Origin of the sequence: Helicobacter rodentium ATCC 700285 (assembly GCF_000687535.1) — a bacterium.
Taxonomy (GTDB): domain Bacteria; phylum Campylobacterota; class Campylobacteria; order Campylobacterales; family Helicobacteraceae; genus Helicobacter_D; species Helicobacter_D rodentium.
Genome location: NZ_JHWC01000001.1, coordinates 57,672 through 288,357, shown reverse-complemented (window position 1 = coordinate 288,357; position 230,686 = coordinate 57,672). Strand labels below are relative to the sequence as shown.

At 37.0% G+C, this 230,686-nt stretch carries 224 protein-coding genes, 3 tRNA genes, 1 other RNA gene and 2 pseudogenes (2 of these 230 only partly in view); 130 read left to right on the top strand and 100 right to left on the bottom strand.

Annotated features, from left to right (window positions below):
* From BS85_RS0101450 to BS85_RS11880, 16 genes are all read left to right on the top strand, one after another.
* Nucleotides 1-1,402, top strand: the 3' portion of a protein-coding gene (locus BS85_RS0101450; protein ID WP_026943233.1) for an NADH-quinone oxidoreductase subunit G. It extends 1,076 nt beyond the left edge of the window; the window shows 1,402 of its 2,478 coding nt (coding positions 1,077-2,478); its start codon lies beyond the left edge, outside the window; its stop codon occupies nt 1,400-1,402.
* Nucleotides 1,399-2,394 (top strand): NADH-quinone oxidoreductase subunit NuoH, encoded by a 996-nt coding sequence (gene nuoH / locus BS85_RS0101445; protein WP_026943232.1) that lies wholly within the window; start codon nt 1,399-1,401, stop codon nt 2,392-2,394. Before BS85_RS0101450 ends, nuoH begins: the two co-directional genes overlap by 4 nt.
* On the top strand, nt 2,391-3,038 hold the full coding sequence (nuoI, locus tag BS85_RS0101440) for an NADH-quinone oxidoreductase subunit NuoI (RefSeq protein WP_026943231.1): 648 nt from the start codon (nt 2,391-2,393) through the stop codon (nt 3,036-3,038). Before nuoH ends, nuoI begins: the two co-directional genes overlap by 4 nt.
* Nucleotides 3,031-3,597, top strand: a complete 567-nt coding sequence (locus BS85_RS0101435) for an NADH-quinone oxidoreductase subunit J (protein WP_026943230.1) — start codon at nt 3,031-3,033, stop codon at nt 3,595-3,597. The genes nuoI and BS85_RS0101435 overlap by 8 nt, the downstream gene beginning before the upstream one ends.
* Entirely contained in the window at nt 3,584-3,886 is a 303-nt protein-coding gene (nuoK, locus tag BS85_RS0101430) for an NADH-quinone oxidoreductase subunit NuoK (RefSeq protein WP_026943229.1), read from the top strand. The genes BS85_RS0101435 and nuoK overlap by 14 nt, the downstream gene beginning before the upstream one ends.
* Before the next feature lie 2 nt (nt 3,887-3,888).
* Nucleotides 3,889-5,748, top strand: coding sequence for an NADH-quinone oxidoreductase subunit L (gene nuoL / locus BS85_RS0101425; RefSeq protein ID WP_026943228.1), 1,860 nt, complete (start codon nt 3,889-3,891; stop codon nt 5,746-5,748).
* Complete coding sequence (locus tag BS85_RS0101420; RefSeq protein WP_026943227.1) at nt 5,733-7,358, top strand: NADH-quinone oxidoreductase subunit M; 1,626 nt, start codon at nt 5,733-5,735, stop codon at nt 7,356-7,358. The genes nuoL and BS85_RS0101420 overlap by 16 nt, the downstream gene beginning before the upstream one ends.
* On the top strand, nt 7,359-8,849 hold the full coding sequence (gene nuoN / locus BS85_RS0101415; protein WP_026943226.1) for an NADH-quinone oxidoreductase subunit NuoN: 1,491 nt from the start codon (nt 7,359-7,361) through the stop codon (nt 8,847-8,849). It abuts the gene before it with no gap.
* Between the two features lie 187 nt (nt 8,850-9,036).
* Nucleotides 9,037-10,608 carry a 4Fe-4S binding protein gene (locus BS85_RS0101410; RefSeq protein WP_211246888.1) on the top strand — a complete coding sequence of 524 codons (1,572 nt, stop codon included), beginning with the start codon at nt 9,037-9,039 and terminating at the stop codon, nt 10,606-10,608.
* Nucleotides 10,601-11,203 (top strand): molecular chaperone TorD family protein, encoded by a 603-nt coding sequence (locus BS85_RS0101405; RefSeq protein ID WP_026943224.1) that lies wholly within the window; start codon nt 10,601-10,603, stop codon nt 11,201-11,203. The genes BS85_RS0101410 and BS85_RS0101405 overlap by 8 nt, the downstream gene beginning before the upstream one ends.
* A gap of 89 nt (nt 11,204-11,292) precedes the next feature.
* Nucleotides 11,293-11,487: a twin-arginine translocation signal domain-containing protein gene (locus tag BS85_RS0101400; RefSeq protein ID WP_026943223.1), complete on the top strand. Its 195-nt coding sequence runs from the start codon at nt 11,293-11,295 to the stop codon at nt 11,485-11,487.
* A 15-nt stretch (nt 11,488-11,502) separates the two neighbouring features.
* Nucleotides 11,503-14,337, top strand: a complete 2,835-nt coding sequence (locus tag BS85_RS0101390) for a molybdopterin-dependent oxidoreductase (protein WP_084310114.1) — start codon at nt 11,503-11,505, stop codon at nt 14,335-14,337.
* 10 nt (nt 14,338-14,347) lie between these two features.
* A complete protein-coding gene (fdh3B, locus tag BS85_RS0101385; RefSeq protein WP_026943220.1) occupies nt 14,348-14,977 on the top strand; it encodes a formate dehydrogenase FDH3 subunit beta in 630 nt (209 codons plus the stop codon).
* 10 nt (nt 14,978-14,987) lie between these two features.
* The gene (locus BS85_RS0101380) at nt 14,988-15,947 is read left to right on the top strand and encodes a formate dehydrogenase subunit gamma (RefSeq protein WP_026943219.1); all 960 of its coding nucleotides are present in this window, start codon (nt 14,988-14,990) and stop codon (nt 15,945-15,947) included.
* Nucleotides 15,947-16,750 carry a formate dehydrogenase accessory sulfurtransferase FdhD gene (gene fdhD, locus BS85_RS0101375; RefSeq protein ID WP_026943218.1) on the top strand — a complete coding sequence of 268 codons (804 nt, stop codon included), beginning with the start codon at nt 15,947-15,949 and terminating at the stop codon, nt 16,748-16,750. The genes BS85_RS0101380 and fdhD overlap by 1 nt, the downstream gene beginning before the upstream one ends.
* A 23-nt stretch (nt 16,751-16,773) precedes the next feature.
* Entirely contained in the window at nt 16,774-17,304 is a 531-nt protein-coding gene (locus BS85_RS11880; RefSeq protein WP_026943217.1) for a hypothetical protein, read from the top strand.
* A 426-nt stretch (nt 17,305-17,730) separates the two neighbouring features.
* Here the strand turns inward: BS85_RS11880 and BS85_RS11205 are convergent, their stop codons facing one another.
* The 4 genes from BS85_RS11205 to BS85_RS0101355 form a co-directional block, all read right to left on the bottom strand.
* Nucleotides 17,731-18,282 (bottom strand): FkbM family methyltransferase, encoded by a 552-nt coding sequence (locus tag BS85_RS11205; protein WP_156938003.1) that lies wholly within the window; start codon nt 18,280-18,282, stop codon nt 17,731-17,733.
* 67 nt (nt 18,283-18,349) lie between these two features.
* A complete protein-coding gene (locus BS85_RS11200; protein ID WP_156938002.1) occupies nt 18,350-18,694 on the bottom strand; it encodes a hypothetical protein in 345 nt (114 codons plus the stop codon).
* Between the two features lie 23 nt (nt 18,695-18,717).
* Nucleotides 18,718-18,802 (bottom strand) — tRNA-Leu (locus BS85_RS0101360).
* Between the two features lie 38 nt (nt 18,803-18,840).
* Complete coding sequence (locus BS85_RS0101355; protein ID WP_026943216.1) at nt 18,841-19,899, bottom strand: agmatine deiminase family protein; 1,059 nt, start codon at nt 19,897-19,899, stop codon at nt 18,841-18,843.
* A 64-nt stretch (nt 19,900-19,963) separates the two neighbouring features.
* Between BS85_RS0101355 and BS85_RS0101350 the strand changes: the two genes are divergently transcribed.
* The 6 genes from BS85_RS0101350 to feoB all read left to right on the top strand — a co-directional run bounded on the left by BS85_RS0101350 (nt 19,964) and on the right by feoB (nt 25,283).
* Complete coding sequence (locus tag BS85_RS0101350; RefSeq protein WP_034550889.1) at nt 19,964-20,593, top strand: hypothetical protein; 630 nt, start codon at nt 19,964-19,966, stop codon at nt 20,591-20,593.
* Nucleotides 20,594-20,618: 25 nt separating this feature from the next.
* On the top strand, nt 20,619-21,635 hold the full coding sequence (gene tsaD, locus BS85_RS0101345; protein WP_026943214.1) for a tRNA (adenosine(37)-N6)-threonylcarbamoyltransferase complex transferase subunit TsaD: 1,017 nt from the start codon (nt 20,619-20,621) through the stop codon (nt 21,633-21,635).
* A 63-nt stretch (nt 21,636-21,698) separates the two neighbouring features.
* Nucleotides 21,699-22,193, top strand: coding sequence for a thiol peroxidase (gene tpx / locus BS85_RS0101340; RefSeq protein ID WP_026943213.1), 495 nt, complete (start codon nt 21,699-21,701; stop codon nt 22,191-22,193).
* Complete coding sequence (locus BS85_RS0101335) at nt 22,193-22,747, top strand: YqiA/YcfP family alpha/beta fold hydrolase (protein WP_245596253.1); 555 nt, start codon at nt 22,193-22,195, stop codon at nt 22,745-22,747. Before tpx ends, BS85_RS0101335 begins: the two co-directional genes overlap by 1 nt.
* Before the next feature lie 175 nt (nt 22,748-22,922).
* A complete protein-coding gene (locus BS85_RS0101330; RefSeq protein WP_026943211.1) occupies nt 22,923-23,153 on the top strand; it encodes a FeoA family protein in 231 nt (76 codons plus the stop codon).
* Complete coding sequence (gene feoB / locus BS85_RS0101325; protein ID WP_026943210.1) at nt 23,154-25,283, top strand: ferrous iron transport protein B; 2,130 nt, start codon at nt 23,154-23,156, stop codon at nt 25,281-25,283.
* A 68-nt stretch (nt 25,284-25,351) separates the two neighbouring features.
* Here feoB and BS85_RS0101320 read toward each other — a convergent pair whose 3' ends face one another.
* Nucleotides 25,352-25,648: a hypothetical protein gene (locus tag BS85_RS0101320; protein ID WP_156938001.1), complete on the bottom strand. Its 297-nt coding sequence runs from the start codon at nt 25,646-25,648 to the stop codon at nt 25,352-25,354.
* Between BS85_RS0101320 and BS85_RS12000 the strand changes: the two genes are divergently transcribed.
* Nucleotides 25,642-25,770 carry a hypothetical protein gene (locus BS85_RS12000; protein WP_273211915.1) on the top strand — a complete coding sequence of 43 codons (129 nt, stop codon included), beginning with the start codon at nt 25,642-25,644 and terminating at the stop codon, nt 25,768-25,770. The two genes, BS85_RS0101320 and BS85_RS12000, sit on opposite strands and share 7 nt — an antisense overlap.
* A gap of 18 nt (nt 25,771-25,788) precedes the next feature.
* On the opposite strand, the gene BS85_RS0101310 is transcribed toward BS85_RS12000, so the two are convergent.
* The 4 genes from BS85_RS0101310 to BS85_RS0101295 form a co-directional block, all read right to left on the bottom strand.
* Nucleotides 25,789-27,357 carry a dipeptide ABC transporter ATP-binding protein gene (locus BS85_RS0101310; RefSeq protein ID WP_026943208.1) on the bottom strand — a complete coding sequence of 523 codons (1,569 nt, stop codon included), beginning with the start codon at nt 27,355-27,357 and terminating at the stop codon, nt 25,789-25,791.
* A complete protein-coding gene (locus tag BS85_RS10010; protein WP_034550887.1) occupies nt 27,357-28,400 on the bottom strand; it encodes an ABC transporter permease in 1,044 nt (347 codons plus the stop codon). The genes BS85_RS0101310 and BS85_RS10010 overlap by 1 nt, the downstream gene beginning before the upstream one ends.
* Before the next feature lies 1 nt (nt 28,401).
* Nucleotides 28,402-29,382, bottom strand: coding sequence for an ABC transporter permease subunit (locus BS85_RS0101300; RefSeq protein ID WP_051604629.1), 981 nt, complete (start codon nt 29,380-29,382; stop codon nt 28,402-28,404).
* Nucleotides 29,383-29,448: 66 nt separating this feature from the next.
* A complete protein-coding gene (locus BS85_RS0101295) occupies nt 29,449-31,296 on the bottom strand; it encodes an extracellular solute-binding protein (RefSeq protein WP_026943206.1) in 1,848 nt (615 codons plus the stop codon).
* A 124-nt stretch (nt 31,297-31,420) separates the two neighbouring features.
* Between BS85_RS0101295 and BS85_RS0101290 the strand changes: the two genes are divergently transcribed.
* The 3 genes from BS85_RS0101290 to BS85_RS0101280 all read left to right on the top strand — a co-directional run bounded on the left by BS85_RS0101290 (nt 31,421) and on the right by BS85_RS0101280 (nt 32,774).
* Nucleotides 31,421-31,972, top strand: a complete 552-nt coding sequence (locus BS85_RS0101290) for a membrane protein (RefSeq protein ID WP_026943205.1) — start codon at nt 31,421-31,423, stop codon at nt 31,970-31,972.
* A gap of 124 nt (nt 31,973-32,096) precedes the next feature.
* Nucleotides 32,097-32,477, top strand: a complete 381-nt coding sequence (locus BS85_RS0101285) for a hypothetical protein (RefSeq protein ID WP_026943204.1) — start codon at nt 32,097-32,099, stop codon at nt 32,475-32,477.
* A gap of 9 nt (nt 32,478-32,486) precedes the next feature.
* A complete protein-coding gene (locus tag BS85_RS0101280) occupies nt 32,487-32,774 on the top strand; it encodes a hypothetical protein (RefSeq protein ID WP_026943203.1) in 288 nt (95 codons plus the stop codon).
* Nucleotides 32,775-32,804: 30 nt separating this feature from the next.
* On the opposite strand, the gene nspC is transcribed toward BS85_RS0101280, so the two are convergent.
* The 12 genes from nspC to flgH form a co-directional block, all read right to left on the bottom strand.
* Nucleotides 32,805-34,049, bottom strand: coding sequence for a carboxynorspermidine decarboxylase (gene nspC, locus BS85_RS0101275; protein WP_051604623.1), 1,245 nt, complete (start codon nt 34,047-34,049; stop codon nt 32,805-32,807).
* Nucleotides 34,042-34,809, bottom strand: a complete 768-nt coding sequence (locus BS85_RS0101270) for a 3'-5' exonuclease (protein WP_026943201.1) — start codon at nt 34,807-34,809, stop codon at nt 34,042-34,044. The genes nspC and BS85_RS0101270 overlap by 8 nt, the downstream gene beginning before the upstream one ends.
* Before the next feature lie 26 nt (nt 34,810-34,835).
* Nucleotides 34,836-36,002 (bottom strand): FtsW/RodA/SpoVE family cell cycle protein, encoded by a 1,167-nt coding sequence (locus tag BS85_RS0101265; protein WP_026943200.1) that lies wholly within the window; start codon nt 36,000-36,002, stop codon nt 34,836-34,838.
* A 36-nt stretch (nt 36,003-36,038) separates the two neighbouring features.
* A complete protein-coding gene (locus tag BS85_RS0101260; protein ID WP_026943199.1) occupies nt 36,039-37,067 on the bottom strand; it encodes a YeiH family protein in 1,029 nt (342 codons plus the stop codon).
* Nucleotides 37,068-37,363: 296 nt separating this feature from the next.
* Nucleotides 37,364-38,110 (bottom strand): methylenetetrahydrofolate reductase, encoded by a 747-nt coding sequence (locus BS85_RS10005; protein WP_245596252.1) that lies wholly within the window; start codon nt 38,108-38,110, stop codon nt 37,364-37,366.
* A gap of 83 nt (nt 38,111-38,193) precedes the next feature.
* On the bottom strand, nt 38,194-39,042 hold the full coding sequence (locus BS85_RS0101250) for a pseudouridine synthase family protein (protein WP_084310112.1): 849 nt from the start codon (nt 39,040-39,042) through the stop codon (nt 38,194-38,196).
* Between the two features lie 8 nt (nt 39,043-39,050).
* A complete protein-coding gene (waaA, locus tag BS85_RS0101245) occupies nt 39,051-40,292 on the bottom strand; it encodes a lipid IV(A) 3-deoxy-D-manno-octulosonic acid transferase (protein WP_026943197.1) in 1,242 nt (413 codons plus the stop codon).
* 6 nt (nt 40,293-40,298) lie between these two features.
* A complete protein-coding gene (locus tag BS85_RS0101240; protein WP_026943196.1) occupies nt 40,299-41,012 on the bottom strand; it encodes a zinc ribbon domain-containing protein in 714 nt (237 codons plus the stop codon).
* A 25-nt stretch (nt 41,013-41,037) separates the two neighbouring features.
* Entirely contained in the window at nt 41,038-41,766 is a 729-nt protein-coding gene (locus BS85_RS0101235; protein WP_026943195.1) for a Nif3-like dinuclear metal center hexameric protein, read from the bottom strand.
* Nucleotides 41,766-42,662, bottom strand: a complete 897-nt coding sequence (glyQ, locus tag BS85_RS0101230) for a glycine--tRNA ligase subunit alpha (RefSeq protein ID WP_026943194.1) — start codon at nt 42,660-42,662, stop codon at nt 41,766-41,768. The genes BS85_RS0101235 and glyQ overlap by 1 nt, the downstream gene beginning before the upstream one ends.
* Before the next feature lie 10 nt (nt 42,663-42,672).
* The gene (thrC, locus tag BS85_RS0101225; RefSeq protein WP_026943193.1) at nt 42,673-44,139 is read right to left on the bottom strand and encodes a threonine synthase; all 1,467 of its coding nucleotides are present in this window, start codon (nt 44,137-44,139) and stop codon (nt 42,673-42,675) included.
* Nucleotides 44,140-44,184: 45 nt separating this feature from the next.
* Entirely contained in the window at nt 44,185-44,925 is a 741-nt protein-coding gene (flgH, locus tag BS85_RS0101220; protein ID WP_026943192.1) for a flagellar basal body L-ring protein FlgH, read from the bottom strand.
* 89 nt (nt 44,926-45,014) lie between these two features.
* On the opposite strand from flgH, the gene BS85_RS0101215 reads away from it, so the two are divergent.
* The 3 genes from BS85_RS0101215 (at nt 45,015) to BS85_RS0101205 (ending at nt 47,983) form a co-directional block, all read left to right on the top strand.
* Complete coding sequence (locus tag BS85_RS0101215; protein WP_034550884.1) at nt 45,015-45,464, top strand: GatB/YqeY domain-containing protein; 450 nt, start codon at nt 45,015-45,017, stop codon at nt 45,462-45,464.
* Between the two features lie 195 nt (nt 45,465-45,659).
* Nucleotides 45,660-47,249 carry an inorganic phosphate transporter gene (locus tag BS85_RS0101210; RefSeq protein WP_026943190.1) on the top strand — a complete coding sequence of 530 codons (1,590 nt, stop codon included), beginning with the start codon at nt 45,660-45,662 and terminating at the stop codon, nt 47,247-47,249.
* A 20-nt stretch (nt 47,250-47,269) separates the two neighbouring features.
* Entirely contained in the window at nt 47,270-47,983 is a 714-nt protein-coding gene (locus tag BS85_RS0101205; protein ID WP_245596251.1) for a metallophosphoesterase family protein, read from the top strand.
* 3 nt (nt 47,984-47,986) lie between these two features.
* On the opposite strand, the gene BS85_RS0101200 is transcribed toward BS85_RS0101205, so the two are convergent.
* Together BS85_RS0101200 and BS85_RS0101195 are read right to left on the bottom strand one after the other, a co-directional pair.
* Nucleotides 47,987-48,457, bottom strand: a complete 471-nt coding sequence (locus BS85_RS0101200; protein ID WP_026943188.1) for an ankyrin repeat domain-containing protein — start codon at nt 48,455-48,457, stop codon at nt 47,987-47,989.
* Nucleotides 48,451-49,890: a catalase gene (locus BS85_RS0101195; protein WP_026943187.1), complete on the bottom strand. Its 1,440-nt coding sequence runs from the start codon at nt 49,888-49,890 to the stop codon at nt 48,451-48,453. The genes BS85_RS0101200 and BS85_RS0101195 overlap by 7 nt, the downstream gene beginning before the upstream one ends.
* A 322-nt stretch (nt 49,891-50,212) precedes the next feature.
* On the opposite strand from BS85_RS0101195, the gene napA reads away from it, so the two are divergent.
* The 14 genes from napA (at nt 50,213) to BS85_RS0101130 (ending at nt 60,459) form a co-directional block, all read left to right on the top strand.
* Nucleotides 50,213-52,999: a nitrate reductase catalytic subunit NapA gene (napA, locus tag BS85_RS0101190; protein WP_026943186.1), complete on the top strand. Its 2,787-nt coding sequence runs from the start codon at nt 50,213-50,215 to the stop codon at nt 52,997-52,999.
* 1 nt (nt 53,000) lies between these two features.
* A complete protein-coding gene (gene napG / locus BS85_RS0101185) occupies nt 53,001-53,771 on the top strand; it encodes a ferredoxin-type protein NapG (protein WP_026943185.1) in 771 nt (256 codons plus the stop codon).
* Nucleotides 53,771-54,577: a quinol dehydrogenase ferredoxin subunit NapH gene (gene napH / locus BS85_RS0101180; protein ID WP_026943184.1), complete on the top strand. Its 807-nt coding sequence runs from the start codon at nt 53,771-53,773 to the stop codon at nt 54,575-54,577. The genes napG and napH overlap by 1 nt, the downstream gene beginning before the upstream one ends.
* A complete protein-coding gene (locus BS85_RS0101175) occupies nt 54,574-55,095 on the top strand; it encodes a nitrate reductase cytochrome c-type subunit (protein ID WP_026943183.1) in 522 nt (173 codons plus the stop codon). The genes napH and BS85_RS0101175 overlap by 4 nt, the downstream gene beginning before the upstream one ends.
* On the top strand, nt 55,095-55,637 hold the full coding sequence (locus tag BS85_RS0101170; RefSeq protein WP_026943182.1) for a 4Fe-4S binding protein: 543 nt from the start codon (nt 55,095-55,097) through the stop codon (nt 55,635-55,637). The genes BS85_RS0101175 and BS85_RS0101170 overlap by 1 nt, the downstream gene beginning before the upstream one ends.
* A 21-nt stretch (nt 55,638-55,658) precedes the next feature.
* Complete coding sequence (locus BS85_RS10000; RefSeq protein ID WP_051604622.1) at nt 55,659-56,687, top strand: WD40 repeat domain-containing protein; 1,029 nt, start codon at nt 55,659-55,661, stop codon at nt 56,685-56,687.
* 9 nt (nt 56,688-56,696) lie between these two features.
* Nucleotides 56,697-57,080 (top strand): chaperone NapD, encoded by a 384-nt coding sequence (locus BS85_RS0101160; RefSeq protein ID WP_026943181.1) that lies wholly within the window; start codon nt 56,697-56,699, stop codon nt 57,078-57,080.
* Nucleotides 57,081-57,104: 24 nt separating this feature from the next.
* Entirely contained in the window at nt 57,105-57,362 is a 258-nt protein-coding gene (locus BS85_RS0101155; RefSeq protein WP_026943180.1) for a hypothetical protein, read from the top strand.
* Nucleotides 57,363-57,430: 68 nt separating this feature from the next.
* Complete coding sequence (locus BS85_RS11990) at nt 57,431-57,559, top strand: hypothetical protein (protein ID WP_281173554.1); 129 nt, start codon at nt 57,431-57,433, stop codon at nt 57,557-57,559.
* A 346-nt stretch (nt 57,560-57,905) separates the two neighbouring features.
* On the top strand, nt 57,906-58,871 hold the full coding sequence (locus BS85_RS0101150; protein ID WP_026943179.1) for a DUF3944 domain-containing protein: 966 nt from the start codon (nt 57,906-57,908) through the stop codon (nt 58,869-58,871).
* A gap of 118 nt (nt 58,872-58,989) precedes the next feature.
* Nucleotides 58,990-59,136, top strand: coding sequence for a hypothetical protein (locus BS85_RS11195; RefSeq protein ID WP_156938000.1), 147 nt, complete (start codon nt 58,990-58,992; stop codon nt 59,134-59,136).
* Between the two features lie 45 nt (nt 59,137-59,181).
* A complete protein-coding gene (locus BS85_RS0101140) occupies nt 59,182-59,436 on the top strand; it encodes a hypothetical protein (protein ID WP_026943178.1) in 255 nt (84 codons plus the stop codon).
* Nucleotides 59,437-59,894: 458 nt separating this feature from the next.
* Nucleotides 59,895-59,981 (top strand) — tRNA-Leu (locus tag BS85_RS0101135).
* A gap of 43 nt (nt 59,982-60,024) precedes the next feature.
* The gene (locus BS85_RS0101130) at nt 60,025-60,459 is read left to right on the top strand and encodes a GNAT family N-acetyltransferase (protein ID WP_026943177.1); all 435 of its coding nucleotides are present in this window, start codon (nt 60,025-60,027) and stop codon (nt 60,457-60,459) included.
* A 9-nt stretch (nt 60,460-60,468) separates the two neighbouring features.
* Here the strand turns inward: BS85_RS0101130 and lnt are convergent, their stop codons facing one another.
* A complete protein-coding gene (gene lnt, locus BS85_RS0101125; protein WP_026943176.1) occupies nt 60,469-61,731 on the bottom strand; it encodes an apolipoprotein N-acyltransferase in 1,263 nt (420 codons plus the stop codon).
* On the bottom strand, nt 61,728-62,231 hold the full coding sequence (locus BS85_RS0101120) for a YajQ family cyclic di-GMP-binding protein (protein ID WP_026943175.1): 504 nt from the start codon (nt 62,229-62,231) through the stop codon (nt 61,728-61,730). The genes lnt and BS85_RS0101120 overlap by 4 nt, the downstream gene beginning before the upstream one ends.
* A 118-nt stretch (nt 62,232-62,349) precedes the next feature.
* Between BS85_RS0101120 and BS85_RS0101115 the strand changes: the two genes are divergently transcribed.
* From BS85_RS0101115 to BS85_RS0101095, 5 genes are read left to right on the top strand one after another with little or no spacing between them, the layout of a single operon-like run.
* Nucleotides 62,350-62,886, top strand: coding sequence for a CvpA family protein (locus BS85_RS0101115; RefSeq protein WP_026943174.1), 537 nt, complete (start codon nt 62,350-62,352; stop codon nt 62,884-62,886).
* A gap of 11 nt (nt 62,887-62,897) precedes the next feature.
* On the top strand, nt 62,898-64,406 hold the full coding sequence (lysS, locus tag BS85_RS0101110; RefSeq protein WP_026943173.1) for a lysine--tRNA ligase: 1,509 nt from the start codon (nt 62,898-62,900) through the stop codon (nt 64,404-64,406).
* A complete protein-coding gene (locus BS85_RS0101105; protein WP_026943172.1) occupies nt 64,403-65,653 on the top strand; it encodes a serine hydroxymethyltransferase in 1,251 nt (416 codons plus the stop codon). Before lysS ends, BS85_RS0101105 begins: the two co-directional genes overlap by 4 nt.
* Nucleotides 65,654-65,675: 22 nt before the next feature.
* The gene (locus BS85_RS0101100) at nt 65,676-66,221 is read left to right on the top strand and encodes a DUF1882 domain-containing protein (protein ID WP_026943171.1); all 546 of its coding nucleotides are present in this window, start codon (nt 65,676-65,678) and stop codon (nt 66,219-66,221) included.
* 10 nt (nt 66,222-66,231) lie between these two features.
* Entirely contained in the window at nt 66,232-67,017 is a 786-nt protein-coding gene (locus tag BS85_RS0101095) for an SPOR domain-containing protein (RefSeq protein WP_051604621.1), read from the top strand.
* Nucleotides 67,018-67,145: 128 nt separating this feature from the next.
* On the opposite strand, the gene BS85_RS0101090 is transcribed toward BS85_RS0101095, so the two are convergent.
* A complete protein-coding gene (locus tag BS85_RS0101090) occupies nt 67,146-67,430 on the bottom strand; it encodes a 4Fe-4S binding protein (RefSeq protein WP_026943169.1) in 285 nt (94 codons plus the stop codon).
* Nucleotides 67,431-67,593: 163 nt separating this feature from the next.
* On the opposite strand from BS85_RS0101090, the gene BS85_RS0101085 reads away from it, so the two are divergent.
* The 4 genes from BS85_RS0101085 to BS85_RS0101070 are packed head-to-tail and all read left to right on the top strand — an operon-like array spanning nt 67,594 to nt 70,874.
* A complete protein-coding gene (locus BS85_RS0101085; protein WP_026943168.1) occupies nt 67,594-68,520 on the top strand; it encodes a radical SAM protein in 927 nt (308 codons plus the stop codon).
* Nucleotides 68,521-68,578: 58 nt separating this feature from the next.
* Nucleotides 68,579-69,358 carry a transporter substrate-binding domain-containing protein gene (locus tag BS85_RS0101080; protein WP_026943167.1) on the top strand — a complete coding sequence of 260 codons (780 nt, stop codon included), beginning with the start codon at nt 68,579-68,581 and terminating at the stop codon, nt 69,356-69,358.
* A 9-nt stretch (nt 69,359-69,367) separates the two neighbouring features.
* On the top strand, nt 69,368-70,066 hold the full coding sequence (locus tag BS85_RS0101075; protein WP_026943166.1) for an amino acid ABC transporter permease: 699 nt from the start codon (nt 69,368-69,370) through the stop codon (nt 70,064-70,066).
* Nucleotides 70,053-70,874, top strand: a complete 822-nt coding sequence (locus BS85_RS0101070) for an amino acid ABC transporter ATP-binding protein (RefSeq protein WP_026943165.1) — start codon at nt 70,053-70,055, stop codon at nt 70,872-70,874. Before BS85_RS0101075 ends, BS85_RS0101070 begins: the two co-directional genes overlap by 14 nt.
* 4 nt (nt 70,875-70,878) lie before the next feature.
* Here BS85_RS0101070 and BS85_RS0101065 read toward each other — a convergent pair whose 3' ends face one another.
* Together BS85_RS0101065 and dnaJ are read right to left on the bottom strand one after the other, a co-directional pair.
* The gene (locus BS85_RS0101065) at nt 70,879-72,228 is read right to left on the bottom strand and encodes an SLC13 family permease (protein ID WP_051604620.1); all 1,350 of its coding nucleotides are present in this window, start codon (nt 72,226-72,228) and stop codon (nt 70,879-70,881) included.
* 5 nt (nt 72,229-72,233) lie between these two features.
* A complete protein-coding gene (gene dnaJ / locus BS85_RS0101060) occupies nt 72,234-73,355 on the bottom strand; it encodes a molecular chaperone DnaJ (protein ID WP_026943163.1) in 1,122 nt (373 codons plus the stop codon).
* Between the two features lie 133 nt (nt 73,356-73,488).
* Between dnaJ and BS85_RS0101055 the strand changes: the two genes are divergently transcribed.
* Entirely contained in the window at nt 73,489-74,277 is a 789-nt protein-coding gene (locus tag BS85_RS0101055; RefSeq protein ID WP_051604619.1) for a TIGR02757 family protein, read from the top strand.
* 19 nt (nt 74,278-74,296) lie between these two features.
* Here BS85_RS0101055 and BS85_RS0101050 read toward each other — a convergent pair whose 3' ends face one another.
* A complete protein-coding gene (locus BS85_RS0101050; protein WP_026943161.1) occupies nt 74,297-74,797 on the bottom strand; it encodes a hypothetical protein in 501 nt (166 codons plus the stop codon).
* Between the two features lie 162 nt (nt 74,798-74,959).
* On the opposite strand from BS85_RS0101050, the gene BS85_RS0101045 reads away from it, so the two are divergent.
* From BS85_RS0101045 to BS85_RS11190, 4 genes and pseudogenes are all read left to right on the top strand, one after another.
* A complete protein-coding gene (locus tag BS85_RS0101045) occupies nt 74,960-76,471 on the top strand; it encodes a Na+/H+ antiporter NhaC family protein (RefSeq protein WP_026943160.1) in 1,512 nt (503 codons plus the stop codon).
* A 678-nt stretch (nt 76,472-77,149) separates the two neighbouring features.
* Nucleotides 77,150-77,482 (top strand): annotated as a pseudogene (locus tag BS85_RS12160) (methyl-accepting chemotaxis protein); the annotation flags it as partial.
* Nucleotides 77,465-77,923, top strand: a complete 459-nt coding sequence (locus BS85_RS11870) for a CZB domain-containing protein (protein ID WP_425402383.1) — start codon at nt 77,465-77,467, stop codon at nt 77,921-77,923. The pseudogene BS85_RS12160 and the gene BS85_RS11870, both read left to right, overlap by 18 nt.
* 49 nt (nt 77,924-77,972) lie before the next feature.
* Nucleotides 77,973-78,131, top strand: coding sequence for a hypothetical protein (locus BS85_RS11190; protein WP_156937999.1), 159 nt, complete (start codon nt 77,973-77,975; stop codon nt 78,129-78,131).
* Nucleotides 78,132-78,307: 176 nt separating this feature from the next.
* On the opposite strand, the gene BS85_RS0101035 is transcribed toward BS85_RS11190, so the two are convergent.
* Together BS85_RS0101035 and hypB are read right to left on the bottom strand one after the other, a co-directional pair.
* Nucleotides 78,308-78,568 carry a HypC/HybG/HupF family hydrogenase formation chaperone gene (locus tag BS85_RS0101035; RefSeq protein ID WP_026943158.1) on the bottom strand — a complete coding sequence of 87 codons (261 nt, stop codon included), beginning with the start codon at nt 78,566-78,568 and terminating at the stop codon, nt 78,308-78,310.
* The gene (gene hypB / locus BS85_RS0101030; RefSeq protein WP_026943157.1) at nt 78,546-79,238 is read right to left on the bottom strand and encodes a hydrogenase nickel incorporation protein HypB; all 693 of its coding nucleotides are present in this window, start codon (nt 79,236-79,238) and stop codon (nt 78,546-78,548) included. Before hypB ends, BS85_RS0101035 begins: the two co-directional genes overlap by 23 nt.
* Before the next feature lie 140 nt (nt 79,239-79,378).
* Between hypB and ribA the strand changes: the two genes are divergently transcribed.
* Both ribA and BS85_RS0101015 read left to right on the top strand, forming a co-directional pair.
* Entirely contained in the window at nt 79,379-79,963 is a 585-nt protein-coding gene (gene ribA, locus BS85_RS0101020) for a GTP cyclohydrolase II (RefSeq protein ID WP_034550879.1), read from the top strand.
* Nucleotides 79,964-79,976: 13 nt separating this feature from the next.
* Entirely contained in the window at nt 79,977-81,206 is a 1,230-nt protein-coding gene (locus BS85_RS0101015; protein ID WP_026943155.1) for a molybdopterin molybdotransferase MoeA, read from the top strand.
* Here BS85_RS0101015 and BS85_RS0101010 read toward each other — a convergent pair.
* The 5 genes from BS85_RS0101010 to BS85_RS0100990 form a co-directional block, all read right to left on the bottom strand.
* Nucleotides 81,199-81,399: a hypothetical protein gene (locus tag BS85_RS0101010; protein WP_156937998.1), complete on the bottom strand. Its 201-nt coding sequence runs from the start codon at nt 81,397-81,399 to the stop codon at nt 81,199-81,201. The genes BS85_RS0101015 and BS85_RS0101010 overlap by 8 nt on opposite strands.
* Before the next feature lie 16 nt (nt 81,400-81,415).
* Entirely contained in the window at nt 81,416-82,432 is a 1,017-nt protein-coding gene (gene hypE / locus BS85_RS0101005) for a hydrogenase expression/formation protein HypE (protein ID WP_026943153.1), read from the bottom strand.
* 10 nt (nt 82,433-82,442) lie between these two features.
* Nucleotides 82,443-82,760: RNase P RNA component class A (gene rnpB / locus BS85_RS10785), an RNA gene on the bottom strand.
* 596 nt (nt 82,761-83,356) lie between these two features.
* Nucleotides 83,357-83,560 carry a hypothetical protein gene (locus BS85_RS0100995; protein WP_026943152.1) on the bottom strand — a complete coding sequence of 68 codons (204 nt, stop codon included), beginning with the start codon at nt 83,558-83,560 and terminating at the stop codon, nt 83,357-83,359.
* Nucleotides 83,561-83,628: 68 nt separating this feature from the next.
* Nucleotides 83,629-84,042 carry a helix-turn-helix domain-containing protein gene (locus BS85_RS0100990; protein WP_026943151.1) on the bottom strand — a complete coding sequence of 138 codons (414 nt, stop codon included), beginning with the start codon at nt 84,040-84,042 and terminating at the stop codon, nt 83,629-83,631.
* Nucleotides 84,043-84,157: 115 nt separating this feature from the next.
* Here BS85_RS0100990 and BS85_RS10780 point away from each other — a divergent pair, with 115 nt between their 5' ends.
* The 5 genes from BS85_RS10780 to BS85_RS0100960 all read left to right on the top strand — a co-directional run bounded on the left by BS85_RS10780 (nt 84,158) and on the right by BS85_RS0100960 (nt 91,243).
* Nucleotides 84,158-86,371, top strand: a complete 2,214-nt coding sequence (locus BS85_RS10780; RefSeq protein WP_051604618.1) for a capsular polysaccharide export protein, LipB/KpsS family — start codon at nt 84,158-84,160, stop codon at nt 86,369-86,371.
* 15 nt (nt 86,372-86,386) lie between these two features.
* The gene (locus BS85_RS09990) at nt 86,387-87,667 is read left to right on the top strand and encodes a glycosyltransferase family protein (RefSeq protein WP_026943150.1); all 1,281 of its coding nucleotides are present in this window, start codon (nt 86,387-86,389) and stop codon (nt 87,665-87,667) included.
* A complete protein-coding gene (locus BS85_RS0100975) occupies nt 87,589-88,773 on the top strand; it encodes a hypothetical protein (RefSeq protein WP_026943149.1) in 1,185 nt (394 codons plus the stop codon). The genes BS85_RS09990 and BS85_RS0100975 overlap by 79 nt, the downstream gene beginning before the upstream one ends.
* 71 nt (nt 88,774-88,844) lie before the next feature.
* Nucleotides 88,845-90,884, top strand: coding sequence for a P-loop NTPase fold protein (locus BS85_RS0100970; protein WP_026943148.1), 2,040 nt, complete (start codon nt 88,845-88,847; stop codon nt 90,882-90,884).
* Between the two features lie 128 nt (nt 90,885-91,012).
* Nucleotides 91,013-91,243 (top strand): hypothetical protein, encoded by a 231-nt coding sequence (locus BS85_RS0100960; RefSeq protein WP_026943147.1) that lies wholly within the window; start codon nt 91,013-91,015, stop codon nt 91,241-91,243.
* A gap of 136 nt (nt 91,244-91,379) precedes the next feature.
* On the opposite strand, the gene BS85_RS0100950 is transcribed toward BS85_RS0100960, so the two are convergent.
* The gene (locus BS85_RS0100950; protein ID WP_026943146.1) at nt 91,380-91,679 is read right to left on the bottom strand and encodes a YciI family protein; all 300 of its coding nucleotides are present in this window, start codon (nt 91,677-91,679) and stop codon (nt 91,380-91,382) included.
* A gap of 166 nt (nt 91,680-91,845) precedes the next feature.
* Here BS85_RS0100950 and BS85_RS11185 point away from each other — a divergent pair, with 166 nt between their 5' ends.
* Nucleotides 91,846-92,076 carry a hypothetical protein gene (locus tag BS85_RS11185; RefSeq protein ID WP_156937997.1) on the top strand — a complete coding sequence of 77 codons (231 nt, stop codon included), beginning with the start codon at nt 91,846-91,848 and terminating at the stop codon, nt 92,074-92,076.
* A gap of 104 nt (nt 92,077-92,180) precedes the next feature.
* On the opposite strand, the gene BS85_RS0100945 is transcribed toward BS85_RS11185, so the two are convergent.
* Nucleotides 92,181-92,561 (bottom strand): histidine triad nucleotide-binding protein, encoded by a 381-nt coding sequence (locus tag BS85_RS0100945; protein WP_026943145.1) that lies wholly within the window; start codon nt 92,559-92,561, stop codon nt 92,181-92,183.
* Nucleotides 92,562-92,693: 132 nt separating this feature from the next.
* On the opposite strand from BS85_RS0100945, the gene pheS reads away from it, so the two are divergent.
* From pheS to BS85_RS0100890, 11 genes are all read left to right on the top strand, one after another.
* The gene (gene pheS / locus BS85_RS0100940; protein WP_026943144.1) at nt 92,694-93,689 is read left to right on the top strand and encodes a phenylalanine--tRNA ligase subunit alpha; all 996 of its coding nucleotides are present in this window, start codon (nt 92,694-92,696) and stop codon (nt 93,687-93,689) included.
* Nucleotides 93,686-96,058: a phenylalanine--tRNA ligase subunit beta gene (gene pheT / locus BS85_RS0100935; RefSeq protein ID WP_026943143.1), complete on the top strand. Its 2,373-nt coding sequence runs from the start codon at nt 93,686-93,688 to the stop codon at nt 96,056-96,058. The genes pheS and pheT overlap by 4 nt, the downstream gene beginning before the upstream one ends.
* Nucleotides 96,055-97,359 carry a 3-phosphoshikimate 1-carboxyvinyltransferase gene (gene aroA / locus BS85_RS0100930; protein WP_026943142.1) on the top strand — a complete coding sequence of 435 codons (1,305 nt, stop codon included), beginning with the start codon at nt 96,055-96,057 and terminating at the stop codon, nt 97,357-97,359. Before pheT ends, aroA begins: the two co-directional genes overlap by 4 nt.
* Complete coding sequence (locus BS85_RS0100925) at nt 97,360-98,184, top strand: 4-hydroxy-3-methylbut-2-enyl diphosphate reductase (RefSeq protein ID WP_026943141.1); 825 nt, start codon at nt 97,360-97,362, stop codon at nt 98,182-98,184.
* Between the two features lie 65 nt (nt 98,185-98,249).
* Nucleotides 98,250-99,929, top strand: coding sequence for a 30S ribosomal protein S1 (locus tag BS85_RS0100920; RefSeq protein ID WP_051604617.1), 1,680 nt, complete (start codon nt 98,250-98,252; stop codon nt 99,927-99,929).
* 17 nt (nt 99,930-99,946) lie between these two features.
* Nucleotides 99,947-100,432 (top strand): hypothetical protein, encoded by a 486-nt coding sequence (locus BS85_RS0100915; RefSeq protein WP_026943139.1) that lies wholly within the window; start codon nt 99,947-99,949, stop codon nt 100,430-100,432.
* A gap of 16 nt (nt 100,433-100,448) precedes the next feature.
* Nucleotides 100,449-102,032: a phosphoglycerate dehydrogenase gene (gene serA / locus BS85_RS0100910; protein WP_026943138.1), complete on the top strand. Its 1,584-nt coding sequence runs from the start codon at nt 100,449-100,451 to the stop codon at nt 102,030-102,032.
* 206 nt (nt 102,033-102,238) lie between these two features.
* Complete coding sequence (locus tag BS85_RS0100905) at nt 102,239-103,882, top strand: L-lactate permease (RefSeq protein WP_026943137.1); 1,644 nt, start codon at nt 102,239-102,241, stop codon at nt 103,880-103,882.
* A gap of 9 nt (nt 103,883-103,891) precedes the next feature.
* Nucleotides 103,892-104,629 carry a (Fe-S)-binding protein gene (locus BS85_RS0100900; RefSeq protein ID WP_026943136.1) on the top strand — a complete coding sequence of 246 codons (738 nt, stop codon included), beginning with the start codon at nt 103,892-103,894 and terminating at the stop codon, nt 104,627-104,629.
* 2 nt (nt 104,630-104,631) lie between these two features.
* The gene (locus BS85_RS0100895) at nt 104,632-106,068 is read left to right on the top strand and encodes a LutB/LldF family L-lactate oxidation iron-sulfur protein (RefSeq protein ID WP_156938007.1); all 1,437 of its coding nucleotides are present in this window, start codon (nt 104,632-104,634) and stop codon (nt 106,066-106,068) included.
* The gene (locus BS85_RS0100890) at nt 106,061-106,720 is read left to right on the top strand and encodes a LutC/YkgG family protein (protein WP_026943134.1); all 660 of its coding nucleotides are present in this window, start codon (nt 106,061-106,063) and stop codon (nt 106,718-106,720) included. Before BS85_RS0100895 ends, BS85_RS0100890 begins: the two co-directional genes overlap by 8 nt.
* A gap of 366 nt (nt 106,721-107,086) precedes the next feature.
* On the opposite strand, the gene BS85_RS0100885 is transcribed toward BS85_RS0100890, so the two are convergent.
* The 4 genes from BS85_RS0100885 to BS85_RS0100870 form a co-directional block, all read right to left on the bottom strand.
* Nucleotides 107,087-107,632, bottom strand: coding sequence for a gamma carbonic anhydrase family protein (locus BS85_RS0100885; RefSeq protein WP_026943133.1), 546 nt, complete (start codon nt 107,630-107,632; stop codon nt 107,087-107,089).
* A gap of 30 nt (nt 107,633-107,662) precedes the next feature.
* Nucleotides 107,663-110,524 (bottom strand): FAD-binding and (Fe-S)-binding domain-containing protein, encoded by a 2,862-nt coding sequence (locus BS85_RS0100880; protein ID WP_026943132.1) that lies wholly within the window; start codon nt 110,522-110,524, stop codon nt 107,663-107,665.
* Between the two features lie 154 nt (nt 110,525-110,678).
* Nucleotides 110,679-111,041 (bottom strand): diacylglycerol kinase, encoded by a 363-nt coding sequence (locus BS85_RS0100875; RefSeq protein ID WP_026943131.1) that lies wholly within the window; start codon nt 111,039-111,041, stop codon nt 110,679-110,681.
* Complete coding sequence (locus tag BS85_RS0100870) at nt 111,041-112,615, bottom strand: phosphoethanolamine transferase (RefSeq protein WP_034550876.1); 1,575 nt, start codon at nt 112,613-112,615, stop codon at nt 111,041-111,043. The genes BS85_RS0100875 and BS85_RS0100870 overlap by 1 nt, the downstream gene beginning before the upstream one ends.
* 71 nt (nt 112,616-112,686) lie before the next feature.
* Here BS85_RS0100870 and BS85_RS0100865 point away from each other — a divergent pair, with 71 nt between their 5' ends.
* Nucleotides 112,687-112,869, top strand: coding sequence for a hypothetical protein (locus BS85_RS0100865; protein ID WP_026943129.1), 183 nt, complete (start codon nt 112,687-112,689; stop codon nt 112,867-112,869).
* A 72-nt stretch (nt 112,870-112,941) separates the two neighbouring features.
* Here BS85_RS0100865 and BS85_RS0100860 read toward each other — a convergent pair whose 3' ends face one another.
* Genes BS85_RS0100860 through secA form a run of 3 tightly spaced genes read right to left on the bottom strand, consistent with a single transcriptional unit; the run spans nt 112,942 to nt 117,640 of the window.
* Nucleotides 112,942-113,793, bottom strand: coding sequence for a radical SAM/SPASM domain-containing protein (locus BS85_RS0100860; protein ID WP_026943128.1), 852 nt, complete (start codon nt 113,791-113,793; stop codon nt 112,942-112,944).
* A gap of 14 nt (nt 113,794-113,807) precedes the next feature.
* Complete coding sequence (locus tag BS85_RS0100855; protein WP_051604616.1) at nt 113,808-115,082, bottom strand: ABC transporter permease; 1,275 nt, start codon at nt 115,080-115,082, stop codon at nt 113,808-113,810.
* Between the two features lie 2 nt (nt 115,083-115,084).
* Nucleotides 115,085-117,640, bottom strand: a complete 2,556-nt coding sequence (secA, locus tag BS85_RS0100850) for a preprotein translocase subunit SecA (RefSeq protein WP_026943126.1) — start codon at nt 117,638-117,640, stop codon at nt 115,085-115,087.
* Nucleotides 117,641-117,773: 133 nt separating this feature from the next.
* On the opposite strand from secA, the gene hemE reads away from it, so the two are divergent.
* The gene (gene hemE / locus BS85_RS0100845; RefSeq protein WP_026943125.1) at nt 117,774-118,787 is read left to right on the top strand and encodes a uroporphyrinogen decarboxylase; all 1,014 of its coding nucleotides are present in this window, start codon (nt 117,774-117,776) and stop codon (nt 118,785-118,787) included.
* 32 nt (nt 118,788-118,819) lie between these two features.
* On the opposite strand, the gene BS85_RS0100840 is transcribed toward hemE, so the two are convergent.
* Nucleotides 118,820-119,113, bottom strand: a complete 294-nt coding sequence (locus BS85_RS0100840) for a hypothetical protein (protein ID WP_156937996.1) — start codon at nt 119,111-119,113, stop codon at nt 118,820-118,822.
* Nucleotides 119,114-119,208: 95 nt separating this feature from the next.
* Complete coding sequence (locus BS85_RS0100835) at nt 119,209-119,424, bottom strand: hypothetical protein (protein ID WP_034550873.1); 216 nt, start codon at nt 119,422-119,424, stop codon at nt 119,209-119,211.
* Between the two features lie 446 nt (nt 119,425-119,870).
* Between BS85_RS0100835 and BS85_RS0100825 the strand changes: the two genes are divergently transcribed.
* The 4 genes from BS85_RS0100825 to BS85_RS0100810 all read left to right on the top strand — a co-directional run bounded on the left by BS85_RS0100825 (nt 119,871) and on the right by BS85_RS0100810 (nt 123,810).
* Nucleotides 119,871-121,988, top strand: coding sequence for a carbon starvation CstA family protein (locus BS85_RS0100825; RefSeq protein ID WP_026943122.1), 2,118 nt, complete (start codon nt 119,871-119,873; stop codon nt 121,986-121,988).
* 461 nt (nt 121,989-122,449) lie between these two features.
* Nucleotides 122,450-122,650: a KCU-star family selenoprotein gene (gene kcuS / locus BS85_RS0100820; RefSeq protein ID WP_026943121.1), complete on the top strand. Its 201-nt coding sequence runs from the start codon at nt 122,450-122,452 to the stop codon at nt 122,648-122,650.
* Nucleotides 122,651-122,801: 151 nt separating this feature from the next.
* Nucleotides 122,802-122,978 (top strand): hypothetical protein, encoded by a 177-nt coding sequence (locus BS85_RS11180; RefSeq protein WP_156937995.1) that lies wholly within the window; start codon nt 122,802-122,804, stop codon nt 122,976-122,978.
* Between the two features lie 250 nt (nt 122,979-123,228).
* Entirely contained in the window at nt 123,229-123,810 is a 582-nt protein-coding gene (locus tag BS85_RS0100810; protein ID WP_026943120.1) for a flagellar FLiS export co-chaperone, read from the top strand.
* Nucleotides 123,811-123,859: 49 nt separating this feature from the next.
* On the opposite strand, the gene BS85_RS12155 is transcribed toward BS85_RS0100810, so the two are convergent.
* The 5 genes and pseudogenes from BS85_RS12155 to dnaG all read right to left on the bottom strand — a co-directional run bounded on the left by BS85_RS12155 (nt 123,860) and on the right by dnaG (nt 128,297).
* On the bottom strand, nt 123,860-124,267 hold the full coding sequence (locus BS85_RS12155) for a CZB domain-containing protein (RefSeq protein WP_245596256.1): 408 nt from the start codon (nt 124,265-124,267) through the stop codon (nt 123,860-123,862).
* Between the two features lie 84 nt (nt 124,268-124,351).
* A pseudogene (locus tag BS85_RS12150) lies at nt 124,352-124,714 on the bottom strand (methyl-accepting chemotaxis protein); the annotation flags it as partial.
* Nucleotides 124,715-125,051: 337 nt separating this feature from the next.
* Nucleotides 125,052-125,660 (bottom strand): nitroreductase family protein, encoded by a 609-nt coding sequence (locus tag BS85_RS0100800; protein ID WP_026943118.1) that lies wholly within the window; start codon nt 125,658-125,660, stop codon nt 125,052-125,054.
* A gap of 2 nt (nt 125,661-125,662) precedes the next feature.
* Entirely contained in the window at nt 125,663-126,640 is a 978-nt protein-coding gene (locus BS85_RS0100795; RefSeq protein WP_026943117.1) for an argininosuccinate synthase domain-containing protein, read from the bottom strand.
* The gene (gene dnaG / locus BS85_RS0100790) at nt 126,618-128,297 is read right to left on the bottom strand and encodes a DNA primase (protein ID WP_026943116.1); all 1,680 of its coding nucleotides are present in this window, start codon (nt 128,295-128,297) and stop codon (nt 126,618-126,620) included. The genes BS85_RS0100795 and dnaG overlap by 23 nt, the downstream gene beginning before the upstream one ends.
* A 102-nt stretch (nt 128,298-128,399) precedes the next feature.
* On the opposite strand from dnaG, the gene BS85_RS0100785 reads away from it, so the two are divergent.
* Genes BS85_RS0100785 through aroC form a run of 4 tightly spaced genes read left to right on the top strand, consistent with a single transcriptional unit; the run spans nt 128,400 to nt 131,638 of the window.
* Nucleotides 128,400-129,482 carry a hypothetical protein gene (locus tag BS85_RS0100785; RefSeq protein ID WP_026943115.1) on the top strand — a complete coding sequence of 361 codons (1,083 nt, stop codon included), beginning with the start codon at nt 128,400-128,402 and terminating at the stop codon, nt 129,480-129,482.
* Complete coding sequence (gene rnhA, locus BS85_RS0100780) at nt 129,457-129,882, top strand: ribonuclease HI (protein ID WP_026943114.1); 426 nt, start codon at nt 129,457-129,459, stop codon at nt 129,880-129,882. The genes BS85_RS0100785 and rnhA overlap by 26 nt, the downstream gene beginning before the upstream one ends.
* An 8-nt stretch (nt 129,883-129,890) precedes the next feature.
* Complete coding sequence (gene rnc / locus BS85_RS0100775) at nt 129,891-130,565, top strand: ribonuclease III (RefSeq protein WP_026943113.1); 675 nt, start codon at nt 129,891-129,893, stop codon at nt 130,563-130,565.
* Nucleotides 130,562-131,638 carry a chorismate synthase gene (gene aroC, locus BS85_RS0100770; protein WP_026943112.1) on the top strand — a complete coding sequence of 359 codons (1,077 nt, stop codon included), beginning with the start codon at nt 130,562-130,564 and terminating at the stop codon, nt 131,636-131,638. The genes rnc and aroC overlap by 4 nt, the downstream gene beginning before the upstream one ends.
* Nucleotides 131,639-131,728: 90 nt before the next feature.
* Here aroC and BS85_RS11175 read toward each other — a convergent pair whose 3' ends face one another.
* The gene (locus BS85_RS11175) at nt 131,729-131,920 is read right to left on the bottom strand and encodes a hypothetical protein (protein WP_156937994.1); all 192 of its coding nucleotides are present in this window, start codon (nt 131,918-131,920) and stop codon (nt 131,729-131,731) included.
* 299 nt (nt 131,921-132,219) lie between these two features.
* Here BS85_RS11175 and BS85_RS0100760 point away from each other — a divergent pair, with 299 nt between their 5' ends.
* Complete coding sequence (locus BS85_RS0100760; protein WP_026943111.1) at nt 132,220-133,203, top strand: hypothetical protein; 984 nt, start codon at nt 132,220-132,222, stop codon at nt 133,201-133,203.
* A gap of 33 nt (nt 133,204-133,236) precedes the next feature.
* The gene (locus BS85_RS0100755; RefSeq protein WP_026943110.1) at nt 133,237-133,716 is read left to right on the top strand and encodes a DUF411 domain-containing protein; all 480 of its coding nucleotides are present in this window, start codon (nt 133,237-133,239) and stop codon (nt 133,714-133,716) included.
* A gap of 28 nt (nt 133,717-133,744) precedes the next feature.
* Here BS85_RS0100755 and rrpB read toward each other — a convergent pair whose 3' ends face one another.
* Nucleotides 133,745-134,083 (bottom strand): MarR family transcription factor RrpB, encoded by a 339-nt coding sequence (rrpB, locus tag BS85_RS0100750; RefSeq protein WP_026943109.1) that lies wholly within the window; start codon nt 134,081-134,083, stop codon nt 133,745-133,747.
* Nucleotides 134,084-134,520: 437 nt separating this feature from the next.
* On the opposite strand from rrpB, the gene BS85_RS0100740 reads away from it, so the two are divergent.
* Entirely contained in the window at nt 134,521-135,153 is a 633-nt protein-coding gene (locus tag BS85_RS0100740; protein ID WP_211246887.1) for a CatA-like O-acetyltransferase, read from the top strand.
* 146 nt (nt 135,154-135,299) lie between these two features.
* Here the strand turns inward: BS85_RS0100740 and BS85_RS09985 are convergent, their stop codons facing one another.
* The 4 genes from BS85_RS09985 to BS85_RS0100720 all read right to left on the bottom strand — a co-directional run bounded on the left by BS85_RS09985 (nt 135,300) and on the right by BS85_RS0100720 (nt 137,992).
* Nucleotides 135,300-135,479, bottom strand: coding sequence for a zinc ribbon domain-containing protein (locus BS85_RS09985; protein WP_084310107.1), 180 nt, complete (start codon nt 135,477-135,479; stop codon nt 135,300-135,302).
* On the bottom strand, nt 135,479-135,742 hold the full coding sequence (locus BS85_RS11850) for an EVE domain-containing protein (protein WP_245596250.1): 264 nt from the start codon (nt 135,740-135,742) through the stop codon (nt 135,479-135,481). Before BS85_RS11850 ends, BS85_RS09985 begins: the two co-directional genes overlap by 1 nt.
* A 154-nt stretch (nt 135,743-135,896) precedes the next feature.
* Nucleotides 135,897-137,042, bottom strand: coding sequence for a phospholipase D-like domain-containing protein (locus BS85_RS0100725; RefSeq protein WP_026943107.1), 1,146 nt, complete (start codon nt 137,040-137,042; stop codon nt 135,897-135,899).
* On the bottom strand, nt 137,039-137,992 hold the full coding sequence (locus BS85_RS0100720) for a DNA cytosine methyltransferase (RefSeq protein ID WP_051604615.1): 954 nt from the start codon (nt 137,990-137,992) through the stop codon (nt 137,039-137,041). The genes BS85_RS0100725 and BS85_RS0100720 overlap by 4 nt, the downstream gene beginning before the upstream one ends.
* Nucleotides 137,993-138,166: 174 nt before the next feature.
* Between BS85_RS0100720 and BS85_RS0100715 the strand changes: the two genes are divergently transcribed.
* From BS85_RS0100715 to recJ, 4 genes are all read left to right on the top strand, one after another.
* Nucleotides 138,167-139,222, top strand: a complete 1,056-nt coding sequence (locus tag BS85_RS0100715) for a 4Fe-4S dicluster domain-containing protein (RefSeq protein ID WP_026943105.1) — start codon at nt 138,167-138,169, stop codon at nt 139,220-139,222.
* Complete coding sequence (locus BS85_RS0100710) at nt 139,219-139,896, top strand: formate dehydrogenase subunit gamma (RefSeq protein ID WP_026943104.1); 678 nt, start codon at nt 139,219-139,221, stop codon at nt 139,894-139,896. The genes BS85_RS0100715 and BS85_RS0100710 overlap by 4 nt, the downstream gene beginning before the upstream one ends.
* 83 nt (nt 139,897-139,979) lie before the next feature.
* Nucleotides 139,980-141,617, top strand: coding sequence for a CTP synthase (locus BS85_RS0100705; RefSeq protein WP_026943103.1), 1,638 nt, complete (start codon nt 139,980-139,982; stop codon nt 141,615-141,617).
* Between the two features lie 9 nt (nt 141,618-141,626).
* On the top strand, nt 141,627-143,198 hold the full coding sequence (recJ, locus tag BS85_RS0100700) for a single-stranded-DNA-specific exonuclease RecJ (RefSeq protein WP_034550870.1): 1,572 nt from the start codon (nt 141,627-141,629) through the stop codon (nt 143,196-143,198).
* A 43-nt stretch (nt 143,199-143,241) separates the two neighbouring features.
* On the opposite strand, the gene BS85_RS0100695 is transcribed toward recJ, so the two are convergent.
* The 12 genes from BS85_RS0100695 to BS85_RS0100640 all read right to left on the bottom strand — a co-directional run bounded on the left by BS85_RS0100695 (nt 143,242) and on the right by BS85_RS0100640 (nt 158,410).
* Nucleotides 143,242-145,680, bottom strand: coding sequence for an efflux RND transporter permease subunit (locus BS85_RS0100695; protein ID WP_051604614.1), 2,439 nt, complete (start codon nt 145,678-145,680; stop codon nt 143,242-143,244).
* Nucleotides 145,661-146,311 (bottom strand): Tgt2/MlaC family protein, encoded by a 651-nt coding sequence (locus BS85_RS0100690; RefSeq protein WP_026943100.1) that lies wholly within the window; start codon nt 146,309-146,311, stop codon nt 145,661-145,663. The genes BS85_RS0100695 and BS85_RS0100690 overlap by 20 nt, the downstream gene beginning before the upstream one ends.
* Nucleotides 146,308-147,036, bottom strand: coding sequence for an MlaA family lipoprotein (locus BS85_RS0100685; RefSeq protein ID WP_026943099.1), 729 nt, complete (start codon nt 147,034-147,036; stop codon nt 146,308-146,310). The genes BS85_RS0100690 and BS85_RS0100685 overlap by 4 nt, the downstream gene beginning before the upstream one ends.
* Before the next feature lie 8 nt (nt 147,037-147,044).
* Nucleotides 147,045-148,907, bottom strand: a complete 1,863-nt coding sequence (dxs, locus tag BS85_RS0100680; protein ID WP_026943098.1) for a 1-deoxy-D-xylulose-5-phosphate synthase — start codon at nt 148,905-148,907, stop codon at nt 147,045-147,047.
* Entirely contained in the window at nt 148,907-149,749 is an 843-nt protein-coding gene (gene fliH, locus BS85_RS0100675; RefSeq protein ID WP_026943097.1) for a flagellar assembly protein FliH, read from the bottom strand. Before fliH ends, dxs begins: the two co-directional genes overlap by 1 nt.
* The gene (fliG, locus tag BS85_RS0100670; RefSeq protein ID WP_026943096.1) at nt 149,742-150,776 is read right to left on the bottom strand and encodes a flagellar motor switch protein FliG; all 1,035 of its coding nucleotides are present in this window, start codon (nt 150,774-150,776) and stop codon (nt 149,742-149,744) included. Before fliG ends, fliH begins: the two co-directional genes overlap by 8 nt.
* Nucleotides 150,776-152,494, bottom strand: coding sequence for a flagellar basal-body MS-ring/collar protein FliF (fliF, locus tag BS85_RS0100665; RefSeq protein WP_026943095.1), 1,719 nt, complete (start codon nt 152,492-152,494; stop codon nt 150,776-150,778). The genes fliG and fliF overlap by 1 nt, the downstream gene beginning before the upstream one ends.
* 2 nt (nt 152,495-152,496) lie before the next feature.
* Nucleotides 152,497-153,603: a histidinol-phosphate transaminase gene (hisC, locus tag BS85_RS0100660; protein ID WP_026943094.1), complete on the bottom strand. Its 1,107-nt coding sequence runs from the start codon at nt 153,601-153,603 to the stop codon at nt 152,497-152,499.
* A 70-nt stretch (nt 153,604-153,673) separates the two neighbouring features.
* Nucleotides 153,674-155,110, bottom strand: a complete 1,437-nt coding sequence (locus BS85_RS0100655; protein ID WP_026943093.1) for a hypothetical protein — start codon at nt 155,108-155,110, stop codon at nt 153,674-153,676.
* A gap of 41 nt (nt 155,111-155,151) precedes the next feature.
* Nucleotides 155,152-156,879 carry an AAA domain-containing protein gene (locus tag BS85_RS0100650; protein ID WP_245596249.1) on the bottom strand — a complete coding sequence of 576 codons (1,728 nt, stop codon included), beginning with the start codon at nt 156,877-156,879 and terminating at the stop codon, nt 155,152-155,154.
* Entirely contained in the window at nt 156,839-157,963 is a 1,125-nt protein-coding gene (hypD, locus tag BS85_RS0100645) for a hydrogenase formation protein HypD (protein WP_026943091.1), read from the bottom strand. Before hypD ends, BS85_RS0100650 begins: the two co-directional genes overlap by 41 nt.
* A gap of 3 nt (nt 157,964-157,966) precedes the next feature.
* Entirely contained in the window at nt 157,967-158,410 is a 444-nt protein-coding gene (locus BS85_RS0100640) for a hypothetical protein (protein WP_026943090.1), read from the bottom strand.
* Nucleotides 158,411-158,484: 74 nt separating this feature from the next.
* On the opposite strand from BS85_RS0100640, the gene BS85_RS0100635 reads away from it, so the two are divergent.
* Genes BS85_RS0100635 through BS85_RS0100595 form a run of 9 tightly spaced genes read left to right on the top strand, consistent with a single transcriptional unit; the run spans nt 158,485 to nt 165,357 of the window.
* Nucleotides 158,485-159,327 carry a pseudouridine synthase family protein gene (locus BS85_RS0100635; protein WP_026943089.1) on the top strand — a complete coding sequence of 281 codons (843 nt, stop codon included), beginning with the start codon at nt 158,485-158,487 and terminating at the stop codon, nt 159,325-159,327.
* Nucleotides 159,321-159,557, top strand: a complete 237-nt coding sequence (gene csrA / locus BS85_RS0100630) for a carbon storage regulator CsrA (RefSeq protein ID WP_026943088.1) — start codon at nt 159,321-159,323, stop codon at nt 159,555-159,557. The genes BS85_RS0100635 and csrA overlap by 7 nt, the downstream gene beginning before the upstream one ends.
* A gap of 5 nt (nt 159,558-159,562) precedes the next feature.
* Nucleotides 159,563-160,411: a 4-(cytidine 5'-diphospho)-2-C-methyl-D-erythritol kinase gene (locus tag BS85_RS0100625; protein WP_051604613.1), complete on the top strand. Its 849-nt coding sequence runs from the start codon at nt 159,563-159,565 to the stop codon at nt 160,409-160,411.
* Nucleotides 160,411-160,869: an SsrA-binding protein SmpB gene (gene smpB / locus BS85_RS0100620; RefSeq protein WP_026943086.1), complete on the top strand. Its 459-nt coding sequence runs from the start codon at nt 160,411-160,413 to the stop codon at nt 160,867-160,869. The genes BS85_RS0100625 and smpB overlap by 1 nt, the downstream gene beginning before the upstream one ends.
* A gap of 9 nt (nt 160,870-160,878) precedes the next feature.
* Nucleotides 160,879-161,328 (top strand): TonB-system energizer ExbB, encoded by a 450-nt coding sequence (exbB, locus tag BS85_RS0100615; protein ID WP_026943085.1) that lies wholly within the window; start codon nt 160,879-160,881, stop codon nt 161,326-161,328.
* A complete protein-coding gene (gene exbD, locus BS85_RS0100610; RefSeq protein WP_026943084.1) occupies nt 161,328-161,717 on the top strand; it encodes a TonB system transport protein ExbD in 390 nt (129 codons plus the stop codon). The genes exbB and exbD overlap by 1 nt, the downstream gene beginning before the upstream one ends.
* Before the next feature lie 11 nt (nt 161,718-161,728).
* The gene (locus BS85_RS0100605; protein ID WP_026943083.1) at nt 161,729-161,911 is read left to right on the top strand and encodes a hypothetical protein; all 183 of its coding nucleotides are present in this window, start codon (nt 161,729-161,731) and stop codon (nt 161,909-161,911) included.
* 33 nt (nt 161,912-161,944) lie between these two features.
* On the top strand, nt 161,945-164,599 hold the full coding sequence (locus BS85_RS0100600) for a synaptonemal complex protein 1 (protein WP_245596248.1): 2,655 nt from the start codon (nt 161,945-161,947) through the stop codon (nt 164,597-164,599).
* A complete protein-coding gene (locus BS85_RS0100595) occupies nt 164,599-165,357 on the top strand; it encodes an OmpA family protein (protein ID WP_026943081.1) in 759 nt (252 codons plus the stop codon). Before BS85_RS0100600 ends, BS85_RS0100595 begins: the two co-directional genes overlap by 1 nt.
* 116 nt (nt 165,358-165,473) lie before the next feature.
* On the opposite strand, the gene BS85_RS0100590 is transcribed toward BS85_RS0100595, so the two are convergent.
* The 8 genes from BS85_RS0100590 to BS85_RS0100555 form a co-directional block, all read right to left on the bottom strand.
* Nucleotides 165,474-166,373, bottom strand: a complete 900-nt coding sequence (locus BS85_RS0100590) for a DUF2156 domain-containing protein (RefSeq protein ID WP_026943080.1) — start codon at nt 166,371-166,373, stop codon at nt 165,474-165,476.
* Between the two features lie 36 nt (nt 166,374-166,409).
* On the bottom strand, nt 166,410-166,664 hold the full coding sequence (locus BS85_RS0100585; RefSeq protein WP_026943079.1) for a hypothetical protein: 255 nt from the start codon (nt 166,662-166,664) through the stop codon (nt 166,410-166,412).
* Nucleotides 166,651-167,028: a flagellar export chaperone FliS gene (gene fliS, locus BS85_RS0100580; RefSeq protein ID WP_026943078.1), complete on the bottom strand. Its 378-nt coding sequence runs from the start codon at nt 167,026-167,028 to the stop codon at nt 166,651-166,653. Before fliS ends, BS85_RS0100585 begins: the two co-directional genes overlap by 14 nt.
* Nucleotides 167,029-167,043: 15 nt before the next feature.
* The gene (fliD, locus tag BS85_RS0100575) at nt 167,044-169,107 is read right to left on the bottom strand and encodes a flagellar filament capping protein FliD (RefSeq protein WP_026943077.1); all 2,064 of its coding nucleotides are present in this window, start codon (nt 169,105-169,107) and stop codon (nt 167,044-167,046) included.
* A 19-nt stretch (nt 169,108-169,126) separates the two neighbouring features.
* The gene (locus BS85_RS0100570) at nt 169,127-169,516 is read right to left on the bottom strand and encodes a FlaG family protein (RefSeq protein ID WP_026943076.1); all 390 of its coding nucleotides are present in this window, start codon (nt 169,514-169,516) and stop codon (nt 169,127-169,129) included.
* Nucleotides 169,517-169,723: 207 nt separating this feature from the next.
* Nucleotides 169,724-170,197: a cyclic pyranopterin monophosphate synthase MoaC gene (moaC, locus tag BS85_RS0100565; RefSeq protein WP_026943075.1), complete on the bottom strand. Its 474-nt coding sequence runs from the start codon at nt 170,195-170,197 to the stop codon at nt 169,724-169,726.
* Between the two features lie 9 nt (nt 170,198-170,206).
* The gene (locus BS85_RS09975; RefSeq protein WP_051604612.1) at nt 170,207-172,300 is read right to left on the bottom strand and encodes an STT3 domain-containing protein; all 2,094 of its coding nucleotides are present in this window, start codon (nt 172,298-172,300) and stop codon (nt 170,207-170,209) included.
* Between the two features lie 54 nt (nt 172,301-172,354).
* Nucleotides 172,355-173,557 carry a glycosyltransferase gene (locus BS85_RS0100555; RefSeq protein WP_026943074.1) on the bottom strand — a complete coding sequence of 401 codons (1,203 nt, stop codon included), beginning with the start codon at nt 173,555-173,557 and terminating at the stop codon, nt 172,355-172,357.
* Nucleotides 173,558-173,635: 78 nt separating this feature from the next.
* Between BS85_RS0100555 and BS85_RS11170 the strand changes: the two genes are divergently transcribed.
* Nucleotides 173,636-173,863 (top strand): hypothetical protein, encoded by a 228-nt coding sequence (locus tag BS85_RS11170; RefSeq protein ID WP_156937993.1) that lies wholly within the window; start codon nt 173,636-173,638, stop codon nt 173,861-173,863.
* Between the two features lie 32 nt (nt 173,864-173,895).
* Here BS85_RS11170 and BS85_RS11165 read toward each other — a convergent pair whose 3' ends face one another.
* The 6 genes from BS85_RS11165 to hemL all read right to left on the bottom strand — a co-directional run bounded on the left by BS85_RS11165 (nt 173,896) and on the right by hemL (nt 178,277).
* A complete protein-coding gene (locus BS85_RS11165) occupies nt 173,896-174,084 on the bottom strand; it encodes a hypothetical protein (RefSeq protein WP_156937992.1) in 189 nt (62 codons plus the stop codon).
* 13 nt (nt 174,085-174,097) lie between these two features.
* A complete protein-coding gene (locus BS85_RS11160; protein WP_156937991.1) occupies nt 174,098-174,244 on the bottom strand; it encodes a FeoB-associated Cys-rich membrane protein in 147 nt (48 codons plus the stop codon).
* Nucleotides 174,245-174,303: 59 nt separating this feature from the next.
* Entirely contained in the window at nt 174,304-175,674 is a 1,371-nt protein-coding gene (locus BS85_RS0100545) for a major outer membrane protein (protein ID WP_026943073.1), read from the bottom strand.
* A gap of 259 nt (nt 175,675-175,933) precedes the next feature.
* Complete coding sequence (locus BS85_RS0100540; RefSeq protein WP_026943072.1) at nt 175,934-176,479, bottom strand: hypothetical protein; 546 nt, start codon at nt 176,477-176,479, stop codon at nt 175,934-175,936.
* A gap of 6 nt (nt 176,480-176,485) precedes the next feature.
* Entirely contained in the window at nt 176,486-176,749 is a 264-nt protein-coding gene (locus BS85_RS09970) for an AtpZ/AtpI family protein (protein ID WP_034550911.1), read from the bottom strand.
* 208 nt (nt 176,750-176,957) lie between these two features.
* Nucleotides 176,958-178,277, bottom strand: a complete 1,320-nt coding sequence (gene hemL, locus BS85_RS0100530; RefSeq protein ID WP_026943071.1) for a glutamate-1-semialdehyde 2,1-aminomutase — start codon at nt 178,275-178,277, stop codon at nt 176,958-176,960.
* Nucleotides 178,278-178,766: 489 nt separating this feature from the next.
* Here hemL and BS85_RS0100520 point away from each other — a divergent pair, with 489 nt between their 5' ends.
* A complete protein-coding gene (locus tag BS85_RS0100520) occupies nt 178,767-179,405 on the top strand; it encodes a UPF0323 family lipoprotein (protein WP_026943069.1) in 639 nt (212 codons plus the stop codon).
* A gap of 2 nt (nt 179,406-179,407) precedes the next feature.
* Complete coding sequence (locus tag BS85_RS0100515) at nt 179,408-180,577, top strand: glutathionylspermidine synthase family protein (RefSeq protein ID WP_026943068.1); 1,170 nt, start codon at nt 179,408-179,410, stop codon at nt 180,575-180,577.
* A 433-nt stretch (nt 180,578-181,010) separates the two neighbouring features.
* Here BS85_RS0100515 and uvrC read toward each other — a convergent pair whose 3' ends face one another.
* Complete coding sequence (gene uvrC, locus BS85_RS0100510; protein ID WP_034550867.1) at nt 181,011-182,864, bottom strand: excinuclease ABC subunit UvrC; 1,854 nt, start codon at nt 182,862-182,864, stop codon at nt 181,011-181,013.
* A 12-nt stretch (nt 182,865-182,876) separates the two neighbouring features.
* Nucleotides 182,877-183,305 carry a hypothetical protein gene (locus tag BS85_RS0100505; protein ID WP_084310103.1) on the bottom strand — a complete coding sequence of 143 codons (429 nt, stop codon included), beginning with the start codon at nt 183,303-183,305 and terminating at the stop codon, nt 182,877-182,879.
* Between BS85_RS0100505 and BS85_RS11695 the strand changes: the two genes are divergently transcribed.
* Nucleotides 183,297-183,461, top strand: coding sequence for a hypothetical protein (locus tag BS85_RS11695; protein ID WP_169734688.1), 165 nt, complete (start codon nt 183,297-183,299; stop codon nt 183,459-183,461). The two genes, BS85_RS0100505 and BS85_RS11695, sit on opposite strands and share 9 nt — an antisense overlap.
* A 13-nt stretch (nt 183,462-183,474) precedes the next feature.
* Nucleotides 183,475-184,956 carry an L-aspartate oxidase gene (locus BS85_RS0100495; protein ID WP_026943065.1) on the top strand — a complete coding sequence of 494 codons (1,482 nt, stop codon included), beginning with the start codon at nt 183,475-183,477 and terminating at the stop codon, nt 184,954-184,956.
* A gap of 104 nt (nt 184,957-185,060) precedes the next feature.
* Here the strand turns inward: BS85_RS0100495 and BS85_RS09965 are convergent, their stop codons facing one another.
* The 9 genes from BS85_RS09965 to BS85_RS0100445 form a co-directional block, all read right to left on the bottom strand.
* On the bottom strand, nt 185,061-185,903 hold the full coding sequence (locus BS85_RS09965; protein WP_026943064.1) for a ferritin-like domain-containing protein: 843 nt from the start codon (nt 185,901-185,903) through the stop codon (nt 185,061-185,063).
* Between the two features lie 8 nt (nt 185,904-185,911).
* Nucleotides 185,912-186,535: a MarC family protein gene (locus BS85_RS0100485; RefSeq protein ID WP_026943063.1), complete on the bottom strand. Its 624-nt coding sequence runs from the start codon at nt 186,533-186,535 to the stop codon at nt 185,912-185,914.
* A gap of 163 nt (nt 186,536-186,698) precedes the next feature.
* Complete coding sequence (locus tag BS85_RS0100475; RefSeq protein ID WP_026943062.1) at nt 186,699-187,808, bottom strand: Cj0069 family protein; 1,110 nt, start codon at nt 187,806-187,808, stop codon at nt 186,699-186,701.
* A 164-nt stretch (nt 187,809-187,972) separates the two neighbouring features.
* The gene (locus BS85_RS0100470; protein WP_051604610.1) at nt 187,973-189,295 is read right to left on the bottom strand and encodes a murein hydrolase activator EnvC family protein; all 1,323 of its coding nucleotides are present in this window, start codon (nt 189,293-189,295) and stop codon (nt 187,973-187,975) included.
* 8 nt (nt 189,296-189,303) lie between these two features.
* Complete coding sequence (locus tag BS85_RS0100465) at nt 189,304-190,110, bottom strand: FtsX-like permease family protein (protein WP_026943060.1); 807 nt, start codon at nt 190,108-190,110, stop codon at nt 189,304-189,306.
* Complete coding sequence (locus tag BS85_RS0100460) at nt 190,097-190,765, bottom strand: cell division ATP-binding protein FtsE (RefSeq protein ID WP_026943059.1); 669 nt, start codon at nt 190,763-190,765, stop codon at nt 190,097-190,099. Before BS85_RS0100460 ends, BS85_RS0100465 begins: the two co-directional genes overlap by 14 nt.
* Nucleotides 190,765-192,039: a tRNA (guanosine(46)-N7)-methyltransferase TrmB gene (gene trmB / locus BS85_RS0100455; protein WP_245596247.1), complete on the bottom strand. Its 1,275-nt coding sequence runs from the start codon at nt 192,037-192,039 to the stop codon at nt 190,765-190,767. The genes BS85_RS0100460 and trmB overlap by 1 nt, the downstream gene beginning before the upstream one ends.
* Nucleotides 192,040-192,124: 85 nt before the next feature.
* Entirely contained in the window at nt 192,125-193,366 is a 1,242-nt protein-coding gene (locus BS85_RS0100450) for a fibronectin type III domain-containing protein (protein WP_034550864.1), read from the bottom strand.
* A gap of 102 nt (nt 193,367-193,468) precedes the next feature.
* Entirely contained in the window at nt 193,469-194,566 is a 1,098-nt protein-coding gene (locus BS85_RS0100445; RefSeq protein WP_084310101.1) for an RluA family pseudouridine synthase, read from the bottom strand.
* Nucleotides 194,567-194,634: 68 nt separating this feature from the next.
* Between BS85_RS0100445 and BS85_RS10775 the strand changes: the two genes are divergently transcribed.
* The 8 genes from BS85_RS10775 (at nt 194,635) to BS85_RS0100405 (ending at nt 201,054) form a co-directional block, all read left to right on the top strand.
* Complete coding sequence (locus tag BS85_RS10775; protein WP_026943055.1) at nt 194,635-195,762, top strand: FtsW/RodA/SpoVE family cell cycle protein; 1,128 nt, start codon at nt 194,635-194,637, stop codon at nt 195,760-195,762.
* A tRNA-Ile gene (locus BS85_RS0100435) sits at nt 195,740-195,816 on the top strand. The genes BS85_RS10775 and BS85_RS0100435 overlap by 23 nt, the downstream gene beginning before the upstream one ends.
* Before the next feature lie 34 nt (nt 195,817-195,850).
* The gene (locus BS85_RS0100430; RefSeq protein WP_026943054.1) at nt 195,851-196,078 is read left to right on the top strand and encodes a heavy-metal-associated domain-containing protein; all 228 of its coding nucleotides are present in this window, start codon (nt 195,851-195,853) and stop codon (nt 196,076-196,078) included.
* 9 nt (nt 196,079-196,087) lie between these two features.
* Complete coding sequence (locus BS85_RS0100425; RefSeq protein WP_026943053.1) at nt 196,088-196,921, top strand: TerB family tellurite resistance protein; 834 nt, start codon at nt 196,088-196,090, stop codon at nt 196,919-196,921.
* Between the two features lie 44 nt (nt 196,922-196,965).
* Nucleotides 196,966-198,972: an invasion protein CiaB gene (gene ciaB / locus BS85_RS0100420; RefSeq protein WP_026943052.1), complete on the top strand. Its 2,007-nt coding sequence runs from the start codon at nt 196,966-196,968 to the stop codon at nt 198,970-198,972.
* 9 nt (nt 198,973-198,981) lie between these two features.
* On the top strand, nt 198,982-199,809 hold the full coding sequence (locus tag BS85_RS0100415) for a CheR family methyltransferase (RefSeq protein ID WP_026943051.1): 828 nt from the start codon (nt 198,982-198,984) through the stop codon (nt 199,807-199,809).
* Nucleotide 199,810: 1 nt separating this feature from the next.
* A complete protein-coding gene (locus tag BS85_RS0100410; RefSeq protein ID WP_034550862.1) occupies nt 199,811-200,476 on the top strand; it encodes a CheB methylesterase domain-containing protein in 666 nt (221 codons plus the stop codon).
* The gene (locus tag BS85_RS0100405) at nt 200,473-201,054 is read left to right on the top strand and encodes a YigZ family protein (RefSeq protein WP_026943049.1); all 582 of its coding nucleotides are present in this window, start codon (nt 200,473-200,475) and stop codon (nt 201,052-201,054) included. Before BS85_RS0100410 ends, BS85_RS0100405 begins: the two co-directional genes overlap by 4 nt.
* Nucleotides 201,055-201,368: 314 nt before the next feature.
* Here BS85_RS0100405 and BS85_RS0100400 read toward each other — a convergent pair whose 3' ends face one another.
* The 4 genes from BS85_RS0100400 to typA are packed head-to-tail and all read right to left on the bottom strand — an operon-like array spanning nt 201,369 to nt 207,586.
* A complete protein-coding gene (locus BS85_RS0100400) occupies nt 201,369-202,760 on the bottom strand; it encodes a PhoH family protein (protein WP_026943048.1) in 1,392 nt (463 codons plus the stop codon).
* Nucleotides 202,761-205,133: a ribonucleoside-diphosphate reductase subunit alpha gene (locus BS85_RS0100395; protein ID WP_026943047.1), complete on the bottom strand. Its 2,373-nt coding sequence runs from the start codon at nt 205,131-205,133 to the stop codon at nt 202,761-202,763.
* Nucleotides 205,134-205,142: 9 nt separating this feature from the next.
* Nucleotides 205,143-205,766, bottom strand: coding sequence for an NAD(P)H-dependent oxidoreductase (locus BS85_RS0100390; RefSeq protein WP_026943046.1), 624 nt, complete (start codon nt 205,764-205,766; stop codon nt 205,143-205,145).
* Nucleotides 205,767-205,786: 20 nt separating this feature from the next.
* Nucleotides 205,787-207,586 (bottom strand): translational GTPase TypA, encoded by a 1,800-nt coding sequence (gene typA, locus BS85_RS0100385; RefSeq protein ID WP_026943045.1) that lies wholly within the window; start codon nt 207,584-207,586, stop codon nt 205,787-205,789.
* Nucleotides 207,587-207,721: 135 nt separating this feature from the next.
* Here typA and fliK point away from each other — a divergent pair, with 135 nt between their 5' ends.
* The 4 genes from fliK (at nt 207,722) to alaS (ending at nt 215,933) form a co-directional block, all read left to right on the top strand.
* A complete protein-coding gene (gene fliK, locus BS85_RS0100380; protein ID WP_026943044.1) occupies nt 207,722-209,887 on the top strand; it encodes a flagellar hook-length control protein FliK in 2,166 nt (721 codons plus the stop codon).
* A 10-nt stretch (nt 209,888-209,897) separates the two neighbouring features.
* On the top strand, nt 209,898-210,851 hold the full coding sequence (gene flgD, locus BS85_RS09960; RefSeq protein ID WP_051604609.1) for a flagellar hook assembly protein FlgD: 954 nt from the start codon (nt 209,898-209,900) through the stop codon (nt 210,849-210,851).
* Between the two features lie 28 nt (nt 210,852-210,879).
* On the top strand, nt 210,880-213,192 hold the full coding sequence (locus BS85_RS0100370; RefSeq protein WP_026943043.1) for a flagellar hook-basal body complex protein: 2,313 nt from the start codon (nt 210,880-210,882) through the stop codon (nt 213,190-213,192).
* A 146-nt stretch (nt 213,193-213,338) separates the two neighbouring features.
* Nucleotides 213,339-215,933: an alanine--tRNA ligase gene (alaS, locus tag BS85_RS0100365; protein WP_026943042.1), complete on the top strand. Its 2,595-nt coding sequence runs from the start codon at nt 213,339-213,341 to the stop codon at nt 215,931-215,933.
* Nucleotides 215,934-215,960: 27 nt separating this feature from the next.
* Here the strand turns inward: alaS and BS85_RS0100360 are convergent, their stop codons facing one another.
* Nucleotides 215,961-216,572 (bottom strand): hypothetical protein, encoded by a 612-nt coding sequence (locus BS85_RS0100360; RefSeq protein WP_026943041.1) that lies wholly within the window; start codon nt 216,570-216,572, stop codon nt 215,961-215,963.
* A gap of 111 nt (nt 216,573-216,683) precedes the next feature.
* On the opposite strand from BS85_RS0100360, the gene BS85_RS0100355 reads away from it, so the two are divergent.
* From BS85_RS0100355 to groL, 11 genes are all read left to right on the top strand, one after another.
* Nucleotides 216,684-217,337, top strand: coding sequence for a hypothetical protein (locus tag BS85_RS0100355; protein WP_026943040.1), 654 nt, complete (start codon nt 216,684-216,686; stop codon nt 217,335-217,337).
* Between the two features lie 26 nt (nt 217,338-217,363).
* Nucleotides 217,364-218,524, top strand: coding sequence for a metallophosphoesterase (locus BS85_RS0100350; protein ID WP_026943039.1), 1,161 nt, complete (start codon nt 217,364-217,366; stop codon nt 218,522-218,524).
* Between the two features lie 63 nt (nt 218,525-218,587).
* Complete coding sequence (locus BS85_RS0100345; RefSeq protein WP_245596246.1) at nt 218,588-221,002, top strand: tetratricopeptide repeat protein; 2,415 nt, start codon at nt 218,588-218,590, stop codon at nt 221,000-221,002.
* Nucleotides 220,999-221,229, top strand: coding sequence for an exodeoxyribonuclease VII small subunit (gene xseB / locus BS85_RS0100340; protein WP_026943037.1), 231 nt, complete (start codon nt 220,999-221,001; stop codon nt 221,227-221,229). The genes BS85_RS0100345 and xseB overlap by 4 nt, the downstream gene beginning before the upstream one ends.
* Nucleotides 221,226-222,011 (top strand): carbon-nitrogen hydrolase family protein, encoded by a 786-nt coding sequence (locus BS85_RS0100335; RefSeq protein ID WP_026943036.1) that lies wholly within the window; start codon nt 221,226-221,228, stop codon nt 222,009-222,011. Before xseB ends, BS85_RS0100335 begins: the two co-directional genes overlap by 4 nt.
* A 103-nt stretch (nt 222,012-222,114) precedes the next feature.
* Nucleotides 222,115-223,971 (top strand): RNA polymerase sigma factor RpoD, encoded by a 1,857-nt coding sequence (gene rpoD / locus BS85_RS0100330; RefSeq protein WP_026943035.1) that lies wholly within the window; start codon nt 222,115-222,117, stop codon nt 223,969-223,971.
* Nucleotides 223,972-223,997: 26 nt separating this feature from the next.
* On the top strand, nt 223,998-227,072 hold the full coding sequence (cas9, locus tag BS85_RS0100325) for a type II CRISPR RNA-guided endonuclease Cas9 (RefSeq protein WP_026943034.1): 3,075 nt from the start codon (nt 223,998-224,000) through the stop codon (nt 227,070-227,072).
* A 21-nt stretch (nt 227,073-227,093) separates the two neighbouring features.
* Entirely contained in the window at nt 227,094-227,984 is an 891-nt protein-coding gene (gene cas1 / locus BS85_RS09955) for a type II CRISPR-associated endonuclease Cas1 (protein WP_051604608.1), read from the top strand.
* 35 nt (nt 227,985-228,019) lie between these two features.
* Nucleotides 228,020-228,412, top strand: coding sequence for a CRISPR-associated endonuclease Cas2 (gene cas2 / locus BS85_RS0100315; protein ID WP_034550857.1), 393 nt, complete (start codon nt 228,020-228,022; stop codon nt 228,410-228,412).
* A 640-nt stretch (nt 228,413-229,052) separates the two neighbouring features.
* Nucleotides 229,053-229,313, top strand: a complete 261-nt coding sequence (gene groES, locus BS85_RS0100310) for a co-chaperone GroES (protein WP_026943032.1) — start codon at nt 229,053-229,055, stop codon at nt 229,311-229,313.
* A gap of 37 nt (nt 229,314-229,350) precedes the next feature.
* On the top strand, nt 229,351-230,686 hold the 5' portion of the coding sequence (gene groL / locus BS85_RS0100305) for a chaperonin GroEL (RefSeq protein ID WP_026943031.1). It continues 305 nt past the right edge of the window; 1,336 of the gene's 1,641 nt are visible here — the first part of the coding sequence; the start codon lies at nt 229,351-229,353; its stop codon lies off the right edge, out of view.

Sequence of the window (230,686 nt, the reverse complement as noted above, 5' to 3'; positions counted from 1 at the left end):
AAGCGGAACTTTAGGAAATGCAAACCAAAAAGATATTACGCAAAGCACTTTTGTAATATGCTTTGGTGGGGCTTTAAGCTATGATATGCCGGTGGTTACGCACAGCATTAATAATGCGATGAAGCAAAATAAGGGCGCGAATTTAGCTTATTTTCACACAATGCAAGATAGTGTGGTGAATCGTTTTGTGAAATCCCCAATTTGTGGAATCTATAAACCAGATAGCGAGGAGGCTTTGGCTTTATTGTTAGCGAGTGTGTGCATAAGAAAAGAGCAAATGCCCGATTCTTTAAAGGCGCAAGTGGAGCGGTATGAGCGCAAAGAAATGCAGACAATCACAAAGGAAGTCAAGAAAAAGGTTAAGGTAAAAGAGCTAGACGCAGAGGGCAATGCGGTGCTAGATGAAACGGGTAATGAGAAGTTTAAAGAAGTAGAGGAAGTAGAAAAAATCCATCAAGAAATAGAGGTGGTTACAAGCGCATTGTATGATTATTGTGGGAGTTCTGTAAGGGATTCCATTGAGGAGGTAAAAAAGGCAATAGAGAGTGCGAAGAATCCGATTTTGATTGTTGGTTTTGATATATATCGCGCAAGGAATGCCGATAACATTGCTAGGATTCTAGGCTATATTGAGAGCTTAAGTTCTCTTAAGGTTTTATTGCTTCCGCCTAGCACCAATGCGCTTGGAATCTCGTTGATTTGTGATTTGGATAAAGAGGGTGTGGGATATAGCATTGGCTATAATGCGGCAGGAAATTATAGAATCGGCACAGGTGCGGAAAATGCCTTGCAAATGCCTTACTTAAACGAGCAGGAAGGCACATTGGTTAATGTGGATAAGCGAGTTGTGCCACTTGCACCAGCAACACCCTACAATGGCTATGAATTAAATGATATTGCTTTGGCGTTGGGCTTGGAGTATGAAAATACGATAGATTATACACAGGATTTGCCATTAGAAAATGGCTTTAAAAGCATAGAATATGATGCTTTACAATTTGGATTCTTAAACGATGGTTCAGAGATTCGTGGGTATTTGCTAGGGGCGCATTTCTCTAAAGAGTTTTTGGAAGTTTTACCCATAGAATTGAAAGAATTGGAATCCTACAATCTCTATGCGCGTAATCCTGTGGCACATTTTTCTAAAAACACTTTACAATCCTCTTATATAGATTCTAAAAATGGTTTGCAATTAAGCGAGAAATATGCGCAAACACTTGGAATCTCTGATGGAGACAAGGTGGAAGTGCGCTTTGCAAATGGCGAGATTGTGCAGGTTTTAGCCATTATAGACAAAGGAATGGAGGGTGAATTTGGTGCTTTGGGTGTGTGCGGGTTTGAGGAGTTGGCATTATTCCCAACAACGCGTTATGCAAATGTTTCTTTAAAGGTTTTAGTATGAGTTATATTATTGAAACGCTCATTAAGATTTTACTTGTAGTGCTAATTTTTTCTGCATTAGCGGGATTTACAACCTATGTGGAGCGCAAAATCTTAGCATTTTTTCAACGCCGTTTAGGTCCTACAATGGTAGGTCCTTGGGGTGTTTTGCAGATTTTAGCCGATGGGATTAAGCTTTTTACAAAAGAGGACATTGTGCCTAGCGGGGCGAATCGGTTGATTTTTAGGATTGCTCCTACGATTACAGCCGCAACTGCTTTTATCGCAATGGCTCCGATTCCATTTTTTCCGGAGTTTGAGCTTTTTGGACGCACGATTGCTCCGATTATTTCAGATATTAATGTTGGAATCTTATTTGTGCTTGGTGTCGGAGCGGCTGGGTTATATGGTCCTTTGCTTGGAGGAATCAGTGCAAATAGCAAATGGTCTATTTTAGGAGCAGCTAGGACAACGGTGCAGTTATTAAGCTTTGAAGTGATTTCTGGATTGTCGCTTTTAGCACCTTTAATGTTGGTGGGTTCTTTATCCTTGATTGATATTAACAATTATCAAAGCGGTGGGATTGCGGATTGGTTAGTCTTTTCCCAACCTTTGGCTTTCATCTTGTTTTTGTTTGCGGGATATGCGGAGTTAAATAGAACGCCTTTTGACTTGCTAGAGCACGAAGCAGAGATTGTTTCAGGATATGCAACAGAATATGCGGGAATGCGTTGGGGAATGTTCTTTATCGGGGAATATGCAAGTATGATTTCCCTTTCTTTTGTTGTGTCTTTGATTTTTTTGGGTGGTTTCAATCCGCTTTGGTTTATCCCCGGTGGAATCGCAATTATTCTAAAGGTAATGTTTTTTATTTTCTTGTTTATGTGGGTAAGGGCGGCTTATCCACACATTCGTCCCGATCAGTTAATGGGATTATGCTGGAGAGTCTTATTCCCTCTTGCGCTTTTGAATGTCTTTATTACAGGTATCGTATGTCTTGGAGGTGTTAATTGAGTAAATATATAAAAATCGTTGAGCAAACACCTCCATTGAGTAATGCGCAAAAGTTTGTAAGATTTTGGAATCGTGCATTAAAGGGTGAGTTGTTCGTAGGCTTATGGCTCGTGTTTAAAGAGTTTTATAAAGCGCAAATCCATACCGTGCAGTATCCCTTAGAGAAGTTGCCGCTAAGTCCGCGCTACCGCGCAGTGCATGAGTTGAAGCGATTGCTTGAGAGCGGAAATGAGAGATGTATTGGTTGTGGATTGTGCGAAAAGATTTGTGTGGCAAATTGTATTCGTATGGAGACAGGCTATGGAGAGGATAAGCGCAAAAAAGTCTTTGAGTATAGCATTAATTTTGGGCGGTGCATTTATTGTGGATTGTGTGCAGAAGTGTGTCCGGAGCTTGCGATTGTGCATAGTAAAAGATATGAAAATGCAAGTGAGCAAAGAGCGTCTTTTGCGCTTAAAGAGGATATGCTAACTCCGATAGATAAGGTATTAAGTGGCAATGACTGCGAATTTGATGGTGTAGGCAGTGTGAGTATAGATGCAGATGAACGCATTAAAGCGACACCGCTAAAATATTTAGAAAGCAGTAATGCGGAATCCACAGAATCTCAAGAGATTACACAAAAAGGGGAAGTCAATGCTTGAAGCGATTGCATTTTATACATTTTCTGCCTTGACATTGGCAATGTTTTTGGTTGTTGTAACAACGCGCAATATTCTTTATGCACTTAGTGCGTTGGCGGCTGGAATGATTTTTGTCTCCGCTTTTTTCTTTTTGCTTGAGGCGGAATTTTTAGGGGTTGTGCAAATTGTTGTTTATACAGGGGCGGTGATTGCGTTGTATGCTTTTGCAATGATGTTTTTTGATAGTCAAAAGTTGGAAAATGAAAAGATTGAGAATCCTAGGATTCTCTTTGTGCTAACGGGCATAGGCGCGTTGTTGCTTGTCTTTATCGTAGTTGCACCACTGATTGCGCAAAATCTCACAAATATAGAAGCCACGATTCCTTTAAAAGAGGGCGTTGGCAATGTGCAAATGATAGGATATGTGCTATTTACGAAGTTTTTGATTCCTTTTGAGATTGCTGCGATAATGTTGCTTGTAGCAATGATTGCGGGGATTGTCTTAGCGGGCAAGGGAATGCGCTATTCTCTCACACTCAATGAACAAGCACCCAAAGGAGAGCAAGATGATAACGCTTAATCATTATTTGATTGTATCTAGTTTGATGTTTATGATTGGAGTCTTTGGTATGCTTAGACGCAAAAATCTGCTGATGTTGTTTTTTTCCACAGAGATTCTATTAAGTGCGGTTAATATTGGATTTGTCGCGGTTGGAAAATATCTTGGGGATTTAAATGGGCAAATGTTTGCGTTTTTTATCCTTGCGGTTGCGGCAAGTGAAGTTGCTGTTGGCGTTGGGTTGCTGATTGCTTGGTATAAAAAATACCATACGCTAGATTTAGATAACTTAAAAATTATGGAAGGCTAGGTATGGAGACGATTTTATATGTTGCGTTGTTTGCGCCATTAGTGGGTTCTTTGTTTGGGATTCCCTTTGCTTCAAAACAGAAATTTGTAGGTGTTGGAGTTTTTGCTTCTTTAATGCTTGGAGTTTCTTTTCTTGCTTCAGCATTATTGTTTGTGCATACTCTGCAAGGCGGTATTGTCAAGGTTGTGTTAATGGATTGGATTGGAGCAGGGGGGCTTTACATTCCTTTTGGATTCTTGATTGATAGTGTGAGTGCTACAATGATTTTTGTCGTAACGCTTGTATCGTTGTGTGTGCATATTTATTCTATTGGTTATATGAGCCACGATAAAAGCTTCAACAGATTCTTTGTTTATTTGAGTGCTTTCGTCTTTTCTATGCTGATTTTGGTAATGAGTGATAACTTTGCTGGATTGTTTATCGGCTGGGAAGGTGTGGGGCTTTGTTCTTGGATGTTGATTGGGTTTTGGTATGAGCGTGATTCTGCTTCCTTTGCAGCAAATGAGGCGTTTATTATGAATCGCATTGCGGATTTGGGAATGTTGCTTGGAATCTTTTTAATCTATTGGACTTTTGGCACATTGAGCTATGAAGAAGTTTTAAGCAGTATCTATGAAGCACCCAAAGGGATTTTAGTGGCAATTGGGATTCTGCTTTTTGTGGGTGCTATGGGCAAGAGTGCGCAATTCCCTTTGCATACTTGGTTGGCAGATGCGATGGAGGGTCCTACACCTGTTTCGGCATTAATCCACGCCGCGACAATGGTAACCGCTGGGGTTTATTTAGTGATTCGTGCAAATCCACTTTATACAATGATTCCAGAAATTGGCTTTGCGATTGCGTCTTTAGGAGCTTTTGTAGCGGTTTTTGCGGCGACAATGGCACTTGTTAATAAAGACTTGAAGCGCATTATCGCCTACTCTACGCTTTCGCAATTAGGCTATATGTTTGTTGCAGCAGGATTAGAAGCGTATTGGATTGCGTTGTTTCATCTTGCAACCCACGCATTTTTCAAGTCTTTACTCTTCTTGGGCGCGGGGAATGTTATGCACGCAATGCACGATAAATTGGATATTTCTAAAATGGGAGCATTGTATCAACCCCTTAAATACACGGCAATTTTGATGATTTTGGCTTCCATTGCATTAGCGGGAATTTATCCATTCTCTGGATTCTTTTCTAAGGATAAAATCTTAGAAGCAGCCTTTGGAAGCGGCGCGTATGTGTTATGGGGTGCGTTGTTGTTAGGAGCGTTTTTAACAGCATTTTATAGCTTTAGATTGATTATGCTTGTGTTTTTTGGTGAGAAAAAACACGCAGAATCCCACCCGCACGAGGCTTATCCTTATATGCTCTATGCGATGTTGCCTTTAGGAATCTTGGCGGTATTTGCCGGATTTTTTGAGGGGACATTCCATCATTTTGTAACACAGACACTCCCTGATTTTAGTGCAAACTTGGATTCCAAAACTATTTGGAGTTTGATTGCAGTAACTTCTGTTGTGGCATTAAGCGGAATTGCATTTGCTATCTTAAAATACAAGGCGGGTGGATTTTCTCCTAAATGGCAGGAAACTTTTATTTATAAACTCTTAAGCCATCAATATTATATCCCCGCTTTGTATGATAAGCTGTTTATTCAAAACTACTTTAGAATCGCAAAGCTTTCTTGGTTGGCAGATAAGAGAGTGATTGATTTTGTTGTAGATGCGATTGCGCGATTTCTTGGTAGAGGTGGAGAAAGTATGCAATGGATTCAAGGCGGAAATCTGTCTAAAATGTTAAAGATTATGTTTTTTGGTGTAGTAGTCTTATTACTACTCGTATTTATTTATAGGGGGGGAGTATGGACTACCTTTTAACTTTACTCATCTTTTTTCCTTTAGTTGGAGCAATTTTAGCTACTGGCATTAAAGAGAATCTGAAAACCTATGCGGTAGTGATTAGCTTGATTGAGCTGGGATTGGCGTTGCTTTTGTGGTATAGTTTTGATAAAAGTGCAGACGGATTTCAATTTGTAACCTCATTTCCTTTAATAGTAAATTTTGGTGTGAGCTATCTTGTGGGAGTAGATGGAGTTTCATTATTTTTGATTCTATTAAGTGCGTTTATTAGTCTCATTGGTTTTATCTACTTAGATGAGAAACACGAGACAAAAAAACTTGTTGTGTCGCTTTTGTGCCTTGAAAGCATTATGATTGGTGTTTTTTGTGCGCTAGATATGATTTTGTTTTATGTCTTTTGGGAGCTCTCTTTAGTGCCTATGCTTTATATCATTGGTGCTTGGGGAAGTGGAAGTAGAATCTATGCGGCTGTGAAGTTCTTCTTATATACTTTTTTGGGTTCTATTATTATGCTAGTTGGAATCCTATTCTTAGCGTATTATTACTTCAATGTCAGCGGTGTTTGGACATTCTCTCTCTTAGAATGGTATAGCTTAAGCGCGATTCCACAAAATTTGCAATTATGGTTGTTTATGGCATTTTTCTGTGGTTTGGCTGTGAAAGTGCCGATGTTTCCTTTTCATACTTGGTTGCCTTATGCGCACGGACAGGCTCCAACTATTGGTTCTATTATCCTAGCGGCGGTGCTTTTGAAAATGGGAACTTATGGTTTTGTTAGATTCTCTTTGCCTCTTTTTCCCGATGCAAGTGTTGCGCTTTTGATGCCGATTGCTATTTTGTCTTTAATTATGATTATTTATGGTGCATTGGTAGCATTTGCACAAGAGGATATGAAGCAAGTGGTTGCTTATAGCTCTATCTCGCATATGGGTGTGATTATGATTGGAATCTTTGCCTTGAATATTGAGGGAATTTCCGGTTCTGTCTTTTTTATGCTAAGCCATGGAGTTATTAGTGGTGCGCTTTTTATGCTTGTGGGAATGATTTATGAGAGGCGGCATACAAAAGTGATTGCAGAGTTTGGCGGAATCGCAAAGGTTATGCCTAATTATGCGGCGATTTTTGGGATTATGATGATGGCTTCTGCGGGATTACCTCTTACAATGGGGTTTGTGGGAGAGTTTTTATCCTTGCTTGGATTCTTTCAAGTTTCTCCAATAATGGCTGGGATTGCGGGAATTAGCATTATTGTGGGTGCGGTTTATATGTTAAATTTATATCGCAAGACATTCTATGGACAATTAGTCAAGGAAGAAAATTTAAAGTTGCAGGATTTAAATGCGCGTGAATGGACTGCATTATTGCCATTAGTAGCCATTGTGATTTGGCTTGGTGTGTATCCTAAGCCTATTTTAGAGCCTATCAATAGAGGCGTAGAAAATATGCTTGCAGTAATGTATTCCCGTGCAGTTACTCCAGAGGTTCAAAGTTTTTTTGGTATGGATTTATTACAATTAATGGAATCTCCACAAGGAGAAAGCGAATCAACCACTAAAGAACTTGAGAGTTTGGACAATAATCAAACATTAGAAAACACTCAAGAGACTTTGCAAGAGGAGGGAAGATAGATGTTAGAGACTTTTAGTGTTCCGTTGGATAGTTTAAATATTTTCAGTATCTTTCCTATGTTAATTGCTATCGTAGGCGGACTTTTAATTTTAGTTGTGGATATGTGCTTAAAAAGTGCCAATAAACGACTTTACACTATGCTTTCAATCCTGTTTTTGGGTTTGGATTTAGGGTATATTATGTTTTTTGGTATCAGCGGTGAGACAAGGGCGTTTTTTGATTTGATTTTAATTGACGGGATTGCGCTTTTAGGGCAGGTTATTATTCTTGTTGCTGCAATTTTATTTGTGCCTTTGACGCTAAGCTATAACCGATTCCACGATTTTTCTTATGCAGAATACTACGCACTCTTTTTGTTGATGTGTGCAGGATTCCAATTTATGGTTAGTAGCGATCATTTGATTGTCATTTTCTTGGGGCTTGAAACAGCTTCTCTCGCGCTTTATACACTTATTGCAATGCATAATCGTGCAACTGCTTTTGAAGCAGCCATTAAATATTTTACAATGGGGGCATTATCGGCGGGTTGTTTTGCGTTTGCTTCAATGTTGCTTTATGCTGCAAGTGGGCATTTGGATTTAGTGGGTATAAAAGCCGTATTGGAGGTTAATAATTATCAGCCGTCTTATTTGGTGCTTGGTGGGGTGGTATTTTTCATCGCTTCCATTGGTTTTAAAGCTTCTTTGGTGCCATTCCATACTTGGACGCCTGATGTGTATGAAGGGTCTAATTCTTTTTTGGCTGGTTTTATGTCTATTGTGCCAAAGATTGCCGCATTGGTAGTTGCGATTAGAATTTTTAGCTTTTTTATGGAGCTTGTTTGGGTGCATAATATTTTTTATTTGTTGATTGTTGTTACAATGACTTTGCCAAATCTTGTTGCGCTTGTGCAAAAAGATGTAAAGCGAATGTTAGCTTATAGCTCAATTTCTCACGCTGGTTTTGCATTTAGTGCAATATTGATTGGTGGAATGCAAGCGTATAGCGCGTTGTTTTTATATTGGATTTTATTCCTTTTTACCAATCTTGGAATCTTTGCAATGTTATGGATTACTCGCACAAAAGAGCAAATGTGGGACAAACGTTATGATCATTCATATGAAAAATTCTCTGGTTTAATTAGGCTTTGCCCATTAGCGGCTGTGATTATGGGATTGTTTATGCTATCTTTAGCTGGGATTCCACCTTTTTCTGTATTTTGGGGTAAAGTATATTTGATGAGTGCGGCTATTAATAACGAATACTTGTTTTTGGCATTCGTAATGGCTATAAATAGCGCAATTGCGGCGTATTATTATTTAAAACTCATTGTTTATATGTTTTTAAAAGAGCCTTTAATGGCAGATGGCAGTGTTTATCTGCAAAATGCAACTCTCCCACTCAAGATTGTTGCAGGAATCGCAACACTTTATGTTTGCTTATCTGTGTTCTTTGTAGATGGCTTGTTGCTTGGAATTTATGGATTGGTTGGTAGCAACTTTGTGCAATAGCCTGTAATGGAGGAGGGAGGCTAAACTATAAAAAGTCTTTACCCCCTCTAAGTGTTATATATTAATTTGTATATTGTGAATGTTAAAAAAAACTTGACTTTTTCAGCAGGAAGGGGGTAAAATGCCAATTTAAAGTGAATAGGGTCATTCAATACATTCTTAAAATATATGATTAATGAGAGAAATAATGCAACCATTAAAAGATCCTATCAAGATTGACCAAACTTTACCGCTTGGTAGTTTATTGTTGAACAAAATAGATAAAAATTATTCCGAAAAACTAGCAAAACTCAATCAAATCCAAGAAATTATAGATGATTTCACACTTGAATCCAAAAAACAAGTAACCATTAGCTCCAAACTCGCAATGATTTATATCAAAGAGGCGCAAGATACGATTCCGCAAATTGTGCAAGATTTCGCAGAGATGGCACAGGATTTCTTTGAAGTTTCTTTGTTGGATTTAAATGTATTGGAAAATTTTAGTGGGCAGTTTGGAAGCTTCTATGCACACTTAAATAATGGGAATGTGGTGGAGTTTTCTCAAGCGGTATTGTTTGTAGATGAGGCAGAATTAGCGCGGTTTCGTGGCGTGTATAATGTTGCAGATTTTGCAAATGCACAAATTTTGTTAGAAGTTTTGCGTCAAAATATCGGGGAATACGGCTACAAGGAAATCATTAGCTACAAAGAGGAATCTTGCCAATACCACCATAGACGCGAAAAATATTGCGCAAAATGCGTGGAGGTTTGCCCAACCTTTGGTGTGGGTGGCAACGATAGCTTGATGGAACTTGTGTTTTCGCCCATTGATTGCATTGCTTGCGGTGCTTGCGTGGGAGTGTGTCCGACAAATTGCTTAGAATATGAGGAGTTGCCCAAAGAGGGTTTGGAAGAAATTTTGGAGCTTTACAAGGGAGAAAAAATCTTTTTATGCTCCCTGCGGGATTATCACAAGCTTTGTGCGCAAAATGCCATCTTGCCTGATTCCATTCTTCCTTTGGTTTTGCCCAATTTAGCAATGCTGAATGAGAATGATTTATTAACAATGGTTCAGTTAAGCGGTTATGCGGTATTTGTGTTTGGAGAGACTTTAAGCGCACCAATGCAGTTTTTAAACAATATCACACAGCAAATTTACAAAAAAGACTCTATGTTTTTAGTGCAAAATATGGAATCCTTGAAGCAAAATGCGGATTCCTTACCGCAAATAGAATCGTATTTGTATAAGAATCGCCACAACAAGCCCTTTAGAGAATCCTTTGCGCAGAGATTGCAATATATGGTAAAAGAGGGGGATTATGGCGTTGCTAAAAGCATTTTAGAGGGTGAAGCTCCTGTTTTGTATGGGGATTTGAAAGTGGATTCTGCAAAATGCACACTTTGCCTCTCCTGTGTGGGGGCTTGTAATGTAAATGCGCTTTTTGCGAGGGAAGAGGATTTTTCCTTGCGTTTGAATGCTTCGCTTTGCACGACTTGCGGGTATTGTATCACTTCTTGTCCAGAAAATGTGATGGAGTTAAGCAGAGAAGGAATCGCGCTGAATGCGGGATATTTTAAGAGCAGAGAAATCGCAAAAGATGAGCCATTTTTATGTGTGGAGTGCGGAAAGCCCTTTTCTGCAAAAAAATCTATTGATAAAGTGGTGGGAATGTTGGGAGTTGCTTTTGCAAACGACCCTAAGAAGCTTAAAACTTTGCAATGTTGTCCAGATTGTAAGGTTAGGGTGATGTTTGGACAAGGAGAGGCAAATGTTTGATAATCTAAGCGCACAAGAAGCGCAAGAACTTAAAAACGCGCGTATTTTGTATTATGATTTTTTTAATGGAATGCTTGTGTTTGAAATGCTAGACGAACGTGCAGAACTTGCTAAAGAGCAGTTAGGGATTCTGCTCAATGCCCCTTTAAATGAAGAAGCAGAAGGCAGTATGGCACTGCTTAAGCAAGAATTGCAAACCAATGGAATCCAAAATATCAAAGAGGAATTTTCGCGTCTTTTTGCCTTGCCTTTTGGGGAGAAACAAGTCGGAATGCATCTCTCGCATTATTATGAAAACTGCATTGGCGCAGAATCCCTCCTTAAAATTCGCGCATTAGTCAAACAAAGTGATGTGCGCATAGATACAAAGAGTTTTAGAGAAACAGAGGAGCATTTGGGATTCCTTTGTGGATTTATGCGCCATTTGCTAGAAGTGGAGAATGTGGCATTAGCAAAAGAGGTTTTTGCTTTTTGTAAGGACGCTTTTTTGGGCTTGGTGCAAGAGATTAAAGAACGCAAGGACGCAAAATATTATCTAGCCGTTGCTTTGATTTTGGAATCTTTTATTAAGTTTGAGGAGGAGTTTTATGCTTAAAAGCTAAAGAGTTGAGCGTGATTCCACGAAGATTCTTTGTCTAAGAGATTCTTCGTGGGGTTATCCCAAATTTCAAACAAGGAGCCAAAATGGAAAAAAGTAGGCGTGAGTTTTTAAAAACTACCGCAAAAACTTCCGTAGCAGTCGCGGGTGCTGGTGTGGTATTAGCAGGCTGTGGTAAAAAAGGCACGAGTGAGAATCTTGTTCGTGGAAAATCTCCAAAGCAAGAAATTCTCTACCAAAAAACACAGCAATGGGATTTGTATTATTCTGTTGCAAAATAAAAAGTGAGGTGAAAAATGAGCGAAGCAATTAAAAGACGCCAAACTAGACGTGCGTTTTTGAAAATGACCGCTCTTGGAAGTTTAGCAGGCGCAAGTGTTGCACTAGGAGCTGATAGCCAAAAAACAATGCGCCCAGCAACTGCTCAAGAGCTAAAAGAGAGATACCCACAATCTAAAAAGATTAAAACAATTTGTACGCATTGTTCTGTGGGTTGTGGAATCGTGGCAGAAGTTGTTGATGGTGTATGGGTGCGCCAAGAAGTTGCACAAGACCACCCTATTTCTCAAGGTGGGCATTGCTGCAAGGGTGCAGACTTGATTGATAGAGCAAGAAGCGAAACAAGATTGCGCTATCCATTGGAGAAAAAAGATGGCAAATGGGCGCGTTTAAAGTATGATGAGGCAATGGATAAGATTGCAGCACAACTTAAGCAAATCCGAGAGGAAAGCGGACCTGATGCCGTAATGTTTTTAGGAAGTGCAAAATGCTCCAACGAGCAAAGCTATTACATTAGAAAGTTTGCAGCATTCTTTGGAACCAACAACATAGATCACTGCGCTAGAGTTTGACACAGCCCAACAGTTGCCGGTGTGGCAAATACATTTGGGTATGGTGGTATGACAAATCACCTTGGCGATATGCAATTTTCTAAATATATTTTAGTGATTGGTGCAAACCCAGCCGTGAATCACCCTGTCTCTATGGTGCATATTTTGCGCGCAAAAGAAAAGGGAGCAAAACTTGTTTGTATTGACCCGCGATTTACAAAAACAGCGGCAAAATGCGATGAATTTCATAGAATCCGAAGCGGGACAGATATTGCCTTTGCGTATGGATTGCTCAACCATATCATTGCAAAAAAGCTTTACGATGAGCAATATCTAAAAGATAGAGTAGATGGCTATGAAATGATTATGGAGGAAGCTAAGAAATTTACTCCTGAAGTGGCAGCCGATGTATGTGGAATCCCAGCAGATGCAATCCGCCATATTGCAGAAGAAATGGCAGCAGCAAAACCTGCAAGCTTGATTTGGAATCAAGGGCTTACACAGCACACAGTGGGGACAAGCAACACAAGAATGATGCCTATTTTGCAAATGTTCTTAGGAAACATTGGTAAAAATGGTGGAGGTGTAAATATCTTACGCGGACACGATAATGTGCAAGGTGCGTCTGATATGAATAACCTAGCGGATTCTTTACCGGGATATTATGGATTGGGCGATCCTGCGTGGAAACATTTCTGCCGACATTGGAATGTGGATTATGATTGGATGGTGTCTCGCTTCAAAAATAAAGAAATGATGGGCAAAACAGGCTTTGCGCATTCTACTTGGAAATTTGGTGTTTTAGATGAGGAAAATGCGGCAAACAATGCGGGGACTAAATTACGCGCCTTAGTTGTAATTGGTTCAGGTATGACAACGGTCTCTTTGCTTGATTTACAAAAACAAGCAATGGATAAGCTAGATTTAGTTGTGTTTGTAGATCCTTATGTGAATGATTTGGCGATTTATAGTGATAGAAAAGAGAATCTCTTTATGCTTCCAGCGGCTTCACAAATGGAAACAAGCGGTTCAGTTGCTGCAACCAATCGTAGTTATCAATGGCGTTCTAAAGTTATGGAACCACTCTTTGAATGTCGTCCAGATGAGGAGTTTTTGTTTGGTTTAGCGGAAAGATTAGGATTCTTAGAGGAATACCAAAGAAGACTTTATGATATTGCAAAAAGCAAAGGTAGAGAGAAATTTATTTGGCCAGAGGACGCGACAACAGAGCTTACACAAAGTATCCGAAGCATTGGTTTGCAAGGTATGAGTCCAGAGCGATTAAAAGCACACCAAGAAAATTGGCATAAGTTTGATAAGGTTACTTTAAGAGGAACAGGCGAGTTTAAAAACGATTATTATGGATTGCCTTGGCCTTGTTGGAGTGATAAGCACCCCGGAACTCCTGTAATGTATAATGATAGCATTCCTGTAATGGAAGGTGGAATGGGATTCCGTGTTAATTGGGGTGTTACAAATCCTAGCGGACAAAGTATGCTAACTCCACGCACATTGCCAAATGCAAAATATACCGGCGGACACGCACCTGTAACTGCTGCAAATGCGGAATCTTTAGGTATTAAACTCACTGAAGAGGAAAAGAAAGCGGTGGAGGGTAGCACTTTTGCGCTTGGAATCGGCAATAATATCTTGGTTGAAAAAGCCTTAGAGCAAGGAATTTGCCCTTATGGTAATGGAAAAGCAAGAGCAAATGTTTGGAATTGGTATGACAAGATTCCATTGCATCGTGAGCCTTTACACTCTGTGAGAGGAGATTTGGTGGATAAATATCCAAACTTCCCAGATAAGCCAAACCATTTCCGCGCGAATATCAAATATCGCAGCCGACAAAAAGAGTTGGGTGAAAATAAAAATTGGGTTGATGAGTTTCCTGTCAATATGTTAAGTGGAAGACTTGTTGCGCATATGGGAACAGGTGCGGAGACAAGAAGTGCAAAATACTTAGCAGAAGTTGAGGGAGAAATGTTTGTAGAGATTCACCCAGATAAAGCTGCGGAGATGAATATTAAAAATGGTGATATGCTTTGGATTTATGGAACAATGGATACTAGAATCTTAGTTCCAGCAAAACTTTCTACAAGAGTGGATTATAATAGTATTTGGTTGCCGCAAAACTTCTCGGGAATGGATCAAGGCGTTTCGAGGCTTGATAAATATCCAGAAGGTACAAAACCTTATGCGATTGGCGAATCTGCTTGTATGATTGCAAGTTATGGGTTTGATTATAACTCTGCTTGTCCAGAAACCAAATGTGGTCTATGCCGCATTGAGAAAGCATAAGGAGTGAAAGATGAGTAACACAATTCCTACAAATCTTGAAAATTTTTCAAGAATTAAGTTTTATTGCGATACAAATCGTTGTATTGAATGCCACGGCTGCGATGTTGCTTGTAAAGAAGCGCATCACTTGCCCGTTGGCGTGAATCGCAGACGCGTTGTCATCTTAAACGAGGGACAAGTCGGCAAAGAAAGTGCAGTTTCTGTGGCTTGTATGCATTGTGCGGACGCTCCTTGTGCGCAAGTATGTCCTGTGGATTGCTTTTATATCCGTGCTGATGGAATCGTTTTGCACGATAAGAAAACTTGTATAGGTTGTGGTTATTGCCTCTATGCTTGTCCTTTTGGTGCGCCACAATTCCCTAAAAATGGAGTTTTTGGCTCTCGTGGTGCAATGGATAAATGCACATTCTGTGCAGGTGGTCCTGAAGAGACAAATAGCAAGGAAGAGTATCAACTCTATGGACAAAACAGAATCGCAGAGGGTAAAGTGCCAATGTGTGCAAGTATGTGTTCTACAAAAGCTTTGCTTGCAGGAAGTAGCGAAGAGGTTTCTAATATCATTACACATCGTGCAACTATGCGCGGAGAGAATATTCCTAATGCTGTGCCTAATGTGTGGAAAACCGCATACAATGATTAAGGAGGATTCTATGAGAAATTTATTGAAATTCTTTAGAATCTTAATGTTAGCTATTTTTGTGGCGGGGACAAGTTTTGCTTTTGCTGCAAATCCTAGCGTTCCACAAGAGGGCGGGAAGCAATATGCAGAAGTCATAAGTGGCAATAATGCACTAATTGCGCCCGAGCAGAGAGCAAATCCGAATCTTTATGGTGGTCCTGAAGTAGAGGCGATTAAAGGTTGGGGGCTTGGGTCTCCCAATGCAAAGGGCTATGGTGAGCTATTTACGCTCTTGCAAGGGCATTATTTCTCCACAATTTTTGGAGTTTTGATTGTTCTTGTGGTTTTAGCGTTTTTAGGGCATTTTATGATTGTAGGGCAAAAGAAATTCAATCACGGCAAAAAGATTCGTGTGTTTTCTAGCTACAATATTTTTGTGCATTGGTGCGCTGCGATTCCTTTTGTGATGATTTGCCTCACAGGCTTAATTATGGTCTTTGGTGATAAATTAGGTGGGGGCGGTTTTGTGCGCTTTGCAAGAGATATTCACGGAATCGCAACGATTGCATTTGCGATTTTTGGCACTTTAATGTTCTTGATGTGGTTTAAAAATGCCTTGCCTAAAGCCTATGATATTCAATGGCTAATGATAATGGGCGGGTATTTAAGCAAAGAGAAAAAGCCAATCCCTGCTGGAAAATTTAATGCAGGACAAAAAATGTGGTTTTGGGTTTGCACAGTGGGTGGCTTTGTGATGGTAATTTCTGGTGCGTATATGTTCTTCCAATTTGCCGATATTGACACTTTGCGTTTAATGGCAATGGTGCATAATTTTGTAGGATTCTTGATTATTGCACTTCTTATTACGCATATTTATATGGCTGTCTTTGCGATAGAGGGGGCTTTGCACTCTATTATTGATGGACATATGGGTGAAGAGGAAATTGCAATTTTGCATAGTTATTACTACAAAGAATTAAATGCTGCATAATGGAATCCTATTATAAAGCATTAAAAATTGAGAAAATCTCTCCTAACGGGTTTAGGGGGGATTCTCTTGCAGGTTGCATTGAGGATAATGTAGTATCAGAGGAGCGCATTGCGTTTTATCTCAATGGCAAAAAACTACTTTCAGTTATGAGTATCCCAAAGGAGCAGGATTGCCATATTGTTGGGTTTTTGATAAGTGAAGGTGTGATGAGTAATGTCTCGCAGATTCGGCATTTAGAGATTGCTAAAGACGGAAAATCTGTTGCAATAGAAGCGGAGATTGTAGAGGAAAATCTTAAGAATCTTTTTCGTGAAAAAACGCTCACTTCTGGTTGCTGTGTAGGGGTTGCGGGAAATTTAGAGGGGCATATTGTAGAGCGGTTTGTGGAATCTAGCAGGAAAGTTTTATGTAGTGAGATTTTTACGCATTTAAGATTCTTTGAAAAGCCAAGCGAATTGTTTGACAAAACGGGTTGTGTGCATAAAGCAATGTTAGTTTTAGAGGATTCACAACTTATTTGCGAGGATATTGGGCGACACAATGCAATTGATAAAGTAATGGGAAAGGCGCATTTGCAAGGGCTGGATACCAAGAATGCGCTATTGTATGTGAGCGGACGCTTATCGCTTGAAATGGTGATTAAAGCAGTAATGCACAATATCCCCATTGTGGTTTCTAAAGCCGCTGCAACTTTTATGGGTGTGAGAGCTGCGCAAGAAACAGGTGTAACACTGATAGGTTTTGCGCGAGGGGAGAGGGCAAATGTCTATACGCATAGCGGTAGAATTTGTGCGGATTCTTAAGTTTTTTAGATTGCTACTAGGCTATGGTTTTTCTTATTGGGGGTGAAACGCACACAGGAAAGACATTTTTAGCGCAAAAACTACTAGAAATGCACCATTTTCCTTATATGAGTCTAGACCATCTGAAAATGGGGTTTATACGCGGTATGAATCCTCCACCTTTTGATGTTACAGAGGATACAAAAATTGCAGAGTTTTTGTTTGGGATTGTTGCTGGAATCGTAAATGTTTGTTTGGAAAACAATCAAAACCTTATGATAGAGGGTGTTTATTTGCCACCCTCTAAAACGCAAGTTTTTCTTGATAATCCTCATATTAAGATTCTTTATTTGTTGTTTAGCAAGGAATATATTTTACAAAATTACACACTTATTTTTGAAAAAGAAAATGCAATAGAAAAACGACAAATTGCAGAGAGAGATTCTAAGGAAGTATTGATAAGAGAGCATACAAGACTCAAGAAAGAATGTTTGCGTTTCTCTCTACCCTTTTTGGAGATTCAAGAAAATTATGAAAAAGAAATTACAAAAGCCTATGAGTTTTTTGCAATTTGATTTTACGCGCTTAATAATTGATAAGATTTTATTGTTGAATTTGCTTTGATTATGGGTTTGCAAGTGTAGATGAATTATTAATGTGATGTATGGCGAAAAGCTAAGCGATTTTTGCAATGATATATTGCTACCTTGTTATTGTGTCTCCACTTTGTCATTGTAAGGGATTTGCCCGAAGTAATCTATAATTTAGCGCACCAACGATTCCTCCACCTCGTCATTGCAAAACTTCGCAAGAAGTCGTGGTAATCTATAATCTTGCATACATTAAACTTTACAATTCCAAACAAAGATTCCATTGCAATATTTTTCTTTATTTAATATTATAGATTGCTTCGTCATTTACTTTGCTCACTTCTTGCAATGATGAATCCCACGCAGTCATTCAATCTATAATATAGAATCTTGCCCTTAAAGATTCCAAGTTTATTTTTTGAAACGAATTGGAATCTCTGGATTGCTTATCCAAGTGGGGGTGTCTAAATTTTCTAAAACTCCTTCACTAATCCTTTTGGTTTTATCGGCAATGAATTTTTGGTTTAAGTAGCTTACTTCAATAGAAGTGCTAAAGAATAAGCCTTGCGAATAAAAGATTTTTCCGTGATTGTTAAAGTGTAGGTGAATAGGGCAGAAAAATTCATTTAAACGTTTAAGTTGTGTGATTCTTTGATGAAAGCCTTGTTCCTCTTCGGGATTGCAGCCGTGAAATTCAAAAATCACTTGTGTGAAAAACTCCGCAAGGATTCCAATTTCTATTCCCTCTAGCATTTCCCATTCGGCATTTTCAATATCAATTTGTAAAATATTTGCTTGGGTTTTGTCTAGCTTATTGTCTTGAAGAAGGGATTTTAAAGTAATGGTGGAATCCTCATCGTGCAATCCGACAAATTTTTTATGGAATGTAATGTTTGGGTGAGTGTAGGGGGATTTCTCAATGCTTCCGTCATATTCAATCACTTGGTAACCAAGCTCCGCCATTTCCCAATCCCAAGGGGAATAATCAGAAACCCCTAGAGAAATTGCTTTTGGATTCTTTAAATATGGGCTATTTGCCCCCCCCCCCCATTTTTAAATGTATTTTGCTCATTACATAGCCACCATCATTTTTGCCACCGATTCTCACTAAGGAATCCCGCGCAACTTTCACGGGGCGGAGCAATTCCAAATATTGTGTAATTCTTTCAAAAACTTGTGGGTTGTGATTGATTCTTAGATAATTTCTATCTCTATCTTGAAGCAAGAGTAGGAGAAGTTGCTTGTCTTTTTTGGGGATTTTAGCATTTGCGATGCAATTAGACATTAGGATTTGATTTTGTAGTTGATGTGTTGTTTTGGTTTGATTGATTAAAGTTTGTAGTAATTCTTGTAAAGTGGATTCTTGATGTTGCATTTTGAATTCTTTGTATGATGAAATGGTGCGGAAAAGAGGACTTGAACCTCCACGCCTTGCGGCGCCAGATCCTAAGTCTGGTGCGTCTGCCAATTTCGCCATTTCCGCTAAAGCTAGGGCGAAATTATACTTTAAGAAGCTTAAAGTTACTTGAGAGTTTGTAGTGCTTTGAAATTTAATGTATTTTTAGGGAATTGCATACTAATGCAGTGCAAACTCCCGTGTTGCCTTATTAAAATAGAACAATCTATGGGGATAATTTTGTGTTTTGGACAAGCCTTTTGTAGAATCTCTAGGGCAAGTGTGTCGTTAGAATCGTTGTAAATGGGTAGCAAAATCACCCCGTTTAAAAACAAGAAATTCGCATAAGTTGCAGGAAGCCGCTCACTATCATAGTATTTTGGGCTAACAAAGGGCAATTCCACAAGATTAAAAGGCTTACCCTTAAGATTCCGCAATGCTTGTAATTCTTGCTTCATTTTCAAAAGTGCAGGGTAATGCTCGTCCTCTTGGTTTGCACAGCCCACATAAACAATTGTATCTTTATCCACAAAACGCGCCAAAGTATCAATATGGCTATCCGTGTCATCGCCGCTTAAATAGCCTGAATTTAGCCATAGAACCTTTTGAATCCCCAAATCTTTTTTTAAGATTTTTTCTAGCTGTTTTTGTGTGTAAAAGGGATTCCGATTCGCTTCCATTAGGCATTGTGTGTTGGTTAGCATTAGCCCCTCGCCATTGCTCTCTATGCTACCGCCCTCCAAAATTAACTTTTTGGTTTGGACGCGCTTTAGGATTCCTAATTTGTGCAATTTTTGTGTGATTTGATTATCAAAGTTGGAAGCAAATTTTAATCCCCAACCATTAAATCCATAATCCAACACGCAATTTTTGCCTTTTTTAGCGATTGTGATTCCACCAAAATCCCGCGCCCAAGTATCGTTGCTTGGAATCTCTATGCAATACAAATGCTCTAAAATCCCAAAATCCACATTATGCGCCACGCAATAAGATTCAAGAATCTCTAATGTTTCTTTTTTGTCTTTGCAAACTAAAAGGCAAGATTCTACTTTTAAAATCTCTACAATAACCGCGCAATAAACTTGCCTTACTTCCTTTAAATACGGATTCCAATCGGAATTTTCGTGCGGAAAAGAAAGTAGGATTCCATCTTGTTTTTCCCATTCTGCGTAAAATTTTTTCATTCTCTATACTCTTTTTAAAAAAATTGACGATATTATTACATAAATTTTTGTCAAGGAGGGCAATATGGCAATAAATGTTTCTGTTAGTTCTACAAAAAGTAGTTTTGAGTATGCAAATGATTTGCAAAGCGCAATGAGTTCTAATCCACTTAAAAAAAGCGAAACTTCCGCAGAGGATAGAAATAAAAATATCCAAGAAGCTGCGTCCAAGGTTGATGCAAAATCCCTAATGACAGGTTATGTTGTGCAATTCCAAATGAATATCACGATTTCAAGTGAGACGAATTTTTCTTCACAAAATGGGCTTTTTGGGCTTAATACAAGCGCGATGGATAACCCTTTCAAATTGAATGACATTTTAAATGGCTTGGATTTAAAATCTATTGGCTATGAGGGCAAACCCATTCAAGAATTATCACAAGATGAAGCAAAGGCTTTGATTGCAGAGGACGGATTCTTTGGGGTTGCAAAAACTTCAGATAGAATCGCAGATTTCGTCCTAGCAGGAGCGGGCGATGATGTAGAGAAGCTAAAAGCAGGACGAGAGGGAATCCTAAGAGGTTACAATCAAGCAGAAAAGGCTTGGGGTGGTAATTTGCCGGATATTAGTAAAGAAACATTGGAAAAAGCATTGGAAAAAGTAGATAAAAAATTAGCGAGTTTAGGCGTGAATGTTTTAGAACAAAACGCTTAAATTAAAAGGGATTCTATTGGGTGGGTTGATTTTAAGCATTGAGAGTAGTTGCGATGATAGCTCCATTGCGCTCACTCAAATAGATTCTAAACAATTAATCTTTCATCAAAAAGTCTCACAGGAAAAAAATCATAGCTGTTTTGGCGGTGTTGTGCCAGAACTTGCAAGTCGTCTGCACGCAGAAACTCTGCCTTTAATCCTAGAAAAAACTAAAACTTATTTAAAAGATGTTCAAGCAATTGCGGTAACCACCGAGCCGGGATTGAATGTAACATTGTTAGAGGGCGTGATGATGGCAAAAACCCTTGCATACGCGCTTAATGTGCCTTTGATTGGTGTGAATCATTTAAAGGGGCATTTGTATTCTTTGTTTTTGGAATCCGCTGCGATTTTTCCTCTAGGGGTTTTGCTAGTCTCTGGCGGACACACAATGTTGCTTGAGGCAAAGGGATTCCACGATATTCGCATTTGCGCACAAAGCCTAGATGATAGCTTTGGAGAGAGTTTTGATAAGGTAGCAAAAATGCTGAATCTTGGTTATCCGGGAGGTCCGATTGTGGAATCGTATGCAAAAAAGGGTTTGAGGGATTTTTTCACACTTCCGATTCCATTGAAAAACAAAAAACAATTTGCCTTTAGCTTTTCAGGGCTTAAAAATGCGGTGAGGCTACAAATTGAGAGCGAAAAGGCAGAGAATGGAATCTTAAGCGAGTCTTTTAAGGAAAATTTATGCGCCTCTTTTCAAGAAAGTGCCATTACACACATTATGCAAAAATGTAAAATCTTTTTTGAAAAGAATGCAACAAGTGTTACGCAATGGAAGTATTTTGGAATCGTGGGCGGAGCGAGTGCAAATCTAGCCTTGCGGAATCGTATTTTAGAAATGTGTAACTTTTATGGAGTGCAACTTCTTTTAGCTCCTTTGGAGTTTTGCTCGGATAATGCGGCGATGATTGGACGCGTAGCGGTGGAGTCTTACCATAACAAAGAATTTAGTTCGTTGGATACTCTGCAAACAAAACCTAGAATGACAACATTTTAAGTATAATTTAAGTTTTTATGCTTAAAATTCATTGTTTTATATTTAAATGATAAAGGAAATAATATGGCAACTTTTAAAGGAAATGCAGTAACTCTTGCAGGAAAAGAAGTTAAAGTCGGAGATAAAGCTCCTAAAGTGGATTTAGTCGCAGGTGATTTAAGCTTAAAAAGTGTCGGTGGAGCAAGTGGCAAATATCAAGTGATTAATGTTGTGCCTTCATTGGATACAGGTGTTTGCGCAACACAAACACGCAAATTTAACGAAAAAGCGGCTTCATTGCCAAACACAGAAGTGTTTGTGGTCTCTTTGGATTTACCTTTCGCACAAGGTAGATTCTGCTCCACAGAGGGAATTAAAAATGTTGTGGCATTGAGCGATTTTAGAAACAAAGAATTTGGAAATGCCTATGGTGTTATCTTGGCAGATTCTCCATTGCAAGGACTATTAACACGCGCTGTGTTTGTTGTGAATCCTAATGGTGAAGTTGTGCATAAAGAAATCGTGAGTGAAATCACAACAGAACCCAACTATGATGCTGCATTAAACGCAGTAAAATAATGCAAAAGGTGTTGTTGTATCTACACGGATTCCGCAGTGTTGGGCTGTGTTACAAGGGGAAGCAGATTGCTTCCTTTGCACCCGACTCTCTTACTCCAAGCCTCTCTTATGTTCCAGATTTAGCGATTGCGTGTGCAGAAGGATTAATAAAAAAGTATGGCGCACAGAATCTTTGCCTTATTGGTAGTTCGCTTGGTGGTTATTATGCGACTTATTTAGCAGAAAAGTATGCGATTAAAGCTGTTTTGGTTAATCCTGTGATAAATGCCTATAAAACACTATTACCCGCGATTGGACAAGTGAATGTTTCTTACAATAACACTTCATTTTTTTGGAGTTTGAATTTGGTAGAAAGTTTGAAAAAATATTTTGTGGATTCTATCACTCCAGAGCTTTATTGTGTGCTTTTGCAAAGTGGAGACCAAGTGTTAGATTATAGAATCGCCGCACAAAAATTTAAAGATTCTAAACTTATCATTGAAGAGGGCGGCTCGCATCATTTTGATAATTTTATCTCTCAAAAAAATACCATTTTAGAATGGGCGGAAAACTAAAAGCAATCCATATAAATATTTCATAAAAATCCAAGTGAGATGACAGCTAGTTTTGCTAAAAAATATTTATTGTGTGCCTCACCAAAGCTATCATATAAAATGATAATCAATTTTAATATTATTTTAAATTTCTAAAAGCTAAAATTCTAAAACTTAAATAATTGAGGAGTCAGAAATGACCATTAATGCTTTAAAAGATGGAGAATGTGGCGTAATTACACATTTGAAAGTAGATGAGCAGTTGCGTGATAGATTTTTTAGCTTTGGAATCTCTAAAGCAAAGCAAATTAAAAAAATTGAAACTTCTCTTGGCGGTTCTACAATTTTGGTTGAGCTTGATAGAAATTGTATTGTTTTGAGGGCAGACGAGGCAAATGCGATTGAAGTAGAAAGGTTAGAAAGATAAATGGAAAAACAGACAAAAATAATTAAAATTGCCCTTGTGGGTCAGCCTAATGTTGGCAAGAGTCTTTTGATTAATACGCTTTGCAATTCTACTATGAAAGTAGGGAATTTTCCGGGTGTAACGGTGGAGAAAGCTCAAGCAAACACTACTTATAAAGATTACTTATTGCAAATTATAGATTTACCCGGAACTTACTCGCTTTATGGTTATTCAGAGGAAGAAAAAATTACGAAGCATTTTGTGGAATCCGATGATTATGATTTGATTGTCAATGTTGCAGATTCTACAAATTTGGAGCGTAATTTGCTTTTGAGTGCTCAATTGCTTGAAATGCAAAAAAAGATGATTTTAGTTCTTAATATGAGTGATGAAGCACGAAAAGAGGGTGTTAAAATTAATGTAAAGGCTTTGAGCGAGTTGTTAGGGATTCCAAGTGTGCAAGTTTCTGCTCATACAAAGGAAAATTTAGAAGCTCTATTAGACACTATTGTTCAGACTTATGAAAGGGGACAAAGTACCAATAAACGCATTTATAGCAATGCGATTGAGGCAGAAATTCTACATTTAGAGGAGTTTATAAAAAGCAAAAAAGATGCGAGTTTGGAATTGCTCCACTTAAATGCGCGTCAAATTGCTATTTTGCTACTTAAGCAAGATGAAAAAACTTTTCAGATTCTACACAAAAAACCCATTTGGATGGAGTTATCTCAAAAGCTGCAAGACTCTTTAAATACTCTTTATACAATTTATGATACCCCTTCAAATAAAGAGATTTTTTTGGAAGATTTAAATGCGTTTGTGCAAGGTTTGATAACTGAAACTGTGCGCTATGAGGGAAAAGAGAAGCAAGGCTATACGCATAGTATTGATAAGATTCTTATCAACAAATATGCAGGGATTCCCATTTTTTTATTTTTTATGTGGGCATTATTCCAGCTTACCTTTACGCTTGGTGCATTGCCTATGGATATGATTGAGGATTTTTTTAATTGGTTTGGAGGTTTAATTAAAGACAATGTCAGCAGTGAAGCTCTCGCTTCTTTGTTAGCTGATGGGATTGTGGGTGGTGTAGGGGCAGTTGTTTTGTTTTTGCCAAATATCGTAATTTTGTTTTTTGGAATCGCATTGTTGGAGACAACAGGTTATATGTCTCGCGTTGCTTTTTTGCTAGATGGGTTCTTTCATAAGTTTGGTTTGCACGGAAAAAGCTTTATTCCGCTTGTTACAGGTTTTGGTTGTTCTGTTCCGGCTTTTATGGCAACAAGAACTTTGAAAAGTCGCAAAGATAGATTATTGACGCTTTTTATTATTAATTTTATGAGTTGTGGTGCAAGACTCCCTGTGTATGTGCTGTTTGTTGGTGCATTTTTTCCAGCGCAACAAGCAGGAAATTGGCTTTTTGGAATCTATATTTTAGGGGCAATGCTTGGGCTTGTAATGGCAAAAATTTTGCGCCTAACTGCTTTTAAGGGTCCAGATGAACCATTTGTTATGGAAATGCCAAAATATCGTATGCCAAATTGGAGGTTAGTATGGTTTGCGATTTATACTAAAGCAAAAATGTATCTGAAAAAAGCAGGAACCTTTATCTTAGCAGCTTCTATTTTGGTATGGTTTGCAAGTTCTTATCCCGCACAAGAGGATACAAAGGAATCCTATGAGACAAAAATAGAGCAAGCTCTCAATGAGAAGCAAAAAGAGAATCTCGCCTTTGCGTTGGAGGAATCTTTGATTGAAAATAGCTATTTAGGACAAACAGGCAAACTTATTGAGCCAATTTTTGCTCCATTGGGCTTTGATTGGAAAATGAGCGTTTCACTTCTTAGTGGATTGGCAGCTAAAGAGGTTGTGATTTCTACTATGGGTGTGCTTTATTCGCTTGGTAGTGAAGTGGATGAAGGGAGCGAAAACTTAATGCAAGTGATTAAAAGCGTTATTCCGTTACAGACAGCCATTGCTTTTATTCTTTTTATAATGATTTATAATCCTTGCTTGGCTGCAACAATGGTATTTGGCAAAGAGGCAGGAGGATTAAAATATATTGTTTTTTTGTTTCTCTTAACAAGCGTGAGTGCTTATATTGTTGCTTTGTTTGGTTCTATGATTGCAGGTGTGATTCTGCATTCATAGAATCGTAAGTAGTCTAAGTTTTGCATTCTAAAACACCACCGCGTCCTTGCAAATTCTAGTGAAGCAATCTATAATCTTGCAAACCAAGATGCTATCACTGCGTCATTGCGAGGAATGAAATGACGAAGCAATCCATAATCAAGCAAAAAATTAGATTCAACAATGGAATCCTTACAAATAGATTCTACATTATAGATTGTCCCGAATGCTACGCATTCTTGCAATGACAGAAAGTCAGCCACCTCGTCATTGCGAACGCAGTGAAGCAATCCATAATACAGAACTGCTTTAGGGATTCCATTGTAAAATCTTGGATACGCACGATTATAGATTGCCACGAATGCTACGCATTCTCGCAATGACAAAACAAAAACCTAAAGCAATGCAAGATTATAGATTTGCAAGTATGGGTAAAATCCTTGTGGATTGTGCGCTATGGGATTTTAAAGAATCTCTAGCGATGATGATAAGATTCAATGAAAGTTAGAGTGGATTGTTATGTGAATTACAGCTCACTTGCTTCAAGCAAAGTCTTTACATAAGGGTGTTTAGGGGATTTGAAAACCTCTTTTGTTTCGCCATATTCAAGCATTTTTCCTTCTTTTAGAACTAATACATTTTGGCATAAACTTGCAATTACACTCAAATCGTGGCTAATGCAGAGATAGCTTAAGTGATATTGTCGGCTAAGGTTTAGCAGTAAAGTTAGAATTTGATTTTGTGTTGCGCGGTCTAATGCACTAGTTGGTTCATCTAAAATTAATATTTTTGGACGCAGAATCAAACTCCTAGCGATGCTGATTCTCTGTCTTTGCCCTCCGCTAAGCTCATTAGGATAGCGTTCTAAATAGCTTTCATCTAAGCCTACATCTATAAGACTTTGGACAATTTTTTCTCTAATGATTGTAGGTTTGAAATGAAAATGGGCTTTGATTCCCTCTTGTAGGATTTGAAAAATATTCATTTTGGGGTTTAATGAACTAAAAGGGTCTTGGAATATGATTTGAATCTCTCTTCTAAATTGACGCAATTCATTGCCTTTTAGAGCAAAGAAATCTCTTCCTAAAAGTTGCATTTCCCCTTGTATCACATTAGGTTCAAGTAGGCGACAAAGTGCATTGGCAAGGCTAGTTTTGCCACTTCCAGATTCTCCAATGATTCCTAAGCTCTCACCCTCTCTTAAAATAAAATCAAGAGGATACAGAGCCGTAAAATATTCTAAGGTTTTACCAAAAAAACTCTTTCTTATTGGATATTGGACGCCTAGATTTTTGGCTCTTAAAAGGATATTTTGCGTATAGGATTCTTGATTGTATTGGAATCCTAGTGACTGAATGAGCATTTGTGTGTAGGGGTTTTGGGGATTGTGGAATATTTCCTTTGTTGTGCCTTTTTCTACAATCTTTCCGTTTTGTAACACGATAAGTTTAGAGCAGAGTTTTGCCACCACTGCTAGATTATGGCTGATAAATAGAATGCTAAGATTAAACTTTTTTTGCAAATTGGTTAAAAGTGCGAGGATTTGTGCCTGTGTTGTGGAATCTAGTGCAGTTGTTGGTTCATCGGCAATAAGGATTTTGGGAGAATTTGCAAGGGCAATCGCAATACACACTCGTTGCCTTTGCCCTCCGCTAAGCTCATAAGGATAAGATTCCAAGATATTTTGGCTTAGATTAACATTTGTTAATAAGTCTAAAATTTTTTCCTTTAAGGCTTGTTTTGTAAGGTTTGGATTATGAATCCTGATTGCTTCGCTTAGTTGTTTTTTTATCTTTTGCAAAGGATTGAGTGCGCTTAGAGGTTCTTGAAAGATATAGCTAATTTCTTTACCGCGCAGGTTTTGCATTTGAGATTCTTTAAGAGTTAATAAATTTTGCCCAAGAAATAGAATCTCCCCGCTTTGGATTTGATAATCCTTAATGAGTTGCAAAATCAAATGGCTAAGGAGGGTTTTGCCACTTCCGGATTCCCCAACAATACCTAAAATCTCTCCTTGCCCTAAACTAAAATCAATATTTTGTAAGCAGAATCCTTGCAAAGAGACTTGGAGGGATTTTATTTGCAAAAGGCTCATTAGGCTTTTCCTCCTTTGATGGCAATGCTTTCACTCCGCAGACAATCCCGCAAACCCTCGCCAATGAAGACAAGCAAACATAAAAGCACACTCAAGGTAAAGAATCCGCTAAGTCCAAGCCAAGGAGCGTTTAGGTTGTTTTTACCTTGAGAGAGAATCTCGCCTAAACTTGCGCTAGGTGGTGGTAATCCAAGTCCTAAAAAATCTAAAGATGCTAAAGTTGTGATACTACCACAGAGAATAAAGGGTAAATAGGTAATAGTTGCCACTAACGCATTGGGTAAAATATGATAAAGAATAATGCGAAAATGACTTACTCCTAACATTTTAGCCGCTTTGATATATTCAAGATTCCGCACTTTCAAAAATTCTGCACGCACAAAAGGCACAAGCGCAATCCAAGAAAATAATAAAATCACACATAAAATACTCAAAAAATTTGGTTCTAATAGACTTGCAAAGATGATTAATACAAAAAGCATAGGCATACCACTCCAAATCTCAATCAGTCTCTGTCCTATTAAATCCACTTTTCCTCCAAAATACCCACAAATTGCCCCTATAATAAGCCCGATAATGGAGCTAAAAAAGGTAAGAATCAAGCCAAAAAGAATAGAAGTCTTTAGCCCATAGAGTAATCTTGCTAGGACATCTCGCCCCAAATCATCTGTGCCTAGAGGATTTTTAAGGCTTGGAGGTGAGGGGGCGGGTGTGGGTAAATCATAAATTACAGAATCATAAGAATAGGGGATTAAAGGCATAATAAAAAAGCCGTTTTCGCGAATTTTATCTTGCAAATAAGGGTCATTGTAGTTTGCAATACTTTCAAAGTCTCCACCAAAAGTTGTTTCTGGATAATCTTTAAGCAAAGGAAAGTAATTTTCTCCTGCATACCGAACAAAAAGAGGTTTATCATTTGCAATAAATTCTGCACTTATACAAAAGCTAAAGAGAATCGCAAAAATCCAAAGCGAAAAATATGCGCGTTTGTTTTGTTTAAATGCCAAGAATCGTCTGTGATTGAAAAGATTGCTTTTGCTCATCTTAAACCTGCTGAAAATTAATTCTTGGATCTACGAGCGTGTAGAGCAAATCACTAAGAAGAGTAATCACTAAACCAAGAAGCGTAAAAATATATAAAGAACCAAAAATCACAGGATAATCTCGCGTGATAATGGATTCATAGCCCAAAAGCCCCAAACCATCAAGAGAAAAAATAATCTCAATAAGCAGTGAGCCACTAAGTAGCATTCCAAGCAGTGCCGATGGAATAGAAGCAATGATAAGTAGCATTGCGTTGCGGAATATATGGCGATAAAGCACTTGTGATGCGTTTAAGCCTTTGGCAAAGGCAAGTTTAACATATTGCTTGTGGATTTCCTCCAAAAAAGAATTTTTAGAAAGCAGGGTTAAGGTTGCAAATCCGCCAATACTAAGCGAAAGAACGGGTAGGGTAATATGCCAAAAATAATCCTTGATTTTTCCAAACAAGCTTAGAGATTCAAAATCATCGCCTACGATTCCGCGCAAGGGGAAAAGATTAAAATATGTCCCACCGGCAAAAAGAATGATTAGGATAAGTGCAAACAAGAAAGTTGGAATCGCATTGCCAATAATAATCATTGTGCTTGTGATACTATCAAAAGTGCTTCCCTCACGCAAAGCCTTTTGGATTCCAAGTGGAATAGAAATTAAATAAATTAAAAGTGTGCTCCAAAGCCCCAAACTAATGGAGACGGGGAGCTTTTCAATCAACAAATCCACCACCTTTGTATTCTTGTAAAAACTCTCCCCAAAATTGAAAGTTAAATAGTTTTTGAGCATTAAAACATATCGTTCCAAAATAGGCTTATCAAAACCATAAAGTGCATTGATTCTAGCAAGCATTGCTTCATCTAAGCCTTGATTTTTATAAATACTATTACTGCTCACTTCTCCTTGTGTGCCTATTCCCTCTAAACGCGCAATCATTTGTTCTACCGGACCACCGGGTGCGGCTTGAATGATAAAAAAGTTTAATGTCATAATGCCAAGCAGGGTAGGGACAATCAACAAAAGCCTTTTAAAAATATATCGTCTCAATTTTTCTCTCTAACGCCGAAAATTTGGATATTTGGATTGTATTTTTTCTAATTTTTTTGGATTAGCCCACCAAGTTTCAAAGCCGATATTATAGATAGGGGTAATGGAGGGGTGTTCTAAAAAATCCCAAAAAGCAACTCTAAAGACTTTGGTGTGGAAATGCGGAATCACATAATATCCCCATAACAATACTCTATCAAGTGCGCGTGTGCTTACAAGAAGCTCTTGATAGTCTTTTGCCTGAATGATTTTATGAATGAGTGCATCTACAACCTCATCTTTAATGCCGATATAATTATAACTTCCTTGTGCGTCTGCTGCATTAGAACCCCAAAAAAAAGCTTGTTCATTACCCGGTGAGAGACTTTGCGGAAATACACTTACAATCATATCATAGTCAAATTGACGCAGTTGATTGATATATTGACTAATATCAACAATACGAATTTTCATCGTGATTCCCAAGGTTTGCAAGTTCTTTTGAAATGGAATCGCAACGCGTTCCATTGCAGGGCTTGTTAGCAATAGCTCAAAGACAAAAGGCTTCTCTTGAATGTTTTGTGTGGAATCTTGTCCGCTGATTTGTTTTTTTGGCGTATAAAGTTTGCCATTTTTAATAGTAAAACCCGCTTCTTTTAATAGGGTTTGCGCTTTTTTAAGGTTTTCGCGATTGTTTCCATCTCCCTTGCTTTTTGGAAGTGAAAAGTTTTGAGTAAATAACTCTTGTGGAAGTTTTGTGCGGTAGGGTTCTAAGAGTTCCAACTCCGATCCTAGTGGAATCCCAACACTTGCAAACTCGGAATTATCAAAAAAGCTTTTTGTGCGGCTATATTGATTAAAGAAAAGATTTTTGTTGCTCCATTCAAAATCAAATGCAAGTCCTATGGCTTCACGCACACGTCTATCCTTAAATAAATCTTTGCGTAGATTAAACACAAACCCTTGCATACCGCTTGGCAGAGAATGGAATAATTCAAGCTTTTGAATATCTTGATTTTTCAATGCAATGCCCTGATACCCTACTGCCCAATTTTTCGCACTAGACTCCTCACGATAGTCGTATCTCCCGGATTTAAAAGCCTCCAATGCCACCGCATCGTCTTTATAATAATCGATTGTGATTTTATTAAAATTAAAATATCCCACACGCGTTGGGTGATTCTTAGCCCAATAATTTTCCACACGTTTGTAAGTTATGCTGCGTCCTGCTTCAAAGGATTCTATGACATAAGGACCGCTACCTAGTGGAATCTTTAAGGGGTTATCGTTTAGATTTATCTTTTCATAATAATGTTTGGGCAAAATTGGCAAATCTCCCAAAATCAAGGCTAATTCGCGATTTTTATTATCTTTGAAATTAAAGCGGACGGTGTATTTATCTACAACAATCACTTCCTTAATGTCTGCATAATATCGCACCATTGAGGGATTCTCACCCCTTGCAATCGTATTGAAACTAAACTCTACATCAAAAGCGGTGATTTCTTTTCCATCGTTAAAATGTGCATTTTCATTCAAATGAAAAATTACAAAAGTATTATCCTTTGCCCTCTGTACTTGTTTGGCAACAAGTCCGTATTGACTGCTTGGTTCATCAAAAGAACGCACCATTAGAGTATCATAAAGCAATGAAAGCCCCTTAGCACTTGTGCCTTTAAGCAAAAAATCATAAAAGCTATCATAGCTCCCTAGCGCATATTGTTTGATATGTCCTCCTTTGGGGGCATTAGGATTCACATAATCAAAAGAAGTAAAGTTTTTGTATTTTACTTCTCCATTGGCACTAAAGGCAGAATCGCTATAAGTTTGGGCTAAAAGAGAAGAAACAAATAACAAGCCAACCAAGAGAATACGCATAAATTTCCTTCAATAATCATTCTAAATTAAATCAAATATTCTAGCAAATTAAAGTTAATAATTCTTCACATTTTCTTCACATTTTCCTATTAAACTTCCATAAATTTTCAAAAAGGAGTCTTTAATGACAAAACAATTTCGCAACATTCACATCTATTTAAGCTTATTTTTCTTACCTATCGCATTAATGTATGCAATTACAGGGATTTTATATATTAGCGGTTTTAATCAGGATAGCGGAGCAACAAAGCAAACTTACACTCTAGTAAAAGAGATAGAAAAAGGGCAAGAATCCCAAGTGCTTATAGATTATCTTAAAGAGAATCGTTTGAAAGTTCCAAGTAATTTAGAGGCTAAAATGGATAGGAAAAGTGGCGCATTGCAAATGGGTGGAGTGCATTATTCTGTAAGCATTAAACAAAATGCGGATTCTACTTGGAGTATTACAACTTTGGAGCGTAGTTTGATTGGGGATATGATTATGCTTCACAAGGCAAAGGCAAAATGGTATTTTGATGTTCTTGCGATTGGGTTTGGAATCACTCTTGTTTTGCTTTATCTTTCTGGTTTAATGATTACGCTCTTTAATAGCAAGAAAAATCGCGGAATCCAATACGCGACTATTTTAGCTGGGGTTGTCATTAGTATTGCGGTGGGTGCTTTGAGTGTAATGTAAAAGTTGGTTTTTGTGTTTAAGATTCTGCTTGAAATAGACTTTTCATCTTAGCAACGCCAAGTTATAATGGAATCTTAAGATATTTTAGTTTATTATTTTTTAACTTTATTTAGGAGGTGCTGCTATGGCATGTTTTGTTGAATCTATCGTGGTTGCCGGTGTGTTAAGTGTTGTTAAAAAAAATGTGGCAAGACAAGAGAAAGCTAAAAATGATGTGCAAACTTTGCATAAAATCTCTTGGAGTAGAAAATTAGGTTGGCTTGTAAATATGCTTTGGGGCGGCGTTTTCTTGCTTTGTATTGAGCATATATGGCATGGCGAAATTGTCGCTTATCCTCCATTCTTAACCGCAATGAGTTCCCCAGAGGAAACACAGGCAATGATGTATGAGATTTTAACCATTGGTAGTGCGCAGGTTGCGTTGATTGTTGCAATTTGGGCTATAATGGTAGTTTGTGCAGACAAAATGTATGCAAATTTGACTTCAAAAACACAAATGGCATAAGGCGCAAAAATGTGTTTGCTCATCACTTTGTTTGCGGCAGTGATTTCAAGTATTTGTTGGTTTGTTAGCAATCCTCAAAAGAATCTACAATTAGGCACTTTGAGTCTTATGTATTGGGGGGCTGGTTTAATGTGGATTGTGGATTGTGTTTTTGCTCTTAGTGCGGGGGAGCCATTTTTGGATATTAGCGGAGAGGACGCAATTCTTGGTGGAATCGTTGTTCTTGCTGGTTTGATTGCTTGGTTTGTGCTTTTGCTTGTTAAAAATCCAAAACGGCTTTTTGCAGGTTCAATTTAATTTTTTAAGATTCTACATTCAAGTAGAATCTTAGCTATTGCGGTGTTTGTAATCTTCATAGGAAAACTCTTTAAATAATTCAAATTCTCCATTTTCGTGCAACATACCAATACAAGGCAGAGGAATCCCATTGAAAGTATTGTTTTTGACAATCGTGTAATGCACCATATCTTCAAAAATTATTTTATCCCCAATTTGAAGCGGTTCTTTAAAGCTATAATCCCCAATTATATCGCCTGCTAGACAAGTTGGACCTCCAAAGCGATAGGCATAAGGTTTTTCACCCTTTAATTGGAGCTTACTATGCTTTTTAATAATTTTTGCTTTAAAGCTGTTGCGCACCATTGGACGATAGGGCATTTCAAGACAATCTGGCATATGTGCAGTGGCACTTACATCTAAAATAGCGATATCCATACCATTTCGGACAATGTCTATCACGCTACCAACGAGGAATCCACATTGCCAACCGATTGCCTCACCGGGTTCTAAATAAACCTCTGTTTTAAATTTGGATTTAAAGTTTCGGATTATTTTAATGAGTAATTCCACATTGTAGTCTTTTCGTGTGATGTGATGTCCGCCACCAAAATTAATCCAACGCATTTGCGGGATATATTCCCCAAAGTGCGCAACAAAATGCTTTAATGTTCTTTTGAGTGCATCACTATTTTGTTCGCAATGTGTATGAAAATGTAAACCGCTAATGCCCTCCAATCCGAATTTTTTTACCCCCTTTTTAAATTCCTCTGGTGTGATACCAAGTCTTGAACCCTGAACGCAAGGATTATAGATTTCTGGAGTAACTTCGCTATACTTTGGATTTACGCGCAATCCAACCTCAATTTTTGATTGTCCTTTACGCTCTCTAAGTTGGTTTTGAGATTCTATCATTTCCTTGAAAGTTTGCCATTGTGTGAAAGAATTAAAGATAATATGGTTGGAAATTTGCACAAGCTCTTGCATTTCCTCTTGTTTATAGGACGGGCTAAAGGTAGTGATTTCTTTACCAAACTCTTCATAGCCTAAACGCGCTTCATAGATTCCACTTGCAGTAATGCCACTTAGGTAGGTTTTAGCAATATTAAAACTTCTCCATAGTGCGTAACCTTTGAGTGCTAATAATATTTTTGCACCACTGCGCTGTTCCACAGATTGCAATAATTGCAAGTTTTGTTTAAATTTGCTTTCCTCTAATACATAGCAAGGGCTTGGTAAAGAAGCAAAATTTTTAGGGTAATGATGGATTAGGGATTTTGTGTTTTGGTTAGACATTGCGTTGCTCCTTTTTGCTTTTGATAAATTCTAGCAAATCCTTGCTTGTATAGAGATTTTTAGGTAGATTTTGTAGGCAAATTTTAAAAACTTCCAAGGCTGTTTTGGAATCTTGCAAAGCACGATGAAGATTTTGATGGTGAATCCCTAGAAATTCATTTAAAAACCCTAACGAATAACGAGGGGATTGGAGGGTTTTTTTTGCGAGTTGTATTGTGCAGAGTTTTGTGTTATAAAGATAGCCGAATCCACAATGGTGGAGAGAATGGCTTAAAAAATTGTAATCAAATTCTACATTATGAGCAACAAAGATTGAATCTCCCAAGAATAATTTAAAAGATTCCAAAACTTTAGAGATTTTGGGTGCATTTGTGAGCATTGAAGCATCAATGCCTGTGATTTTGGTGATGTATTCTGGGATTTCTTCACAAAAGACGAGAGATTCAAAAGTATCCGTGATTTTTCCATTACTAAACTTGATTGCACCAATTTCAATAGGGTGATGAATAAAAGGATTGTGTCCATTTGTTTCTATATCTACAATACAGAAAGATTCTAAGTTTATGGGTGTTAAATTTGGGCGATAATAAACCTTGTTGTGAGCAAATTCTAGTGGGATTCCACTGCCTTTGATGAGTTCAAGCTCACTTGCGCTTTGCCCAAATAAACCTGCTATTTCAGAAAGCAAAGACAAGAATTCATTTTCACTTAAAGGACGTTTTTCTAGTTTTGAAATGATTTTGTCATAAGTTTTTGGCATTTAGAAACCTCTATTGATTGTCCTTTCTACCTATGGTATCGGCACTTTTTGCTAATTGCAAGCACCATACCTATCATTATGCTTGTAGCAAGAATGGAGCTTCCACCATAGCTTAAAAGAGGAACAGCAATGCCTTTAATAGGGATTAAACCAGAGATTCCAAACGCATTGATTAAAAAGGAGAATCCTAGCAAAACTGCTACTCCAGAGCAAAAAAGATAATACATTGTGTTTTCGCAACGATTAGCAATTTTAAGAATCCTAAAAATAAGTGTAACAAAAAGTAGGCTAATGCAAAGCAAACCAATAAAGCCAATCTCCTCTGCAATCCCTGCTAGAATCACATCGGTATGCACTTCGCTTAAAAAGCCTAATTTTATCAAACCATTTCCTAATCCCTCTCCCAAGATTCCACCATTTGCAATCGCATTAAGAGAATGTTGAATCTGATAGGGTTCGGGTAAGTTTTCAATGCGTAAGGAATCCGCAATGGATTGTGGAAAGATAGACAAGATTAAATCTTGTATTCTTGCCCACCAAGCCTTGATACGCATTATACGATGGGTGCTTGTAACAATCACGACAATAAAAAGCGCAAAAGCCCCACTTAAAAGATATAAAAACAACTTAAAAGAAGAACCCGCAAAAGTCATCATCAATGCAAGAGTTGCACCCAAAAGCACAATTTGTCCTAAATCGTTTTGCAAAATCGCAATCAAATAAACTGCGATTAAAAAAACTACCACATAAGGCAGAAAAGTAATAAATTCTTCTTTGAGGTTTTTTTGTTCTAAAAGAGAAAATTTACGAGAAAAACTCCAAGCCAAAAAGACGATAAAGCCAATTTTAAAAAATTCTACCGGTGCGAGTGAAAAGAAAGGAAGCCGAATCCAACGTTTTGCTCCACCCGCACTTGTTGCGAGGCTTTCGGGCAGAAAGTGCATAATAAGCATTAAAAAGATTCCACCAAAGAATAAGGAGAATCCAAACCATAAAATAAAATGGTCTGGATTGCAACGAGAAATTCCCCACATAATCATAATTCCAAGCACTCCCGCAATAAGCTGCCTTAACACAAAATGAAACTCTCCATAGTTGTAATACAAGATAGCAAATGAAGAGAGTGAATAAGAAAAAATAATGCTAATAGTGATTAAACTTGCGCTTATGATAAATAATGGGCGATCAACCATTGAATCCCTTTTATGATTTTTGTATTTTAGCTCAACTTATGGAACAAAATAATAAACAAGAAAGAATCCGCCAACAGCAAGAATGCCAAATAAAATAAATGCCAATACAAATGCCTTGCCACCAAATTCTAAAAATTTTTTCAAATCTACTTGGAGACCTAAGGCACTCATTGCCATAACCAAAAAGAATCCCGATAGAAATTTAAAGAAAGAGACTGCTTCATCAGGCAAGTTTATCAAAGAATGCAAGATGACAACCCCTAAGAACCAAAATGCAAACCAAGGAATATGTAATTTCCTTTTGCCTCCTTCTTTGCTCTCTGCAAAGAAATAAGGAACAACAAGCAAGACAGCAACCAACAACAAAACGCGAATCATTTTTACAATCAAAGCGACTTCTTGTGTTTCTTGAGAGATTGCATCTCCAGCCCCAACAACATTTGCTAATTCGTGCAAAGTAAGTCCAATATAATAACCCTCTTGAGTGTAATTGAGCGGAATCAATCCTAGCGCATAAACTATAGGGTATAAGAACATTCCCAAAAGTCCAAAAATAACGACCGTGCCTACCGCGATGATTCCTTTGTAGGGTTTAGATTTTAAGGAGGATTCTAGTGCTAAAATTGCTGCTGCTCCGCAAATTGCGCTTCCACCACTTACCAAAATAGCAATTTCTTTGTCCAAGCCCAAAAGCTTCACTCCTATAAGATAACCAATCCATAAAACAAACACTACCACCACAACACTCAAAAGGATTCCATTGAATCCAACAGAGGCAATGCTTGTCAATGTTACATTAAAACCATATAGAATAATACCAATTCTTAAGAGTTTTTTTGCGCTAAATGCGACTGCTTTTTCACAAGTTTTTTCTGTTTGTCTAAAGAGTGGAGAAACTAAGATTCCAAAAACAACCCCGATGATTAAAGGTGATAAATGTAATTTAAGAATCAAAGGGAGTGAAGCAATATAATAACTTGCCAAGCTCACCAAAAGTACCAATGTAAAACCATTAAGCCATTCATTTATGAAGTTGTTTTTGAATGATTGCATTGTTTGAGACATTCTATGCCTTTGATAAGTTTTAGTTTTTATGGGTTATGCCCTTTGCGAAATTGAAGTGTAGCAAATTCTATTTAAAATTTACTTTTTAGCAAATTATTTTTTCAATTAAATCAGGCTTATTTGCACTCATAAAATGAATTTTTTGATGTATTTTGTAAAGATTTGAAAATAAGATTTGACTTTTTTCTAATCCCACTTGCGCTTCTGTGTTTTGCTCACTTGCCAATTTCATCTCTTTTAGCCAATTTTCAGGAATAAACACGCCGGGCAATTTGTGATGCAAGAATAGGGCGGTTTTATAAGAGAAAATCGGAAAGAATCCAAAGACTAATACGCATTTTGTTTGATTTTTGTGTATTGATTTGCTCACACCATTCTAGCAATTCTTGTGCAATATTTATATCATAAATGGGTTGCGTAAAAATGGCGTGAGCCCCATTTTGTATTTTTTCTTGCATTTTGTTGTAAAGATTTTCCTTTTTGTTTGCATAGGAGTTTAAAACGCAAAAAGGATAAATAGGCTTGGAATCCCCATTTAATGTCGTGCCATTAATATCTTTTTGGCAATTTAGTGCTTTAATGATTTTTAAAAGCAACAAACTATTTCCTTCAAATACGCCTTTAGCTTGTGGCTGATTGCCAAGTCGTAAAGGATCGCCTGTTAAGGCTAATATTAGTCGCAAGTCAAGGCTATTCATACCTACAATATCACTTTGTAGGGCAAGTGTATTTTTATCCCGCATAGAAATTGTCGTAATGCTTGGAATCTTAAAGGTATTTTGGAGTTTAAGACTTGCTAGAATCGCACTATGTTTGAGTTTGCCCAAAGGAGAATCCGTGCAAACAAATGCGTCTAGCTTTGTGATAAATTGTTCATTTTGAAGCTTAGAAAAAAGTGGTTCAAGATTGAAACTAGCGGGGGCAGAAAACTCGTAAGTAAAACATTTGCCTTTTGTAGCTAATTTATCCATAAAAGATTCTATTTGTGAGCTTTGAAAAGTGTCTGCAACTATATTGTCGGTTTTTAAAAGAGTATTTGTCATCAAGATTCCTCATTGATTGTCTATAAAATTTTGAGAAATTTTATCAAAAATTTTATCTTTGTCTATGAAAATGATATTTTAATCTATGATAAATTCTCTTTAAAAATGAATTCCTTTGGTGGGGGAGAGACAAAACGATAGCCTAGAATCTCAACGGAGTGTGCGTGTAATAAAATGCGATAAGAGGGCTTTGCTCCATAGAGTGTATCGCCAATAATGGGGTGTTTTAAATGAGCTAAATGTGCGCGGATTTGGTGTGTTTTTCCTGTTTTGATTTCCACATTTAGTTTTGTTTTTTTGCCTGAAATTTCTAAGGGGCAAATGTGTGTGATTGCCTTTTGTCCTTCGCCATTTTTGCTAATTGTAACTTTAGCAAACCTTCCTTTTTTAATAAGTAAGGGCGCAGTAATTTCGCATTCCTCTTCTATAATACCCTCTGTGATAGCAATATAGTGCTTGATGACTTGCATTTGTTTAAAAGATTCTTTCGCTTTGAGGTGAAATTCACTTTGGTCTTTTACTAGCAATAAAACACCGCTAGTCTCTTTGTCCAACCTATGAAGTAAAACCCACTGCGGATAGTTTTTAGCAACTTCCTCACTTGTGAAAAAAGCGGGTTTATCAAGGGCTAAAATGTTTTCATCTTTAAAAATTTCTTGGATTTTAGGAATATTTTGAATGTTAAAATGCGTGTTGGGTGCAAGTAAGCTCCGCGCAATTTGTATTTTTTTGCCGTTAATGCTAACTAACCCTCTGTCTATGAGGTTTTTTGCTTCGTTGTTTGAGATATTTTCTTGCAATGCTAGAAGTTTATAGGCTTTTTGCGCACCTTTTGGAATCTTTAGTACTTGCGTTGATGGTTTATTTTGCTTTTTAGTCAAGGTTGCATTGGATTTAGAATGCTGTTTTTTAGGATATTGAGAGTGTTTCATTGAAAGCCTTATGAGTGGATTGTTTGAATAATTTTTGTCAAATTGAATGTTTTGGTAATTTTTGCATTCTGTAAAAACTCATATCTTTTTAAGACTTTTGGCAAACTTTGAATGTGGCATAAAGTATAGTTTTGTATGTTTCCAAAAAGGGCTTTTTGGTTAAAAATATAAAATCCACTAATGAGTTTAGTGTGAAAAAAAGCTGGTTCTATCGGATTGTGTCCTCCAATACCCTTCAAAAAACTTCCACCCAAAATTACTCCTTGTGCAATTTTATAAAGATTATTCAATTCACCCAAAGAATCCAACAAGATAAAAGGCGCGTTAAAGGATTCTTGCACACCATTTGTGGAAGTTTTGGTAAGAGGTGGGAGAGAGTGAGATTTCAAAATTTTGTTTAATTGCGATTCTACTTCCAAAAAACGTTCTGGGTGGCGAGGAGCAAACAAAAAATGTGGCATAGATTCTTTTTTTGGATTGGAATTGTCTAGGAAAAATGCTTTTAAGATAGCATCTAAAATTAAAACTTCCTCACTTTGGTTTTGTTTGCAATGTGTGCTAGCAATAACCCATAAAGGTTGCTTTGGAGCAGTGTAATTAGTATTTATTTGTGGAATCTGGGCTAATTTCAAATTTCCTAAAATATGGATATTTTTAGCTCCTAGAAGTTGGAGATGTTTTTCGTCTGAATGTGTTTGACAAAAAACTTGGTCTATAAAGCCAAAAAGTCTGGAGTAAAAAAAGCGGAATCGCAAATAGCGCGGGAGGGAGCGCGTAGAGATTCTAGCATTGATTAATAGTGTTTTTGCTCCCTTCAATCTAGCACAAACCAATGGCATAAGCCATAATTCCGCCTCTACTAATGTGAAGCTTACAAGAGTGCTATTGCGTAGCCAAAAAGGAATTAAGGTTTCAAAGGGCAAATAGCGCACGACACACTTTGGATAGAGATTCTTAGCAAGAGTAAAACCTGTTTGTGTTGTGGTAGTAAGTAAAATTTTTTCATCATTGCCAAGTCTTTTGGTGAGGGATTCTATAACCATTTGCAAGGATTGCACTTCGCCAAAAGAACAAGCGTGTAACCAATGAAGTTTAAAACCTATTGCCTCTTGTAAAGAATCTGGCACAAAGAATCGCTTTTTGAGAGAGTAACGATATTTTTGCTTGAAACTTAAAAGAAATAAAAAAGGTATAGCACAAAGATGCACTATACAAAGCATAATGTAGTAAATGCTAGTGAAAAAATTCATTATAAATTAAGCATTTTCTTCTTGAAAATAGAGGATTCTACCGCAGTGTGGGCAGGTAATAATATCATCAGAGCGGATAACATCAGAATAAATTTTGTCATTCAATCGGATAAAGCAACCCCCGCACGCTTGACGCGTTACAGGCACAACGCTTGTATTTTTTGCCCATTTACGAATTTTTTCATAAAAGGAGATGATTTTTTGGTCCATTTTGCCTACAAGCTCTTCTTTTTGGGCAAATACTTCTTTTTGTTCTCCTTTGACTTTCTGGACTTCTATTTCTACTCGTTGTGCTATTTCTTCCCCTTTTTCTTTTAATTGATTGATTTTTTCCTCAAGAGAATGAATGGAATCTTTTTTGGATTCTATTAAGGTGTTTAGGCGAGCAATTTCTTCGTTCGCAAAAGTGATTTGCTCTTTTGCTAATTCTTCCTCTAGGCTTAATGCTTTGCTCTCTTTCTCTGTTTTAATGAGTTTTGTTTTGTTTGCAATCTCTTCTAGTTTTAAGGATAAATCCTCCAAGTGATTCTCGTTTTTGGTGATAGAAAGTGAAATATCACGCGAGGAGCTTTCAAGCTCTTCTATTTCACGATTTAGAGTATTTTCCTCTTCCTCAATGGCACTTAATTCTTTTTTTACTTCTTTAATGCGAGGCTCAAAAGAATCAATTTCTTTATCAAGATTTGCGATTTCAACTAACTGACTTAAATGCTTATTCATACAATAGCTCCAAAGATTAAAATATTTAGACAAAATTAAAGGGATTTTGTGAATCTAAAATTATAGCTTTATAGCCATAATTTGTCAAAATTGGAGATAAAATTTCCCCAAAATAGCATTCTAATTCATAATGCCCACAATCAATAACATTGATTCCAAGTGCTTGTGCTTCCATTGCTTCGTGGTATTTCACATCGCCTGTTATAAGGCAATCTATGCCAATAAGATTGCGTATGAAACTCCCACCGCTCCCTGTAACTAGCGCGACATTTTGTGTATTTTTGTGGTTAGATTCCGTGTATTTAAGGGAGTTTAAATGCAATTTCTTTTTAATGTGTGCGCATAGGGATTCTATGGAATCTTCCCATACAAAACGGATTAAAAAATCTTGTTTTGTATAGGTTTGCACTCCCAAAATCTCACGCGTAACATACTCCCCAAAATGCGTTTTGTCAAAGTTTGTGTGCATTGCAATAAGTTGGATATTTTTTTGTATGGCAAGTTGTAGGAGTTTGGCAGGATACTGCGCGAAGTTAAGTTGCTTGAGGGGGGAGAAAATTAGAGGATGGTGCGTGATTAATAGCGCATTGGATTCCATTTTCTCTAAAAGAGGCAATGTAACTTCTAAGCTTAAATAGATGCGCTGAAACTCTGCATTACTATCGCCTAAAATCAAGCCACAATTATCCCATACTTCTTGCAATTCAAAAGGGCTAATGGAATTTAGAATCTCTAAGATTTTTGCCACTTGCATTAAGATTCCACACTTTTTAATGTTTTTGTCTTCTCTAAACGTTCTTGACGCATTGGCTCTTGCTCTTTGTATAGGGTTGCACAAGCTTTAGCAAGTTCGCGGATTTTTAAAATATAGTTTTGACGCTCTGTTGCAGAAATTGCTTTTCTTGCATCTAACACATTAAACAAATGACTTGCAAGCATTGCACAATCATACGCAGGTAATGGCAACCCTGCTTCAAGAGCGCGGTTACCCTCTTGCTGCATTTTTGCAAAAAATTCAAAAAGCATTGCTGTATCTGCCACTTCAAAATTGTATTTTGAAAATTCAAATTCTCCCTCTAAATGCACATCTGCATAAGTATAATTTGGATTCCATTGAATGTCAAAAACATTCTCTACACCCTGCAAATACATTGCTAATCTTTCAGTTCCATAAGTAATTTCAACCGCCACAGGCTCACAAGGGATTCCACCTACTTGTTGGAAGTATGTAAATTGTGTAACTTCCATACCATCTAGCCATACTTCCCAACCTAAGCCCCACGCACCCAGTGTGGGAGATTCCCAATTATCTTCTACAAATCGCACATCGTGATCTTTGAGATTTAATCCCAAATATTCTAGGCTTTTGAGATAAAGCTCTTGAATGTTGTTGGGGCTAGGTTTAATCAAGACTTGAAATTGATAATAACTACCTAGCCGATTGGGATTCTCTCCATAGCGTCCATCAGTTGGGCGACGCGAAGGAGCGACATAGGCGACACTCCAAGGCTTGGAATCCAAACTTCTTAAAAGTGTGGCGGGGTGAAATGTTCCTGCTCCGGCGGGAATATCGTAAGGTTGAATGATTAAGCAACCTTGTCTATGCCAAAATTCTTGTAATTTTAAAAGTAAATCAGAAAAATACAACATTTAAGATTCCTTATAACCATTCTAAAATTTTTTGGCTAAGCGTTTGCGCGTCAAAGACTTGATTGTGAATTTCTGGTTGATTAAAGAGAGTAAAAATCTCTTTAGGAATTGTGATATTATAGGTTTGAGAAATTTTTTCTAAGGCTTCTTTGTCGCTTAAATCTCCCAAATCAAGTGCTTTTGCTAGAGTTGGTGCAAATTTTGTCCATTCTGCGGTGGAACAAAGCACACAAGGAGTGTTGGGGAATTTAGCTTTAATCTCCTCAAAAGCTTTGAATCCACAAGCGGTGTGTGGATCTATAATATAGCCCTTTTTTGCGTAAGTTTTAATGGTTTGAAGGCAATAGTTGTCGTCACAACTTGTCGCGCTAAAATATATTTGTATCCACGCAAGCTCTTCTTTGGTTAAGCTGTATTTTCCAATTTGCTCAAGAGATTCCATAAATTCCCTTGTGCGTTGTGCTTCAAAGAGAGTAAAAAGCACACGTTCAATATTGGAGCTTTTTAAAATATCCATCGCAGGAGAGTAGGTTTTTTGCAAAGATTTTTCTGCAATATCATAAATCCCAGTATTGATAAATTCCGCTAAAACATCATTGGCATTGGACGCAATCCAAATGCGCTCAATAGGGAATCCCATAAACTTAGCATAAAATGCGCCTAGAGCATTTCCGAAATTTCCGCTTGGCACGATGATATGAATTTTTTGATGATTGATTTTAAAGATTTGCAAACTAGAGTAGGCGTGATAAAGAATCTGAAATGCGATTCTACCGAAATTTACACTATTGGCTGCACTTAAGGCAATGTTTTTAGATTTTAAAATTGCATTAAATTTTGGATCTTTAAGAAGGGATTTCAGGAGTGTTTGGGCTTCATCAAAGTCTCCTTTTATGCCAAAAACTTCAATATTATCGGCATTCATTGTAGTCATTTGCAAACGTTGCACATCGCTTGTGCCACCTTCTGGATAAATGCAAACAACCTTAATATGGGGCTTGTTTGCAAAGCTTTGCAGAGTTGCAGGTCCTGTATCGCCACTCGTTGCAACCAAAATTAAATAATCTGTTTCTTTTTTGGATTCTTTTAAGAAACTGCTAAATAAAGAACCAAAGGGTTGTAACGCCATATCCTTAAAGGCGCGTGTAGGTCCGCAATAGAGCTTTTGGATATGTAGGTAAGGATGGACTGAATAAAGAGGTGCTGGTGTGGTAGGGTCGTCAAAATGATGGTAGAGTTTTAATGCTTCTTCTAATGCTTCTTTGCGAACTCCTAGACTTAAATGACGAAAAATCTCTTGCGCCAACTCCTCGTAATTTAATTCACTAAATTCTTTAATAGAATCTTCATCAAACTTTGGTAACTTTTTAGCAGTGTAAAGCCCTCCAAAAGCAGCGTTTGGATTCAAAACTGCATCTTTGAAGGTTAAAGCGGTATCTTGTCCCCCGCGAGTGCCGATAAAATGTTGTGTATGCACGCAAATCCTTTGAAATAAATTTGCATATTCTACCAAAATTTGTCTTTAAAAAGGCCAAACAGATTCAATAAGTTTTGTTCCCCAACCTTTTTCTGTGCTTTTCTTTAATTCGCCTTGTGTATCATACATAATTTTAGCGTCTGCAATATATTGAGATTCTATCGTGTTGTTACGCGCAATGTCTGTTGGACGCACAACACCACTCAAATGAATAATTTGTTTTTCTCCATTGATTAATACTTCTCGGCTACCTTCAATGAAATAATTTCCATTTTGCATTACTTTAATAATACGCGCTGCAATTGTTGTAGAGAAAGCTTCTTGACGATTTTGTGAGCCTGCACCTTGATAGGTTGAGGTATTGTTTCCGGTTGTGATTCCAAATCCTGTAAGATTGTTCAGCTTTCCTGCAAGTTTCCCAATGCTGTTGCTAGGTCCTCCAAAAGTAATGCCTGGTCCGCTCAAATTAGAGTTGGAGGTTTCGTTGAGATTCTTGTTTGCCGTGGAACTTGCTTGTGCAGTTTGGTTAATAATTACTGTTACTAAGTCGTTTAACTGCATTGCACGGCGATCAGAAAACAATAGATTGTCTCCTTGTCCAAAAATACTTCCCGGATTTCCGAAGTTATCTTCCTCTTCTTTGGGTGGCAATTCTTCTACATAGGCTGGAGGGCGAAAAGAGATTTGCGGTTCTGTTGTTGCGCAACCATTTAAGAGAAACCCTAAGACAAAACAATAAAATGCAAGTGCAAAAAAGGAGGATTGAAAAGTAACTTTAAGCTTCATAGTGCTTCCTTGTGTGAATTTTAGGTATAATAACCTAATCTTTATAAAGCTTTTAAGCAAAGCGCATTCCAAAAATAATAAGGAAACCAATGGCAAGTGTAATTAAAGACAGAATTTTAAACGATATTAAAATAGCTATGAAAGAAAATCACAGAGAAAAACGTGATGCATTACGAATGTTGAATAGTGCTTTGAAGCAGGTTGAGGTAGATGAACGCAAGGTTTTAGAGGATAAAGAGGTGATTTTGATTCTCAAAAAAGCCTATAAACAGAGAGCAGAAGCAGCAGAGGCTTATAAACAAGCAGGTAGAGAGGATTTGTATCAAAAAGAAAATTATGAAATGCAAGTTATTATGGAATATTTACCGCAGCAATTAAGTGATGAGGATTTACACAATGCTTTAGAAAAAATCTTAAAGGAGCTTGGAGTAAAATCCAAAAAAGACATAGGTAAGGTAATGGGAGTGGCAAACAAAACATTGGGAGATGTTGCAGATGGTAGGCGCATAAGTGAAGCGTTAAAATCAATGTTAGAATAACTAAAAAAGTAGAGATATTTGAGCAAGGAGGATTATAAATTGTTTGGTTTTATTGGGGTAGGATTGCAGTAGAAATAATAATGAAAGCTTTAAAAACATTGCAAAAATTTATTATTTTTTATTTAAGGTTCTGATAGAATATAAAGTTTAGAGTTTTTGAGTTTGCGTCAGCAGAGAATATTATAGGGAGAGATGATGGAAAATTTCTTACAACCCGATAGAGGGTTTAAAATTAATCGGGAGCATTTGCAAAAGGCAAGTATTATCTTTTTGTTTGTGCTTGTAATTATCGTAATGGTTGCTTTTGCGGAGAGTGTTACAAATCCTATTTTATTGGGATTTGCAGCCATTATGGGTGGATATATGGCACTCAATATTGGCGCAAACGATGTGGCAAACAATGTAGGTCCAGCCGTTGGTTCTAAAGCCCTAACAATGACAGGGGCGATTATTATTGCGGCTATATGCGAGATTTCGGGTTCATTAATTGCTGGTGGGGAGGTTGTTAGCACTGTAAGTTCCGGAATTATCTCTGTGGATGCGATTGGAGATTCTAAAGAATTTGTTACTTTAATGCTTGCGGCATTGATTTCAGGGGCGATTTGGTTAAATATTGCAACCGCCATTGGAGCACCTGTTTCCACAACACACGCAATTGTAGGTGGTGTTTTAGGTGCTGGGATTGCCGCAGGTGGATTAGATGTGGCAAATTGGAATGCGCTTGGGAGAATTGTAGCAAGTTGGGTGATTTCACCGGTTATGGGCGGAGTGATTGCTGCGGCATTATTATTTTTCATCAAACATACAATTACTTATAAAGAAAACAAAAAGACATCAGCAGAAAATATCGTTCCTTATTTGATAGCCTTTATGACTTGGGCTTTTAGTTTGTATTTGATCAATAAAGGCTTAAGACATATTGTTACATTGGACAGCAAGATTGCCTTTGCGCTTAGTGTGGCAATCGCAGTGCTTGTATTTTTTATTGTAAAACCAATTATTAAAAAGGCTTTGGAGAAATTAGAAAATAAAAAAGAGGAGATTAATAAGCTTTTTACGATTCCACTGATTTTTGCTGTGGCGCTTTTGAGTTTCGCACACGGCGCAAACGATGTGGCAAATGCGATTGGACCACTCACGGCAATTAATGAGGCGTTAAAGGTTAGTTTTGAGTTTGGTGCTAAAGCTAATGTGCCTTTTTGGATTATGCTCATTGGTGGGCTTGGAATCTCTATTGGGCTTGCGCTTTTTGGTCCAAGATTGATTCGCACTGTGGGAGGAGAGATTACAGAGCTAGATCAAATGCGCGCATATTGTATTGCAATGAGTGCGGCATTAACCGTGCTTGTCGCTAGTGAATTGGGAATGCCAGTTAGTTCTACTCACATTGCGATTGGAGCTATTTTTGGTATTGGCTTTTTGCGTGAGCATTTAAAAAGACAATACAAAGAAATGGAAGCTAAAATTTTGGAATCTCGTAAGGGAGAGGATAGCAAGAAAGTTAAAGAATTTTTGGAACATTTCCGCAATGCTTCTGTGAAGAGAAAAGCTGCTATTTTAAAGAGTATTGAGCGCAAGGATTCCAAAAAGAAAGCAAAATTAGAAGAATTTAGCGATATAGATTTAAAGAAAAAAGAAGCTAAAAAACTCAAAGAAGCTTATAAAGAGGAATTAGTAAAACGTTCTGCGATTAATAAAATTGTTGCTGCGTGGTTGATTACTGTGCCTGTCTCTGCAATTTTTAGCGCAATTTGCTATTTTATCATCTCTGCGATTGGGCTTTAAGAATCATAGGGAAATTAAAATTGAGAATAGAGGGATTGGATTATTCGCGACCTGTATATGTGATTGGTGATGTGCATGGTTGCTTGGATACTTTATGTGCATTGATTGAGAAATTACCGCACAAATGGGAATCGCAAATCATTCTAACAGGCGATTTAATTGACCGAGGGGATAAGAGTTGTGAAGTGATTGATTTAGCTATTTCTAATCATTTTGCCTGTGTGCTTGGAAATCACGAAGAGTTGATGTTAGAATATTATCATGCAATTCCAAGTAGCGGTAGAGGGAGTGTGTGGATTAGCAATGGTGGTTATGAGACAATGGAGAGCTATCGGAGATATGGTGGTTTGCGCAAGATTCACGAACATTTAGAATGGCTTGTAGAATTACCACGATTTTTAGAAATTGATTTATGTGATGAGCAAGGGAAAAGGTTGTTTGTTACGCACGGATTTGGATTGCCTTATTATAAAACGCGCAAAAAGGATTTTCAAGCTTTAACTTGGAGTAGGCTTAGAATGCACAATTACCAAAAAGAAGCAAAAAAACAATATGGCGTCTTTAATGTCTTTGGACACGACGTGCAAAAAGAGGTTTTTATTACAGAGAATTTTGCCGCAATTGATACGGGTTGTGTATATTATGGGAGTAAGCCAAATGCGAGATTAAGCGCATTTGAATGGCCTACTAAACGCGTATTTGAACAAAATTTCATTTCTGACAAAATATCCTAGTTTTTATTTGCCTTTTAACAAACGCAGGATTGCAAGAGAAAGCTTTTTAAATACATTCGGATTGGAATATTCCAACAATAATTCTGCAATTTCTTGCCTCCCAAATAGAATCGCAAAGGTGTAGGGTGTCGCGCCTAAGCCATTATTTGCATTCGGATTTGCACCAAATGTAAGTAAGAGTTTTGCCATTTCCAAATGCCCTTTAAAGCATACTCCCGCAAGAGGGGTTTGCCCCCTATCGTTGCGTTCATCTACAAGTGCTCCTTTTTGTAAAAGCATTTTAGCGCAATTTATGGAATCGTGGTAACTTGCTAACATTAAGAGTGTGTCGCCCTTGTGTGTTTTGAGATTCACATTTAATCCCGCCTCAATCATTGCTTTAAGATTTTCGCAGTCATCATTTCGTGCAAAATTAAACGCCATTTGACAAAGCTCTCCGAATCTTTGTTCCTCTTGCTCACTCAATGTTACCATTGGAGATTCTTTGCTTTGAGCGCATTTTTAACGCCTTGCGCATATTCGGGAGCGATTTTTTCAAAATGCCCTAAAGCGCGTTCTATGATTTTGGATTCCACGCCTTCCATAGAAGAGGCAATATTTTCAAAGAGTTGTGCTTGTTGGTTGGAATCCATAAGCGCAAACAACGCTCTAGGCTGCGTATAATAATCCTCATCAAGGGGTGCATATCGTTGGATATTGCCATTTGCCTTTAAGTCTGGCTCTGCAAACTCCTTGCATTCTTTTGCACTATAATCGTAGCTGTTTGGCTCATAATAAGCCGCTTTATTTTCGTAAGAGTCAGAGTTCATAGCACCCGCGACATTATAGGTATTCACCTCGCTTTTTGGGCGATTAATGGGTAAGAGATGATAGTTTGTTCCAATGCGATAGCGGTGCGCATCAGGATAGCTAAAGATTCTACCTTGTAGCATTTTATCTGGGCTAAACCCAATTCCCGGAACGATATTGCTAGGGCTGAAAGCTGCTTGTTCTACTTCGTTGAAATAATTTTGTGGATTCCTATTTAAGATAAGCTCTCCTACCTCTATGAGTGGAACGACTTTGTGCGACCAAGTTTTTGTCAAATCAAAAGGGTTGAATCCTAGCTTATCCACTTCACTTTCGTGCAAAACTTGAATTTTAAAGCTCCAACTTGGAAAATTGCCCTTTTCTATGTTTTCATACAAATCCCTTTGGTGGCTCTCTCTGTCTTTTGCGATGATTTCTGCCGCTTGTGCATTGGTAAGATTCCTAATGCCTTGCTTACTTTTGAAGTGGAATTTCACCCAAAACCTCTCGCCTTGTGCGTTAATAAGGCTGTAAGTATGACTGCCAAAGCCGTGCATTTCGCGATAACTCGCTGGGATTCCACGATCACTCATTAGAATCGTTACTTGGTGCAGACTCTCTGGGCATAATGTCCAAAAATCCCACGCGGCATTGCTACTTCTTAGATGATTGCGCGGGTCGCGTTTTTGGCTATGGATAAAATCTGGAAACTTATAAGGGTCGCGGATAAAGAAAGTGGGTGTGTTGTTGCCGACTAAATCCCAATTTCCCTCTTTGGTGTAGAATTTGATTGCAAATCCCCTGACATCTCTTTCTGCATCTGCCGCTCCTGCCTCTCCCGCCACGGTTGAGAATCGCAAAAATAAAGGCGTAACCTCACCTTTTTGTAGCACTTTTGCCTTTGTGTATTTGGAAATATCCTCTGTGATTCTTAGCTCTCCATACGCTCCACTACCTTTTGCATGCACCGTGCGTTCTGGGATTCTTTCTCTGTTTTGGTGGGCTAATTTTTCTAGCAAGATATAATCTTGTAGTAAAAGCGGTCCTTGATTGCCTACGCTTAGTGAATTTTGGTTATCACTTACAATGTTTCCAAAATCATTGGTTAATTTTTTCATCGCCTTCCTTTAAAAAATAAATATAATTTAGAAATAAATTTTATTATTTCTGTGGCAAATTATACACTGAAATTATAAAAATGATATTAATTTTCTAATAAAAAAAATTATTATTTATAAAATACCTGATTTTCTGCCCTAAAATATTCATAAAAGGAGCGTAAAATATCAAAATAAATCTTTAATAAAGGCTCTCTAAGTCCATAAAATACGAAATATAAAAAGATATATATTGACTTAAATCAATTCTTAAAAATACTTAAATTGCTATAATTATCTAGCATTTGAAAATGCTAAAAATTAAAAGCTTAAGGAGGCTTTTGTGGCATACAATAGACGCGAATTTTTAAAAACAGCGGCAGCAGCAAGTGCGGCAAGTGCAGTTGGAATCGCATTGCCAAGCAATGCTTTAGCTGCAGCAAAAGAAGCAGAAGGCGGCTGGAAATGGGATAAGTCCGTTTGTAGATTCTGTGGAACAGGCTGTGGGATTATGGTGGCAACAAAAGATGAACAAATTGTTGCAATCAAAGGAGACCCTGCAGCTCCTGTGAATCGTGGTTTGAATTGTATCAAAGGATATTTTAATGCTAAAATTATGTATGGTGCAGATAGGCTAACACAACCTCTTTTGCGCGTAAATTCCAAAGGCGAATTTGACAAAAAGGGTAAATTTGAACCCGTAAGTTGGCAGAAAGCCTTTGATGTAATGGAAGCACAATTCAAAAAGGCATACAATGAGCTAGGACCTACCGGAATCGGTGTATTTGGTTCTGGACAATACACTGTGCAAGAGGGTTATGCGGCAGTCAAGCTGATTAAGGGTGGCTTTAGAAGCAATAATATTGACCCAAATGCTAGACATTGTATGGCAAGTGCGGTTGTTGGGTTTATGGAGACCTTTGGAATTGATGAACCTGCGGGTTGTTATGATGATATTGAGCTCACCGATACGATTGTTACTTGGGGAGCAAATATGGCAGAAATGCACCCGATTCTTTGGGCAAGGGTTACAGATAGAAAATTAACCAATCCCGATAAGGTAAAAGTGGTGAATCTCACACCTTATTCCAATAGAACTTCGGATTTAGCAGATATTGAAATCGTTTTTGCTCCACACACCGATTTAGCAATTTGGAACTATATTGCACACGAGATTGTTTATAATAACCCTAAGGCGATTGATTGGAATTTTGTTAATAAAAATTGTATCTTTACGACCGGTTTTGCCGATATTGGTTATGGAATGCGCACAGATATTAAACACGCAAAATATGGTGCAGCAGAGCTAGACACTGCAGCAAAAGAAAAATCCAAAGTTATTAGTGAAGCCGAAGGCGTAACCCTTGCTTATCTTGGTATGAAAGCCGGTGATACAATGGAAAATAAACACAATGCAACCGCAGGAAACCATTGGGAAATTTCTTTTGATGATTTTAAAAAGGCATTAGAGCCTTACACGCTTGATTTTGTTGCAAAACTTGCAAAAGGCGATGCAAGCGAGAGTTTGGAATCCTTTAAAGGCAAACTCAAACAACTTGCACAATATTACATTGAAAAGAATCGCAAAATTGTGAGCTTTTGGACAATGGGAATGAATCAACACACAAGAGGAACTTGGGTTAATGAGCAAAGCTATATGGTGCATATGTTGCTTGGCAAACAAGCAAAACCCGGAAGTGGTGCATTCTCTCTTACAGGACAACCCAGTGCGTGTGGAACAGCTAGGGAAGTAGGGACATTCTCACACCGATTACCTGCGGATATGGTTGTGGCGAATCCAAAACATAGAGAAATGACAGAAAAGATTTGGAAGCTTCCAAATGGAACAATCAATCCTCAACCGGGCGCACACTTTATGCAAATTATGCGGAATCTTGAAGATGGTAAAATCAAATGGGCGTGGGTGCATGTCAATAACCCTTGGCAAAACACTGCAAATGCGAACCATTGGATTAAGGCTGCTAGAGAAATGGATAACTTTATTGTTGTTTCTGACGCGTATCCGGGCATTAGCGCAAAAGTGGCGGATTTGATTTTGCCTGTGGCGATGATTTATGAAAAATGGGGTGCTTATGGAAACGCAGAGCGCAGAACCCAGCATTGGAAACAGCAAGTTCTCCCACAAGGTAATGCGATGAGCGATACTTGGCAAATGATGGAATTTTCCAAGCGATTCAAGCTAAAAGAAGTTTGGGGCGAGAAAAAGATTAACGATAAATTGACACTCCCCAATGTGCTAGAAGCAGCAAAAGCAATGGGATATAATGAGGATTCCACACTTTATGATGTTTTGTATGCAAACAAAGAAGCATTGGGTTATAAGACAACCGATTCTATGTTAAAAGATACAATCAATTCTGAAGTCTTTGGCGATAAGCGCGAAGTTGTCGGCAGTAATGGAGAAGTATTTAAAGGCTATGGATTCTTTGTGCAAAAGTATCTTTGGGAGGAATATCGCAAGTTTGGTGTAGGACACGCACACGACTTAGCGGATTTTGATACTTATCATAGAGTGCGTGGGCTTAGATGGCCTGTCGTAGATGGCAAAGAAACCCAATGGCGTTTCAATGCAAAATACGATTATTATGCAAGAAAAGCAGGAAATGGAGAGTTTGCATTTTATGGTGGAGCAGGTAAAGAATTGCCACGCGGGGATTTGACAACACCAAAAACTCAAGAGAAATTTTCACTCAAAAACAAAGCAAAAATTTTCTTCCGTCCTTATATGGATCCACCCGAAATGCCAAGCAAAGAATATCCATTCTGGTTAAGCACAGGGCGTGTGCTAGAGCATTGGCATAGTGGAACAATGACAATGCGTGTGCCAGAACTCTATCGCGCCGTGCCTGAAGCATTGTGTTATATGAATCCAGAAGATGGCAAAAAGCTTGGTGTGCAACAAAATGACGCGGTTTGGGTAGAATCAAGACGCGGTAAGGTAAAAGCGCGTGTGGATATGCGCGGACGCAATCGCCCACCAATGGGGCTTGTCTATGTGCCTTGGTTTGATGAGAAAGTTTATATCAACAAAGTTTGTTTAGACGCAACTTGTCCAATTTCCAAGCAAACAGATTTCAAAAAATGTGCTGTAAAAATTTATAAGGCATAAAATGCAACAAAATACCAATCGGCGTAAATTTCTACTAAGTGGCGCACAAGCGATTGCGCTTGTAGGGCTTGGTGGCTTGGTTTGGGGTGCGTTTTTACAAGAAAGCAAGGCAAACCCACTTATCTTAAGACCACCGGGAGCTTTAAGCGAAAAGGAATTTTTAAAAACTTGCATTAAATGCGGTTTGTGCGTGGAGGCTTGTCCTTTTGACACCTTAAAACTCGCAGACGCTGGAAGCGGGAAGCCCATAGGCACACCTTATTTTGAGCCTAGAGGGATTCCGTGTGAAATGTGTGAGGATATTCCTTGTGTGCCGGTTTGTCCAACAGACGCGCTAGATTCTAAATTAGTCTCTAATGCAGAAGGGCTTGATATTAACCTAGCTAAAATGGGAGTCGCAGTTGTGGATAAGGAACATTGTGTGGCGTATTGGGGAATCCAATGCGATGCTTGTTATCGTGCTTGTCCGCTCTTGGGCGAAGCCATTAAGTTAGAATTGAAGCGCAACGAACGCACAGGAAAGCATTCCTATCTTTTGCCCGTCGTGGAGAGTGAAGTTTGCACGGGTTGCGGTAAATGTGAAAAAGCTTGTATCACGGAGAAAGCGGCGATTATTGTTTTGCCACGCGAAATAGCACTTGGTAAAGTAGGAGCAAATTATATTAAAGGTTGGGAAACAGAAGATGAAATGCGTTTGCAAGAGGTTAAAGGTGGAATCCAAAAGAAGCCTGATTCCAAAGTGCGTGATTATTTAAATAGTGGGGATTTGTAATGCAAAAATATCGCTATTTATTGTTGCGCAGAATCGTGCAAATAGGGCTTTTAGCTCTTTATGTATTGGGAAATTATACAAGCTTTAAAATTTTGCAAGGTAATCTTAGCTCCTCACTCGTGTTTGGCGTGATTCCATTGAGCGACCCTTATGCGATATTGCAATTATTGTGTGCGGGTGGAATCGTAGGCGCAAATGCGCTTGTGGGTGCTTTACTGATTCTTTTGTTTTATGGTTTGCTAGTGGGACGCGCCTATTGTGCATATGTCTGCCCCATTAACCTTGTAACCGATTTTGCTTCCTTTTTACGCCGAATTTTAGGTTTAGAAGCACTTGGGAATTTAATTTATTTAAAAAATTCTTTGCGGTATGTGCTTTTAATTTTAGGTTTGTTGTTGTCTTTTTTGTTTGGAATCGCAGCATTTGAAGCCATTAGCCCGATTGCAATGTTGCATCGTGGAATCATTTTTGGTCTTGGGTTTGGATTTTTGTCTGTGTTGGTAGTGTTTTTGCTAGATTTATTTGTGGCAAAGGGCGCATTTTGTGGGCATATTTGCCCTTTGGGTGCGTTTTATTCCCTCATCAGTCGTTTTGCAATTTTGAAAGTCAAATATGATTTGGAATCTTGCACACATTGTATGGAGTGCAAAAAAATCTGCCCTCAAAAGCAGGTTTTAGGAATCATTGGCAAGGAAAGTGGCACGATTAATAGCGGTGAATGTACGCGTTGCGGACGCTGCATTGAAGTTTGCGGGGATAATGCGCTAAGTTTTAATCTCTTGGATTTATTAAAGGAGAAAAGATGAATTTTAATAAAGTTATGATGTTTGTAGGTTTAGCGGTTGCTGGACTTACATTTTTGGGGTGTCAAAGTGGCGTGAGTGAAAACGAGATTGGTTTGCGCAAATCCACACTTTTTAGCGAAGATGCGCAGATTGCAAAGTTTGATTATGTGGGCAAAGCAGCGGGAGAATCTGAACTGATTGACCGCGCGTTTGAAAACGCTCCACCGATGATTTCACACACAACAGAGGATATGTTGCCTATTACAAAAGAAAACAATTCTTGCACGAGTTGTCATTTACCTGAAATGGCGGCGGCAGTGAATGCAACACCAATGCCTAAATCGCATTTTTATAATTTTCGCACAAACAAGGATTTAAAAGGGGAAATGGACGAAACGCGCTTTAATTGTGTGATTTGCCACGCAACACAAGTGAATGCTGCACCACTTGTTGTCAATAAGTTTGCACCAGATTTTCGTCAAGAAAACGGCAGCACGAAGTCCAATTTGCTTGATATTGTGAATGAGGGCGTGAATTAATGCGGAATCGCAGGGAGCTTTTTACAGCTTTGCTAAAGCCTAAGCAAAAGGGCTTTATGCCCTTGCCCCCCTATAATTCCAATCGCTTTCTTTTTTCTGAATTTTGTGGGCAATGTATCACGCAATGGCAAGAACAAACGCCTTGTGTGCGGGTTTGTGAGGAAATTTATAATAAAGAAAGCAAAAGCGGAATCCTAAAAATAGCCGACAATAAGGTTTATATTGATTTTACAAGTAGCGGTTGTAAGCTTTGTGGAGAATGCGCAAGGGCGTGTCCAAAAGATGTGCTAGAGGAGGAATCTACAAAGGAACAGAATCCAAATTGGAATTTTGTTGTTAAAATCAACGAATTAACCTGCCTAGCATATCATAAAACCCTGTGTTGCACCTGCAAGGATATTTGTTATAGCATACTAGGAAAGAATCAAGCGATTGCTTTTAGCGGGTTGTTTTATCCTACAATCCAAACGCATTGTATCGGTTGTGGAGAATGTATCGGGGCTTGTCCTGCACGAGCGATTGTGCTAGAATCCAAAGAATAAATTGCAAGATAAGGAATCAAAATGAGAAAGAAATTTTATCCCAGTGCATTGCTTTTTTTGTTTTTACTCTTTGTGCCTTTAGTGGCGCAAGAGGAGATTGAAAGCGCACAAACTACACAAAATATAGAAGCAAAAGTGCGAAAACCGCAAAAGATTATTACTCTGCAAAACAATATTGTTGTTACAAATTTAGTGGGGGATTCTTTGCTAATTGGCACGGATTTTGGAGAGGTTTTGGAACTAAAGCTTGAGGAATCCTCGCCAAAATTGCTTGTCAAGCTTCCCGATATTGCGAGTTTTTATGCGGAATCTTACGCACCTAAGGTGTATAGTGTGGATAGACTAGGAGAGAGGATTCTAATCCATAGTGAGGGCAATTATGGCACAAAGAATCTTTTTGTGTTTTCTAAGGGGCATTTGGAGGCATTACCCAATGTGGAATCGCTAAATATCAAAAAAGCGGCTTTTGTGAATGAAGCACAGATTTTTTTAGGGTTAGCGAGTAATGAGATTATGCTGTATGATTTAAACAAGAAGCAGATTCTTTATCGTAAGCAACTCTCCGAAGCTTCCTTTTCTGACTTTGCATTAGAGATTCCAAGTAACCGCTATGTGGTGGCGTGTGAATCGGGAATTTTGTATTTTGGCTCTATTGATAGCGGAGAAGTGATTGCGGAATTGGAGGGCGAGAATAAGGACAATGTGTATCAAGTGAAATTTTCTAAAGTGGGCGATACGATGACTTTTATTGCCGCAGGGCAAGATAGACACGCGGGTGTGTATCGGTTGAATTTAAAGACAAATATAGTGGAATCCTATGGAATCGCGGCGGATTTCTTGGTTTATAGCGTGGGTTTGAGTGCGGATTCTACATTGGGGGCTTATATGCAAAATGAACAGAGTGATATTTGCGTCTTTAAGACAGAATCCAAAGAGGAAGTTGCTAAACTTTTGGGGCATAAGAGTTTGCTTAATAACATTATTTTTGTGGATTCCAAGCAAATCATTAGCAGTGAAGATGGTAGAAATATTTTGATTTGGAATCTGTAAGGAGTGAAAATGCAAGAAGAGGATTTTAATGTTTCAAGCCTTGTGGTGCTATGTGCGCCTAGTGAGATTGCAAGGCTATGGGAAGCAATTAACGCAATTAGCGGGGCGGAGTGCCATTACAAAGACGAAAGCGGCAAAATCATCGTAACTTTGGAATCCCAAAGCATTGAGGAGGAAATCAAGCTTTTAAAGCAGATTGAAGGCTTAGAGGGCGTGATTTCAGCGCAGATGATTTATGCCTACCATAGCACAGAATTAGAGGAAATGCGTGAGGAGATTGCACAGCAAGACGCGATTCCAGCAATCTTAAAAGAGGACAAAAGTGCAGATAAAATTACTTATAGTGGCGATGTGCAAGGCGCGTTAGATACGATTTTAAAGGTGCAAAAGTAAGCGGGATTTTTAAAGGAATCCCTAATGGGTGGCAAAGTTTATGCTAAAGATTGCCCACTGCGTCATTGCGAGGCGCACGCAATGCTTCCTTCTCTTTTATCGCCTCCCCAACTCCGTCATTGCGAGATTCCACTTACTGACTACTTCGTCATTGCGAGAAAATTTGAAAAATTTTCGTGGCAATCCATAATTTTATCAATCAGCAAGGATTCCATTGTAAAAATTTTCTGCATGCAAGATTATGGATTGCTTCGTTTGTTTCACTCTCTCGCAATGACGTAGTGGTTACATTTTGTCATTACAAGGAATATTTCCTCCTCTGTCATTGCGAGAAAATTTGAAAAATTTTCGTGGCAATCCATAATTTTATCAATCAGCAAGGATTCCATTGTAAAAATTTTCTGTATGCAAGATTATGGATTGCTTCGTTCGTTTCACTCTCTCGCAATGACGGAAGTGGCAAAGTGCAAAGCGTGTAAGATTTAGCATATTTTTAAACGCAAATTATCAAACACAAGGGAGTGGAATTGTTCAATGTTTATTGAGTTTAAAGAAACAATAGATATTTTATAAAATAACTCCCATTGCATTATGTAATGATTAACAAAAATTTGCATAAATTCTCTTATAATATCATTTCTTAATGTTTCTTTTGGATACAAATTTATCCAATTTACACAATTTTAACAAAAAATCTTAAGCAAAATCTTGCCCCCCTCCCCCTTTTTTTTATTTGATAGAATAAATTTTTAACTTTTTAATGCAGTATGACACTACCTGTCATTTGAGTTGGTTAAACTTTTGACAAATTTACAAGGAGAAAAAATGGCTTACGATAAGGATTTAGAATTTTTAGGGACAATGGATAATGAGGATTTGGATGATCTTGTTGAATTGTTGGTGGCTTTTAGTGACAAAATGGATAGAATACAAGATTTTGAAGGAACGCTTCCCTCTAGTATAGTCTTTAAACAATATTACCCAAACCACAAAAAGTATCTTGAGAAAATCATTGAGGAAATTAAGGTGCATGCTGTCTCTGTGTTTGTGTGCAAAGTCATCAGCGCAAAAAAGGAGAAAGGTCATAAATCTTTTTCTTCTTACTCTATCGCGGAAACGTTTGACACGCAATCCTTATACCAAACAGGCTTAATACCCGGATTGGAGGATTCGGATTCTACATTGTCCAATTTTTACAAGGCAATGTTGGTTTGCGTGTGTGAATTCTTAAGGGTGGATTATGAGGAAAATTCCGAAGTGGAATCTTTAGAGGAGCTTTTGCTCCGCAATATCCTCCAAGACGCAATGGATAGAATGCCAAGAGAGGAAATACAAGAATTCGCAAAAACGTTGGGTGTAGAGATTCAGGATAAGGGAGGGAAAAAGACGCATTGGATAGAATCCATTATGCAATCTGTAATTGAAAAGGGAGGTTTTGCAGGATATAAACTCGCCTTGATTGTGGCAAACACAATAGTGGAAAAAGAGTTAGAACACGGATTGACATTGGTAACAGACGAGGTAATGGATACGCTTCACAAGTTTTCTACGCCGATTAATACGGCATTGGATGCGATTTTTACTGCTCACCCTGGAGAGATTCAAAAAAAGAACATTAGCTTAGGGGGCATTGGCTTAGTTTTAAATCATGCAGGAATAATGGAAGAAAGGGTATTGACGGTAAGAATAGGAGTGTCTTTAGTGACTTTGTTAGCCTATTTAAGGCAGGATAGCAAGACAACAAGAGAGGACAAAGAAAGAGTATGGGAGCAGCTTGGCGAAATGGAGTAATCCCACAAAATTTGGAAATGCACTTAGTTTTTGATATATTTTGGATTGCACGACACAACCTGTCATAGCATTTTGCTAAACTTTTGAATCCAAGAAAATATTACGGGAGGACATTGTGTTGAAATTTTTAAAAATCTTGGCAGTGGGTAGCGTGTGGATTGTAACTTCTACACTTTTGCGTAGTTTTGTATTAGGCGGCATTGTAACAGCAATCTTTTGCTATGCATACGCGCAATTATCGGCGGGTAAGGAAATTTTGGATTAACACAAAAGCAAGTTTGACTTGTAGAAATTAAATAGGAGTAGTGAAATGTTAGGCTTTTTTGGAGCGGATTTGAAACCCTATAAACTTGTTTGCAATCATTGTGGATTCAAGAAAATTATTTATCCTAAAAGCACTTGTTGCAGGGGAGGAGATGAGTTTTTGTATCGGAATTGCCCCCATTGCAACGCGCCAACAGAGCGTAAGGAGCTAGGATTCTTAGAGGAAATTTTAATTTCTTTCAAAAAGGATTCTCCTAGACCAAATTGTAAAAGTTGGAAAAACTCAAAAAGAAATAAATAGTTTTTATTGGGGATTCTATAAGGAATCGCGGCAATTTGCAACTTTAGATTTCTTGCCTTGTCATTGTGAGAAGTTGGCACAACTTCGTGGCAATCCATAATGTCGCACTTCTCGTTCGCAATGACGGGAAGTCAAAGCGTCTGATACTTCGTCATTGAGAAGTCTCGTTAGAGGCTGTGGCAATCTATAATTTTATCAATCAATAAGGATTTTATTGTGGAAGTTTTCTTTATGCTTAATTATGGATTGCTTCGTTCGTTTCACTCTCTCGCAATGACAGAGTAGTTAGCTTTTTAGCTAATTCTGTATTATGGATTGCTTTGGGCAAAGCCTTGCAATGAGGTAATTAAATGTAGAATCGTGCTTTTAAGGCTTGATTTAAAAAATTAAATTTAATTTTTGCGATATTTTAAGCTAAGTTTTTGTTGGTAGAGTGTATAATTATGCCTTTCACTTTTGCCGGGGTGGTGAAATTGGTAGACGCGCCAGACTCAAAATCTGGTGGGGGCAACCCCGTGTCGGTTCGATTCCGACCCTCGGCACCATTTCTCCCTATTTCATTTCATTTGTTAATTTTTAAGGAATTTTATGCAATTTATCGTTAAAAAATTTGAAGAATTAACCCTAGATGAATTGTATGAGATTCTTAAGATTCGTGTGAATGTATTTGTTGTAGAGCAGAAATGTGCCTACCAAGAACTAGATGAAAAGGATAGGCAAAGTTTGCATTTGTATCTTAGGGATTCAAATGGTGTTCAGGCTTATTTGCGCATATTACCCGCAGGTTTATCTTATAAAGAAGTTTCAATCGGTAGAGTGCTAACATTAAAAAGAAATAATGGATTTGGTAGAGAAATTCTCAAAGAGGGTATCAAAATTGCACGAGAAAAATTGCAAGCTAGAGAAATAAGAATCGGAGCGCAAGTTTATGCTAAAGGATTTTATGAGAAGTTTGGATTCCAACAAGCCTCTAAGGAATACCTAGAAGATGGAATTTTGCATATTCAAATGTTGCTACAATAGAGTTATGTATCAAGGTGTGAGGGTAAAGTTGGGTGAAGCATTGCTAGAATGAAAAATTGTCGTGTTATAATTTTTAGCAAAATATAGCATTAGAAGCTTTTGCAGTGTTGCTTCAACGCTTGGAGCAAACCACGCATTATTACTAATGGCAATAAGATTTTTTGGAAAATCTTGATAAAACTCCTCACGCGTTGCCTCATAACAAATGGCAATTTGGAATCTCTCACCATTGATGAGTGCAAAATTGGGCGATTTAAATTCTGCAGAATCAAAATCACTTGCTCCTCCAAAAAATACTTGATTGACCCATTTGGCTAAAAAGTTTGGTAATGGAATCTGCTCTCCAAATGGCACCAAAATAAGCTTATGAAACACTTTCATTTCTCCATATTGGAAAAGGTATGCGCTATTAAAGACGCGCTTGTTTTCTTGATAGAGCGCACCGGTTAAAATGGCAATTTCTTGACTTGTGGTTTTGAGGGATTCTATTAAGCTTGGATAGAGATTCAATGCAAGAGGAAAGGCGGTTTCAGGTAGAATCACTAAGTCATAATTCTCCGCTTTTGCCTCCAAGATTTGTTGATAGTTTTGCTCTATGATTTGATTTAAATGCGCAGAATCCCAACGTAGATTTTGAGGAATATCAAGACTTAAAGTTTTGATTTTTAATTTAGAATGAGATTCCATTGGTGGATTAGAAAATCCTATGTAATGGGGCAATACAAGCAACAAACAAAAGAGTATTAGCCAAGAAAAACTTATTTTGTAAAGTTTTTTTGAGAGTGTTAAGCTAAAAATTAACACACCTATTAAAAGTAAAAAAAATATGAACTTAGAAGGGAAAAAATAACTTTTGGTAAGTATGGATTCTATGATAAACCAATTAAAACCAAAGGGGCGGACAAAAGAGGAGAGAGCAAGAGAAACAATACGATAAATTGGGTTTTGAAAAAAGCAAAAAATATAAAAAAGCCCACCATAAATGAGCGAAAATACAACCCATACCAATGGGATTAAGAGGGTTAAGTCATAGAATCTAAAACTAAAGCCAACCCAATAAAACCATAAAATTCCAATGAATGCACCACAGATGAAAGCTCCCAAGCGCGAGAGTTTAAAATACAAAAAGATTCCACCAATTGCACAAAGCGTAGAAAAAATCGGAGCGTTGAAGTCTCCTAAGAAATGTTCCAAATAAATAAACGCACTAAAAAATAAGGCACATAAAGCTCCAAGAGTAAAGGAAGTAAGTGCTTTAGAATGCTTTTTCAAGAAAAATTTCCAAAGCTAAGAGAAATTTCTAGTTCCATTTTGCGCAAATGAGCAATGACTTTTTGTAGTTCATCAATGTCTTTAGCTTTGACACGGATTTCATTGCCTAAAATTTGCGTACTAACTTTGAATTTTTCATTTTTGATTGCTGCATTGATAGCTTTTGTGCTTTTATCATCTAAAACATCGTTTAGCTTATAGGTTATTTTTGTATTGCCACCACTTGCGGATTCCATATTTTGTTCTTTTAAAACTTTTAAGGAAAGATTGCGTTTAACGAGTTTGGAATCCAAAATGTCTTTGATTGCTTTTGCCTTGTTATCGCTTGTGGCTAAAAGGATTAAAGTTTTTTCTTTTTCGTTAAAATTCAGCTCTTTTGCTTTATCTCCTTTAAAATCAAAGCGATTTTCAATCTCTTTTTTTGCTTGTTCTAGTGCATTTTTAAACTCTTGAATCTCAACTTTAGCTGAAATATCAAAGCTATGTTCTTTAGTCGCCATTGTCATTCCTTTGTAAAATTTTATTAAATTTGTTACAATTTATTTTAACATAAAATATTTTTAGGTTTGTTTTGTGTAAAATATCCAATTTATTAAAGTTTTTATTCCAAGGTTTGCAATGAGCGATTTTAGTTGGTTTGATTTAATTGTAGGTGCTTTGATTTTAATTTTGGCTATTCGTGGCGTTATTAATGGTTTTGTGCGAGAGTTTTTTGGATTCGTTGGAATCGTGGGTGGGGTGTATGGTGCTTCGGTCTATGGAGAGTCTATGGGGCAATGGATTAGTGCAAATCTTTATGCGTTTCAAAACCCCTCCGCCATTTCTTTGATTGGTTTTTTGGTATTGTTAGCATTGATTTGGGGTGTTGCATTAATCATAGCAGAAATTGTGCAAAAATTGGTGCATTTAAGCGCGTTAGGTGGATTGAATCGTCTCTTGGGATTCTGCTTTGGTGCGTTAAAGGTTTTTATGATTTTCGCGATTCTTATTGCTACCTTAACGCATATTCAGTTTGCAAAAAGCTATATTGAAAGCAAAACACAAAATAGTTATCTTTATCCTCTATTGCGTGATACAGGCGCAGCGGTAATCAAGCTTGATGTTGTGCAAAGCAACGCGCCCAAAATAGATGATTTACAAAAAAATATTTTTTAAAAAGGATAGGAATGTTTGAAAACGATGCTTATGTATTAGGCAGGATTGCAAAAGCCGATACATTGCGAGAAATGGGGATTAATCCTTATGTAAATGGAGTTGCGAAAGGATTAAGCACCCAAGAGTTTTTGGAGACTTATGATACTTTAAAGCAACAGCCACAAGATAGACAAAAAGATGAAAATAAATCTGCACAAATTGCAGGACGGATTAAATTTATTCGATTGATGGGCAAGGCGGCTTTCATCAAAATTGAGGATACAAGCGGAATCTTGCAAGTTTATTTATCCAAAAATGAATTAAACGATTTTTTTGATATTTTTAAGAAATATGTGGAAGTAGGTGATATTGTAATGGCAAAAGGGTTTCCTTTTGTAACAAAAACAGGCGAATTGAGCTTACACGCACTAGATTTTAAATTGCTTACAAAAGCTATTAGTCCGCTTCCAGAGAAATATCACGGGCTAGTAGATATTGAATTGCGCTATCGTCAAAGATATTTGGACTTGATTATGAATAAAGAAGTGCGTGAAGTTTTTATATTGCGTTCAAAAATCGTTTCTAGTGTGAGAAAGTTTTTTGAGCAAAAAGGATTCTTGGAAGTTGAAACGCCAATGATGCACCCAATCCCGGGAGGTGCAAATGCAAAACCCTTTGTTACCTATCATAATGCGCTCAATGTGGAGAGGTATTTGAGAATTGCGCCAGAGTTGTATTTAAAACGGCTAATTGTCGGTGGATTTGAGGCAGTTTTTGAAATTAATCGTAACTTTCGCAATGAAGGTATGGACCATTCGCATAATCCAGAATTTACAATGATTGAATTTTATTGGGCATATAAGGATTATAAGGATTTAATCAAGCTTACACAAGAGTTATTTCTTTCTTTGTTGGAATCTTTGAATCTACCCAAAACCCTATCTTTTAATAATCAAGAAATCCATTTGGACAATTTTAGAGAGATAACTTATCTTGACGCTTTAGTGGAGATTGGAAAGATTCCTCTTGAAATAGCGACTAATGCCGATAAACTCTATCATTATCTGATAGAGCATAATGTAAAACTAGAATCCAAAATGGAATTAGGAAAGCTACAAAGTGAAGCCTTTGACGCATTTGTAGAGGAGAAATTGATAGACCCAACTTTTATTACAGAATTTCCAATTTCCATTAGCCCTCTTGCAAGACGAAATGATGAAAATCCTTATATCGCTGATAGATTTGAGTTGTTTATTGGTGGGAGCGAAATTGCCAATGGTTTTAGTGAATTAAATGACCCGCTAGACCAACTAGAGAGATTTAAAGAGCAAGTTAAGGCGAAAGAAGCCGGAGATGAAGAAGCGCAATATATGGACGAAGATTATATTACTGCGCTTTCTTATGGTATGCCACCGACTGCTGGAGAGGGAATCGGGATTGATAGGCTTGTGATGTTGCTAACAGGAAATACAATTATTAAAGATGTGATTTTATTTCCTGCATTAAAACCACAAAAACCACAAAAAAAGGATGAAGAATGAGTTATGCTTTAAAAGACAACGACCCAGAGATTCTAGGTTTAATCAATCAGGAGCTAGAGCGACAAAATACGCATTTAGAGATGATTGCAAGTGAAAATTTTACTTTTCCTAGTGTAATGGAAGCAATGGGAAGTGTTTTGACAAATAAATATGCCGAGGGGTATCCATTTAAGCGATATTATGGAGGTTGCGAGTTTGTTGATAAAATTGAGGAGATTGCAATTAATCGTGCTAAAAAACTTTTTGGTTGTTCCTTTGCAAATGTCCAACCACACGCGGGTTCTCAAGCAAATTGTGCGGTTTATTCCGCGCTTTTAAAGCCATATGGTAAGATTTTGGGTATGGATTTAAGCCACGGAGGGCATTTGACACACGGGGCAAAAGTCAGTCTCACAGGGCAAATGTATCAAAGTTTTTTTTATGGTGTGGAGCTTGATGGAAGAATTAATTATGATAAAGTTGCCGAAATTGCAAAGGTTGTAAAACCTGATATGATCGTATGTGGTTTTAGCGCGTATTCAAGAGAATTGAATTTTGCAAAATTTAGAGAAATTGCAGATAGTGTAGGGGCGATTTTAATGGCGGATATTGCCCATGTTGCTGGGCTTGTAGTCGCAGGAGAATACCCGAATCCTTTTCCTTATGCAGATGTGGTTACTACAACAACGCATAAAACTTTGCGAGGACCGCGTGGAGGGTTGATTTTAACAAACAATGAAGAATACGCAAAAAAAATTGACAAAGCAGTTTTTCCCGGAATGCAAGGAGGACCTCTTATGCATGTGATTGCTGGTAAAGCAGTGGGTTTTGGAGAGAATCTTAAGCCAAGTTGGAAAGAATATGCTAGACAAGTAAAGGCTAATGCGAAAGTTTTAGCAAAGGTTTTAATGGGGAGAAATTTTAAAGTTGTGAGTGATGGCACGGACAATCATTTGATTTTATTATCCTTCTTAGATAAAGAATACAGCGGAAAAGATGCGGATTTAGCATTGGGAAATGCAGGAATTACGGTAAATAAAAATACGGTTCCCGGAGAGACGCGAAGCCCGTTTGTAACGAGTGGTGTGAGGATTGGCTCACCCGCATTGACTGCAAGAGGATTCAAGGAAGCAGAGTTTGAAATTGTAGCAAATAGAATCGCAGATGTATTGGATGATATAACAAATACGCAAAAACAAGAAAAAATCAAGAGTGAATTAAAAGAACTTGCGCTAAAATTTCTTATTTATAATAAGGCAATTTTTTGAGATTAAAAAAAGGGAGTAAGCAATGGTATCAGATATGGATTTAAAACTTATCAAAATGATTACCTCTCATTATTGGTTGAAATCACCGGGAATTGGGGAGAAAATGCAACATAATGGCAGGATATTTTATGATAAGTTTAAAAAGATTAATGAGCCAATTACGCGTAATTTGCTCCAAAGTCATTTTAAGAAAGAGATTATTATTGCACATTCTTTAATTAATGATCGTGATAAAGTTGAAAATATTGTTTTTGATTATAATGGATTCAATGCGGAACGTTTTTGGCATCGTGCGCAATTACTTTTAAGAGAAGAGGGGTTTATTAATTTTACTGCTTATGAGACGAAGACGCCCGGTCATTTGCATTTGTACGTGCATAAAGGACATACAACTTTTCAAGAGGCTTGTCAAATCTCTAAAATGCTGGGTGCAAAACTTGCTCAAAAAATGCCAACAGAATGGAAAATGTTTCCTTCTCTTGATATTCCTAAAAACTTTAATATCTTGATTTTGCCTTATAATGTTTATAAGAAAGAGCGCGGTGCTTCGTGGTCTAGACATATGTAAAGGAGAGAATATGACAGAATTAGAATCAGGCAAACAGACGACACAAGATTTGGAATTGGACGATTTGCTTATTAGCAATGGGGAAAGTGATGAGATAAAAAGCGGAAATAACAAAAAATTGATTTTGTTAAGTGCTGTTGGTGTCTTATTGTTTGCAATTATTGTATTGGTTGTTTATTTGTTCCAAGGGGATTCACAAGATAAAAATGCTCAAAATCTTGAAACAGAAAAGCCATTGGAACGTTTAGAGCCACAAATATCACAAACACAGAATGCTAATCAGCAAGATAAAGATTATGGACAAGTTCCAATCAATAATACAAGCAGTGATGATCAATTCCAAATGATTATCAATCAGATTAAAGCACAGCAAAACCAAAAGGACAATACCTCTTCACAAGCTTTGCCAACGGCTCCTAGCTCCACAACACCCAAAAAAGAATCTGTTAAGCCCACACCACAGCCCACACAAATTGCAAGGGTAGAGCCAAAACAAGAGCCTAAAGCAAGTCCTAAGGAAAGCTTCAAAAATGTTCAAGTGAATGATCCGTCTCTGCAAGGAAGTGAAGCAATGCGGGGATTCTATGTTCAAGTAGGTTCTTTTAGTAAGTTTTCTCCCAATAAACAGCTTTTGGGGTTGATTAATGACAATAAATTTAGTTATCGTATGCAAAAATCAGGTGATAACAACCGATTATTGATTGGTCCCTATACTACTAAGCAAGAGGCGCAAAATAACTTGAGTGAGATTCGTGCCAAAATCAACAAAGACGCGTTTATCAAAGAAATCAAATAAACCTCCGCCAATACAACTCTTGTGTTGGCATTTTCCTATCTTTTTATTTAAAGTTGTGTGGATATAATTTTTTGTTTGGAGGTATTTTAAAAAAGATTCAGCCCTTTGAAAGGCTGAATGAATAAGTTTTATTCAACAACAGGTGAGTGAGCACTTCTTTTGTCATCACCAATGTCGTCTCTGTGGGGTTGTGAAGCTACAATAGCGTCCCATACAATACAACCTTCTGTTGGACAAGCAGTCGCACAAGCTGGTTCATCATTGTGTCCTACACACTCTACGCATTTATCGTTATAAACGAAATAGCAACCATCATCATTTGGATTATCATCATCATCTACGATTGCTTCTACGGGACACTCATCAATACACGCACCACAGGCGATACAAATATCAGTAATTTTTACAGACATTATTTCTCCTTAAAATTTAAGTTAAGCGATGAGTATATATTAAACTTTATAAAATAGAGCTTTAAAAATAAAATTCATTGCATTAAAGTAAGAAATTCAATGCGATTTTATGTATAAAATAGTGTAAAATAGTGCTTTAATTACAAAATTTGAGGTTGGATTTATGGATATTGTTTTTGGACCTGTGCATTCAAGACGTTTTGGAGAATCGCTTGGAGTAGATTTATCACCAATTACAAAGCAATGCAATTATGATTGCTTATATTGTGAATTAGAGGGAAAAAAAGCAAGAGATTCTATGGAATCCCTATTGAGTGTCGATGAGATTTTAGAAGCAATCAAAAAGGGGTTGGAACGTTTTGGCAATATACAATCCTTGACAATTACTGCTAATGGAGAGCCTACACTCTATCCTTACCTGTATGAATTAATGTTGCGTTTAGAGGATATAAAGGGAATGACGCAAACTCTACTCTTAACCAATGGCTCTTTATTGTATGATATAAATGTTTCCCGCGCTTGTTTGCTGTTTGATAAAGTCAAGTTTTCATTAGATGCAGTTTCTGAAGAGGTATTTCAAAAGATTGACCGCCCAAGCAAAAACACAGATTTAAAGCGAGTCTTGCAGGGTATTTACCAATTTAGTGCAGATTTTACAGGCGAGTTGTATGCGGAGATTTTATTTGTAGAAAAGATTAACGATTCCTTGCAAGAGGTAAAAAAGATGGCGAAATTTCTTGCTCCTATGCGATTAAATCGTCTTGATATTGGCACGATTGATAGACCCCCTGCTTATAGGGTCAAAAGTATTTCTGAAGAGAGACTAGAAGCACTGGGGCAAATATTTTTAGAGTTTGGGATTCCGACTTTTATAGCTAAAAGAGCTAAAGTTCAAACACAAAAAAAATTAGTTTTAAATCAAGAAGAGATAATAAAAACACTTTCCTTGCGCCCACAAAGCTTGGAAGATGTAGAGGCATTTTGGCATTCTTCTGCAAAGGAGATTTTGCAGGGTTTATTAAAAAATGATGTGGTAAAAATTGTGGAAAATAATGGTGTAAAGTTTTATCAGATTGTAACAAATATGTGAAAAAGTTATTGAATTTTGCTATAATCCAAAGTCTTAAATCTTGAATATAAGGAATCCTATGCGAAAGTTTATTTGGGCAAGTTTATTTGTGGTTTTGGCAATCTTTTCACTACAAGGTTGCAAAGAGGAGAAAAAGATTGTAATGGCAACTGCTGCAGAATTTCCACCCTTTGAGTTTAAAGAGGGCAGTGCGTTTAAGGGGATTGATGTAGAGATAGCACAAGAAATAGCAAAGCGTCTAGGCAAAACTTTAGAGATTAGAGATATGGAATTTGATTCTGTTGTGAGTGCTGTAAGTAGTGGCAATGCAGATTTTGGTGCAAGTGCTTTGACGATTAATGAGGCGCGTTCAAAAGTTGTAGATTTTACTATTTCTTATTATGATGCAAATCAAGTTGTTATTATTAAAAATTCCGATTCTGAATTGAAAGCTGTGGGGGATAATGCAGTAGAACTCTTTAAAGCAATCAACCAAAGGAGTGGAATCAAGATTGGTGTGCAAACAGGGACAACAGGTGCATTCTATGCGCAAGGCGACAAGGATTGGGGATTTGAGGGCTTCAAAAATGCTGAAGTGAAAGGTTTTGTGAATGGTTCATTAGCAGTGAGTGCATTAGTAAATGGACAAGTGGATATTGTGATTATTGACGAAGCACCCGCGCGTTTAATTTCCAAAAATTATGCAGATACAGAGGTGTTGAGTGCATATTTAACAGAGGAGAAATATGGAATCGCAGTAAAAAAAGGAAACAAGGATTTATTGGATTCCATTAATGCCACATTGCAAACATTGCAAAAAGAGGGTGTATTGGACGAGATTATCAAAAAATATTACTAAAGTTAGCGTATGGACAAGATAGAAATTTTCTATAATCAATTCATTGTTAAGGGGAGTTATATACTTGTTGTAGAGGGTTTGCTTGTTACAATCGCACTTGCAGTGTGTGGTTTAATTATTGGAATCCTTGTGGGAACAATTTTAGCTATTTTAATCACAAAAGAAGATAAAAATGTATTGGAACGCTTGTTGGTTGGTGTAGGTAAAGTCTATGTGGGCTTTTTTCGCGGGACTCCTATTGTTGTGCAATTGTTGTTTATTTACTTTGTGATTCTGCCTCTTTTGGGGTTGGCAGGAAGTAGTGCATTATTGGTTGCTATTGTAATTTTTGGTTTGAATAGTGGAGCGTATGTTAGTGAGATTATGCGTGGTGGAATCTTGAGCGTAGATAGCGGACAAAACGAGGCAGCAAGAGCACTTGGATTAACTTCTAAACAAAGTATGCGCTTTATTATCTTTCCGCAAGCGTTAAAAAATGCCTTGCCAAATCTCGGCAATGAGTTTATTACTCTATTAAAAGAAACTTCTGTGGCAAACTATGTAACGGTGCATGACTTAACTTATGCGTTTAAAACCATTGGAAGTGCGAGTTATGAATATATGATTCCATATTTTTTCTTGGCACTTTGCTATTTAGTGTTGGTAATGGTGGCGAGTTTTATAGTTAAGAAATACGAAGGGAAATTAAGAAAAAGTGATAAGCGTTAGAAAATTAGTGAAAAAATATCAGCAAAGCGATAAGAAAGAAAAAATTGTTCTAAAAGGTTTAAATGTAGAATTTGAACGGGGCGAAAAGGTAGTTATTGTTGGACCAAGCGGAAGCGGAAAAAGCACTTTCTTGCGTTGTTTAAATTTGCTTGAGATTCCAGATAGCGGAGAGATTTGGCTAGATAATCGGCGCATTTCTGAAATTTGCACAGACTTATATCCAAAGTTGGTAAATTTAAGAGGCAAACAACTGCAACTTGCCATTCAAGAATACGATAAAAAAGACCGACAAGATATTAATGAAGCACGCGCTAAAATGGGTATGGTATTCCAGCATTTCAATTTATTTAACAATCTCAATGTGATAGAAAATATCACTTTAGCCCCCATTAAGTTAAAAAAAATGACTGCAAATGAAGCAAAAGAAACAGCTTTAGCTTTATTGGCGCGCGTGGGGTTATATGATAAAGCCTATGAATATCCCTCGCGTTTAAGTGGAGGGCAAAAGCAAAGAGTAGCCATTGCGCGTTCTCTTGCAATGAAACCAGAGGTAATGCTTTTTGATGAACCCACAAGTGCGTTAGATCCTGAAATGGTGGGTGGGGTGTTGGATTTAATGAAAAGTTTGGCTGATGAGGGAATGAGTATGGTGTGCGTTACGCACGAAATGGGTTTTGCAAAAGAAGTTGCAACAAGAGTTTTGTTTATGGAGGGCGGCAAAATATTAGAAGATTCAGAGCCGCAGAGCTTTTTTGATTCACCCAAAAACGAGCGTTTGCAATATTTCTTAAGTCATATTAGACGATAAAGAGTCAAATGAAACGCCATACAAACCACGCAAAAGCTAGAATCAGAACCACAGAAAACAAATTGACAAAAGCCCCATATTTCATCATTTCTATTTGCCGAATATATCCAGTGCCATAGACAATCGCGTTAGGAGGAGTGGCGACAGGCAACATATAGGCGCAACTTGCTCCAAAACCAATCACAAGAGGTAACATTGCGTGGGGCATACCAAGCGCATCACCGACTACGCCAAAAATTGGTACCAATAATGCAGAGCTTGCAGTATTACTTGTAAATTCTGTAAGAAAAATAATAAAAAGTGCAGTTACGATAATGATTGCAAACCAATTGCTATTTCCAAAGAATGATGTAACTCCATTTGCTAACACCGCACTAGCTCCAGAATCCTTTAAGATTGCACTTAAAGCAAGTCCGCCTCCAAAAAGCAACAAAACACCCCAATCTGTGTTGCTTTGAATCTCTTTCCAAGTTGCTACACGACTAATGGCTATACAAATCGCACAACTCAATGCAATAATGGAATCCAAATCTTTAATCCCGCCAAATAATTCACTAAGTTTCGCACTAAAAATCCAAGCAGTTGCCGTGATTCCAAAGATAATTAGAGTAAGAATCTTTTTGAAATCCCATTCTGTTTTTTCTAATTTTAAGTGAAAAGTTTGGTTTAAATCGGGTTTTAGGAGTAAATACAAAATTCCAACCATACAAGGAAGCATAATGCACATAAAAGGAATCCCGATTTTCATCCATTCCAAAAAACTCATTTTAAGATAAGAAGCGGCGATAATATTAGGTGGGCTGCCTACCATTGTGCCAAATCCTCCAATCTCTGCGCTATAAGCAACACCCAAAAGCACAAACAAAAAAGTTCCACGATTTTTTTCAATCTCTAGGTTGGAGAGAATCCCTAGTGCAAGAGGTAGCATAATGGCTGCTGTCGCGGTATTGCTAATCCACATAGACAATAAGGCACTCACAAGAAAAAGCAAGAGGATTGCTAGGTTCATTTTGCCTTTTGCGAGTAAAATTAAGCGATTAGCAATCAAGCGGTCTAACCCTTGAATGCGCAAAGCACTTGCCAATGCAAATCCGCCAAAGAATATAAAAATTACAGGATTTGCAAAAGGCTTTAAGGCGTTGGTTACATCTTGTAGCCCAAAGCACACAGCAAGTAATGGCACAATCAAAGCGGTAATGGTTGTATGCACTGCTTCTGTAACCCACAAAACCGCGACAAATACTAAAATGCAGATTCCAAGCGTAACTTCTTTACCAAAAGGCAATCCCTTTAAGAGTATGCTAAAAAGCAAAATATCAACGATGATAATCCATAGAGATTTTTTGAGTAGCATTTTTTCTATTTAAACCAATTTTTGATTTTATCTACCAAGCTTTCTAAGCAAGGAATGGGCTTGGATTCCTCATAGCCAAAAGATTGATGTAATTGCGTGAGTAATTCGCGTTGCTTGTCATCAAGCTTTTCAGGATAAACAATGCTAACAACCGCAATAAAGTTACCCTTTTTGCCACTATTTACGCTTTTAACACCTTCACCATAAAACACGAATTGTTGTTTGTCTTTAACCCCAATAGGAATCTTTAACTCTAATTCTTTTGTAAGAGCTGGAATCTTAATGCTTCCTCCAAGCATCACAAGGGTAAAAAATACAGGCACTTCTAAGTAAATATCATTGCGATGACGTATGAAATGTGTATCTTCTTGAACAAGGATTTCTACATATAAATCTCCACGTGAGCCATTTGGCATTTTGTTTCCACGCCCTTGCACACGGATTTGATTTTGATTATCCACGCCTTCTGGGATTTTAATTTCAAATTTTTCTTTTTCTTCTTTATATCCTTTGCCGGAGCATTTTTCACATTTTTCTGCACTCATTTCTCCACTTCCGTGGCATTTAGAGCAGGTTTGAGCAAAGGTCATAAATCCTTGAGAAAAAGTCTCACGACCGCTTCCTTTGCAGGTGCTACAAGTTGTTAATTTACCATCTTTTGCGCCGTTTCCATTACACATTTCACACGCGTTTTTGTATAAGATTTCCACTTCTTTTTTACAACCAAAAACCGCTTCGTGAAAGCTAAGCTCTAATTCAATCGCTAAATCACGCGAATATTTTTCGTTTTTCTTGCCCCTTGCGCTGAAGCCTCCGCCAAATCCTCCAAGCCCACCGCTAAAAACGGAATTGAAAATATCAAAAATACTTCCTTCCATATCGGAAAATCCAAAACCGCTGGATTCTAAACCTTTTTTGCCATAGGTATCATAAATTTGTCGTTTTTCTTGGTCGCTTAAAACTTGATAGGCTTCGTTAATTTTTTTGAACATTTCTTCAGCATTTTTGTCATCAGGATTCCTATCGGGGTGGTATTTTAATGCCATTTTGCGGTAAGCTTTTTTGATTTCTTCTCCGCTGACATTGCGACTGATTTCTAAAATTTCATAATAATCAAATTCTTCCAAGAAATACTCCTAATTTATTTAAATCATAAAAATTTTGCATTTTATCGTAATTAACTTTAAAGAAGTAATTAAATAAAATAAAACTTTTTATCTTAGAAATTTTGTTAAGATTCCGAATTTAAAAGGGGAAATTATGGAATCCAAAGCAATAAAATCCGCCAAACAAACACTTAAAATTCCCAAAAATCCATCAAAAAGCTTCCTTTATTCTCTGTTGGAGGAACAATACAGACTTTTTAATGTAAAAGATTCCATTAGCAAAAATCTGCCTGATCCTTTAGAGATTGCAAGACAATTTAAAAGCGATAAAGTGGCTCTTTTTTGCGCTTTGTTTGCCTATGGAAATGTGCAGTCTATTCTAAGATTCTTAAATTCTTGCAATTTGAGAGCATTGGAGACATTAAAAACTTGTGAATGTATGCCTTGCACTACAAAAGTTTATCGTTTTCAAAGCAATGCGGAGATTCAGCAGTTTTTTGAAATACTTTTAAGTTTGGAATCTTTAGAGAAAATCTTTTATCAGGGTTACAAAAAAGATTCTACCTTGGGTGGTATCCGCTCACTTCAAAAGGCTTTTTATGACAGATTGGGAGGACAACCAACACAAGGAATGAAGTTTTTGCTAGGCTTAATGGAATCACACTCGCCTTTAAAGAGGTGGAATCTCTTTTTGCGTTGGGTTGTGCGAAAAGATTGTTTGGATTTGGGCTTATGGGAGAGTGTGAAGTGTAAGGATTTACTTTTGCCTCTGGATACGCATACTTTTAGAATCACAAGAAAATTGGGGCTTTTAAAGCGTAAAACTTATGATTTCAAAGCCGTGTTAGAAATCACAGAAAAGCTCAAGGAATTTGACGCAAAAGATCCTATTAAGTATGACTTCGCCTTGTATCGTATCGGGCAGTTGGGATTGATAGAGTAGGCTATCACAATTTTCTTATCTAAAATCCGCCAAAATATCTTACTGCACTTACTTTTCTATCCACTTGACTTAGTAAATTCGCATTTTCTTTGCTTAAGTTTGTGTTTTGCAGGATATTTTGCGTTTGTGCTGAATCAAGATTTGGATTAATTTTATACAACACATCAAAACCGATTTTTTCTTCTTTGCTCAAGATTCCATTTTGTTGCATTGCATTGCCTAAATTTTCTAGTTTTTCAAAGTTATTTGCTAGACTTTGACTGAAGTTTTTAGCAAAGTTTTGTAAATTGGAAAGTTCCGAGCTAATCTCAAAGGAATCTTGAATCTCCATATTGGCAATTTTGGTATTAGAATCCAAATCAAAGAGGCTAGAGATTCCATTTACACCTTGTTGGTTTTGAGTGCTGAAAACTGAATTGGAGTTGTTAAAGCCTGAAATATCGTTGGATTTCGCGTTTTGTTGCGCGTAGGATTGGTTTAACAGATTCCACATTGAGCTATTTTTGTCATTAACATTCATCTTTTTATCCTTAACAATATTTGCAAATAAACAAGCAAATTTTATTCCAAAATTTATATCTTTAAGGTAAGGAATGAGAATGATTTAAAAAACAAATAGAATCCAAATGAAATATGCGATAATATGCTACAATGTTTTTCTTGAAATTTTAGGAGTTTATCTATGTATGCGGATTCGGCATTAAGCTTAGTCGTGCCTTTGTGTGTTATTGCGCTAGTTTTTATTACGCGAAGAGTTGTGCTTTCATTATTTGTTGGAATCGTGATTGCTGGAATTATGTTAAGGGATTCTGTTTCTGATATTTTAAAATATATTTTTAATACTCTTTATGGTGTGTTTTATAGTCAAGGAGAAGTGCAATCCAATGCTCTGTATGTTTTTGGTTTTTTGATTCTTCTTGGAATTTTAACAAAAATTATGCAATGTTCTGGAGGAATGAATGCTTTTGTGCATTGGGCTAGAGAACGCGTAAAGAGTGCAAGAGGAGCAGAATTTGTAGCTTTTATTGCAGGGATTGTTATTTTTATTGATGATTATTTTAATGCGCTAACCGTGGGGCAGATTGCGCGACCTTTAAATGATGCAAATCATTCTACAAGGGAGCGTCTAGCTTATATTATTGATTCTACTTCCGCGCCGATTTGTATTCTTATGCCAATTTCAAGTTGGGGGGCTTATATTTTAGGTATTATGGGTGGATTGGTAGAGGATACCTCAAGCTTTGGGGTTTTGGTGCAAAGTGTTTGGGGAAATTATTATGCTTGGTTTGCATTGCTTGGAGTTTTTTTGACGATTTTATGGCAAATCAACTTGCCTGTTATGCGGCATAATCAAGGGGTAGATGTGCAAGAATTTGATGATATTAAGCCCCATAGTGGTGGGAATATTTGGCTTTTGATTCTCCCTATTGTTGCTTTGATATTTTTTGTTGTATTTTTTATTTTTTATAGCGGTTATCAAAGTTCTAAAAGCTTGAATTTTATTGAAATGTTAGCCAATGCGCAAACGGGATTTTCGCTCTTTTGGGGTGGAGTCTGTGCAATGGCGGTTTCTGTGCTTATTGCATGGAATCGCATAGAGCTTAAAGAATATCCCTTGATTATCAAAGATGGATTTTTATCTATGTTATCCGCAAATCTTATTTTGATTTTTGCGTGGGCGATTGGACCTGTGATTAAAAGTGATTTACAAACGGGAATTTACCTTGCAAATTTAAGTAAAGACTTTTTAGCGAGTGGAATCTTATCTGCAGGAATTGTTACGCCTATTATATTGTTTGCTAGTGCAAGCTTTATTGCATTTTGCACGGGGACTAGCTGGGGAACTTTTGCGATTATGTTGCCTATTGGTGCAAGTATTGCTGTAATCAATGAAGTAGATATATTGTTGAGTATTTCTGCTGTGCTTGCAGGTGCAGTATATGGAGATCATACTTCGCCCATTTCTGATACAACGATTTTATCGGCAACGGGAGCGGGTTGTTCTGTGCAAAGTCATTTTGTTACGCAGTTGCCTTACGCTACCTCTGTTGCATTTGCTGCTTTGGTTAGTTTTGGTGTTGCAGGTTTGTTTGAATCTTTGGCTATGGGGTATTTAGTGGGGCTTTTGTTGATGTTTGGAATCTTTTATGCGTATAAGCATTATTTAAGCAAACCATTGGATTTTAAAGAGTAGGAAATCATCGTTTTTGTAAATAAAATGAAGTGGTCTGGCATTTATGTGTTTTATGCTTTCTGCCTTGTTGTTGCGAGGAATTGAGCAAAACAAATAACAAAGCACCATAATTATAGAATCTTGCCTTTTAAGATTCCATTGTTGAATCTACTTTTACTTGATTATAGATTGCCACGAAGTTTTGCCAACTTTTTGCAAGGAGGAGTGGTAGGTCTTAAATTGTCAAATCCATAAAATTTTTAATTTAAGATAAAAATTTAATGAAAATATTAGTCAATTTAAGTTAGTTTTAGTTTAATGGTTATAAAATCAACTTTTCAAAGAAAAATGTGATTTTATTACATAAAGGGAGAGTTGAGTATGTTTGGCAGTCAATACAAAGAGCAATTACATCGTGCATTAGAGGAAAATAAACTCTTAAAAACAAAACTTCAAGAGTTAAAAGCACACAATGAAGAGTTAGAAGCAAAAGCGCAAGAGATTCCTGAAGAAAAATCTGGTCATTGCGTGGAAGCCTTTAAGGATATGGCTTTAAGCCTTGTAGGGGGTTGTGGCAAGAATCTTAAAATACTTCAAGATGATTTCAGTAAGACGGTAGATTTATTGCGTTCCGCAAAAGCCATTGCGGAGGATAATAAGAAAAATTCTGTTGAGATTCAAAATGTCCTAGCGGAAGGTTTATCTAGTATGACTGCAAAACTTTCTGAATTCAACACAATGATTACACAAGTGCAAAACGATTTCACTGCAATTTCAAGTGTTATTGCGTTGATTACAGATATTTCCGATCAAACAAACTTGCTTGCGCTCAATGCCGCAATTGAAGCAGCAAGAGCAGGAGAACACGGAAGAGGATTTGCGGTTGTTGCCGATGAGGTGCGAAAATTAGCCGAAAGAACCCAAAAGGCAACCAAAGAAATTGAAATGAATATCCAAGTGGTTCAACAAAACTTCTCTGAAGTGCAAACATCTTCTGATGACATTATAAGGGAAATGGAGCAATTAGGCTCACAAAATGAGACATTGGAGCATATTAACCAATCAGCAGACAAAATTTATAATGATACAGATAAGATATTAACCATTACTTTTGTTGGCTTGATTAAGCTTGACCACTTATTCTTTAAAGTCAATGGTTACAAGGCAATCTTTAATGAAGATATGGAAGCTAAATTTGTAGGACATCACGATTGTCGTTTAGGTAAATGGTATGATACAGGCACAGGTAAGCAACTCTTCTCGCAATTTGCAAGTTATCCAAAAATTGAGCCTCCACATCAAGGGGTGCATGATAATATTATTGAAGGTCATAATTTGATGAAGCAAAATGGCACTTCTGAAGGTTGCCTAGAGGAGATTTATAAATATTTCCAAGCTGCAGAATTGGCAAGCGATGAGGTTGTTAAATATTTAGATGGGCTTTGTGAGGATAAATTAGCTACTTTAGTGTAGATTGAGATTCTTATTTATTCTTGTAAAACTTTGTTTTTACGAGAGTAAAATGCGGAGTCTTACCTCTGAAATTTTCTTTATAGATTGCTTTGTTTTGTTTGCAATGATGAATCCCGCGCAGTCATTGCGAGGAGCGGACAAAGCGAGAGATGAAACAATCCATAATCCTGCGTATAAATTAAATTTTGTAGTGGAGTCTTTCAAGTAATGCAAAGTGATAGATTGCCACGAGATTCTAAAGAATCTCTTGCAATGACGCAGTCTATCTCCTTGAATCATTGCGAACGGAGTGGGGCAATCTTATAATCCTACTCAAAAGCTAAACACAATGTGGAATCTTGCAATAAAATTAAAGCAATAAAAAAAGAATCCCCCCAACAGCTATTAACTAGGCTCTTTGAGTTCTTTTTCTTCTTCCTCAAGCGTTTTGATGATTTCTGCGTAAGTTTCCAATGAAAGCTTTGCTTGTTCTTCATCTATTTTTCCCATTACATACCCAATATGCAACAAAACATAATCCCCAATTCGCACTTCCTCATTCATTAAATCCAAACTTGCCTCACGCATTACGCCTAGCGTATCTAATGTTGCTAAATTGGTTTTTGTGTCAATTTTGATGACTTTAGAAGGTATGGCTAGACACATAATTTTTCTCCTTGTTTTGCTGTAAAAATGCACAAAATTTGCGTTGGGATTCTAATTCCTTGTCAGAGATTAAGAATAATGGAATCTCTTTTTTGAGTTTTTCTAAATCCTCTTTCACTTGAGAGACTTTGAAGTTAAACACTTCTATTAAATCCGCTTTAGAAATGATGACTGCATCAGCGCATAAAAAGATTGTAGGATATTTTAAGACTTTATCATCGCCCTCTGGAGTGGAGAGTAAAACGATATTCATATTTGCACCCAAGTCATAACTTGCAGGGCAGACAAGATTACCAACATTTTCTATAAACATAAAATCCTTTAGTTCGCCTTGTGTGCGAAGGTTTGGTAAAGCTTCTTGCACCATTGCCGCTTCCAAATGGCACGCATCTCCGGTGGTAATTTGATAAGCATTCACTCCATAAGCTTGGAGACGCTCGGCATCGCGGTTTGTTTGTAAATCACCCTCTACCACACAGAAATCTAGCAATTTGTTTTTGGCTATATTTTCTAGGAGTGTTGTTTTTCCGCTACCCGGGGAACTCATAAGGTTAATGACAAAAAGATTATCTTTTGCATACATTTTGCGCAATTCCATTGCGATTTTATCGTTTTTAGATAGAATCCTTTGTCCTATTTCAAGGCTTTTTGTGTTGTTTTGTGATTCCATTTGAAAACCTTTTATTTTTTTGCGCATTGTAGCAGATTTGTATCCAAATATGAAGTGAAAATTTGGAATCTTAAACCACTTCTTACTACAAATTGGCTATATTTTAGATTTTTAAATAAATTTTTAAGAGAGAAGTATTAATGATAGAAATTTCAGAACAAGCAAATCTCCCAACACAATTTGGGAATTTTAAAATTCAGGCTTTTAGGGAAAAAAAATCCTTTAAGGGTGAAGTCTATGTTTTAGAGCATTTGGTGGTTAAAACAGAGGAGCTTCCCGATAATCCGCTTGTGCGTGTGCATTCAGAATGTTTAACGGGCGATACGCTTTCAAGTCTTAAATGCGATTGCGGTGGGGAGTTACACTTTGCATTGAAAAGAATCGCAAAGGAGCAAGGAATGTTGATTTATTTGCGTCAAGAGGGGCGTGGAATCGGACTTTTCAATAAAGTCAATGCCTATGCTTTGCAGGATAAGGGCTTGGATACCATTGAAGCAAATCTTGCTTTGGGCTTCAAAGAGGACGAAAGGGATTATAAAATAGTCCAATTTATTTTTGATTATTATAAGTTGCGGCAAATTCGTTTGCTTACAAATAATCCGACTAAAATTAGTGTGTTTGAATCTATGATTGCACTCAAGCGTGAGCCTATTATTGTGGGTTGTAATGCACACAATGCACATTATTTAGAAGTGAAAAAAACCAAAATGGGACATTTACTTTGATTTGAGGGACAAAATGCAAATTAAGATAGATTACAGAGAAGCTAAGGAGATTTTAGAATCTCAAGAGATTGAGACTTTGGGAGTGGAGCGCGTGTTTTTGCACCAAGCTTTAGGACGCATTTTAGCGCAAGATATACTTGCAGATTGTGATATGCCAGAATCTGCGCGTTCTAATATGGACGGATATGCGATTTGCTCTAAGTTCTTAAGTGAAAATATCAAAGAGCAAGACTTTATTATCTTGGGGGACAATCCAGCGGGGAATGCGCAAGATTCTATTTTGCCACTCCATCAACCCTTTGCAATTAAAACTTTCACAGGGGCAAGGATTCCGCAAAATGCTGATATTTTAGTGCCAATAGAGCAGGTAAAAGCAGAATCTCAAACCTTGCGTCTTTTGGAGATTCCAAAGATTGGGCAACATATCCGACAAAGAGGAGCTAATCACCGCAAAGGCGAGAAATTAATCTCTAAAGGGGTGCAGCTTAACGCAAATCATATTGGACTTTTGGCGAGTTTGAATTGTGTTTTTGTGGAGGTATTTGCACGCGCGAAAGTTGGAATTTTAGTCAGCGGAAATGAGTTATTAGAGTTGGGGGAAAATGCTAGAAATGGAGTAAATACTTACAATGCCAATGGGCATTTACTCCTTGCAAAAGTGCTAGAAAATGGTGGAATCCCTAAGCTTTATCCGATTTTAAAAGACAACAAGCAAGAGATAGAAAAAAGTGTAAATTTAGCCCTTAAGGAGTGCGATTTAATCCTAAGTAGCGGGGGAGCTAGTGTGGGGGATTATGATTTTATTGCAGCAATTTGCAAGGAGAGGGAAAATGAAATGGTGTTTAAAGGCGTCAAGATTAAGCCCGGACAACATATTTCTTATGCGCATTTTGGAGGTAAGCAATTTTTTGGGTTGCCCGGTTTTCCAAATTCTACCTTAGTAACCTTTGAGCTTTTTGTTAAAGAGATTTTATGGCGTCTCAATGGAGCGCATTTTACACCTATTGTTTTGGAGATTCCATTGCAAGAAAATGTCGGTAAAACAGATAATCGCTTGGAGTTCCGCGTGTGTAATGTGCGCAATATTCAAGGCAAATGGAGTGTGGATTTTGAGGGTAAAAAAGATTTTTTAAGCGCAATTTTGAATAATTTTTGCCCATTGGATTCTGCGCGTAATGGGTTGTGTGTGTTGGATTGTGCGAAAAAGGCAGGTGAAATGGTGGAGGTGATTTTGCTTACATAATATGCTTTGTCCTTGCGAGGCAACGCCGAAGTAATCCATAATCTTGCATAATTAAATCTTTTACAATGGAATCTTTATTGATTGATAAGATTATAGATTGCCACGAAGTTGTGCCAACTTCTCGCAATGACGCGGTGACAGATGCTTTGATTTTCTGTCCTTGCGAGAGAGTGAAACGAACGAAGCAATCCATCATAATAACGCAATCCTTAGCAGATTCTAGGAAGTAACTCCCCGCTTGGATAATCCAAATATCGCCTCGCACCAAAAGGGGTTTTTAGCACAACTTTGGTTGCGTTTTGAGAAGTTGTGTGTCCGATGATTGCAGCATCTTTTGCGCCTTGTAAATGCAGAATCTCTAAAGCCTTTGTGGCGTCCTCTTTGGCGACGCAAAGCACACACATTCCCTCGTTTGCTAAATTGTAGGCTTCAAATCCTAGTAACTCACAGATTCCACGCACTTGTGGGAGGATTGGCAAATGCGACTCCTCAATCTCTATGCCGATTTTTGAAGCATTTGCCCATTCGTTTAGCACACTTGCGATTCCGCCTCTTGTGGCGTCCCTTAGCGCATAAAGTGTGAGGTTGGAGGCAAAAAGTGGTTCTAAAATAGGGTAAAGTAAAGCACAATCGCTTTGCAAATCGCTTTGTAGCCCGATTTCCTCACGACTAGAATAGATTACCGCCCCGTGTGTGCCGATATTTCCGCTTACAAGAATCGCACAATCTTGCGGAATCCCAAATGCACTTAAGCTTAAATGCGGGTGCAAAAACTCGCCTAAGGCGGTGGTGGTGATGAAAAGTTTATCCAAAGAGCCTTTGGGAAGCACTTTTGTGTCTGCGGAGAGAAGTTTCGCACCGCTTTGCTTTAAGGTGTTTGCAAAGGATTCCACAATGCGCTTTAAATCTGCTGTTAAAAACCCCTCCTCAATCATAAAACTCGCACTCAAATAATGTGGCTTTGCGCCCATCATCGCAACATCATTGCAGCTTCCACAAACGCAGAGTTTGCCAATATCACCTCCTGCGAAAAACAAGGGAGAGACGACATAGCCATCGGTGCTAAGAGCGAATTTATCGGAGTTTTTTAGAATCCCGATTCCAGCGTCTTCCCCACCACTTATTACACAACTTTCCAAAAGAGGATAAAAAAACTCTGTAATAAGGCTTTGGGATTCCACACCACCGCTACCATAACTCAACAAAATAGAATCTGCAATACGCATAAAACTCCTTTTCTTAGGCATAGCGGTAAGCCGAGTTCTGTTTATGTGGCTATTTATCTACATTTTGCCTTGCAGCAAAACTCTAGCAAAAGGCTCAATTCTTGGGATATTAACCATACCTTTCTTGCTGCGGATTGGGCTTGCAAAGCAAAGTGCATTACTGCACTTTCGGTAGGCTCTTACCCCACCTTTTCACCCTTGCCATTGTGGCGGTTTGTTTTCTGTTGCGCTTTCCCTTAGATTGCTCTAGCCATTCTTTAAATGGAATCCTATCCCAAAGCAGCTCGGACTTTCCTCTTAAAATTTAAGCAGCCACTTGCTATACCTGCTCGGATTGTAGCAGAAATGGCATAAAAAGAGTTTTAATTGTGAAGCAATCTAGGATTCTTCCTTGCGTTGCCTCGCAATGACGTTGTGGAAGTATGTCATTGCGAGATTCCACTTGTGGAATCGTGGCAATCTATAACTTTGGATTGCTTATAATTTTGCTATTTGCGTCATTGCGAGACTTCGCAAGAAGTCGTGGCAATCTATAAGAATGCACTTCTTTAAAGATTCCATTGTAAAAATTACTTTATGCAAAATTATGGATTGCTTCGTTTGTTTCGCTCTCTCGCAATGACAAAAAAGCAAATCACCTCGTCTTATAATATATATCACAACCTCTACGAAGTATCGCAATAGCACAAAAGTAAGCGTTTTTGATTTATAAATTTAAAAGTGTAGTGAAGTTCTGCTATGTTTTAATCTTTACTTCATTTGCGAGGCGAAAAGCCATATATAAACCATTTTTTCCAATGGCAACCTTATCCTCTTTGCTATCATTAAGTAACATTTCAACAATCTTAAAAATTAACTCATTAGGAACTTCCCGATTGCATTTTTTTAATTGTTCATTCATATAAAGACAAGCAATAAATAAGATTACACTCTTTCAATCTCCTCAATTTCTTTTAAAGCTTTTAATGTATTTTCTATATCGTTATGATTGCCACTAAGGATACTATCGCGGATTTCTTTGGGCGTTTCATTGCATAGTTTGTTCTCCGAAATATCTTCGGGCTTACTTAGATAAGAACCTTCCTCTTGAAAAACTTTGCGCACAAATTCTTCTGTAAGCTTTCCCATAGTATTCCTTTAATGTCATTTTGGCTAAACTTTTAATCTCTATTATATTTAAAATTAAATTAACTTGGCTATTGCAACCTCTTGATTCCCTTGTTTAGCTCTTGAATCTTTTTCTTGTTTTGAATTAAAATTTCTTCTAGCTCTAGGAGTGTTTTGGGTGAGAGGTATTCTAGTAATTCTATAATTCTTTCATATTGCGTGTAATTTGTTTTCTCATTATAAACCTTTGCGATGATTTTCAAAGCCTGTTTGGGATTAGAAAATAATTCTTGCTCACAGATTCCAAGCGCATCGGCGATATAAGGAATCATATCCGCTTTAATTTCAATATTGCCATTGAGATAGGCATAAATGCTAGAGATACTCGGGGTTTCTCCTGTTTTGTTTGCTTTCATACCAAAGTCAATCAAGCGGTGCGCAAGTTCTTTTTTGCTCATATTTTTTTCTTGCAAGATTTCATTGATTCTTTCAACAACTTTCATTTTATAGCTCTTTATATTAAAACTATAATTTTAAGCTTTATGTTATAGTAAAAGTATAATTTAATTATATAAAAACTATAATTTGTTTTTTAAAACATAAATATTAAGGATTAAAATGCCAAAACTTTCTATTATTATCCCTTTTGGAACGAGTGTGCAAAGAGAATATATCAAACAAAGAGTAATAGAAAAAGCCTTGAATGCTAAAAGTATAGACGAAGTGGAATATCTTTTTGTAGAGGGATATTCAAGCTATATTTGCGAGGAGTTACCCAAGATTATACAAGAAAGCGGACACCAATACATAAAAGACACTACACAACAACAAAAGGGTGCATTCTCACAGGGGGCTTGTCGGAATCTTGGCGCAATTTATGCCAATGCACCTGTAATAATGCCTTTAGATGTGGATTATTATTTGAGCATGGAAAGTTTAAAAAAGATTTTACAATTAATTGAAATTAAGCAAATCCATAAGAATCCCAATCAATTTTTGATTCTACCTTGTATTTTTTTAAATGAAAGTGGAAGTGAGTTTATTATTCAAGCAGAGGAGGATAAAAGGGATAATCTCCTCCTACATGACATCAATAGCAAACAAAATATGCTCAATCGGTTTTTTGCGCCTGCTTCAAGCTCTTTTGTAATGAATCGGCATAAATACTTGGAGATTGGAGGAAATGACTTAGAGTTTGTCGGACACGGATACGAGGATTTTGATTTGATGAATAGAATCTTAAAAACCTGTGCAACTTTTGAATCTCTGCCTAGAAATTTAGACTTTGATTATAGGAATTGGAGTTTTAATGATTTTAAGGGTTTTCGTTCTTGGTTTAGCATCGTAGGATATGAGAGTATTTTTTATGGGATTTGGCTTTATCATTTATGGCATATTGAACCAAATCAAAATGGATATTTGGATAATAGAGAGAAAAATCATCAGAAGTTTTATCGCAATTTAAAGAGATTTAAGAATCTTAGCGATGGAGTGGATTGTTTGCAAGATAAAATGGCTCTAGGCAAAAAGGTGCTTTTATTTACTGCGGAAAATTCTAGTGTCTATAAAGCATTGCGGGGAGTGAGCGTTTATATTGGAGAGCTAGTTTGTAAAAGGGAATATGAGTTTTTTACAGAAGAGAAGTTTGATGAGATAAGATTTTTAGAATTTTTAAAAGAGTGGCAAATTTCTTGTGTGCTTTTTCCAAATGCTTATGGCAACACACAACGCATTTTGATTTATAAGTTTGTAAAAGATTCCAAGATTCCTTTTGTCGTATTTGATAGAGGCGCATTTAGTGATTCTTGGTTTTTTGATACACAAGGTTGCAATTATGATTCACCCTCATATCTGCCAAAATATTGGGATAAACCCTTATCTAGCCTACAAAAAGAGCAAACACAAGATTATATTGAATCTCTTTTAAACGGAGAAAAATTTTTACAAGCACAAGGTCAAAGAATAGGGGGAGCTGGTTTAAGAAGAAAGCTCGGAATTCGGCATAAAAGGGTAATCTTTGTGCCTTTGCAGACGCAAAACGATTCTGTGATATTGCATTTTACCTATGAACCCTTTAGCTGGGAAGGGTTTTTGGAGATTATCAACCAAGTTGCTAGAAGTTATGCAAACGATGATATTGTATTTTGTGTTAAAAAGCACCCATTAACTTTAAATATAGAAAAAGACAAATACGATTCTTTGCTTTTTGTCCCTGATAATACAAATTTTATGGATTTGTTAGAGATTTGTTGTGGGGCAGTGATGATTAACTCTGGGGTTGGAGTTTATGCGATGATAAGTGGCAAGGCTTGTGTGTTGTGTGGTAACGCATTTTATTCTCATCAAGGATTGAATTTATCAGCAAAAGACGAGGAGGAGCTAAGAGCGCAAATCCATAGAATCTTAAGCGGTGAATTTCAAGTAGATAATGAAAAAATGCTAAGTTTTGTGCATTATTTATGGAAAGAATTTTATAGCTATGGACAATCGCAGGTTAAACAGATAAAAGATAGTGAGAACAACCGAATGGTAGAGCAAGTCGTTTCCATTGATTTTTACAAGATTCGCGTAGGAGGACAAAGTTACCTTGAAGCTACAAGTGTAGAAAAAAATGCTTATACATTAAAATCTTTAGCCTACAAACCCTATTTGTATGAGATTAAAAATACTAAAACTAAGAGTTTTTCTATTCCACTTTTAAATAAGGTTTTCTCTAAGGTTTCGCATACGAAGTTTTTTAGACTTTTTAGAAAGTTGCTTACAAGACCAAAAGATTTTGTAATGGATTCTAAGAATCCTTTGGTTAAGCAATTTAGAATCTTTGTAAAATAAAATGAAGGAAAAAGAATGCAAAAATATAAATTCGGGATTCTCTTGGCGGCGACAAAAGATAGTGCCTTTACGATTGGGACGCTTTTATTAAACATTTTAGACAAAATGCCAAACCAAATTGATGTCTTTTATATCGTGCAAGATGGATTCTTACCGACAGATAAACGAATAATGCAAGAGATTGTAGAATCTCGCGGGGGGGGGGGGGTAAATTGCGTGTTTGTTGATTTTGCTTTTGAGGATTTTAGCGCAGAGGTTAAGAAATATAATCCTAGCTTCCACATAGACAAGACAAATCCTATTCTAAGCCGCTATACACATATGAGTTATGCGAGGTTTGAGGCTTTGAAGTTGCTTTGTGAGTGTGAAAGAATCGTATATTTGGATTTTGATATGCTACTTTTGCGCGGGATTGAGGAGTTAGCGCAAGGGGATTTTGATGTGGCTTGTTTTAGAGGAAGTGCAAGTTTATCGCAAGGAATGGGTGCATTATGCCCACCGCAATTTCAAGAAGTAAAAAACTATTCTACTGGGATTATTGTCTTTGGTTCTATGGCACTTGTAGAGATGTATGCGTTTGTGTATCGCTTCATCGCAGAGCATTGCGAGGATTATTTCACGCAGGTAAAGCTCGGCGACCAAGCACTCTTTAGCCTTTATTTACTGACAAATCCGCTAAAGATTTACGCGTTAGGGGACAAATATTATGGAAATGTGAGTTGGGTAAAAAGCAAAGAATCCTCTATTATTCACGCGTGGGGGCAATATAATCGCTTTTGGAATAATAAGCTTTGTGCGTTAGCTTGGGGGCAATGGTGGGTTTATTATCATCGCTGGTTAGAGCTTGGTGGGAGCGCATATAATGGAGGCTGGAAAGCAAAGTTAGAAGTGCCATTAAGTGGTGGTGAAGTGTGGCAGTATTTTGATAGGATTGCTTGGGCGAAGCAAATAATGGAGATTCCTATGGAATCTTATGAGTTGATTGTGCAAGTGGATTTTAAAAACAGGTTAAAATTTACTTTTGCTGGGATTGATAAAAGCATTTTTTTACAAGTTTATTCTAAGAGTATTTATACTTTTGTTTTGGAGTTTTGTTATAAGGGTGGCGTTGTTGCAAGTGAGGTGATTCAAAGAGGGGAGCTAAAAAACACTTTGCCAAGATTTGTAGAAAATCAGTTGGAATCTTTGGGATATTTGAAAACGAAAGGAAAACATCAATGGTATTTAAACTGCAAGATTTGGAAGAGATTTCAAAAATATTACAATTTAATCAAGAATCTAACACTTGGGAAGTAGAGTTTGAATCCTGTGTTGATTTGGAATATTTGAAAATTTATTTAGAGCCAAAGGAAATTTGGGTAAATCCTTGCAGGATTGTTTTGGAATTTTTTGTAGAGGGGGAGTTTAAGACTTTTGAAAAAGTTTGCGAGGTTTATCATCAAGAATTTTTGGATTTTGAAATAAGCAAAAAAGTAAAAACAATTAAAATTTATATGCAAAGTAGTATTGTTGAGTTTTTGCCAGAAAATTTAAATGATGTGGATAGAATCTTTTTTGAAATTACCTTTATGTCTAAAGCTAAAGAGATATTTTCTGCTGATAGTCATTTTTCTTACTTGGCTAGTGTGATAGGAAAAGGCAGGGAACAAAACTTCACTTATAAATTTTTTGATGAAAAGGCGCAGAGTGAGATTATTTTGGAATATTTAGAAAAAATCAAAATCCACCCCATAGCACAAGCCTTTTCTTATTTGCACCTTTATATGCTAAAGAGAGAGGAGGGAGACTTTAAGTTTTTGGGAGATATGGCTTATAGGGCAATGAATTTAGATGAGAAAAATCCCCTTTACAAAATAGCTTTTTTGGATTCTTTGATAAAGCAAGAAAGATTCCAAGAAGCAGATGGGTTTTTGGCAAATATACAGGAAAAGAGTGAGTTTTATAAGGTCTTTTGTGGGTGTGTTTTAACAAAAAGATTCCAAGATATAGCGCAAGATATTTTTAAGAATGCTTATAGGGGTTCAAACATTATGAAAATGGCGGACGCAATAGCGCAACCTTATGGAAAAATTTTAGAAAAAGGAGCGGTAGCGAGAGTAAAAGAGCAATTAAGCTATAAACTAGGAGAGGCTTATTTGCAAAGCAATCTTTTGAATATGCCCTTTAGGCTTTTGGCTATCAAAAAAGAACACCAAATCCTTAAGAAACTACAAAAGAAAATGATAGAAAGAGGAGAGTTGAATCCCCCTAAACCATTGCATAGTTTTGCGGATTATTTTGAGGCTTTGCAAATACAAAATGAGAAAGAATTTAGAATCGGGCAACTTATCATTGAAGCGGATAAAAGTTTTTTGAAATTCGGCTTTCTCACTCTTTATTTTAAATGCAAGGGTTTATTGTAAGATTCTATGGTATGACTTTAAGCTATGACGCAGGAAAACGATATAATTTTATTAAATTATAGGAGTATTGTGTGTCTAATAAGAATAGTAAAATTTCGGATATTGCAAAATTTTTGATTAAGAATGAGAAAGTTTGTTTGGTTATACGAGGTGCTTGGGGTGTAGGTAAAACTTGCCTATGGAGAGAGGTTGAAAAGGAGATTAAAGAAAAAAATAAAGAAAAACAAGTTGTTTATATTGATTTATTTGGCAAGGAAAGTTACAAACAAATCCTAGAAGAAATAGTTTTGAAGGTTAATGAAATTTGCAATGAGAGAGTTAAGAAAATTTGTGATAAAGCTAAGCCATTATTTCAATCTCTTAAAGGTGTGACTTTAGGAGTTATGGGAGTAAATGCAGAAATAAATATTGATGTTAGTTCTATTTTTTCTATTTTCAAGAAAGAGGATTTTAAGAATATCATTGTTTGTTTTGATAACATAGAAAGAAAATCTGACAAGCTACCACTAGATGAAATTTTAGGACTTATCAGTTTGTTAAAAGAAGATAAGTTCTGCAATGTGGTTATGATTTTTGATAAAGATGAATTGGACAAACGAGAATCAAACAATCAAAAAGAACAAAAAGCGAATAGCGAACAGGAATCAAGCAGTGGTGAAGCAGAAAATTCTAAAACTTGGTATGAAACCTACAAAGAAAAAGTGATTGATTATGAGATTCCTATTGAAAATAACGATGAAACAGCGCGCAAAATCATTGAGGAGAATTTAAAGTGGGATACCAAAGAGATAAAGCAAGAGATTGTAAATCTTATCTTTGAATGTTTTAAGCAAGGATTCAAATTTAACAACAATAATAATTTGAGACTATTAATAAAGCTTACGCAACATATTGACTATTTTAATGAGCATTGTTTCTTTAAGGCACAAAAAGAAAAACCGAAAGAAATGTTTTTGAAAGTTTTAAAATTATATTATGAAAGAATGGTGCTTGATATTGGAGAATATTATTTTCTAATACCAAAAGATAATCTCCCAAAGTTTCCTTTTGGTTTTAATTTTTATGAGAATTTCTTAAATAGCTTATTGGAGTTAGACGAAGATTGTAAAACTAGTGCGCAAAGATTTTTTTTGAAAGAACTTGATAAGGAATCGGTTACTTCATTAAGGGAAATACAAGAGAATTATACAAATGGTAACTTGAGCGACAATCAATACGCGGAATGGATTAAAAACATATTTCAAAATACTGAAAAATCCTTTCTTGTAGATGACCTCACAAACGGCTATGATCGTTATCAAATACTCTTTAAATTATGCGAAAGAATAAAAAAGGAAGAATTACCACAAGAGTATGAGATTAAAGAGCAATACATAATATCTCACACCAAAAAAGATAATGATTCGCTTAATAGTACGCTGAAAGCAATTATTAATGAAGGAGAAAAATATAAACAAATTTATGATGAATGTAGGAATCAGCATAAAACTACCGATTTGGATATTAAAAGTTTTATAAATAGGTTTGATTTAAAAGACAAAGATTTTGGTCGAGGTATAGCAGTAACTTTTTCGCCTAAAGATATAGTTAAATACAATAACTTTCCAGTAAATGAAATAGCAAATGTTCGCCAAATAAATGAAATAGTAAAAGTTTTCCAAAACAATAATGAATTTTGTAAAATATTTTCTGAATATTTTAGTGATAAATTTTCTAGCGACTTTGTTAAGGAATATAATTTGGAAAATCGCCTATTTCAAGCATATGAAGAATTTTTAAATAAAGAGGAATATAAAGTCAAGAAAGAAATGATTAAAGAAAGATTAGAAGAAAAAAGAACAAAAGAGATTTTAAATAAAGAATATAAAAAATATACAGAAAATCAAAATCAAGATTCCCCTTATAAAAAATTTTTTGAGTATTTTGAGGAGTATATGAATAGAAATAATATACCGCGTGTTCAAAGTATTATTAAGGATTCTTTGCCCCAAGCATACAAAGAATTTTGCGGTAAAGATGAAAACAAAGAAGAAAAAGAAAAAATGGAGGAAAATTTAAAGAAAAACCCACTTACTAGCATTATTCTTAAACTAATCAATGAGGAGGAGTGAGAATTCTCATTCCGTTCTTTTTTAAGGGTTTATAATGATAAGCGTGTTAATTCCTGCGATTTTAAAAAATCTCTTTTACAAAGTGGTGATATATTTCCCAAAAAAACTATTTGTGATATAATTTTAATATGAGTAGAAAAGAAATTATTAAAGAAGACATTGCAACTTATAGGGCATATCTACTGCTTTTAACAACTTCATTGTTTGGAATTATTGGATATGCAATCATCAATATTGAAACGCTTACCACTCCACAAATGGTTTTAGGTGTTATAGTAAGCGTTGTTTTGTCGGCTAGTTTTGGGATATTGCTCAAGAAATACTTAAAAACTAGAAAAATTTTGGAGGATATGGAATGATTAATGGTATAATACTTTTTAGCACTGCTTTAATTTGTCTCGTTGGTTGTTTTTCTTATTTGGTTTTATCTATAGACAAAGCGCAAGATAATATTAAAAAAACAAATTAATATTATTTGCGCAAGGGTTTTTAAATTTACGAATCCAAAAACCCTTTTAAAAACTCTTGGTGCAATACCGGAGTAAATTCCAAAACTTGGTGCGTGGCGACAGAGTTTAGCGCGTAAGGGTCGTTTTTGAAAAACTCCTCTGTTGCTTCTTTGGAATCAAATGTCCCAATGACGATTCCACCTGTTTTTGGATTCTGCGGTCCGCTTGCTAAGAGATTCTTACTCTCATAGCCTTTTTGTAAAAAAGCGCGGTGAGAAGGCAAAATCGTTTCAATTTCACTCATTGGCTTAGTATAGGTGATTAAAATCACAAATAGATTTTTCATTTTATTCCCTTGTTTTTAGTTTCTTAAGGATATTTTAGCATATTTTATCAAAAGTGGAATCTTGCCTTTAAGATTCCATTGCAAAAATTGCTTTTTGCAGGATTATGGATTACTTCAGCCCTAAAGTGCTTTGCAATGACAAGGTGGAAAATGTAAATGTGCTAGATTGTGGATTGCCACGAATGCTACGCATTCTCGCAATGACGGAGTGGCAGACGCTTTGGTTTCTTGTCATTGCGAGGCATTAGCCGAAGCAATCTATAATCTTATATCTCGCCTTTTGATAATTCTACTTCAGTTTGAAGTTATGAATTGTTACGAAAACTTTGCAATGGAATCTTTAAAGAAGTGCAATATTATAGATTGCCACGAGATTCTAACGAATCTCTCGCAATGATGGAAAGTAAGACACTCTGTTTGTGGCATTGTATATTTGCGCTAAAGCGGACGAGCTGCTTATACGCTACGATTCCACAAGTGGAATCTCGTAATGACAAAAAGCTACATATTCTTTTTGGCTTCTTCTAATCGTTGCGCATCAGAGATGTTTTGGGCGAGATTGTCCCAACGAAGTTTTGCTCCGCCTAAAATATGAAAGTGCAAGTAAGGTACTTCTTGCCCACCATCTATACCGACATTGCTAATGATACGATAGCCACTTTTATCTAAATTTAAGGTTCGTGCGACTTCTTGGATAAAGAGTGTGAAGCCTACCATTTCATTGGGGTTAAGCTCTTGGAAGTCTTTAGCAAATTTCTTAGGAATCGCAAGAACATGCACAGGAGCTTTGGGTGCAATGTCGTGAAAAGCTAAAAAGTCATCATTTTCTAGCACTTTATTGCAAGGCACTTCGCCTTTGATAATTTTTTCAAATATGCTCATTTGGAAACCTTTAAAAAGTAAATTTTTAATATTTTACCTTATTTTATCTATGGATTTATTTTAGTTTTTAAGAAAAGTAAATAAAAATTTACAATACAATCTCAAAATTATTTTACACAAGATTGGAATGAGATGACAGAAATATTTTCTAAGATTGATAATGCGCAAAGCACTGCGGAACTAGAGGAGATTCGTATTCTTGTAATGGGAAAAAGGGGGAGTTTAACTGCGAGATTTGCCGCGCTAAAATCTTGCGAGGAATCCGAAAAAAAAGCATTGGCTAAAGAACTTAATGCGCTAAAGATGAGGTTTGAAAAAGCTCTATTGGATAAAAAAGAGCAACTAGGGCTAAAGGAGCTTGAGGCAAAGCTCAATGCAGAAAAAATTGATGTTTCTCTCTTTAGCCCAAGCTCTCAAAAGGGAGCAAATCACCCTGTAATGCTAATGTTAGACAAAATTGTAGAATATTTTGTGGGAATGAATTTTTCACTCAATGTTGGACCTTTGGTGGAAGATGATTTTCATAATTTTGAAGCATTGAATCTCCCCAAATATCACCCCGCAAGGGATATGCAAGATACATTTTACTTCAAAGATGGCAAGTTGTTGCGCACCCATACTTCGCCTGTGCAAGTGCGCACAATGGAATCCCAAAAGCCACCAATTCGTATGATTTGTCCGGGAAGCGTGTTTCGTTGCGATTATGATTTGACACATACGCCAATGTTTCATCAAGTGGAGGGCTTGGTGGTAGAGCAGGGTAAGGATTCTGTGAGTTTTGCAAATCTCAAATTTATTTTAGAGGATTTTTTGAGATATATGTTTGGAGATGTGAAAGTGCGATTCCGCTCCAGCTTCTTTCCTTTTACAGAACCAAGCGCAGAAGTGGATATGAGTTGTATTTTCTGTAAAGGCTCGGGGTGTCGTGTTTGTTCGCATACGGGTTGGTTGGAAGTGCTAGGTTGTGGAGTGGTAGATAATAATGTCTTTAAGGCAGTGGGTTATGAAAATGTCAGTGGATACGCCTTTGGTTTAGGTGTGGAGAGGTTTGCTATGCTGATGTTTAGTGTGCCAGATTTAAGAGCATTTTTTGAGAGTGATTTAAGAGTTTTGGAGCAATTTAAATGATTTTTACACGCAGTATTTTAAATCAAATATTACCGATAGAAAATATTTCGGGCGAGGAGATTTGTAAAGTTTTAAATAAGATAGGATTGGAAGTAGAATCCTTTGAGAAAAAAGTTGCACCCCAAAAAGTTGTTGTGGGTAAAATTCTTGAATGCCAAAAGCACCCCGATGCAACGAAACTTAATGTCTGTCAAGTTGCTATTGAGGAAAAAGAGGGTGAATATCAAGTGCGGCAAATCGTTTGTGGCGCACCCAATGCGAGAGTAGATATTTATGTTGCTGTTGCGCTAGAGGGGGCAGAGCTTCCTGAAATTACAATCAAAAAAGCAAATCTTAGAGGGATAGAAAGTTGCGGTATGTTATGCTCAACGACAGAATTAGGCTTCCCAAAAGTTAATGACGGAATCGTAGAGCTTGATTCAAGCATTGGAGAATTGGTTATCGGTAAAGAATTGAGTGAATATCCTTGTTTTAATGAGGAGGTTTATGAGGTTTCTATTACTCCTAATCGTGGCGATTGTATGAGTTTGCTTGGCATTGCTAGAGATTTGAGTGTTGCATTAAAGCTTGAGCGCAAAGCCTTGTGTCCTATGCCAAAAATATCTGAAAATGCTCCCGGAATCGGGAGAGTGCTGCAAGTTGTAGCAAGTGAGAAACATAAAACTTCTTTATTGTTTAAGGTGATTGAGGCTAAGCCTTTTGTGTTGCCTTTAAGTGCTGTTTTGTTTCTAGCTTATAATGAAAGATTGTGCAAAGATTGGTTAGGCAATGCGTTATGTTTTGGGACGCTTTTTAGTGGGGTTCTTTTAAACGCTTATTTGCAGGATTTTTGTCAATTAGAGGATAAAAATGGAAAAGTAGTGCTGAATCTCAAGAAGGATTCACAAGGTTTTGAGTGTATTTACCAAGAGGATAAAAAATTATCCACAATTGGTATTAGAGGATATATGGAGAATCCCTCTAGCACAACTCGTTTGAATAATAAAGAGAGAGAATTTATTATTTTGGAGGCAAGTTATATTCCGCCAGAAGTCATCTCTCAACAAGTAATGGAATCCAAGCCTAAAATAGATGAAAAAATGTTTGCATATTCCTCGCGTGGAAGCAATACGGATTTACAGATGGGGTTATCTGTGCTTTTGAATTTATTTGCTGACAACGATTCTGTGGTATATAATGATACGCAAGAGCTTTTGGACATACAATCCAAAGAATCCATCACCATAGAGATTCCATTATTATCGCGTGTTATAGGGGTAGAAATAGATAGGTTGCAAGTAGTTAATCTTTTGAGGGCTTTAGAATTTAAGGTGGAAATTTCTAATGATGAAAATCTTATCGTTGCTACTCCCCCAACATTTCGTCACGATATTTTAGGATTCCAAGATGTTGCAGAGGAGATTATTCGTTTTTATGGTATTGACAATGTTCCAAGCACTCCATTGGTGTTTGTGCAACAAGATCAAACAAATGACGCTTTAAGGCTTTATCGTTTTAGGAGAAATCTTGCGCAAAGGGCTATTGGAGTTGGTTTTAATGAAGTGGTGCATTTTTTGTTTGAGAGCAAAGAGAAATTGCAACAATATGGATTCCCTCTATTGGGAAGTCAATTAGAGCTAGTGAATCCTATTACTCAAGATTTAAACACTTTGCGTAGCACTCTGTTGCTTGGACTTTTACGCGCAGCAGAGCAGAATCGCAATAACGGATTTTGCGCAATCAGCTTAAGCGAAATAGGTGCAGTGTATGATAAATGGCGAAATCAAAGTGAAAAAATGGCATTTTTGCAAAGTGGTTTTATCAGAGAAGAGCGTTACCCTAATGCCAAAGGTATTAGAGGGGATTACTTTGAATTTTGCGATAGGGTTGCGCGTGTGATTGGAGAATTTACCCTAGAAGCATTCCAAAGCGAAATTAGTCTTTTCCACCCCGGACAATGTGCAAAGGTTTTGCAAAATGGTAAAGAGATTGGAATCTTAGCAACTTTGCATCCACAGGTTGCTTTAGAGTTGGGGTTAGATTGCACTTATTTATGTGAAATTTCTTTGGATTCTTTGAAAAAAGCTTTACCCAAAGCAAAAACATATTCCAAGTTTCAAAAAGCACAACGCGATTTAAGTGTGGTCTTGAATCGTGAGATTCCATATTATAAGCTAAAGGCGGCTATTCATAAATTGAATTTATCCGATGTGATTGGATTTTATCCACTGGATATTTATCAAGACGAATCTTTGGGGGATAAATTGAGTTTGACGATTCGTTTTGAGTTGCAATCAGAATCCAAAACATTAGAAGAAAAGGATATTACTGCAATGATGGATCAGATTTTAGAAATTCTTAAAACAGAATTTAATGTGGAATTAAGATGAAATTGCAAGTAGATAGAGTTAAAACATTTACGCTAGATACGGATAAGATTGCGGCAGATAAGTCTATTTCTCATCGTTGCGCTATTTTCTCACTCCTAAGCGATAAACCAAGTTTTGTGCGCAATTATTTGGAGGGTGAAGATACATTAAACACATTGCAAATTGCTCAAAAATTAGGCTTAATTGTGGAAAGGGAGCAAGGAGGTTTGCGCTTGATTCCGCCTAGCAAGATTTGTGAGCCAAATGCAATTTTGGAATGTGGGAATGCAGGAACAGCAATTCGCCTTTATTTAGGGCTTTTGAGCGCACAAAAAGGAATCTTTGTTTTAAGTGGAGATGAATATCTAAATAAGCGTCCAATGAAACGCGTAACAGACCCTTTGCGAAGTATAGGCGCACAAATCATAGGCAGAGAAGATGCGAATTTTGCTCCTTTGGTTGTACTAGGCAACGAAAAACTAAAGCCATTCCATTATGCAAGTAAGATTCCAAGTGCGCAAGTTAAATCCGCAATGATTCTAAGTGCGCTTTTTGCGCAAGACGATTCTGTTTATTCTGAAATAGAACTTAGTCGCGACCATAGTGAAAAAATTTTAAAGGGTATGGGTGCGCAAATAGAATCCAAAACATTGGAAAATGGGGAAATTAAAATAGAGATTTCATCTTTGCAAGGTAGGAAATTAAACCCATTAAATATAGAGATTCCAGCAGACCCTTCTAGTGCATTTTTCTTTGCTTTAGCTATCGCAATTGCTCCCAATGCGCAGGGTGTCTTGCGCAATGTCTTGCTAAATAAAACGCGTATTGAAGCCTTTAAAATTTTAGAGCAAATGGGAGTTTCTATTCAATTCAAGGTAACTTCTGAAACTTATGAGAGAATCGGGGATATTGAGATTGTTGCGCCTAATACATTAAAAGCGGTAAATGTGAGCGAAAATATTGCGTGGTTGATTGATGAAATTCCGGCTATTGCGGTTGCAATGGCTTGTGCTAAGGGGACAAGTCGTGTTTGTAATGCAAACGAGCTACGAGTGAAAGAAACAGATAGAATCAAAGCAGTGGTGCATAATCTTAAACTTTGCGGTATTGAAGCGAGTGAGCTAGAAGATGGCTTTGAGATTGTTGGGGGAGAGTTACAAAAATCTTGTGTCTCTAGCTTTGGAGATCATAGAATCGCGATGAGTTTTGCGATTGCGGGGCTAGTTTGTGGAATGGAGATTGAAAATGCAGAATATATTAATATTTCTTTTCCTAACTTTTTAGAGATTCTGTCCTCCATTACAACAATTCAAAGGAATTAAATGCGTGTAAAATTAGCCAAAAATTATGGATTTTGCTTTGGGGTTAAACGCGCTATTAAACTTGCAGAAAGTAAGCCAAATGGTATCACTCTTGGTCCATTGATTCACAATGCAAAAGAAATCAACCGCTTAAAAGAGGATTTCAATGTGATTGTCAATGAAAATATTGAGGAGATTCCACAAAATGCTGAAGTGATTATTCGCACACACGGAATTCCAAAACATGATTTACAAAAATTGAAAGAAAAAACCTCAAACATTACGGACGCGACTTGTCCTTTTGTAACAAAACCTCAAGAAATTTGCGAAAAAATGAGCACACAGGGTTATCAGATTGTTATTTTTGGAGATATAAAGCACCCAGAAGTAAAAGGAGTAATGAGCTATTGCCAAAATAATCCTTTGGTAATAGAAAGCTTGGAGACATTAAAAGGGGTTAGATTAGCGGAAAAAGTAGCACTTATCTCGCAAACAACTAAAAATATTGAATTATTTTTAGAAATTGCCAATTACTTAATTCGTAATTGCTCGGAATGTAGAGTATTTAATACAATTTGTAATGCAACTTTTGATAATCAGGATTCTGCGAGAAATTTAGCCAAAGAAGTAGATGTAATGGTGATTGTGGGAGGGAAAAATTCTTCTAACACGAAGCAGTTATATAACATTTCCAAAGAACATTGTGAGGATTGCTATTTGATTGAGGATTTTTCGGAATTAAATGCGCAGTGGTTTAAAGGGAAAGAGACTTGTGGAGTGAGTGCAGGGGCTTCTACGCCCAATTGGATCATTGATAAAATAGTAAAAACCATTGAAAATTATTAATTTTATACTTTTAAAAGGCAAATTCTAGTAGAATTAAAGGATTTTATTTTTTAAAAAGGGCACAGATGGCTGTTGGAATTAACACACACGAGTTAGAAAAGATAGTAATTGACGACAATGAAGACTTCGCTTCAATGTTTGAACAATTTGAAAAAAGAGGGAGCGAGAGCGTTTCAGAGGGTGAAATTGTAGCAATTAAAAACGACCAAGTAATTATTGCAGTTTCGGGCGAGAAAAAAGAAGGCATTATTCCCATTGATGAAATCAAGGACTCTAAGGGCGAGTTGTTATTTAAAGAAGGGGATTTGTTGCCGATTGTGATTATCGGTAAGCGTAATGAGCAACCGATTATCTCACACAAGAAAGCAATCCGTAGAGAGAAGATACGACAATACATTAAAGATTTGGGTGAAGATTATAAAGACAAAATTGTAGAGGGTATTGTAACCAAGCGAAACAAAGGTGGATATGTTGTTGAAAATAATGGGATTGAATTTTTTATGCCAAAGTTTGCAGCAGCTTTTAAAGAGGGAAGCAAAAATGAGGGTAAAAAGATTAAAGCTTGTATCATCAATGTAAAACCCGAAGAAGATAGCATAGTAATTTCGCGTAAGCGTCTATTTGAGCTTGAAAGCACCGTAAAAAAAGATGCCATTGACAATTTATTAAAGCAAGATGGCGTTTTGCAGGGTAAGGTTAAGAAGATTACAAGCTTTGGAATGTTTGTTGATGTAGAGGGTGTAGAAGGATTAGTTCATTACACAGAGATTAGTTACAAAGGACCCGTGAATCCTTCTAAACTTTATAAAGAAGAGGATATAGTTCCTGTCAAAGTTTTGAATTACGACAAGGATAAAAGACGTCTTGCTCTATCTATTAAAGCGACAACAGATGATCCGTGGAAAGAGATTGAAAATGAATTGGAAGTAGGCGATGCGATTAAAGTAACGGTAAGTAACATCGAACCCTATGGTGTGTTTGTTGATTTGGGTAATGATATTGAGGGATTCTTGCATATTTCTGAAATTTCTTGGAATAAAAATATCCAAAACCCTGAAGAGTTTTTGAAAGCAGGGCAAGAAATTGATGTGGAAGTCATTGAGATTGACACAAAAGACCGCCGATTAAGAGTTTCTCTTAAAAAATTGCTTGATAAGCCTTTTGAGCAATTTGCCAAGAAACATAAAGAAGGAGAAATGCTCAAAGGTGTTGTAGCCACTTTAACAGATTTTGGTGCATTTGTGAAATTAGATGGTATTGATGGTTTGTTGCATAATGAAGATGCTTATTGGAATAAAAATGAGAAATGCAAAGATTTGATGAAAATTGGCGAAACGATTGAAGTTAAAATTGCCAAAATTGACCGAGAAAAAGAGCGCATTTCTCTTACACGCAAAGGGTTAATCACTTCTCCTGTAGAAGAGTTTGCTAAAAAACACTCTATGGACGATGCGGTGGTTGGCTTGGTTAGAGACATTAAAGATTTCGGTGTTTTTATCAAAATTGATGATGAAATGGACGCTCTTATCCGCAATGAGGATTTATATCCACTAAAAAAAGAAGAAATTAAGATAGGGGATACAATCAATGGTGTAATTTCTCTCATTGATGCAGAAAATAATAGGATTCGTGTTTCTGTGCGTAGATTAGAGAAGCAAAAGGAAAAAGCAAATCTTAAAAATTTCAATAGTAGCACAAACGATAAAATGACATTAGGGGATATTATCAAAGACCAAATTCAATAAGATAAGATGGAAATAATATGCAAACAAGAATGCTGATTGGAATCTTCTCTTGCTTAACTTGCATATTATTGTTCATTTTGATTCGTAATTATATTGATGCAATGAGTGTGTATTCTTTACCTAAATTTAGCCCCTATGAGCTTGCTCAATTTGAAAGCAATAAAACTAAAATCTTTGAAATGCCACATTGGCTTGATAGATTATCAGGAAAAGATGAGCGCAAGTTTATTTATCCTGCTTCAGAATTGCAAGTTAAGTTGCTTTTTGAAAATGAATTAAAGAAGACTTCTAAAGAAATTTTTAGAGTTTCTGTAGGGGTGATTAACGATTATCAATTTTTCTGTATCAATCAAGTGCTTGGCGCATATAACATAGAGTATTCTTATTATAAAATCGGTGAAAATATTTCACTTGTTGTTGCAACAGAAGATGAAAATTACCTTCGTAGTGTGTTAGAGAAATTAAAACATTACGAAATTAATTATACTTTATCTAAAACTTAAAGGAATGGAGAGTTAAATGTCAAAATATACGATTATTGTATGTGATCATATTCATCAAAGCGGTTTGGATTTGTTGGCAAAAGATGCAGAGATAGAAATGCTTAATCTAGCAAGTTTGCCTAAAGAGGAGTTGAAAAAAGAGTTATATAAAGCAGATGTTGCGATTACTAGAAGCTCAACAGATGTTGATGAAAGTTTTTTGGAATCCGCGACAAAACTGCGTGCTGTTGTCCGTGCAGGGGTAGGAGTGGATAATGTAGATATTGAAAAATCTAGCAAAAAAGGTGTGGTGGTAATGAATGTTCCTACTGCTAATACGATAGCGGCGGTAGAATTGACTTGTGCGCACATTTTAAGTGCGATTCGTAGATTTCCTGAAGCAAATGCACAACTTAAAATAGAGCGCAAGTGGAAAAGAGAAGATTGGTATGGCACAGAATTAAAAGATAAAAAGCTTGGAATTATTGGATTTGGTAATATCGGAAGTAGGGTAGGAAAGCGTATGAAATCTTTTGAAATGGAAGTTGTTGCTTACGACCCTTATATTAATCCTGCCAAAGCCACAGATGTCGGTATTGCATACACAAGAAATTTTGATGATATTTTAAGCTGTGATATTATTACAATCCACACTCCTAAAAATAAAGAAACGATTAATATGATTGATAAAGAACAAATAGCCAAAATGAAAGATGGCGTGATTCTTATCAACTGCGCACGTGGTGGCTTATATAATGAAGATGCACTTTATGAGGCGTTGGAATCCAAAAAAATAAGATGGGCTGGGATTGATGTATTTGCAAAAGAACCCGGAATTTCCAATAAGCTTTTGGATTTGAAGAATGTTTATGTAACACCACATATTGGTGCAAATACTTTAGAATCTCAAGAAAAAATTGCGATTCAAGCGGCACAAGCAGCACTAGAAGCTGCAAGGGGTTCAAGCTTTCCTAATGCTTTAAATTTACCAATCAAAGAAAATGAGTTACCAAGCTTTGTGAAAGCATATTTGGAATTAGTACAGAAAATGGCATTTTTTGCAATCCAAATCAATAAAGACGAAGTGCGTTCCATAACGCTTGAAGCGGAGGGTGAGATTCGGGATTATCTTGCTTCACTTTCTACTTTTGCGCTTGTTGGAGTCCTTAATGCGACGGTTGGGGATAAAGTTAATTATGTGAATGCGCCTTATGTAGCTAAAGAAAGGGGAATTGAAGTAAAATTAGAGGGTAAAGAATCCCAAAGTATTTATAAAAATCAAATCAAACTTACTTTGCTTACTCAAAATGGAGAATTTAGCGTGAGTGGTGCAGTATTTAATGATTCAACACCAAAAATTGTGAATATCAATAATTTTGCATTAGATATTGAGCCAAAAGGTAAGATGATTCTGTTTAGGAATGATGATACCCCCGGTGTTATTGGATTTGTCGGCACAACTTTAGCAAAGCATCAAATTAATATTGCCGATTTTCGTCTAGGACGTTATGGTAAAGAAGCACTAGCCTTAATTATCGTAGATGATGCGGTTTCGTCTGCCGTATTAAATGAATTATCTAGCCTAGAAGCTTGCATCTCTATTAAATATGTAGTGTTATAAGATTCTTTGCAATGGTAACCTATAAGATACCATTGCAATTTTTTGGTTACTTTTTAAAAATTATTTACAATCACTGAAGTTTTTATTAACAAATGTTACTTTTTTGCTTAAATGAAGATTTAATTTTCCTAAAATAAATTATTTTAATTGTTCTTAAATAAAATTTGAATAAATTAAATAGATTAAATTAAATTTTTGGAGGAACTATGTGGCAACAAGTCGTTGATCCGTTAGGAAGTATTTGGCTAAGTGCAGTAGTGGCGTTTTTGCCGATTCTGTGCTTTTTGCTTTGTTTGTTAGTGTTTAAGCTAAAAGGTTACCAAGCAGGGTTTATCACCGTGATTGTCGCAACTTTGATTGCGTTTTTTATCTATGGAATGCCTTTCTCTTTGATTGGCGCAAGTTTTGTGCAGGGTTTTGCGCAAGGAATGTGGCCGATTGCTTGGATTATCATTGCGGCGATTTTCCTTTACAAACTTAGCGTAAAATCAGGTTCTTTTGAAGTGATTAAGCAGAGTGTTATTTCTATCACACCTGACCATAGAATCCAAGTGATTTTGATTGGCTTTTGCTTCGGCTCTTTTTTGGAGGGTGCAATCGGCTTTGGTGGTCCCGTTGCAATCACTGCTGCGTTACTTGTAGGGCTTGGGCTAAAACCCCTTTATGCAGCAGGACTTTGCTTGATTGCAAATACCGCTCCTGTAGCATTTGGTGCGGTTGGGATTCCAATTATTGCGATGACAAACCTTGTGGGCGTAGAACAATATGCGGTTTCTGCAATGGTGGGTAGAATGCTTGTGCCTTTAAGCCTTTCTGTGCCATTTTTTATCGTATTTTTGATGGACGGATTCAAAGGAGTTAAAGAAACTTTCCCTGCAATTTTGGTTGCGGCTGTAAGCTTTACTGGGACACAATTTTTTAGCTCAAACTACTTGGGTGCAGAGTTGCCCGATATTGTTTCTGCGATTGTTTCTCTAGCTTGTACAACAATCTTTTTAAAAGTGTGGCAGCCTAAAAATATTTTCCGCCTTGATGACAAAAAAGATTTCTCTAATCAACAAAAATTAGAGCTTGGAGTGATTGTTAGAGCGTGGATGCCTTTTATTTTGCTTATTATTTGTATTGTGATTTGGACACAGCCTTGGTTTAAGGCACTCTTTGCAAAGGGCGCAATCTTTGATTATACGCAAGTTACCATTATGTTTAACAATATCCAAAGTGGAATCGTAGATCCAAATGGCAAGGCTGTTGGATTAAGTTTGCCGATTAACTTTATCGCACTCCAAGCAGGAACAGCAATTTTACTTGCGGCGTTTTTGACAATTTGGACGCTAAAAATTAAGGCGAATGATGCGGGAGAGTGCTTTTGGGAGACCCTAAAGGAAATGGCGATTCCTTGTATTACTATCGGGCTTGTTGTTGCATTTGCTTTCATCGCAAAAAATTCTGCAATGAGTGCGACTTTAGGAACTGCTTTGGCACAAACCGGACAAGCTTTCTCTTTCTTTAGCCCAGTGATTGGGTGGCTAGGCGTATTTATCACGGGAAGTGATACAAGCGCAAACTTGCTATTTGGTCCATTGCAACAAGTAACCGCTAGAGAGCTAGGCATTAGCGAGGCGTTATTCTTGGCAGCAAACTCTGTGGGTGGTGTTGTAGGAAAAATGATTTCTCCGCAATCTATTGCTATTGCTTGTGCAGCGGTTGGTTTAGTTGGTAAAGAATCCGATTTGTTTAAATTCACATTGAAATATTCTATTGGCTTTATTTTGTTGATTGGAATTTGGACATTTATCATTGCAACAATGCTTGGAGCTATCATTCCAGAAATTGTCCCTTTGGTTAAATAAGGAATCGTAATGAGAAAGGTTTATTTTTTCGCCACTTGTTTAGGAACAGCAGCTATGCAAGAGGCTGTATTAAGCGGAATCAAACTCCTTCGCCGCGAAGGAGTAGAAGTGATTTTTAAAAAAAATCAAACCTGTTGCGCACAACCTTCCTTTAACTCGGGTTACTTTAAAGAGAGTAAAGAAGTTGCGCTTTATAATATTAAACAATTTCCCGAGGATTACCCTATTGTTGTGCCAAGTGGTTCTTGCGCAGGAATGATGAGCCACGACTATTTGCAACTTTTTAAGGGGGATTCTCACTTTGATTTGGTTAAAGAATTTAGCGGACGCGTTATAGAGTTAAGTCAATATTTGGACGATGTGTTAAATGTGGATTATGAGGATAAGGGCGAGAATATCAAAGTTACTTGGCATTCAAATTGCCACGCCTTAAGGATTCAAAATAGCATTAACGCAAGTAAGAATCTTATTAAGCGTTTGAAAAATGTAGAATTAGTGCCTTTAGAGTTTGAAGAGGAGTGCTGTGGATTTGGCGGGACATTCTCTGTCAAAGAGCCTGAAATTTCTAATGCTATGGTAATGCAAAAGATTAAAGATATTCAAAATACCGGTGCAAAATATGTCGTTAGTGGCGATGGAGGTTGTCTTTTGAATATTCAAGGCACGATGAGCAAATTAGGAGTAGATACAAAAGGTATTCATCTCTATGAATTTTTATTGAAACGATTGGAGGGGGTTAATCTATGAGTATAGGGCACAAAATTTCGCACGAACAAATCGTGCATACAAAGTTGAATGATTCCCAAATGCGAGATAATTTGAGTGTTGCTATGCACACATTACAGCGGAATCGTTTAAAAATCATTGATGAGAAATTTGAGGATTGGCAGGGATTAAGGGCAAAGGCGCAACAAGCAAAAAATAATGCCCTTATGAGCCTAGAAGAACGGCTTTTAGAGTTTGAAAAGAATGCCACAAAAAATGGAATCCAAGTGCATTGGGCTTCGGGTAGTGATGATGCTTGTGAGATTGTTTATGAATTAATGAAAGAAAAGAATATCACCAAGATTTTAAAAGGTAAATCTATGGCGAGTGAGGAAATTGGGTTAAACCATTTTCTTGAAAAAAAGGGCATTAATGCGATTGAAACAGACTTGGGTGAGTTAATTTTGCAGCTCAATCACGAAACCCCTGTGCATATCGTCGTGCCTGCGATTCATCGCAATCGTTATGAAGTGGGTAAGATTTTTCAAGAAAAGCTCAATGCTCCTTTAGAATCTGAACCAGAAAAGCTCAATGCAATCGCAAGAAAGCATCTAAGAGATGAGTTTGAGGGCTTACAAATGGGCTTAAGCGGTGTCAATTTTGCAATGAGCAAAGAGGGCGCATTTTGGCTTATTGAAAATGAGGGGAATGGCAGAATGTGTACCACAGCCCCAGAAATTCACGTAGCAATTTGTGGAATTGAAAAGGTGATGGAGACTTTTGAGGACGCAGCAACAATGGTGCATTTACTCACTCCTTCTGCAACAGGACAATTTATCCCAACTTACAATAATATCATTACTTCCCCACGAAAAAATGGTGATTTAGATGGACCTAAGGAAGTGCATATTATCTTGTTTGATCACCATAGAAGTGATATGCTTTCACATTCTGATTATTGTGAAGCATTGCGTTGTATTCGCTGTGGAGCTTGTATGAATTTTTGTCCCGTGTATGATAAAATCGGCGGACATACTTACCAAACCATTTACCCCGGACCTATTGGCGAAGTCATTAGTCCAAATCTCTTTGGGATTGATACAACGGGCGATATTTTGAGTTTCTGTTCACTTTGCGGACGATGTAGCGAGGTTTGCCCTGTTAAGATTCCATTGGCAGATTTGATTAGAAAGTTACGAAGCAATAAAATCGGTCAGGGAGAGAATCCGCCTTTGGGTGCTAGTATGTTGGAGTTTAACAAAAGTGAAGCTTTGGGTATGCAAGGTTTTGCTAAAGTTGCTACCAATGGTGCTTTATGGAGATTTTCACTCGGGAATGCGCATCGTTTTAATAGCATATTGCATCGCTTCAAGGATTCTTTGCCTGTGATTAAGAAATGGAGTGCGTTTAAAGAACTGCCTCAAATGGAGGGTAATCTTTATCAAAAGATTCAAGAATTGCAAGGGGTGCATTATGAATAGCAGAATTGAAAAGATTTCACAACGCAGTAAGGGGCAAATTTTAGAGAGATTGAAAAAAGCTCATAAAATGCCAGATTTTGAATACAAAGCAAGTGTAGATCCTGTGGTGCATATCCAAAGAAGTGGTGAAAAGCTAGAGGAAATGAAGCGCAAAATGACGGACAATAAATATATTGTAGAGGAATGCGATAGCGGTAGTTTGGAGAGTAAAATTAACGAGATTGTTAAAAGTTATGGCTATCAAAAAATGATTTATAGCGAAAGCTTGGGGTTGGATATTGACAAGATTGAAGCAACGCAAAAAGTGTGCTTCAATCAAGAAATTGAAAATTTAAGAGCGGAAGTTTTCCATAGCGATTTTTCTGTTGTTCGTGCAAAGTTTGGTATTAGCTCACACGGCGTTGCATTGGTGCATTCTTCTAGCGCTCAACCTAGAATGCTAAGTCTTGCACCAACACTTTGTATTATGCTATTAAAGAAAGAAAATGTTGTCGGAAGTCTAGCGGAAGCCTTAAATTTAGTCAAAGCTGAAAATGAAGTTTTGCCTAGTAATATTTTATTTATTGCGGGTCCTTCACGCACTGCTGATATTGAGCTTATCACGGTTTTTGGAGTGCATGGCTCACAGAAAGTGCATTTACTACTTTATTAAAACATATCTTTGCAAGGGATTGTCCCTTGCGTCTAACCTCTTAACTAACTTATGCCAATCCTTTCCAACAAAGCAAGGTTTAATTGTGTGTGATTTTTTAGCCTAATAATCTTAAAAGACAAAACAATCAAGAACCCTTATTATTTAACTGCTTAAATTGGCGGATTGCCACGAATACACTGCGCAGATTCTCACAATGATAGAATCTAACTTTGCGTCATTGCGAGGGCTATGCCAAAAATAATCTATAATCTAGCAAATTTGCTTGATTCTTTATAATATCTCTGCCACAACAAAACAACTTTAAAACATTTTTGCATTCTTTAATCTTATTTGTATTGCGGTAATTTCATTTTTAAACAATTCTTATTTATTGTTTAAAAATTTATTTTTGAAGCGGACATAATTTTGCGCTGATTCTTTGATGAGGGCTATTTCCTCTTCTCTTAATTCCCTAACAAGTTTTGCAGGATTTCCTAAGATGAGTGAGCGTGGAGGGAATTTTTTGCCTTTTGTTACAACGCTCCCAGCTCCCACAATACTATTTTCCCCAATGCAAACATCGTCCATAATGCACGAGTGCATACCAATGAGGCAACAAGATTCAATCTTGCAAGCGTGAATAATGCAGTTGTGTCCAATTGTAACATCGTCTCCTATGATGACAGGGAATCCTGAATCTATTATTTCGCCCTTCTCATTAAAGAGTCTGTGCCAAATATGCAAAGTGGTTAAGTCTTGAATATTTGTGCGTTCACCTATTTTGATAAAGTTTTCATCGCCTCGCAAGACGCAGTTAAACCATATACTAGAATCTTTACCAATTTCTACTTCACCGATGATCTTAGCTCCCTCTGCTATAAAGACATCAGAGGCAATTTTTGGGCTTTTTCCTTGAAAATTTATTAACATTTGGTAATCCTTTATTAAATTAAAATTGTTTTACTGACTTACTTCATCAAGCAAGTAGGCAATGTGTTGCCAAGCCGTGTTGGTTTTTTCGCTCAAACCTATCTCACAAGTGCTAGAAGTAGCGAAAAAGCGTTTGATATTTTTATCAGCAAAGTATTGCCCTAAATCTTCCAAAGCATTTTGGTTGAATGTTGGATTGCTGAAGCCTTTATTCCCTGCAAAGCCACAACAATAGGTTTGTGTATGCTCATAGACTTCAGCATTTGTGCAGGATTTTGCAATTTTCTTTATAGACTCCGCATAGCCTCCCCTTTTACAAGCGCATACTGCATAGATTCCCACAGGTTCATTGAGCGGAATAATCTTTAAATGTGGGAGTAAAAAATCGCATATAAAAACACTTATGTCAAAAATTTTTAGGTTTTTATATTCCTTATGTTTTTCTAATTGTTCAAAAATTTCTCTACTACAAGCACTATGGTCGCATACAATAGGAATCTCTCCGTTTTGTGATTCTTTTAATAAATCTTGCAGGACTTCTTTAATGGGATTCATCTTGGGATTTTTTTGTGTGTAGTCCTTGAAAGCTTTTCCGCAGCACATTTTAGAAAGATTTTTAGGGTAAATAATTTCATATTTTGCTTTGTTGCAAAGGCTAGTAAAAACTTCTTGTATTGGTCGCCAGTCTTTTGCTAGGTGTGAGGGGGCAAAAATCCGATTCAAACAAGAACTAAAGTATAAGACTTTATGTGTGGATTTCATATTTTTATCAGGCAAAGCAAAAGAATGAGCGGTTGGCATATACTTTGGGATATAGGGTGTTTTTAGCTTCTGATTCCATTGAAGGGTAAGATTTTTTAAATTTTCTCTCCCTAGAATCTTTGCTCCAAATTGTGCAAAATCAACCGCAGTTTGGGCAAGTTTTACTGCAATATCTATGTGTTTAGAAGCTTGGTTAGCTATAAAATTACCCAACGCGCCAGAGTGATTGTTTTTGTAAGTTGTGGCAATGTTTGCTGTATTGATACTAAGAGGACACATTGTGGCGCACATAGAACAAGTTGCACAAGTTTCAATAACGCTATATTTAAACTTCTCTTCAAGGGCTAGTAGCTCGTCTTTTTCTTGTTGGCTTTTATGCTCTAGCTGTTTTAAACGCGCAATTTCTCTAACAACTGCAATTCTCTGTCTAGGTGTTAGGGTTAAGTTTTTGCTTGGGCAGACTTTTTCGCAGAATCCACATTCCATACAAGCATTGAGATAATCCTCTATGGCATTGGCTGGTTTTAGATTTTGAATGTGTATGTTAGGATTCTCACAGATGATAACATCAGGGTTAAAGAGATTTTTTTCATCAAAAATTTTTTTGATTCTTTGATTGATAGCATAAGCTTTCTCTCCCCATTCTAGCTCTACAAAGGGTGCCATCATTCTTCCTGTGCCGTGTTCTGCTTTGGTGCTACCCTTAAGGCTTACAACCATTTGCGCCAATGCGTCCATAAAACTTGCAAAATTCGCACATTCTTTTTCATCGCTTAAGATGGGTGTGATGATAAAATGCACATTGCCACTTAAAGCGTGTCCGAAAATAATTCCATCAAAGCTATATTGCTTAAAAAGTTTGGTGATATTTTCAATGCCTTGTGCGAAATGAGGAATCTCAAAGCAAATATCCTCTGTGATTACCGTGCTTCCGCTTCGTTTGGTTGCAGCAGAAATGGGCAGCAAACCTTTGCGGACTTTCCACCATTGTTCTTGTTCTTTAGCTTCAAGACTAAAATGTAAGCCAAAAAGCGTAGGAATGGAATCTAAATGTTCTTTTATTGTTTGAATATTTTTTTCTAATAGGGAGAATGTATTGGATTCTAGCTGAATCAAAAGTGCGCAGTTTCCCTCTTGGACTTTTTGTAAATCTTGCGGCATACCCTCTATATGACGCACCGCCTCCAAACAAGCATAATCCATAATCTCTGCTGCGCTCACAATAGTATCATTAGCAGCTAGGACTTGAATCGCCTTTGCGGCTTGTGCTAGGGATTCATAAAAGATTAAAGCACACGCTTTGTATTTAAAATCCTCTTGGGTAAAATACTCCACACGAGAAACAAAGCCTAGTGTGCCTTCTGCTCCAATAAAGATGTGATTTAGAATATCTTTCATTTCCTCAAAATCAATGAGCGCATTTAGACTATAACCTGTGGTATTTTTTATCTTGAATTTGCGCACAATCTCTTGACACAAAGCAGTATCTTCTAGCATTTCTTTTCGCAAAGCAAGGAGATTTTCTGCTAATGCTTTATGGGTTTGCAAGAAATCCTGCATATTTTTTTCATCTGAAGTATCCAAGATGTAGCCATCGTTTAAGATTACACGAATGGATTTGATTGTATGGTAACTATTTTGTTTGACACCGCAACACATTCCGCTAGAGTTGTTAGAAAAGATTCCACCAATACTTGCATTGTTAATCGTTGCTGGGTCTGGTCCTATCTTTTTGCCTAATGGTTTTAATGCGAGATTTGCTTCTGAACCAATTACTCCGCAATCGCACCATATAGAATCTTGTGTTAGATGAATGGTTTGCCATTTGTGAATACAAACCACCAATACACTATCACTACAAGCCTGTCCGCTTAAACTTGTACCTGAACCTCTAAAGGTGAGCGGAATATCGTATTGTTGGCTTAAGGTAATGATTTTTTGAACCTCTGTTTCATTAATGGGCTTTAGTATAAGTTTTGGAATATAGCGGTAGCACGAAGCATCTATGCCATAGGCGAATCTTTCTAAATAATCCTCAAAGACTCTGTAATGCTTAACATTGTCTTTTGTATCAAACAAGAATTCTTTGCATTCCCTAGTAAAACCTTGATAATCTCTATTGATTTGCATTCTGTCCTCATTGGTTTGATGATAAATATTTTACATTTTTTATTGTGTAATGGTTGGATAATTTTCTATATTTTATATTTTTTAATGATGAATTGTTTAAAATGTTTAAAATTTACCCACTCTTATTTTTGAGGATTCTTTTCTAAAGTAAATTTTATCCCTCTATCCATAGTTTTCCTAAGAAAATTCCCCAGCTAAGAAGCGCAAAAGTTACACTAAAAAATACCGCCGCAGAGGCGCAATCTTTTGCAATTTTTGCTTTTGGGTCATAGGATTCTGTAACCAGATCCACATTGGCTTCAATGGCGGTATTAATCGCCTCTGCAATTAAAATTACAAACAAAACAAAGGCTAGGAATAAATGTTCCAAGATAGAAAGTGGCAAAAAACAATCCAAAATCAATGCGGGAACGATGATGCAAAGTTCTATGCGGAAGCTTTTTTCATTTTTAAAGAGGGCGCAAACCCCTTGAAGTGCGAATTTTGTGTTTGCAAAAAAGGAATAGTCGGGTTTCATTATGGATTCTCCTTTAAAGAATCGCTAAAAATATCATAAGATTCCTTATAAAGAGGGCTTTCTGTTTCAAAAAATCCTAGCATTGAGTGTGCAAGGTTATCGTGGGAGAGCTTAAAGTTGCCGTATTGCTTGAGGCGTGCGTTAATGGTTGCGTTGTTATGGTAAGCAATACTTGGAATGTGGATTTGCTCCTGTGGGGCTAGGGCATAGGGCATTCCGTGCAAATAGATTCCATTTTCGCCTAAACTCTCTCCGTGGTCGGATAGATAGAGCACCGCAGTTGTATAGTCATTCACTTCCGCAGCAATATCAACAAGTTCCTCTACAATCCAATCGGTGTAATACAATGTATTATCATAAGTGTTAAGAATCTCCTCCTGTGTGCATTTGCTTAGCTCGTTTGTATCGCAAGTGGGCGTGAAGCGGCGAAAATTATCCGGGTATCTTTTGTAATATGCAGGTCCGTGTGAGCCTTGCAAATGCAGGACATAAAGATTATTTCCCTCTAGGGTTGGCAAGTCTTTGATAAATTCCTCAAACAACACAACATCATAGCCACCATCAAATTGTTTGACTTTGTTTAATCGCTTACAAACCCCTTGACAAGAGCCATAATTATTGTCCAACCAAACAACATTGACACCAATATTTTGCAAAACATCTAAAACATTTTCTTGAAATTCAGAGGTTTTAAAGTCTTTGCGTGGATTAAAGCTAAACATACAAGGCACACTAATTGCAGTAGAAGTGCCACAAGAGGAGAAATTATTAAAATAGGTAATATCCTCGTGTTCCATATATTCATTCACAGAATTGCGTGTATAAGAGCCAAGCGAATAATTTGCCGCCCTAGCAGTTTCTCCTACAACCAAAATCAGCAATTTTTTTTCTTGAGGATTTTTAAGTTTTGTATTCTCGGATAAGGTTAAAAAGGTTGGTTGTTTGGAAAAATCTTGTTTGAAATACTTAAAAGCAGAGTAGAATTGATAGAAGGGGGCATTATAAACCCTTGCTTGTGCATTGTTCCTAAAATAAGGAATCAAGGTTTTAGTTTGGATTAAAAAGAATCCAAAGGCTAGGGCTAATCCTAGGAAAAGCAAAAGGAGCTTGTGCTTGAAGTGTGCTTTGATTCCAAAGTATTCAATCTTGCAACTAAGAATCAGAAGAGTGGGGAGGATTCCAAGAAAAACAACAAATAAAAGAAGTTTTGCATTGAATAAATCACCCACCTCCTTAGCATCTGTTTTTACAACATTTCTTATCATATCCGAATCTATGATAATGCCATAGTTAGACATAAAAAAGACACTTAAACAGGTGGATAGAATGATAAGAATGCTTAAAGGCTTACTTAAATAGGGTAGAAAGGTAAGAGAAAAAACGCTTAAAACTAGCCCAAAGAAAATAAGAGGGATTGAGAGAAACAAAAGTGGATTGTCCTTAAAGTCTATATTGCCATAAAGATAGGAAAAAAGATTGAAATTCATCAAGACAACAAAGAGGCTAACTGCTAGGACAAAGTAAGCCCACGAGACTTTAAGGGGAGGGATTTTCAAGAATGCAAGAGAGTGCATAAAATACCTTTATGTGATTTAAATTGCGAAGTATAGGGGAATAGAGTTAATGGAGTGTTAATGGGGCAAAAATGGAATCTTTACAAGCAAGATTCTGTATTATAGATTGCCACGAAACACTGCGTGTTTCTCGCAATGACGAATCCATCGCAGTCATTGCGAGGGCATTGCCCGAAGCAATCTATAATATTGCAAAAAGTAAATTTACAATGGGAATCTTTTTGGTGAGATTCTACATTATGGATTTGCGCTAGAGCGGGTGAGTTGCTTTTGCAACACACGCCACAAAAAGCTAAAGCTTTGTTCGTAATGACGCAATGGTTTGCTTATTGCTGTGTGGGTTGTGGCAGATAAGAGCAGTTCTGGCATAAAGATTCTATGCGCTTTCCTTCTTTGAATCCAAGAATGAGGGATTTTATGCGTGGCGTGTGCAGAATCTCGTTTAAGCTTTGGGAGTTAAGATTGCCTAGAGGAATCGCGCCTTTGGTGTCAAAACAACAAGGCACAACAACGCCATTGCAGAGGATTCCTAATTGCTTGCTCGCACCATAACAGAATCCCTCTTTGTGTTGTTGTGGTGCTTTTTCGTCTGCCCATTGAAAAAAGGGCGCACCAACAAGATGAATCTTATAGGCTAGGCGCGTTTTAATAGGGGCAATCAAATCAAGGTGAAAGAAGTCTTGTAATGCTTGGTAGATTTCTGTATTTTTGCTCGGTGCGCTTAAGGTTGCATTGAGATTCCAAAGGCGCAGGTTAATGAATTTCTCGCTTTGAATGCGTTGGTGCATTGCGCAAAAGTCCAAAATGGGCGTGAGATAGGAATCCAAATTCACTTTGTTTTTTTGGTAAAGTGCGCTTGTTAGGGAGAAGTTGATTTGGTGGATATTAGGGTGATTAAGTAGTAGGGCGGTATTTTGGGGGGTTAAGTGAAATCCGCTTGTTGTGATTTCAATCCTTAAATTTTGTGTTAAATCCAAATAATCCTTAAGGTTGTGGAGTGTTAAGGGGTCGCCTAAAATATGCAAGGCGCAGAGTTTGGTATAAGGTTGAATCTCTTTAGTAATTTTGCCAAAAAGGCTTAAGGGCATAATTTCTTTAGAATCTTTTGTTGGGGTGCAAAAAGTGCAGTTTAACCCGCAGAAATTCGTAATTTCTATGAAAACTTTTTCAAAGCGCATAGAGTGGCGGAATCTCACTCGTTGCGCAAGACTTGCAAGGGATCAATTTGCGTTGCCTTTTTGGCAGGATAGTAAGAGGAGAGAAAGACAATCACAAATGAACCGATGAGAATCATTGCTAAATCAACCATAGAGAGTTCTAGCGGGAGTTTGTTGCTTCCATAAACATCGGCAGGAAGTGAGATAATGGGGAAGTTTGCAAGGACAAAGAGGGCAATGGCTGCTAGAATCCCACCAACTAGGATTCCGCTAATGCCAATGAGATTACCTAGATAAAGAAAGGTTTTTTTGATTTCCATTGTGCTTGCACCCATTGTGAGAAGCAGGGCAATTTCTTTACGCCGATTCATCACGGTCATTAAAAGGGAGCTGATGATATTAAGTGATGCAACAAGAATAATCAGCATTAGCACGATAAATAAGGCGCGTTTTTCTAGTGCAAGGGCGGCAAAGAAGTTTCCGTTCTGCTCCCACCAACCAACAAAGTGCATTTGTGGATAATGGTCTTTTAGAGCAACAATATCTTTTTGGGGAGTTTTGGAGTAAATATGGATTCCGTCATATACATTGCTCGGCAGTTGTTTGATAGTTTGGAGGGATTCTAAATTGGTATAGATATATCCTTTGTCATAAGCAATCAATCCAGAATCAAAAACGCCTACAACATTAAAATGTTTCATTGTAGGCGTCAAACTCATTGCTGCTGGAGTAAAATGGGTGAAAATTAAGAGCAGTTTAGAATAGAGTTGTAAGCCATATTGTTGTTGTAAGGTTTTGCCTACAATTATATCAAATGCCTTATTTTCATAGGGTGAGCCAAGATTTTGTTGATAGTGCTTTTGTGTGTTTTGAAAAGCGGTGTTAAAAATAGGGTTTAGCTTACTCTCGCGTTCAAAATCTACACCAAATATCATCGCACCCTCCATTTTTTGTCCTCTTTTGGAGATTGCTTGCATTTGCACAAAGGGGCTGAATTGTAAATGCCTGAAGTGTGATTCCATTTCCTCTAGCAAGTTAGAATCTACCGCTTCAAAACCATTACCAATAGCGGTAATAGGATAATTCATAATGAACAATTTGCGTTCAAACTCCTTGTCAAAACCATTCATCAATGCCATTGCGACAATTAGCACCATTACGCCAATACATACACCTAAAAATGCCAAAATTGCCGTAATAGAAATAAAGGGTTGTGATTTGTTGAATCGCAAATACCTGCGCACCAAAAAGGAAATGAGCTTGGCGTTTTGATTGGAGGATTCTGAAGTTAAAGAATGGGCAGACTGCATATTTAAGATTCCTTATGTTTTGCGAGTATGCCACTTTTGGGTCCGCTTTTACCGCAACAATCTTTGTATTTTTTTCCACTTCCACAAGGGCAGGGCGCATTGCGCACAGGCTTTGTATTACCTCCCATTATGCTTTTGGTGGAATCGTTTAATTTTTGACGAGCTATTTCCGCTTCTTTTTCATTTTCTTTAATTGCAGGTTTTAATTGCACTTTTTGTAGCATTTTGACAGCAGTGTATTTGATTTGTGCAGCAAGTTCTAAAAAGAGATTGTAACTTTCTTTTTTGTATTCCACAAGCGGGTCTTTTTGGTTGTATCCGCGTAATCCGATTCCGGTTTTTAGATTATCCATTACATACAAATGCTCACGCCATAGATTATCCAATGTTTGCAAATACACAAGTTTTTCAATTTCACTTCTTGTTTTTTCATCTAGTACTTGCATTTTCTCTTCATAATCGTGGGTTAAGATTGTTTCAATATATCCTTCAAAATTGTTGTTTTCTTTATAATATTCTCTTAAGGATTCTTGGTTTAAGAGTGCATTGAAATCCTCTTGTGCTTGTGCGCAAAGTAGCCCCAAATCGTCTTCTTCGCTAAAAACTTCACTTTTTTGCAAAAGCATTGTAATGGCTTCTTGGCGATTTTCAATAATCTTGTGGGAAATATTATGGTTTGGATCTAGCATTTCATCACGCACACGATAGATTGCCTTTCTTTGCTCATTAGCGACATCATCGTATTCTAGCAAATGCTTTCTTGCCTCAAAGTGCATAGATTCCACCTTTTTTTGTGCATTTTCCACAGAGCGTGTAACCAGTTTAGATTCAATATGTTCGCCCTCATCAAGTCCGAGTTTATCCATAATGCCTTTAATCTTATCGCTTCCAAAAATACGCAATAAGGAATCCTCTAAGCTTAGATAAAATTGACTTGTTCCGGGGTCGCCTTGACGCCCACTGCGCCCCCTTAGCTGATTATCAATCCTGCGTGATTCGTGTCGTTCTGTTCCGATGATATAAAGCCCTCCAAGTGTGCGCACTTCATCGTCAATTTTAATATCCACGCCGCGTCCTGCCATATTAGTTGCAATCGTTACTGCACCCTTTTTCCCTGCGTCTTTAATAATTTCAGCTTCTTTTGCGTGTTGTTTAGCGTTTAGCACAGAATGCGGGATTCTCTCTTTTTGGAGTAAATCGTGGATTTTTTCGCTTTTTTCAATAGAGGCGGTTCCTACAAGAATCGGTTGCCCCCTTTTATGTAATTCTATAATTTTTGTTACCAATGCTTTGAATTTTTCCGCTTCTGTCTTGTAGATTAAATCGTTTAAATCTTTACGTTGCACAGGGATATTTGTGGGGATTGAGACAACTTCTAAATTATAAATTTGCAAAAACTCACTTGCTTCTGTTTGCGCTGTTCCTGTCATTCCTGCTAACTTTTCATAAAGCCTAAAATAGTTTTGATAGGTAATGTCTGCTAGGGTTTGGGATTCCTCTTTGATTTGCACTCCCTCTTTTGCCTCTAGGGCTTGGTGTAGCCCCTCACTAAAGCGTCTCCCCTCACTTAAACGTCCTGTAAATTCATCTACAATAACAACTTCGCCCTCCCGCACGACATAATCTTTGTCTTTTTTGAATAGCCGATTTGCCTTGAGTGCTTGGTCTAAATGGTGGGCTAGAATCGCATTTTCAATACTATATAAATTATCCACACCAAAGAGCTTTTCTGCCTCATTAACGCCTTCTTCAGTAAGTAGAATTGTGCGGGTTTTTTCGTCCAGAGTGTAATGTTTTTCTTCTTTAAGCTTAAGAGCAACCACATTTGCGGCTTTATAATTATCCAAAGTGCGATTTGCGGGACCAGAGATGATTAAAGGGGTGCGCGCCTCGTCAATCAAAATGGAATCCACTTCATCTACGATTGCAAAATGGTGGTGTTTTTGCACTTTTTGGTTGTAGTCGTATTTCATATTATCGCGCAAATAATCAAATCCAAATTCGTTGTTTGTGCCATAGACAATATCGCAAGAGTATTGGGCTAGGCGGTTTGCTTCATCGTAATTTCCGCTAAGGATTATTCCAACAGAATAGCCTAAAAACTCATAAAGCGGACGCATAAGCTCCGCATCTCTTTGGGCTAGATAGTCATTCACGGTTACAATATGCACACTTTTGCCTACCATTGCATTAAGGCAAACCGGAAGTGTAGCGACAAGTGTTTTTCCCTCTCCTGTTTTCATCTCGGCAATTTTGCCCTCGTGCAAAACGATTCCGCCAATGAGTTGCACATCAAAATGGCGCATATTAAGCACTCTTTTGCTTACTTCACGCGTAATAGCAAAGGAATCATATAAGACTTTATTAAGCTCCTCTTTAGCGTCTTTGGCACTTTTAACCCTTTCTTTTAACGCATTAAAAGCTGTTTTTAATTCCTCATCACTTAGTTTTTGATAACTTTCTTCTAAAACATTAATTTTACGAATTTCTTTGCGATAATGCCCAATAAGTCGGTCATTTTTACTGCTAAAAATCTTTTTTGCAAGAGTAAATATCATTGTGTAGCCTTTTTGGTTATCAAAATTTTAATCCTTAAGGTATTTAAAATAATTTAAAAAACTTGGATTTTATCATAAATGCACTATTACTTAGATAAAATGCGACAAATATTTTATAGTATAAAGGAAAAGAATGATTTTTATTGATGCGTGTTTTAAGAAAAAAACCCCTTATACACCGGTGTGGTTTATGCGTCAAGCGGGAAGATATTTAAGTGAATATAAGGCGGTGCGCAAAGAGGCGGGAGACTTTTTAAGCCTCTGCAAGAATCCAAAATTGGCAAGTGAGGTAACCTTGCAGCCTGTGGAGATTTTAAATGTTGATGCGGCAATTTTGTTTAGTGATATTCTAGTTGTTCCACTTGAAATGGGAATGGATTTAGGATTCTATGCGGGGGAGGGACCAAAATTTTCTAAACCCATAGAATCGCAAAAAGACTTGGAAAGTTTAAGCGATGAGGCGCACACGCGATTAAATTATGTCTATGATACAATTTCTCTAACGCGTGAAAATTTGGCTAAAGATAAGGCGTTGATTGGGTTTTGTGGTGCGCCTTGGACGCTTGCAACTTATATGATTGAGGGGGAGGGGAGCAAAACTTATGCGAAGTCTAAAAAGATTTTGTATTCCAATCCGCAGTTTTTACACGCAATCCTTGCAAAAGTTACGCACAATTTAAAGCATTATTTAGAATCGCAAATCCAAGCGGGAGTGAATGCAGTAATGGTGTTTGACTCGTGGGCGAGTGCGTTAGAGGAGAGTGCGTATTTGGAGTTTGGGTGGAAGTATTGCAAGGAGATTGCAGAATTTATTAAGGCAAAATATCCCCATATTCCCGTGATTTTATTCCCCAAAGGAATCTCGGGATATTTGGATAAGATAGATGGAACATTTGATGTCTTTGGGGTGGATTGGAGCACACCGCTTGGAATCGCAAAAGAAAAATTAGGGCATAAATATACTTTGCAAGGCAATTTAGAGCCGTGCAGAATCTATAATGCAGATTCTATGTTGGAGGGTACGCGGGAGATTTTGGAGCTAATGCGAGATTCCGCACATATTTTTAATCTAGGACACGGAATGCTTCCGGATTTGCCACGCGAGAATGCAATCAAGCTTGTGGAGTTTATCCATAATTATCGCTAGGCTATTGCGTTGTTATAACAATAAGGTGGAATCTAAAGAGGGGATTCTGTGTCATTGCGGGGAACGAAGCGGTGAGAGATAAAGCAATCTGTTATTTCGCATAAAACAAGCTTTACGATTCTATATTTTAAAAAACAATGGAATCCCAAAGGAGGCTTTATTATAGATTGCCACGAAGTTGTGCCAACTTCTCGCAATGACGCAATGGTTTGTTTTTTGTCATTGCGAGAAACACCCAGTGTTTCGTGGCAATCCAAATCTAGCATACAAAAAACAAGCAATGGAATCTTAAGTTTCAAGCAACTTTCCAAGTTTTGCGATTTCATTGTCTTGTATTCTTGTAAATTTAAATGATAAATTGCCACGAATGCCACGTATTCTCGCAATGACGAAGTGGGTAGAATCCCGCAAGGACAGGAGTTTAACTATCTTCTAAATTTTCTATGGGGTAGTTTTTAACAGCTCTTGATTCTTTAAAATTGTTTATAGAGTTAAAGCCTATTTTCAAAAAGAGCAAGGCGTAAAATATTAAAAAAGTTATTTTAAAAGGAAAAGTATCAAACATAAACCACCAAATACCACTACCAATACAAGCCGCAATACAAACGAAAAAAGGAGCAACTATAATTAATATCAATATTACTTCCATAAATAAAAAATCATTTTTAAAGAATCCTCTTGTAATATTTTTGCAATTTGCAACTTGATAGAATCCCTTTTTTTGTGGATATTGCGTTTAAAACAACACAATCCCCATCTTTAAAAATATAATCCCCACCGCACCTAAACACTATATTATTAAGCATAAAATCAGTGTAATGTTTATGTTCTCTACTCCCCTCAACTTCTCTGAATATATCTGTTTTAATATTCTATGTTATATGTGTCTGTAAGTATAACTTTATTGACATTAGAAATTCTATCTCACTTGAAAATGGGTAAAAATTTAACATTTAAAAAGAGTTTTTTACAAAATGTTGCAAAATGGAAAAATAATATTTAAATTTAATGGATATGCTGTGGAATCCAATGTATAATGGTTTTGCTCTTAGGTAGCACGAATTGGATTTAGGAAGGAGCTTTATGAATAAAGTTTTAAGTATGATTGGTTGGGCGATTATCGCCTTTATTGGTGCTTGGGGCTTTGGTGTTTTAGCATTACATCAAGGCGAGACAATCTCTGCTGTTTGGATTGTAGTGGCTGCAGTGTGTATCTATATGATTGGTTACAGATTCTACTCTAAATATATAGCAGAAAAAGTTTTGGGGTTAGACGATAATCGTGCAACTCCTGCACTCACGATGAATGACGGACGCGATTTTTGTCCAACGAACAAAATTGTTTTATTTGGACACCATTTTGCAGCGATTGCGGGGGCTGGTCCTCTTGTGGGTCCAATCCTTGCTGCGCAAATGGGATATTTGCCCGGAATGATTTGGATTGTTGTCGGGGTTGTGTTAGCGGGTGCAGTGCATGACTTCACGGTTTTGTTTATTTCTATGCGTCGCAACGGAAAATCACTTGGCGAGATTATCAAGTTAGAACTCGGTAAAGGCGTTGGAAGTATTGCAATGATTGGAATCTTAGGCATTATGATGTTGATTATTGCAATTTTGGCATTGGTTGTTGTGAATGCTTTAGCAGAGTCTCCTTGGGGATTATTTACGATTGCGATGACGATTCCGATTGCGATTTATATGGGAATCCATATGCGCTTTTTGCGTCCGGGAAAAATTGGTGAAGCAAGTATTATCGGATTTGTGTTATTGATTCTTGCTTTATACTATGGACAAGCAGTTGCAGAAAACCCAACTTTATCTGCAATTTTTACGCTTACTCCCGTTACATTGACTTACATTATGATTGGTTATGGTTTTGTTGCAGCAATTCTTCCTGTGTGGTTTTTGCTTGCTCCACGCGATTATTTAAGCACATTTTTGAAAATCGGCGTCATTGTTTTGATGGCGGCAGGAATCTTGATTGTAGCACCTGATATTCAATTTCCAAGCATTACGAAATTTGTTGATGGCACAGGACCTGTCTTTAGTGGGCAGCTTTTCCCATTCCTCTTTATTACGATTGCTTGTGGAGCGATTAGTGGATTCCACGCATTAATTTCAAGTGGAACAACTCCAAAAATGTTAGAAAAAGAATCTCACGCAAGAATGGTGGGTTATGGTTCTATGGTTATGGAATCTGCAGTTGCAGTTATGGCTTTGATTGCTGCGTGTATCTTAACTCCGGGATTATATTTTTCTATCAATGTTGCTCCAGCAGGACTAGGAACAACAGGAATTACTGATGTAACTCAAGCTGCAGCGGTTGCAGCACAAACCATTAATAGTTTTGGTTTTGTGATTACACCAGAGGAGATTTTAAATAAAGCAACAGAAATTGGTGAAAATAGTATTTTAAGTAGAACAGGGGGTGCGCCAACTTTTGCGATTGGACTTGCTACTATCATTTCTGAAGTGCCTTTGTTTAATCAAGGTTCTACTGCATTTTGGTATCACTTTGCAATCTTGTTTGAAGCTTTGTTTATTTTAACTGCGGTTGATGCGGGAACCAGAGCAGGACGCTTTATGGTGCAAGATGTTTTGGGTAATGTGTATGCTCCAATTGGGAATATTCAATCTATGTTTTGGGGTGTGATTGCGACTTTGATTTGTGTTGCGGGTTGGGGTTATATCCTCTATCAAGGAATCACAGACCCACAAGGGGGTGTAAAATCTCTTTGGACACTCTTTGGCGTATCCAATCAAATGCTTGCAGGTATGGCACTCTTGCTTGTGATTGCAGTGCTTTTTAAAATGGGCAAAGCAAAACAAGCTTGGGTTGTGATTTTACCTGCTGCTTGGGTTTTGATTACAACGCTTTATGCGGGTATCTTAAAGCTTCTTCCTGCAAATGGAGAGAGAGTGCATGATGCAGTAAGTCATATTGCGCTTTGGCAAATCAATAGCGCAAAAGCCGCAGAGGCTACAGATCCAGTATTAGCAGAGAGATTCGCCACTATTGCGACAAACAACTTGGTAAATGCGGGGCTTTGTGCATTCTTTATGTTTGTAACTTGCTTGATTTTAATTCAAACAATTCGCATTTGTCTTAAAGCGACAAAGGGTGAAATGGATATTCCACTTGCGGAATCTCCCTATGAAGAAGCAAGCAAATATGAAGGAAAAGTTGCCGCACACGGCTAAAATTTATAAATCCAAAGGGGTTTTTCTCCTTTTGGATTCTATGCTTTTAAAAAGCTGCATATATCCACATCTAATACTTTCTCTACAACATTCACAATTTGAATAAAAAGACACTGACTTTATACCAATTTTTAGTGCTAAATCAGGCTGTAAAATCTCTTTTGTTTCTCTTGTTTTGCGGACAATCTTTGAAATATTTTGATAAAATTTATATTTTCTGTTAGTTTGGTTGCAATGCTTACAACTTTAGGAATTATAGCAATGAGAATAACGATGTGGTAAAACATTAAGAATGAAGCGGTTAAGACTGCAAAAGGCTAAGGTAAATAAAAAACTTGATGAGGCAACAAAATAAATCCCTTGTGGGATTTATACTCATTTATCTACTGCATTCCTTTTATATCTTTTTCTTATATTTTTTTAATCATAAATACCTTACAATGTGAATTTAAGGATATTATATGAAAAGAATTATTGCAACCTTAAAAGCACTTTATAAAAAATCTGATAGATTCTTTCATTTGCTCGTGGGTATGCCAAGTTATGATAAATATGTGGAGCATATGCGGCAAAACCACCCTGATAAGATTCCAAAAACACAGAGGGAATTTTTCAAAGAAGCAATGGAAGCCAAATATGGTGCTGGAAGAAATAAATGCTGATGAGCTAGAGCCATAAGGTTTATGGATACAGAGCAAAGCATTTAAAAATACTCCTCCTCTTTTTTGTAAAAGATTGTCAAATTGTATTTATGTTAAACGAATGGAATCCTAAAGGTTTGGAATTGCAAAGTTTAAGGCAATAGACAAGAGTATGGATTGTTATGAGATTCTAACGAATCTCTCGCAACAACAGAGAATCTATGCGTCCTTGCGAGGCGAAGCCGAAGCAATCCATAATCAAGCATATAGAAAATTTTACAATGGAAGCTTTACAAATGAGATTCCGCATTATAGATTGCCGCGAAAATTTTTCAAATTTTCTCTATAATGACGAAAAGCAAACTACCTCATCATTGTGTCTCCCACTTCTGTCATTGCGAGGAATGAAATGACGAAGCAATCTGCAATCTAGCATATAAAAATTTTTGTAATGGAATTTTTTAGGGTTGATTTAGTTTTGTGGATTGTCAAGAGAATTTGAAATTTTTTTGTGGAGATAAAAAATAACAAGTGAAAATCTATTTTTAAAAGTGGAATGATAAATGCTTTTCAATTTTAAAATTTTAAAAGGAGTTTAAATGCTGTCATCAGTAAATCCCTATGGAATCGGGAAAGTTTATCCAAATTCTCAAGTGGAGGCTTTAAAACCAACAATGCCCACTCAAGAATCCCAAACACAAAATATAGAATCCAAAAACACTCAAGAAGTGCAAGAATTGCCAAATTTGTCGCAAACTGCTTTAGCGATTCGTAAGTTTAGTGATGGTGTAAAAGGTGCAAATGAAATGATTGGCGCAATGCAGATTGCAGATATGACATTAAGCGGTTTAGGAAATCAAATCAAAAGTAGTGGAGAGGATTTAGCGCAATTAGATAACACAGCCAAAGCTGCTCAATTCAAGGGAGAATCTCTATTTGGTAGAGAGCTTACATTAAGTCTTGCAGGAGAAAATGTTGCACTTTCTTTGCCTATGCCAAGTCAAATGGAGGGTTCTATTGGTGAGAACCTAACAAATAAGCATAATGAAATTATGCAAAAAATGCAACAAATTAGCGGATTGATTGAAAAAGCAAGTTTGCCACTTGGTGCGCAAAATACACAAGAATTTGACTTTGAAAACTTTGATCCAAACTCTTTTAAAGGGCTATTTGGGCGATAAAAATAGTTTGGCAGAATCGCACGAAGCGATAATGCCAAATGGTTTATTCTTAAGTATTGTTTCTTGCGGTAACTTTTTCGTCCAAAATTTTATCTAATGTATCTACTACTTCATCTGAAGCAACTTCACCTGCGGTGAGTAAAGATAAAATTTCCTCACTTGATTCTAGTAAGCCTTTGCTTCTGAATAAATCAATTGCCTCTCTAAATGAGGTATGCACATTGTCGTGTGGTGTTTCTAATTCGCCATAGCTTGGCAATCGGCTAAACATTTCCTTGCCATTGCCTGTTTCATACCATTTACCAAGTCTGCAATCGTGATGGTTTGCGAGTGTGATTTCTTTATCATCATTGATGATTGCTTTGTATCCATTGATTTTGAATAGCAAGTGGTCTAGTTTTACAAGCCCAATGAAAGTTGTGTCCAAGACATTTGCGGAATTTAGTCTTACATTCATAGAAGCTTCTCCTACTTCAACAAACTTTTCAACCTCCCCATTGACATGTTGCATCTCATCTACCATTTCCTCTGTGAAAACTTGGACTTCAGAGAAATTTTGGCGAACCACTTGAATATTCATTTCAATCTCTTTGGTTGCCTTTTGTGCGCGTTCAGCGAGTTTTCGCACCTCATCGGCAACAACTGCGAATCCTCTTCCGTGTTCCCCCGCGCGTGCCGCTTCAATTGCTGCATTTAATGCTAATAAGTTGGTTTGATCGCTAACATCTGTGATAAGATTGATAACATTAGAGATAGAATCCAAATCTTGATACACTTGTTGAATCATTGTTTGTAGGCTATTGAGCTTTTCTGTCACATTGGAGACGCTATTTGTGATTCCTTCTTCAAGAGATTTTGTTTGTTGGGCACTTTCTGATGAAGTTTTTTTTGCTTCTTGCAACATTTCAACAGAGGAAGCAAAGTTATCTTGCAAGATTTTTAAATGTTTAGAAGACGAATTGGTAAGCATATCCAAGATTTTATCAAATGTCTTTGTGTGAACTTCATTTGCTTTGAATTTTTCAAGCAATGTTTTATGCTCCTCTTTTTCTTCTACACATTTGCGCAGGGCATTTTCAAGTTGTTCAATTTTTGAATGTAATGTCCTGTTCTCTGCTATAAGCTCTTGCTCCTTTTTTGCATTGCTAAACATTGATTGTCCTTTAAGTGTAAATTTGCTTGTATTTTTAGATAAAAATTCGCTTATTATATCTAAAAGTAACAAAATTTTACTTGAAAGATTATAGGAATTTGATTATTTCTTCTTTAGCATTACGTATCTTTTGTGGAATCTCATCAGAAGTTTTTTCTCCAATGACTAGTAGAATCGCACTTTGTTCCTTTGTGGTGTCTAATTTTAGATATTCATCTAGCTTATTGGAATCAAATCCACCGACAATACAACTTCCAAGCCCTAAAGCACTTGTAGCATTTGCTAAATTGCCCAACGCTAAAAAAACCTGTTCTCTTGCATAATGTAATTTTTGCTCTTGATTCATATTATCAATGAAAGGCTTGTAAAGAGAGATTCTTTTATTGATTTCTGCTTGTGGCAACTTACGCGATTCTAGTTTGGGGATAAAATATTCTCCAAAGTCAAGACGAGCGGTAATGATAAGGATAGCTCCGCAGTTTGCCACTTGGCTTTGGTGGTTTGCAATGGCAGCAATATCTGCTTTTTTGTTTTTGTCTTGGACTATATAGAATCTCCACGGCTCTAAACCAAGTGAGCTAGGGGAAAGACGACCTGCTTCTAAGATATATTCTAAATCCTCTTGTTTGATTGCAGAATCCTTAAAATTCCTGCAAGAATAACGCGCTTTAACAATATCCAAAAATTCTTGTTTCATTCTCATTCCTTTATTAAAAATTGTTTTGCTTTTTCTTTGCTTTCAAAAGCAATAGATTCTATTTCACTTCCCTCAAAGCGCACTTTGTAGGGTTGGTTGGCTTGTGCTTTGCCATAAAGCAGGGTAAGTGAGATAGCAAGGCTTTTATCCTGCGCACTCGCGTCCTTTTCTACTAAACCCAAAGGTCCTATGCAATCTAGTAATTCAATTTTACTCATTTTGGGGTGATAGAAATTTAGCTTTTGATTCTCTTCCTCATTTCTAGCAATCACGCAACGCGCACCATCTGGTAGAATCAAATACCTCCCAAACTTCACAAGCTCCATATCCTCAAACACAACTTCACGATGCGCTTGAATGTCTTTAATTTTATTTGCAACAGAAGTTTCTGTAAGCAGACAACCACCACCGGGACGCTCATAGTAAGTAATGCCATATTTTTCTACTAATTCTAACTGCCGATTCCGCCCTCTACCGCTAATATCAAGGAGGCTCTCTCTAGGAATCCACCCTTTTTGTTCTGGAATCGTGGGCGGTAAAAGCTTTGCTGACATTGGGCGCACAATCAAACCATTTGCCCCACACAGACGCTCTACCTGCCCCAAAGCCTCTGCGCGCTGACTTTTTGGACGCTGCCCTAAAACTTCTCCGCTAATGACAAAACTCGCTCCCTCGCTTTCTAGCATTTTTAGTGCGTGTGCAAACATATTTGCGTGGCAATCAATGCAAGGATTAAAGTATTTTCCATAGCCAAATTTAGGCTTAAAAAGAATCTCATCAAAAAATTGTTTCCTAATATCTACAATTTTTAATTCTGCACCCACTTGCTCTAGCCTTTGACGCAGAATCTCGCTTTTATCGCTCTTTGCGCCAAAGCCAATGTTAAAGTGCAAGGCAACAACCTCAATTCCTAAGTCTTTAATAATCTTAATGGCAAGTAGGCTATCTAACCCACCGCTAAAAAGTGCTAGTGCTTTCATAAAGTATCAAGTCTCCTTTTTTTAAATCGTCTAAATATTTTTGGTATTTTCTTAATAGGAATGCCTTTTCTCTTAATGTGAGGGAATGATCTTGCAAAAGAGATTTTTTCTGCTCATCATAATGTCTGTATAGAATCATAATCATTTGTTGTTTTAATTTTTCTTTGTTTTGGGGTTTGATTTTAGAATCTAATAGGATTCCAATTAATTCGGGAGATTCTAATTGCCCTTGAAGCAGCTTTTGGTATGCGAGATTTTCAGAGTGAAACATTTGTGGTTCTAGGTAGTTTAACACAAAATCTAAAAGATTCTTATCCTCCAAAACGCTTTTGATGATGATTTTTTCTGCCAATCCATAGAAATCACTCTGGCTACTTTGGGTTTTTGGATAGAGGTTTTGCGTGATAGAATTTTGTATAGAGTGCGTTTTAATCAGATGAGCGGGGAGATGGAGTTGTTGTGCAAGCCAAGATTTATATTCCTCTTGTATGACGGGTGAGAGTTGGTGGAGATAGGCTAAAGATTCTTTTAAACACGCGTCTTTTTGCACAGGATTTTTTAAATCAAACTGCTTTAGAATCGTATTTAGCACATAATCAATCAAGGGAATGGGAGAATCAAACAGGCTTTTTAACTCTTCAATTTCTCCATTTTTTACCATATCTGCGGGGTCTAATCCTCCATCAAATAGGACAACACCCCCTTCTTTATTGGCTAGACTTAAAAGACTAGCGGCTTTAAAGGCGGCTTGCATTCCCGCATTATCGCCATCAAAGGCTAAAATAATCTTGGGATTCCCCTTTGCAAGTAGAGGTAAATGCTCACGCGTTAATGCAGTGCCTAAGGTTGCCACCGCGTTTGTAAAACCTGCTTGATGCAACATAATCGTATCTAAATATCCCTCTGTGATGATAATGGAATTTAAGCGGTAAATGCTCTCTTTAGCCTGTGGGTAACCATAAAGAACTTGCGATTTATTGAATAATTTTGTTTGGGGAGAATTGATGTATTTTGCCGGGTGATTGCCTAGTGTGCGTCCGCCAAAGCCGATGATTTTGTTTTGCGCGGAGCGAATGGGAAAAATAAGCCGCTGTGTCAATCTTGCATAATAACGTTTTGCGCCATTTTCTATATCTACGCCAAGCACCCCAACATTGAGTGCATTTTGGAGATTGATAAAGTTGCGTTGCATGTGTGCCATTATTTCATAATTATTGGGCGCATAACCTAGCTCAAAACGCGTTTTTAGCTCTGTTGTGATTCCACGCTCTTTGATATAGGATTCCACTTCGCTATTGAGCATCGATTGATAATATTGATTCATAAAATCCAAAATTTTAAAATCATCATTTTTTTTGTTTTCATTAGAATATTCCAAAGTAACATTGTAGATTTGTGCGAGTTTTTCAATGGCTTCTATGTAACTTAGCTTTTCATATTCCATTACAAACTTGATAGAATCGCCACTTGCCCCACAACCAAAGCAATGGTAGAATCCCTTATTTGCATTAATCACAAAGCTAGGTGTTTTTTCTTGATGAAAGGGGCAACAAGCCTTGTAGCTGCTACCCATTTTTTTTACTTCAATATAATGGCTAATTACTTCTAAAATATCTAATTGATTTTTGAGAATTTCAATACTTGCCTGTGCAATCAATTCCGCTCCAAAATTATTTTCAAACTTAAAAATCGCATATTTTACAAAATTTTATCTATAAGTTTTGTTATAATTTGGAAGATTTTTCACAAAAGGGAAGATTTGAATTTTTTGGAGAACCTTGAATATCGCGACCCGCTTTTTGGCATTGTGGTATTTATTTTTTGTGTTGGAATTGTTAGCCTTTTTGCTTATTATTGGAATTATCTCATCAGCAAAAGACAGCAGGATTCTTTAAATAAATTTATAGAAGGTTTTGATTATATTGGTTTTGATAAGGAAGCACAAGAGTTTTTAGCCCTAAGCCCTAATCCCACTTCTTCCTTGCTTTTTATGGCAAAAATGTATCAAAAGAGTGCAAATTACGAAAAAGCGATTCGTCTTTATGTTGCATTGTTGGATTCCATTCCTAATCCTGTGGATAAAGTGCCAATTTTAGAATCTCTTGGAATCGTCTATACAAAAGCCGGATTCCCTTTGAGGGCTAAGGAGATTTATTTGGAAATATTGCATTATTTTCCGAGAAACCCTCTTGTTTTAAAGGCTTTGATTAGAACTTATGAGAAGTTAAGTTTGTTTAAAGAGGCTTTAAGCGCATTAGATTGCTTGGAGGAAATGCAAGGTGGCACGGGATTGTATCGGCGTTATCTCAAGGTAAAAATTTTAGTTTCAAGTCAGCAAAAAAGTGAGGAGATGACAAAAAAAATGTTGAAAATTTTGCAAGAGGAGCCACTTTTGTCGCGCTTGATTCTAAATTTTTTTAAAGATTTTTATCCCGCGCTATTTTGGGAATGCTTGATGAATATCCCAAAAGAATCTCTTTTGGAGTTGCAAGATTTATTGTGGAATCTCAAAAGAGAGGCGATTCCAGAAAACTTAATCAAAGAATTGCAAAATGCACAAATAACCCCGCAAAGCAGAATCTTAAAGGACATTTTTGAAGCAAAAGGGATTCTGCCCCTTAGTTTCTCACAAAAAGCAACTTTTGAATTAGAAACCCTTTGCCTTTTAAGGACACACAAAAGCTTTCAAGGGGATTTGGGTTTTAGCTATCAATGCAAGTCTTGCAAGGCAACCACGCCTTTGGTTTTTGAACATTGCCCACATTGTGAGGAGCTTTTAACCCTCAAAACACTCGTATTTTTGAAAGAAAAGCAAGATGAAGCGCGTTACTCTTTTTTGTGATGGTTCTTCTTTGGGCAATCCCGGGAGTGGCGGTTGGTGTGGAATCTTGCGCTATGGGCAACACGAAAAGATTTTAAGCGGTGGCGCAAAGGTTGCAACAAATAACCAAATGGAATTAACCGCGCTTATTAAAGGTTTAGAAGCATTAAAAGAGCCTTGCGAAGTTTTGGTAGTTTGCGATTCTAAATATGTCTTGGAGGGTGTGAGCAAATGGCTTCCAAATTGGGTTGCAAAGGATTTTAAAAATGTAAAAAATCCCGAACTTTGGCAATATTATTTGGAAGTCTCCAAACCGCATAAAATCAAAGTGGAGTGGGTCAAGGGGCATAGCGGACATTTGGAGAATGAAAGGTGCGATAAGATTGCTAAGAATGAGGCATTGAAGTTTAAAGAACATTAAGGATTTGCGTGGATTTAAAAGAATTTGAAAAAGTTTTGGGTTATCACTTCAAAAAGGAATCACTACTCAAGGAAGCTTTGACGCATAAAAGTGCGAAAAAAGGTGCGCACAATGAGCGTTTGGAGTTTTTAGGCGATGCGGTGTTGGATTTAATCATCGGAGAGTTTTTGTATAAAAAATTCCCAAACTCTAGGGAGGGCGAACTCTCAAAAATGCGCGCTTCAATGGTGAATGAAAAAGCCTTTGCAAAAGTGGCTAGGCATTTGCATATCGGAGAGTTTTTGTATATCTCTGCTTCAGAGGAGCAAAATGAGGGGCGCAAGAAGGATTCCATTCTCTCTAATGCCTTTGAAGCCTTAATGGGAGCAATGTATTTAGAAAGTGGCTTGGAGATTGTGCGCAAAATAATGCTTGGATTGCTAGAGGAAGTGTATCCAAAGATTGATTTAAACAGCCTATTTTATGATCACAAAACCGCTTTACAAGAACTGACTCAAGCGCAATTTGGGGTTACTCCAGAATATATTGTGCTAGATTCCTTTGGTCCTGATCATCAAAAGGAATTTTTGATGAGTGTGCAGATTAACAAGCAAGAATACGCAAGAGCAAATGGTAAGAGCAAAAAGGAAGCCCAGCAAAGTTGCGCTAAGATTGCATTCAATAAATTAAAAGGGGCAAAATGAATACCTTTGGAGAGGCATTAAGGGTTACAACCTTTGGCGAGAGCCACGGGGAAGGAATCGGGGGTGTGATAGACGGATTACCCGCAGGAATCACGCTAGATATGGATTTTTTACAAACAGAAATGCAAAGACGTGCAGGTGGGCGGAATCTCTATTCCACACAGCGTAAAGAAGCGGATAGTGTGGAGATTCTAAGTGGTGTGTTTGAGGGCAAGACGACAGGAACACCTTTGGGATTCTTTATTAAAAATTCTGCTAATAAAAGCAGCGATTATGATTCTATTAAGAACCTCTTTCGTCCCGGACACGCTGATTTTACTTACTTCAAAAAATATGGAATCCGAGATTATCGCGGGGGCGGACGCAGTAGCGCAAGGGAAACAAGTGCGCGTGTTGCAGCGGGTGCGATTGCTAAAATGCTTTTGCAGCCCTTTGGCATTACTCTACAAAGCGGAATCTTAAGCGTTGGCGGAATCGCAGCGCAAAACTTGGATTTTAATCACGCCTCAAAAAGCGAAATTTTCGCGCTAGATGCGCAAGTGGAATCGGCACAAAAAGAAGCGATTGAAAATGCAAGGAATACGCACAATAGCGTGGGTGGAGTGGCGTTAGTTAGGGCTTGTGGTGTGCCTTGTGGGCTTGGAGAGCCTTTGTATTACAAGCTAGACTCTGCGCTTGGTGCGCTTCTGCTTGGCTTAAATGGCGTCAAAGCCGTAGAGATTGGCGATGGCATAGAATCCGCAAAAAAAACAGGTGCGCAAAACAATGATGCAATGAATCAGAAAGGTTTTATGAGTAACCATTGCGGCGGAATCTTAGGGGGGATTAGTACGGGGGGCGAGATTGTTTTAAGGGTGCATTTTAAGCCTACGCCTAGCATTTTTCTCCCGCAACAAACGCAAGATATTTATGGTAATGCGGTAGAATGCAATATCAAAGGGCGACACGACCCTTGTATTGCGGTGCGCGGGAGCGTTGTTTGCGAATCTAGTCTTGCGTTGATTCTAGCGGATATGTTGTTGTTGAATGCCACAAGCAAATTAGAGAATCTACAAAAAATCTATAATGTTTGAATGGATTTGCCACTTCACGATTAAATTGCCCACCGCGTCATTGCGAGAAAATTTGTAAAATTTTCGTGGCAATCTATAACTTTGGATTGCTTATAATTTTACCATTTGCGTCATTGCGAACGAAGTGAAGCAATCCATAATATTGCACTTTTTAGAGATTCCATTGTAAATTTTTCTGTATGCTGAATTATGGATTGCTTCGTCATTCGCTTTGCTCATTCCTCGCAATGACGGAAGTGGTGGTATGTCATTGCGAGAAAATTTGTAGAATTTTCGTGGCAATCTATAACTTTAAACTGAAGTAGAATTATCAAAGGCGAGATTCTGCATTATAGATTGCTTCGGCTAACGCCTCGCAATGACTAAGTGGTAAGATTTTAAGTGTGCAAGATTATGGATTTGCAAGTGTGGGCAAATTTACTAACGCAAATGTGCGCTTCGGCGTTGCCTCGCAATGACAAAAAAGCGGGGGCGCAAGGACGAGACAAGAGACACAACGGTGAAAATTAACAACTCCATTCTAAAATTTTAATTTTTTTACAATTTTGTTATAATGCCTAAAATTTATTTTAAGGTTAGGAATGCAGAAAATGCAAGCATTGATTTTTGCCGATGGTAAGCTTGGCGTGGGGCTAGGGCATTTAAGTCGTTGTCGGGCTTTGCAAGCAGAATTAGAATCTCTTGAATTCCGCACTAGCCTTTTGGATTCTGCACTTTTAAACGCGCAAACACTCAATACCAATAAGCGTCCGCAGACTTCGCCCCTTAATCCCCCCGTACTCAAACCCACACTTAATAGCGATTCTGCAAAGCCTTATCAACTGATAGTAATTGATTCTTATGTGTTGTCTTTGGATTCTTATATTTTAGCTACGCAATATGCGGAGGTTTGCTTGTTTTTTGACGATACTTTGCGCTTAGATTATCCTAATGGAATCCTGCTTAATAATGCGCCGTGTGCAAATGTGGCGCAATATAGAGAAAAATACCCTCATCATTTGTTGTTTTTAGGCAGTGATTATCGCTTGTTGCAAATGCCTTTTTTGGAGGCTTTGAAAAAACCGCCCATTTCTCTAAGGCAAGAAGTGAAAAATGTTTTAATTACACTTGGAGGAAGTGATATTTTAGGCTTAAATCAACCCTTAATCACCGCGCTTCAAAAGGCTTATCCGCATTTAAATTTGCATTGTATCACAAAGGATTCCACAATTTTGGGTGCTAAACTTTATCGGGATTTGTGCGCACAAGAAATGGTGGATTTAATAAGGCAAATGGATCTTTGCATTTGTGCTTGTGGGCAGAGTTTGGGGGAGATTCTAGCCTGTGGAATCCCCGCTATTGCCTTAGAGGTGGTAGAAAATCAAAGAGAGAATCTCAAGAGTTTTTCTCATTGCGTTTTAAGTGTGCCTGAAGCCTATTTGCTTCCTCATACTTCCATTTGTCATCAAGTATTGGAGCATTTTTGCGTTTTGCAATCTCTAAAATTTCGCCAAACCCATCAAAAGTGCGCTTTAGAGATTCTAACTCGTCCAACAAAATGGAGAGAGAGTTTAGATGTGTTATAATCTGCGTTCTATTTTAAGATTTAAGGAAAAATTATGAGAAAATCAATAGGTTTATTGGTATTTGCAAGTATGGCACTTTTTGGAGATTCCACGAAAGAGATTCAAATGTATTCTAGCCCGACTTGTGGTTGCTGTGAAGAATGGGCGAAGTATATGAGCGCAAAAGGCTTTCAAGTGAAATCACATAAAGACGATGAATTATTTATGAAAATTAAAGAAGATTTTAAAATCGCTCCAAAATATCAAAGTTGCCATACAGGAGTGATAGAAAAAAATGGTATAAAGTATGCAATAGAAGGGCATGTGCCAGTAGATGCCGTAGAATGGTTATTGGAAAACTCTCCAAAAGATGTGATTGGTGTTTCAACTCCGGGTATGCCACAAGGAAGTCCGGGAATGGAGCAAGGAACCTACGAAGAATATCCTGTTGTGTTAATGACAGAGGGTGGAGGTTACAAGGTTTTTGGCATTTACAAAGGGGAGAAAATGTTAAAAAGCGGAAAGGTGAAATAGAGATGAATCTTGTTTGAAATTTTTGTTTTTAGTTTGGGGAATTTAACTTATAATTTTCTCCACACGATTCTAAGGAATGTAGCGCAGAATCTAGGCTAAGCCTAAGTGCTGTTAGGCTATATTCCACGCGTGGAGGCACTTCTGCATAGACTTTGCGCTTGATAATCCTTATCTCTTCAAGCTCTCGCAAGTTTTGTGTAAGCACTTTTTGAGAGATACTCTGATTTTTAGTCGCACCCACAGATTTTTTCAGCTCACCAAATCGCTTTGTTCCGCTAAGCAAATCCCGCACGATGATGATTTTCCATTTATCGCCGATGAGGTTTAGAGTTGTCTCAATCGGACAAGGTGAAATATACGCATTCATTTTTGCTTCCTTTTATGAGGAGATTCTAATTTAGCGGTAAAGGGTAGAGCAGGAAGTGCAATCGTGCAAGAGGCAGTGAATGCAGGGTTTGAGGTGAGTGCGTTTGTGAGGAGCAAAGTGCAGTTTGATGAGAATGGCTTTATATCAGCCCTGCAGCAATGTTTTATGAGGGGAAGCGCGGAATTATGAATGGATAGGCGAGGAATTTAAGTTAGTGCAAAGGGTGAAAGTAAGGTGTCTTATAGCACTTATGCGACTGCGCTTGTGCAGCTGCTTTCTAGTGGAGAGTTTCAAATGTGCCACAGAATAAGTCTCATTGAATCGTAGATTTTAAATGGTGGGTTCTTGCTCCTAAAACGAGTGAGTTCATAGCAAATTTTGCTATAATGCACAGACTTAAAAAGCGTTCAAAAAATCCCATCTAAAAAGGTTTAAATTTGGCAATATTTAAGATTATGGATATTGAAAATTGGGAGAGAAAAGAGCATTATCATCACTATTCTAATGTTACGCAATGCACTTATGGTATCACAATCAAACTAGAGGTGTCCAATATCATAAGGGATTCTTTGAAGTTTTATTCCACAATGATTTATTACATAGCAAAAACCGCAAATAGCCTAAAAGAGTTTAAAATGTCATTTGAGGATTCTAAACTTGGGTATTACGATATTATAAATCCAAGCTATACGCTATTTAATAAAGATACTAAAACTTTTTCATCTGTTTATACAGAATACAATGAGGATTTTCATTTATTTTACAAAAACTGCCTTGAGGATATGAGGAATTATAGCAACAGCAAATCCTTTGCCCCAAAACCCGCAAATATCAAGAATCTATTTCATATTTCCTCTATCCCTTGGGTGTCGTTTGAGGGGTTTTGTTTAAATATGCATCAAGGTTTTGATTATCTGCTTCCAATCTTTACAATGGGAAAATATTATCATAATGGCAATCAGATATTTTTGCCCCTTGCGATACAGGTTAATCATAGGGTTTGCGATGGGTATCATCTAGGCTTATTTGTCAATCATTTGCAAAATTATCTGTTGAATCATTGGAAATAGGCGTGCTTAAATCTGCTTGGGATTGGTAATTTATGGAATGCTTGGAATGTGGGCATTGGAGCTTGTTTTTAAGAAGTTTGCCACCTTTTGAGTGTCGGGAATAACTTGGTGCAGTGTGCTTTCATTTGTTCATTGCTCATTCCCGCTTATGCGCCATACATTGCACACATTTGTATATACTCTTGCAGTGAGACTTTATCTATAAATTCGCCTTTGTCATAGCAATACTTGCAATAATCAAGGCTTATGCTTCCATCTTTTTCTAGCCCCATTTGTTCCTTTGAATTAAGGGGCATACCGCAACTTTGGCAGATTGTATTTTGCATTAAGAATCCTTTGTCATATACTCTGCGAGGAAGTTAAAAAACTCTTTGGAGACTTCAAAATGCCCAAAACGTAGTTTGCTTGCGTAGGCTTTCCATTCTTGATGTGTCTTTGCCACGTTTAAAGGGCATTCTCGCTTAATTTCGCTCCATAGCACATCACGCCTAAAGGGAAAGAAACCTTTAAACATCTCCACTTGATACACATTTTCATCAGCGATTTCACCAAGTGCCGTAAATGCTTGATAAGGTTCTTTAGATTCCATAGTAAGCTTTGGGCTATAATAGATGATTTATCATTTTGCTTCATTCTTTTAAGCGGCGCGGCTTTGCCGTGGCAGAGTTGGCAAAATCCCCCTGCTTGTCCTATTTGAATATGATTTTTTGATGCTATGCCGATGAAGTAGCGCATTGGGTGTCCTATAAATTTTTTTCAAAATCATTGATAAATTTCTCATAACTATCTAATGGTCTAATATCAATATTGTATATTCCATTTTCTTTTTTCTCAATAATTACACAATCAAAACCTAAATTTTGCATTTTTTCATAAGTTGCTATTTCTCCCTCTCGTAATCTTAAGGCTTTCTTTAAAAGCCAATTTGCTAAATCATCATTTGGATTGCTCATCAATGCTTTAGAATTGTCTTGACAAAGCTTTACCTGCAAATTTTCATCAAGAGGTGTTCTTAAGGTGAAAGGTATATCGCGAGAGGGAAAAAAGTTTGGACAAAGCTGATGAATCTTTGTAGGGACAGGAATATAAACCTCTCCATATTTTCTTTTTCTTCCTCCAGCATTCCATTGATTTAAACCACTTTTTTCAGGCACATTTTTTTCTTTGCTTTTTGTGCTATATAATGGCAAAATAACATAATCAACCCCCGCAATTTTTGGCTCTATAACATTTGCTCCTAAAAGATTATCTTTAAGCAAAAGCAAAAACTCAAAAGGGTTTTCTAAAATTTTTATATCTACACTAGAAAATTTTTGTGGAATATAGAATTTTCTTTGCAAAACATTTTTTGAACGATTAAAATAATATTCATTCACACCATCATAAAAACTTAGACTTGCTTTAGTGTCCTTAATGTCTCTTATATTGTCTATATTGATTTTTTCATAATCTGTTTCAAAAAATATAAGTTTATTTGTATCCCTTGCAATAATATGGTAGATTGAATTTGTAATTCCATATAAATCGTTTGCAAGTTGGATTCTCTCATTTCGCAATATTGCTAAAGTCTTAGCTAATTCTATATTTGCTTTAGTTTTTAAAATTTGAGAATCCTTGTTAAATTCCGCTACTTTTTCAATGCTTGCTTTTTTATTGCAAATAAAAGTTTTTAAACCAATGCCTAAATTTCCAATTTTTGCATCATAAGCAGTATCGGAACGACTTAAATTTTCTGCTTGAAAACATTGACAAAAAAGATTTTCCATTGCACGATAATGCAAAAATGGTGTGCTATTTTCGCTGAATAGTTTTGATAGGCTAGAAATAATCTGCAAAGATTCCACATAATTTAAGCTTTTTTCTCTATCAAGCTTGAAAAAACTTTTCATTGCAAAACCTTTAAAATTTCTTTTGCAATCCTTTTAACCAAAGGATAAGTGATAGAGTTTCCAGCTTGAATATAAAGTTTAGAATTTGGTAAATTTGGTAATCTAAAGTTTTTAGGATAACCTTGAAAATTAAAACATTCTCTAGGTGTTAATTTACGAATACCAAAATCATCTTTAATGATTGGCACATTATGCCCCCCTGTTCCCATATTTGCAGTTAATGTAGGACAAAGATTTGATTTGTTTTCTCGCACATAAATTCTACGAAGTTGATAAATTGTATCTTTCTTAACAACCTCTTTTTCCAGCCATTCATAATATTGACTTTTAGGTGTGTAATAAAACAAACCTTCCTGCTTTTTTGAAATAAGGCAGGAATGAATTGTTTTTGTAAGCTTAATAGGTTTTGGAAAAGTAAATTGATGATGATTTTTAACTTGTAATTTATCAAAAGCTACAATGAAAATCCGCTCTCTATTTTGAGGAATATTTGCGTGAGTGGCTGAATTTAAAACTTCATTATACACACAATAACCTAATTGCTCTAAAGTTGATTTAATCACATCAAAAGTTTTTCCTTTATCGTGGGCTTTAAGATTCTTTACATTTTCTAAAAATAACACTTTTGGTTTATGTTTTTCTGTGATTTTTGCAATTTCAAAAAATAGTGTGCCTCTTGTATCCTCAAATCCTTTTTGGTATCCAGCAATAGAAAAAGCTTGACAAGGAAATCCAGCACATAAAATATCAAAATTTTGTGGGATTTGATTTTGGGTAGATTCTAAAGTAATATCACCAAGAAGTAGAGTTTTAGGGAAGTTTAAATGATAAGTTTTTTGAGCATTGGGGTCTATCTCACTAGCAAATAAGCATTTACCCCCACTAAATGCTAAATGAAATCCACCGATACCAGCAAAAAGGTCAATAAAGGTTATTTGAGTATTGTGCATTATTTTTCCTTATTAAAATCCAAAATAGTATCATAGCAAATTGCAAATAAAATTAAACAGATTCAAGTAATCCAAGAGGATAAGTTTTCTTGGTGTAAATTGTGATAATATCACTTTTAAATTCTTTGCAATTTTATATACTTCCATATTTTAAGGTGAAATCAAGGTTAAAATATGAAAGAAACCAATCGAAACAATCAAGCAAATTCATCGCGTAGGAGATTTTTAAAGTTTCTAGGCGTGGCAAGTGTGAGTGCTGTGAGCGTTAATGCGACACAACCCACAGATTCTAAAGTTTCTAGTCTCGCACACAATCCCCAATACAAAATGGCTTCCATTATAGATTTGGGATTGTGTGATGGGTGCAGAGATAGGGAGATTCCCGCTTGTGTCTCTGCGTGTAAAGCAAAAAATAGTGCAAATTTTCCCGAACCCATAGCGGAGATTCCCTATTATTTCCCGCGAAAAGTCTATGAGGACTACTCTAAGGATAGAGAAAATATTAAGCGACTAACGCCTTATAATTGGACTTATGTGGAATCTCTAAAGGTTGAGGATAGGGAGATTTTTGTGCCTAGAAGGTGTATGCACTGCGATGACCCGACTTGTCAAAAGATTTGTCCCTTTGGTGTGATTTCTAAGGATTCTAATGGCGCGGTAAAAATTGATGATGAGTATTGCTTTGGCGGTGCAAAATGTAGAGATGTATGCCCTTGGGGGATTCCACAAAGACAAGCAGGAGTTGGAATCTATCTTAAAATCGCACCCAAACTCGCAGGGGGAGGGGCAATGTATAAATGCGATGGTTGTGCGGATTTGTTAGCAAAAAATCAAAAACCAGCTTGTGAGGTGCAATGCCCTAAAAAAGCCATAATCTTTGGAGATAGAGAGGAGATATTACAAAAGGCTAGGGCGTTAGCACAAGCATACAAGGGAGATAAAGAGGGGACTTATCTCTATGGAGATAAGCAAAATGGTGGCACTTCTACCTTTTATGTCTCGCCTGTGTCTTTTGAAAGCATACAAGAATCTTTAAATGCAAAACACAATTTCACACAAGAGCAACCGCAAAAAATTGGGATTCCGCATATGAATTTAGAGATTAAAAACTTTGTGAGTGAGGATTCTGCTTTGATTAAAAGTGTGCTTTTAGCTCCTCTTGTGGGAGTTGTTGCAGGAGGCATTGCTGTGGCAAGGGCAAATAGAGCCGATAAAAAGGAGAGTAAATGAAAGAAGCAAAAATACAAAGACAAAGTGCGCAAAATAGAATCGTGCATTGGGGTGTTGCAATCAGCATTTTTGGGCTTATTTTTAGTGGAATCTTGCAAATGCCTGTGAGTAAGCGTTATATGCTCAATGAATTGCCTTTAATGGCGTGGAGTGGGGATTATTCTATCTCTTTGGTTGTGCATTATGTATTTGCGATTGTTTTATTATTCTTTGTAGGATTCCATTTGATGTTTCACTTTGGGCGAAAGGAGTTTGATATTCTCCCTAAAAAAGGAGATTTTGGTAAAAGCATTGCTGTGATTAAGGCAATGTTATTTAAAGGAGAAGAGCCACCAAGTGAGAAATATTTACCCGAGCAAAGACTTGCTTATGCGGGAATTGCGATGGTGATTTTGCTTTTAGTTGTTACAGGAATAATAAAAACTTATAAAAACCTAGCGGGATTTAATTTAAGTGAGGGAGTAATGTTTTGGGTTACGCAGCTGCATAATTTGGGAATGTTTTTGATGATTTTAGCAATTATTGGGCATTTAGCCGCGTTTATTTTTAAGGCAAATCGTCCCTTGCTTAGTGGAATGTTTAGCGGAAAAGTGAGTGCAAAATATATCTTGCATAGGCATAGGCTATGGAAAAATGGAGTGGAACGCGCAAAAGGGGTGTTAAAGGAATCTTAATATTTTAAAAGGGCATTCCATAAAAAGCAAAAATTAACTTGTGGCAAAGTATAATAACGCTTTTAATTTTGTAGGGGTTTGTAATGTCCAAATTTGAAACAAAATATATCTTTGTAACGGGTGGTGTTTTAAGCTCGTTGGGTAAAGGAATCACTTCATCGTCTATTGCAACTTTATTGAAGCATTCGGGCTTTAAAGTTGGAATCTTAAAAATTGATCCTTATATTAATGTAGATCCCGGGACAATGAGCCCCCTAGAACACGGCGAAGTGTTTGTAACGCACGATGGGGCAGAGACGGATTTGGACATTGGGCATTATGAGAGATTCTTAAATATGGATTTCTCCTCTAAAAACAACTTCACAACCGGACAAGTGTATCTAAGCGTGATTGATAGGGAGCGCAAGGGCGGATATTTGGGTAAGACAATCCAAGTGATTCCGCATATTGTAGATGAGATTAAACGTAGAATCCGTTTTGCAGGAGAGGGACACGAAATTTTAGTTGTGGAGCTTGGAGGAACGGTAGGCGATATTGAGGGATTGCCATTTTTAGAAGCAATGCGTGAGATGAAGCACGAGTATGGAATGGAGCGCGTGATTAGTCTGCATGTTACTTTGATTCCACTCATTCGTGCCGTAGGTGAGCTAAAAACAAAGCCCACCCAACATAGTGTGCAAGAATTGCGCCGCATTGGAATCACGCCACAAATCATCATTGCGCGGACAGAAAAAGAGATTCCAAAAGAGCTAAAAAACAAGCTTTCTATGAGTTGCGATGTGGATTATGACTGCGTGATTATGGCACAAGATGCAAAAAGCATTTACCAAATGCCACTAAACTTTTTAAAAGAGGGTGTTTTAGTGCCGATTGCTAGATTCTTAAAGCTTCCGGACTTTACGCCCGATATGAAAGAGTGGGATTTGTTAGTCAAGCAGATTTTAGCTCCGCAAAATGAAGTAACCATTGCGTTTGTGGGCAAATATTTAAGCCTTAAAGAATCGTATAAATCCCTCACAGAAGCCTTAATCCACGCGGGAGCAAATTTAGACACAAAGGTAAATATCCAGTGGGTGGATAGTGAGGAGTTAGAGAAAAATCCAGAATCTTTAGAGCAATTAAAATATGTTAATGGAATCCTTGTGCCGGGCGGTTTTGGTGAGCGTGGAATCGTGGGTAAAATGGCGGCAATTACTTTTGCAAGAGAACATAAGATTCCATTTCTTGGAATTTGTTTGGGTATGCAGTTGGCAATGATTGAGTTTGCGCGTAATGTGCTTGGAATCAAAGAGGCAGATTCTATGGAGTTTAACGCGGATACAAAAGAACCGGTGATTTATCTCATTGAAAATTTTATTGACCAAAATGGAGAGCAACAAATCCGCACACACACTTCGCCAATGGGTGGCACAATGCGTTTGGGCGAGTATGAATGCCATACAAAAGAGCGCAGTAAATTACAAATTGCATATCAAGGGCAGAAAATCGTAAGAGAGCGGCATCGCCACCGCTACGAAGCAAATCCAAAATATCGCGCTGCATTGGAATCCAAAGGAATGGTAATTAGCGGTGAGAGTAATGGGCTGATTGAAGCCATTGAGCTAGAAAATCACCCGTGGTTTGTTGCTGTGCAGTTTCACCCGGAATTTACCTCTAGGCTACAAGCACCCAATTTGGTAATTTTGGAATTTATTAAGCAATCTATTGCAAATATCCATTAAAGTTTTGTTGTGGCTTTACAACTTCCGCAGTTAGATTACGCAAGTGTGGAATCGCTACTGCAAAGTCGCTTTGCAGAGGATACGATTACGCGTTTAAACGACTTGCCTTTACCGGAATCTTTAGCAAATCTTGCGCATATTGCTAGAGAGATTCAAGAAGCCATTGCGCACAATCAACGCATTGTAATTGTGGGCGATTATGATGTAGATGGGGTGGTGTCGTGTGCGATTTTAGAAGCATTTTTTAAGAAAATTAATTATCCCATCGCAGTAGAGATTCCCAATCGCTTTGCCGATGGATATGGGCTTTCACAATCTGTGATTGCGCGTTTGGATTGCGATGTGATTATCACCGTGGATAATGGGATTAACGCCATTGAAGCGGCGCAAATTTGCAAAGAGCGCGGAATTACACTCCTTATCACCGACCATCACACACCTCAAGAAGTTTTGCCTGACGCTTTGATTTGCAATCCAAAATTATCCAAAGATTTTCCAGAGCCTGAAATATGTGGGGCTTGTGTGGCGTGGTATTTGTGTGCCGCATTGAAAAATGCAATGCAAATCAAAGTGTCAATGGTGGAATTTTTGGATTTACTTGCTTTAGCGATTGTGAGCGATGTAATGCCATTGCGCGGAATGAATCGTGTGTTGCTTAAAAAAGGTTTGGAAGTGTTAGCGCAGAGCAAACGCACCGCATTAATCCACCTAAAAGAGAAGTTTAGTAAGCATAATGTAGATGCGCAACTCATTGGCTATTATATCGCGCCTTTGCTAAATTGCGCGGGGAGAATGGATAGCGCAATGTTGGCTTATAATTTTTTGGTTACAGAAGACAAGGCGGAATCCAAGAAGCTTTTAGAGCAGTTGGTGGAGATTAACGCAAAGCGCAAGGCATTGCAGCAAAGCATATACGAGGAAGCTAAAGCAATGTTTTGCAGGGAAAAGGACTATGCGGAGATTCCATTTATTTTGGTGTTTAATTCTGCTTGGCACGAGGGAATTATCGGAATCATTGCGGCGCGTTTGAGTGAGGAGTTTTTAAAGCCAAGCATTGTGCTAACTTTAAAGGGTGGAATCTTAAAGGGTTCTATGCGCTCTATACATACGGATTGTATGGAGGTTTTAGAATCCGCAAAAGAGTATTTGTGTGAGTTTGGTGGGCATTTTGGGGCGGCTGGACTTAGCTTGAAATTGGAAAATTTAGAAGCTTTTAGGGATTCTTTAATACACTTCCAATACACCAAAGCCCATAAGGATTCCGCATTTAATAACGCTTTGGGTTATTTATCGTTGCGCCATATCACCCCAGAGCTATTTACAATGGTGCAGAGTTTCGCTCCTTTTGGCAATGGCAATATGATTCCAAAATTTTATGTGCAAGCAAAGGTGGTGGATGTGCGTTGTTTTGGGGCAGGGCATAGTAGCGTGAGATTGCAAGAAAAGGGCAGAGTGTGTAATGCGCTAGTGTTTAATCAGGACTTAAGCGCAAAGATAAACCAAGAAATCGCTTGTCTTTATGCGCTCCAATGGGATTCCTATACTAAAAAGGTAATCTTGTATGTGGAGCATTATGCTTAAGGCAAAATGTGGAATCTCTCTGCGCCCAAAAAAAGTTTTGTTTTTAATGCTTCGTGTAAAAACTATTCAGCAGTGTTGGAAGTAACACTAGTGCGCTAAGTAGCATTAGCAACATTACAAGAGTGGTGAGGAATCCAAAGTAAATGGTGGGGATAAAATTGCTGCTCATCATCGCACAGAATCCCACAACAATAATAAAAGTCGTATAATACATTGCGCTTCCGATAAAGTGATGTGATTTTAAGATTGCCTCTTGTGCGGAATGGTTTTCCATTTCAACCTTGAAGCGGTGGATATAGTGAATCACATCATCTACGCCGATTCCAAGCGCGATTGCAGCAATTGTTACACCCATTAAATCTAGAGGAATCCCGCTAACCCCCAAGATTCCAAAAATCGTCCCCAAGGGAATGAGATTGGTTAGCAGCGCGATAAAGGCGAGTTTGACACTCCTAAAAATCCATAAGAAAACCAAGAAAATGATTCCAACGACAAAACTTAGGGTATCCACTTGCGAGGAGATGAGGTTTTGTAGTAGATTGTTGTATAAAACCATTGCGCCATTGATTTGTATCTCTACATTTTCTTTTTGGGCTATTTCTTGCAAATCCTCTTTGAGTTGTGTGATAAAGGCATTGCGCTTTAGGCTTTTGTCTGAATCAAAGGTGCGCAGGACGAATCTTAGCTGGTTTTGTTCTAGGTTGGCATAGGGATTAAAAATCTGCGCTTTTAAGGAATCTTGCGCATTTTTATAGAGGAATGCAAGAGTGAAATCATCGGCATTGATACCTAATGTATTTACCAAGCGCACGAGGCTGTATAGGCTTAAAATAGAACCTACATAAGGATTCTCCTCTAAGGAAGTATGCACACTTTTAGCTAATCTTATCTTTTGACTATCAAACCAATAAATATCTTGCGATTCTAGTGCATTAAACTCCGCTTCAAAATCATTTTCCAAAGCTTCATTTGGCGCGGTATTTTGCGGTGTTTTGTTTGGAAAGGTAATAAGAATCTCCAAAGGCACGGTTCCACCTAAGTCTCTATCAATTTTTAATAAGCCTTGCTTGATTTCACTAGAATCCTTGAAATAATTGACAAAGCTATTTTCCACCCTTACATTTTGGATTCCATAAAAGCTAAAGGCGATACAAAGGAGCGCAAAGAAATAAATCATCTTGGGTTTTGTGATTGCAAGAGTGGCGCAGGATTGTAAAAAATTTTGTTGTTTGGTAGAGAGTTTCGTAATGGTTTGTGGCTTTTTAAATAGGGCTAAAATACTTGCAAAAAGCACAAAGGTAAAGAGTAGGGCGACACTCACGCCAAGACTCATCACAATGCCCAAATGGATAATGGGCAAAATATCGGAATAAATCAGACTAAAAAAACCAATCATTGTGGTGAGGGCAGCAAAAAGGCTTGGCATTTGCTTGGTTAAAAGCACGGCTAGGAGGAGATTCTTTTGTGAGGCTTTGGGAAATTTAGAATAAAATTCCAAATAAGAGACGATTAAATGCACCACCAAAGAAACATTAATAATAAGGAGCAAAGAGACATAATTAGACGAAACAACGGTGATTTTAAATCCTAATGCAGCAAAGATTCCGCTACTTACTACAAGGGTAAAAAGGCAGATAAAAAGCGTCAGAAAGACGAATCTAAAATGCCTAAAAAATGCCCAAAGCATTAGGGCTAAAATCACGCTTAAGCTTGTGCCATAGGTAATAAGGTCGGATTTGACATAGGCAATCATATCACTTGCAATGAGTGGGATTCCGCCAATTTGTAGCCCACTAAATTGCTTTTGCAGGTTTTTAAGTGCGGTGATTGTGGCGTCCTCTTGCGCTTGGAGTCTATCTTTTTCTAGGGAGATTAATTTTTGAATCTCTTGTTTTTGGGCTTCCTCCGTTTCTGTGTTTTTTAGCTCTTTGAGTTGTTTAAGACGCAAATCGTCTTTAAGATAAACAACAATCCCCGCAGTTTTGGAATCCTTAGAGATTAAATTTTGCACATAAAAAGGGTGGTTTAGAATTTCCTTTTTGGCTAATTCAAAATCTATTTGCGGAGAGAGTAGTGTAAGATTGGATTTTAAGGATTCTTGCAAATCAAGATTGGGTACGCTTTTTAGCAAGGGTGCATTTAAAATGCTTAGGATTCCATCAATGTGTGGAATCTCTTGTAGGGCGTTGGTGAGTTGTTGCAAGGTATCAAGGGAATCTTTAGAGAATACATCGCCGTCTTTTGGGCTTAGGGCTAACATTAAAAAATCTTGCGTTGCATAGTTTTTGATAATGGATTCATAGGTTTTAAAATCTTTGTCGTTTTCTAGTATTAGACTATCTGAACTCGCGTCAATGGGAAGCTTGAGCGCAAAGAAACCAAAAACAAACAATGCGACAAAGCATAAGGCAAGGGTAACTTTGGGGGCGCACAAAAGTGCGCGGTAAAAGCGCAAAGTGAGATTATTGCTTGGGGGATTCAAAATGGATTTCGCTTTGGAGTTTAGCTAGGAGAGTTTGAAAATCAGCATTAGTTAGAATATCGTTAAATTGGGAGCGGTAAGTTTGCACAACGCTAATGCCTAAAATATCCACATCATAAATCCTCCAATCGCCCTTGCTATCGTAGAATTTAAAGATAATGTAATTGAGTTTGCCATCTAGCACCATAGAGGTTTTAAGGTTGTAGCGGTTGTTTTTGGTTTGTTCTCCGCCCACCACTTGCATTTCTTCATCTTTATAGAGGCGCAATTTGTCCGTAAAGCTTCTTTTGAGATTCTGCTCAAAGGCTTGATTGTATTGGTCTTGCTGTTCTTTGGTAAGTGTTTTATAGTTTTGTGAGAGGGAGAGTTGCGCCATAAGTTTGTAATCAAAAATGGAATCAAACATTGCAAAGATTTCTCGTGCGATTTGTTCTATCTGCGCATTCTCGGCTTTGGAATCTTGAGGATTGTTGGTGGCATTTTTTTGCAATATTGCAAGGGTTTTTTGGATATTCTGCTCCATTGTGCTTTGGATTTGGTTTAGCTCTAGCCCAAAGGCTAGGGAAGCAAAAAATCCAAAAACAAGGCTGAAAGTCAATAGGATTTTATTAAAAGATTTTAAGGTTTTCATTGCTGTCCTTTGTTTTCTGAAATGAGTTCCGCGCGTCTTTGTTCATAGGAATCACGGAATAAAATATAATTATCTAAGGAATCTTGACGCATAGAATCTAGTGTTGCCTTGTGTCGTGCCATATAGTTTGCTTCTGCTAAAACATCTGCACTAACGGCTAATCCTGTGGGGTCAAGATAGGTGGTCGGATAGGCAAAAAGATTCAAAGGCATTGCTAGGGTATCTCTTAGATTGCTAGGTCCAAGTAAGGGCAGGACAATGTGGAATCCTCCGTCCATTCCCCATTTGCCAAAGGTAATGCCAAAGTCATTGCGATGAGAGTATAAGCCATTTTCTGAAGCAACATCAAAGATTCCTAAGACTCCCGCTGTGGAATTTAGCACGAAACGACCTAATTCGTCCATAGCGTTTTTGGGTTCTCCGGCAAACAGAAGTGCAAGGAAGCGCAAAGGAGAGTAAAGATTATCAAAAAAATTATAAATTCCAAGCTGATAGCCCTTAGGCATTGCCACACGATACATATCTAAAACGGGGCTAAAAATATAATCATAAAGCCCCCAATTCACTTCGTGCATAAAGCGGTTGTAGGTAATCAGAGGATCTTTAATGGGGGCAGAATTGGAGTATTCACTCTCAAAATCGTTGATAAAATCCTCATTTTGTGTGGATTCTTGCGCACAGAGAGAAAGTGCTAAAGCTAAGAGGATAAAAAGAAATTTACGCATAGGATTCCTTAGAGGTGTTGTAAAATTTGTTGCGTGAGTTTAGGTGCACTCAAACCAAGTTGGGATTCTATTGCCTCTACTTTGCCGTGCGGAATAAAGGCATCTGCAAATTCAAAAGAATGGATTTTGATGTTTAAATGATGCTCTTGTGCGAATGCGCTTAAGATTTGTCCGATACCGCCTATTTTTACACTATCGCTAAAGACGAACCATTTTGTGTATTTTTGTCCAAGAGAAAGTAAGCCTTGTGTGTCTAGCGGTTTTACAAAACGCAAATCCACAAGACTACAAGCAACTCCTGCTTTCTCTAGCTCTAGCAAACATTCATACGCTCTGCCCACTCCATTGCCATAGCCTAGCAATAAAATCTCACTTTGGGAAACCTTTAGAATCTCTAGCTTTCCTAGTTCAAAGGGTGTGGCTTTAAAAATTCCTTCGCTTAATTTAAAGGATTTTCTAGGGTATCTAAAGGCACAAGGTGCGCTTGAGAGATGATTGGCAAAATGCACACAAAGGCTTAAAGTCGCTTGGTCGCGCGGGGCAAAAAGCACGAAATTTGGAATCATATTCAAATAGGCAATGTCAAAAACGCCTTGATGTGTCTCGCCATCTTCGCCCACGATTCCTGCTCTATCAATCGCGAATTTTACGGGGGTTTTCATAATCCCCACATCGTGAATGATTTGGTCAAAGGCGCGTTGTAAAAAGGTGGAGTAAATCACTACAAAGGGCTTCAATCCTTCTTTTGCAAGAGAGCTTGCTTGTGTTGTGGCGTGTTGCTCCGCTATGGCAACATCCCAAAACCTCTCTGGAAATGCTTTGATGAGCAAATCAAGCCCCGTTCCACTAGGCATTGCTGCGGTGATTCCCACAACTTTGGAATCCTCTTTGGCAATTTCTAGCAGGGTTTGCGAAAAGACTTGCGTAGGGGATTTTGCATTACTCTTGCTTAGGGCAGTGCCTTTTTGCCTGTCAAAAGGGCTTACGCCGTGCCATTGCTCCAAATGTCCCTCTGCTGGAGGGTATCCCTTACCTTTAAGGGTTTGGGCGTGGATTACAATGGGTTTTTGAATGCTTTTTGCAAGTTGCAAAGCCTTGATGATTTCTTTAAGGTTATGCCCATCAATGGGTCCAATATAATCCAACCCGAGTTCCTCAAAGAATATTCCGGGAGTGATGAGTTTAAGGGATTCCTCAAACCGCTTCGCAAGATAGGTAGCATTGGGCATATTGTTTAGGATATTTTCAATTTTACCTTTGATTTTCTGTGTAAATCTACCCGCAATCGCTTGAGAGAGGTATTTGCTGATTGCTCCTATGGGTTCTGCGATGCTCATTTCATTGTCGTTTAGGATAATCACCATTGGATATTTTCGGTCTCCAAGCTCGTTTAGGGCTTCATAGGCAAGTCCTGCACTCATTGCACCATCGCCGATTAAAACGACAGGAATCTGGTTTGTCCCTTGCAGAGAAAATGCCTTTGCAACGCCTACGCCTAAGGAAATAGAGGTGGAGCTATGCCCGGCGATAAAATAATCGTGTTCGCTTTCGCTGGGTTTTGTGAATCCACTGATTCCATTGATTTGTCGCAAACTCTCAAAATTTTCCCAACGATTGGTTAGCAGCTTGTGCGCGTAGGCTTGATGGCTGACATCAAAGATAAAAGGGTCTTTTGGGCTATTAAAGACGCAGTGCATACCGATGATAAGTTCCACTGCACCTAAAGTAGAGCTTAAATGTCCTCCATTGTGAGAAACAACCTCTAGGATTCTATCACGGATTTTTTGTGCAAGTTCATTTAAGAGGGTAAAATCCTCTTCACTCCATTCCTTTTTGGACAGAATCTCTAAATATTTGGGATCTAAAGGCATTATGATTTATTCTCCAAAATGGATTTTTTCAAAGTTTCAAAGCGCATAAAAATATCCCCATCAATGTTCCCCTCATTGCTCAAAATCACCACACCGCCTTTGGCAATGGCTTGGTCGGCTTCTAGCGTAACATTGGTTAAATCTTTCAAAGACTCCTTTAAATCCTCCAAATCGCCCGGAAAGACTTTAAGCGTAACCTGTGTGTTTTGTGATAAGTCTTGCAAGAGTGCGCGGGCTAGAGAGGAAGCAATCTTTGCGCTATTGGTACTAACTTCTGCTAAAATCACCTCTTTAGCAATGTCAAGTGCTATGGAGCTTAACTCTTTTTCTAAGCCCAAAATGTGATTTTTGGATTTTGCAATATTGGCGTCTATTCGCTGAATGCTGATTCCATAAAGCTCTTTTTGGCTATTGATTTGTGCTTCTAATTCCTGCTTAGCTTTTTGGTAACCCTCATTGAGTCCTTGCTCTTTAGCCTCTGCTTTGGCAACACTGACTTTTTCGTCAATCTCCCTTCCTTGCTTGTCAAATTGTTCTTGTAATTTTTGCAAGGATTGCGCTAAAACATCACTTTTTTGTAGGATTTTATCAATGACTTCTGTTTCAAAGAGTTTCAGTGCAGGAGCGTCAATGCTTGGTTCGGCTGGTTTTGGAGCTTCCTCTAAAATTTGCATTGTGGGTTGTGGTTGGGGTGCTGCTTCTCCTTGCGTGTTGGATTCTGCACTTGGTTGGGATTCCACTTTTGGGGCAACCTCCATATTCCTAAAATTATATTTTTTAATATCGTGCCTTTCTTTATGGGCTTCTGTAATGATATTTTCGTGTTCGCTAATGTTATTCAATGGTATCCTCTTGTTCGCCGATTTGGATTATGCCTTGTTCAGAAAGTGATTGCACCGTCTCTACGATTCTACGTTGTGCAGCTTCCACATCTTTAACTTTAACAGCACCTAAGAATTGCATTTCTTCTAAAAATTGTTCCCCCGCCCTTTGAGACATATTTCCCATAAACTTTTGCTTTAATTCCTCTGGAGAAGCTTTGAGGGCTAAAATTAAGTCTTTTTTATCCACGATTTTTAGAATCTCACGAATCGCATTATTGTCAAGCTTCTCAATGTCTTCAAAGGTAAACATCATCTCCTTGATTGCAGCAGCTAACTGGTCGTCAATTTGTTCAATATAAGCAATGGTGGCTTTAGCGGCTTTTTGCCCTAAGCGGTTAAACACCTCTGCAACAGCGCGGATTCCACCCACCTCTACTTTATAGCTTGTGAGGGATTCTAATTTGTTTTCTAACACGGTGGAGACGCGTTTAACAACATTTGGAGAAATATCTCCCAAGTTTGCCATACGAATCGCAATTTCTGCGCGTAAATCATCGGAGAAAAAGTTTAATGTCTCCGCTGCATTGGTGGGGTCCATATGCGCTAAAATTAACGCAATGGTTTGTGGGTGTTCGTGAATGATAAAATCCGATAATTGCTGCGGACGCACACGCGAAAGGTAGGCAAAATTTTGTGAAGATTGCATTGATTTTGCAAGCTTGTCTAAAACTTTTTTTGCGGCCTCTGGTCCTAATGTGCGATAGAGTAATTCTTTAGCATATTCAAAGCCACCTGTGGAGATGTATTGATTGGATTGGAAGATGGCATAAAACTCCTCCAAAACCGCTCCACCTAAGGCTTTATCTATTCCGGAATTTTGCGCAATGTATTTGGAGACTTCTGTAATGGAATCTAAATCTAAATTTGAAAAAATTTCACCTGTGATTTCATCGCCTAGTTGCACAAGTAAAATGGCGATTTTCTCCGCCATTGAAAATTCATCGTATTGTGCTTGTTGTCTTGGGCTTAGTGTAATAGAAGGCATTAGTGTTTTCCTCCTCCACCCATATTGTCTAGTCCTAGCTCGTCATGCACTAGAGTTTGAAATAGGTTTGCAAGTTCCGCTGGTTTTTCCATAGCAATTTCCTTAATCTTTTCTAATAAAACATTGTATTTAATCTCATCTTCATTTCCTCCACCAAAGCCAAGTTGGTCTTCAATCCTGCGGCGCACTTCATTAAGTCGGTCATTATTTTCTTCCTCATCTTCATCAATCTTAATAAGAGAATCCAATTCCTCCTCTTCGTCTGCTTTTGCCTCCAACATTCTTTCACTAAATGGCACAATCACTTTCTTGTAGAAGAAGAATAGAATCAAACCTACAATTGCATATTTCACTAACGGCATAAAAGGTGCTAAGAGTGCAGTGGTAGCTTCCAAGAACCGCTCAAGTGGTGTGCGCGCTTTGAAACCGGAGAGTTGCCCATTAAGTTGGAAGTTGCTTACAGAGACTTCATCGCCTCTTTGTTGATTGTATCCAATAGCTTGTCGCACAAGAGCTGAAATTTTTTCCATTTCTTCATCGTTTAAAGCGGTATATTCTAGTTTTTCTACTCCCTCTTCATCTAGCTGACGAGAATATTTTCCATCTACAACAACCGCAGCAGAGAGTCTGCGAATGGTGGCAAACTCCCCTTTGATATTGGAAATGGTTTTGCTGATTTCAAAATTTGTGGTATTTTGTGTTTTTTCGTATTTTTCTTTTAAATCATTATCTTCTAGTCCTTGCACGGGTCCGATATTGCTTACTACGCCCGGCACACCACCGATTTCCTTAGGTCGGAATCCCTCACGCTTCTCCTCCAAGTCTTGAATGCTTCGCACAACATTGTTTGGGTCGTAATACTCTTGGGTGCTTTCTTTTTGAGCAAAGTCAAATTCTGCTGTAACTTTTGCAACAACCCCTTCTGCACCTCCTGTGATAGGTGCTAAAATATTTACAATCTTTTCTTCTAAAGTCTGTTCAAAATTGGTTTTATAGCGCAGTTGTGCCGCTGCAAGTTCTCTAGCTCCTCCTAATTCGTCTAGCTCACTTAATGGCTCACCTTTTTCATTGACAACTTCAACATTTTCAATTGTTAGATTTGGAATCGCAGAGGAGACAATGTTTTTGATTCCTAGAATCTGTTTTGGTGTTAGAGCTTGTGCGGGTTTGAATGTAAGGACAACGGAAGCGGTTGGAGGTGTTTGCTCACTAACAAACACGGTTTTTTCAGGTTGCGCTAAATGCACGGTAGCTTTTTGAATGGGTGCTAAACTCTCAATCGTGCGTGATAATTCCCCCTCAATTGCGCGTAAATATTTAATGCGTTGGTCAAAATCCGTTGCCCCAAAATCCTTTGTATCAAAGATTTCAAAGCCGATTTTACTGCTTTTTGGGATTCCATTGCTTGCTAATTTCATTCTTTGTTCATAGACAAACTCTTGAGGAATGAGAATCGTATTATCTTGTGGGATTCTATAAGGTATTTTGTCTTGTTGAAGTTGTTGGACGATTAAGGCACCATCTTCTGGGCTTACCCCCTCAAATAGCACCGCATATCCCGGATATAAAACTCCTGCTCTATTGTTAGAATTCCATACAACAAGAGCGGCGATAAATCCAACTACCGCAACAATAGTTGCTAAGATAACAATTTTTTGTTTTTTGTTTAGCTTTTTGTAAAGGCTTCTAATTTGTTCAAAAAGTGCTTTTAAATCCAATGTTAGTTCCTATTTTCTAAATATTGTTGAAATAACATAAAAAACTTTTTATTTTGCTCCTCTGTGCCTAATGTAATGCGGATTGCATTTAAGCCATAGGAGGACAGATTTCTAATAATCATACCTTTTTGTAATAAATAATCTGCAATTTGCGTAGAATCCAATGGGGATTCAAAATAATAAGTGATAAAGTTTGTATAGCTTGGAGTGTATTTGAATCCCTTTTCTGTGGCGAATCTTTCAAATAAAGGCATTTGAGTAAGGTTATTTTGGATACTCTTTTCTATGTGTTTTTGATCTTTTAATGCTTCAAGTGCGGCTGCTAGAGACAAAGTTGTAATATTAAAAGGAGGGCGTAGCTTTAAAAGAGATTGGATAATCTCTTGTTTTGCGATTCCATACCCTACGCGCATTCCGCCTAATCCATAGGCTTTAGAAAATGTCCCTAAATAAATTGCATTAGGAAACATTTCTGTAAGGTTTTTAGGGCAGATTGCTTTGTTGGAATCTTTTGCCTTTGCAAATTCTTGGTATGCACCATCAATCACTACCAAACAATTAGAATCTATTTGTTTTAATAATTCAAAAACCTCTTTGGATTCTAAGCATTCTCCTAAAGGGTTATTTGGAACGCAAAGAAAGACAATGTCAGGTTTATGGGTTTGATAAGCACTCAAAAACTCTTGTAAATTATGTTCGTGGCTTGGGGTGCGAACAACTTGCGCTCCTACGGCTTTGGCATAGACTTCATACATTGCAAAAGTCGTTCTTGCCATTAAGATTTTACTCTTTGGATTTGCTTTAGCGTGAATACAAAATTCAATGATTTGATCGCTTCCTGAACCAATGATGATTTCATTGCTTTGCACACCATAATGCTTTCCTAATGCTTCTTTGAGCGCAAACATAGAATCGTCAGGATACAAATGTGCATTACAAGCGTTTGTGATAATCGCCTCTATCGCCTTTGGACTAGCACCTAGAGGATTCTCATTAGAAGCGAGTTTTACCACTTCATTTTCTGCGATTCCAAACTCTCTAACAACAAGATCAATAGGCTTTCCTGCTTCATAAGTTTGAATAGAATCAAGCATAGAGTTAAAAGTCATTTTTAATACCCTGCAAAGTAAAAATAATTTTGCTATTGTAGCAAAATTTAACCAAAGGTTGCGCAAAATTTTACAAAATCATACGCATCATATCAATAAATTGATCTACATTGCCTTGAATCACAAAATAGGAAATTCCTTCTTGCCTAGCGTCTTGTAGGGTTTTTTCGTTCATTCCTTTTGGAATCATTGCGCAAAATATCGGTATGCCAACGGAATCTTTAAAAAGCTCAATGTATTTTTGCCTGAAGCTTAAAAGACTCATTTCTTTCACTTCCCATTCCATTATGACAATATGAAACTCCTTTGGGCTAGAGAGGCGAAGATTATCGCGTGGATCGTTAGAAGTAGAAATTTGTAACTCGCTATCAAAATTTTTAAGATGTTCTTTGTAGTTTTTACTATCTTTTGGGTCATTTTGGATTAGTAAAATATTTTTTTTGGAGAGGGCTTCAAGATATTTTAACAAATCAAAAAGCCCCTTTGTTTCTTTGCGAATCTTGCTGTGGTCTAAGCTGCGTAAAAAATATTTTAAAAATGTTTTTGAGCTGTAAGTGCCTGTAATACCAGCTTCAATAAAGAATCTCCGGACACTTAAACTTCGTTTTGCCCTTTTCCATAACAAAAAATCCAAATCGTGCGCTTTGACATTTAAAAGTTTAATGAAATCTTGTTTTAACTCTTTTGTGAGTGGTAAATAATTTTTTAAAAATGGTTCAAAAAATTTCTCTGAAAATTCCTCTCCTGCTTTGGTAATTTTGACTAATTTTTCTTTTTGCTGTGAGAGATAATGCAATAAATCTACATATCTTTTGCGAAAATTCTTTAAATTGTTTTGTGCTTGAATATAACTTGCGCTACTTGTATCATTGCGTGCGGCAAATTGACTTTCCATATTTTTTAACGCTTGTCCCATAGAAGCTTGTTGGATTGATGTGCTTTTAATGATGGATTGGGTTGTTTGGATTAATTCTTCGTTTTTAACAAACTCTATTTGACGCGCAAGAAAGATTTTTTCATAGGAATATTGTGGAGGGTAGGAGGATTTTTTGATAAAGGATTCATATTCTTTATCTAGTTTTCCAAGTTCAGATTTTAGACTACTTAAAGCAGAATTTTGAATCGTGCTATCTAGCTCAAAAAGGTCATTATATGCGGTAAATAAGAATCGTTTAATGCGTAAAAAATCCAATTCTTTGGTGGATTGAATCTCCTTTTCATAACGCTTAATGAGATTTTCAGTACCGCCAAAATAATCATAAATACAATCTTTAATGCTTTTGGTTTGGTGGATTACAAATTCTTCTTGAGGAGATTTTTTGGGACGCACGACACGAATTTGTTTTGCATCCTCTGTTAGCTCAAATTCTACCTCCATATTAGGTGAGATTTCCTTTAAATCTCCGTCCCATAAGTGCAAATCAAATTCAAAACGGCGTTTATTGTGTGCTTGTTCAATCAAACCGCGTTTTGTTTGCGCATTTAATCCAACCAAAAAACCATTCATTCTAAAATGTCCTATATTTTTTATAATAAATTTTGATTATATCAAAAAAACTTCACATAAGGCTTTGCAATCTTGACTAAATCACTCAAAAGTTGATGTTTTTGCTGAAGCCAATAGGTTTTATGACAAATCAAAACAATTCCTTTTCTTGCGCGAGAAAATGCTACATTAAGCGCAAAAAGTGCGTTTTGGTTGTTAGAATCATTTAGATGATAATGCAAGATGACAGGAGAAAAAAGCACATAATCAAACTCTTGTCCTTGAGAAGAATGGATTGTAAAAACACATTCCTCTTTATAGAGTGATGGCATTGTTTTTAGGATTAATTGACGTTGATTGACAAAGGGGGTTAAAATCGCAAAGTCTTGTTTTGCCGTTAGTAGCTCATATGCTAGTTTGCAGCATTGCACCGCTTCATTGTAGTTTGCCTTATCTAAAGATTGCACTGGTGGCATTGTTGCAGTATCCAAACAATATAAATATGTGTGGGTATTTAATCCTTGCAGGTTGTTTTTATAAATGTAATGGTTGAGTAATTGTGCAAGATTATCGCCATAACGATAAGTTTGTGTTAAGGGGAAAGTTTTTGTGATAAAGGGATTTTCAGTGGGTGAAGCAGAATCCAAAAAGGAAAAAGCTTTGCTTTTGGAATCTTTTGAGACGTGAAAGAATTTTTCTATAAAGAGTGAGGAATATTGCCAAAATTTTGAAAGATTCCATTGTGGCTGTTTTGTATCGGAGGAACTTACGATACAGATAGGTTGTAATTGTTTGTGGTCTCCTAAGAGTGTAATAGGTTTATTAAACGCACAAAGAGGCAAGGTTTTAATGAGTGGAGAGAATCCTGCTTCATCAACAAAAAAATGCTTAAAATCTATGGAGTGCAAATCGCTTCTACGCAAGAAAGTATCCAAAGTCATTGCAATCACTAAGGCATCTTGCAAGGATTTTTTATAATCTACCACCTTATTTTCTAACAATAAATCACAATTTTTAGGAAAATTTTGATAAAAGTTTTGGCTTGGTGTGCCAAGTCTTAGTATTTTAGAAGTTTCAATCCCTGTTTTTTCTAAATTCACGATTAAAGTTTCTAAACATTGCTCCAATGCGTTATTGGTGGGTGCAAGAATTGCAATTTTCATATTTGCCTTGAGATAAAAAGCAAGAGCGTGTAATAATACTACTTTGGTTTTGCCGCTACCAGCAGCACCCCAAATATAGCACAATGGATTTTCAAAGATTCCTTTAAGGGCGTTGAGTTGTTCTGAATGTGGTGGCATTTGAAGTTCTTGTAATGCGTCAATATTGGGCTTTAAAGAAGGAGGAATCGTAGGGAGTTGTAAAGAATATTCTTGGGAGTAAAAGTGAATGACATTTTGAACGAGAAATTTCAAATCTGAAATAAGTTGCAGAGATTCCCTTTGTTTAAATAATTCCTCGCAAAGATTTTCACTCATACTAAGACTAAGAGTTTTAGATTTTTCATCATAAGCAACAATGCTAATGTGTTCTTCGGATTCTTTTTCTAAAACAAAATCCCCTAATGGAGTGCGGAGAATCAAGCTTTCAATACTTTTGAGTCTATATTCTAGTTGCAAACATAATCCAAAAATATCTTTCGAAACATTTTGCAGTTTGATGATTTCAAGCCCTTTATCGTAGGTTTGCATATATTCTAAATAGTTTTCTGCTGCTTGGATTAAAAAATTTTGTGCTTTTAAATCTAGTTTAAACAGGACGGATTCCTTGATATTTGTAATATGCTGCACACGCTCCTTCACTGCTTACCATACAACTACCCAATGGATTTTGTGGTGTGCAAGAAATACCAAAAAGCTTACAATCAAAAGGTTTTTTATTGCCCTTTAAAATCTCCCCACACAAGCAACCTTTATGTTCCTCTTTTGCGATTCCTCCCAAGTGTTTTTTGAAAAGAATGCTTGCGTCATAATCTGCATATTTTTCCTTTAGTTGTAAAGAAGAATGCGGAATTTCCCCAAGTCCGCGCCAATAAAAACTATCATCTAGTTCAAAATATTTTTCAACAAGCTCTTGTGCTTTTTGATTGCCTTGTGTTGTTACGCTACGCGCATATTGCGTCTCCACTTGAGGGGATTTATTTAAAACTTGCTGAACGATACTCAATAGGCTTTCCCCCACATCTAAAGGTTCAAATCCGCAAATAACAATGGGAATCTTAAATTTTTTTAATAAGGGTTGGTAAATGTTAGAACCTGTGATTACGCTTACATGGGAAGGGGCTAATAGTGCGTTGATTTTACAATTTGGCGCACTTAAAATTGTTTCAAGCGGAGGTGGCACAAGCACGTGGTTAATATGTAAAGAAACATTGTGAATCTTTAGGGAAATCAGACGTTCTAGTAATGCAGCAGACATTGGAGTGGTGGTTTCAAAGCCAATGGCAAAATACACAACTTGTTTGGTTGGATTTTCTTGTGCGATTCTTAACACTTCCAAAGGAGAATAAACAAATCTTATATCAAGCCCCTTTGCTCTTGCATTTTGTAGGCTTCCATAGCTTCCGGGTACTTTAATCATATCGCCAAGAGTAACTAAGATCACATTTTCTTGACTTGCAATTTTATAAGCACAATCAATGCGATTCTTTGGCATTACGCACACAGGGCAACCCGGTCCATGCACAAACTCTATTTTTTCTGGCAAAAGCTCGGGCAAAGCGTATTTCATAATTGTATGTGTATGCCCACCGCAAACCTCCATAACTTTTAAGGGTTGCGTTAAATCTTTGCTTAAGATTTTTAAAGCGTTAAAGATTCTTGTAATGGCTTGACTATCGCGATAAATATCAATATAGGGGTTTTGTGTCGTCATTGTTTATTCTTGTAAAATTTTTAGAATCAAACCATCAAAATTTTGTGAATAAGGTGGGTTAAAGCCAATTACAGGGATTTGATAATTTTGTGTGAAATTTTGCGTATGTGAAAAAGTTATCACTTGCACATTGAGCTGCATCAAGTAACGGGGAGTGAAACTAAATAAAGCGGTGGGAGAGAAATCCCCTCTTGCTTCATTGTAGTAATCTTTAAAATAGAATCGCACCTCTTTTAGATTGGCGTTGGGCGATTGTTCATAAAGAATCTTGAAACGATTGATGAAAGTGTTTGCAAAATCTTGTGGCACAATGTCGGTATTGCGCGATTCTGCATAAGTTAGTTTAGGATAGGGCATATTAGGATTTGCCAAAGGCGAATGGACGCAACCTAAAAAAGCAAATAAGCTGATACTTAAAATAAAAAATGTTAAAATTCTGTTTTGCATCAATGAAATCTCTTGATTGTTAAGTATTTTTATTAAAGTGCAAATTTTAGCAAAATAAATAAGGATTTTAAAGTTTGAATTGTATTTTTGTCGCAAAAAAACCACTTTTTATTTCCTCCAATCATTATTTAAATGTTCTTAAGCGGCATTTTGGCGAGAAAAAGGCAGGTTTTAGTGGAATTTTAGACCCTTTTGCTTGTGGTGCATTGCTTGTGGCTTTTGGGCAATACACCAAGCTTTTTCCATTTTTAGAAAAATCACCTAAAGTTTATCAAGCAACGCTTTGGCTAGGAATGGAGAGTGATTCTTTAGATTTAGAAAATGTGCGTGAAATCAAATCTGTGCCAAAACAAGCTTACAATAAAATAGAATCACTTTTGCAAACCTTTGTCGGTAATATCCATTTTATTCCCCCCAAATATAGCGCTAAGAAAATAGGGGGAATCCAAGCGTATAAATTAGCGCGATTAGGGGAAGAAAAACTGCTAGAGGAGAGTTTAAAGGAACAAACAATGCAGATAAACAAAATAGAGTTTTTAAATTATTCTCACCCTTTTGTTAGCTTTAAAGTATGGGTGAATGAGGGAGCTTATATCCGCTCATTGGGGGAATTGATAGCAAAGAATCTAGGTTGCAAGGGTTCTCTTAGTTATTTGGAACGCATTAGTGAGGGCGGATTATGCTATGAGGGGGAAAAAGCTCTTAATCCTTTGGAGATTCTGCCTTTTAAAAAAATAAATTTATGCAACGATTGGAATATGCGCAATGCCGTGCAAGAGGGTAAAAAAATTTCCCCAAAAATGTTGAAAATTAATGAATTTGGAAAATATATAGTGCAATTTGAAGATTTTTTCTCTATAATTTCATACGAAAACCAAAATTTAAAATATTTAGCAAATAGGATTCCTTTATGTTGATTTTATCAAGAAAAGAAAATGAAAGTATTACCATTGGAGAGAATATCACAATTAAAGTAATTTCTATTGATAAAGGCAATGTAAAGATTGGTTTTGAAGCTCCACCAGAATTGCTGATTTTGCGTGAGGAATTGAAGTTGGCTATTTCAGAGGAAAATAAAAAATCCCTTCAGCAACAAACGCAAGGAAATGTGCTTGACAAGCTTGTGGCAGCTAGAAAGAAAGCTTAAAGATAATGGTTTGCGACTTCTTAACGCAAGATTCTACTTATAAATCCTATGCAAAAATCAATTTATTTTTAAAAATTGTTGGCAAAACGCAAGTGAATGGTATCAACTATCATTTGTTGGAATCCCGCTTTATGAGAGTATCTCACCTTTATGATGTATTGACTTTTGATTGGAGTGCGCAGGATTTTGAGGTGGTGGGTAACTTTGATTGTCCTATGCAACAAAACACCATTTACAAGGCATATCGTTTGCTTTTGCCCTATTTAAAGGAATCGCAAAAGGAAGCATTGAAGCATTTAAGGGTTCTTGTGGATAAAAAAATACCAAGCGGAGGAGGCTTAGGAGGAGGAAGTTCCAATGCGGCTTGTTTTTTGCAAGGGATTCATCAAAAACTAAAGCTAGATTTGGATAAGCAAACGCTTATGAATCTTGGCGCACAAGTAGGAAGTGATGTGCCATTTTTTTTGAGTGGTTTAGAGATTGCTAATGTTGAAGGTAGGGGAGAAATTGTAGAATCCTGCGATCAAGAACCCTTTGAAGTAGAAATTATTATTCCAAAAATTTCTTGCAATACCGCAAAGGTTTTTCAAAAATATTCCGATTCTTTCTATCAAGAAGCAAAAATCAAGCAAATAAAAAGTCAAAATTGGCTCAAAAAGGCAAATCAAGAAATTTTTACAAAGAGTGCTTTAGAGAATAATGATTTACTCGCTGCTGTTTTATTGCTCTATCCGCAATTAGAATCTTATGTTAAAGAAAATCTATTTTTAAGTGGAAGCGGGAGTTGTTTTTGGCGTAAAAAGATTTTGCGTGTGAATGCAACGGAATCCAAAGATTCTACAAAGGTAGAGTAATGAAAATTATTGCAACAAACAAAAAAGCGACTTTTGATTTTTTTGTTTTAGAGAAATTTGAAGCAGGGATTGAATTAAAAGGAAGTGAAGTGAAAGCTATCCGTGCGGGGCGCGTGAATTTAAAAGAAAGTTTTGTAAAAATTATTCAAGGGGAAGCCTTTTTATTTCAAGCGCATATCGCAACCCTTGCAACAACTAATCTGCACTACAAGCCCGATGAAAAGCGTCCTCGCAGATTACTTTTACACCGTAAAGAGATTGATAAACTCTTTGGTAAAAGTCAAGTCTCTGGTATGAGTATTTTGGCATTGAAGCTCTATTTTAATTCCCGCAATAGGGCTAAATTAGAAATTGCTTTGGCAAAGGGTAAGAATTTACACGACAAACGTGAATCTCTCAAGGAAAAAATCCAAAAACGAGAAATTGCACAAAGCTTAAAAGAAATGCAAAGGAAATAAGGAAAAATAATGTCTGAATTGTCTTTAAAAGAAATAGTAGAATATGGAGTGATTGGCGTTTTGGCACTAATGAGTGTTGTGGCACTTTGGGCAACTTTGGAGAGGTTGTTGTTTTATAAATACATTAAACTCGTGCTTTATACTAATAAAACAGAATTGGAAATAGATCTTTCAAAGAATCTTACTTTGATTGCTACGATTGGCTCAAATGCTCCTTATGTAGGGCTTTTGGGAACCGTGTTTGGAATCATCATTACTTTTGTTCAGATTGGACAATCTGGTATGGTGGATACGGCAAACATTATGACAGGGCTTGCGCTAGCATTACAAGCCACAGCTGGTGGATTGCTTGTTGCGATTCCAAGTATCGTGTTTTATAATCTGCTAATGCGTAAAAGTGAGGTTTTGATAGCGCAATGGGAAATTATGCAAGAAAATAAACAAAATAAAGGCGCATAATGAGAAATTTTAAGAGAATGGATAATATCAACATTGTGCCTTTTATTGATATTATGCTTGTTTTGCTAGTGATTGTTTTAACAAGCGCAACTTTTATTGCACAAGGCAAGATTCCCATTGCAATTCCAAAGGCACAAGGTTCTGATAAGATTACACAACCCTTAAAGAATGTTGAAATCACTATTGATGCACAAGGACAATATTATTTAGATAAAACGCCAATGGATTTAGAAACTATCCAAAATGAGATAGTAAAAATGCCCAAAGAAACACCTATTTTATTGCGTGGAGATCAAAAAAGCACTTTTGAAAAATTTGTTGCTTTAGTAGGGGTTTTAAGTTCCACTGGACACGAAAATGTAGATGTACAAGTGGAGCAAAGTCAATAAAGGAATAATTAATGTTTAGAGAAAGCTATGATTTATCTATGATTATTTCAGCTATAGTTACTTTTATGGTTATTGTTTTAGCTATTCGGTTTGCTCTCTATCTAGCAAATCGCAAAAATTCTCAGATTCAAAAGCCCGATTGGCTAGAAGATGAACGTTTTGATGTGCAAAAAAGAAACAATAAAAAAAGATAATATCAGAATAAAGGGAGAAAAATGGAGAATCTAATGATTAATTTAATTTTTACTGCGTTTATGTTTGCGCTTGCCTTTTGGGATTATCAAAGTTATGGCAAACAAAAACATCGTGATTTTAAATCTATTATTATGAGTACAGGGGTTTTGGGGACATTTGTTGGGATTTTTGTTGGTTTGCAGGATTTTGATGTAAGCAATGTAGAAAACTCTGTCCCTTCTCTCCTTGCAGGATTAAAGACAGCGTTTTATACTTCTATTTTGGGGATGGCATTAGCGATTTTGCTTTCTATTCTGCAAAAAAGCAAAGCGGTAAAAACGGATTTTGAAAATATGCTAGATTATTTCTCTTTACAAGCAGGGAAGTTGGATAAATTAGATAGATTACAAGAAATTGTGGCGCAAAACCAAACTCAAATAGAATTTCAAAAAGCCTATTCGCAACAACAGGCAAACAATTTTAAAGTTTTAGAGGATTATTTTGCAAAAACAAATCTTGCATTAAAAGAGGCAATGCACCATCTTGCACAAGGAGCGTCTAAGGAGTTAATTTCTGCGCTTGAGGGGGTTATTAGGGATTTTAATCAGAGAATTACAGACCAGTTTGGGGATAATTTTAAAGAGTTAAATAATGCAGTGGCGCAGATGATTTTATGGCAAAGTAATTATAAGGATTCTATCGTGGGGCTAGATTCAAGCCTTAAAAACACATTAAAACTTTTTGAATCCACAAAAGAATCCCTAGAAGCAGTCGCTATGCGCAATGCAGAAGTTTTAGAGGTTTATACTGCCTTAGCCCATAGCATTGAGGCTTCAAGAATAGAGAATGAAAAACTTTCACACCTCTTGCAGGGATTTGAAAAAATGCACGAAAATGCAAACAAGGCTCTTGGAAGTGTGGAAAGTTTAAGCCAGAATCTACAACATACACACACACAAGCACTAGAATACACTAAAGAATCTTTAGGGGAAGTGCAAGATTTCTTGACAAAAAGCGTAAAAACACACCAAGAAAATACACAAGAAATATTAGAAAATAGTTTCAAGGCAATAGAAGAGGACACACAAAAACAATTTGAGCAATTAAATGCTTTGCAGACATCCTTTAGTGAGTTCAATCGTGCTTATTTGGAGCAAAATAAGGAAAATTTGGAATGCGCATTGGAATCCCTTAAAACAAAAACCCAAGATTTTATGGATTCCTTGATAGAGAGTGATTCTACATTAAAACATAAAAATTTGGAGATGATAACCCAAATACAAAGCAGCATTAAAGAACGATTAGATGAGGTGAAAGAAAGCTTTGAAGAGAATTTGGATACATTAGAGAATGCACAAAAAGAGTCTTTGTTGTTGGTGGAGGAGCAAAGTAAGCGAAGCGATGAAGTCCTCTTGCGACATTCACAAGAAATGGAAAGCGCACTAGAAAAAGCAAGTCGCAATTTACAAGAATTGGGTGAACAAACACAAAAGAATCTAGTGAAAAATTCCGATACATTAGAGCAACACATTGCAAATGCCGTATTGAATTTTGATAAACTTCTAGGAAATACTACAAAAACTTTAGAGGAAAACTTCAAAGATTCTAAAGAGACTTTAACTATTCTTAGCAAAGAGATAGAGAGTTCTATGCTTACTACCACCAAATCTTTGGATTCTTTGCTTAATGATACTGCAAATACTCTAAGTCAAAGCACACAAAACATTGAAGAATCTCTAATACATACCAATCAAACATTAATGGATTCCTTTAAGGAAAGCACAAAAAATATACAAGAGGGATTCCAAAGTTTCAATGAGAGTTTAAGGGATAATTTGGCAAAAACTACCGACGAAATTGGAACGAGCGTAACAAGTTTGCTAAAGCAAAACCAAACACATAGCCAAAACTTGCAGGATTTAATGACAAAAAATGTCAATGAGTTTAATCAAAGCCTAGTTCTAATGCACAAAGAAAGCCAAAACCATAATGTAGAGATTCAAAATCAAATACGTAGTAGCTTTGGCGAATCTTATAAGAATGCTTTGGAATCTTTGAGTGCGTTTTTGAAAAATACAACCAATGCTTATCAGACGCATTTAACGACATTATCGCAAAATACTCAAAAAACAAGCTTGGAAACACACCAAAAATTAGAACAAGACTTACAAATATGTTTAAGAAATATTGCGCAGGGCTTTGAAAGTAATGCTCAAAAAGTCTTGGCAAACTCTGAAAATTTAGCGAATAATTTATTGCAAGCAAGTAATGCACAATTACAATCTCACACAAAAGAGGTAATGACAAGTTTTAATGCTTTGGACAAAAATATCAAAACAACTTTATCTGAAATGGCAAAGAGTTATCTTGCTACTCTTGAAATTCTCACAAAACAAAGCATAGAGACTCCTAAAAATGCAAGTGTAGAGCTTCTTAATGAGTTTAATAAATTGCAAAAAAATCTAAGCGATGCGCTGACAAAAACTCATTTATCGCTAGAGAATAACCGCAAAGAGATTGATACAATTTTAAAAATCATACAAACCAATATTGCAACTTCTCTCAATCAAACTTCTAATCTCAATGAAAATCTTTGTAAATCTCTTGGCGATTTAGATGGGGCACTTTCAAATATTACTCTAGGATTCCGTCAAGACTATGAATGGTTTTTGCGTAGAATCCGTGAATTAATGGGGGCTAGGGGTTAATGGCAAATTCTTATAAAGGCAATGAATGGATTAGTATTTCTGATATGATGGCAGGAGTAATGATGATTTTTTTGCTTATCGCTGTTTCTTATATGGTTGTTATTAGTAAAACAGAAAAAAAACTTGCGATACAAAATGCGGAGCTTTTGGAATTAAACCGACAGATGAGTGATATAGCAAAGACACATAAAGATTTACAAACAGATCTTTATCAAGATTTAATTTCTGAATTTTCTACAAATTTGGAACGTTGGAATGCTGAAATTGATACAGACAATACGGTGCGCTTTAAAGAACCAGATATTTTGTTTGACCAGGGGCAAAAGCAAGTCAAGACAAGATTTCAAGAGATTTTAGATGATTTTTTTCCTCGTTATATTAAGATTCTAAGTCAAGAGAAATATAAGCAGGATATTGAGGAGATTCGTATTGAGGGACACACTTCAACAGAATGGCAAAATGCCAATACACTAGAATCGCGTTATTTGGGTAATGCGGAACTTTCACAAGCAAGAGCATTGGAGGTTTTAAAGTATTGTTTTAGTAATAAGCGAATTGACGCCCAAAAACAATGGCTTATTAGTGTTTTGCGCGCCAATGGATTATCTTTTGCTAAGCCTTTGGAGACGCCTGAACTTTCGCGTAGAGTGGAGTTTAAAGCATTAACGAAAAGCAATCAAAAGATTCTTAAAATTTTAAATATCAATCAAGAATCGCAAAATACAGAACCGCAAGAAATACTTGAGAACAAAGAGTAGGCTGTTTTTATTCATAGTTTTGCCTCGCAATGACGAAGTGATTTGCTTTGTGTCATTGTGAAGCTCTTTAGGCGTGAAATTCTTATTTCTATAAAATTTGCTTTGCCTATGGAATCCTATTTCCAAACCGCATCAAACTTCTTTTGTAAATAAAGAGGTTGGTAAGATTGTTTTGCCTTTCTTAATCCCTCAATCCCCAAATCTTCCTCGCGATTTACAAGAGAATAGGCACTCCAAGTGTGTGCTAAAAATTCACGATTAATAGCCTGATAAGCCCCTTGATATTCAATGTCGGCTTTTTCAATATGGATTACTGCAGTGTCCTTATTAAGTGGTTCTCCGAAGCTAAAGGCGATGATTTTCCCCTCTACGCGCAAGATTCCGCCTTTAAAATCAAGATTATGAAATTCCTTTAGGGATTCTATAATACCCACATATTCGTTGCGCAAACCATCACTTGCGTCATCGCTAATTTTGCCAAACCAATTTTGATAAGTTAAAATAAGCTCCTCAAGATTGTTAGAATCTAGCTCCTCATAGCTAAAGGCGTAACGTTCCATAAAACGATTTAAATGTGTCTTTTTTTTATGATATTTTTTGCCCTTTAGCTCAATGAGTTCAGGGGTAGAATAGATATAATCGCTCCTATCTTCACGATAGATGAAGTCAAATTTATCAGGAATAAGGGATTCCAACTCCGCTTTATCCGCTTCGCTTAAGGAATGGATAGAAAAAGTCAAACCTTTTGCTTTGCAGATTTCTTGTAATTGCAGAATCGTTTGTTTTTTGCTTTCTAAATTATTTTGTTTATGGATTGGATAAAATATAAAAGGGTTTTCGTTGGGATATTGGGTTTTAACGATTAAGCAATCATTTAGAATCGCCCAACTAATATGACGCGCATAATGCCAAAGATAGAGATTTGTAAAGGTAAGGTCTGAAACAAGAATATCGTGTGAAGCAAAGAAGCTAGTAAGTAACTCCTTATCTTCAATATCAATCGGTTTCCATTGCATTTATATTCCTTTTAATTGAAAAAGGTATTATAGCAATTAAAAAGAAATATTAAGCCTTTGCGCACTATTTTCTTGTTGAGGAAAGAAATTTTTGGTTTGTTTAAGTTTGCGCATTTCAACGCCTAATCTTTCCCTTTGTGCTTTTGCGTATTCTGTAATTTGCTCCATAATTGCTAGGGCTTCAAACATTTCATCACGCGTTTTTAGAATCGGTGTATTATCTAAAAGCTCGTTTAATTTGTTGTCGTTTTTATTTAAGTATGCCACTTTAAGTTCATTAAGCCAATTCATGATTTACCTCTTTCCACGCTTCAAGTAATCCCTTGACTACTTTAATCACGATGTCAATTTTTTCTTTGTTGTTTTCCATATTTGCTTGAGTAAGGAGCTTTATTTGGTGTGTATAAAGCCCTGTTAGATAATGGGCAACTTGCCCACCCTTTTCATAATCAAGCGAATTTAAAAGCTCCACAAAAATATCTGTGGTGCGATTGATATAATAAATCTTTTTCTCAATATCTTGAGAGTCAATACAACGTTTTGCCATAGAAGCAAAACGCAAAATCCCTTCATAAAGCATTTCTACAAGCTTTGCTGGGGATTCCACCGCAACAGAGTTTTGCTGATAAGAATTGTAGGCTAAACTACTTTTCATCTTTTTAATCCTTTATTAGTTTGAATACATTGATTGAATCATATTCTGAACCGTTTGTGCTTGTTGCTGTGTTTTGGCAATGAGTTGGTCATACGCTGACCATTTCTCTGCCATCATATCATAGCGCGTATCAATGCTTTCTTGCGTCTTGGTTTTATCCTCATTGAGGGTTTTTTGCTCATCTACAAGAGAAGTTTCTAAAAGCTTTAATGTAGAGTTGCTCCCTGTGATGAGTTTATCCATTGTAGTGCGGAGCTTTGTAAAGACTCCATCTACTTCTGTTTCCTCACCTCTAATTGTGCTAGTTGCGCTTCTAAAGAAAGACACCGCAGCGTCTGGATCTTCTTTAAATGCAGAGTTAAATTTCTCTTTATCCATTTTCAATGTGCCATCATCATTGAAGTAGATTCCATATTTTACGAGGTTATTGCCATTGACATCGTTAGAGGAGATAATGCTATTAAATTGTCTCACAATCTGCCTAATGTCGCTGTTGCCATTAAAAACACCCGCAACTTTAGTGTCCTCATCGTATTTCATCAACTCCGTGATTTTGTTATACATTGCATTGTAGTTTTCTACAAACTTTTCCATTTCCTCTGCGATTCCACTATCATCACGCGTGATTCGGACAATGACATCTTTGTTTGCCTCTGTTACAGCAGTAAGTTCCAAAGAGAGTCCTGAAACCACATCATCAAAGCTGTTTTTATCGCGTTCTACTTCAATGCCATTGTAAGTGAATTTTGCATTTTGCGCGTTTTGGATATTGGTAAGATCCATTTTCTCTAAAAAGCTTTTGCTTGATGTATAGCTTCCCTCTGTTAGCCCAATAGAATCCAAAGTTTTCTTTTTATCTGCGTCTGTTGCGCCCTCTGCACCGATTCTTATTGCGCTACCATCTACACTTTTGAGAGCCAATTTTCCATCCTTAACTTCTGCAGAGACTTTGCCTTGCAAATTCGCATTGTTATTAATCAAATCGGCAATTTTTTGAGCATTCGCAGCACCTGTGCCTTGATTGATTGCGCTTAAGTCAATTTTTTCACCATTGATTGTAAGGCTACCACTTAATTGCCCCGCAACAACATTTTTCCCTTGAATTGTATTTCCACTTCCTGCAGAAGTTTTCACAAAACCTAAGTCGGTATCGACTTCGCCCACTCCATCAGCAGGTTTCATTTTCGCATCTGTAACGGTTACATTAATGTCGTTGCCTTTAGCATCATTTAAAAGCAAACCTTTGCCTGTGCTATTTAAACCAATAGTAATCTCACCACTTGCGATCTTGTCTTTTAAGTCAGAAAGGCTAGGATCGGTGTTGATTTTGTTGTTAATTACCTCTAAAACAGCCTTAGCGTTGTCTTCGGCATTGTTTCCTATCTTGCTTCCAACTTGGGATAAATCCACTTCCACTGCTTGACCGCCAATTTCAATCTTTAGCGTTCCGCTTGTGAGTTGTCCGCCCGGCATTGCGGCACTCTCTAATGTGCTACCAAAATAGATTTTGTTTTGCGCACCAGAATCTTTGCTTTGAATCATCAGTTGATAGGGGTTGTCTCCACCTGTTTTCATAATGATACCCATCACCGCACCATTGGTTTTATCGGTAATGGCTTGTCCGACTTCTGCTACACTCATACCTGCTTTAATGTCAATGCTGTAATTTGTGCCATTGTGATAGAAGTTTAAAGCTGTATTTTCTGTGCTAAAAACGCTATCTCTTGAGGCAAATTTCAAACCCACTTGATTAACATCGTTTTGTGCAAGTTGTTTGACATTGATTTTAATATCTTGAATTGCCAAACCCTCTCCAGCAGTTGCCTTGACACCACTACCTTCCACAGAGGAAGAACGTTTTTGAAAGGTGCTATAATCTGATAAATTTTTGAAATTTGTATTCAGAGAAGTCATCATTGTTAAGAGTGATGTAAGCTCTGTTTGTTTCTCCATATTGGCTTCAATTTTTTTTGTAATGGGATTGATTTGATTTTTTATATCATTGTCTTTCATCTGCTCGATAACATCCCAACTTAGGTTACTTGAAATCCCTAATACAGATTGTGATCCTAAAGCCATAATAATCTCCTTCTAAAGTTTATGCTTGTTTGTTGAATATAATCCCAACCACTTCTTTCATTTTTGCCATTAATTCCATTGCTTCATCGCTTGGAATCTTGCGAATTATGCGGTTGGTATCACGTTCGCTCACGGTTACATATAATCCTTCAATATCTTCACTAAAGCCAAATGTTACATTTGTGTTTAGAGGATTTAGCTCTTTATTTAGTTGCTGCGCAAGTTCATTGAGCTTTTGCTTTTGCTCCTCAACCTTTTGCTCCTCGTTTGATTTATCAATTTCTGTTTGCATTTGCTGCGTTTGAGTGATTGACTCTTTTTGCACTTTTGAAACACTTGCGCTATTTTGCCTATAATAAGTGCTTCCTTGCATATTAGCAATATTCATTCCATTTTCAGTAATAACCATAGCAACCTCCTTATTATCTATGGCAAATTCAATCATTGTTAGAATTAAATTGCGTAGTTTAAACCTAAGCAATATGCAATTTAACTTATGCCTATGCAATTTAACTTATGAAAGTATATCGGATATTATTAAAAAAAATAAAGAGTAAATGGGAAAATTTTACAAGAAATTATCATAAGTTCCAAAAATATTCTGCGTTTTTCTTGGTTAAGACCGCACAAAATGACCGCTTTTGCCACCGCTTTTTTCTAGGAGGCAAATTTCGCTTAAAACCATTGTTTTATCTATTGCTTTGACCATATCATAAATGGTTAAGAGACCGATATTTACCCCCATTAGAGCTTCCATTTCTACACCTGTTTGTCCATAGGTTTTTGCCCGCACTTCTAAAACAAAAGCATTTTCATTTTCTCTTTCTTTTATATCGCACTTCACACTTGTTAAAAACAAAGGGTGGCACATTGGTATCAATTCACTTGTGCGCTTTGCTCCCATAATTGCGGCGATAATTGCAGTTTGCAATACTGCCCCCTTTTTTACTCTTTGCTCCTTGATTGCATTAAAAGCTTCCTTGTTCATTGTGATTTTCCCTTGAGCGATTGCTTCTCTATGTGTGGAATCTTTTGCCGATACATCTACCATTTTGGGGTTTTGTCGCTCATCTAAGTGTGTAAGTTCCATATGAATCCTTTAGAGTAATTTGTAAATTGTAATTTTGTCATTTTTTAATACTTTTTGGAATAAATTTTTGTCTAATTGTTCAAAAAATAAACCTTTAAAATAAAAAGTTTCCAAATAAGATTCTGCACACAATAAGGTTTTTCCATTTGGCAAAAATATCGCCATAAGTGTGCTAGTATCATCAAAGCTTTGTGTTGTGTGATTCTGTAAATCTATACTCTTTTGAATTGTCGTATTAAAGTCTTGCGACAAAACTTCCCCTGTGTTTTTATTTAGTTTGATTCCATTTTTAAACTCCACCATCTCATTTTTTTCACTGATAGAGAGGGCAAAAAAATCAAGTTTTGGGATTTTACCATTTGTTAAATCTATTTGGCTAAAACGCATAATGCTAGGAAAAATCTCAAGCATTCTCCAAGGCAAAATAAAATAAAGCGCGTTTTGGGATTCTGCAAATGTTTGCTTTGTTTTAAGTATTTCTAGTGTTTCTGTAATTCCAAGATTTTGCAGATAAGATTCCAAAGATTCCCCGCTTAAAAGCATTTTAGCTATATTATAGCTTGTTGTTTCCTCTTTGGTGCTAAGTGCTAAACTGATAGGAAAATTTTGCGCTCCAGAGTGTTTTCCTCCGTCAATAAAAGTTTTTAAACCGCTAAAGTAAGAGACGAAATAACCATAATCCCACCAAGCAAGTGCAAAATCACCCTTTTGTGCATTTAGAGAATGGAGAATCTCTGCTTCGCTTTTTTCTAAAATAGGAGCGACAACATAATGTCTAATATGCGATAAATGCGGTAGAATCGCAAAACAAGAGAGGCTAAGAAGCAAAAGAGACTTCAAGATTCTAAACTTAAAAAACTTTAAAATTTCTTGCGTTTGAAAGAGTAAAAAAGAAAGTCCAAGCACAAAAAGGGGAATCGCATAGAAACTAAAACGCAATCCTTGCAAAAAGGCAAAACAACCTAGTGCTAAAAAAGGCAAGAAAAGGAGGTATTTTTTGTATCTCAAAACTAGCCAAATATAGCCCAAAGCCCCCAAAATTAGCCAAAGAATCCCTCCGCTAACGCGATAGGCAAACTCGCTAAAATTAATGCTTGAAACTTCCGCAATCGTGCTTAAAACATCTAAATAATGCAAATTTGCGTTAGGATTTTCTGAAGTATTTTTTGAGAAAAAACCACCCAAATAATCACTCTTTAGCATACTTGGCAGTATTCTCCAAAACAAAAATCCCAACGCGCACAGAATAAAAAGTTTTAAATTTACTTTGTGGTAAAAATTGAGTGAAAAGCCCAAAGCGATTCCCAAAAGCACCCAAAGAAAAGTGAGGTTTGGAGCAAGAATCTCTAAAAGTAGCGTTAAAATCAAACCCGCTATAATGGCTTGAATAAGGAATCTTTCATCGGATTTTTTGTAAAGGGATTCCAGAAGAAAGAGTAGCAAAATAAAAATATATCCCAATAGAATATAACGCAAATTAGAATAATATCCAAGCGCAAAAACACTGAGTGCAAAGAGAATTGCACAATCTAAAGTGCGTTGTGTTGCTAAAGTGCGCAAAATCATCACTCCAACACCAACGCCCAAAACAATCACAAGCATATCTGTATCATAATAACCCAAAAGAGTGCGGTTGTAATAACCTACACTGATTGCACTAAGCAAGCCGCTAAGAGCGCAAGGAATCGCGCCAAAATGACGCGTTAAAGCCATTATAGGAAAGACGATAAGGCTTCCAAAAACGGCGGGTAGAAAGAAAAAGATTTGTTCCAAACTTAAAGGTGAGCAAAGTGCTAAAAGTGCAGTCAGCTTAGATAGAATCTCATTGGCAGATTTAGAAAGGGCAGGGGAGTTTGGAATCTCAAAAGTATCTTTTGTGTGTTGCCATAAGTTCCAAGTTGAGTTGTGTATGTATTCTTGATAAAGATCTAAGAGTTCTTTTGCGCCTTGTGCATAAAAATAACCATCGTGCGTGTTGAGTAAAGGAGCTCCATTGTAAAAATATTGTGGATAAGCGTTAAGGGCAAAGAGATAATAAAATCTAATACCCACACCAACCAAAAACACAAAAAAACTCAAAGGGATAAAGAATCTTAAGCGCAAAATAGGAATCCTAAAATAATAAAAGCTAGATTATAGCAAAATTTGCAGAGGTATTTAAGTGCGGGATTCCTTTTGCAAACTCTTTGCTACAGCAAGAAATTGAAAGAATCCGCCTTTATGCCAAGTTTTACAGGCTTCAATAAGTGCCTTTCCAAGCCGATAAGAAAAGGTTTGTTTTTCTTTGATTGCATTAGCATAATCCTCATAGGATTTTAAAGGAGGTAGCTTCAAATGAGGCTTTTCTTGGATAATTTGTGCGTAGAATCTCGCTTCTTTTTTATGTCTTAATGCGATTCTAGCAAGAATGAAAGGTAACTTCAAGCAACCCCAAAAACTTTTGTAATTCTCAATGATTGCATAGCCAAGTTTGTAGGAGAGAGTGTAGCGAATCCTATCGCAACTATAAGTGGTTTTTGCGACAAATCCCTTAAGGTTTGGGCTACCCCCTGCTTCTAGCCAAAGCCTATAATAGTCATTCCACTCTTTCCAAATCCGATTGCAAAGCGCATTGTTCCAAAAGCGATTCTTTGAACCATAAGCGTGGATTAAAATTGGGTTATAATTCTTGCGCCATAGCACATTGCCTACATAACGATTACCTAAATCTTTTGTTTTTAACTTTTTTTCAAATACAAGCAGAGAAAATGCACCTTGATCGTTAATATTTAAAGGATTCTGTGCACTGAATTGATAAATAAAATCGTAACATTCTAATGGATTTTCCAATGTGTCGTTAAAGACAATAATGGGCGTTTGGAATACGCTAACATCTTTAAATATTCCTTGATAAGCTAAACAAGAGTTTGCTAGACTTGTTTTTCCTCTCCTAGCGGCTAACACATAACCTTGCGTTCTTAAATCTCTCAAATGCCCAATCTCTTGAAGCAAGAGAATATCAAAATCCAAATATACCACACATTCGCAACTCTCCAAAAATTTAAATCCCTCAAAACACGCATACACCATATGCGTCCAGCGTCCCAAAAATTTGTTATTTTCTATGTTGATAGGTGTTTGACGAAATGAATTAAGTTTGTTGATGAAATCCTCTTTACTGAAAGATTTAAATTTTACTTCACTGCTTCCTGCAATTTTACGCAAAGCGTCTTTGTCGCTAGTTGTAAAGCCATCGTGAATAAGATAGAAAATATCCACTTCTGCTCCCATTTTTTGTTTAATGTTTGCTATCATTGTTCCAATCACAAAGGCAGAATCGCAAGTAGCGCACAATAAGACTCCAAAGGAGTATTTTTTCATTCTTATTCCATATTAGGGGTTTTGGTTTTTTAAGAAGTTATTTTATAATAATTTTTGTTAAATTCATAGTATTTAACATTGTGTCATCGCGAGAGATTCTTTAGAATCTCGTGGCATTCCATATTGTGGAATCTTGCTTGTAAAGATTCCATTGTAAAGTTTTACTTTGTGCTTGATTATGGATTGCTTCGGCTTCGCCTCGCAATGACAGCGGAGATAATACGGACAATAAAAAGCATACTACTCTGCGTCATTGCGAGAAAATTTGAAAAATTTTCGTGGCAATCTATAATGTGGCATACTTAGGCTTTGTAATGGAATCTTTAAAAGTCTTAAGCTTAAAGTGATAGGCGAGATTCTGTGTTATGGATTACTTCGGCTTCGCCTCGCAATGACAAAATGGTAGAATCTTTGGTTTGCAAGATTATAGATTGCTTTGTTATTCGCTTTGTTTGCTCCTCGCAATGACGAGGTAGGTTGCTTTGCGTCATTGCGAGAAAATTTGAAAAATTTTCGTGGCAATCCATAATACTAAATCACCTAAAAGATTCCATTGTAGAAATTATTTTTGCAAGAGTTTTTAGAAGCACCATTGCAACCACAACCCTTATTTTTCTTGGGGTAGAGTTTGTAGCCAAAGTATAGAATCGCACAAACTAAAATAAGCCCTAAAATAAAGCTTTCCATTTTCTATCTCCTAGTAATTCCACGAGATTTAAGCCTCGCAGAATCTTAAAATCTAAAGGTTAGAACACATAGACAATTTCTACCTTGAATTGATTCCTATCCTCTTTGTTTGTCTCTGGAGCTGTATAATCCCCACTTCTTTCAGTTTTTAAGAAAGCATAATAGGTTAAAATCTCCCAATTCTCGTTATACTGCCAAGTGATATTAGGAGTAATTTCATAAAAATCAATGTCTGTTGTTGTGTTTGTTAGGAGGTTTTTAACCTTATTTTTACCATTGACATAGTCAATCCCAACTTTAAAATAATCAAACAAATCATAGGATAAAGTGGCATAAAACACATCTAAATCTTTTTTGGTATTGTAAGGAATCGCACCTCCAAGTGCCGAGAAATTAACCTCTGTGGCTTCCCAATTATCAAACCACACTGCACCTACCATTTGTAATGCTCCCTCATTATCCAAAGAGACAGCAAAGTTATCTTTAGTATTTGTGATATACCCAAGATTTAAGGCGAGTGGAATCTGTGCATTCTCTAAATTTACGCCCACTTCAAGGCTTAAAAAGTCGCTTTTGGTTTGCATTCTCTCACGAGGTGTAGCGGGATTGCCATTAAGCGCATTGATGAGGTTTGCCACTCCTGAACTATCGGTTTGTGTGTAGGCGTATTGCCCATTAATGTGGAAGTAAGTTTGATAAAATCCAAGTTGCCCAAAAAACGCAGAATCTATAATGTCTTGAATATTAAAAAACCAAAGTTGCGATTCCACACTTCCAAGCGCAAAATCCCAATTCCCCAACGCTGCAAGGGTATAAAGCGGCTTTGTAACGCTTGTTTCGGGTTGTGGCATATCTTTAATATCATCTAATGCCCAAGAATCAAACGCGCCGGCGACAAGACTAATATTTGGTAAATCACTATTGATAACCAAAACCCCTGTGCCTCTATCCTCTCCGCTATCGTTAAAGGGCGTATCCAAGCGCATTTTTCCAAGCGTGATATTCGTGCTTGTGGAATCGGGAGTAATGAGGGCATTAAAGGTGCTAACGCCAAAGCTATTATCTTTTCCCGAGCCAAGCCCATAACCCAAACCTTCGGTGCCGGGAATTAAATCTCCATTCTCATCATAAAGTCCTTTGCCGTGATTGGTGTTTTGAGAATTTTCATAATAGATTCCAAAATTTAGGGCGACATTATTTTGCACAGGGGTTTTAAACTCCGCTTCTGCATGCCAAGTATGCTCTACATCACCGCTTTTTTCGCCCTTACTATTGAATTGAGGATTTTTGAAGCGGTTGTCCTCGTATTCATAACGCAAAAATCCACTAACCTCCACGCCCCTAATTGCCTCCTCCAAACTCTGCGCATTTGCACTCACTGCTAGAGCAAAAGCTCCTGCTAGACTTAAACTTGGTTTTATAAAGTTCATAAAAACTCCTTTGTTGTTAAATTTTAATTCAAGGTGATTAAAAGTGAGATAGAATCTTATTATTAATACACTTAAACAAAAATAAGATTAATTTTTATTTATAAATTTAAAAGATTCCATTGTAGGGTTTATTTTTTGCAAGATTTTACATTGCGTTTTTAATTTTCTGTCATTGCGAACGGAGCGTTAGCGGAGTGTGGCAATCTATAATTTAGGATAAAATAGATTCCGCAAGAATCTTTGTTGCGGTTTTAAAACTTTAGTTTGTCCTTGCAAACAAAAGCATTACAAGAATTAGCAAATTAGCAACAACCAATCCGCTAAAAAAGGCAAAAACATCAAAGGATTGTTGTTTAATAAGAAGCAAGATTCCAACTACAAGGAATCCATACGCAAAAAGGCGCAAGGGTAAGAAAAACATTTTCACCCCTGTTTTTGTATTGATCGCGCTAAAGTTATGCCAAAATTTGCGTTTCTTTAGTGGAATCCCTTGTGGTTGTGGAATCTCTGTGGTTTTTTGCTCTAATGTAGAGTTAGAATCTTTAGCGAAAAATTCCTCCTCTTCTTCCTCCAATCTTTCTTGTTTGCTTTTATATGCCTCTGCTAGGGCTTCTAACTCCTCTTTGGAAGCGTTTTGAATTAGGCTATCAATCTTGCGCTTTTGGAGATAAAACACAATAAACACAATGAGTAAAAAAGAAACAAGCGCAAAAGTGAAATTGAGCGCAAAGATTCCGCCAAAACCCGCCCATAGACAGAGACAAACGAGTATGATAAAGGCAAAGAGCAAGGATAATCTTTTCATTCTTGTCTAATCATCGTCCTCATCAAAATCTTTTGCCCTCTGCGCATTGTAGGCGTATTTTGGGTCTTTTGCGAGGGCATCTAGCTCCCTTTTTTGCCGCTTGTAGGCTTTATAAACATTTAAAATCGCCGCACACACCCCCCATACAACGCCTAGCCAAAAGAGCCACCGCGCACCAAAAAGCGATTCTAACCCATAGCCAATCCCCACTCCAATCAGCACTGCAACCACCATTGAAATGCCAAGTGTCGCGTTAGAATACGCCAACATTGCATCTTTGTATTTTGGTTCCTCTTTGGGTTTAGAATCGCTTTGGGATTCCGCATTTTGCGTTGTTTCATCGCAGGAAGTCGCTTCGGTTTTTGGATTATCGCTTGTTTCTTGCGGGATTCCATTTTTAGCGTTATTTTCTGCAAGGTTGTGGCTTACTTCGTCTCCCTCTGCGCTTACGCCTTGTAATGACGAAGCGGATTCCTTGTTATTTTCCATAAGTTTTTATCTCCCGCAGCACTTCTCTAGCCCTCTCCAACACATTATCTATTAAGTTTTCGTCCATTGCAGCGCAAATAAAGCCTGTCTCAAACTGCGAAGCAGCGAAATACACGCCCTTATTTAGCATTCCTTGATGGAATCGCGCAAACATTTCTGTATCACTTTGGAGTGCGTCTTGAAAATTCCTCACTTGCGTGGCGTTAAAGAAAAATCCAAACATACTTCCGCGCACACAAGTTTGTAGTGGGATTCCAAACTCTGCGCAAATTTTTTCTAGTCCTCCCATAAGCTTCAAGCCTAAGCTCTCTAGTCTCTCATAGATTTTAGAATCCTCTTTTAATTTGCGCAATGAAACAAGCCCCGCACTCATTGCAACGGGATTCCCGCTTAGAGTTCCGGCTTGATAAACTGCACCTTTGGGTGAAAGCAAGTCCATAATTTCCGCTCTCCCACCAAATGCGCCCACTGGCATTCCGCCCCCAATGACTTTACCAAAAGTTACCAAATCGCCCCGCACAGAGTAAAACCTCTGTGAACCGCATAAACTCGCCCGAAAACCGCTCATCACTTCATCTAATATTAAAAGAATTCCGTGTTTATCACAAAGCTTTCTTAATCCCTCTAAAAATTCCGTCTCGCTTGGCACAAGCCCCATATTTCCAGCAATGGGTTCAATGATAATACACGCCACACCGCTGCCTTGCTTCTCACTTAGCGCAATGCAGGATTCCACACTGCTTAAGTCATTGTATTGTGCAACCAATGTATGTTTGGTAAAATCTTGTGGAACACCCGGTGAGCTAGGATTGCCAAAGGTTGCCATTCCACTTCCTGCAGAGACTAGCAAAGAATCGCTATGCCCGTGATAACAACCCTCAAATTTGATAATATCCTCTCTTTGCGTAAAGGCACGCGCAAGACGAATCGCACTCATTGTCGCCTCTGTCCCGCTTGAAACAAAGCGGATTTTCTCCACTCCCTCCACAATGGAGATGACCTCCTTAGCAAGTGCAGTCTCTAGTGTCGTAGGTGCGCCAAAGCTCAAGCCCTTTTTAACAGCCTCTATAACGGCTTCCTCTATTTCCTTGTCGCAATGCCCAAAAATCAAAGGACCCCAGCTTTGCACAAAGTCAATGTAGCGATTCCCGTCCTCATCAATGAGATACGCACCGCGCCCATTGGCAATAAAAGGCGGAGTGCCACCCACGCTTTTAAAGGCGCGCACAGGAGAATTTACCCCACCGGGAATCACTTGCTTTGCTTCGTTGAAGTCATTGACACTATTGAGATGATTTAAAGATTCCATTTTTTTTCCTTATAATAACGAGTGTTTTTAGGATTCATCAAAAATAATGCGAAGCTTTGCCATATAAATTATCAAGCAAATAATACCACATAGCAACCACTTCTAAAACCTAAAATAAAATCTTAAAATTTTAGCTAAAAATACAAGAAAAAATGTTGAAATTCTAAGGTATGCGTCATTCATTTTTAAAATCCCAAAAAATCCTAAAAAATAGAGTTTTTTACATAGTAATGAATTGTATAATTTTAACATTGCAGGAAAATTTGAAAAATTTTCTTGGCGCATACTGCGGAGCAATTTTGGGTGGGTGCTATGCCCACACTTGCAAATCCATATTGTGGAATGAACTTAAAGCTAACCACTCTGTCATTGCGAGAGATTTGCTAGAATCTCATGGCAATCTATCAACAATGCACTTCTTAAAAGATTCCATTAACTTTTAAAATTTATTTTGTTATAATGCACCGATTTTTACTGAAGGAGTGTAAAATGAAAAAGTATCTCAAAAAAATCTCTGACCCTAAAATTGTAGGTGCTTTTAGTAAAAGTGGCTTGGGGCTTGCCGCAATTTTACTTATTACAGGCTGTGGAGATTCTAATAAGCAAGATACAAATAGTGGAATCGCGGAGGCAACCAAAAAGGGTGCGACCGTTACGATTGAGCAACAACCCGATGGAAGCTATAAGATTTTAGATGAAGTGCCAAGTGCGCAAACGCGCGTCATTTTACGCGAAAATGGGGAGGAGAGAATCCTAAGTCAAGAGGAAATTGACAAAATTATCGCAGAGGAAAATAAAAAAATAGAAGCAGGGACTTCCCAACTTACAAACCCAACCGGTGCGGGTTTATCGCTTGGAGAAACAATTTTAGCAAGTGCTGCGGGTGCGATTCTTGGAAGCTGGATTGGAAGCAAACTCTTTAACAACCAAAACTATCAGGCACAGCAACGCACAAGTTACAAAACTCCACAAGCCTATGAACGTTCCCAAAACTCCTTTAAACAAAATGCAGCAGGTGCAAGAACGGGCGCAGCAGCAGGGCGCAGCGGCTTTTATTCGCCAAACAATACAGGCTCTACACAGAATCGCCCTAGCACTTCAGGCACTACTTCAAGTTATGGCGGTTAAAAATGCAGATTTTAAAGGCACAACCTCTTGAGAATGCAGATTTAGAGAATTTAGGGCTTAATTGGCACACAGATATTGACAATACGCCCTATGTAAGTGATGAGATTATTGAGATTAGCGAAGAGGAGGCGCAAGGATTCTATGACGCTGCAAACGAGCTTTATGATATGTATGCAGAAGCGGGGCAGTATGTCATAGACAATGATTTGTTTTTTGAGCTTGGGATTCCTTTTAATCTCGTAGAAGCGATTGTGCAAAGCTGGGAAGAAGAAGTGCATTGGCATTTATATGGACGCTTTGATTTAGCCGGTGGATTGGACGGCAATCCTATCAAATTGCTAGAGTTTAATGCAGACACACCTACAATGGTGTATGAAAGCGCAATTATCCAATGGGCACTCTTGAAAAAAAATGGGTTTAGCGAATCCTTGCAGTTTAATAATCTCTATGAAGCACTAGGGGATAACTTTAAGCGAATGATTACATTAGGAGAGGATATTTCTAACTTTAACGCAATTTATGAAGGTTGGAAGATTCTATTCTCTAGCATTCAAGGTAGCGAGGAGGAGGAGCGCACCGTGAAATTGCTAGAAGTCATTGCAAGAGAAGCGGGATTTGAGACAAATTTCTGTTACGCGCACGAGGCAATCCTGAATGAAACGGAGGGCTTGAGCTTTGGAGGAATCAACTATGAGTTTTGGTTTAAGCTGATTCCGTGGGAGAGTATTGCCATAGATGAGCCGGAGTTAGCACAACTCATCACTGCAATGATTGCAAACAAAAACACAATCTTTTTGAATCCTGCTTATACTTTAATGTTCCAAAGCAAACGAATGCTAAAGATTCTTTGGGATTTATTCCCTAATCACCCTTTATTGCTTGAAACCTCCTATGAGCCACTTCATCAAAAACAGGTAAAAAAACACGCCTTTGGGAGAGAGGGAGAGAATATCAGCATTTTAGACGCGCAAGGTAATGTCCTCCATAGCAATGGTGGGGAGTATGCGAATTATCCTGAAATTTATCAAGCTTTTGCGGCGCAAAACCATCACAATGGAATCCTTTATCAACCCAATGTTTTTTATGCTTATGAGGCTTGTGCATTGGGATTCCGCAAGGGAGGGGAGATTTTGGATAATCTCTCTAAATTTGTGGCGCACAAGATTCGGTAAGGCAAACTTTACTATTGTGGGTAAGCAAGTTTTCCGCTTGTCCTTGCACCCACCCTCCGTCCTTGCGAGACAACGCCAAAGCAATCTATAATCTAAATATAAAGCAAATGTTACAATTACGCATCTAAAAAATAATGAAATTTTTATAAACAAAATTTTAGCAGTGAGATTCCATTGTAAAGACTTCTTTAAAATTTGGATTATAGATTACCACGAGATTCTAGCAAATCTCTCACAATGACAGAAGGTTGAAATGTAATGCAGAATCTTGTAATAGTTAGTTTTTGAAGTAAATTCTATATATAGATTTGCGCTCAAGTGATTGTGAAGCCAGATGTAACGCATACCATAGTTTCTTATGAGGTATCATAAGACGATGTGGCTGGTTGTAAAGAACCTTTAAGAGAAAGAAAATCTCATTTTTTCATAAAAATTAAATCTCCAAATGTAAGGCATCAAAAAGGGTTTGTGCAAGGGGTTTTGGAAGCACTTGATTTAATTCCTCTAAAGTTGCGTTGTGGATTGCTTCAAAGCTCCCAAAGTAGGATAAAAGCTTGTTTTGTGTTGCTTTCCCAATGCCCTGAATCTCCAAAATTTTGGATTGTCGCATAGTCTTTTGTTTTTGTCTCTGATGAAAAGTAATGGCGAATCTATGGGCTTCATCGCGCAATTTTTGAATGAACTGCAAACGCTTATCGCTAGGAAGCAAGTTGTATTCTTGTGAATACTCATCACGCAAAATATCCTTTGCAGCACCTTTGGAACGATAGGCTCTGTGCTCTACTTTTTCCTTTGCGATTCCAATAACTTCCAAATTTACTCCCACACTATTAAGTAAAGTTTTTGCCAAATTGATTTGCCCCGCTCCTCCATCTAGCACCCACAAATCTGGTGGGGATTCTTTAGAAAAATCCGCGATTCTACGCTCCAGCATTTCGCGCATTTGGGAATATTCATCTAAGCCTTTGAGTAAATAATGGCGATAGGATTCCTTGATAAATCCTCCATTTTCATAGACAATCATTGCGCCTACGCATTGTTTTCCTCTATGATGTGAAGTATCAAAAATCTCCAAGCGATAGGGAATGCTTTGCAGATTGAAAAGCTTTTGGATTTCAAAAGATATTTGTTCTTCTTCATTCTTTTGCAAACGCAAAATTTCTTTTCCATTTTGCAATGCAAGTTCGCACAATCTCTTTTTCTCTCCGCTTTTAGGATTGTGCAATGGAATCTTTTTTTGAAATTTTTGTTGCAAAAAATTCTCTAATTCTTTTGCGCTCTCACCCAAATCAAAAGGAATCAAAATTTGTTTGGGTTTTAGGGGCAAATCCTTACTATAATAATTTAGCACAGCTTGTTTGTAGATTTCATTTTCATCAAATCCCATTTCGCTTTTGATGATTTGTGTAGCACTTGAAATAATTTTACCCTTACGCATAAAGAGTTTTACTAAAACGGCTTGTTTGGCTTCGCAAAGCAGCGCAAAAACATCTAAATCCTCTAAACGCGCAAAATCTACAGAAGAAATAGTGCTTAGCTGTTTGATTTTTGTAATTTTGTCCCGCAAGATTCCAGCTTCTTCAAAACGCAAATTTTGAGATAAAAAAAACATTTTTTCTTCTAATTTTGGGATAATTTTTTTCGGATTCTCAATGCACTCTAGTGCATTATGCAAAATGGAATGATAAGATTCAACGCTTACTTTTCCCTCACAAGGAGCTAGGCAACGTTGAATCTGATAAAATAAGCAAGACTTTTTATTGCGTATGCAAGATTCCTTTTGCACAAGCGGAAAAATCTCATAAAGGGATTCCAATAAATCTCTTGCTCCGCTTGAATAAGGACCAAAATAGCGCAAACCTTGCGTTTTGTTAAGAATCTTTCTTGTAAGGAGTATGCGTGGAAAATCCTCTTGCATATTAACGCACAAATAAGGATAGGTTTTGTCATCTCGCAAAAGAATATTGTATTTTGGTTTGAGCTGTTTAATTAGTGAATTTTCTAAAATCAATGCGTCATTTTCGTTTTCTACAATCAAATAACGTATCGTTGCGATTTGTTGAACCATTCGTGTAATGCGCATACTTAGATTGGGGGCAGGGGAGAGAGTGGGGGTGAAGCGAAAATAGCTTTTAACGCGATTTTTGAGGTTTTTTGCCTTGCCTACATAAAGCAGACGTCCCTCCATATCAAAATAGTGATAAACTCCACTTTTATTTGGAATTTTTTTTAAAATCTCTAAAAGTTCATTGGAAAGTGGTTTTAAAGAAGTTTTTTGAGATTCCATAAAAATCCTTGATTATTCTTGATTATCCAAAATGATTTGGCGAATATTCTCAAAGATTTTATGGATTTTATCGTTTTTTGCATAGTTAGTAAAATTTCCACAAGAAAGCTCACCATAGCTTGGATTGGGTTCTTTTTCTTGCAAGGTTTTTATTTCTTTTTGATAGGCATTATAGGTTACAAAGTATTGTATATCTTGCACATTTAAAAGGTTGCATTTTTCCTTTTGATAGGTTTTTAAGAGTTGTTTTACTAAGGCAATTTTATGATAAAATTCCTGTTTGAAAGCTGGGTGTTTAAGAGCTAGAAATAAAATATTATTTTTAATATAGCCAAAAGCAATTCCTCTTTTGATACTAAGGGGAAGTAAGCGGATAAAATAGTGGATTTGGCTTACTTCATAATATTTTTGATAAAAAGGAGCATTCAAGAGATGAGACAAAACTTCCGATACATTTTTCATTTTTTTATTATAGCACAGATTTTTTTTCTAAGCTTCTTAAATGTGGGTTGTGGATTCAAAGATGACCCTTTTAATCCTAAAAAAAATGTGAGCAAAATAGAGAGTTATGCTAAGTTGAAAAGCGTAGAATCTTAAAGAGAGGATAAAGATGTATCATTTTGATGTAATTATTGTGGGGGCTGGTGTTGCAGGGTTGTATGCTGCATTGAATTTACCTAAAAGTTTAAAGGTGCTAATACTTTGCAAGGAGCAACCTTGGGAATGCAACACTTTTTATGCACAGGGTGGAATCGCAGTGGCAAAAGATGTTGATGATATTCCTTTGCATATCAAAGATACATTAAATGCGGGTGCTGGAATGTGTGATGAACAAGCTGTAAAAACCCTAAGTGCAGAAAGTTTAGAGGTTTTAGAGGATTTGATTTCTCGTCAAACCCCTTTTGATAGAGACGAACAGGGCAATTTGCTATTTACAAAAGAGGCTGCTCATAGCACTTCACGCATCATTCACGCAGGGGGGGATTGCACAGGGAGAGTCTTGCATTCACACTTGATTGCGCAAGTTTCTCATACATTATGGAAAAACGCCACCGTTACAGAGTTGCTTATTGATGGAAATCATTGCTATGGAGTAAGTGTCTTAACTAAGCGAGGGAATTATAATCTTTATGCTCAACACATCATTCTTGCTAGTGGGGGAGTGGGGGCACTTTTTGAATACCATACGAATGCTTATACAATCTCTAGTGAGTTGCACGGAATGATTTTGGAAAATGGTTTGAAATTAAAAGATATGGAAATGCTACAATTTCACCCCACTGTGTTTGTAAAGACGCCTTATGCTCGTAAAATGCTCCTAAGCGAAGCTTTAAGGGGTGAGGGTGCAAGGATTGTAGATTTTTGGGGAAATCGCTTTTTATTTGATTATGATGTGGCGGGTGAGTTAGCCCCACGCGATAAAGTAGCGCGAAGCATTTTTGATTACAAGATGAAACTGCAAGAAAAGAATCCCAATATTCCTCAAGAGCAAAAGGAGGTTTATTTGGATTTAAGTCCTTTTTCCAAAGAGTTTTTCTATGAACGTTTTCCAAATATTGCACGAAATTTAAATATGCTTGGATATGAATTGCCAAAAGATAGAATCCCAATCTCTCCTGCATTTCATTATTGTATGGGAGGGATACAAACTGATGATGTAGGAAGGGTTGTAGGTATGCAAAACCTCTATGCAATGGGAGAATGTGCTTGTACAGGAGTGCATGGAGCAAACCGCTTAGCTTCTAATTCTTTGCTTGAGGGTTTGGTTTTTTCAAGACGCAGTGCAAAAGAAATTTTAGGCAGTTATGGAATCGGAAATAAAGAATGGATAAAAAGAGAGTTTCCCTTGCATACGCAAACATTGCAAAAAGAACAAGATGAAAATTTAAAGGCAATTTTGCGGCATTTAATGTGGAATAAAGTGGGTATTATTCGTAGAAGATCTGGCTTGAATGAGGCATTAGGAGGCGTAGAAGTAATGCTTCAAAGTGGTGTGGGGAGACTCTTGCGTTTGCGCTTATTGACGGCTAAAAATATCATAGAATCGGCATTGAAACGGGATTTTTCGGTCGGAGCACATTATATTGAATAATCTTGATTACAAGAAAAAATAAATAAGTTATTTTGAACTACAATTTGACAAGCAACTTAAACTTTCAAAGGCATAATCATAAATTTTGCTTTTGGATTTGAAAATTATTTAGGGTTTTGTGAAAGAAAAATTGTATCTTCTAACATTTTTAATTCCTCTACGCTAAAACCTGCTTGCAGACGAGCGTTGATATTTAGCTGTGCATTTGCTTTTGGAAAAGAAAAACGATAGGCTTTTAGAATCTCAAAGTATTTCAAAGCACGATTCTGTGGTGAAATTTTCTCTTTTTCGCAAACAAAGTGAAACCAAGTATTGCCCTTTGAGACATGAGAGATTTCATCTTGTAAAATCATTGCTAAGACATTCAAAATTTCATCTTTCATTGGGTGGAAACTTTTTTGAACTTTGCTACATAAAAAAGGATTCACATCTAATCCAACAGCTTCCATTCCGCGGGGAACAAGTGCGATTCTATCTAATAAAATATTGCAATTTTGCATAGAATCAAACAATAAGGAATGCACACCAAAATCGCCATATTTAAAGCCTAGAATCCTTAAGAGTGAATGTAAAGCCAAGAAATGTTTAACTTCTTCGTTAGCCACTTCTACCCAATCACGATAGAAGTTTAAAGGAAGATTCCTGAAGCGATAAGCGCAATCGAGTGCCAAGTCAATCGCTGAAAACTCAATGTGTGCGATAGAATGCAATAAATGTGCAACATTTAAATCTGTTTTGAGGTATTTTCCCTGTGGAACTTTATGAGGCGGAACAATCGGGCAAAAATTGGCAAAAGTTGGAGTTTTTAAAGGTAGAGTGATGGAATTGTGTTCTAAGCGGAAAGATTGAAAGTTTTGCCAGATTCTTTGCACTTGTGAGCATTTCTCTTCGGCATTTTTTGCATTTAAAGCGTTAAAGAGTGCGGAAAATAACTCATAGGATTCCATATTTTTACCTAAAAGAGGGCTTTGATGCCGATGAGAATCATTTTAACGCCCATTGCCATAATGAAAACAAGTGCAATGCGCGAAAGCACGTGCAATACAAGTTTTCCCAATATGCGTTCAATACTAGCTGCAAAGTGAAAAAGCGCAAGCATAAAGGCAAAAGCTGCAATTACAGCAAAGATTGTGAGCATCAAGCCTTTTTCTTCTGATAGGACAACTACGGTAGAAAGTGTCCCGGGACCTACAAGCATAGGAAAAGCCATAGGGACAACGCTTTGATTTAATAATTCGCTTTTATTTAAGCCTTCGTGCTGCTGCATTTCTTTGTGAGAGGGTAGCAATAACCCTTTAGTGCTAACTAGAATCAACAAGAAGCCACCAGCAATCCTTAAGTGATTCAAATCTATTTTAAACAAAAATTTCATAATAAAAGGACCAGCAAGTAAAAATGAAATCACAATCGCAAAAGCAACATAGAGAATATTGCGAAAAAGACTTTGTCGTATTGCAGTGTCTAAATCGTCTGTCATAGAAATAAATTGTGGGAGATTACCAAAGGGATTCAAAACAGCAATGATTGTAATGGCAATCAACAAAAGGCTGTAAAGTTGGGATTCTATTCCGACAAACATCTTATCTCCTTAATGGAGTTTTTGGGAATTTTAGTAGAATTAAAAAGAAAAATCAACCTTCCTTTAAAGGATTCTAATTATCGTATTGTTTGTTTGGGTATCAAATAGTAAAAAGACTCGGCATTTAGAATCGTTAAGATTCCAAATACCCATAATTGTGGAGTTATGCTTTCTTTTCGCTTACAATATCTACGATATTATCGCCAACCATTAAAGCAACTTTCTCCATATATTCTGCCGGGCTAGTAAAGCCTACGCAAGAGCAGTTGATTTCTCCTAAGATATAGCGGTCTGCACCTTTCTCATCGGTATCTAGGATAAAGTCTGCTGTCCAAATTAAAGGCAAATCGTAATTGCCCAATTTACTTTTAATTTGTGGAAGTTGTGCTAAGAACCAATCCACTAAAGATTGCCAATCTTTTGGCTCATCGTAGCGGTATTTTGCACCACTAAAGAGTGTTGCGCTAAAGGCATCTCCGCCCTCTGCTGGTTTTTTATGCACAACATAAACAGGAGTTTTATAAAGCATAAGGATTCTAATCTCACCCTCTTTGATACGTGGTAAGAAAGTCATATCCACAAGCATACCATTATCGCCTACTAAATAATGCTCACAAAAATCCATAAATTCGCCAAGTTTGCGCTCTTCTGTATGGTTGTCTTTTGCCTCTGTGCAGATGATTTTTGTATCAAGTGGGAGAGATTCTACCTTGTTGTATTGGTCGCTAGATTCCAATCGGACACGCCAAATCCCTTCTCCGGTAGAGCCGCGATTTTGTTTTAAAACTCTTTCGCCCTTTGCAAGAGTTTTAGGAAAAGTTTTCTTAAAGTCGTGTTTATCGCTAAAGGTTACGCCGATTCTCTTTGCCTCTGCTGGGTCATAATACGCATAAGTATCGCTAGGAACTAGGGGAGTATCCGCTAATTTTGTTAAAGCATCTTTTGCGCCATAGCCAATCATCGCATCGGGGTGAGGCATACCTACAAGCCCATCGTTGCAGAGTTTGCGCAAGACATCAAAATAAAGTTTTTCTTCCTTAAGGTTGCCCGGATTGACACGAGAAACATAACCATCTGCACTTTCGCGCACTTTTTTATAAACTTCCTCTCTTTTGCTAGAATCACGCAAAATATCATCTGTAAGTTGCACAACTTCTGCATTCCAACCTTTTGCTTTTAGGGCATTGACCATTGGCATTGTATCTTTTCTGTGTCCATCTGCACCTTTATCGCTACCGCCAACTGCCTCAAAAAAGACGATGTTCTTTTTCATACTTTCCTCCAAATTCAAATTGTGATTCGTAAAGATAGCAAAATAAGACTTAAAGTTTTTATGGTTTTGATTTCTTGCGCAGGATTTATTTTTGAAATGTTACAAAATTATGCAACTATTTTAAGGAATCCTAAGAATCCTAATTGAATCACATTTGAGGATTATTAGAGGTTTTTTGCTGTGATAAGCTCCAAAGGGTCAATATGTTTGTCTTTTAAAGTTACCTCAAACTTTAAAGCATTCTCAACGCGCCCAATGGTATAACCCTTTTTTACGGTGCTACCGGGTTTGATAGTGGGTGCAATTTTGTCTAATTGTGCGTAAATAGTGTGCATATTATCTTTGTGTTCAATAATGACTACGCGTTTTAAAATAGGGGTATCTTTTGCAAACACAACCTTTCCATCTAGGACGCTTTTTACTTTATCGTCTCCTTTGGGGGTTAAGGTAACGGATTCATTAAAGACTTTCATTTTATATACAGGGTCAAAATAAGGTCCAAAACGTTTTTCAATCGTAAAATTCTCCAAAGGCGCAATCGTTTTTGTCCCCTTATATTTGGTTGTGCCGATATTATGGTAAGAACTTGCAACTTGGCGCACATCAAATTCTTCATTTGTTTTGGGTGTATTGGAGGTGATTTGCGATTCTTGGATTGCGGTATCTTTTTTATTCGTCATTTTAGGCGATTGATTGATGGATTCTATTTTTTGTTTAGACTCTTGTTGTCTTGTTTTGGCTAATTCTTCTCTTTTTTTGCGTTTTTCCTCCTCTTGACTTTTTACAATATTAAGATTAACAAGAATCCCTTGCACCGCATCACGTTCTTTTACAATTTTTTGTAATTCATTGTTGTATTTTGTAATTTCTTTTTGGTAATTGGCAATCAATCTTTCTTGTTCGTCTTGAAGTGCTTTTAAGTGTGTTCGTTTTTTATTTTCTATTTCAATAAAATCTTTTAATTGTGCAATTTCGTTTTGTAAAGTGTGGAGATTTGCAATCACTTCGCTTTGCTTATTGCTTAGTGTGCTTAAGTGCTTTTTTGTTGCATTACTTAGAGACTTAAATGCTTCTTCTGTTATTAAATCTTGGATAGATTCAGGCTGAAAGTCATTTAGTAAAACGGCAAAAGAAACCTCTTTTGTGATTAAATCCATCATTTCTAATTCAATTTGTTTGCGTGTTTGAAACAAAGAATCTTGATTGCTGTTAAGTTTCTTCATTAAAGCAGTTTTGGTGTTATATTCTTTTTGGTTTTTTGCAATATTTTGTTCGTTTTCTTGAATGGTCTTTTGGAGTATTTTATTTTCTTCTTTTTGTTGATTGATTGCACTGCCTAACTCTTGGAGTTTAGCATTGATTTGCTTTTCTTGACGCTTTTTATTCTCTAAGACATTTTGATTTTGAGTAATTTTTTGACTAATTTCTTTCTCATTTGCGCCAAATAGTATTGAAATAAAAAGAATAAAAAGAAACCAAATACGCATAAAAATCCTTAATTCCTATGTTGTAAGCTGACAATCCATACTGCAATAAGCGATACGGCAAGTCCTGTTAAAAGCAATATGATGGAATCCAAAAAGGGTGAAAAAATTTCTGGATTTAATCCCAATTCTTGCAAAAAGATGAGTAAAGCTGGATTCTGTGAGACATAAAATAAACCACTTGCTACAATGATTGTTGCAAGAATCGTATCAAGACAAGCAAGACGAAATAATACTTGAGAACGCATCCAAAGCGGAGCTCCAAGCAAAGTCATAATTTCCATTCTCTCTAAATGCTGGAATTTCCAAATTTCAATTTGTTTAAACATTAAAAGTAGGCTAATGAGCGCAATGAAGCCTGAAAAAATCATTGTGCTACCATTAATGATTAACAATAATTGATAAATTTGACTATGGCTTTTTGTAAAGGTTTCAATGCGCAGGATTCCATCTATTTCACTTAGCGTTTTTTGAATGACTGCCAAACGCGCACTGCTTGGATAAGTATTAAGTGTGAGAGAATAAAATTTGGGAAGAGATTTTTTAAGCAAAACAATATTTGCTTGGCTAATATTTTTGCTCAATCGTTCAAGAATAATTTTGGAATCAACAGGGCTTAAATTCTGTGCCTCACTAATTTTATTGCGTAAAAGCTCCATATTTAATTCTTTGGTACTAGCAAGGATAATCGCATAATTTTTGCCCAATTTGCTTTCGTAATCACTTAAAGTGCGATGAACAAGCAAAATGCTTTCTAATGCAAAAAGTAGTGCAATCAATGGAATAATCAAGCTTAAGTGATTTTTAAGAGAGTTCATAAATCACTCCTTCTTCAATATGAAAATGACGATAATTAATTCCTAAAGTTTCAGGGATTCTGTGTGTAACAACTACGACGGTGATTCCAAGTTGAGTATTCACGCCTTTTAATAAACTCCATATTACTTCAGAGGAATAGTCATCTAAGTTTCCTGTTGGCTCATCGGCTAAAATCAAAAGTGGATTATGGGAAAGTGCGCGCGCCATTGCTACGCGTTGTTGCTCCCCACCACTTAGCTCTAAGGGGTATTTGCTTCCCTTGTGGGAAAGTTTGATATGCGCTAAGAGTTTATCAGTTTGCGATTGACACGATTCCTTTGTAAAGCCTCCAATAATCATAGGAAGCATAACATTTTTTTCCACATTAAAGTCTTTAATCAATTTGTAATCTTGAAAAATAATACCTAAATGTCTGCGTAGAATCTCAATATTTTTTTTATTTGCTTTAAACATTTCTACGCCGCAAACCTCTAAAGAGCCGCTTTTAAGAGGCAAATCTCCATAAATAGAACGCATCAATGTGCTTTTTCCGCTTCCGCTTGGACCACTGACAAATACAAATTCTTTTGGATAAATATTAAAACTTGCGTTTTTTATAATGATTTCATTTTTGTAGCCTAGATTAATATTTTTTGCTTGAATGATTGCGTCCATTAGCCTTCCTTGTAATGTGGATTAAAATCATTTTGAATGATTTGGAGTAATTGGATATGGGATTGATGATTTAAAAAAGTTGGCAATGGATTCTCTCTAAAATATTCAATATGATTGGTTTGTAAGATATAACGCGTTTGCGGATAATGAAAATCCCCAAAAGATACCTTAAGCATACAAGGAGATTGTTGAGATTTTGAATCGCTAAGAAGCAAATCTTCTAAATGCAAAAAATAATCCTTTTGCACGATTTTAATCTTATGAAAATTTTTGGGCAAAAAATGTAATGGTTTAGAATCTAAATCCAAAAAACTAAAATCAAAATTTAATTTGCGTGGGGCAGAGGGACGCAATGCGTATAATTCAAGATTGTAAATATCTTTTTTTTGTCTTAGCCACCTTGCTTCGTATTTGCTTGTTATTTCTTCCTTTGCATTCATTTGTGATTCTATTTGAAAATCCTCTTTGAAGTTTTGTGCAAGATTTTTGGCATAATTGAAATATTCAAGGCTATCAGTGCGTAGTTGCAAGGAACCATTTTGTTTTAATGTACGGGAGCTTTGGGATAAAAAGGTGTGGCTTAGAATCCTGCGACTTGGCTGCTTATCCCAAGGCACAGGAAAATGTATAAAGATTTTGTCTAAAATATTAGAGGGCAATAATTCTAAAAAAATACGCGCATCATACGCAAGAATTAAAAGATTCTCAAGTCCTAAAAGCCCAATTTGACGAGCAACTTGCTCTAAAGATGGGCGATGAATTTCTAAACCAATATGTAAAATTTCAGGATGTTTTTTGGCATTATGTAGCAAATGACGCCCACTACCAAAACCAATTTCTAACCAAATCTTTATCGGTTGATTGGAATCTTGCGAGGTTTGCTTGGTTGTAAAGTTGTAATTTTTGATTTTAGTAGATTGTTTTAGCTTTGGAATTTGTTTTTCCAACAAGAGTTCAAAGTCTAAAAAGTCCTCAATATTTTTGATGAATGGAAGCCTATGTTTAAGAGCGAGAGATTTTCCTTGTAAGTTTTGCGTAAGAATGGAATCTTGAAAGTCCATCAAGATTTTCAATGCTTCTTTGGTAATTTCAATAGGAGAAATACGCGAATATTTATCAAAATGAACAATTGTTTCTTGTCTTTTGCTTGAATCTTTGGAATAGGTTTTGATTTCTAAAAAAAAATGTTTTACTTTTTCTTTGGAATCTTTGGGGGTAAAACAAACTTGCAATAAGCAGAAATAAGGATTCTGTGTTGAACAAAACTTTTGCATAAAACAAAACTCCCCTAGAGCGTTTGCAACCTTGAATGGTAGAGAGGGGAGATGAAATTTCGCAGTCTTGAAATGTGGCATTGGTTTATTTGGGTAAAGAAAGCACAACTTCTTGCGATGGTTTGGATTCTAATCCATTTTTATCTATTACGCTAACACAATAATAGTATTTTTCACCCGCCTTAATCTCTCTATCAATAAATTCTGTGGTCAGCACTTTATTATAGCGCAAAGTTTCTCCAAAAAATAGAGAATCCTTTTTATAGACAATATATTCTGTGGCACGATTATCTGTAGGTTTCCATCTTAGCACAACCGAACCATTTTCAATTTGTGCATAAGTAATGTTTGGAGCATTTGGCACTTGCAAGGTAGAGCCTGTGATAGGACCAACTTCTAAACTATCAATGCCATCTTTGTCGGTTGCGATAATTTTGTAATTGTATTGTTCGCCGTCTTTACTAATTAAATCTTGATAAAAATTTGTGTTGCTAGGCAATGTTACAAGAGTGGTATAAAAACTAGAGAAAAAACCTGAACGCAAAATTTTATAAGAAGTTACCTCTGGATTATCGTGTAGATTCCAGCTTAAATTAATTTGCTTTGGAACATTGTTGGTGGCTCGGAAATTTGTAATTTGCTTTGGTTTTGCTTTGGTTGTTGCTTGAACGCTTTTTGAAGGAATCGAACGAGAGTTATTAGCATTGTAAGCAATGATTTGATATTCATAAGTTGTGCCATCTTCTAATTTGGTATCCAAGTATTCTACTAGCAAACGATTTTGGATTTTGTCTAATTCTTTCCAATTTCCATTTTTGTCTTTACGTTCTACAATATAGCCATTCACGCGTGTGTCTTGATGCGGACTCCAAATAATCTTTACTTTTCTTGGATAGTTGCTAATGGCTTCAATATAGCTGACAGAACTAATGGTGTGTGTTTTTGCGGTAATGGTTTGAGAAAAACTAGAGACATTTTTATTTTTATCAAAAGAGGCAAATTGATAAACATATTCTGTGTTGGAATCTAATTTATTGTCTGCATAATGCGTAATAAAACGCGAATCTAGTGTGGCAATCTTGCTGAAATTTTGTGTATTGGCTTGTTTGCGATAAACATAATAACCTGCAACTGCTGGGTCTTGAACAGAATCCCATTCAAAGGCATTTGTATTAATATCACTTAAGACACGGATATTTTTAGGGGGTGTGATGGAATTATTGACGCTTGGATTGGGATTTGTTATCGTGGAGCAACCACTGAATATTAATGCAAAAATCGCAATCATTCCACTCAAAGAAAATCTGAATACATTAGTTAGAATCATTTTGGAATCCTTAAACATAACGAGTTTAGATAAAGTAAAACTTAATTTTAACATAAATATATAATTTAGTGCAAGATTCTATGGTAAATTATTGTGTAAGTGTTAGGAGAAAACAGATTGATAAAGACTATCAAGGGAAAAAATAAGATTTGTGTGGGAATCTTGATAGTTGATTAAATCAAAATTCGCCTTTAAAAAACTCTGCATTTCCGCAGAAAGAGGAGCATAAATATGTAAAATGTTACCACTTTTTGGGTGCTGTAAATATAATAAATGCGAATGCAGAAAGATTCTGTTTTGTGAAAATTCATTATTTTTGGAATCGTTTGAATAGCCATAGAAAAAATCACCCAAAATATGGCGGTTTAGGCTACTAAGGTGTGCGCGAATCTGATGTGTGCGCCCACTAAAAAGTTTAGCTCCAATTAGTTCATAATCTTGTAGTTTATTGGCTGTGGCGATTTTAAAAAATGCGGTTTTAGCGGATTTTGCATTGACGTTGTTTGGGTGGGTTGTAATATATTTTAAGCGATTTTTGGAATGACGTATTAAGGGGGAATCTACAATTTGCGATTCTTTCAAGGCTTTATCAATCACGCAAAGATAATAACGACCCATTTGGCGTGTTTGAAGTTGTAGTTTCAAATTTTTATGTGCGAAATTTGTCTTAGCAATTACAATTGCACCACTTGTGCCTTTGTCTAGCCTATGGACGATGCCCGCACGATAGGAATCTCCAAGATTGGAGAGAGGGAAGTTTTGCTGGTGTAGCCAATCCACTAGAGTTCTTTGTCTATCTTGCTCGTTTGTGCGATGCACGATTAATCCAGCAGGTTTATTTAGAACCAATAAATCCTCGTCTTGATAAAGGATTGGAATTTCTAAATTTTCAAGTTGAGAATCTTGTGTTTGGGGTATGTCTTCTTGAATAATAAGAATATCGTTTGCCTTTAAAGCGATTCCGTGTTTCTCTAAAATATTTCCATTCAGTAAAATTTTGCCTTTTGAGAACAGCTTTTCTGCTTGTGAGCGTGAGATTTGGAGTGCTTTAGCGATAAAAATGTCTGCTCGGATTCCTATTTCATCAGAATTTGGAGAGAAAATTTTAGAATTATCTTGGATAGAATTATGGTTTGGATGGAGGGGAGATTTCAAGGAGGATTGTGGTTTGTCTAAGGCAATGAATATATTTTTTTGCATTGGTTGTGAATCTTTTATGAAAAATTTATGCTAAAATTACGCTTAAAATTTTGTTTTTGGAAATATCTTTGTTTAAATTTAATCGCAGGATTCTATCATATTTTGATTATACTTTACCTTTATTGATTGCTCCTATTATTTTAATTTCTTGGTTTTTAATCAATGAAAATAGTGAATTTTTGGGCAATAAGGTATTGGTTTATGTAGGTGTAGGATTATTGATTTTTGTAATTGTCTTTTTTATTCCCACACGCAACATTCCTTGGTTTATTATTGGTTTTTATTGTTTTAACATTGTGTTGTTGGTGCTAGTAGAGTTTTTTGGCGATACGCGTTTGGGTGCGCAAAGGTGGCTTGAGATTCCTTTTGTGCATTTTACTTTTCAGCCTTCTGAAACGATGAAACCCGCATTGATTTTAATGATAGCCTATTATGTTAGTAAAAAACCACCCAAAAAAGATGGTTATAAATTATTGGATTTTTTAAAATTATCTTTTTTTATTCTTTTGCCTTTTTTGCTTGTGTTAAAACAGCCGGATTTAGGCACAGCACTTGTTTTGCTTCTAATGAGTTTTGGCGCGTTATTTCTTATTGGGGTAAATTATAAAATTTGGCTCACTTTAGCTATTGGTATTGCATTTTTATCGCCGATTTTATATGCAAACTTGCACGATTATCAAAAAAAACGCATTGTAGATTTTATTTCCAAAGAGCCAGATTATCAGGTAAAACAAGCAATGATTGCAGTGGGTTCAGGAGGAATCTATGGCAAAGAAAAAGAAGAAGCAACCCAAGCATTGTATAAGTTTTTGCCCATTGCAACGAGTGATTTTATATTTCCTTATTTTGTAGAAAGATTTGGCTTTATTGGTGTAATAGGGTTGTTTATTTTGTATGGTGCTCTGATTTTTCATATTTTCTCTATGAGCACAGAAAACAAAACAGATTATTTCTTGAAAGTCGTTTCTTATTGCGTGGGATTGTTAATCTTTATTTATTCGGGGGTAAATATTGCTATGACAATAGGATTGGCACCAGTAGTTGGGATACCATTGCCATTGTTTAGTTATGGAGGAAGTAGCTTTATCACTTTTATGATTCTTTTTGCAGTGTTAGAAAATTTACTTGCCTTTAGATACAAATTTGTGTATAATCACGACTCTTTTTCAAAACGGACCCTTAGCTCAGCTGGTTAGAGCACTCGGCTCATAACCGATTGGTCATAGGTTCAAGTCCTATAGGGTCCACCACATTATATACATACAGAATTATTTAGGAATAAAAATGGAAACAATACAATGTCAAAATATCAAATGTCAAGGGTGTGTAAAAAAAATAAATGAAGCACTTTTACAAAAATATCCCTCTTTGCAAGTTGATATAGAGAAGCAAAATGTAGTCGTAGAGGCAGATAAGAATGGAATCGCAGAGATTAAACAAAAACTCCAAGAACTAGGATTTTTAAAGGAGGGTGGAATCTTGGGTAAAATGAAAGGGTTTTTTACAAAATAAGAGGTTTGAATGGAAATTTTATTATTTATTACAATCGTGATTATAGCCATTGCACTCATTAATTTCAAAGATTACTTAAATAATCCCCAAAAACGCCCCCGCATTCATAGTAAAGAAAATAGCGATGAGTTAAGCGAATACCAAAACCCTTATAAACAACAAGAGCAAATTGTAAGCCTTAGCAAAGAAGAAAAGCTAAGAAATAGCGAATATGGCTTAATTGTAGCACTTTTATCTAAACTTGCCCAAAGCGATGGAAAAGTATGTGAATTAGAGCTAGAGCTTATGGAAAACACAATGCAAGATATTGCGGAAGCATTGTGTTTGCAAAGCGCAATGAATCAAAAAGAGGAGATTTTAGAGATTCTACATAAAATCTTTGATACTACAACACAGAGTGTAGAATCCCTAACCCAAAAATACGCAGAGCTTACAAAAGGGCAATATAAAAGTCGCTTAAAAATGGTGGAATATCTACTTTCTCTTGCTTATGCTGACGGAGAGTTGGGAAATAATGAGCGAGAAATTATTTTAGATGTTGCGGCGTATTTGGAAATTAGCAACGAGGATTTTAACAACCTCTATGATTCTTATGAAGCATTTTATGCACAAAAGCAAGAGGAATCCACTTTAAAAGAAGCTTATGAGACTTTGGGTGTTAGTGAGGAAGATGATATGGAGCACATTAAAAAAACCTATAAAAATTTAGTGCGTCAATTCCATCCAGATATTTTATATCATAAGGGTTTGGAGCAGTCTATTATGGAATCTTGCACACAGAAATTGCAAAAAATCAATCGTTGTTATAAAATCATTAGGGAGCATAGAAACAAGACAGCTTAAAAGAATGTAAAATTGCAATAGATTCAAAAGGGGAGTGCAATAAGATGGAAACGGGAATTTTACGAGATGTTGCAAAGATTTATAAACGTTTAGAAAATTACAATAAGCACACCAATCAGCTTTATAAATTGGCAGAGACTAATCATACTCCACATTTTTTGGAAAGTATTTTTGTGCAGATTCCACATAATCGCGAGACTTTACTTGCTTGTATTGAGCGCATAGTTACATTGCAGGAAGCCTCTTTTATTAATGTTTTGCAAAAGCTTGAGTTACCAGAGGAACAAATTGTTTCCTTAAGAATGCAGTTGCTTAAAATTGCACAAAATTTTTATATGGACAAGCATAAACATTTACTTCTTTTTATCAATAAAGAGCAGCTTCTAACTCCATTTTTTCGCGCATTGTTGCAAGCGGTTCATCAAATTGGGTTATGTTTTAATGATTTCTTTGTTGCTTGGCAGAGAGATCTTATTTTGGGAATTAATCGGAAGCTAAACCAGACTTATAATAAGGATTTGCAAAAGATTTTGGAAGTTTTAGAGCCAAGCTTTGAGGTTTCTCGTTCTAATGGTGGAGGAGTTTTAAAGGGAATCCTTACGCAAGATACATTGCAGCAATTACCCAATCAAAAAGATGAATTTAGTCAAGAGAATGAGAAAAGCGATAGGAGTTATTCTATTCCTGTGCTTAAAGATTCTGTTTATCAAGCAGTGGCTTATGCAGAGTTTTTTCAAAAGGAATTTCAAGCTTTAAAAATAGCTTTTGAAACCAATATAGAATCTCTGAAAAAAATTCCCGAAGTTTGTCCGAAATTAGAGCAAAAAAGTGCTTATTTGGAATATTTAAATGTTTTAAAGTCTGCATTAATGCAAAAGAATCCTAGCAGGTTATTGGAATCTTGGAGATTGGTGGATAAGGCTTGGATGGCAATTTCTTCTCCTTTGCAGATTGGACACCCTTTAGAATATTATGAAGACCATTTTAGAAAAGCTGTTGCACCTGAATGGGATCTGCGTATTGCTAGGTTTTATGAGGGGGTTGATTTGTTGAATCTCCAAGATTCGCAAGATTCTAAAATTTCCAAAGAATCCGTGTTGAAATTTTATCAATTTTATAGCTCTAAAGTTCCAAATACGCAGTATAAAGAGGAAATTAATCAATGCGTCCAGCAATCTTTGCTTAAAACGCAAAGCTATGGTGGATTACCCGCACTTTTCTATGGTGCAGAACTCAATGGGCTTTTTAGCGCACAAGTTGTCCCAAACGATGAGAAAGTCAGTGAGAAATATGGTAAAAAAATTTTCTATTTTCCAGATAGAGTGCGTGAGTTATCTCTAGCCAAACCTTTTATGCTCTTAGCTTCCAAGACTTTTCCTAAAGATTTTTTAGATTTTAATAGAGAATTATTGTTTTTTAGAGTAGAGGATTGGTATAAAGTCTATGAAATCTCTACAATCGGACACGAATTTGGGCATATTTTGTGGGTGAGTTTAGATAGCGAATTGAAAATGAATGCAAGTGGTCAATTTAAAAATATAGAAGAATTTAAAGCAACAATGGGTGGAATCATTTATTATTTTTTATCTGCTAATCAGCCACTTTTGCGAGAGATTGTTTTTAATCTTATTGCGCGTGCAGTAGGATTGATTGCGTGGATGAAAGAGGACGAAGTTTTGCCTTATTATTGTGAGGCTTTGATTCATTTATCGGTATTATTTAATGCGGGTATTTTACATTATAAAGGAAATTTTGATTCTGTTGCATTGGAGATAAATGTGAATGAAAACACAATGCAACTTTTAAAAAAGCAATACATAGAAACTTATAATCAGCTAGTTTTGACTTATTTAAACAAACAAGACGCAAAACTATTTTTAGACAATTATGCTATAAAGGATTCCGAAGGCAATTACAAACCCACCAAGTCAGAAGTAAAAGTCTTTGTAGAGGATTATTATCAGCAATATCAAGCTATTGGGCAAATCACAGATACACTTACGCCGCAAATGTGGCAAGAGACATATAAAAAACAACACAATTTAAAGTAAAGAGGAATAATGCTTAATATTAGCAGTAATGACATCAATAAAGCAAGAGAGATGATTTATAAAATTGCAGGGATCTATCTACCGCCTAGTAAAGATTCCACCATTAAAAATCGTTTGGATATTTTGAATCGCAAACTTGGAATCCGCGACTTTGATGATTTTTTTAACCATATCCAGCAAGGACATTTTAAGCAAGAATTTATCAATGCTTTCACAACCAATAAAACAGATTTTTTCCGCGAAGAATTTCATTTTCAAGATATGCTAGATAGGATTCTACCGCAAAGATTGAGGGAGAGTGAGCCTATAAAAGTTTATTGCTCGGCAAGTTCCACAGGGGAAGAGCCTTATTCCATTGCGGCAACTTTGCTTTACGCAAAAGAGCTTTATCGTTCTAACACACAAATTAGTGTGCTTGCTACGGATATTGATACTTCTGTGTTGGAGATCGCCAAAGAGGGTAAATATAGAGTCAATACAAAATTGAATCCTTTGCCTACTTGGCTAGATTTAAAAGGGTATTTCAATATTGAACCCAAAAGCGAGTTTGAGCTTTCTATGGAGGCTAAATTGGATTTAAAGAATATTTTAACTTTTAAGCAACAAAACCTTTATGATTCCAGATACCCTTTTGCTCCAAAAGAATTTGATATTATTTTTTGTCGTAATGTATTGATTTATTTTAAAGTCCCAGACCAAGAAAAAATTTTAGATAGATTATTCTCCCATTTGAAAATCAATGGGACTCTATATCTTGGGCATTCAGAGAGTATTTTGAATCTTTCTCATAGAGTGGATCGTTTGGGCAGAAATATCTTTGTGAAGGTTAGGGATTAATTTGCTAACAGATAGTAATGAAAAACACCATCCAGACTTGTTGTTAAAGTCAAATCCCTACAAAGGAGATGGCAAGAAATTAATTGCCATTGGCGCAAGCACGGGGGGAGTAGATGCGATTGCAAATATTCTTAAGGATTTACCGCGCAATTTACCCCCTATTGTGATTACGCAGCACATACCGGGCAGCTTTTCCACTTCTTTTGCAGAAAGACTTAATAGAATCTCACAATTAGATGTTTATGAGGTGCGCTCAAGAGTGGCTTTGTGCGATTCTTGCGCTTATTTGGCAGCAGGTGGTTTGCATATGATTTTGAGCAAACATTATAATGACTATTATGCGACTGCACAGGAGGGGATTCGTATTTCTCGCCATTGCCCAAGCGTAGATGTAATGTTTCGTAGCGTAAATAATGTTGTGGGCAAGAATGCCCTTGCGATTATTATGACAGGAATGGGAGATGATGGAAGTATTGGCATAAAAGAGCTTTATGATAATGGAGCTTATACGATTGCCCAAGATGAAGCAAGTTGCATTGTGTTTGGAATGCCTAAACAAGCTATTGCTAAAGGCGCAATTTGTGAAATTGTCAATTTAGATTCCATTGCTAAGAGAATCGTGCAGTTTGCAGAAGGAAATCTTAAACGCTCACAAGAGAAAAGATGAGCGGATTGTATTATCCTTTGAGGATTGTGGAATCTAGCTTTGAGGTAAAAGGTTCAGAATTTATTGCTTATTTGGTTGCTATGGATTGCTTTGCGGAGTTTGTTGCCCAAATGCGCATAAAGCACCCCAAAGCCGTGCATTTTGTAACTTCCTCACGCAAGTTTAATTCACAAGGACAGATTGAGGAAAGTTTCAGTGATGATGGAGAACCAAAAGGCACTTCAGGTATGCCTACACTCAAAGTCTTGCGCGGATATGACTTGATTGATTGCGGAATCCTTGTGGTGCGTTATTTTGGCGGCACTTTGCTTGGCACAGGTGGGCTTGTGCGTGCCTATACACAAGCTACAAAAGACGCGGTGATAAAGGCAAAAGAGCAGGGCGCATTGCAACTTTATGTCCCAAAGGAATCCTTAGAAATTGAGATTCCATTGAGTGTATTTTCTAAGGCAGAGTATTTAATGAAGTATTTTGAAATCAGTGTTGCAAACAAGGAATTTTTAGCAACAAGCGTTAAACTAAAGCTAGAATCCAAAGCAGAAAATTTGCAGCTTTTTTTGAACAAGTTAGAATTTTAAAAAGAGATAAAATTTCGTATGTAAAGATTCTATTGAAAAGGTTTTTTAAGTTTGCTAAATTATAGATTGCCACGAATCGCGTTGCGATTCTCGCAATGACGAGGTGGTTTGCCTTGCGTCATTGCGAGGCAATACCGAAGCGTGCAAATGCGTAGCATTTTCACCCGCTTTAGCGCAAATCCATAATCAAGCATAGAGAAAATTTTACAATGGAAGCTTTACAAATGAGATTCCACATTATAGATTGCCACGAAAATTTTTCAAATTTTCTCGCAATGACAGAAAACTTTACAATGGAATCCTCCAAAGAGGAGCTAAAAATTCTCCTCAAACCACCCTGCAATTTCACTGCGGATTGTTTGGTGTAGCACGATTCCAGACAAAAAGTCGTCCTGCTTAGCCTTTTGCAATAAGCTAATTAATCCATTGCGGTATTTGCTTAAATAAGGGTGGTCTATTTGCATAGGGTCGCCCAAAAAGACAATCCTAGAATCCTCCGCCATTCGTGTGCCAATGAGCTTGATTGTCGCATTAGAAGCATTTTGCGCTTCATCAAAAATTACAAATTTTTTTGCAATACTCACTCCCCTAGCGTGGGCAATGTCTAAAACCTCAATGTTGTGTTTTGTTATAAAGTATTCTGTGGCTTCTTGACTTTGTATGCTATTTGCCTCTCCGCGATATTCAATGCGTTTTGCTAAGGATTCCTTTTGCATTTTGGTAATCATAAAATTAATCGCGCTAAAGAGAGGATACATAAAATAATTTAACTTTTGATTCTCATCGCCCTTGCGGAATCCAAGCTCCGCTTCTTTGTCGTTTGCGGTAATGGTGTTGCGCAAATATACGATTCCATTGACTGCACCTTTTTTCAGCAAATGCAAACCCGCCTGCAAAGCAATGAGCGTTTTTCCGCTTCCTGTTGCGCCACTGCAAATCGTGATTCTATTTTTAGAATGCGTTAGTAGCGCATAGAGGAATTTCTGCTCCAAATTAATGGGGTTAATGTAGAGTTTGTCCTCCTCTAGTTTGCTATCAAAGTCTAAAGGCTCAAAGATTCCATCAAGCTTGATTCCATAATGTTTTTTGCCTGTGAAATAGAGGCTATTTTCGGTGTTGTCTTGCTCCAAGATTTCAATCAAACTCCAATTTTTGAGTGCGATAAATGTGGGGTTCTTTTCAAGATTCTCTTTTAAATTCTCCTTGTGCAGCGCAAAAGAATGCAAGAAATGAATACTTTGTGGATTCTCTATTCTATCGCGCATTAAGGATTGTGAGGGGACGCTCAAAGAGAGTGCATAAACCTTTAAAGAAATGTCGTTTGTGAGTAAAATAAGATGATATTCTTGTGCAATTTCTAAAATCCGCGCGTCATTTAAACCATAATCTTTGGATTGGATTTTATAATTTGGGCGATGAATGAAATGCAAGGGAATCTTGCATTCATTTACCGCAAAGTAAATGGTGTGGATTTTATCTCCATTTAATGCGCTAAACTTGGAATCACAAGCAGAATCCCCTAAAATATTTCTGAAAAATTCCCGCGCAAAAAACCCGGTTTCGTTACTTAAATCTTTCTTTTTGTCTAGTTCGCTTAGGGTTACATCGCAGATAAAAATATCATTTTCCCCGCTTTGGTGGAGAAAAAAGAGATTCTCCACATCGTCTAAAATAATAGAAGTGTCAATCAAGTAGGATTTTTTCACTTATTGGCAGCCCTCGCATTCTATGCTTCTATCCATAGTATCGGTGTGTGTTTCTGCTTCTACACTTTGGGAGCGCAGATAATAAGTGGATTTTAAGCCTAATTTCCAAGCAAGCATATAAATTTCATTTAAATACTTTCCACTTGCAAGATTGAGGGCGATAAAAATATTTGTGCTTTGTCCTTGGTCAATCCACTTTTGTCGCACAGCAGCGGCTTTGATGAGCAGTTTTTGGTCAATCTCATAAGCGGAAGTATAGTAATTCCAATTTTCCAAGTTTAAATTCGGTGCAACAACCGGAATCAAGCCACTTAGATTTTCCTCAAACCACTTGCGCTTATAAATAGGTTCAATCGTTTGTGTTGTGCCAACAAGGATTGAAATGGAGCTTGTAGGCGCAATCGCCATTAAATAGCCATTGCGGATTCCTTTTGCCTTGACTTCTTTGCGTAAAGCGTCCCAATCATACACAAATCCAAAAAGTCCTCCCCTATCCACAAGTTTTTTTGCTTCGTTGTTTGCCTTATCAATAGGAAAAATCCCCTCCGCCCAACTTGAACCAATAAATTCGTTATAAACTCCCTTTTCCTGTGCAAGTTCGCAACTTGCCTTGATGGCATTATAACTTATCATCTCCATAATCTCATCAATCTTCGCTAAATGCTGGTCGCTTCCCCATTCTATGCGAGATTCTGCTAACATTTGCGCTTCACCCATTACACCTAAACCAATGGAGCGATTATTTAAGTTTGTAACTTTTACCTTACGATTGGGGTAAAAGTTTAAGTCAATCACATTATCAAGCATTCTAATTGCAATAGGCACAACGCGCTCAATATCCTCTTTGGTATGGATTTTAGAGAGATTCACAGAGGCAAGGTTGCACACGGCAGTTTTGCCATCTTTAGATTCTCTTTGTGCGATAAAAACCTTTTTGCCCCGAATGCTATCGGTGGAAGTGATTTTGTTGGAGGATTTTTTAACCCCACAATCTGTGAGAATTTCTTGATATTCAGCAAAATCTTCAATCGTTCCGTCCTCGTATTCTACGCGAATGAAGCATTCATTAGGCTCGGTATTTTGAAAAATCTCTGTGCAGAGATTGGAGCTACGAATAATTCCTGAATGCGCATTGGGATTTGCAATATTTGCATTGTCTTTAAAGCAAAGAAAAGGCGAACCTACTTCAAAATAATTAGTTAAAATCCTTTTCCATAAATCCTTTGCTTTGATAGTTTCTTTTGCGATATTGGGGTCTTGCTCGTATTCTATATAACGCGCTTCAAAAGCCTCTCCATAGAGGTTTGTTAAATCCGAGCAAGTCAGCGAATCAAAGAGATTCCACAAGCCATCTTCTTGCACCCTTTTCATAAACAAGTCTGGAATCCAAAGTGCGGGGAATAAATCGTGTGTCCTGCGTCTTTCCTCCCCGCTATTTTTCTTAATGTCAATAAAGTCAAAAATATCACTATGCCAAGGTTCAAGATACACAGAGATTGCGCCTTTGCGTGTGCCTAGTTGATCCACTGCGATGGCGATGTCATTGGTGATTTTAAGAAATGGAATCACGCCTCCTGCTGCATTTTTATGTCCGTCAATAAAGCTTCCTAAACCTCTAATTTTAGAAAAATCCCAACCGATTCCACCACCATATTTACTTAGGAGTGCCATTTCTTTATAAGAATCAAAAATGCCCTCAATGTTATCTGGTGTGCTTCCTACATAGCAAGAGCTTAGTTGGTGGCGTGGGGTTCTTGCGTTAGAGAGTGTAGGAGTAGCCGCCATTACCTCAAACTTAGAGAGTAAGTCATAAAACTGCTCCGCCCAATGGTTAGGGTCTTGCTCGTTTTGCGCTAAAAACATTGCGATTCCCATAAACATATGTTGTGGTAACTCAATGGGTTCGCCTTTTTTGTTTTTTAGCAAATATCTATCATAAAGCGTTTTGATTCCCAAATAGTTAAACTGCAAATCCCTATTTGCATCAATTTTTTTGTTTAGTCTCTCTAAATCAAATTTTTCTTTCATTCCCTTGATGATACGATTTTCGTTTTCTCCTAATTCCAAGTATTCACGCAAGGTTTTATAGCCATTAAAGCCATTGACGCGGTGATATAAATCATACAAAAAGAGCCTTGCAGCAACATAAGTCCAATTTGGGCAATCAATGTCAATCTTATCCACAGCGGTTTTAATCAAGGTTTGCTGAATCTCTTGTGTGGTAATTTTGTCGCGAAATTGCAACTTCGCATCTACTTCTAATTCACTTTGTGAAACACCCTCTAGTCCTACCACAGAATCTCTTGTGTATTTTTGAATTTTTGTAACATCAAGCGGTTCAACTCTTCCATTTCTTTTAATAACTGTTAGCATTCTTTACCTTTATTTGTATTCTATGATTTCATCTAGTTTTAAGCGGAATCTTGGCTGTTGTTCTTTAGCGCGATAGCCAAAGCACAACACAAGTGCCACTTGCTCTTTTGTTGTGTCTAAGTTCAAATACTTTTCCACTTTTTCCTTATCAAAGCCCTCAATATAGCAGGTGTCAATGCCTAAATAACTCGCATACGCCACCATATAAGTTGCCATAATATAAGCTTGCAATGCGCCCCAATGAAAGATATTTTCAGTACTCAAATATCCTCTTGCCTTTAAATGTCCTTGCAATGCGTTATAAAAGCCCTCTAAAATTTCGGTATTCTGCGTTTTTCGCTGCACTTGCGAATCCAAATATGCACTTTTTGGGATAATGTCTTTGATTAAAGTTTTATAAATCACCACTTCACTTGCAGTTGTGATTTGTTCTTGATTCCAACATAAAGGCTTTAGTGCTTCTTTAGCCTCCTTGCTTTGCACGACAACCATACGCGTGGGTTCTACACCAAAAGAGCTAGGTGCTAGTCTCCCCACTTCTAAAATTTCTGTGAAAGTCTCTTTTGGAATTCTTTGTCCATTGAACAATTTACAAGCGTGTCTAAAATTTATGGATTTTAAAAACTCATTCATCGTTTTCCTTTCTACAACGATTAGGCTTTCTTTCTCTTTCTTTGGGTTGGGTCTAGCACCTTTTTACGAATCCTAATGCTTTTGGGTGTAACTTCTAAAATCTCATCTTCCTCAATCCATTCCAATGCGCGCTCCAGATTCAAATCTCTTGGTGGCACAAGTTTAATCGCATCATCGCTACCACTTGCGCGCATATTGGTTAAATGCTTTGCCTTAACAGGATTCACATCTAAATCATTTTCACGGCTATGCTCCCCGATAATCATACCGATATAGACTTTGGTTTGTGGTGGAATAAACAAAACGCCTCTTTCTTGGATATTGCCTAGCGAAAAGGGCGTTGCCTCTCCATTTTCCATTGAGATGAGCGCGCCATTACTTCTTGTCTCCACGCTTCCGCTAAAGGGGCGAAATTCCAAAAAGCTATTATTCATCACTCCCTCGCCCTTTGTATCGGTTAAAAACTCGCTACGATAGCCAATCAGTCCTCTCGCTGGAATCTCAAATTCCAATCGCGTGTATCCCTCTCCCATAGGATTCATTGCCTTTAATTCTGCTTTCCTGCGCCCGAGTTTTTCAATCACACTACCGGAATAATCTTGCGGGGTATCAATCACTAAAGATTCAAAAGGTTCGCACTTCTGCCCATCAATCTCTTTCACAATCACTTCAGGGCGTGAAATGCTAAATTCATAATCCTCTCGGCGTAAATTCTCTGCTAGAATCGTAATTTGTAACTCTCCGCGTCCGCTTACCTTGAATTTTCCCTCTCCTAATTCCTCAATTTTCATCGCGATATTGGTTTGCATTTCTCTCTCTAATCGCTCTTTTAGCTTGTTTGCAGTTACATGTTTGCCCTCTAATCCCGCAAAAGGAGAATCATTGACGACGAAATTCACGCTCATTGTTGGCTCTTCTAAGTGCATAGGATCTAATGGAATCGGATTGTTAGAATCCACAATGGAATCCCCAACATTTAAAGAATGGAATCCCGCTAAAGCGATAATATCACCGGCTTGCGCTTCATCAATTTCTGTTCTTGCAAGTCCATAGAATCCGATGAGTTTCGTAATTTTGCCTACGATTTTTTCTCCATTGCTCTTTGCAAGGGTTACGCTCTCGCCCTTTTTGACCTTACCATTAAAGATTCTAGCGATTCCAATTTTGCCCACATAATTATCATAATCTAGCGTAAAAATCTGCACTTGCAAGGGATTCTCTACATTTCCACTCGGAAGCGGGACATATTCTAAAATCGCATCAAAAAGTGGTTCAAGATTCTTTTTTTCATCCTCTAGCTCTTTAATCGCATAGCCCTCACGCGCCGCAGCATAGACAACAGGAAAATCTAATTGCTCCTCGTTTGCGTCCATTGCGGAGAATAAATCAAAGACCTCATCAATCACTCTATCAGGTTCTGCGGCGGGTTTATCAATCTTATTTACAACAACAATGGGGCGGATTCCAAGTGCCAATGCCTTTTTTACTACAAATTTTGTTTGCGGCATTACGCCCTCTTGCGCATCAACAAGCAAAAGCACACCATCTACCATTTTCAAGACGCGCTCAACCTCTCCCCCAAAATCTGCGTGTCCGGGAGTGTCAATGATATTAATCTTTGTGCCTTTGTAATTAATGGCTGTATTTTTGGATAAAATCGTGATTCCCCGTTCTTTTTCAATAGCGTTGCTATCCATTACGCGTTCATCAACTTGTTCGTGGTTTGCAAAAGTTCCGGATTGCCGAAGTAGCCCATCTACGAGAGTTGTTTTTCCGTGATCTACGTGTGCAATCACCGCAATATTTCTAATTTCTTGCATTGTGTCCCTTAAAAATAAAATGAAAATTTTGCGCGGATTCTATCTAAAAGAATCTTAAAAATATAAGAAGAATATATTGGAATGACTTTTGCTTATTTTGTAACAAGATTCTTAATTTTAAAGAGAGGCACGACTATGCTACCTTTGTTAGAGATTGAAAAAGTCAATCAAAAAAATGTCATTAAAACCCAAACTTCCAAAAGCGAAAACGAAAGTCAAAATGAAGAATTTGCTGAAATCTTTAATTTTCTAAGTTTGAATAAAAATTCTAAAAAAACTGAATCAAAATCCAAAGAAATTCCCACCCCAAAAACACAAGAGGATTCCAAGAATCCCCCATTGATGAAGAATGAAAATTATCAAAGTAATATTTTAAAAAGCTTAGATGAAAAATACAATCTTTCTAAAAATTTCTTAGACACGCAAAAGGTAGATACGCAAAATAAAAACATTAAAGCCAATGTCTTAAAGAATCAAACTTCTTTGCCGATCCGCTCTACTTTAAATAGCGCAAGGGATTTATTGGAATATTCCAAAACTCAAAAACAAGAGAGTAAGACTTTAAAGGATTTAGGTGAAGTTGCTGATACTTTAAAGTTAAACCTTCAAAAGATAAGTATGCAAGTAGGAGAACAGGAACAGAACAAAAAATCCAAAGGCGTCCTCAAGCAAGAAATATTTTCTGACAAAGAAGTATTAAAAGAATCCTTGAATACTAAAGAAAACATAAAAACCAATAAAGAATCTTCTAATATTTTGAGTAGTCTTTTACAAGACAAAGAGTTAAGGGAGAAAGCAGATAAAACTTCCAAAACCAATCCAACTCAAAAAACAACAGATTCCAAAGAGCCAAAGCTAACAAGTCAGGATTCTAAGGAAGTAAAATCTGTGGAATCCCAAAGCAAAGAAAACAATGTTTCTAGCAAAACGCCAAAAGAGAATCTAACTCAAAAAACAACAGATTCCAAAGAGCCAAAGCTAACAAGTCAGGATTCTAAGGAAGTAAAATCTGTGGAATCCCAAAGCAAAGAAAACAATGTTTCTAGCAAAACGCCAAAAGAGAATCTAACTCAAAAAACAACAGATTCCAAAGAGGCAAAGCTAACAAGACAGGATTCTAAGGGAGTAAAATCTGTGGAATCCCAAAGCAAAGAAAACAATGTTTCTAGCAAAAAAACTTCAAATCAAGAAGTGTCTGTGAAAAACTCACAAGAAAAAATAGAAAATCCTCTGAAGGAGAAATTGACTAAAACAGAATCTCCGCAAGATAAAGTTTCACAAGAGCCAATTAAGCAAGAATCTTTCAAGCAAGAATCCCTTAAGGATTCCCTGCAAAAAGAGGAGAAGTTGCACGAAAATGTAGAGCAACAAAAAACAAGCAAAGAGGCAATTAAGCAAGAATCCCAGAGTCAAAAAGTAACCAACCAATCAAGGGTGGTGCAAGACTCTATGCAAAACCCTTTTTCTTTCAAAGAGAAAAAGGAAGTAAAAGATTCTTTTATTAAAGAGGAGAAAGAAGATAAACGAAATGTGAGGAATCCCAAAGAATCTATAACAAAAAATTCCAATAACTTCAGCTTCTTAAAAGAGGAGAACCTTAGGCAAGAGATGAAGCAACAAGATATTTTCTTGGATAATTTGTTAAAAACCACAGAAAAGCCTATGCAGTCCTCAAAGGAAACATTTAAGGAAGTCGCACAAGAGGGAATCAAAGAAAATACAGAGAAAAAGGCAAAGGTCAATCAAGAAGTTTATCAATCTAGCACACAAGCGCAGGTGGAAAACCGCTTAAGTGTGCAAAATACTTTTTTGCATTTTAGCGATAAATTAAAAGAAGCATTGCAAAATTATCGTCCTCCTGTTACAAAATTATCCTTAGAGCTCAATCCAGAAAAGCTAGGAAGTGTGGAGCTTACGATTGTAAAAAGAGGAGATAATATTTCTGTGCAGATTAGCTCTAATCAAAACGCTTTGCAACTTTTTATGCAAAATGCGCAGGAATTTAAAAACAGCTTGAGCAATTTGGGATTCAATGATGTAAATTTGGATTTTAAGGATAATACAGGAAATAGTTTAGGTGGTGGAGACTTTAGCGGTTCTAGTGGTGGAGAACAGGGAGGTTTTGGAGGACAAAATCAAAGGAATCCTAACCCGCAAGAACAAAATTTAGAGCAAGATTTCAGTGAAAATTCAAGAAATACTCAAAGTTGGAACGAAAATAGCTTACACACTTACAAAGAAGTTAATAATCCTTATGCCAGAGTGGCATTAGTAGAGATTAACTTTTCATACTATGCTTAAGGAGCAGACAATGTCAACAGCAGCAACAACAACAGCGACACAAGGAAGCTATCAACAACCAAGAACAACAAGTAGTACAAACAATACAGAAAGAACAGAGGAAACCAAAAAGGGTGCATTAGACGATAATCCCATTCCAACAGATGACAAGACCACAGGCGGAAACTCCCTCTCCAATGAAGCCTTTATGCGCTTATTCTTAGAGCAGCTTAAAAACCAAGACCCAACTGCTCCAATGGAAACACAAGAGATTCTAACGCAAACTGCGCAACTTACACAAGTAGAAGCGCAAGAGAAAATGAAAACCGCAATGGAAAAAATGACAAGCGCAATGGAATCTATGCAAGAAACAAACAAAAAAACCATTGAAGCCCAAGAGAAGATGATAGAATCCCAAACAAAAATGCTAGAATCCTTAGGCTTACTCTCTGATAGTATCCAAGATAGCAATATCTTAAGTGGCTACAATGCGATTGGCGTCATAGGAAAAATTGCAGAAACAGGTTTAAATGGAATCACATTAGAGAAAAACGAAACAACAAAATTCAGTCTTTATTTTGATGAACCCATTGATGCAAGTAAAGGTAGTCCTAAAATTTCTATTATCTCTGAAGTGCCGATGAAGGATAAAAATGGAGATGTGTTAAAAGACGCAGATGGTAATATAAAAACAGAGAAAACGATTGTGAAAGAAATCAGTCTTGCACAATACGATGGACAAAGCGGTTGGATTGATTTTGAATGGGATACAAAAGATAATGGTGGAAGCTATGTGAAAGTAGGTTCTACTTATTCTATTTCAGCAGAATACAATTTGGATTCCACAACCAACAAATATTTAGAAACCGAATTAGGGCGCGGTGAGGTGCAAAGCGTGTTATATGATCAAGGTGTGCCTTATTTGAAGCTTGGAGAAATGGTGATTCCAATTACTTATGTGCGTACTTTTCAACCCAACAGCTAATGATTGAAGCGATAAGAAAGGATTTGTGATGATAGGATCATTTTATAATGGAATCAGCGGAATTAGAACACATCAATTTGGGATTGATTCCACATCAAACAATATTTCAAATGTCAATACAGTGGGTTATCGTGGCAATTTGCCAGAATTTAAAAGCCTTTTTGCAACGAGTATGGATTATGTCAATGCAAATTCTCCCATTTCTAATGATTATAACTATGGTTCTACAATAGGTTCTAATGGCATTAATGCAAACGATGGCACTTATGTGAGTGCGGAGGGGGATTTTAATGTTGCTTATAGTGGCAAGGGTTGGTTTGTTGTAGGGCTGAATAAGAATGGTGCTTTTGACCTTAACGCACCTGCGCCCGTCTATAATGGGACGCAACAAAATTATTTTACACGTGATGGTTCTTTTGGCTTGGATGGCGAAGGGTATTTAGTCAATTCTAGCGGTTATTATATGTATGGTATTAATCTTGGCAAAATTGCAGCAGATGGGACGATGACAGGAACAAACAACTTGGAGGGAGATTATGCAGGGCTTTCAGGTTCTAATTTGCAACCCTTACAGATTCCTAAAAACCTAACTTATAAGCCAACCCTTACCACAGAGGTAGGATTGTCTATTAATCTCAATCGCACCCAAAACCCAAAAGGAATCGGAATGATTCAAGACGAAACCGGTTCTTTCAGTATGGAGAAATTTCTTGCTCAAGATTTAAATGCTTTGATGAATGCAAAGGGCGAATTGTTAGATCCTCAAAATTACAAAGATATTACTATAAGCCTTGAAAGAGGAGGAGTTACGACAAAATACACTTTTACTTATGGTGGGGCAGAAAATGGCTTTAAAACAGTGGGCGAATTAATGAATCTCATCAAAGAACAAACCGGTTTAAATTTGGGTTTAAAGCTTGATAGTGAAGGAAATCCTAGTGATTGCTCTTTAGCTCTTAGTAATGGCGGTATGCAGGATGTAAAGGTAAGTATTAATGGCAAGTTAGCAGATAAATTGGGATTAAAGTCTAGCAACAATAATTTGGAATCTGCTTTTGGCAGTGTGATTAAGAAGTTTGCAGATAACACACAATACCAAGATAAAGATTATGTGAAATACAATGGAATGATTTTCCAAAAAAATGGCGATGGTGTAGCCAATGGCAATCCGCTTGATAATCCTAATGATTGGACGATTGTAGATACAAGCGGAGTGTCAGCTTACCAAAATGCTCAAGCAAAAGAATATGAAAAAAACGATCTTGTAGTGAGTGAAGGCAAGGTTTATAGAAAGCTAACAGATGCAGGCAATGTTACAGAGATTATAAATCCTATTACAGGCGAAGTTACGATTATGGCTCCTGCAGAAGATGCAGCCAATTGGGAAGAAGTTACCGCTTCCGTTTTAGGAGAAGTGGGAGAGTATGTAGAGGGCGCAACTTATGCGCAAGATTCTATTGTAAATTACAATGGAATCTTGTATCGCAAAACCAATGGCGATGGTAATACAAATCCTGCAGAAGATTCTATCGGTTGGAGTGTATTAAATGTTTCAAGCATTAGCAGCACACAGCTTCAAGTGCCTACCTATGAAACAAATACAGAAATTTATAGTGATTCTGGTGAAAAATTCATCTTAAAAAACCAATATATTTTAGTAGAACAAGCAGATAGAAGTGTAACTCCCGAAGTGTTAGAGCGTTGGGAAGTGCGAAGTAGTATTTATGATGGCGTTGGAAATGTGATGATTAGTGAGAATCCTGTGATAAGCGAAATCACTTTTAACAATGATGGCACTGCAAATGCAGCTCCTTTTGAAGTGCCTTTTAATGGTGGTAGTATTAGTGTGGATTTGACACAATCTAGCGATGGCAAAACTTCAAGTAATTTTGCTTATGCGGATTCCGCCACAAAAGCCACTACACAAGATGGCGTAGAACAAGGAATAATGAAAGATATCGTCATAGATGAAAATGGTATTATTATGGTGAATTTCACCAATGGGAAGCTAGAACCAATCGGACGCTTTGGAATCGCAGCTTTTGTGAATGATCAAGGCTTGAGCAAAGTGGGTGGCAATTTGTTTCAAATGAATGCGCGTAGAATCAATGGAGAAACTGCCGTTGTCAGTGGTCCTCCGATATTGGCTTGGGAAGAGGGTGGATTGGCAAAATTGAAATTTGGTAGAGTCCTAGACCATATGCTAGAAACTAGCAATGTGGATACCGGAACAGCCTTAACAGATTTGATTGTTTATCAAAGGGGCTACCAAATGAGTGCAAAATCTATCACAACTGCCGACCAGCTTATGCAAGAGGCGATTCAGCTTAAACGCAACTAGTTTTTAGTGAAGGGATAGAATCCAAAGCGGATTTTATTCCTTTAATCCTGCTAACGATTTTTCCTATATTTCTTACAGAACTTAAACTAAAGCGAGATTTCAATTGAAAAAAAGTAGAATTTGCCAAAAATTTTTGAGGTTAAAAAATGAAAACAAAAGATGTTAGAGCCTTATTTTTAGAATATTTTGCAAACAAAGGGCATAAGGTTTATGATTCTATGCCTTTAGTGCCTGATGACCCTACATTATTATTTACCAATGCAGGAATGGTGCAATTTAAAGATATTTTTACGGGTAGAATCCCGATTCCCTCTCCTAATATCGCCACAAGTGCTCAAACTTGTATCCGCGCAGGTGGTAAGCATAATGACTTAGAAAATGTTGGTTATACCGCGCGACACCACACACTTTTTGAAATGTTAGGAAACTTTAGTTTTGGAGCATATTTTAAAAAAGAAGCAATTGCGTATGCGTGGGAATTTGTTACAGAAGTTTTGGGATTTGATAAAAGTGTTTTGTATGTAACAATCCACGAAAACGATGAGGAAGCATTTAAGCTATGGAGTGAGCATATTGATTCTGCGCGCATTAAAAGAATGGGGGATAAGGATAACTTTTGGCAAATGGGGGATACAGGACCTTGCGGACCTTGTAGTGAAATTTTTGTAGATCAAGGTGCGGAGTTTTTTAATGGACCCGAGGATTATTTTGGTGGAGATGGGGATAGATTTTTAGAGATTTGGAATCTTGTTTTTATGCAGTATGAGCGCGATAAAGAGGGGAATCTTAAGCCTCTGCCTAAGCCTAGTATTGATACAGGTATGGGGTTAGAGCGCGTAGTAGCACTTTTAGAGGGTAAAAGGAGCAATTTTGATTCCTCGCTTTTTATGCCTCTGATTGCAAAAGTAGAAGAGATTACAAAGCAAACTTATTTTTATGAGAGTGGAGCGAGTTTTCGCGTGATAGCTGACCACGCTAGAAGTGTGGCATTTTTGCTTGCACAAGGTGTGAATTTTGATAAAGAGGGCAGAGGATATGTGTTGCGCAGAATCTTGCGCAGAGCCATTAGGCACGGCTACTTATTGGGGCTTAGAGAGCCTTTTGTGTATCAAGTTGTGCAAAGTGTATGCGAGAATATGGGCGCACATTATCATTATTTGGTTGAGAAACAACAAGGGATTATGGCGCAATGCAAGGCAGAAGAGCTAAGATTCTTTGAAACCATTGAAAATGGAATGAATCTTTTTAATAAGGAATTAAAAAAACTAAAAGAGGAAAAAGCAAACCAACTCTTTAGCGGTGAAATAGCATTTAGGTTATACGATACTTATGGTTTTCCGCTTGATTTGACGCAAGATATGCTACGAGAAAATGGATTTGGCGTAGATGTAGATAGTTTTGAAACTTGCATGAAAGCACAAAAAGAACAAGCAAAAGCAAATTGGAAGGGCAGTGGCGATAGCGCAAAAGAGGGAGATTTTAAATTATTGCTAAGTGAATTTGGGTTAAATGAGTTTGTCGGCTATGAAACAATGGAAGCACAAGGTAGAATCCTAGCACTTTTAGATGAGAATTTCCAACGCATAGAAAGAATCAAAAAAGGCGATATTGGATTTGTAATGTTGGATAAGACACCCTTTTATCCAGAATCAGGAGGTCCAGTAGGAGATAAAGGGAGTTTATTGCACAATGACGATAGAATTGCAGAAGTGCTAGATACTAAAAAATATTTTGGTTTAAATATTAGCAAAGTTCAGGCAATTCAAGATTTAAGGCTTAAAGAGGGTGTATTAGCAGTCGTGGATTCTGCGCGTTTAGAGATTGCAAAACACCATAGCGCAACACATCTGCTACACAAAGCATTGCGTGAGATTCTTGGCGTTCATATTGCGCAAGCAGGAAGCCTTGTTGAAGAGAATCGTTTGCGTTTTGATTTTAGCCACCCAAGCGCACTGAGCTATGAAGAGATAGAGAGAATCGAACAGCGCGTAAATGAGCAGATTTTAAGCGCAAATCCACAAATTTGTGAGCAAATGGATATACAAAGCGCAAAGGCAAAAGGTGCAATGGCACTTTTTGGTGAAAAATATGGAAAAGAAGTGCGCGTGATTAGCTTTGGGGATTCTATTGAGTTGTGTGGCGGAATCCATGTGCCAAACACTGCTTTTATTGGAAGTTTTTATATCACAAAAGAATCTGGTGTTAGCAGTGGTGTGCGCAGAATTGAAGCGGTATGTGGTAAAGCAGCGTATGAATGGGGAAAAAATGCGCTTTTAAGTGTTGAGAGCGCAAAGGAGAGTTTGAAAGCCCAAAACCTATTGCAAGGAATACAAAAGCTTAAAGAACAGGTGCGAGAATTAAAGAGTAAAATAAACAGCGGAGTGAGTAGTCTTAAGGAAATGGAATCTGAAACAATTGAGGGCGTGAAACTCATTGTTTTAGAATTTAAAGAAATGGAATCCAATGAGGCAAAAATAATTGTAGATAATGTTAAAAACGAGAATGATAAAGTAGCAATTTTACTTCTTACAACAGATAGCCAAAAAGGAAAAATAGGAATCACAGCAGGAGTAAAAGGTGTAGATATCAAAGCGGGTGCTTGGGTAAAGGAGATTGCTCAACTTCTAGGAGGCAATGGCGGAGGAAGAGACGACTTTGCAACTGCTGGAGGTAAGGATTTAGATAAGATTCCACAAGCTTTAAAGAGGGCAAAAGAGATTGTGAAAGAGGCATTAAAATAAAACAAAGCCCCTCGCAGGGGAGCTAGTTTAGAAGTTGTAAGGGTTTGTAGGATTTCTGTTTTGATCTTGCGTGAAAATGCGGACTGCTTCATTCACAGCAGAATTGACCGCATTTTGGAGTGTGATTTGAATTTGATTTGGGTTAAGTTTGGAATCATCACCAAAAACCACTAAATATTGGCTGTTTTGATTTTGAATACTTGATTTCCCTCTAAAAATTTTCATTTCATTGGGTTTGCTAAAATTAAGTTGCACTTCAAAAATTGCTTGATCGCTTGTCTGGGAATACCAAAAGCCTCTTTGTTGGTTTTGGGTATTGATATTGCCGAAAATCACCTCTAATTGATAATCTGTATTGTTTTCTTCTGTTTGTGGGGAAGATTGGAAGCAACCGCTTTGTGTGAGTGATTTTTCCACCATTTGTTGCACATCTGCATTTGCAAGAGTTAAGTCATTGTAGTCCCCGCTTTTTATATCAACAAGATGATAAGTAGCAATAGGGCTTGGACAAGTTTTTAAAACACGGATATTTGGTGTATCGTTAAATTTTTGCGCACACGCACTCAAGAGTAATGCACCTATGGTTATACAACAGCTTTTGATGACAAAAGTTTTAAATAAGGTTTGATGAACGCCCATAAACATTCCTTTGGCAAGATTTTGGTGAATTTGAAGCTTATTTTAACATAATTTATTGCTAATTTTTAGCAAGATTGATACAATACATAAACAATTTTAAAGGTAAATGCTTTGCATATTTTTAAAGAGAAAAAATTTATAATTTCAGAATTTTTCTTATGTTTTATCTTGGGTTTTGGAATCATTTTTTATGCACAAAACACGAAAGAGGGATTACAAAAGCAAGACACACTACTTTATAATGTCAATATGAGTGGAAAGCAAAGTTTGTTGGCACAAAGAATCGTTTTTCTTTCTCAAATAGTGGTTACAAATCGCATTTTAAATCGTAGTAATCCAGAGAGCTTAACCGAGCTTCGCAGTTGCATAGAGCAACTAAATTCTATTCACAGGATTCTACAAAGTTTTGTAGTTTCTACCATTGTTGGCAATGAAAAGCGTTCTACATTGGACGAAATGTATTTTGGCGGTGGAAATCTGAATTTTAAAATGGAAGAATTTTTAAATAGTGCAAATAAAATCTTTTTTTTACAATCTGCGCAAGATGCGTTTCGTATTAATCAAGAACTTCTACATCAGTTGGAAGATGATGATGGATTGTTGGCTAGTCTTGAACTTGCAACACTTAGCCATCAATTTTATGCACAAAATATCATTAAAGAATCGCAACTTTATTTGCAGATTCTTCTCTATGCTATATTGTCGATTTGTGGTTTGCAGATTCTGCTGTTTTTATGGGCTTTGACATATAAATATAAAGATTGATTTTAAACTTGCAAGAGGAGTTTATCTTGAAAAGTTTTTTCCCACTTTTGGCTTTAATGGTATTTTTGATTTTTCATTTAAGCATTTACTTTTTCTTTATCAGACAAATAATTCAGCCAAAGATTCCACGTTTAGTGCTTAAATATTTTTTGATTTTTAATTTTTTTGGCGTGATAGCTTATTTTGCAGCACGATATTTTGTGGATTTTCCGCAAAGTCTATATTTTTTGGTTTCTCTCTCTATTGGTGTAGGTTTTGTATTGTTTGTTGTAATGCTAGTTTATCAGATTTTAAAGCTTGTTTTATGGCTTTTGTTTTGGTTATTTCCTAGCTTTTCTAAGGAGCGCAGAGGATTCTTTCAAAGAGTTTTGAATCTCTCAAGCGGAATTTTTGCTTTAGGATATTTAGGTGTAGGGCTTGTAGAGGGCAGATTGCAACCAAAAATAGAGAGAGTAAAGATTCCATTGAAGAATCTTAAAAACTCAATGAATGCGGTGCAAATTAGCGATTTACATATTGGAGGATTGATTGAAGAAAATGTTGTGCGTCAAATTGTTCAACAAATCAATGCGCTAAAGCCAGATTTTATCGTGCTAACAGGGGATATTGTAGATACAGAAATTACAAAAGTGTCACGAGCCATTGCAGAACTGGCTAAACTCAATGCGCCTTTAGGGGTATATTTTATTGCGGGGAATCACGAGTATTTCCATAGTATTCAACCCTTGTTTGAAGGATTGAAATCCATTGGAATCCGTGTATTGGAAAATGAATGTGTGCAACTTGTTAAAAATCAAGGAACAAATGAAGAAGCAATAGTGAATTTAGCAGGTGTGTATGATTTGTTTGGACGCAGAATCGGGGTATTAGAGCCAAATTTAGAGCAAGCTTTGCAAGATAGGATAGAATCGCAACCTTTGATTTTGTTGGCACACCAACCCAAATTTGCCCTTGAAGTAAAAGAGCATCATCGGGTGGATTTAATATTAAGCGGACATACGCACGGAGGGCAAATCTTTCCTTTTCGATTCCTTGTGAAGTTGGACCAGCCCTATTTAGCAGGTTTATATCAACACAGCCCAACAACGCAGATTTATGTGAATCGTGGCACAGGTTTTTGGGGTCCTCCTATGAGGATTTTGTCACGTGCGGAAATTACATTCTTTGAATTTGTTGTAGGCGAATAAAATACTACAAGTAAATTTCAAACAAAAGTAAAGTATAATTCAATATTTGAAATTTGGAATGATATGAAAAATAAGAATTGTTGGGTATTTTTAATCTTGTTTATGACAAATTCCCTTTTAGGATTGGAATTTTATATTAATAGCGGAAGGGAAGAAAATAGTAATTTTGCTATCTTAACTTTATTGGATAATCAACCTTTTGAATGTGCGGAATCTTATGATAGAGAATCAGAAGTTAGTGAAATTTCTTGTAAATTTGATTCTGCTTTGCTTTCTCGTTTTCAGCGAAGTGAAACATTGTTTTTTTCTATTTCTCCAGAGAGTTTTGAGGATAACACGCAAGGTTTTTTTCTCAAAATAAAACCAAAGAATGGTAAAAAAATCAAACTTTATAATACAGAATTTAATCTCATTTCAGGAAAAATGATTCCAGAGGAGCATAATCAAAAATCCAAACATTGGCAGGTTTTAGGCTATGAAAATAAGCTTCCATTTTTTAATAGTCAGCCTAGCAATGGATTGAATTTTCCTATTTCTTTTGGGAATGATTTGCCAAGCATTGGTGTGCTAGATGTGCAAATGCGCCCAATGAATAATGAAGTAGGAGCGGATAAGGATCATTTTTTGCGCATACAATCTTTGGTATTAAATGAGTCGTATAATGAAGCTTTGAATGCCATAGATGAAATGTTGGGAATTTATCCTGAAACAATTTTCAAACGCGATGCGTTGTATTTTAAAATTGTTGCACTTGATGGTTTAGGTAAAGAGGAGAATTATGAGGATACAATGATGCTTGCTAAAGCTTGGTTGGAAGCTTATCCTACGGATATTCACGTGCCTCAAGTTTTATTTGTTTTAGCAAGAACCTATGCAAAAATGAACTTCTTTGAGGAAGCAAAATATTATTACGATAGGCTTTTCAATGAACATAAAGGCGATAAATATGAACTTTTAGCCAGACTTGATTATGGAGAGAATCTTTATCTTAGGGGAGATCGCAAAGTTGTTTTAACAATGTATGAATCTACTTTAAACGAGACAACCGATTTAGATGTCGCCTCTTTAGCATCTGTTTTATTGGGAGATTATTATCGTAAGGCGGGAAATAAAGCAGAAGCAGAAAAGTATCTTAAAAATGTTTTAGAAGCTAATAAAAAGTATTTTTTAAAAGATATTCCAAAACATTATAATATGCTTCAAGCTTGGGCGGAAGCTGGAATCGTAGATGTTCCTGCTCAAGTAGCAGAAGCAATGTTTGAAACATTAGAGGACGAGGACGATCCTCTTTATTTGCCAATCCTTAAAAGTATGGCAATGTGGTTTGATAAGGCGGGGAATCTTGAAAAAGCACATCAATATTATCAACTCCTTCTAAAAATAGTAGAGAGTGATGCGGAGAAACGAGAGATTCAAAATTTAGATGATAGTTTATTGCTAAATTATAACGAAAACAATGCAACAAAGAGATTGGAGCATTATGATTATGTATTACAGAATTATCAGGGCAAAGAGGAAGCCAAAAAAGCATTAGAGAAAAAAGCGCAGACTTTGTATGATTTACAAAATTATCAAGCTATTTTTGATATGAGGGAGGAATTAGAAAGGGAATTAGGGGAGAATCCTGCAGTTTTACTTAACTCTCTTGGGGCATTAAGCAGAAATGCGCTCCAAACTCAAAATTGCAAGGAAGCAGCATATTATGGTAGTTTATATCAAGAGAGGATTCCACTAGAAAGCGATGAAAGATTGCAAATGGTGGATTGTTTGAGGGAAAATAGACAATATACTGCCGCCCAAAAAATTGCTCAAGTAGAATCACAGAATGCAAAAACTCCAACAGATAAAGAAAAGTGGCTTTATCGCTTAGCGTGGGTGCAATACGAAATGCAAGATTATCCCAAAGCTTCCCTCGCGGCAAGGGATACTTTGAGTTTGTTGAGTAATCCTGCATATAATGATAGTGCTTGGGTATTATTTATGTCTTTAAGTAAGCAAGGAAGGAAAGAGGAAGCCTTTGAGATCCTGCCAATTTTAGAGGATAAATTAAAAGAGGATAATAAAATGATTGAGGTTTATAAAGAAGTATTGCAAAATGCACTTGCTAGTAGAGAGGATACAGCAATTAAGGTGTATGCAAACAAGCTTATAGCACTTCAAAAAAAATATCAACGTTTTGAATATTCTCCTTGGGTGGAATTGGGTTTGGTGGAGGCTCTTAATCGCGAGAGTAAATTCCAAGAATCCCTAGATTTGCTAAAAGACGCAGAATCTCACATTAGCAATGGAAAAGAGCAGATACAGATTTATTATCTGCAGGGGTATTTAAATGATAAGTTGGGCAATAAAAATGCAGCAATAGAATCTTATAGCCAATGCGAATCAGTCCAAGCAGAATCTCCTTGGAAAAATTTATGCACCGATGCCAAGAAATTGCTAGAAGATAAAAATGCAACCCAAACGCAAGGACAACAATGAAAAAAATAAACAATACAGAAAGCAAACAAGAAGTAAGCTTTGAGGAATATTTGAGTATTATTTCACAATGTTTAGAAAAATTAGAACAAGAGGAGATTACATTAAATGAAGGCTTGGAAATCTATAAAAAGGGTATGGAAAATTTGCAAAAAGCACAAAAAATCCTAGAAAACGCACAATTACAATGCGATGAACTTAAAATGCAATACAAAAAGGAAAATCAATGAAAATTGCCGCTTTACAACTCTCAAACACAAAAAGTCAAACCGAAATAGAATCCTATCTTAAGGCTGCTGTACAGACAAAAGTTAAGATTATTTTGTTTGGAGAATATTTGCTAAACCCATTTTTTAAAAATTTAGAATCCAAAAAGAGTAAAACAGCGCAATGGCTAGAGCAAATCAACAAAGAAAATGAAAACCTTTTGCAACTTTCTGCCAAATATGGAATTATCATTGTAACACCTATTTTAGAGGTTGTTGCTCATAAAATTTATAAAACAATTTTGATTATCAATAAGGGTAAAGCATTGCATTATAGGGCGCAGAAGTTAATGCCTTATGAGCATTGGAATGAAGCAAAGTTTTTTTCTAATACTATGCCAAAAAATCTTAAAACCCCACCCATTTTTAGTGTGGGCGGATTTAAATTCTCTGTTCTTTTTGGCTATGAATTGCATTTTGATGAGTTTTGGTTAAAATTTAAGAATGAAAATGTAGATTGTGTTTTGTTACCAAGTGCTTCTACTTTTGATTCCTCCTTGCGTTGGCGCAGTATTATTAAAATGAGGGCATTTTTGAATAGTTGTTATATTTTGCGCGCTAACAGGATAGGGCAATACGAGGACGCTCCAACCAAGACTTTATGGAATTTTTATGGGGATTCTTTGTTTGTTTGCCCCAATGGAGAAGTGATAGATTGTTTGGGTGATCGTGAGGAATTATTGATTGCCGAAATGGACAAGAAATACTTAAAAGATATTAAAGAATGTTGGAGGTTTCGTCTTTAAAAATGATAAAATTTTAAGTTTTTATTTAGGAATTTTAGATATAATCAAGGCTTTTCAATTAGCTTAAAAATAGTTTAAATTTTATCTACTTTTGGAGTTTTCTATGTCTGCAAAAAATGTCAATCAGCAATTAGATGAGTTGTTTCAAAGGGAATCCCAATATGTTTCTTATGAAAAGATTGCGCAAGTTTTGGGTAAGCTTCCTACTGCAGCCCAAGCAAAAAGGGTAAGTGATCTTGCAAAAAAATATAATAGAAAATTAATGTCTGCTTCAGAAATTGCAAAGATTCTAAACCAAGATGAAGCAAGAAAAATCAAAGAAGATAAAAAGCGTCTTTTAGATGAAGAGTTAGAAGATGAATTTGATTTTATGAAAGAGAGAGAACTCCTAGAGTGGAGTCGCAGTGATAGCCCTGTCCGAATGTATTTGCGTGAAATGGGGCAGATTCCGCTTTTAACGCGCGAAGATGAAGTGGAGCTTAGCAAAAACATTGAACTAGGCGAGAATATTATTTTAGATGCAATCTGTTCTGTGCCTTATCTCATTGATTTCATTTTGGATTACAAAGAAGCCTTGATTAATCGTGAAAGACGCGTTAAAGAGCTTTTTAAAAGTTTTGATGATGAGGAGGAGGAAAACGAAGAGGAATTAGATGAGAGTGAAGAATATGAGAATGAAAGCGGAGAGGGTGAAGAATCCAAAAAACCCATCAGTAAAAAAGATCAAAAGCGCGTAGAAAAAGTGCTTATCAGTTTCAAGGCATTAGAAAAGGCTAAAAAAGATTGGCTCAAAACTTGGGAACAAGAAAAAGATAATGAAAATTGTGAGGATATGCTTTATTTATTGACTTTAGCCCATAAAAAGCAACTCTTAAAAGAAAAATTACTTGATTTAGGTCCTACAAGCAAATTGATTAATGAATTAGTAAAAGCAATGGAGAATACGATTAAAAGTGATGAGGGTTTTGACAAAGAATTAAAACGTTTAGAGTATCGTTTGCCTCTGTTTAATGATATTTTACTAGCAAATCATAAAAAAATTTTAGATAATATTACCGAGATGAGTAAAGCAGATATTATTGCTGCTGTGCCAGAAGCAACAATGGTTTCAACCTATATGGAAATAAAAAAATTGTTCCAAACCAAAGCAGCAAGTGAGGGAAGTTTTGATTTAGAGCCAGAGAAATTGAAGCAAATTTTAGAGCAAATCAAAAGAGGAAAGGATATAGCCGATAAGGCAAAAACCAAAATGGCAAAATCCAATTTGCGTCTTGTAGTTAGTATTGCCAAAAGATACACAAACCGCGGATTGCCGTTTTTAGATCTTATTCAAGAGGGCAATATTGGATTAATGAAAGCGGTGGATAAGTTTGAATACAAAAAAGGTTACAAATTTTCCACCTATGCAACTTGGTGGATTCGTCAAGCAATCTCTCGTGCAATCGCAGACCAAGCTCGCACTATTAGGATTCCAATCCATATGATTGAAACGATTAATCGTATCAATAAAATTATGCGCAAGTTTTTACAAGAGGAGGGCAAAGAGCCAGATTTAGAAAAAATTGCCGAGGGTGTAGGGTTGCCTGTGGATAAAGTTAAAAATGTTATTAAAATCACTAAAGAACCTATCAGTTTAGAAGCACCTATTGGTAATGGAGAAGATGGAAAATTTGGCGATTTTGTGGAGGATAAAACCTCTGTTGGACCAATGGATCATATCTTAAAAGAAGATTTAAAGAGCCAAATTGATGATGTGCTAGACCAGCTCAATGAGCGCGAAAAAGCCGTGATTCGTATGCGTTTTGGGTTACTTGATGATGAATCTGATCGTACATTAGAGGAAATAGGCAAGGAACTCAATGTAACGCGTGAGCGTGTGCGACAAATAGAATCTAGTGCAATTAAGAAATTAAAACACCCAAAAGTGGGACGCAAACTCAAAAACTACATTGAGGATTGAAAATAAATTTGCAAAATTGGGGGCAAATAATGAAAATTCTAGGTTTTGACATAGGCGTTACAAGTATTGGTTGGGCTTTTGTAGAGGGAGAGGAATTAAAAGATTGTGGGGTGAGAATATTCACCAAAGCAGAGAATCCAAAAAATGGTGATTCACTCGCCGCACCGCGTAGAGAAGCACGAAGCACAAGGCGCAGATTAGCACGGAGAAAAGCTAGACTAAATACAATTAAAAGGCTACTTTGTGAAGAGTTTGGGCTAAACTTAAGCGATTATCTTGCAAATGATGGGGAATTGCCAAAGGCATATGAGACAACCAAAGATACCAAAAGCCCCTATGAATTACGCACCTTAGCTTTAGAGCAAAAGTTAGAGCCTAAAGAGTTAGCACGGGTAATTTTACACATTGCAAAACATCGTGGCTATGGGAATAAACACGCAAAAACAGGAAGCGATAAAGATTCCGGAAAGGTGTTAAGCGCGATTAAAGTTAATGAAGCAACAATGAATGCGAAGCGTTATAAAAGTGTGGGCGAATATCTCTATAAAGAATTTTATCAAAAAGAAAGATATGAGAAAAAAGGTAACACTCTCACAAAAGAATTTAAAAATGTGCGCAATAAGGGCGAAAATTACGAGCATTGCGTGGCGCAAGAACAGGTAAGGGCAGAGTTAGAGCTGATTTTTCAAAAGCAAAAAGACTTTGGAGCAACTTTTAGCGAAAATTTTGAATCCCAAATTTTGGAAACAGCCTTTTACCAAAGAGATTTAAAAAGTTTTGCGGATAAAGTGGGAGAATGTGTGTTTTATAAGGGTGAAAATCGCGCACCCAAAGATTCCTTAAGTGCTATGGAATTTGTTACACTCACACGCATTATCAACACCCTAAAAAACCTTGAAGAAAAGAGCAAGAATCTCGGCATTGGTGAAACCTATGGCAAAGATAAGATTCAAGAGATTCTAAAGGTGGTGCTAGATAAAGGCGAGATGAGTTATAAAAAATTGCGTGAGATTTTGCATTTAGATGAGCGGATTTTATTTGCTAAGGATCCCAAGCTTGACTATACTAAAGGAGTGCAAGAAGCGGAAAAAGCAAAGTTTATTGAGCTAAAGAATCTTAAAACCTTTAAAAAGGCAATGGGTGGAGACTTTGGCAAGTTTGCTCGTGAGGAGTTAGATAATATTGCTACGGAGATTACCCTCATTAAAAGCAAAGAAAATTTAGCGAAAAAATTACAAAACTATCCCGCATTAAGCAAGGAGCAAGTAGAAGCCTTAAGCAATTTAAATTTTGCAAAGCATATTGATTTAAGCCTTAAGGCACTTCATAGGATTCTGCCCTTTATGTATGAGGGGTTGCGCTATGATGAGGCGGTGCAAAAGGCAGGATTGCAAGAGCATAAAAAACATTTACAAAAGGGCGAGTTTTTAATCCCGCTAAAAGAGTATGAACCCTATTTGGCAAATCCGGTTGTTGCAAGGGCATTAAGTGAGTATCGCAAGGTGCTAAACGCGCTTTTAAGAAAATATGGAGCAGTGCATAAGATTCATTTAGAATTTACGCGTGAGGCAAAACTAAGCGCAAAAGAGAGGCAAAAGTATGAAAAGGAACAAAGAGGGCATTTTGAAGCAAACCAAAACGCAATCAAACAATGCGAGATTCTAGGACTGCCTCTAAATGGCGCAAATATTCTTAAAATGAAGCTTTGGATAGAGCAAGGGGAATGTTGTGTATATAGTGGAGATAAGATTACTGAAAGTGATTTAAAGGATTCCAATGCCTTACAAATTGACCATATTTATCCTTACTCACGCAGTTTTGATGATAGCTATATGAATAAAGTGCTTGTGTTTTCAAAAGAAAATCAAAATAAGCTTAATAAAACACCTTATGAAGCCTTTGGGGACGATAAAGAAAAATGGGATAGGATTCTAAGCTTTAGCACAAAACTTCCCAAGCAAAAGCAGCGCAGAATCAGCAATACAAACTTTAAGGATAAAGAGGGCGGATTTCTTGCTAGGAATCTTAATGACACAGGTTATATTGCACGACTTGCTAGTCAATGGAGCAAGGATTGTTTGGAGTTTTTGCCACTAAGCGAAAATGAAGTGAATATTGCAGGAGAAAAAGGTAGCAAGAAGCATATAGAGGTGATAAGTGGAAGCTTGACTACAACTTTGCGGCATTATTGGGGATTAGGCGATAAGGATAGAAACAATCACCTCCACCACGCAGTGGATGCAATCATCTTAGCCTACACGAATGCAAAAACTATTAAAGCATTTGCAGATTTTAGGAAAAATCAAGAACAAAATAAAGCAAAATTCTATGCTAAGCAAATTGCAGAATCGGAATATGAGGAACAAAAAGCTTTTCATAAAGCTCAAGTAAAAGTTTTTAGGCAAAGAGTTGAAGAAAAAATTAATGAAATATTTGTCTCTAAACCTCCTAAAAAAAGGGCTAGAGGGGCATTGCACGAGGAGACATTCTATTCTTTTGAGGACGAAAAACTTTTAAAAAGTTATGGTGGGAAGCAAGGTATAGAAAAGGCAATTAGCCTTGGAAAAATCCGCCAAGTAGGCACAAAGATTGTGAGCAATGGCATAATGGTGCGCGTAGATATTTTTAAAGATAAAAAGGGCAAATTCTATGGTGTGCCAATCTATACAATGGATTTTGCGCTGGGAATCCTGCCCAATAAAGCGGTAGCCATAGGCAAAGATAAAGAGGGGGTGATTAAAGATTGGATAGAAATGGATTCTAACTATGATTTTTGCTTCTCACTTTTTAAAGACGATTTGATCTTGGTGCAGAAAAAAGAAATGAAAAAGGCGGAGTTGTGCTATTTTGTGAGCTTTGGTTCTGCCAATGCGCAAATTAATGTAGAAAAGCACAACAATAAATTTGAAGGCTTAAGCGAAAATGAAAAGATTCTTTATTCTAATGCTACACAAAAGGAGGTGGCGGGTAAAAGCATAGGAATCCAAAACCTCAAAACCTTTGAGAAATACCAAGTCTCGCCTTTGGGAGAAGTGCAAAAGGCAGAGTTTGAATCCCGCCAAGAGATTAAGCTCAAAAGCAGTCCTAAAAGAAAAGGCTAAGATTCTAAAGGAGGGCGAGAAATGTTTGATTCAGCCTTTCGCACCTTATTTTTAAGCACACCCGCGCGATTAAGCCTAGAGGATAAACATCTTTGCATAGCCCAAAAGGGCAAAGAAAGCGTAAAGATTCCGCTTGTAGATATTTTATGTGTGATGTTAGAATCGCATCAAATCACGCTGACCAATGCACTGCTAAATGTGTTTGCACAATATAAAATCGTTGTTTTTACCTGCGATGAATCCCATTTGCCAAGTGGGCTATTTATGCCATTTTTAGGGCATTTTAGAAGTTTTAGCGTGTTGCAATCCCAGATTAACTTGAGCAAACAAAGAAAGGCGATTTTGTGGCAGCAAATCGTGAAAGCAAAAATTAATAACCAAGCCCTTTTGCTAAAAATGCTCCATAAAAAAGAAAGTGAGGAATTAGAATTCTTAGCTAAAAGTGTGAATCTAGGGGATTCAAGCAATAATGAAGCTAAAGCGGCGGCAATTTACTTTAAAGCTCTTTTTGGCAAAAATTTCTCCCGCAAAGTGCAAATTTTTGAAGAGAGTAAAATGGGAACGATAAATGCTGCACTCAATTATGCTTATACGATTCTGCGAGGAGTGATTACAAGAAGCCTTTGTGTAAGCGGACTAAATCCTGCACTTGGGATAAATCATAAAAATCAGTTTAATGCTTTTAATCTAGCAGATGATTTGATAGAACCTTATAGAATCTTTGCAGATCCTGTTGTTGTGCAGATGGTTGAAGTTGGGGAATTAGAGGAGGGCTTAAGTTTGCAAAATCGCGTGAAGCTTGCAGGTATTTTGCAGAGTGCGGTTATCGTAGAAAATAAGCTTTATCCACTCACACGTGCGGGTGTGGTGAGTGCGCAAAGTGTAGTGAAATGCCTTGAGAGAAAATCTTAAGCTAAAACTGCCGCTATTTTGCGAGGAAAAGAGCAATGGAAGAGAAATTTATGAGAGTGCTAGTGATGTTTGATATGCCAACTTGTAGTAAAAAAGAGCGTAAGGATTATGCGAAATTCCGCAAGAATCTTATCAAAGATGGCTTTATGATGTTGCAATATAGTGTTTATATGAGAATCTGCAAAGGTGTAGCAAGTGCCAATAATTATTTGGATAAAGTGGGTTTGATTGTTCCGCCAAAGGGACATATTCGGGCATTAATCCTTACTGAAAAGCAATTTGACAATATGCGATTATTGCTTGGAAAAAGAAGTGAGAATGAAAAAAGCCAATGCGCCAAGGCAACTTACGCTTTTTTGAAGGTTGGTTTTGACACTAAAAGATTTGCAATTAAAGAATGTTTTAGAGACAATAAATCAACTTTTTAAGTAGGAGATAATCTTTAGCTAAAAAATAAAATGGGTGAGCTTAGGGATTGACTAGGCTAACACCCTTGTGTTAGCTTAACCCTGCGGGAAGCTCACTTCCCTTATTTTAGCTGCTTGTTAAATTCCTTAGTGGGATTATATCTTAGATTTTCTTAAAAATCACTCATTTAGGATATTTTACACCCTTAAAGCTTTTCAAATACCGCAAAATAGGATAATTTGGAAAGTGTATTTTACCATAAAAGAATTTAACAAGCGGCTAAAACCTTGAAATAGATGAGATTGATGCAAGTTTATTTTACCATAAAAGAATTTAACAAGCGGCTAAAACAACTCATTCATTTTTTGCCTCCTAATTTTTATTTTACCATAAAAGAATTTAACAAGCGGCTAAAACCTAAACCCCATATCTTTACAATTTGAGGAAATTTTACCATAAAAGAATTTAACAAGCGGCTAAAACTAAGCGGAAGAGTTTGCAGTATAGGTATAAAAAAATATTTAGCATTAATGGCTAATTAATATTTAGTCTTATAGACTAAGATTTAATGAATTTTTTTACTAAATGTATTGACAAGGTATAAAATTTAGATTATAATTCCGCGTTTTAAAAATATATTTTGAATCGGAGGTAATTCTTATGAATTTCAAACCACTTGGAGAAAGAGTTCTAGTAGAAAGACTAGAAGAAGACACAAAAACAGCTTCAGGTATTATTATCCCTGATAATGCAAAAGAAAAACCACTAGAAGGAATCGTGAAGGCAATCGGTTCGGAAGTTAAAGAAGTAAAAGTGAACGACAAAGTTGTTTTTGGAAAATATTCTGGCACTGAAGTGAAATTAGACGGAAAAGAATATTTGATTTTAAAACTTGAAGATGTTTTGGGCGTCATTGCTTAGACAGAAAATTTTAGAGATTTTAATAAAAGGATAAAAAATGGCAAGTAAAGAAATTAATTTTTCAGATAGCGCAAGAAATAGATTGTATGAGGGCGTTAAACAACTCAATGACGCGGTAAAAGTAACAATGGGACCAAGAGGACGCAATGTGTTGATTCAAAAAAGCTTTGGTGCGCCAAGTATCACAAAAGACGGCGTTTCAGTAGCAAAAGAGATTGAATTAGCAGACCCAATCGCAAATATGGGAGCGCAACTTGTAAAAGAAGTTGCAAGTAAAACCGCAGACGCAGCAGGAGATGGGACAACAACCGCAACGGTTCTTGCGTATAGTATCTTTAAAGAAGGTTTAAGAAATATCACAGCAGGTGCGAATCCTGTACAAGTCAAGCGTGGAATGGATAAAGCAGCAGAAGCAATCACAGAGGAATTGAAAAAAATCGCTAAGCCTGTTGCAGGCAAAAAAGAAATTGCGCAAGTTGCAACAATCTCTGCAAATTCTGATTCCAAAGTGGGCGAACTCATTGCAGAAGCTATGGAGAAAGTCGGTAAAGACGGCGTCATCACCGTAGAGGAAGCAAAAGGAATCAATGATGAACTAAGCGTGGTAGAGGGAATGCAATTTGATAGAGGTTATTTAAGCCCTTATTTTGTAACCAATAGCGATAAAATGGAAGCAGAATTGGAACACCCTTATATTCTATTGACAGATAAAAAAATCACTTCTATGAAAGACATTTTACCGCTTTTGGAATCCACAATGAAAAGTGGCAAGCCTTTACTTATCATCGCAGAGGACATTGAGGGAGAGGCACTCACGACTTTGGTTGTGAATAAATTGCGTGGCGTGTTGAATGTTGCGGCAGTGAAAGCTCCCGGATTTGGCGATAGAAGAAAAGAAATGCTAAAAGACATTGCGACCTTAACAGGTGGTGAAGTAATTAGCGAGGAATTAGGCAAAACACTAGAGGCTGCAACAATTGCAGATTTAGGACAAGCTGCTAGAATCGTGATTGATAAAGACAATACAACCATTGTAGATGGAGCAGGTCAAAAAGATGCTGTGAATGCTAGAATCGCACAGATTAAGACACAAATCCAAAGCACTACAAGTGATTACGATAAAGAAAAATTGCAAGAGAGATTAGCAAAGCTTAGCGGTGGAGTTGCAGTCATTAAAGTGGGTGCAGCAAGTGAAGTAGAGATGAAAGAGAAAAAAGACCGCGTAGATGACGCGCTAAGTGCAACAAAAGCAGCGGTTGAAGAGGGCATTATCATCGGTGGTGGTGCGGCACTCGTGCGTGCAGCAGCAAAAGTTAGCCTAAAGTTAGAGGGCGATGAGAAAATCGGTTATGAAATTATCAAACGCGCTATTT

Bases quoted from the DNA above. Each gene is read 5' to 3' on its own strand.
- BS85_RS0101150 (WP_026943179.1), top strand. From the start codon at position 57,906: ATGGCTTACGATAAGGATTTAGAATTTTTAGGGACAATGGATAATGAG.
- typA (WP_026943045.1), bottom strand. From the start codon at position 207,586: ATGCAAGAAATTAGAAATATTGCGGTGATTGCACACGTAGATCACGGA.
- smpB (WP_026943086.1), top strand. From the start codon at position 160,411: ATGAAAATTATTGCAACAAACAAAAAAGCGACTTTTGATTTTTTTGTT.
- hisC (WP_026943094.1), bottom strand. From the start codon at position 153,603: ATGACTTTTAACTCTATGCTTGATTCTATTCAAACTTATGAAGCAGGA.
- nuoK (WP_026943229.1), top strand. From the start codon at position 3,584: ATGATAACGCTTAATCATTATTTGATTGTATCTAGTTTGATGTTTATG.
- fliD (WP_026943077.1), bottom strand. From the start codon at position 169,107: ATGGCTTTAGGATCACAATCTGTATTAGGGATTTCAAGTAACCTAAGT.
- BS85_RS0101050 (WP_026943161.1), bottom strand. From the start codon at position 74,797: ATGAATGTTAATGACAAAAATAGCTCAATGTGGAATCTGTTAAACCAA.
- ciaB (WP_026943052.1), top strand. From the start codon at position 196,966: ATGGAAACGGGAATTTTACGAGATGTTGCAAAGATTTATAAACGTTTA.
- BS85_RS0100755 (WP_026943110.1), top strand. From the start codon at position 133,237: ATGAGAAAATCAATAGGTTTATTGGTATTTGCAAGTATGGCACTTTTT.
- BS85_RS0100345 (WP_245596246.1), top strand. From the start codon at position 218,588: ATGAAAAATAAGAATTGTTGGGTATTTTTAATCTTGTTTATGACAAAT.
- BS85_RS0100425 (WP_026943053.1), top strand. From the start codon at position 196,088: ATGGAAATTTTATTATTTATTACAATCGTGATTATAGCCATTGCACTC.
- BS85_RS0100415 (WP_026943051.1), top strand. From the start codon at position 198,982: ATGCTTAATATTAGCAGTAATGACATCAATAAAGCAAGAGAGATGATT.
- hemE (WP_026943125.1), top strand. From the start codon at position 117,774: ATGATTTTTATTGATGCGTGTTTTAAGAAAAAAACCCCTTATACACCG.
- BS85_RS0100860 (WP_026943128.1), bottom strand. From the start codon at position 113,793: ATGCGCTTTGAAAAAGTTTTCATAGAAATTACGAATTTCTGCGGGTTA.
- BS85_RS0101195 (WP_026943187.1), bottom strand. From the start codon at position 49,890: ATGAAAAAATTAACCAATGATTTTGGAAACATTGTAAGTGATAACCAA.
- BS85_RS0101330 (WP_026943211.1), top strand. From the start codon at position 22,923: ATGACCATTAATGCTTTAAAAGATGGAGAATGTGGCGTAATTACACAT.
- BS85_RS0101405 (WP_026943224.1), top strand. From the start codon at position 10,601: ATGTTTGATAATCTAAGCGCACAAGAAGCGCAAGAACTTAAAAACGCG.
- BS85_RS0101420 (WP_026943227.1), top strand. From the start codon at position 5,733: ATGGACTACCTTTTAACTTTACTCATCTTTTTTCCTTTAGTTGGAGCA.
- napG (WP_026943185.1), top strand. From the start codon at position 53,001: ATGCAACAAAATACCAATCGGCGTAAATTTCTACTAAGTGGCGCACAA.
- uvrC (WP_034550867.1), bottom strand. From the start codon at position 182,864: ATGGAATCTCAAAAAACTTCTTTAAAACCACTTTCCAATGAACTTTTA.
- BS85_RS0100795 (WP_026943117.1), bottom strand. From the start codon at position 126,640: ATGAAAGCACTAGCACTTTTTAGCGGTGGGTTAGATAGCCTACTTGCC.
- BS85_RS0101210 (WP_026943190.1), top strand. From the start codon at position 45,660: ATGGAAAATTTCTTACAACCCGATAGAGGGTTTAAAATTAATCGGGAG.
- BS85_RS0100430 (WP_026943054.1), top strand. From the start codon at position 195,851: ATGGAAACAATACAATGTCAAAATATCAAATGTCAAGGGTGTGTAAAA.
- BS85_RS12155 (WP_245596256.1), bottom strand. From the start codon at position 124,267: ATGAATGTAAGACTAAATTCCGCAAATGTCTTGGACACAACTTTCATT.
- BS85_RS0100900 (WP_026943136.1), top strand. From the start codon at position 103,892: ATGAGAAAGGTTTATTTTTTCGCCACTTGTTTAGGAACAGCAGCTATG.
- BS85_RS0100920 (WP_051604617.1), top strand. From the start codon at position 98,250: ATGGCTGTTGGAATTAACACACACGAGTTAGAAAAGATAGTAATTGAC.
- BS85_RS0101310 (WP_026943208.1), bottom strand. From the start codon at position 27,357: ATGAGCCTTTTGCAAATAAAATCCCTCCAAGTCTCTTTGCAAGGATTC.
- BS85_RS0101160 (WP_026943181.1), top strand. From the start codon at position 56,697: ATGCAAGAAGAGGATTTTAATGTTTCAAGCCTTGTGGTGCTATGTGCG.
- BS85_RS0100720 (WP_051604615.1), bottom strand. From the start codon at position 137,992: ATGCACAATACTCAAATAACCTTTATTGACCTTTTTGCTGGTATCGGT.
- BS85_RS0100605 (WP_026943083.1), top strand. From the start codon at position 161,729: ATGTTTAGAGAAAGCTATGATTTATCTATGATTATTTCAGCTATAGTT.
- BS85_RS11850 (WP_245596250.1), bottom strand. From the start codon at position 135,742: ATGGAATCTAAAGAACCTTATCAAGCATTTACGGCACTTGGTGAAATC.
- BS85_RS0100585 (WP_026943079.1), bottom strand. From the start codon at position 166,664: ATGAATTGGCTTAATGAACTTAAAGTGGCATACTTAAATAAAAACGAC.
- trmB (WP_245596247.1), bottom strand. From the start codon at position 192,039: ATGCAAAAGTTTTGTTCAACACAGAATCCTTATTTCTGCTTATTGCAA.
- hypD (WP_026943091.1), bottom strand. From the start codon at position 157,963: ATGACGACACAAAACCCCTATATTGATATTTATCGCGATAGTCAAGCC.
- BS85_RS09970 (WP_034550911.1), bottom strand. From the start codon at position 176,749: ATGTTGGCGTATTCTAACGCGACACTTGGCATTTCAATGGTGGTTGCA.
- BS85_RS0100840 (WP_156937996.1), bottom strand. From the start codon at position 119,113: ATGAAATCGCAAAACTTGGAAAGTTGCTTGAAACTTAAGATTCCATTG.
- BS85_RS11880 (WP_026943217.1), top strand. From the start codon at position 16,774: ATGGTTTTTCTTATTGGGGGTGAAACGCACACAGGAAAGACATTTTTA.
- hemL (WP_026943071.1), bottom strand. From the start codon at position 178,277: ATGGAATCTTTAAATCATCTCAATAGTGTCAATGACTTCAACGAAGCA.
- BS85_RS09965 (WP_026943064.1), bottom strand. From the start codon at position 185,903: ATGGAATCCTATGAGTTATTTTCCGCACTCTTTAACGCTTTAAATGCA.
- BS85_RS0100925 (WP_026943141.1), top strand. From the start codon at position 97,360: ATGCGTGTAAAATTAGCCAAAAATTATGGATTTTGCTTTGGGGTTAAA.
- BS85_RS0100950 (WP_026943146.1), bottom strand. From the start codon at position 91,679: ATGAAAAATCTATTTGTGATTTTAATCACCTATACTAAGCCAATGAGT.
- BS85_RS0100710 (WP_026943104.1), top strand. From the start codon at position 139,219: ATGAAAGAAGCAAAAATACAAAGACAAAGTGCGCAAAATAGAATCGTG.
- flgD (WP_051604609.1), top strand. From the start codon at position 209,898: ATGTCAACAGCAGCAACAACAACAGCGACACAAGGAAGCTATCAACAA.
- BS85_RS11180 (WP_156937995.1), top strand. From the start codon at position 122,802: ATGGATTGTTATGAGATTCTAACGAATCTCTCGCAACAACAGAGAATC.
- BS85_RS0100855 (WP_051604616.1), bottom strand. From the start codon at position 115,082: ATGCAGTCTGCCCATTCTTTAACTTCAGAATCCTCCAATCAAAACGCC.
- BS85_RS0100915 (WP_026943139.1), top strand. From the start codon at position 99,947: ATGCAAACAAGAATGCTGATTGGAATCTTCTCTTGCTTAACTTGCATA.
- fdhD (WP_026943218.1), top strand. From the start codon at position 15,947: ATGGAATCCTATTATAAAGCATTAAAAATTGAGAAAATCTCTCCTAAC.
- BS85_RS0100890 (WP_026943134.1), top strand. From the start codon at position 106,061: ATGAATAGCAGAATTGAAAAGATTTCACAACGCAGTAAGGGGCAAATT.
- BS85_RS0101055 (WP_051604619.1), top strand. From the start codon at position 73,489: ATGGAATCCAAAGCAATAAAATCCGCCAAACAAACACTTAAAATTCCC.
- BS85_RS0100595 (WP_026943081.1), top strand. From the start codon at position 164,599: ATGGCAAATTCTTATAAAGGCAATGAATGGATTAGTATTTCTGATATG.
- xseB (WP_026943037.1), top strand. From the start codon at position 220,999: ATGAAAAAAATAAACAATACAGAAAGCAAACAAGAAGTAAGCTTTGAG.
- BS85_RS0101235 (WP_026943195.1), bottom strand. From the start codon at position 41,766: ATGCAAGTGGCAAAAATCTTAGAGATTCTAAATTCCATTAGCCCTTTT.
- BS85_RS0100685 (WP_026943099.1), bottom strand. From the start codon at position 147,036: ATGCGTAAATTTCTTTTTATCCTCTTAGCTTTAGCACTTTCTCTCTGT.
- BS85_RS0101290 (WP_026943205.1), top strand. From the start codon at position 31,421: ATGACAAAACAATTTCGCAACATTCACATCTATTTAAGCTTATTTTTC.
- BS85_RS0100825 (WP_026943122.1), top strand. From the start codon at position 119,871: ATGAATAAAGTTTTAAGTATGATTGGTTGGGCGATTATCGCCTTTATT.
- BS85_RS0101175 (WP_026943183.1), top strand. From the start codon at position 54,574: ATGAATTTTAATAAAGTTATGATGTTTGTAGGTTTAGCGGTTGCTGGA.
- BS85_RS0100515 (WP_026943068.1), top strand. From the start codon at position 179,408: ATGCAGATTTTAAAGGCACAACCTCTTGAGAATGCAGATTTAGAGAAT.
- fliK (WP_026943044.1), top strand. From the start codon at position 207,722: ATGCTACCTTTGTTAGAGATTGAAAAAGTCAATCAAAAAAATGTCATT.
- BS85_RS0100475 (WP_026943062.1), bottom strand. From the start codon at position 187,808: ATGAAAAAGAACATCGTCTTTTTTGAGGCAGTTGGCGGTAGCGATAAA.
- BS85_RS11190 (WP_156937999.1), top strand. From the start codon at position 77,973: ATGCGGAGTCTTACCTCTGAAATTTTCTTTATAGATTGCTTTGTTTTG.
- aroA (WP_026943142.1), top strand. From the start codon at position 96,055: ATGAAATTGCAAGTAGATAGAGTTAAAACATTTACGCTAGATACGGAT.
- BS85_RS0100725 (WP_026943107.1), bottom strand. From the start codon at position 137,042: ATGAAAAGTTTTTTCAAGCTTGATAGAGAAAAAAGCTTAAATTATGTG.
- BS85_RS0100905 (WP_026943137.1), top strand. From the start codon at position 102,239: ATGTGGCAACAAGTCGTTGATCCGTTAGGAAGTATTTGGCTAAGTGCA.
- BS85_RS0100445 (WP_084310101.1), bottom strand. From the start codon at position 194,566: ATGCAAAAAAATATATTCATTGCCTTAGACAAACCACAATCCTCCTTG.
- fliS (WP_026943078.1), bottom strand. From the start codon at position 167,028: ATGAAAAGTAGTTTAGCCTACAATTCTTATCAGCAAAACTCTGTTGCG.
- BS85_RS0100990 (WP_026943151.1), bottom strand. From the start codon at position 84,042: ATGAAAGTTGTTGAAAGAATCAATGAAATCTTGCAAGAAAAAAATATG.
- BS85_RS0100360 (WP_026943041.1), bottom strand. From the start codon at position 216,572: ATGGGCGTTCATCAAACCTTATTTAAAACTTTTGTCATCAAAAGCTGT.
- dxs (WP_026943098.1), bottom strand. From the start codon at position 148,907: ATGCCTTTAGATCCCAAATATTTAGAGATTCTGTCCAAAAAGGAATGG.
- BS85_RS10005 (WP_245596252.1), bottom strand. From the start codon at position 38,110: ATGACAAATACTCTTTTAAAAACCGACAATATAGTTGCAGACACTTTT.
- BS85_RS0100470 (WP_051604610.1), bottom strand. From the start codon at position 189,295: ATGCGTATTTGGTTTCTTTTTATTCTTTTTATTTCAATACTATTTGGC.
- BS85_RS0100625 (WP_051604613.1), top strand. From the start codon at position 159,563: ATGGTTTGCGACTTCTTAACGCAAGATTCTACTTATAAATCCTATGCA.
- BS85_RS0101035 (WP_026943158.1), bottom strand. From the start codon at position 78,568: ATGTGTCTAGCCATACCTTCTAAAGTCATCAAAATTGACACAAAAACC.
- BS85_RS0101260 (WP_026943199.1), bottom strand. From the start codon at position 37,067: ATGTCTCAAACAATGCAATCATTCAAAAACAACTTCATAAATGAATGG.
- BS85_RS0101285 (WP_026943204.1), top strand. From the start codon at position 32,097: ATGGCATGTTTTGTTGAATCTATCGTGGTTGCCGGTGTGTTAAGTGTT.
- rrpB (WP_026943109.1), bottom strand. From the start codon at position 134,083: ATGAATGCGTATATTTCACCTTGTCCGATTGAGACAACTCTAAACCTC.
- BS85_RS0100485 (WP_026943063.1), bottom strand. From the start codon at position 186,535: ATGTTTGTCGGAATAGAATCCCAACTTTACAGCCTTTTGTTGATTGCC.
- BS85_RS0101335 (WP_245596253.1), top strand. From the start codon at position 22,193: ATGCAAAAGGTGTTGTTGTATCTACACGGATTCCGCAGTGTTGGGCTG.
- BS85_RS0100945 (WP_026943145.1), bottom strand. From the start codon at position 92,561: ATGAGCATATTTGAAAAAATTATCAAAGGCGAAGTGCCTTGCAATAAA.
- BS85_RS09985 (WP_084310107.1), bottom strand. From the start codon at position 135,479: ATGCAAAATACAATCTGCCAAAGTTGCGGTATGCCCCTTAATTCAAAG.
- napH (WP_026943184.1), top strand. From the start codon at position 53,771: ATGCAAAAATATCGCTATTTATTGTTGCGCAGAATCGTGCAAATAGGG.
- BS85_RS0100705 (WP_026943103.1), top strand. From the start codon at position 139,980: ATGTCCAAATTTGAAACAAAATATATCTTTGTAACGGGTGGTGTTTTA.
- BS85_RS0100450 (WP_034550864.1), bottom strand. From the start codon at position 193,366: ATGATTCTAACTAATGTATTCAGATTTTCTTTGAGTGGAATGATTGCG.
- BS85_RS0101075 (WP_026943166.1), top strand. From the start codon at position 69,368: ATGGACAAGATAGAAATTTTCTATAATCAATTCATTGTTAAGGGGAGT.
- BS85_RS0100975 (WP_026943149.1), top strand. From the start codon at position 87,589: ATGGTATTTAAACTGCAAGATTTGGAAGAGATTTCAAAAATATTACAA.
- BS85_RS0100495 (WP_026943065.1), top strand. From the start codon at position 183,475: ATGTATCATTTTGATGTAATTATTGTGGGGGCTGGTGTTGCAGGGTTG.
- BS85_RS0101280 (WP_026943203.1), top strand. From the start codon at position 32,487: ATGTGTTTGCTCATCACTTTGTTTGCGGCAGTGATTTCAAGTATTTGT.
- BS85_RS0101250 (WP_084310112.1), bottom strand. From the start codon at position 39,042: ATGAAACACTCTCAATATCCTAAAAAACAGCATTCTAAATCCAATGCA.
- alaS (WP_026943042.1), top strand. From the start codon at position 213,339: ATGAAAACAAAAGATGTTAGAGCCTTATTTTTAGAATATTTTGCAAAC.
- BS85_RS0100390 (WP_026943046.1), bottom strand. From the start codon at position 205,766: ATGAATGAGTTTTTAAAATCCATAAATTTTAGACACGCTTGTAAATTG.
- BS85_RS11165 (WP_156937992.1), bottom strand. From the start codon at position 174,084: ATGGATTGCCACGAAAATTTTTCAAATTTTCTCGCAATGACGCAAAGC.
- BS85_RS11205 (WP_156938003.1), bottom strand. From the start codon at position 18,282: ATGGCGGAGCTTGGTTACCAAGTGATTGAATATGACGGAAGCATTGAG.
- BS85_RS0101100 (WP_026943171.1), top strand. From the start codon at position 65,676: ATGGTATCAGATATGGATTTAAAACTTATCAAAATGATTACCTCTCAT.
- nuoL (WP_026943228.1), top strand. From the start codon at position 3,889: ATGGAGACGATTTTATATGTTGCGTTGTTTGCGCCATTAGTGGGTTCT.
- BS85_RS0101080 (WP_026943167.1), top strand. From the start codon at position 68,579: ATGCGAAAGTTTATTTGGGCAAGTTTATTTGTGGTTTTGGCAATCTTT.
- BS85_RS0100570 (WP_026943076.1), bottom strand. From the start codon at position 169,516: ATGGTTATTACTGAAAATGGAATGAATATTGCTAATATGCAAGGAAGC.
- BS85_RS10780 (WP_051604618.1), top strand. From the start codon at position 84,158: ATGCCAAAACTTTCTATTATTATCCCTTTTGGAACGAGTGTGCAAAGA.
- moaC (WP_026943075.1), bottom strand. From the start codon at position 170,197: ATGGAACTTACACACTTAGATGAGCGACAAAACCCCAAAATGGTAGAT.
- BS85_RS0101200 (WP_026943188.1), bottom strand. From the start codon at position 48,457: ATGGTAACATTGAGTGAGCAAGAGGAACAAAGATTCGGAGAGCTTTGT.
- BS85_RS0101115 (WP_026943174.1), top strand. From the start codon at position 62,350: ATGAGCGATTTTAGTTGGTTTGATTTAATTGTAGGTGCTTTGATTTTA.
- BS85_RS0101410 (WP_211246888.1), top strand. From the start codon at position 9,037: ATGCAACCATTAAAAGATCCTATCAAGATTGACCAAACTTTACCGCTT.
- BS85_RS0100875 (WP_026943131.1), bottom strand. From the start codon at position 111,041: ATGAAACCCGACTATTCCTTTTTTGCAAACACAAAATTCGCACTTCAA.
- pheT (WP_026943143.1), top strand. From the start codon at position 93,686: ATGATTTTTACACGCAGTATTTTAAATCAAATATTACCGATAGAAAAT.
- BS85_RS0101090 (WP_026943169.1), bottom strand. From the start codon at position 67,430: ATGTCTGTAAAAATTACTGATATTTGTATCGCCTGTGGTGCGTGTATT.
- serA (WP_026943138.1), top strand. From the start codon at position 100,449: ATGTCAAAATATACGATTATTGTATGTGATCATATTCATCAAAGCGGT.
- flgH (WP_026943192.1), bottom strand. From the start codon at position 44,925: ATGAAGCTTAAAGTTACTTTTCAATCCTCCTTTTTTGCACTTGCATTT.
- cas1 (WP_051604608.1), top strand. From the start codon at position 227,094: ATGTTTGATTCAGCCTTTCGCACCTTATTTTTAAGCACACCCGCGCGA.
- BS85_RS0101015 (WP_026943155.1), top strand. From the start codon at position 79,977: ATGCAAATTAAGATAGATTACAGAGAAGCTAAGGAGATTTTAGAATCT.
- lysS (WP_026943173.1), top strand. From the start codon at position 62,898: ATGTTTGAAAACGATGCTTATGTATTAGGCAGGATTGCAAAAGCCGAT.
- BS85_RS0100960 (WP_026943147.1), top strand. From the start codon at position 91,013: ATGAGTAGAAAAGAAATTATTAAAGAAGACATTGCAACTTATAGGGCA.
- secA (WP_026943126.1), bottom strand. From the start codon at position 117,640: ATGATATTTACTCTTGCAAAAAAGATTTTTAGCAGTAAAAATGACCGA.
- csrA (WP_026943088.1), top strand. From the start codon at position 159,321: ATGTTGATTTTATCAAGAAAAGAAAATGAAAGTATTACCATTGGAGAG.
- BS85_RS0101095 (WP_051604621.1), top strand. From the start codon at position 66,232: ATGACAGAATTAGAATCAGGCAAACAGACGACACAAGATTTGGAATTG.
- BS85_RS11695 (WP_169734688.1), top strand. From the start codon at position 183,297: ATGAGACAAAACTTCCGATACATTTTTCATTTTTTTATTATAGCACAG.
- BS85_RS0101350 (WP_034550889.1), top strand. From the start codon at position 19,964: ATGGCAATAAATGTTTCTGTTAGTTCTACAAAAAGTAGTTTTGAGTAT.
- BS85_RS0100405 (WP_026943049.1), top strand. From the start codon at position 200,473: ATGAGCGGATTGTATTATCCTTTGAGGATTGTGGAATCTAGCTTTGAG.
- BS85_RS11160 (WP_156937991.1), bottom strand. From the start codon at position 174,244: ATGGAAAGCTTTATTTTAGGGCTTATTTTAGTTTGTGCGATTCTATAC.
- BS85_RS0101380 (WP_026943219.1), top strand. From the start codon at position 14,988: ATGAGAAATTTATTGAAATTCTTTAGAATCTTAATGTTAGCTATTTTT.
- groES (WP_026943032.1), top strand. From the start codon at position 229,053: ATGAATTTCAAACCACTTGGAGAAAGAGTTCTAGTAGAAAGACTAGAA.
- BS85_RS0100465 (WP_026943060.1), bottom strand. From the start codon at position 190,110: ATGAACTCTCTTAAAAATCACTTAAGCTTGATTATTCCATTGATTGCA.
- BS85_RS10000 (WP_051604622.1), top strand. From the start codon at position 55,659: ATGAGAAAGAAATTTTATCCCAGTGCATTGCTTTTTTTGTTTTTACTC.
- rnhA (WP_026943114.1), top strand. From the start codon at position 129,457: ATGAAGCGCGTTACTCTTTTTTGTGATGGTTCTTCTTTGGGCAATCCC.
- BS85_RS0100555 (WP_026943074.1), bottom strand. From the start codon at position 173,557: ATGAAAAAATACTCCTTTGGAGTCTTATTGTGCGCTACTTGCGATTCT.
- BS85_RS0100760 (WP_026943111.1), top strand. From the start codon at position 132,220: ATGCAGAAAATGCAAGCATTGATTTTTGCCGATGGTAAGCTTGGCGTG.
- BS85_RS0101215 (WP_034550884.1), top strand. From the start codon at position 45,015: ATGGCAAGTGTAATTAAAGACAGAATTTTAAACGATATTAAAATAGCT.
- BS85_RS0100715 (WP_026943105.1), top strand. From the start codon at position 138,167: ATGAAAGAAACCAATCGAAACAATCAAGCAAATTCATCGCGTAGGAGA.
- BS85_RS0101120 (WP_026943175.1), bottom strand. From the start codon at position 62,231: ATGGCGACTAAAGAACATAGCTTTGATATTTCAGCTAAAGTTGAGATT.
- BS85_RS0101355 (WP_026943216.1), bottom strand. From the start codon at position 19,899: ATGAAAAAATTTTACGCAGAATGGGAAAAACAAGATGGAATCCTACTT.
- BS85_RS12000 (WP_273211915.1), top strand. From the start codon at position 25,642: ATGACAAAACAAAAACCTAAAGCAATGCAAGATTATAGATTTGCAAGT.
- BS85_RS0100885 (WP_026943133.1), bottom strand. From the start codon at position 107,632: ATGTTAATAAATTTTCAAGGAAAAAGCCCAAAAATTGCCTCTGATGTC.
- BS85_RS0101240 (WP_026943196.1), bottom strand. From the start codon at position 41,012: ATGAATAAGCATTTAAGTCAGTTAGTTGAAATCGCAAATCTTGATAAA.
- BS85_RS0100395 (WP_026943047.1), bottom strand. From the start codon at position 205,133: ATGCTAACAGTTATTAAAAGAAATGGAAGAGTTGAACCGCTTGATGTT.
- BS85_RS0101170 (WP_026943182.1), top strand. From the start codon at position 55,095: ATGCGGAATCGCAGGGAGCTTTTTACAGCTTTGCTAAAGCCTAAGCAA.
- fdh3B (WP_026943220.1), top strand. From the start codon at position 14,348: ATGAGTAACACAATTCCTACAAATCTTGAAAATTTTTCAAGAATTAAG.
- hypB (WP_026943157.1), bottom strand. From the start codon at position 79,238: ATGGAATCACAAAACAACACAAAAAGCCTTGAAATAGGACAAAGGATT.
- BS85_RS0101435 (WP_026943230.1), top strand. From the start codon at position 3,031: ATGCTTGAAGCGATTGCATTTTATACATTTTCTGCCTTGACATTGGCA.
- rpoD (WP_026943035.1), top strand. From the start codon at position 222,115: ATGTCTGCAAAAAATGTCAATCAGCAATTAGATGAGTTGTTTCAAAGG.
- aroC (WP_026943112.1), top strand. From the start codon at position 130,562: ATGAATACCTTTGGAGAGGCATTAAGGGTTACAACCTTTGGCGAGAGC.
- BS85_RS0101130 (WP_026943177.1), top strand. From the start codon at position 60,025: ATGCAATTTATCGTTAAAAAATTTGAAGAATTAACCCTAGATGAATTG.
- BS85_RS0101105 (WP_026943172.1), top strand. From the start codon at position 64,403: ATGAGTTATGCTTTAAAAGACAACGACCCAGAGATTCTAGGTTTAATC.
- glyQ (WP_026943194.1), bottom strand. From the start codon at position 42,662: ATGTTGTATTTTTCTGATTTACTTTTAAAATTACAAGAATTTTGGCAT.
- waaA (WP_026943197.1), bottom strand. From the start codon at position 40,292: ATGAATTTTTTCACTAGCATTTACTACATTATGCTTTGTATAGTGCAT.
- BS85_RS0100655 (WP_026943093.1), bottom strand. From the start codon at position 155,110: ATGAATGGTTTTTTGGTTGGATTAAATGCGCAAACAAAACGCGGTTTG.
- cas2 (WP_034550857.1), top strand. From the start codon at position 228,020: ATGGAAGAGAAATTTATGAGAGTGCTAGTGATGTTTGATATGCCAACT.
- BS85_RS0101065 (WP_051604620.1), bottom strand. From the start codon at position 72,228: ATGCTACTCAAAAAATCTCTATGGATTATCATCGTTGATATTTTGCTT.
- BS85_RS0100520 (WP_026943069.1), top strand. From the start codon at position 178,767: ATGAAAAAGTATCTCAAAAAAATCTCTGACCCTAAAATTGTAGGTGCT.
- BS85_RS0100370 (WP_026943043.1), top strand. From the start codon at position 210,880: ATGATAGGATCATTTTATAATGGAATCAGCGGAATTAGAACACATCAA.
- BS85_RS0100545 (WP_026943073.1), bottom strand. From the start codon at position 175,674: ATGAACTTTATAAAACCAAGTTTAAGTCTAGCAGGAGCTTTTGCTCTA.
- nuoN (WP_026943226.1), top strand. From the start codon at position 7,359: ATGTTAGAGACTTTTAGTGTTCCGTTGGATAGTTTAAATATTTTCAGT.
- BS85_RS0100800 (WP_026943118.1), bottom strand. From the start codon at position 125,660: ATGAAACAAGAATTTTTGGATATTGTTAAAGCGCGTTATTCTTGCAGG.
- BS85_RS0101400 (WP_026943223.1), top strand. From the start codon at position 11,293: ATGGAAAAAAGTAGGCGTGAGTTTTTAAAAACTACCGCAAAAACTTCC.
- BS85_RS10010 (WP_034550887.1), bottom strand. From the start codon at position 28,400: ATGAGCAAAAGCAATCTTTTCAATCACAGACGATTCTTGGCATTTAAA.
- BS85_RS0101045 (WP_026943160.1), top strand. From the start codon at position 74,960: ATGTATGCGGATTCGGCATTAAGCTTAGTCGTGCCTTTGTGTGTTATT.
- exbB (WP_026943085.1), top strand. From the start codon at position 160,879: ATGTCTGAATTGTCTTTAAAAGAAATAGTAGAATATGGAGTGATTGGC.
- BS85_RS0101010 (WP_156937998.1), bottom strand. From the start codon at position 81,399: ATGGATTGCTTCGTTCGTTTCACTCTCTCGCAAGGACAGAAAATCAAA.
- tpx (WP_026943213.1), top strand. From the start codon at position 21,699: ATGGCAACTTTTAAAGGAAATGCAGTAACTCTTGCAGGAAAAGAAGTT.
- BS85_RS0101085 (WP_026943168.1), top strand. From the start codon at position 67,594: ATGGATATTGTTTTTGGACCTGTGCATTCAAGACGTTTTGGAGAATCG.
- BS85_RS0100995 (WP_026943152.1), bottom strand. From the start codon at position 83,560: ATGGGAAAGCTTACAGAAGAATTTGTGCGCAAAGTTTTTCAAGAGGAA.
- BS85_RS0100335 (WP_026943036.1), top strand. From the start codon at position 221,226: ATGAAAATTGCCGCTTTACAACTCTCAAACACAAAAAGTCAAACCGAA.
- nuoH (WP_026943232.1), top strand. From the start codon at position 1,399: ATGAGTTATATTATTGAAACGCTCATTAAGATTTTACTTGTAGTGCTA.
- BS85_RS0100870 (WP_034550876.1), bottom strand. From the start codon at position 112,615: ATGCACTCTCTTGCATTCTTGAAAATCCCTCCCCTTAAAGTCTCGTGG.
- BS85_RS0100880 (WP_026943132.1), bottom strand. From the start codon at position 110,524: ATGCAAATCAATAGAGATTATCAAGGTTTTACTAGGGAATGCAAAGAA.
- pheS (WP_026943144.1), top strand. From the start codon at position 92,694: ATGACAGAAATATTTTCTAAGATTGATAATGCGCAAAGCACTGCGGAA.
- exbD (WP_026943084.1), top strand. From the start codon at position 161,328: ATGAGAAATTTTAAGAGAATGGATAATATCAACATTGTGCCTTTTATT.
- BS85_RS0100865 (WP_026943129.1), top strand. From the start codon at position 112,687: ATGGAATCTTTACAAGCAAGATTCTGTATTATAGATTGCCACGAAACA.
- BS85_RS09990 (WP_026943150.1), top strand. From the start codon at position 86,387: ATGCAAAAATATAAATTCGGGATTCTCTTGGCGGCGACAAAAGATAGT.
- BS85_RS0100810 (WP_026943120.1), top strand. From the start codon at position 123,229: ATGCTGTCATCAGTAAATCCCTATGGAATCGGGAAAGTTTATCCAAAT.
- BS85_RS0100590 (WP_026943080.1), bottom strand. From the start codon at position 166,373: ATGCAATGGAAACCGATTGATATTGAAGATAAGGAGTTACTTACTAGC.
- BS85_RS0101265 (WP_026943200.1), bottom strand. From the start codon at position 36,002: ATGGTTGATCGCCCATTATTTATCATAAGCGCAAGTTTAATCACTATT.
- nspC (WP_051604623.1), bottom strand. From the start codon at position 34,049: ATGTCTAACCAAAACACAAAATCCCTAATCCATCATTACCCTAAAAAT.
- feoB (WP_026943210.1), top strand. From the start codon at position 23,154: ATGGAAAAACAGACAAAAATAATTAAAATTGCCCTTGTGGGTCAGCCT.
- BS85_RS11200 (WP_156938002.1), bottom strand. From the start codon at position 18,694: ATGCAACATCAAGAATCCACTTTACAAGAATTACTACAAACTTTAATC.
- ribA (WP_034550879.1), top strand. From the start codon at position 79,379: ATGATAGAAATTTCAGAACAAGCAAATCTCCCAACACAATTTGGGAAT.
- hypE (WP_026943153.1), bottom strand. From the start codon at position 82,432: ATGCGTATTGCAGATTCTATTTTGTTGAGTTATGGTAGCGGTGGTGTG.
- BS85_RS0100690 (WP_026943100.1), bottom strand. From the start codon at position 146,311: ATGAAAACCTTAAAATCTTTTAATAAAATCCTATTGACTTTCAGCCTT.
- BS85_RS0101300 (WP_051604629.1), bottom strand. From the start codon at position 29,382: ATGACATTAAACTTTTTTATCATTCAAGCCGCACCCGGTGGTCCGGTA.
- kcuS (WP_026943121.1), top strand. From the start codon at position 122,450: ATGAAAAGAATTATTGCAACCTTAAAAGCACTTTATAAAAAATCTGAT.
- BS85_RS0101295 (WP_026943206.1), bottom strand. From the start codon at position 31,296: ATGCGTATTCTCTTGGTTGGCTTGTTATTTGTTTCTTCTCTTTTAGCC.
- BS85_RS0101155 (WP_026943180.1), top strand. From the start codon at position 57,105: ATGGGTGGCAAAGTTTATGCTAAAGATTGCCCACTGCGTCATTGCGAG.
- BS85_RS0100540 (WP_026943072.1), bottom strand. From the start codon at position 176,479: ATGAAAAGATTATCCTTGCTCTTTGCCTTTATCATACTCGTTTGTCTC.
- BS85_RS0100640 (WP_026943090.1), bottom strand. From the start codon at position 158,410: ATGCAAAACAGAATTTTAACATTTTTTATTTTAAGTATCAGCTTATTT.
- BS85_RS11870 (WP_425402383.1), top strand. From the start codon at position 77,465: ATGGAGCAATTAGGCTCACAAAATGAGACATTGGAGCATATTAACCAA.
- BS85_RS0101140 (WP_026943178.1), top strand. From the start codon at position 59,182: ATGTTAGGCTTTTTTGGAGCGGATTTGAAACCCTATAAACTTGTTTGC.
- BS85_RS0101270 (WP_026943201.1), bottom strand. From the start codon at position 34,809: ATGCCAAAAACTTATGACAAAATCATTTCAAAACTAGAAAAACGTCCT.
- fliG (WP_026943096.1), bottom strand. From the start codon at position 150,776: ATGCCTTCTATTACACTAAGCCCAAGACAACAAGCACAATACGATGAA.
- BS85_RS0100460 (WP_026943059.1), bottom strand. From the start codon at position 190,765: ATGGACGCAATCATTCAAGCAAAAAATATTAATCTAGGCTACAAAAAT.
- BS85_RS0100600 (WP_245596248.1), top strand. From the start codon at position 161,945: ATGATTAATTTAATTTTTACTGCGTTTATGTTTGCGCTTGCCTTTTGG.